Consider the following 225,877-nt stretch of genomic DNA (forward strand, 5'->3'; position numbering starts at 1 on the left):
GATGCGGCCGTTCTCGATCAGGACCGCGCCGGGGCCGTCATAGTCGCTGGCCGGGTCCAGCAGGCGGGCGTTGATGATGGCGATCGGCTGTTGAGCGGCGGTCATGCGGCGCCTCCCGCGCGGCGGTGGGCGAGGGCGGCCAGAACGGCCATGCGGGCGGCGACGCCCATCTCGACCTGATCCTGGATCAGGGAGACGCTCAGATCATCGGCCACGTCGGAATCGATCTCCACGCCCCGGTTCATCGGGCCGGGGTGCATGACCTTGGCGCTGGGCGCGGCCCAGGCCAGTTTCTCACGATCCAGACCCCAGAAGCGGAAATACTCGCGGGTCGAGGGGATCAGGGCGCCCGCCATCCGCTCCAGCTGAAGGCGCAGCATCATCACCACGTCGCAACCGGCCAAACCCTCCTTCATGTCGTGGAAGACCTCGCAGCCCCAGCGGTCGGCGTCGCCGGGCACCAGCGTCGGCGGTCCGATCAGCCGCACCCGCGCGCCCATCATCTGCAGCAGGGCGACGTTCGAGCGCGCCACGCGGCTGTGGGCGATGTCGCCGCAGATGGCTATGCTCAGCCCGCCCACGTCGCCGAAGGCGCGGCGGATGGACAGCAGGTCTAGCAGGGCCTGCGTCGGGTGTTCGTGCCGCCCGTCGCCCGCGTTGACCACGGCGCAACCGACCTTCTGCGACAGCAGGTCCACCGCGCCCGAGGATGCATGGCGCACGACCAGAATCTCCGGCTTCATGGCGTTCAGCGTCACGGCGGTGTCGATCAGCGTCTCGCCCTTCTTCACCGAGGAAGAGGCGACCGGCATGGTCACGACGTCGGCGCCCAGACGCTTGGCCGCGATCTCGAAGGAGGAACTGGTCCGCGTCGAATTCTCGAAGAACAGGTTCACGACCGTCTGGCCGCGCATCAGGTCGACGCCCTTGGCCGATTGCCGGTTGAAGTCGACGAAGGCGTCGGCCAGGTCCAGCAAGGCCAAGGCGGCCGGCGGATGAAGATCTCCGGCGGCGAGGAAGTGGTCGCGAGGAAACGGCGTCAGCCGTTCCTTGATGAGATCGGTGACAGGCGCTGCGTGGGTCATTGAGACGCCGTAATAGGCGGGACTCAGGCCAGATGGAATAGCAGCAGGGCCGCAGGGATGCCGATGACCGAGAATACCGTCGTCGCCGCGATGATCCCGGCCATCAACGGCGCGTCTCCGCCCATCTGACGCGCCAGCACATAGGCCGAGGCGGCGCCTGGCGCGGCGCCGCACAGCAAGGCGATTCCCTGGGCCGTCTCATCGCCGCCATACAGGCGCGCCAGCTGCCACATGGCCAGCGGCGTCACGATCATCTTGACCACCACCACGGCGCTGACCGTGACGCGGGTGCGGGCCAGTTCGCGGAAGCTGAGACCAGCCCCCGCCACGATCAGGCCCAGCGGCAAGGCGGCCGAGCCCAGCAGTTGCAGCGTCTCGGCCACGCCCGGGGGCTTGGGCGCGCCCGAGAAGTTCAGCGCCAGCCCCAGCAGACAGGCCAGCAGGATGGGGTTGGACATCATCGCCCGGAACAGGGCCTTGGGCGAGGCGCCGCGCTGGTCCGCCCCCCACTTGGCCAGGACGATGACGCTCAGGATGTTGCTGACCGGGATCATGGCGGCGATGACCACGGCGGCCAGGCCTACGCCCTCCGGCCCGAATGTCGCCTGAACGACGGGCAGGAAGACGAAGCTGTTCCAGCGGATCATGCCCTGAAAAACGCTGGTGTAGGCCGGGCCGCTGAGGGGCAGAAGCGGCTTGGACAGCAGGGTCAAGGCGGAGATGATGACGGACACTGTGACTGCTGCGGCGCCCGCTGCGCCTGCGGCCGAGCCCGACAGGTCCGCATTCCAGATCGCCGGGATCAGGAAGCCGGGATAAAGGACATTAATCGCCAGCTTCTCGATGGGCCGCCAGGCGGCGTCGGGCAGGTAGTCGGATTTCTTCAACCCATAGCCGAGCGCCAGCAGCAGGAAGACCGGCAGGACGCCCGCGAATATGGCCGCCATCTCAGGGGCGCAGCCGGTCCAGCGCGCCTTGCAGAATCCAGGCGGCGGCGGTGCGGTCCACCACATCGGCGCGGCGCTTGCGGGTCAGGTCCAGCTCGTCGATCAGGAACCGCTCGACCGCAGTGGTCGACAGCCGCTCGTCCTGAAAGGCGACGTTGACCGGCCGGAACCGTTCCAGATTGCGGGCGAAGGCGCGGCACGACTGGGCGCGCGGCCCCTCGGTCCCGTCCATGTTCAACGGCAGGCCGATAACCAGCGCCGAAACCTTGCGGCCGTCCATGATCCGGAACAGTTGTTCGGCGTCCTGGCTGAACTTGGTCTTGCGGATCAGCTCCAGCGGGCTGGCGATGATGCGCCCGGCGTCGGAGGCGGCGACGCCGATGGTGTTCTCGCCCAGATCCAGACCCAGCCACGGGGTGTTGGGCGGGCAGGCGGCGGACAGGTCGGAGAGATCAAAGACAGGCACGAGGGCGCGTTAGGCCCTGTAGAGGCGCGTGTCAAAGCGCCTCTCCCTTGACGGCAGGGCCTCACACGTCATCATCCCCAACCGGCCCGCCTTCATTCTCCATGCTGCGGATCGAGCGGACTTCCTTGCGGGTGAACTTCAGCCGCACGCCCAGGCCGCCGTCGACTTCACCCAGAAACACAGCCCCGCCTTCTTCCAGCGCGGCCTGAAGGCGGCTGCGGGCTTCGTCGCCCGGATCGACGTTCTCACGTTCGAAGTCGGCCAGGACATCGACCGTCAGTCCCGACAGGCGGGCCACATGGTCGCGCGGCCATTGCACCAGGGCGCGCGCGGCGCGGGCTTGGGGGCCGGTGATCTTCATTGTCGGGTCTCCTTGTAGGCGGGCCTTCATCTTCGCGGCAGGCGGTCTGTCAGGATAGGGGGCCTTTGGTCGCCATGGTCAAGCTGGACGAAGTGCGGCGCCCGATCCTTGTCGAACCGGCGTTGAAACGCTAATCCCGCCCCCTCAGACTCTCATGCTTTGGAGGGCCGCATGGCCATCGACGCCGCGACGGTGCGCAAGGTTGCGCATCTCGCCCGCATCAAGACCCCCGAGGACCGCCTGGAGCCGCTGGCCCAGGAGCTGAACGGCATCCTGCAGTGGATCGAACAGCTGGACGAGGTGGACGTGCAGGGCGTCGAGCCGATGACCTCCAACGTGTCCCAACCCTTGCGCCTGCGCGACGACGTGGTCACCGATGGCGACAGGGTCGCCGATGTCCTGTCCAACGCGCCCAAGTCCGCCGACGGCTTCTTCGTCGTGCCCAAGGTCGTGGAGTAAGTCATGACCGATCTGACCAAACTGACGCTGGCTGACGCCGTCGACGGCATGAAGGCCAAGACCTTCTCGTCGGAAGAGCTGACCCAGGCCTTCCTGACCAATATCGAGGCCTCCAACCCGACGCTGAACGCCTATATCGAGGTGACGGCGGACAAGGCGCTGGCACAGGCGCGCGCCTCTGACGCCAAGCTGGCCAGGGGCGAGGGCGGGGCGCTGGAAGGCGCGCCGCTGGGGATCAAGGACCTGTTCTGCACCGAAGGCGTGCAGACGACCGCCGCCTCCAACATGCTGCGTGGTTTCGTCCCGCCGTATGAATCGACCGTCACCGCCAATCTGTGGCGGGACGGGGCGGTCATGCTGGGCAAGCTGAACATGGACGAGTTCGCCATGGGCTCGGCCAACGAGACCTCGGCCTTCGGTCCGGTGAAGAACCCGTGGAAGTCCAAGGGGTCGAACGCCGAGCTGACGCCGGGCGGCTCGTCGGGCGGTTCGGCCTCGGCCGTGGCCTCTGACCTGTGTCTGGCCGCGACGGCCTCGGATACCGGCGGCTCGATCCGCCAGCCTGCAGCCTTCACCGGCACGGTCGGCATCAAGCCGACCTATGGCCGCGCCAGCCGCTTCGGCATGGTGGCCTTCGCCTCGTCGCTGGATCAGGCGGGGCCGATCACCAAAACGGTGAAGGACGCGGCCCTTCTGTTGAAGTCCATGTGCTCGTTCGACACCAAGGACTCGACCAGCCTCGACGTCCCGACCCCCGACTGGACCCAGTCGGTCGGCCAGTCGGTCAAGGGCCTGCGCATCGGCGTGCCGGCGGAATACCTGATCGACGGCATGTCCGAAGAGATCAAGGCGCTGTGGCAACAGGGCGTCGAGTGGCTGAAGGCCGCCGGTTGCGAGATCGTCGAGATCAGCCTGCCGCACACCAAATACGCCCTGCCGACCTATTACATCGTGGCCCCGGCCGAGGCGTCGTCGAACCTGGCCCGCTATGACGGGATGCGCTTCGGCCACCGCGCCGAAGACTTTTCGTCGCTGGACGATCTCTACGCCGCCTCGCGTGCCGAGGGCTTCGGCAAGGAGGTCCAGCGCCGCCTGACCATCGGCGCCTATGTGCTGTCGGCGGGCTTCTACGACGCCTATTACGTCAAGGCGCTGAAGGTGCGTCGCCGCATCGCCGAGGACTTCGACAATGTCTGGGGCAAGGTGGACGCCATCCTGACGCCGTCCACCCCGTCGGCCGCCTTCGCCATCGGCGACAAGCAGATCGACCCGCTGACCATGTATCTGAACGACGTCTTCACGGTGACGACCAATCTGGCCGGTCTGCCGGGCATTTCGGTGCCTGCGGGACTGAACAGCGACGGCCTGCCGCTGGGCCTTCAGGTCATCGGCAAGGCCCTGGATGAAGCGACCGTCTTCCAGGTCGCGGGCGCCCTCGAAGACGCGGCGGGCTTCGTCGCCAAGCCGGACCGTTGGTGGTGAGCATGACTGAGAACTCCAAACTGATCCAAGGCCGCACGGGCGCTTGGGAAATCGTCATGGGTCTGGAGATCCACGCCCAGGTCGCCTCGAACGCCAAGCTGTTCTCGGGCGCGGCGGTCGGCTTCGGCGCCGGGCCGAACGAGCAGGTGTCGCTGATCGACGCGGGCTTCCCCGGCATGCTGCCGACCCTGAACAAATACTGCGTCGAGCAGGCGGTGAAGTCGGGCCTGGGCCTGCGCGCCCAGATCAATCTGAAGAGCCAGTTCGACCGCAAGAACTACTTCTATCCCGACCTGCCGACCGGCTATCAGATCAGCCAGCTGTATCACCCCATCGTGGGCGAAGGCGTGGTCGAGGTGGAGGCCGAGGACGGCAGCTTCTTCAACGTCGGCATCGAGCGCCTGCACCTGGAACAGGACGCGGGCAAGCTGATCCACGATCTGTCGCCGACCGAGTCCTACGTCGACCTGAACCGGGCCGGCACGGCGCTGATGGAGATCGTCTCGCGCCCCGACATCCGCACCCCGGAAGAGGCGGTCGCCTACGTCAAGAAGATCAGGACCATCCTGATCTATCTCGGCACCTGCGACGGCGACATGGAGAAGGGCAACCTGCGCGCCGACGTGAACGTGTCGGTCTGCCGGGCCGGAAACTACGACAAGTTCAAGGAAACTGGCGACTTCAGCTTCCTGGGCACGCGCTGCGAGATCAAGAACGTCAACAGCTTCCGCTTCATTTCTCAGGCGATCCAGTATGAGGCGCGCCGCCAGATCGAGATCCTCGAAGACGGCGGTTCGATCATGCAGGAAACCCGTCTGTTCGACGCGGTGAAGGGCGAGACCCGCTCCATGCGCTCCAAGGAAGAGGCGCAGGACTATCGCTACTTCCCCGACCCCGACCTGCTGCCGCTGGTGCTGGAACAGGCCTGGATCGACGAGATCAAGGCCAGCCTGCCGGAACTGCCGGACGACAAGCGCCGTCGCTTCATGAGCGAGTACGGTCTGTCGCAATACGACGCGGGCGTCCTGATCTCGGAACAGGCCAAGGCCGACTATTTCGAGGCCGCCGCGAAAGGCCGCGACGCCAAGCTGGTGTCCAACTGGGTGACGAACGAGGTTTCGGCCCGTCTGGCGGCCGATGGCAAGGACTTCAGCGATAACCCGCTGCCCGCCGCCCACGTGGCCCAACTGGTCGAGCTGATCGAGACCAACGTCATCTCGTCCAAGATCGCCAAGGAAGTCTTCGATTACGTCTGGAACGGCGAAGGCTCGCCCGCCGAGGTGGTCGAAAAGCACGGCCTGAAGCAGGTCACGGACACCGGCGCCATCGAGAAGGCGGTGGATGAGATCATCGCCGCCAACCCCGACAAGGCCGCCGCCGTCGCCGAGAAGCCCCAGGCCATCGGCTGGTTCGTCGGCCAGGTCATGAAGGCCACCGGCGGCAAGGCCAACCCGGCCGCCGTCAACGACATCCTGAAGGCCAAGCTGGGGCTTTGATCCAGCGGCTGATCCTGGGGCCCCACGCTCCCAGGATCAGCATCCTCGACAGGTTTACAGGCTGTCGACCATCACCAGTTCGGCGTCTTCCTTGGCCGTGATGGTGATCGTCGGTTCGTCCATGATGCCGGCGCCGTCGCGCGCGTTCAGCGTCGTGCCGTTGACGTCCACCTGGCCCACGGCGGGCACCAGATAGGCGCGGCGGCCGCTGGCCAGATCATAAGACAGGCTTTCGCCCGCCTTCAGCGTGGCGGCCAGCACCTTGGCGTCGGCGTTGATCGTCAGCGCCTCGTCCGCCGGATTGCCCGAGGCGACCACGGTGAAGCGGCCCGAGCGGTCGCTCTTGGGAAACTCGCGCTGTCCCCACGACGGCTGAGCGCCCGGTCGATCCGTCTCGATCCAGATCTGGAACAGCGTCGTGAGCTCGTTCTCCATATTGTATTCGGCGTGACGCACGCCGGTCCCGGCGCTCATCACCTGAACGTCGCCCGCTCCCGTGCGGCCGGCATTGCCCATCGAGTCCTGGTGGGTGATCGCTCCGGTGCGGACATAGGTGATGATTTCCATGTCGGCGTGGGGGTGGGGCGGAAAGCCCGACTGCGCGGCGATCTCATCGTCGTTCCAGACGCGCAGACGCCCCCAGCCCATGCGCTTGGGATCATAGTAGTTGGCGAACGAGAAGTGATGTTTGGCGTTCAGCCAGCCGTGGTTGGCGCCGCCGAGGGTGTTGAAGGGTCTGACGTCGATCATTGTGCGCTCTCCGTTTGTACGCAGCCTGCGCCGCGCCGTTGGAAAACCATATAGGCAACTAAGACTGTTACGAAAAGGGGGCGTCGAAACCCGCCTCAGCATTTGCCCGACTCCGCGCGGGGCGCTACAGCCTTCGGCTCTCCTTCCCCGAGCGCCGAAAGAGCGACGCCATGCACGATATCCGAGCCATTCGCGACAATCCCGAAGCCTTCGTTGCGGGCTGGTCGTCGCGCGGCGTGGATGACGCCGCTGATGTGGTCGCGCGCATTCTGGCGCTGGACGTGGACCTGCGCGCCGCCCAGACGCGCGGTCAGGACGCCCTGGCCAAGCGCAACGCCGCCTCCAAGGCCATCGGCGCCGCCATGGGCAAGAAGGACATGGCCGAGGCCGATCGCCTGAAGGCCGAGGTCGAGGCGCTGAAGACCGAGATCGCCGAGGCGGGCGAGGCCGAAACCGCCAAGGGCGCCGAACTGCGCGATCTGCTGGCCGGGCTGAAGAACCTGGCCGCCGCCGATGTGCCGGACGGCGAGGACGAGAACGACAACGTCGAAGTCCTGAAGTGGGGCGAACCCCGCACGACCGGCCCGGCCAAGGATCACGCCGATCTGGGCGAGGCGCTGGGCCTGCTGGACTTTGAAGCCGCCGCCAAGATGTCCGGCTCGCGCTTCGCCGTGCTGAAGGGCCAACTGGCGCGTCTTGAGCGCGCCATCGGCCAGTTCATGCTGGATATGCAGACGGACAAGCACGGGTATCAGGAAGTCGCGCCACCCTACATGGTCAAGGACGACGCCATGTTCGGCACCGGTCAGTTGCCGAAGTTCGAGGAAGACCTGTTCCGCTCGGGCGAGCATCTGTTGATCCCGACCGCCGAAGTCTCCCTGACCAACCTCGTGCGGGAGCAGATCCTGTCCGAGGACGAGGTCGCTCAGCCCATGCGCATGACCGCGCTGACGCCGTGTTTCCGCGCCGAGGCCGGTTCGGCGGGCCGCGATACGCGTGGGCTGATCCGCCAGCACCAGTTCTCCAAGGTCGAGATGGTCTCCATCTGCCGCCCGGAGGATTCCGAAGCCGAGCATGAGCGCATGACCGGCTGCGCCGAGGCGGTGCTGCAGGCGCTGGAGTTGCCCTATCGCAAGGTGCTGCTGTGCAAGGGCGACATGGGCTTCTCGGCGCAGAAGACCTATGATCTCGAGGTCTGGCTGCCGAGCCAGAACACCTATCGCGAGATCAGCTCCTGCTCGAACTGCGGCGACTTCCAGGCCCGGCGCATGGACGCCCGGTTCAAACGCGCGGGCGAGAAGAAGACCGAATATCTGCACACCCTGAACGGCTCGGGCCTGGCGGTCGGCCGCACCCTGGTCGCGGTGATGGAGAACTATCAGCAGGAGGACGGGACCATCGCGGTTCCGGCCGCCCTGCAGCCCTATATGGGCGGGCTCAAGACTGTAGGCGTAGCGTCCAACTGATGCGTATTCTCCTCACCAACGACGACGGCATCGAGGCCGAGGGCCTGGCCAGCCTCGAGAAGATCGCCCGCACCCTGTCGGACGATGTCTGGGTCGTCGCGCCCCAGACCGAGCAGTCGGCCAAGGGGCGGGGCATCACCCTGACCGAGCCGCTGCGCGTCAACAAGCTGGGCGACAAGCGCTTCGCCGTAACTGGCACCCCGACCGACTGCGTTATCCTGGCCGTCAACGACATCATGCCCGAGAAGCCCGACCTGGTGCTGTCGGGCGTCAATCGCGGCCACAACGTGGGCGAGGACGTCAGCTATTCCGGCACGGTGGCCGGCGCCCTGCAGGGCATGGCTTTCGGCATTCGCTCCATCGCCCTGTCGCAGTCGCTGGAGCGTTTCCACGACGACGTGGTGGCGCATTGGGAAACCGCCGAGGCCTTCGGTCCGGGCATCGTCTCTCGCCTGCTGGAGCAGAAATGGGGGGAGGGCGTGGTCATGAACGTCAACTTCCCGCGCCTGCCGCCCGAACTGGTCAAGTCGGTCGAGGTGACCCGCCAGGGCTTCCGCGACATCGGCGAGATGCACGCCATCCGCCGCACTGATCTGCGCGGCCGCGACTACTACTGGATGGCCTTCCGCGGCGCGCCTCAGGAGCACGCCGAGGGCACCGATCTGCGCGCGATGGACGAGGGCCGCATCTCGGTCACGCCGCTGCACATCGACCTGACGCATATGCAGTCGGTCAACGACCTGAAGAAGGTCCTGGGCGGCGCTCCGCCCAAGGGGCCGCACGAAAAATGAGTCTCAAGGACGACCGCGCGGGCCGCTTGATCCTGTCGCTGCGGCGTCAGGGGGTGACGGACGCGCGGGTTCTGCAGGCGATGGAATCCATCGACCGCGCCGTCTTCGTCCATGAGAAATTCCTCGATCAGGCGTGGGAGGATCAGGCCCTGCCGATCGACTGCGCCCAGACGATCAGTCAGCCCTTCATCGTCGGCCTGATGACCCAGGCGCTGGACGTCCAGCCGCGCCACCGCGTGCTCGAGATCGGCACCGGCAGCGGCTATCAATGCGCGGTGCTCAGCCGCATGGCGCGCTTTGTCTACTCGGTCGAACGCTACAAGAGCCTCTTAACTGAGGCCGAGAACCGGTTGAAAATCCTCGGCATCGACAACGTCTTCACCCGCCATGGAGACGGCGGGCAGGGCTGGCCCGAACAGGCGCCGTTCGACCGCATCATGGTCACCGCCGCGTCGCCGCATGAGCCGACCGAACTGCTGAAGCAACTCAAGCCGGGCGGCGTCCTGGTCGCGCCGGTGGGTCGCACCTCGGTGCAGATGCTGAACCGCTACACCGGCCAGCCGGACGGCAGCTTCCAGCGCGAAAGCCTGTGCGAAGTCCGCTTCGTCCCCTTGGTCGAGGGAACGGCGAAAGAGGGCTGAGGGCGAAATATCACCGCTCCATTAACCTTTCCGCCCCACTTTTGCGCGGGTTGCCGGGTTGGCTTAGGCCGCGGACCGGGGCAAACCGGCGGCACATTGCTGGACAAGGTTAATACGGAGAGACGCATGAGCGGCTTCACGGGCTGGATCAGGGCGGCGGCGGTCGTCGGCGGGGCGCTGGCGGTCACCGCGTGTTCGACCTATCCGAGCGAGCCGCGCTATTCGACCCGGCCCATGGGCGCGGGCGGCTATCCGCAGCCGCAGGGCCAGCAGCCGGGGGCCTATCCGAATAACCCCTATTATCAGGGTCAGCCGGCGCAACCCCAGCAGCCTGCCCAGCCTCCGATTGAGCAGGGCCCGCGCGCTCCGGCCGGCAACATCGAGGGCGGCGGCCTGCCGCCTCCTGGCGGCCCGGCCTATCCGTCGACAGGCGCGCCGATCACGGTGACGCCGCCACCGACAAGCGGCAATCCGGCGATGCCGGGCGCCACCTATGTGATTCAGCCGGGCGATACGATTTCAGGCGTGGGCCGCCGTTTCCGCACGCCGGTGCAGATTCTGATCGATCTGAACGAACTGGGCCCGCGCGGCGCCATCAGCTCCGGCCAGCGCATCATCCTGCCTGACAGCGCCGTGGACGGAGGCTCCGACCCCTACGCCACCGGGCCGTCGCCGGTGGGCGTCAGGACGTCCAACAACGGCGTGGCTCCGCCACCTCCGCCGCCGCCCAGCGGCAACGCGCCCCTGCCGCCGCCGACGCGCGCGCCTGCGGCCACGGCGCCGGCGGCCCCCTCCAGCCCGGTCGGCCAGCCGCTGGCCCTGCAATGGCCGGTGCGCGGCGACATCCTGCGTCGCTTCGGGCCGGTCGGCATGGGCGAGCGCAATAACGGCATCAACATCGGTGCTGCGGCCGGAACCGAGGTCAAGGCCTCGGCCGACGGAACCGTGGCCTATGTCGGCGACGACATCGTGGGGCAGGGGCTGACGGTCCTGATCGTCCACCGCGACGGGTGGCGCACGGTTTACGGCCATCTGGGCTCGGCCACTGTGCGCGACGGGGCTCAGGTGCGGGCCGGCCAGACCATCGGCACCGTGGGTCTGACCGCTGGCGACGGCCGCCCGTCGATCCACTACGAAGTGCGTCAGATGCGCGGCGACGATCCGGTCGCGCTGGACCCGCTGACGGTCCTGCCGCGCTGACGATGTGGGAAGAAGCGTCCGGGCGGCTGCGTCCGGACGTTCTTGTCATCAGGTCGCGTTGCAAAACGGCCCGGCGCACCCTAGTTTCCGCGCCTTGATTTCGAAGGGCCCCCAATGAAGGCGCGGCCCGCGTCGGGGAGTTTCCTAATGAACGCAGCCCAAGACGGAGGCCTGATGGCCCTGTTTGTGAACATCGCCCCGATCCTGGCGATCTTCGTCCTCTTCTACTTCCTGATGATCCGCCCGCAGCAAAAGCGGATGAAGGCGCATCAGGCCCTGATCGCCGGCGTGAAGCGCGGTGACGAGGTCGTCCTGTCCAACGGCATGGTCGGCAAGGTCACCCGCGTCGAGGACGCCGAGGCCATGGTGGAGATCTCGCAGGGCGTGAACGTCCGCGTGGTCAAGGCGATGATCGCCGAGGTGCGCAACCGCACCGCCATCGCCGCCAACGACAAGGGCTGATAGCCTCGCCTCGGCGCGGCGCGCGCCGGCCCTGAAGAGAACCGAGACATGATTCAGCTTTCACGCTGGAAGATCACCCTGGTCGCGCTATCGCTCGTCCTCGGGTTGTTCCTGGCCTACCCAAGCGTGCTGTCGCCGGCGCAGCGCGAGGCTCTGCCGAGCTGGCTGCCGAGCAACGGCCTGAACCTGGGGCTGGACCTGCAGGGGGGCTCCTACCTCCTGCTTGAGGTCGACGTGCCCGAGATGCGTGAAAAGCGCGTCTCGAACCTGATGGAAGACGTTCGGGTCTCCCTGCGGGAAGACCAGGTCAACATTTTGGGCATGCAGCGCGAAGCCGGCGGGGTGGTCGTCACCGTCGCCGAGGGCGCGGCCTATGACACCGCCTTCAACACCTTGCGCACCATGGCGCAGCAGGGCGCCGGCGCGACCGGCCAGCCGGATCGGGTAGCGACCAAGCTGGGCGGCGGCCGTCTCCGTTACGCCTTCACTGACGTCGCCCTGAACAGCATGGGGGCCACCGCTGTCGATCAGTCGATCGAGGTGGTGCGCCGTCGTCTGGACAGCTCGGGCACCAAGGAAATCGCCATCACCCGCCAGGGCGCCGACCGTATCGTCGTCCAGGCGCCGGGTCAGAGCGACCCGGCCGAGCTGGAGCGCCTGGTCGGCCGGACGGCTCAGCTGACGTTCCAGATGGTCGACACCTCGCCGACGGGGCTGAACGACGCCCTGGCCGGCCGCGTGCCGCCGGACGCCGAGCTTCTGACCGATGACCAAGGCACGCCCTATCTCGTCAAGAGGCGCATTCTGGTGTCGGGCGAAAACCTGACCCGCGCCGGCATCGGTACGGACCAGAACCAGCGCCCCGCCATCGACTTCCAGTTCGACGGCCAAGGCGCCCGCCGCTTCGCCGAAGCGACCGCCCAGAACCTGGGCAAGCCCTTCGCCATCATCCTGGATGGAAAGGTGATCTCGGCCCCGACCATCCAATCGGCCATCACCGGCGGCAGCGGCCAGATCACGGGCAGCTTCACCATCGCTTCGGCGTCGGAGCTCGTGAACCTGCTGAACGGCGGCGCCCTACCGGCGCCTCTGAACGTCGAAGAACGTCGCGTCGTCACCGCCGAGCTGGGCGCCGACGCCGTGGCGGCGGGCGCTCTGTCCACCGCCCTGGGCTTTGTCGTGATCGTCGTCTTCATGATCGTGGCCTACGGCTTCCTGTTCGGCGGCATCTCGGTTCTGGGTCTGATCCTGAACGGCATCCTGATCGTCGCGGCCATGTCGCTGACCCAGGCCACCCTGACGCTGCCCGGCATCGCCGGTCTGATCCTGACCTTCGCGGTGGCCGTTGACGCCAACGTGCTGATCTATGAGCGGATGCGCGATGAGGCCCGCCAGGGCCGCTCCGTCATCGCGTCCATGGATGCCGGGTTCAACCGCGCCATGGGCACCATCGTCGACGCCAACCTGACCACCCTGGTGGCGGCATTGATCATGTTCATGTTCGGCGCCGGCCCCGTGCGTGGCTTCGCCTGGACACTGACCATCGGGGTGTTCACCTCGGTCTTCTCGTCCGTCCTGGTCGCCCAGGTCCTGCTTGGCTACTGGCTGAAGGTCGCCAAGCCCAAGAAACTGCCGATCGCGGAGTGATGTCGATGAACGGTTGGCCTATTATTAAACTACTGCCGCACAAGACGAACTTTCAGTTCGTCAAGTACGCCAAAGGCTTCGCCATCCTGTCGGCGATCCTGACGGTTGCGGCGATCATCGGCTGTTTCTATCCCGGTCTGAACCTCGGCATCGACTTCCGCGGGGGCGCCTCGATGGAGGTCGCCAAGCCTGCCGGTCAGGTGCTGGAGCTGGACAAGCTGCGCGGCTCGGTCAGCGGGCTGGATCTGGGCGACGTCCAGGTGCAGGGGATCGCCCGTCGCGATACCAACCTCGATGACGGCTCGACCGCCATCGTTCGCTTCCAGGTGCCGTCGGACCAGGACCAGACCGCCGTCGTCGAGAAGGTGGAAAGCGCCATCAGCGAGGCCGTCGGCCAGGTCACCTATTCCGGCGTCAGCGTCGTCGGCTCCAAGGTCTCCGGCGAACTGCTGACCAACGGGGTCCTGGCTCTGGTCTCGGCCGTGGTGTTGATGTTCCTCTACATCGCCTTCCGCTTCCCCTGGCAGTTCGGCATCGGCGCCGTGGCGGGGCTGCTGCACGACGTGGCACTGACGTTCGGCCTCATCGTCGCCCTGCGCATGGAGTTCAGCCTGAACCTCGTCGCGGCTCTGCTGACGGTCATCGGCTATTCGATGAACGACACCGTCGTCGTGTTCGACCGCCTGCGCGAAAACCTTCGCAAGTATAAGACCATGCCGCTGCGCGACGTGATCGACCTGTCGATCAACGAGACCCTGTCGCGGACCATCATCACGGGCGTGACCACGGTCATGGTGCTGATCGTTCTGGCGGTCTTCGGCGGCGAGGCCCTGCGCGGCTTCTCCATCACCCTGGCCTTCGGCGTGGTCATCGGCACCTTCTCGTCCATCTATGTGGGCGCGCCGATCATCCTGCTGTGGGGCGTGGACCGCAGCGGCGGCGGCAAGGCCGACGCCAAGCCGGTCAAGCTGGGCATGGCCAGTCGTCCGTAAGGGCGCTATCGTCTTGGAGTTCACGGCCCGTCTTCCGCAAGGGAGGCGGGCCGTGTGCGTTCTGGACTTGATGCCGCCGCCTCAATGGTCGAAGGGCGGTCGCCATGACTGTTGATCTTGACGCCCAGGTACGCGCCGCCGACCTCGACCGCTGGCTGGCCAGCCGCTTCGTGGCCGACGAGCAAGCGCGCGCCGACCTGATCGCCCTGTACGCCTTTGAGGCGGAACTGATGGCCATCCCGACGCGCGTGACCCAGCCGCTTCTGGCCGAGATGCGCTACGCCTGGTGGGCCGAACAGATGGACGGCGCCTTCTCCGATACGCCGCGACGGGGCCATCCTGTCCTGGAGGCTTTGACGGCCGCCGTGACGCGACATGGCTTGGAGCGCGCGCCGTTCGACGCCTTGATCGAGGCCCATATCGGCCGCGTGCATGGCGCGCCGCATGACCTGGACGCCTTCTACGTCGGCCCGATGCAGGCGACCGTGCGTATCCTCGTCGGGGAAGGACATGACGCGGCAGCTGGCGCGGCCGGCCGCGTGCGCGGATTGGCCCAGACCGGGCAGGTCGATCAGGCGCGCGCGGCGCGGTCCGAGGCCAATCGGGCATTGCGGAAACTGCCGCCCGCCGCCTTTCCAGCCGTGGCCTCGGCCGTCCTGATCAAGCCCGATGAACCAGAGCCCTTCAAACGGCTGCGGCTGTTCTGGTCCGTGCTGCGCGGGCGGATCTAAACTTCCTGGCCGTGGCGGGCCTTGTTTCCGGAGTCACCTTGCATGGACCAGTCGAACGTCTCGACGCCGTCGCGCGGCGCGGGCCTGTTGTTGATCGCGGCCATCTTCGCCCTGGCGCTGAACCTGCGCCCGGCGATGGCGGCGGTCGGGCCTCTGCTCGATCTGATCGAGGCGGCGACCGGCATGGATTCGACCACGGCCAGCCTGTTGACGACCCTGCCGGTGGCGATGATCGGCGTCGGAGCGCTGTCGATCCGGCCGTTGCGGCGGCGTCTGGGAGAGCGGATGGGCATCCTGTTGGGCGCCGTCCTCATCGGCCTGGCCTGCCTGGCCCGCTGGCCGATCAGCAGCACAGGCGGCCTGATCCTCAGCGCCGTGGTGGTCGGCATCGGCGTGGCCCTGATCCAGGCCCTGGCGCCGGTTGTCATCAAGCGCGCCTTTCCGACGCGGTTCGGCACGGTGATGGGCGTCTATACGACCGGCATCATGGGCGGCGCGGCCGTGGCGGCGGCGACAGCGGCGGGCTTCGCCGAGGCGTTCGGCTGGGCCGTGGCGCTGGCGCTCTGGTCGATTCCAGCCCTTGTGGCGGCCGTCGTCTGGATCATCGCCTCGCGAAACCCGGTCGCCGAAGAGACGAACCGGCTCGCTGTGGTGGAGGGAACCGACCCCGAGGTCCCGTTCTGGAAACAGCCCCGCGCCTGGGCGCTAGTCCCTATTCTGGGGCTGGGCACCTCGGCCTATACGCTCGTGCTGGCCTGGCTGCCGCCCTATTATGTCGACATGGGGCAGGCGAGGGCGACGGCGGGCTTTTTGCTCAGCGGCATGACGGGCGCCGAGGTGCTGGCAGGGGTGCTGGTGTCGCTGTTCATCGCGCGCTTTCCCGACCGACGCGGGCCGATGCTGCTGGCCGTGGCCCTGGCCCTGATCGGTCTGGCCGGGCTGGTGCTGACGCCGGTCAGCCTGGCGGTCCCGGTCATGCTGCTGCTGGGTCTGGGGATCGGCGCCGTCTTTCCCCTGACCCTGATCCTGGCGATGGACCAGATCGACGACCCGGTGCGCTCCGGCGACCTGCTCGCCTTCGTTCAGGGCGGCGGCTACATCATCGCCAGCCTGTCGCCGCTGGCGGCCGGGCTGCTGCGCGACCGCCTGTCGGACCTCAGTCAGGCCTGGATGCTGATGGGGCTGGGCCTTCTGGTCATGGCCGCAATCACCCTGACCTTCCGCCCCGGCGGCGCCAAGCTGCGTTAGGCCGCCGCGTCGCGCCAGGCTTTCAGCGCCTCAATGGCGCGGAGGCTCTGCAGGCGCTTCTTGGCGCGGCCGCGCTCCTTGGGATGGATGCGCTTGCCGTCCTCATCGACCTTGGGCGCCTCCAGCGGCGGCAGCAGGCCGTAGTTGATGTTCATCGGCTGGAACTTGGAGCCTTCCATGTGCCCGCCGGTGATGTGCTCGACCAGGGCGCCCATAGCCGTTTCCGGCGGCGGCGTCGCCAGATCGCGCCCCAGCGCCTGCGCGGCCGCCAGACGGCCCGTCAGCAGACCCATCGCCGCGCTCTCGACATAACCCTCGACCCCCGTCACCTGACCGGCGAAGCGCAGGCGCGGCAGGGCCTTCAGCCGCATCTGCTTGTCCAGCAGCGTGGGGCTGTTCAGGAAGGTGTTGCGGTGGAGGCCGCCCAGACGCGCGAACTGGGCGTTCTCCAGACCGGGGATCATGCGGAAGACGTCGGTCTGCGCGCCGTACTTCAGCTTGGTCTGGAAGCCGACCATGTTGAACAGGGTTCCCAGCGCATTGTCCTGACGCAGCTGCACGATGGCGTAGGGCTTGACCGTCGGGTTGTGCTGGTTGGTCAGGCCGACCGGCTTCATCGGGCCGTGCCGCAGGGTCTCGCGGCCGCGCTCGGCCATGACCTCGATCGGCAGGCAGCCGTCGAAATAGGGCACGTCCTCCCATTCCTTGAAGTCGGCCTTGGGGCCGTCCAGCAGGGCGTCGATGAAGGCCTCGTACTGGGCCTTGTCCATCGGGCAGTTGACGTAGGCCGCCTTGTCGCCGCTGGGGCCTTCCTTGTCGTAGCGCGACTGGCGCCAGGCCACGTCGAAATCGATGCTGTCGGTGTGAATGATCGGCGCGATGGCGTCGAAGAAGCTCAGGGACTCTTCGCCCGTCGCCTTCAGGATCGCCTCGGCCAGGGCGGGCGAGGTCAGCGGCCCGGTGGCGACGATCACATTGTCCCACTCCTCGGGCGGAATGCCTGCGATCTCCTCGCGCACGATGGTCACCAACGGGTGCGCTTCCAGTCGGGCCGTCACCGCGTCCGAGAAGGCGATGCGATCAACCGCCAGCGCGCCGCCCGCCGGCACCTGATTGGCGTCCCCGCAGGTCATGATCACGCTGTCCAGCGCCCGCATCTCAGCGTGTAGCAGGCCCACAGCGTTGAACTCCCAGTCGTCCGAACGGAACGAATTGGAGCAGACCAGTTCGGCCAGACCCGCCGTATGGTGGGCGTCGGTGCGCACCTGTTCCGGCCCGTCCCGGCGCATTTCGTGCAGGATGACGGGCACGCCCGCCTGGGCGATCTGCCAGGTCGCTTCGGAACCGGCGAGACCTCCGCCAATGACGTGGACGGGGCGGGGAGTAGAGGACGCGTTCGACATGGCGGCCTTCTAGCCGCGCGACGCGGTCCTGTCATGCGGCCTGTCGTGGTCGGCGCTGTCGCATGGGCTGCGGCTGCGTTAAGCTGACCAGGAATCGAGGAGCCAGCATGAGTTTCAACGCCACAGAGTCCGCTTTCGAAGGCTTCCGCCTAGCGCGGCGGGCGCCGGTCGCCATCCTGGCCTGGGCGGGCGCCTATATCGCCTTCTTCGCGGTTTTCTTCATCGTGGCGGGCGGGAGCCTGGTCAATATCATCAGCCTGGCGGAGCAGGTGGAACAGAATCCGTCGCCGTCCATGAGCGACCTGACCATGCTGGGTCAGGCCTATGGCGCCATGATGGGGCTGGCCCTGCCGCTGTCGCTGCTTTTCAGCGCGGTTCTGGCGGCAGCGGTTGCACGCTCGGTCATCCGGCCGCAGGACAAGCGTTTCGGCTATCTGCGGCTTGGCCGGGATGAACTGCGCGTTCTCGGGGCCACCCTGCTGGTCGCCGTGCTGATGTTCGCCGTGACGATGGGCGGCGCCTTGGTTGTCGGCGTGCTGGCCGGAATGGCCGCCGGTACGGGGGCGTCATGGCTGCTAATTCCCGCTGTCCTGGGCGGGCTGGCGATTGTTGCGGTCGCCATCTGGCTGGCTGTGCGACTCAGCTTGGTCGTGCCTCTGACCTTCGCCGAGCAGAAGATCGCCATCAAGGAAAGCTGGACCATGACCAAGGGCCGTTTCTGGCCGCTGCTGGGTATGGCGATCCTGGCTGGGATCATGTCCATTCTGGTGGGCCTGCTGGGCTCCATCGTGATCGCTCCGCTGAACCTGATTTTCGGCGGCCTGAACAGCCTGATCGGCGCCGAGACGACCAATGTCGTTGCGCTGGTCGCCCGGGTCTGGCCGGCCCTGCTGATCTGGGGTGTGGTCAACGCCCTGCTGTCGGCGGCGCAGGCGGCCATCATCTACGCTCCGTTCTCGTCCGCCTATCTGGGTCTCAAGGGCCAGGCGCGCGTCTGATCAGGCGGCATCGCTGAACGAAGAACGCCGCGCTCCGACAGGGGCGCGGCGTTTCTGTTTTTAGGGTCCCGCACACGCGGCGAGCGGATCGGCAGCCGTTCAGGCGGTTTTGCGCGCCTTGGCGCGCTTGGCGGGCGCAGGCTCGGCGGTCAGGGCGGCGACGCGGCCCTTGCGGCGCTCCTCGTGCCGATCCAGCACTTCCTTCAAATAGCGGCCGGTCCAGCTGGCGGGGTTCTCGGCGACCTGTTCCGGCGTCCCGACAGCGACGATCTCGCCCCCGCCGTCGCCGCCTTCAGGACCGAAGTCCAGCAGGTGGTCGGCCACCTTGATGACGTCCAGGTTGTGCTCGATCACGACGATGGTGTTGCCGTTCTCGACCAGTTCTTGAAGCACCTCCAGCAGCTTGCGCGTGTCCTCGAAGTGCAGGCCGGTCGTCGGCTCGTCGAGGATGTACAGCGTCTTGCCGGTCGCCCGTTTCGACAGCTCCTTCGACAGCTTGACCCGCTGCGCCTCGCCGCCGGACAGGGTGGTGGCGGGCTGGCCGACCTTGACGTAGCCCAGCCCCACGCGCTCCAGCGTCAGCATCTTGTCGCGGATCGACGGCACGGCGGTGAAGAAGCGCGCCGCCTCTTCAACCGTCATGTCCAGAACGTCGGATATGCTCTTGCCTTTGAAGACAATTTCCAGCGTCTCGCGGTTGTAGCGCTTGCCCTTGCAGACGTCGCAGGTGACGTAGACGTCGGGCAGGAAGTGCATCTCGATCTTGATGACGCCGTCGCCCTGACAGGCTTCGCAGCGCCCGCCTTTGACGTTGAAGCTGAAGCGGCCGGGGCCGTAGCCGCGCGCCTTGGCCTCGGGCAGGCCCGCATACCAGTCGCGGATCGGCCCAAAGGCGCCGGTGTAGGTCGCCGGGTTCGAGCGCGGCGTGCGGCCGATCGGCGACTGGTCGATGTCGATGACCTTGTCGAAATGCTCCAGCCCCTCGATGCGGTCGAAGGGGGCGGGCGCGTCGGACGCATTGTTCAGACGCCGCGCGGCGGCCTTGTACAGGGTCTCGATGGTGAAGGTCGACTTGCCGCCGCCCGAGACGCCCGTGACGCAGGTGAAGACGCCGACCGGGATCTCGCCCGTGACGTTCTTCAGGTTGTTGCCCGTCGCGCCCGAGACCTTCAGCATCCGCTTGCGGTCGATCGGACGGCGGCCTTCGGGCGGCAGCTCGATCTCGCGCGCGCCGGTCAGATACTGGCCCGTCAGGGAGTTGGGGTTGGCCATGACCTGCGCGGGCGTGCCCTCGGCGCAGACCTGACCGCCGTGGATGCCGGCGGCCGGACCCATGTCGATGACGTAGTCCGCCGTCAGGATGGCCTCTTCATCGTGCTCGACCACCAGGACCGAGTTGCCGAGATCGCGCAAGCCTTTCAGGCTGTCCAGCAGGCGGGTGTTGTCGCGCTGGTGCAGGCCGATGGACGGCTCGTCCAGCACATAGAGGACGCCGGTCAGGCCCGAGCCGATCTGCGACGCCAGACGGATACGCTGGCTCTCGCCGCCGGACAGGGTGCCGGAACTGCGCGACAGGTTCAGATAGTCCAGCCCGACGTTGTTCAGGAAACGTAAGCGGTCGGTGATCTCTTTCAGGATGCGCCGGGCGATCTCGACCTGCTTTTCGGTCAAAGCGTCTTCCAGCGTCGAGAACCACAGGAAGGCCTTGGAGATGGACAGGTTGGAGATGTCGGCGATGTCCTCGCCGCCGACCTTGACCGCCAGAGCCTCGGGCTTCAGGCGCTTGCCGCCGCACACCTCGCACGGGGTTTCGGACTGATAGCGGCCCAGTTCCTCGCGCACCCAGGCGCTGTCGGTCTCGCGCCAGCGCCGCTCCAGGTTCGGCAGCACGCCCTCGAACGGCTTGGAGACCTCGTATTTGCGAGCGTTGTCGTCATAGACGAACTTGATCTTGTCGCCGCCGGAGCCGCGCAGGATGACGCTCTGCGCCTTCTCCGGCAGGTCGCGCCACGCCTTGTCCATGGAGAAACCGTAGTGCAGGGCCAGCGACTGCAGCGTCTGCGTATAGAGCGGCGACGGACCGCGCGCCCACGGCGCCACCGCCCCCTTGTGCAGGGTCTTGTCGCGATCCGGGATCACCAGATCGGCGTCGAAGGCCAGCTTGACCCCCAGACCGTCACAGGCCGGGCAGGCGCCGAAGGGGTTGTTGAAAGAGAACAGCCGCGGCTCGATCTCGCTGATGGTGAAGCCTGAAACGGGGCAGGCGAACTTTTCGGAAAAGACGATGCGGCGAGGCTCTTCACCTTCGGCGGCCTTCGCCCATTCCGCCGTTGCGATCCCGTCGGCCAAACCGAGAGCGGTCTGAATGCTGTCGGCGTAACGACCCTCAAGACCTTCTTTGGTTACAATGCGGTCCACGACGATATCGATGTCGTGCTTGAACTTCTTGTCGAGCGCGGGGGCGTCCTCGATGGCGTAGAAATCGCCGTCGATCTTCAGCCGTTGGAAGCCCTGACGCTGCCACTCGGCCATTTCCTTCTTGTACTCGCCCTTGCGGCCGCGAACGACCGGGGCCAGCAGCAGGATGCGTTCGCCGTCGGGCAGGGCGGTCAGCTTGTCGACCATCTGGCTGACGGTCTGGCTCTCGATGGGCAGCCCGGTCGCAGGCGAATAGGGCACGCCCACACGCGCCCACAGCAGGCGCATATAGTCGTGGATTTCGGTGACGGTGCCGACGGTCGAGCGCGGATTCTTCGACGTCGTCTTCTGTTCGATGGAGATCGCCGGGGACAGGCCCTCGATCAGGTCCACGTCCGGCTTGCCCATCAGCTCCAGGAACTGGCGTGCATAGGCCGACAGGCTCTCGACATAGCGGCGCTGACCCTCGGCGTAGATGGTGTCGAACGCCAGCGAGGATTTGCCCGACCCCGACAGGCCGGTCATGACCACCAGCTGCTCACGCGGAATGTCGAGATCGACGCCCTTGAGGTTATGCTCGCGGGCGCCGCGAACGCGAATGAAGTTATGCTTTTCGGTCATGGAATCCGGGAACGCGGAAGACCCCGGAACGGTCCGGGGCGACGACGCTATATGGGGATCAATTCGCCGGAAACAGCAAGAACAATATAAGAACTTTGGGGCTGGTCGTTGTGACCGCAGGGATTCCGCCTATGGTGCCGGCTGGATCTGGAGGGACCTATGAAAATCGGTTTTCAGGCTCTGGCGCTGGCTCTGGCGGCCTTGGTGCTCGCCGCCTGTAATTTTCACGCGACCCTGCCTACGTCCGATCCGGTGCTGAACGCTGAGGCTGAGGCCTTTTACGACGATATGGTCGCTGGCCGTGATGACGCTGTCGTTGCGAGGATGTTGTCGGAAAACGATCCAGCACAGGTCAAGGCCCAACTTCCCATGCTTCGCGACATGATCGGCGACGCCGCTCCGCCTGAGCCCAAGCTGGTGCAGTCCCGCAAATCCACCGGATCTCAGGGCGAAACCTATGAACTGGAGCAGGACTACGTCTACGCGGATCGCACGGTTCGCGTTTATTCCGCCATGATGCGCGAAAAGGGCGAGTGGAAGGTTCATACCTTCAACATCAATGTCCGCATGGCCGGCGAACCGAAGGCGGCTGAAGACGAAAAAGCGGCCTAGTTTTCCGGCGACCACGACGTTTCCGGCCGTCGATAGCGTTCACCAGGGCCGACCATCACGCCGTTGGCGTTGGCGACGCCCAGTTCCAGGCTTTCGGCGATGCGGCGGGCGCGGACGATGAAGTGTTCGGCGGCGACGGGCGGGCACAGTTCATGCGCGGTCGCCTCGAACAGCTTCAGCCAGTGGTCGAAGTGGCGGGCGTCGATCGGCAGGGGCAGGTGTTTGGGCATGGGCCGCCCCTGATAGACGCCGGTCGACAGGGCTACAGACGACCAGAACAGCTTCATCTGCGCCAGGTGCGGACCCCAGTCGTCGATGCGCTCGGCGAAGATCGGGCCGATGAAGTCATCCTCGCGCACCTTGGCGTAGAAGCCTTCGACCAGGGCGTCGATCATGGCCTCGTCGATGCCGGTTTCGGCGCGGATGCGGGCCACGGCGGCCTCACGGCGGGCGGCGGCCTCGGCCCGGTCCGGCTCGGGACGGTCGATGCGGAAGGCGAGTGTGCGCTCGGGCGTGTCCATGTCCGCCAACATAGGAACCGAGGCCTGCAAAGGCCATGACGCGCATTGTCCAAGGCGGCGTGTCGCATCGGCACATGAAAGCGGAGCCGCAGTTTTGGGGTTGCGTTACGAAACGTCCGTCCCCATCCTTCACTCAGCCAACGCATCAGTGAGGAGGCACGACGATCATGATCAGCACCCTGGAAATCGGTTTCGCCCTTTCCATGCCGCTGCTCGCGCTCGCCTATGTCCTTACTCAACCCAAGCCCAAACCGGTCCGCATCCGCGCTCGTGACGCTCAACGGCGTCGCGGCCCGCACGCCTGACGGTCGAGGCCTCTTCGACAATCTGACGCTCGCCTTCGGGCGCGAACGCACGGCCGTCGTGGGCCGCAACGGCGTGGGCAAGACCACGCTGCTGCGCCTTGTCGCTGGTCTGGCTGAGCCCGCTGAGGGTTCGGTCGCGCGCGTCGGAACCGTCGGCTGGCTGGCGCAGGCCCAAACCCCTGCCGACGGCGAGGCCGTCGCCGATACGCTGGGCGTCGCCGGGGCTCTGGCGATTTTGCATCGCGTGCTGGCGGGCGAGGGTTCGTTGGACGACATGGCTGAGGCGGACTGGACGCTGGAAGAGCGGATGCAGACAGCTCTGGCTGAGGTCGGTCTGGCTGGTTTGGCGCTGGACCGGCGCACGGCGGAGTTGAGCGGCGGGGAGCAGACGCGCCTGCGGCTGGCGGGATTGAAACTGGCGGTGCCGGACCTGCTGGTTCTGGACGAGCCGACCAATCATCTGGACGCCGTAGCCCGCGCCATGATCGCCGATGTCGTGGCCGCCTGGCCGGGCGGGGTGGTGCTGGTCAGTCACGACCGCGCCCTGTTGCGCCGCGTGGATCGCATCGTGGAGCTGTCGAGTCTGGGCGCGCGGGTGCACGGCGGCGGCTGGGATCTGTATGTCGAGCGGCGCGACGCCGAACGAGCCGCCGCCGAACGCGACCTTGATCAGGCCGAGCGCGCCATCGGCCGCGTGCAACGCGAGACGCAGATGGCGCAGGAGCGTCAGGCCCGGCGCGATCGTGCAGGCAAGGCGGCGCGCGCCAACAGCTCCGATCCCAAGATCCTGCTCGACGCTCAGGCCCAGCGCGCCGAGGAATCCGGCGCGCGCGGCCAGCGGCTGGCCGAACGCAAGCGTCAGGCGGTCGAGGCCGATCTGGCTCAGGCGCGTGAACGGGTCGAGCGGGTGCGACAACTGGCGCTGGCCATGCCATCCACGGGTCTGCCTGCGGGCCGGATGGTGTTGAACCTGAACGACGCGGTTGTGAGCGTCGATGGCGACCGCCGCCTGCTGGGACCGCTCAGCCTGCGTCTGACGGGGCCTGAGCGCGTCGCCGTCGTCGGCCCCAACGGCGCAGGCAAGACGACCCTGTTGAAGCTGATCGCGGGGCTGATCGAACCCTCATCGGGAGGCGTCGAGCGGCCGGTTCGCGCCGCCCTGCTGGATCAGCAAGCGGCCATGCTGAAAGCCGACGAAACGCTCGTCGAGGCTTGGCTGCGGCTGAACCCGCAAGGGACGCCCAATGCGGCGCGGGCCGCGCTTGCGCGTTTTCTGTTTCGCAATATGCAGGCGGATCGGCGCGTCGGCGAACTGTCCGGCGGAGAGCGGCTGCGCGCGGCCCTGGCCTGCGTCATGACGGGCGCCCAGCCGCCGCAACTGCTGGTGCTGGACGAGCCGACCAACCACCTGGACATCGAGTCCGTCGAGGCGGTGGAGGCGGCGCTATCGGGCTACGACGGGGCCCTTGTGGTGGTCAGCCACGACGCTGATTTCATTCAGGCCCTGCGCGTCGACCGGACCATCGTGTTGAAGAACGGTCAGCTCCAGCCTTCGACCACGCCCTGACGGCGTCCGCGGATCGCGGGGGCGCTGAGGACGGTGCGCGGCTCGGCCTCGGCGCGGCCGAACAGCCAGCCCTGACCGTGGGTGACGCCCAGATCCCGCAGGGCGTCGGCGACCTCATCCGTCTCGATCATCTCGGCGATGGTCTCCAGCTCCAGAGAGCCGCACAGTTCGACCAGATGGGCGACCAGGGTGCGCGCGCGGGCGTCGATGTCGATATCGCGCACCAGGGCGCCGTCGATCTTCACCGCATCGACCGACAGGCCGCGCAGATAGTCGAAGGAAGCCGAACCGGCGCCGAAGTCGTCAATGCAGACCTTGATCCCGGCTTTGCGCAGGGCGCCCAGACGGCGGTCGGCGGCGGCCAGATCGGCCAGTGCGGCGGTTTCCGTCACCTCAACCATCAAACGCCGACGATCCTCGGGCGTCGAGGCGGTCATCTTCATCAGGGCGGCGACATAGGCGTCGCTGGCCAGTGAGGCGCCCGACACATTGACGGCGATCTTCAGCAGGCCGGCGCCCGGCTCGCGCAGCCGTCGGACGGCTTTTTCCGCCACGACCACATCGAAGCCGTCGATCAGGGCCAGTTCCTCGGCCATGCGGATGGCGGCGGCGGGACCCGACCCCTTGCCAAAGCGCGCCAGGGCCTCGAAATGGTGCACGGCTCGCGTCTTCAGATCGACGATCGGCTGATAGTAGAGGGCGAACTCTCGGTCGCGCACGATGCTGCGGAAACGGTCCGCGTCCTCCAGCGTGCGTTGCAGGGAATCGGCGAAGGACAGTTCTGGCTGGTCCAGCCCGCCTTCCTTCAAGCAGCCTTCGATGGCGAACCGCATGGCGCGCAGCGCCGAGGCGGAGTCCCGGCCCAAGCCGGCCTGGCTGGCGACGGCGGTGAGGGCCACGCCTTCCGCCTGACCGGCCATCCGCATCTCATTGGCCAGGTCGCGTTGATCGCCTGCCTGACGAATCAAGGCGTAGCGATCCGTCGTCAGTCGGCCCGCGCTGGCTCCGTCGTGCGACGCGGCGCTGAGGGTCGCGCCGATGCGGCTGTGAATCCGTTGCAGCGTCAGCGGGTCCACGCCCTCCAGTCCGCTCAGATCGATGAACGCCAGGGCTAGCCGTTGCAGGGCCTCTGCGTGGCCGCCGGACAGGCTCGTCCGAGCATGGTTCAGGAAGCCCTCGGCGTCGGGCGGCGGCGCTCCGACCTCCTGCGACGCCTCACCAGCCACGAATGGCTCGCCTTCATAGGACAGGGCGCATGACCGCGCCGGCGCGATGTCCGGCAGGGCGAAGGCCCGCAAGGTCGCGCGGCGCATTCGGCCGTCGCCGCAATCCACCAGAACCGCGGTCGCGGGCCCGCGCTGACCCGGGCGCAGTCCGTCCAGCAGGGTCTGCAGGGCTGCGGCGCTGTTGATCGACAGGCGATCGCTGAAGGGTTGGCCCACCCAGGCGGCTGTCTGCTGCCCGGCCACAGCGCCCGAGCCCAGCGCAAAGCGCACCACGCCATGTTGATCGATTTCGATCAGGGCGTCGGCGGCGGCGAAAGCCAGCCCGAGCAGGCGAGGGGTCAGGGTCATCCCGAAGCGATAGCCTACAGCCTCTTAAAAAAGGACGACGGCGGCCGTCAGGCTGTACGATTCAGCGCCACCGCACGGCTGTCGCCCTGCATGGCCTGACCCGAGGCGCCGTAGCCGACACCCTGCGCGCGGGCTCCCGCCACCTCGGCGGCGATGGTGCGCACCAGTCCCTCAGAAATCTGACGGGCCGCCTCCACGGTCACGGCGTGCTCGGCCAGGATGGCCTCAAAGGCTTCCGTGGCGTCGATCAGAGCGCTGCGGTCAGCCTCTGGTGCGGCGGCGATGGCGGCCGGATTGGCCTTCACCTGGGCCGACTCGCGCCGATAAAGGTTGGCCATCTCCTGCGTCTGGGCCATGCCCTCGCTCAGGTCCTGGGCGCGGTGGGCCCGCAGAGAGTCCATTTCCAGCGACAGCCGGTCGGTCAGGTCGCGGGTCAGGCGCGTCAGGTGCTGCACGCGCAGGGCGGCGGTCTCGACATCGGCGGTCATGCGCCTTGCTCCTGTATCTTGATCATCTGCGCCAGGACGCTGTCGGCCAGGCCGACGCCGCCGGCCTTCACCGTCTGCTGCGCCATGGCGTCCACCAGAAAGCCGCGCCAGGCGGCCTCGCCTGCGCCGCCGCCGAACGGAGCCTCGGTGCTCAGGCCCTCGAACATCGGCTTCATCATCTGCGACAGGAAGCTGGCCTCGAAGGCCTCAGCCGTGCGGCGCAGGGACTCCAGGTTCTTCGGCTGGCCGGGCAGGGCCGCCGCGGGATTGCGCAACAGGTCGGGAGAAGCGGCGAGAGGGTTCATCAGATCACCTCGATTTCGGCTTGCAGGGCGCCGGCGGCCTTAATGGCCTGCAGGATGCTGATCATGTCGCGCGGGCTGACGCCCAGGGCGTTCAAGCCGTTCACCAGCGTCGAGAGCGAGGTCGACCCGCCGACGATCCGCATCTGCCGGCCGGTTTCCTCAGCAATGCTGACGTCCGACTGGGGTACGACGACGGTTTCGCCGCCCCGGCTGAACGGCTCTGGCTGGCTGACCAGCGGCGTTTCCTGCACCGAGACCGTGAGATTGCCCTGCGCCACGGCGACGGTCGAAACGCGCACCGCCTCGCCCATGACGATGACGCCGTTGACCTCATCGATGACGACCTTGGCCGGGGTGTCGATCTGGACCGGCAGATTCTCGACCCGGCTGAGGAAGCCGGCCATGCCGAAGTTCTGGGGCGCGCGGACGGCGACGACCGTGCCGTTCTCGGCGAAGGCGGTCTGAGGATAGGTCTGGTTGATGGCGGCGGCGATGCGCTGGGCCGTGGTGAAGTCCGGGTTGCGCAATGTCAGGCGAATCGAAGGCATGCTGGCCAGGTCAAAGCCGGTCTCGCGCTCGACCACCCCGCCCGAGGCGATGCGGCCCGCCGTCGGCACGCCGCGGGTGATCGAAGACCCCGATGAGCCTGAGGCCGAGACGGCGCCCGTCTGCACCGAGCCCTGCGAGACAGCGTAAACCTCGCCGTCAGCGCCTTGCAGCGCCGTCACCAACAATGTGCCGCCCAGCAGGCTCTTGGCGTCGCCCATCGCCGAGACGCTGACGTCGAGGCGCGAGCCGGGCGTGGCGAAGGGCGGCAGCTCGGCCGTGACCATGACGGCGGCGACGTTCTTGGTGTTCAGGTTGGCGCCGCGAATATTGACGCCCTGACGCTCCATCATTCCTTCCAGCGACTGGCGGGTGAAGGGCGAGTTACGGACGCTGTCGCCCGTGCCGTTCAGCCCGACCACCAGGCCATAGCCGACCAGCTGGTTCGAGCGGACGCCTTCAATCGAGACGATGTCCTTGATGCGCGACTGGGCCTCCGCCGCGTTCGGCGCGACAGCGAGGGCGACGGCCGCAACGGCCGGGGCGATAAGGGCGGTAAGCAACTTCTGCATGCGACGGACGTCCCTGCGTGAGCGTTCGCTGTTAACCATGCGAGGATCGTGCCGCGCGAAAAGCCAAGCAATTACAACAAACGCACCGTAGCACTCCGGCGCCTGCGGGCAGGTTTTGCCTAGCCGTTAACCAAGAGTTCAGTCCCTGCCGTCACGGTGGCGACTTAGAAGGAGACGTCTTGCATGAAGGTCACCGGACCCTTGGGCGCCGCTTCAACGCCGACCGCTCGACCTGCGGCGCGTGCAGCGGGCGGCTTCGCCCTGCCGACAACGGGCGGCGCGACGGGCGCCGCGCAGGCTGGCGCGACGACCTCCGCATCGGGCGTCGCGGGCGCGGCAGCTTTGATGGCCCTGCAAGGTGTAGAAGATTCGACCGAGCGTCGCCGCCGCGCGATCCGCCGCGGCTCAGGCTTGCTCGACCGTCTGGACGAACTGAAGTTGGCCTTGCTGGGCGGCCAGGACGGCGGGGCGGCGCTGAACCGCTTGGCCCGCGATCTGCGCGAACAACGCGACGAAGAGGCCGAACCGGGCCTGACCGCCGTTCTGGACCAGATCGACCTGCGCGCCTCGGTGGAGCTGGCGAAAGCGGAAATGAGCCGTAACCGCGCCTAAAAGCGACGGAACTTCAGGCGGCTGCTCAGCAACGCTCGCTTTGTGAGGATAATTCGCCACAGTTCCGCAGGGTTAATGCAGCTTAACAATATCACGGACTCGCGAACGCCATTGCCGCCACTGTTGCCCTTGCCTATACGGCCAATGCGCCGCTGGGGGGCGCTATGGGAGAACGAGCGTGAGTGCGATGACCGCATTGGCCTCTGTAACGTCCGGGGACACAGCCGTTTATCGGCCTTCCGACGACGAGCCGTTCATGAATGACCGGCAGGTCGCCTATTTCAAAAACAAGCTGTTGGCCTGGAAGGAAGACATCCTTCGCGAGTCAAAAGGCACCGTCACCAACCTCAAGGCCGAGACCGAGAACCACCCCGACCTGGTGGATCGCGCCTCATCCGAATCTGATCGCGCGCTGGAGCTGCGGACGCGTGATCGGCAACGCAAGTTGATCTCCAAGATCGACGAAGCCCTGCGCCGCATCGAGGACGGCACTTACGGCTATTGCGAGGACACCGGAGAGCCGATCGGCCTTGGGCGCCTCGAGGCCCGTCCCACGGCCACTCTGTCGGTCGAGGCGCAGGAGCGGCACGAGCGCCGCGAGCGGGTCCACCGTGACGACTGACGTTTCCGAGGCGCGATTAGGGCGGTTCGGCTTGACTTGAACGGGCGGCGGCGCGACCAAGCCGCCTTCCTATCGAGGTCGTTGATCCCCCATGTCCGTCAAGGTTCGTTTCGCTCCGTCTCCCACGGGTAAGCTGCACGTCGGCAATGTCCGCACGGCTCTGGTGAACTGGCTGTTCGCCAAAGGGCAGGGCGGCTCCTTCGTGCTGCGCATCGACGACACCGACCTGGCCCGCTCGACGCAGGAATACGAGGACGGCATCGAGGCCGACCTGACCTGGCTGGGCCTCACCTGGGACGAGCGCTACAACCAGTCCAAGCGGTTCGACCGCTACGGAGAGGCCGCCGCCCGCCTGAAGGCCGACGGTCGTCTCTATCCCTGCTATGAAACGGCCGACGAACTGGACCGTCGCCGCAAGGTGCAGTTGTCGCGCGGTCAGCCGCCCATCTACGACCGCGCCGCCCTGTCGCTGACCGACGCTGAAAAGGCCGCCTTCGAGGCCGAGGGCCGTCGCCCGCACTGGCGCTTCAAGCTCGAAGGCAAGCGCGTCGCCTGGGAAGATCTGGCGCGCGGCCACGCCGAGGTCGACACCGCCTCCATGTCCGATCCGGTGCTGATCCGCGAGGACGGGCTGTTCCTGTATACCTTGCCGTCGGTCGTCGACGACATCGACATGGCGATCACCCACATCATCCGGGGCGAGGACCACGTCACCAACACGGGTGCGCAGATCGAGATCTTCGAGGCCCTGGGGGCCGGGGCACCCGGGTTTGCCCACACGCCGCTGCTGGTCGGCGCCGATGGCGCGGCGCTGTCCAAGCGCCTGGGCTCGCTGTCGATCAGCGACATGCGCGACCAGGGCTATGAGCCCATCGCCATCACCAGCCACCTGGGCAAGATCGGCACCTCGGACAACCTGGAGGTCGCGCCCTCTGTGGAGGACCTGGGCGCAGGTTTCGCCTTCTCCAAGATGGGCCGTTCGCCCGCGCGCTACGACACGGCCGATCTGGACCGTCTGAACGCGCAGGCGGTGCACGCCATCGGTTACGCCGAAGCCAAGCCGCGCCTGGCGGCTCTGAGCGTCGATTTGGGCGAGACCTTCTGGAATACGGTGAAGGGCAACCTCAACAAGTTCGGCGATGTCGTTGATATGGCGAAGATCGTTACGGGGCCGGTTACGCCCGTGATCGAGGACGCCGCCTTCGCCGCGGCCGCTCTGGACCTGCTGCCGGACGCCATCGACGCCGACGCCTGGTCGGCCTGGACCTCCGCGGTGAAGGACAAGACCGGCGCCAAGGGCAAGGGTCTGTTCATGCCGCTGCGTCTGGCCTTGACCGGTCAGGCGCATGGGCCGGACATGGCGGCCATGATCCCCCTGATCGGCCGCGAGCGGTTGGTTCAGCGGCTGAAGGGCGAAGCCGCCTGACGCTTCGCGCGACGCATACAGAAAAGGCCGCCTTCGTCGTGAAGGCGGCCTTTTTTACTTGGCGATGAAAGCGGGATCAGGCCGCATTGCAGGCGGCGATCTCTTCCTCGCTCAGGGCTTGGCCCTTGTAGGAGAAGCTGGTCACCGGGCCGAGCTTGGCGGCTACGCGGCGGCAGGCGCGCGTCGCCGGCTGGCTGGAGCCGCCCGTGGCGGTGCAGGCGTCGCCTTCGCAACGCCATGCGGCGCCGTCGATGATGACGCGACCTGAAGGGGCCTTGGCGGCGTCCGCCAGGGTGGCGCTGGTGGCCGGCGCCTGGGCGAAGGCAGGGGCGGCCGCGAACAGGACGGCGGCGGCGAGAAGAGCACGCATGGACAGTCTCCGATAAGATACAGGGCGCACGCCCAGCACCGCCATAGTCCGTTTTTTAAAAAAACTGTCAATCCAGCTTTTCTGTCGGGGACCGGCGTTACTGACGCACGTTTACTTACCGGCGATCATGTTGCAAGTGGGGCGTCTCCTGAGCCGATTTCATGGCTTCGACCGCTCCTTCGACCGAATCCACGCTGACATAGGCGTCCAGGAAGCTGCGCGGCGTCATGCCCTTCTCGACCGTATGTTCGATCAGGGTGAAGAAGCCGTCCCAAAAGCCGTCCAGATTCAGGAAGATGACGGGCTTGGCGTGCAGGTCCAGTCGCTTCCAGGACAGCAGCTCGACCACTTCTTCCAGCGTGCCGACGCCGCCGGGCGCCACCACGAAGACGTCGGATTCGTCATACATCAGCTGTTTGCGCTCATGCATGGAGGTGACGACGATCGTCTCCACGTCGTCGAACAGGCGCTCGCGGCTGCGCAGGAAGGCTGGCATGATGCCGACGACCCGGCCGCCCGCCGCGTGCGCGGCCCGGGCCGAGGCGCCCATCAGACCCACCCCGCCGCCGCCATAGACGAAGCGCCACCCCGCCTCGGCCGTCGCCTTGCCGAAGGCCGCTGCCGCCTCGACATATTTGGGATCCGTGCCATCGGACGAGCCGCAGAACAGGCAGACGGAGCGACCCTCGAAGGGGGCGATGTTGACGGGGGGCAGGGACATGGAGTGTCTGACGACCTTTACGGTTTAAGCTCCAGCACAAACCGGCTGGCCCGGATGAGGCAGCAACCTATAGTGATGCGGGCCAGGATGGAACGAGCGAAGGGCGCGAGATGAAGATGCGGGCGGTGAGAAGTCGCTGGGGACTGGCGGTGGGTTTCGCCATGGTCGTCGCCGGCTGCGGTGCGCCGCCTCAGCCTCAGGACGAGGCGCAACAGTCGGATCAGGAGAACTGGGCCGCCGCGCCTCACATTGACGCCGTGGCGTTACAGGGGGGCGGCGTCCTGGTCAGCGGCCAGGCTCCGCCGGGCGCGCGCGTCATCCTCAGCAGTCCCACAGGCCAGGCTATGGCGGCGGCAGCCGACGGGGAAGGGCGCTTTGAACTTGCCGTGGGCAGGGCGGCGCTGGGCCATGTCCTGACGCCAGAGATCCAGATCGGCCAGACGCCGGTCCCCGGTCCGGAACGGCTCCTTGTTGCGGGCGACGGTATGGTTGTCGCCGCCTTGCTGATCGACGGCGGTCCCAGCCGTCGCCTTACGGAGGGGCCGACCCTCTCTGCCGTCGATGGCGACGGTCGCGGCCTTCTGGTCTCGGGCCGCTCCACGCCTGGCGCGCGCGTTCAGGTAAGAAGCGAGGGGGAAACGGCCCTCGCCATGGCGGACGACGCCGGTTTATGGACGGCGCCTCTTTCGCGCATCCGCGATCGCGCCGTTCAGATCGAAGTCGGGGGCGATAGCTACGCCTATCCGGGACCGGGGGCGGCGACGGGCCGCGCCGAGCGCGCAGGGCAGGGCTGGAGGGTGACGCGCGCCCTGTCGGACGCCGCGCGACAAACCAGCTGGTTCCCTGACGTTGGCGACCCGCCCGCCGCCAAATGAAACGCCGTTAATGCGCCGTTAACCAAACCGGTCGATCTAGGCAGTGTCTTCTTTTGGGAGGACACCCACCATCACCGAATGACTTCAAGCCCGGCGCCTGGCGTCGGGCTCTCTTTTTGCGCCCAGCCCCTCCAGTAGGGTGTCCGCGGCGTGATCAGCTAGCCGCCTGCGCCCGTCCGAATAGCCCAAGATCGCCGCCATGATCGCGGCTTTCCGTTCCGCGTGGGTTGCGGTGCGTGGGCCGCGCGGGTCTAAATGAGCGTGGGCGAGTAAGAGGCGGTGAACGGCATGAAGGCGCAGTGGATCGGTGCGGGACTGGCGGCGACGCTTGTGCTTCTGAGCGCCTGCGGGCGACAGGACGAGCCCCAGACCGACGCCGTCCGTGAACCGACGCCGCGAGCGCCTACTGCCCTGCCGGACGCGAAGGAAAGCCCGACCCTGGCGGCGATCCGCCAGCGCGGCCGCCTGAACTGCGGTGTGCACGAAGGGTTGGTCGGGTTCGCATATACCGACAACCGGGGCGCCTGGCGGGGCTTTGACGTGGATTTCTGCCGCGCGACGGCCGCGGCCATCTTTGGCGATCCGGATGCGGTACGCTTCGCGCCGCTGACGACGGAGCAGCGCTTTGAAGCCGTCCGCGCCGGTCGCGTGGACGTGCTGTGGCGCAACACCTCATGGACCATGAGCCGCGACACGGCGTCGGATCTCAGCTTCGCTGGCGTGAACTACTATGACGGCCAGGGCTTCATGGTGCGCCGCTCGCTCAACCTGACCAGCGCGGCGGAGTTGAACGGCGCGCGCATCTGCGTCCAGTCCGGCTCGACGACCGAACTGAACGTGGAGGATTATTTCCGGCGACGCGGAATTGAGTACCGCCCGGTCGTGGTCGCCAGCGAAGGCGAGGCGCGACAGGCCTATGCGCGCGAGGCGTGCGACGCCTTCACCGCCGACATCTCGGCCCTGGCCGCCGCCCGGACCACCCTGCCTAACCCTCAACAGCACATGATCCTACCCGACGTGATCTCCAAGGAGCCGCTGGGTCCTGTCGTGCGGACGGGCGATGAGCGCTGGCTGGCGGTGATCCGCTGGACGCTGAATGCGCTGATCTTGGCGGAGGAACTCGGCGTAACCCGCGAGAATGCCGCCGATCTGGCCAAGAATTCTGCAGATCCGAGGGTCCGGCGTCTGCTGGGCGTCGAAGGTGATTTCGGCCCCAGCATCGATCTGTCGCGCACCTGGGCTCTGGACGCCATCACGGCGAGCGGAAACTACGGCGAGATATTCAATAGAAATCTGGGCGAACAATCATCGCTCGACCTGGAGCGCGGACTGAATGCTCAGTGGTCTTCTAGGCCGGGCGGGTTGATTTACGGCCTTCCGGTCCGCTAGTCCTGGAAGGGGAACAGGGAAGGGACCGGATGGAGACTACAGCCAAACGCGGACTGCCGCTTCACATGCTGATGCTGATCGGGTTTCTGGTCGGCCTCATCGGCGGCCTCATCGTCAATCTGACCGTCGGCGGCGATGTCGGCTGGGTTCAGTGGCTGACCTCCAACATTACAGGACCGGCAGGCCAGATTTTCCTTCGTCTGCTGTTCATGCTGGTGCTGCCCCTGCTGTTCTCGGCCCTGGTCATAGGCGTCGCCGAGATGGGCGACCTGAAGGCTCTCGGCCGCGCGGGGTCGCGCAGCCTGATTTACACCGTCGTGATTTCGGCCATGGCGGTGCTGATCGGCATGGTCATGGTCAATGTCTTCAGGCCGGGGGACGGCGTTGATCCGGTCCTGGCGCAGCAGCTTCTGGATCAGGGACGGGCCGGCGCCGCGTCGATCATTGGTAATGCGCCAACGTCGGTTCAGGCCGGTGATTTCTTCCTCGACCTGATCCCGTCCAACGTCTTCACGGCGGCGGCCGAGAACCAGATCCTGCCGGTCATGGTCTTCGCCCTGTTCTTCGGCGTCGGCCTGGTCATGGCCAAGAGCCCCGCCACCGACCGCCTGCAACAGACGATCGAAGGCATGTTCGAGGTGATGATGAAGCTCATCAACCTCGTCATCCGCATCGCGCCCATCGCCATCGCCTGTCTGATGTTCAATCTGGCGGCCCTGTTCGGGTGGGATCTCCTGATCCGCCTCGGCGCCTTCGTCGCCGTCGCCGTGGGCGCGATGGCGATCCATATGTTCGTCGTCTATCCGCTGGTGGTCTGGCTGATCGGCGGCATGTCGCCGGTGAAGTTTTTCCGCTCCATCCGTGAGGCGATGGTGGTGTCCTTCTCCACCGCCTCCTCGAACGCCAGCCTGCCCGTGTCGCTGCGCGTCGCCGAGCAGGAGCTGGGCCTGCCGCGCAAGATCGCCCGTTTCGTCCTGACGGTCGGCGCCACCGCCAACCAGAACGGCACCGCCCTGTTCGAAGGCGTAACGGTGCTGTTCCTGGCCCAGTTCTTCGGCGTCGACCTGACGCTGGGCCAGCAGGTCATCGTCATGCTGGTCTGCATTCTGGGCGGGGTCGGCACCGCAGGGGTGCCGGCGGGCAGCCTGCCGGTGATCGCCATGATCCTGGCGATGGTGGGCGTGCCGCCCGAGGGCATCGGCCTGATCCTGGGCGTCGACCGCTTCCTGGATATGTGCCGGACGTCGCTGAACGTCACCGGCGACCTGGTCATCGCCACCGTCGTCTCTCGCGGCGAAACGGACGAAGACGAGCCGGATGCGCCGCCGCTGGCGACCGGCGCGGCCTAGCCGACCGTCAGGGGCGCGTCCGGCCGCGCGCCCCATTCGGCCCACGACCCGTCATAGAGCCGCGACGGCCGCCCCAGCACTGCCAACCCCAGCGTCAGGATCGCCGCTGTCACCCCTGAGCCGCAGCTGGTGATGACGGGCCGCTCCAGATCGACCCCGGCCGCGCGGAAGGCCTCTTCCAGCGCCTGACCCCGTTTCAGCTTCCCGTCCGTATTCAGAAGATGGCCGAACGGAAGGTTCAGCGCCCCCGGCATGTGACCCGCACGCACGCCGGGACGCGGCTCGGCCGCTTCGCCCTTGAACCGGGCCGCGCCGCGCGCATCGACCACCTGGAGCCCCACGGCCAGCGCCGCGCCGACCTGATCGAAGTCCGCCACGGCGCCGGCGTCGAGCCGCGTCTCGAACCGCGCAGGGGTGGGAGCCCCGGCCGCACCGCCGTCCAGCGGCCGCCCTTCGATCTTCCATTTCGGCAGCCCGCCATCCAGCACGCGCACGCGCTGAGCGCCCATGGTCCGCAGCGTCCACCAGACCCGCGCGGCCGAGAACAGCCCTTGCGCGTCGTAGACCACGATGTCGTCGCTCTCAGAAACGCCCATCGCCGCCATCGCCTCGGCGAAGGCTGCAGGTGAGGGCAGCATATGCGGATAGGGGCTATCCCGGTCCGACACGGCGTCCAGATCGAAGAAGACGGCGCCGGGCAGCCGCTCGCGTTCGAAATCCGCCCGCGCATCACGTCCATCCAGCCACCAGCTGGCGTCGATCAGGCGCAGGTCCGGCGCGCCCAGCTGCGACGCCAGGGCTTCGGTCGAGATGAGGGGCGTGTCGGACCTGTTCATGGCGTCAGATTACCATGATCGCGGGGCTGGTGGTCAGCGGCTGAGTCGCCCGGTAAGTTGCGAAATCGCATCCGCGACGCCACCTGTCCGACGCAAAGTCGCGGCATAGGCCCGCGAACCGCCGTTGAAACCAGTCGAAAGCGCCGCCGTGACCTCTCCCAACGCCGTCATCACCCTGTCCGAAGGCCTCAAGAATCCCGTCGTGATCGGCGGCGGCGCCCGTATCGTCTTCATCGCCGGCCCGTGCCAGATGCAGAGCCGCCAGCACGCGCTGGAAACCGCCCATTCGCTGAAGGAAATCGGCGAGCGCCTGAACCTCGGCATCATCTACAAGACCAGCTTCGACAAGGCGAACCGCACCAGCGCCAGCGCCGCGCGCGGCATCGGCCTGAAGGACGCTATGCCGATCTTCGCCGAGATCCGTGAAGTCACCGGCCTGCCCACGCTGACCGACGTCCACTCCGAGGCCCAGTGCGGCCCGGTGGGCGAGGTCGTGGACGTGCTGCAGATCCCGGCCTTCCTGTCGCGCCAGACCGACCTGCTGCTGGCCGCCGCCGCCACGGGCAAGGCGATCAACATCAAGAAGGGCCAGTTCCTCGCGCCTTGGGACATGAAGAACGTCATCGCCAAGGTCACGGGCGCGGGCAACCCGAACGTCATGGCCTGCGAGCGCGGCGCCAGCTTCGGCTACAACACCCTGGTCAGCGATATGCGCGCTCTGCCGATCCTGCGCGAGATCGGCTGCCCCGTCGTCTTCGACGCGACCCACAGCGTCCAGCAGCCGGGCGGGCAGGGCACCTCCTCGGGCGGCCAGCGCGAGTTCGTGCCGGTGCTGGCCCGCGCCGCCGTCTCGGTCGGCGTCGACGCGGTCTTCATGGAGACGCACGAAGACCCTGACAACGCCCCGTCGGACGGCCCCAACATGGTGCCGCTGAGCCAGTTCGAGGCCCTGGCCGCCGAACTGATCGCCTTCGACGACCTGGCCATCAAGCTCGGTCACAAGGGGCCGATGGCGAAGACGGCGTGAATCCGCTAGTTCGGCGTCATGCCTGAACGTTCTCTTGATCTCGGCGCCCTGCAGTCCCTGCTGGAGCGCGTGCGCGACCTGAAGGTCGCCTGCGTCGGCGATCTGATGCTGGATCGCTATGTCTATGGCGAGGTCAGCCGCATCTCGCCCGAGGCGCCGATCCCGGTCCTGCGCGCACGCCGCACCGTGGCCATGCCCGGCGGCGTGGGCAATGTCGCGCGCAACGTCGCGGCCCTGGGCGGTCAGGCCCGTCTGGGCGCGGTCGCCGGCCATGACGCAGCGGGCGCCGAACTGACCGATCTGATCGCCGCCGAGGCGCGGATCGAGGACGCCCTGATCCGTCCTGAAGGCGCCGCCACCATCGTCAAGACGCGCTTCGTCGCCGCCGGCCAGCAACTGCTGCGTCTGGACGACGAGGCCGCGCCTCATTCCGGCTATGCCGAAAAGGCGGTGTTCCGGGGCGCAGACGCTATCCTGCTGTCCGACTACGCCAAGGGCGTGGTGGACGACGGCGCCATTCAGGCGGCGCTGTGGGCCGGGGCAGAATACGGTGCGCCGGTCATCGTCGACCCCAAGGGCCGCGACTTCGCGCGCTACGGCGCGGTCGATGTCATCAAGCCGAACGCCAGCGAACTGGCGGGCGCGACCGGCCTGCCGACCGAGACGGACGAACAGGTCGAGGCGGCGCTGGCCGCCCTGCTGGACGCCACCACGGCCAAGGCCGTCATCGTCACCCGCGCAGGCAAGGGCATGTCGCTGGCGCGTAGAGACGGCGGCGTCACACACTTCCCCGGCCGGGCGCGTGAAGTATTCGACGTATCGGGCGCGGGCGACACCTGTCTGGCGGCGCTGGGTCTGGCGCTGGGCGCGGGCGCGACGCTGGAGCAGGCGGTGCAGTTCGCCATCCTCGCGTCGGGCGTCGTTGTGGGCAAGAGCGGCACCGCCGTCGTGACCCCGGCCGAACTGATCGAGGCCGAGATGAGCCAGCACGCGGCGCTTGCCCAGTCCAAGGTCACCCCGCTGGACGAACTGGCCGATCAGGTCGAGGCGTGGAAGCGTCAGGGCCTGAAGGTCGGCTTCACCAACGGCTGTTTCGACATCCTGCACCGCGGCCACGTCGCCTATCTGGCCCAGGCGCGCGGCTGGTGCGACCGGCTGGTGGTGGCGCTGAATACCGACGCCTCGGTGCGCCGCCTGAAGGGCGAGGGGCGCCCGGTCAACGATCTGGACAGCCGCGCCGCCGTCATCGGCGGTCTGGCCAGCGTGGATCGTGTGACGGCCTTTGACGACCCGACCCCCATCGCTCTGATCGAACGGCTGAAGCCGGACGTGCTGATCAAGGGCTCGGACTACACCAAGGACAAGGTCGTCGGCGCCGCCGAGGTCGAGAGCTGGGGCGGCGAGGTCCGACTGGCCGATTTCGCCGACGGCTATTCCACGACCAAGACCATCGAGAAGATGACTGGAGAGCAAGCGTGACCCCGAGAATGATCGTCGTCACGGGCGGCGCGGGCTTCATCGGCTCCAACATCGTCGCCCGCCTGTGCGACAGCGGGGCCTGGGACGTGGTCGTCTGCGACCGGCTGGAGACGGCCGACCTCGCCAAGTGGAAGAACATCGCCAAACACCCCATCGCCGACCTGTGGGCGCCTGAAGAGTTGTTCGAGCAGCTTGAGCGTCACGCCGACCGCATCGCGGCGGTGATCCACATGGGCGCCATCTCCTCGACTACGGAGCCGGACGCCGACCTGATCCTGCGTACCAACTTCAGCCTGTCGCGCGACATCTGGGACTGGTGCGCGGTGCGTAACGTGCGGATGATCTACGCCTCCTCGGCGGCCACCTACGGCGACGGCGAGACGGGTTTTGAGGATCGCGATGATCCTGAGAGCCTGAATGCGCTTCGTCCGCTAAACGCCTATGGCTATTCGAAATACCTGTTCGACCAGTACGCCGTGCGCCAGGCCGATCGTGGCGAAGCGCCGCCCCAGTGGGCTGGCCTGAAGTTCTTCAACGTCTATGGTCCGAACGAGGGCCACAAGGGCGGGATGAAGTCGGTCGTGGCCCAGATTTGGCCCAAGGTGCAGGCGGGCGAGACGGTCAGCCTGTTCCGCTCGCACAACCCCAACTATCCCGACGGCGGTCAGCTACGCGACTTCGTCTTCGTCGACGACGTGGTGAACATCATCTTGTGGCTGCTGGAGAACGAGGCTGTCTCGGGCGTGTTCAATGCCGGATCGGGTCAGGCGCGCTCCTTCGCCGATCTGGCGCGCGCGACCTTCGCGGCGGCGGGCAAGGAGCCGTCCATCGCCTATGTGGACATGCCCGAGGCGATCCGCGACCGCTATCAGTACTTCACCGAGGCCAGCATGGATCGCATCCGCGCCCTCGGCTACGGCGGCCAGTCGACCCCGCTGGAGGAAGGCGTCCGCCGCTACGTCCAGGACTTCCTGGCCCAGTCGGACCCGTACCGCTGATGCTGCCTCGGCTGACTGCGCGCCAGTGGGTCGGCTACGCGGGCTTTGCGCTCGTCTTCATTCTGACGGCGGCGGTCGCCGTCTGGCGCGGCGATATCCTGCGATCCGGCCTCGATCCCCAGGTGCCATTCCAGACCTATCAGCCGCCTGCCAAGCCCGATTACGCGCAAGCGGACGCCTGGGCCCTGCTGGACGCCCGCACGCCGGCGGCCGGGCCCGCCCACGTCTTCTTCGTCCATTCCACCACCTATAACGGCGGCAAGGAGTGGAACGGGGCCATTGACGACGCCCGCGCCCTGGCCGGGCTGCGCGGCGCGGTCCTGCCCAACTACGCCGGGCCTCTGGCCCTGGCCGGAGACGTCAGCGCGCCCCTGTATCGCCAGGCCAGCCTCTACACCCGCCTGACGCTGCGCGAAGACGCCCGCGAGGCCCGCGCCTTCGCCTATCAGGACATCTCCGCCGCCTTTGACGCCTGGCTGAAACGCCATCCCGACGGCCCCATCATCCTGGCCGGGGTAGAGCAGGGGGCCGAACTGGCCGACCGGCTGCTGCATGAACGGATCGCGCCCGATCCCGCCCTGCGGCCGCGGCTGGCCGCCGCCTATCTGATGGAGCATCTCGCTCCGACGTCGCGCTTCACCACTATTCCCCTGTGCAGCAGTCGCGAGCAGGCCGGCTGCGTGGTGACCTGGCGCTCGCTTGAGGAGAACAACGAGAGCGAGGCGCGGCGCGCGCTGCGACGCGCCCTGACCTGGGATGACCGGGGCGCCCTCGTGACCTTCGACGGCGTCACCTCGGCCTGCGTCAATCCCGTCACCGGCTCCGTGGACGCGCCGCGGTCTGAGATGCGCGAGAGCCGCGGCGCCACCAATGCGACCAATCTGGAGTGGGGCGTCCGTCCGGCCCTGCAACGCCGCATCGTGGCCGCTGAATGCAAGGACGGCATTCTATGGCGTTCTAGGCTGAGCTCTGAATCGTTCCGCCCGATCGGCGCCTGGGCCGAGCAGCGGAAAATTCCGCCCTACAATCCCTTTTACGCCGACATAGAGGCCGATGCGCTGGCCCGCCTCTCTGCCTGGTCCGCGAAGAACCCGGCTTAGGCTCGTTAAGCCCTCTGCATGTTTAAGGCGGTCATCAACGCATCGCGGATGGCGCCTTCGGTGAAGGGTTTCTGAACGGTGGGGTTGCCCCGCCAGTGCTCCGGCAGCCCGGCTTCGCCATAGCCCGTCGAGAAGACAAACGGCACGCCTCTGGCCTTCAGCGCCTCGGCGACGGGGAAGATCTCTTGGCCGGCTACATTGACGTCCAGCAAGGCTGCGTCCAGGCGGGACGTTCCCGAAGCCGCGTTCAGGCCGTCCTCGATGTTCGATTCCGGCCCCACCACGTCGCATCCCAGATCGACCAGGATGGTTTCGAGCAGCATCGCCACCAGGGACTCGTCCTCGACGATCAGCACGCGTCGTCCAGAGAAGATATCGGTCATCAGGCTTCTGTCTCCAGCGGCAGGGTGAACTCGGCTCGCAGGCCGTGGCCCGTGTAGCTCATTTCGACCGTGCCGCGCAGGTCGTGGCGAACGTTTCGTTCGATCAGGCGCGTGCCAAATCCGCGGCGCTCAGGTTCTCGCACCGGCGCGCCGGCGACTTCGGTCCAGACGATCTTGAGCTGAGGCGACTGGTGATTCACCACGCACCAATCGACCGTGACGCGACCATCGCCATGGGCCAGGGCCCCATACTTCGCTGCGTTGGTGGCCAGTTCGTGGAAAACCATGCCCAGCGACAAGGCTCGGGCTGGCGAAAGGCCGATCAGCGGCCCGTTCAGGGTCAGCCTCCCGATGCCGTGAGCCTTGGTTTCGTGTTCCAGCACCGAGCGCAGGTCGGCGCCTTCCCAATGGCTCTTCGTCAGCAGGTCGTGGGTATGCGACAGCGCCATCAGCCGCGCCTCGAAGGCTTCGGCGAACGAGCGGGGATCCTCGTGCGTCCGCGCCGTCTGCATGGCGATGGATTGCACAGTCGCCAGCGTGTTCTTCACCCGGTGATTGAGCTCGTCGATCATCAGCTTCTGCCGCTCGGCCGCCAACACCACGTCCGTGACGTCGTGACCCTGGACGAAGACGCCGATCACTTGCGCGTTCTCGTCGCGAATGGGCTGGTAGGCGAAGTCGATGTAGCGAACATCCGCCGGCCCGTCGGGCGAATGTTGAAGCGTGAAAGCCCGCTGCCGGCCCATGACCGGCTCGCCGGTCTCATAGACGTCGTTCAGGAAGTCGAGATGTCCCTGCTTCCCCAGTTCCGGCAGGGCGTCTTGGACCGAACTGCCCAGGATGTCTCTGTGGTTGACCAGCCGATAGCAGGCCTCGTTGCAAAATTGGATGACGTGATCGGGACCGCTCAGCACCGCCACGAAGCCCGGTGCGTTCAGCAGTACGTCCGATAGCTGACGCCGCTCGGTTTCCAGCCGTTGGTTGTCGGCCTCGACCTCCATCGCCCGTCGAAACACCCCGCCGCCGAGCATTTCATCTAGGGCGCTGCGCGGACCATCCTGCGTCGGCCGGGCCCTGACGAGTTCGCTGACATCGCTGGTATGCTGCAGGATATGGGTGACTTCGCCCTTCTCATTTTTAATCGGCGTGTGAGTGCAGCTCCAATAGCGGTCGTCGAACACGGCCTCGCCATGATCGCCGATCGTGCGGATCGGATAGTGAAGCAGGGCGAGATGATCGGATTCGCCCGTCTCCAGCACCCTCCTGAAGGATCCTTCGAGCCGCTGGCTGGCGCCCTCGTCCGGACCGTCCTCCGCGGCCCCGAACACATCCATGACATGGACGCCGATCAACTCCTCGCGCGTGCGCTGGGTTACATCCAGATAGGCTTGATTCATCCCTGCAAAGCGCAGGTCGCGGTCCAGCAGCATATAGGGGTTGGGCGAAGCATCGAAAGCCGCGACTAGGTCAATCGTTTCGGCCAGAGTCTTCAATACGCCCCCCTCCTGTAGCGTCCCTAACGCAACGCGCGCGGAAAGGGTGCACGGCCCGCGACTGAAACGAGCGAAAGTGTAAAGTCGGGCGTCCAGTAGCGTCAAGCTGGCCTGGGTGCGAACCTGCAAACCCCTCAAGGGCTATCCGGAGCCCTCCTTCATCCGAGCCATCCGTTTGGCTTGACCGTAACCTAGGGTGTAACGTCTGCGTATCGTGGGCCGAGGCCATCCGGGGCGCCTGCGACTGGAAGAGATCGGTAGCGCACGCCGCACACTCCCGCCTGAAAGGTCGAGGAGTTCGTCGTGACCTATTTTTGCCTGATCCAAAGTCGCACGCTGGCCAGTCATCTCGAAGCGCTGGACGCAGACACGCCGCTGGGGGCCGTACAGGAAGCTCGCCAGATCCTAAGCCAACACCGCAGCGCCGCGACAGCCGAAGTTTTCTCGGCGCGCGAAACCATCGCTGTGTTGCATCCTGCGGCGCAGCCAAGCTCGGTTGTACGCATAGGTGGCCAATGCCCCGCACCCGACACAATGGCGTGACGCCCAGTCTGACTTAGACCAGCGGGCGCGGCATCGCTCTCCAATGACGCGAAAAAAACGCGGGGCTTGCGACGATACGCCACGACCACAAGCAGCGTTCGATCAGTAGGTTTTTCGAGCTCACATGCGTGAGCTTTTGGAGGGAGTTTACTATGAAGAAGAAGCTGATTGCTGGCGCCAGCGCGGCGCTGTTGCTCGCGTCCTTCGCGAGCGCGGCCGATGCCAGTTCACGCTATTCTCAGCGCGGCGAGGCCGGCTATGAACTCGGCTGCGCCATCATGTGGATGTTTGGCTACGGCGCCTGCGCCGAGCTGCCGAACTATCCCGAAAAATTCAAGTAAACGCATATGCTGCGCCCCGTCGCCCTTCATCGGGTGGCGGGGCATTCTGCAAGCCGCTCGGGAAAGAATGGTGGACGCGACAGGGATTGAACCTGTGACCCCCTCGGTGTGAACGAGGTGCTCTCCCGCTGAGCTACGCGTCCGCCTGGAACGGGGCGGTCAGTGACTGCGCCGTCGGGAGGCGGGGACATAGCCCGGCATTCCGGGCCACGCAAGCCCAAATGGGCGATCAGGAAGAGAAACCGCTCGCTCGCAGCGCGCGCTCGATAACCTCTTCATCGCAAACGACATCGGCTTCAGTCGGCACGGTCGCGCAGGGCGGCGGCACGGAGCCGGCAGGCGCATCCTCGTTGATCAGAAAATGCCGCGAAAACACGCGCATGACGTGGGCTATTCCAACCTCTCGCACGGATCGCAGATCGGCCTCGAAGTAGGAGCCGCGACTGTGGGCGGACGTGATGATCTCGAAGGATGGAAAGTAGCTGACGTGCGGGTTGGCCTGGGCGATCTCCTCGGCCGCCACCCGCAACACGGCCTTGGAGTAGGTGGTGGCGCTCAGGATGTGCTGTTCGGCGCGGTGAGTGGCGATGAGGGGCACGGGCGAGACGGTCAGTAGTATCCTGGCGTCGCGGTTGATCCCGGCGATGCGGTCGCAAAAGGCTTGAAGATCGTCGCTGACCTCTCTGGCAGTGAAGTTCACCCTTTCATGCCGCTCGGGATCGAAAACGCCGCCTGCAACGCCGGGCGCCGTGGCGAAGACGACGCCGTCCTCACGGCTTCGCCAACCCTCAGTCAGTCCGAGCGTGAAGACTAGGACGTCAGCCTCGCTGAACACCCGCCGAACATAAGCGAGGTGTGTCGTCGCCGCATCGCGCACATGCTGAGGCGAAGCGAAGCCCTCTGGCTCGATCAAGGGCCTGAAAGGATCCACGAAAACCTCGCCGCGCGCCCAGACGTCCTCTTTCGGTTGCAAGGCGCCGAAGGCGCGATCAAACAACTGGAGCGCCTGCCGGACCGTATAGACGTTGCCGTATCGAGCCGAAAACACGCCATAGTTCCTGGCGGCGGCTTCGTCACTCGACAGGCCGTCTGGCGCCGTTTCGGGGACGAAATAGTTGAGGCCGGATCGCTGCAGGTGACGCGCAATGTTCTGGGCGAAGCAACTGCCCAAAGTCGCGACCTTCATGTCCGGCGTGATGCGGAATGGACTCCCGACCATGGGATCGAGTTGTCCCGGCGGGGCCGCGACGACGGCGCGGGACCAGAAGCAGTGGTCCGGTTGGCTGCGATAAGGATTGGTCATTACAGACCGGCTCGTTCGGGCAAGACTTGATCGAACAACATGCGGTCCAATCTCGGGACATCCCATTGGGCGCTATCTGCGTCGCCATAGACGGCGTAGCTGGCGGCGACGAACTCCGCGGACGAGCGGTAGAACCGGGCGGCGCCGATCTTCCACAGGAAGGAGCCGCGTAGTCCGTAATGATCAGCAATCCCGGGATAGATCGGCCAGATGGTGTCCAGCGCCAGCGCGTCCGGAATGCTCCTTTCGATCGGCAGGGACAGGATAGTCCTGTCGCCGGTGATCTTGCAGGCGATCAACTTGGCCAGGCGAACCACAGCCGCAGCCGTCGGATGATTAAAGGAGTGCATGAAGGGCGAGTGCTCCATCATTGCGGGAAAAAAGTCGTCGAAGGCCAGGTCGCCGGCGTCGAACAGCGCCTTGAGACCCGACGCAGCCTGCGCCCAGCGACCAACGTAGCCGATCCGGACGAAGGTCTCTGGTGCGAATAGCTGAGCGCACTGCTGCGCGCTGACGCCGTTCTGATGGCACCAGAGCACGAGGGCGGAGTGATAGTCAGATTTCTCCACGCCCTTGATGAGCGTGCCGGCGGCGTCGCGCGCATACGCGATGTCGGGGTGATAGGCGTCGAAGATGATCTTAGGGATTCGGATCGTGTGACTATGAGCGCCAAGTTCGATGATGCTCGGGTCGGTTACGCCCGTCACCCAGACATCGACGTTGGCGAGCCGGCGTGTAACCTCGTCAGGCGACATGTCGAGAAACGCTCGCATATGGGCGGTCTCGATCTCGTGGCTGGGAAGAAGCGCCTTGAGAACAAGCGCAATCCCGGCCGTCATGCAGTTGCTGGATACGAGCACGACGCCGGAATTCTTCATTGGGACCAATCTGCTAGAGTTGTGTGAACGCTGTGGCGATCACAGGCTAGCGAGGCTGGCGCCCTCCGTCCAACCTCGCCTCGCTCAGATTCCCGCCGCTCGCGCGCCTTCGGGGGTTTCGTCCTCCGGGTCGCCCGGCAGCCAGGCGACGTGGCCGTTGTAGATGTCCTGATTCAGGATGCCTTCCTCCTTGGCGACCAGAACCGGCACGACCATCTGGCCGGTGACGTTGGTGGCGGTGCGCATCATGTCGATGATGCGGTCGATGGCGATGATGTAGCCGACGCCTTCAAGCGGCAGGCCCGCTGTCGACAGCGTCAGGGTCAGCATGACGATGCTGGTCCCCGGCACGCCCGCCGTGCCCAGCGAGCCCAGCACAGCCGTCAGGCCGATCAGGACGTATTGGGTCAGGGTCAGCTCGATGCCGAAGTACTGGGCGATGAAGATAGAGGCGATGGCCGGATAGATGGCGCCGCACCCGTCCATCTTCACATTGGCGCCCAGCGGCACGGCGAAGGCGGCATAGGGCTGGGGCACGCCCAGGCGCTCGACCGTCTGGCGCAGGGTGACCGGCAGAGTGCCCAGCGACGAGGAGGTGGCGAAGGCCGTCTGCATGGCCGCGCCCGCGCCGCGGAAGAAGCTCAGCACCTTCAGCCCGTGCAGTTTCAGCAGGCCCGAATAGACCACCAGGATGTGGAACAGGCAGGCCGCATAGATGGCGAAGATGAACTTGCCCAAGGGCAGCAGCGCCTCCCACCCATAGCCGCCGACCACCGAGCCGATCAGGCCGAACACCCCGAACGGGGTCAGTTGGATCACCCAGCGGGTGATGCGGAAGATCAGGGCCGCGCCTTCATCCACCAGCCTGCGCGCAGTTTGCGCCCGGTCGCCCAACGCCACCAGGGCGGCGCCCAGCAGGGCCGAGAAGAAGATGATCTGCAGCACCTTGCCCTCGGCCAGCGAGGCGAAGGGGTTGGTCGGCACAATGCCCAGCAACACCTGCAGCGGGGTCGGAATCTCTCGCGCCTTCACCTCGCCCAGCGGCAGGTCGGACAGGCCCACGCCCGGATTGATGATGTGGCCGAAGGCGAAGCCCACCAGCACGGCCAGCAATGACGTGACGGCGAACCATACGAGGGTCCGCACCCCCAGCCGCACCGCGCCCGCGCCTTCGCCCAGCTTGGCGATGGAGCTGGCGATGGTGAACAGCACCAGCGGCGCCACCACCATGCGGATCAGGTTCAGATAGACGTCCCCGATAGGCTTGAGCCAGACCGTCGCCTGCTCGCGCAGGATCAGGCCGGCGATGATGCCGAGGGCGAAACCGGCGGCGGTGCGCTGCCACAGGGGGATAGCGAAGAAGCGACGAAACATGACGACCTTTGGGGAGGAGCGGTCGTTCTATGTGTTTCGCAGGCGCGAAGTCCGCAACAGCCGCAGGGGCGGTTGGGGAAGAGAAGTTCTAAGCCAACCTTTAGTTTTCCTTCTCGCCTTGTAGGAGAAGGGCGGTTACCCGCCCATCACCGCCGCCAGGGCCTCCTCGAACCCGTCGTAGTGGTCGATCATTACATCGCCGCCCAGTTCATGATGCGGCACATCGTTGTAGCCGAACCTGACGGCGATGCAGGGGACGCCCGCGTCCTTGGCGGCCTTGGTGTCCGTCGTGCTGTCGCCCACCATGATGCAGCGGGCGGTATCGCCGCCTGCCTTGCGCACCGCTTCGTGGATATGGGCGCCGCTGGGCTTGCGGGCAGAGACCACGTCGGGTCCGGCGATGAACGCGAAATGGCGCGTCATCTCCAGCGCCTCTATCAGCGCGACCGACAGGTCCGTTCGCTTGTTGGTGGCCACGCACAGAGTCGCGCCGCGCGCGCTCAAGCGGTCCAGCGCCGCGACGCAGCCGTCGAACGGGCGGCTCTCGTCTGCGATATGGGTCAGGTAGTCCTCGATGAAGCGCTCGAACAGGCCGGGCGCGTGGGCCTCGTCCCAAGCGGCGCCGGCCTCCATGAAGCCGTGTCGCAGCAGGGCCATGGCGCCGTGACCGACCAGATGCCGGGCCGAGGACATCGGGACCGGCGGCAGTTCGTATTGCGCCAGCATCCGGTTCAGCGTGCCGATCAGATCGGGCGCCGAGTCCACCAGGGTCCCGTCCAGGTCGAAGGCGATGGTCCAGCCTTCCAGGTCGCGCTCAATGCTCACTCATCTGTCTCCCGGCTCGCGAAGACCCCGGCAATGGGCTAGATCGCAGGCAACGACAAGCCGCCGGATCGATTCATGACCGCTCCTCACCCTCGCGCAGCCATCATTCTCGCCGCCGGCCAGGGCACGCGCATGAAGTCGCCGCTGCCCAAGGTGCTGCACCCGGTCGGCGCGCGGGCCATGCTGGACCACGCCATCGACGCCGCCGAGGCCCTGGGCTGCGAACGCATCGTGGTCGTCGTCGGCTCCCATTCGCCGGAAGTCCGCGCCCACGTTGAAAAGCGCCTCGGGGCCGATAGCATCGCCGTTCAGGATCCGCCGCTGGGCACCGGCCACGCCGTGCGCGCCGCCGAGGCGGTGCTGGGTGACTTCGTCGGCCATGTGGTCGTCACCTATGGCGACGTGCCTTTGCTGAAGGCCGCCGACATCGAGCCGGTCTTCGCAGAGGCTCCCGAAGGCGTCCATGAAGGCGTCACCGTCATCGGCTTCGAGGCCCGCGATCCCGGCGCCTACGGCCGCCTGATCCTCGACGACGACGACTTGCTCGCCATCACCGAGGCCAAGGAAGCCTCGGCCGAAGTTCTGGCCGTCACCGCCTGCAACTCGGGCGTCATGGCCGCGCCGGTCGGCCTGCTGTTCGACCTGCTGGCTGAGGTCACGAACGACAACGCCAAAAGCGAATACTATCTGACCGACGTGGTCGAACTGGCCCGCAAGCGCGGCGCGCCGACCCGCGCCGTCTTCGCCGCCGAAGACTCCGTCATGGGCGTCAACGCGCAGTCCGAACTGGCTCAGGCCGAGGCCCTGTTCCAGAAGGCGCAACGTGAGCATTTCCTGGCGGCGGGCGTCACAATGTCGGCCCCCGACACCGTCCACTTCGCCTGGGACACGCAAGTCGGCGCCGGCACGACCATCGAGCCCTTCGTCGTCTTCGGCCCCGGCGCCAAGGTGGCCGAGGGCGCGCGCATCCGCAGCTTCAGCCATGTCGAAGGCGCCAGGATCGCCACCGGCGCCGAGGTCGGTCCCTACGCCCGCCTGCGTCCCGGCGCGGACCTGGGCGAGGGCGTCAAGATCGGCAACTTCGTCGAGGTCAAGAACGTCCGCATGGACGCCGGCGCCAAGGCCAACCACCTGGCCTATCTCGGCGACGGCCACGTGGGGGCCAAGGCGAACATCGGCGCGGGGACGATCTTCTGTAACTATGACGGCTTCTTCAAGCACCGCACGACGGTGGGCGAGGGGGCCTTCGTCGGCTCGAACAGTTCGTTGGTCGCCCCCGTGACCATCGGCGCGGGCACCATGGTCGGCTCCGGCTCCGTGGTGACCAGGGACGTCGCGCCCGGCGATCTGGCGCTCGGCCGCGCCGAACAGACGACGAAGCCGGGCTGGGCCGCCCGCTTCATGGAAACCATGCGCGCGAAGAAGGCGGCGAAATCCCAATGAGCGACCTGCAGAAGAAAAACGCCGGCGAAGCCGCCGCTCAATACGTCGAGGCCGGGATGGTCGTCGGCCTGGGCACCGGCTCGACCGCCGCCTGGTTCGTCAAGGCGCTGGCGGCCCGCAACCTGCCGGACCTGCGCTGCGTCCCGACGTCCGAGCGCACGGCAGATCTGGCGCGCGAACTCGGCCTGACCCTGTCGACGCTGGAAGACACGCCCAAGATCGACCTGACCGTCGACGGCGCCGACGAGATCGGTCCCGGCCTGGCCCTCATCAAGGGCGGCGGCGCGGCCCTGCTGCGCGAGAAGCTGGTGTGGGAGGCCTCCGCCCGCTGCATCTGCATCGCCGACGCGGCCAAGGTGGTTCCGGCGCTGGGAACCTTCCCCCTGCCGATCGAGGTCGTCGCCTTCGGACACAAGACAACCGCCAACCGCATCGCCGACGTCTTGGCCGACCACGACATCGGCTCTCCCGCTCGCGTGCGCGAGGCCGAGCGCGGCCTGATCCGCACAGACGGCGGCAACCTGATCTACGATGCCGCCTGCAAGCTGATCGCCGACCCGGCCCGCCTCGCCTCCGACCTGAAGAGCCTGACCGGCGTCGTCGAACATGGCCTGTTCCTCGACCTGACCGACCTGGCCATCATCGGCACGGACGATGGGTTCGGAACGATCAATCCGTAGTCGGCGCGGCCTCGTCGGCAAGGCGGGCGTGCGCGCGACGGATCGACGTGCGGATTTCTGAAGTTCCCGCCCGAAGATTTTTTCGCGTGCGCTGCGCGTCGTAAAGCCCGTCGAGATACGCCTTGTCCCACTCAGTCAGGTTCGAGGCGCTGCCGGGATCATTGAAGACGTTCAGGATCGAAGCATAGCCCCTGGTGTCCGCCGTCGGATCGATTTGCGCCAGGGACACCATGGCGATGTAATCAGCCAGTTGCTGCGAGTTGACCGCACCGATCTTGCTGACATCCACGATGATGATGGCGCGGAAAATGTTGTCGACGATCTGGGTCGTCAGGCGCGACGCCGAGGACACTGAGATCGCCGGGGCGAAATCTGTCGGTTTAGAGCATGCGTTTTCGCATTCTCCGGGAATGCGGACCGCGCGTTGTCCGGTTTCGGAATCGACCGGCATGCTGACCTGCCACCAGCGGACGGGGCGGCTGGTCTCCTGGAAATCTCTCAGCGCAGCAGCGCCGCGGTCCATGCCGGAGCCGCCCATGCGCAGGGCTCTGCGGCGGCGTTCAACCAGTTCATGCGCAAAGGCGTCGCCGTCGGCGGTCGCGACGATCAGCAGATTGGGCGCGCAGCCGGGATCGCCCGGATTCAGGCCAAGGTCTTCCGCGACGGTTGAAACGCGGTCCACCAGATATTGCGCGGCTTCGCGGCGCAGATTGACGGCGCCCACACAGACGCTGCGGTCCCACCTGGCAATGCCGCGCCCGCGATTAGGGGCCGCGACTTCGCCGACGAAGCTCTGGATCAGATCATCAAGACGGCGCCCCGAGACCTGAATATCCTCCAGACGAACCGCCTGATCCTGGGGGCTGGCCTGCGCCGGTTGCGGGGGCTGGCTGGACGGCGCGCTAGCGCTGAGTGCAAGAGCGAGAATAGCTGCGATCATCACCGAACTCACGACCCCTATTAGTCTCGCACACTATCGCGGAACGGCGTCTTATCAAGCGAAGCCTTGGTCGACGGGGTCTGACCGATGCTGCGGGATCTTTTTGCCCCGCCCGTCTCGCGGCTTGCCCCCTCGCATCCGGGCGCCTAAGTCCGTGCAGCGCTGCGGTTAGCCCGCGCCGATTTCAGACGATTCAGACGAATTGGACTCTATTTTCGGGTCCGATCCAGCCGGAGCCCCCGATGACCCAATACGACTACGACCTCTTCGTCATCGGCGCCGGTTCGGGCGGGGTTCGGGCGGCGCGGCTGACGGCGCTGGGCGGCAAGAAGGTCGCCATCGCGGAAGAGTATCGGGTCGGCGGCACCTGCGTCATTCGCGGCTGCGTGCCCAAGAAGTTCATGGTCATGGCCGCCGAGGTCAGCCACGCGCTGGAAATCGCCGAGGGCTATGGCTGGTCCTTCGATAACGCCAAGTTCGACTGGCCGACCTTCCTGCAGGCCAAGGACGTCGAGATCGCCCGCCTGTCCGGCATCTACGCCGCCAATCTGGGCAAGGCGGGCGTCGACCTGCTGCACGGCCGCGCCGTGCTGAAGGACGCCCACACCGTCGAGGTCATCGGCAAGGACGGCGGCGACAAGCAGACGATCACCGCCGAGAAAATCCTGATCGCCACCGGCGGCCGCCCGTGGAAGCCGGACAGCCTTCCGGGCATCGAGCACGCCATCACCTCCGAAGAAGCCTTCCATCTGCCCGAACTGCCCAAGCGGGTCCTGGTCGTCGGCGGCGGCTATATCGCGGTGGAGTTCGCGGGCATCTTCGCCGGACTGGGGGTCGAGACGACCCTGATCTATCGCGGCCCCAACATCCTGCGCGGTTTCGACGACGACGTGCGCGCCCATCTGGCCGGCGAGATCGAAAAGCGCGGCATCAAGGTCATCCTCGGCTGTCAGCACGAGTCGATCGAGAAGACCGAGACGGGCCTGATCAACCATCTCGAAAACGGCATGAAGATCGAGACCGACGTGGTCATGTTCGCGACCGGCCGCGTGCCTTACGTCGAGGGCCTGGGACTGGAAACCGCCGGGGTCGAGCTGAGCGCGGACGGCGCGATCAAGGTTGACGAATATTCAAAGACCACAGCTGACAACATCTGGGCCGTCGGCGACGTCACCGACCGGATGAACCTGACCCCCGTCGCCATTCGTGAGGGCGTGGCCTTCCATGAGACGGTGTTCAAGAACAACCCTCAGCGGTTCGACTATGAGGCCGTCGCCACCGCCGTCTTCAGCCAGCCGCCCGTTGGCGTGGTCGGCCTGACCGAAGCCGAGGCCCGCCACGCCTGTCCGGGCGAGGTGGACGTCTATGTCACCCGCTTCCGCCCGATGAAGTACGCCTTCACCGGCTCGGACGAGCGCGTCCTGATGAAGCTGGTGGTCGAGGCTGAAACCCAGCGCGTCGTCGGCTGCCACATCGTCGGTCCCGACAGCCCCGAGATGATCCAGCTGGCCGCCATCGCCGTTAAGGCGGGCCTGACCAAGGCTCAGTGGGACGCCACCTGCGCCGTCCACCCGACGATGGCTGAGGAACTGGTCACCCTGCGAGAGAAGCAGACCGCGGCCTCGATGTCCGCGGGTTAAGCGCGGCTATTGATGGGCCGGCGGCTTGCCAGCCGCCTTGTCCGCGCGCCTTATGCCGACAGGGCCCCGACCGGGGCAGCAAGAGATCAAGGAGTTCGCCATGAAGCCGCATCTGCTCGCCGCCGCCGTCGCCGCCGTCCTTCTGAGCGGCGCTCCGGCGCTCGCCCAGGATGCTTCCGCGCCCGCCTATCAGGCCGCCGTGGCAGACGCTCTGCGCCCGGCTGACGAGGTCGCCCGCGACCCTCTGCGTCATCCCGCCGAGATGCTCGCCTTCGCCCAGGTGAAACCGGGCCAGCGCATTGCCGATATCCGCCCTGGCGCAGGCTATTTCACCCGCCTGTTTGCGCGCGTCATAGGCGAGGACGGCCACGTCTACGCCTTCGTGCCCAACCGCACTGCCGAGCGCGAGAACCCGCGCGCCGATGCCCTGGCCGAGGCCTATCCGAACGTCAGCCGCGTCAACGGCGATCTGGACGCCATGGCCTTCGATCAGCCGCTGGACCTGGTCTTCATGAGCCAGGAGTATCACGACTTCCACATCCCCCGGTTCGGCGTGGACGTGGCGAAAATGAACGCCGACATCTTCAAGGCGCTGAAGCCCGGCGGCCTCTATGTCGTCATCGATCACCAGGCCGCGCCTGGCGCCGCCAATACCGTGGTTGAGACCCTGCACCGCATCGAGGGCGCCCAGCTTCGCAAGGAGGTCGAAGCCGCCGGTTTCGTCTTTGACGGCGAAAGCACGGCCGTCGCCAACTCCGCCGACGACCACAGCCTGAACGTCTTCGACGAGGCGATCCGGGGCAAGACCGACCAGTTCGTCTATCGCTTCCGCAAGCCGAACTGAGGCGTCTCGTATCAAATTGGTGACTGGCGAAGCGAGTCGGGCGGCGCTAACCCTCGGCTAAAATCCATAAGGGAAACGCACAGATGACTCGCATCGCCTTCATCGGCCTGGGCAACATGGGCGGCGGCATGGCCGCCAATCAGGCCAAGGCCGGGCATGACGTCGCCGCCTTCGACCTTTCGCCCGCCGCGCTGGAACGCGCCGCCGAGGCGGGCTGCCGCACCGTCAGTTCGGTCGCCGAGGCCGTGAAGGACGCCGAGGTCGTCATCACCATGCTGCCCGCCGGGCCGCATGTCCTCAGCGTCTATTCCGAACAGATCATCGGCGCCGCACCCTCCAGCGCGCTGCTTCTGGACTGCTCGACCATCGACGTGGAGACGGCGCGCAAGGTCGCCGGCCTGGCCAAGGATGCGGGCTACGCCTTCGCCGACGCCCCCGTCTCGGGCGGCACCGCCGCCGCTGACGCCGGGACCCTGGCCTTCATGGTCGGCTGCGACGAGGCCGACTTCGCCCGTGTCGAACCGGCGCTAGAGCCGATGAGCCGCATCACCATCCGCGCCGGCGACCACGGCGCAGGTCAGGCGGCCAAGATCTGCAACAACATGCTGCTGGGCATTTCGATGATCGGCACGTGCGAAGCCATCGCCCTGGCCGAGAAGCTGGGGCTCGAACCCGAGCGCTTCTTCGAGATCGCCTCCAAGTCGTCGGGGCAGTGCTGGAGCGTGACCAGCTACTACCCCTGGGCCGGCCCGGTGCCGACCGCGCCGTCGAACCGCGACTATGAAGGCGGCTTCGCCACCGCCATGATGCTGAAAGACCTCAAGCTGGCGCAGGACGCCGCCGCCAAGTCGGGCGCCTCAACCCCGCTGGGCGCCCAGGCCGAGGCCCTCTACGCCCTGTTCAACGGTCTCGGCTACGGCGGCAAGGACTTCTCCGCCATGGTCCAGATGCTGCGCGGCCGGATCGACACGCTGAGCTAAGCCCATGGCTTTCCTCCCCACACAGTGGGGAGGGGGACCACGAAGTGGTGGAGGGGCCTCTTGGGACAGCGGAACCAAACAGCCCCTCCGTCTCGACCGCTCCGCGTCCGATCCACCTCCCCATTGGCATGGGGAGGAAATTACGGGCGTTCCTGAGCTGAGAACCGTTATCAATTAAGGGGTTGAGACGTTTTGTCCTACGCCTGACATGGACAAGACAGGGCGGCGCGCGCAATTAGGCTCGCAAAGCTGCATAAGCGAGAGAAGCGCCGCCTTGTTCGACTATAAGTCCGCCTTTCAGAACTCTGTGGATCAGGTCCGCAGCGAAGGCCGTTACCGTGTCTTCGCCGATCTGAAACGCGTGCGCGGGCAATTTCCTCTGGCTCGTCGGCGGCGCGCCGACGGCACGCAGCAGGACGTGGTGGTCTGGTGCTCGAACGACTACCTCGGCATGGGCCAGCATCCGGCCGTGGTCGAGGCGATGAAGACGGCGATCGATCTCAGCGGAGCCGGGGCAGGGGGCACCCGCAACATCTCGGGCACCACGCGCTCGGCGGTCGACCTGGAAGCCGAGCTGGCCAGTTGGCACCAGAAGGAAGCCGCCCTGCTGTTCACCTCGGGCTACGTGGCCAATGAGGCGACGCTGTCGACCCTGCAGAAGATCCTGCCGGGCCTGATTATCTTCTCGGACGCCCTGAACCACGCCTCCATGATTGCGGGCATCCGCAACGGCGGCGGCGAACGTCACATCTTCCGCCACAACGACCTTGAGCACCTCGAAGAACTGCTGGCCGCGGCGCCCGTCAACGCGCCCAAGCTGATCGCCTTCGAGAGCGTCTATTCGATGGACGGCGACATCGCCGACCTGGCGGGCACCATCGCCCTGGCCAAGAAATACGGCGCCCTGACCTATCTGGACGAAGTCCACGCTGTAGGCCTGTACGGCGCGACCGGCGCGGGCGTGGCCGAGCGTGACGGCGTGCTGGACGGCATCGACATCGTCGAATGCACCCTAGGCAAGGCCATCGGCGTCATGGGCGGCTACATCGCCGCCGACGCCGTGATCGTGGACGCGGTGCGCAGCTGGGCCTCGGGCTTCATCTTCACCACCAGCCTGCCGCCCGCCCTGACCGCCGGGGCGCTGGCCTCGGTCCGCCACCTGAAGGCGCACCCCGAACTGCGCGAGGCCCATCAGGAACGCGCCGCCACCCTGAAGCGCCGCCTGACCGAGGCGGGCATTCCTGTCCTGCCCAGCGTCAGCCACATCGTGCCGGTCCATGTCGGCAATCCGGTGCACTGCAAGCTGATCTCGGACATGCTGCTGGAAGACTTCGGCATCTACGTCCAGCCCATCAACTATCCGACCGTGCCCAAGGGGACCGAGCGCCTGCGCTTCACCCCCTCGCCGGATCATGACGATGCGATGATCGACAAGCTGGTCGATGCGATGGACAAGCTTTGGTCCCACTGCAACGTGGCGCGTCGTCCGGCCGCGGCATGACGACCGACGCTGAACTCGGCGAGGTCATCGTCGAGTTCGTCCGCAACGGCCCCTATGTGAAATGCTCCGCCGTGCATGCGGCGACAGGCGTCGAGGTCTCGGCCATGGGACCCGTCGCTGAGCCGCGCGCGGTCGAACGGGTGGCGATCGCCAAACTGAAACGAGCGTTGTCACAGCGCTGACCCCCTAGATGTTGTGGTGTTCGGCGGCGCGGCCTAGAAGGGAGCGCCGTTTCAGCCTTCAGCCTCCGGGATGCTTCCAGTGACCGCCTTCACGCACGATTCCTATTTCTCCAAGAGCCTCGCCGACGCTGATCCGGCGATCTTCAAGGGCATCCAGGGCGAGCTTGGCCGCCAGAAGGAGCAGATCGAGCTGATCGCTTCCGAAAACATCGTCTCCCAGGCGGTGCTGGACGCCCAGGGCTCGGTGCTGACCAACAAATACGCCGAGGGCTATCCGGGCCGTCGCTATTACGGCGGCTGCGAGTTCGTCGACATCACCGAGGACCTGGCCCGCGAGCGCGCCAAGGAGCTGTTCGGCGCCGCCTTCGCCAACGTCCAGCCTCACTCGGGCGCCCAGGCCAACCAGGCCGTCTTCTTCTCCCTGCTGCAGCCGGGCGACACCTTCCTGGGCATGGACCTGGCCTGCGGCGGCCACCTGACCCACGGCTCGCCCGCCAACCAGTCGGGCAAGTGGTTCCGTCCGGTCACCTATAAGGTGAACGAAGACGACCATCTCATTGATTATGATCACGTCGCCGAAATGGCCCAGAAGGAGAAGCCCAAGCTGATCTTGGCCGGCGCCTCGGCCTACAGCCGTCACATCGACTTCAAACGCTTCCGCGAGATCGCCGACAGCGTCGGCGCCTATCTGATGGTCGACATGGCCCACTATGCGGGCCTGATCGCCGGCGGCGCCTATCCGGACCCGCTGCCGCACGCTCACGTGGTCACCACCACGACGCACAAGACCCTGCGCGGCCCGCGCGGCGGCATGATCCTGTCCAACGACCTGGACCTGGGCAAGAAGATCAACTCGGCCGTCTTCCCCGGCCTGCAGGGCGGCCCGCTGGAGCACGTCATCGCCGCCAAGGCCGTGGCCTTCGGCGAGGCGCTGAAGCCCGAGTTCAAGCTCTACGCCCAGCAGGTCGTGAAGAACGCCCAGGCCCTGGCCGCCGTTCTGACCGAGCGCGGCCTGGCCATCGTCTCGGGGGGCACCGACAGCCACCTGATGCTGGTCGACCTGCGTCCCAAGGGCGTGACCGGCAAGGCCACCGAGCATGAGCTCGAGAAGGCCCTGATGACCTGCAACAAGAACGGCGTGCCGTTCGACACCGCGCCCTTCACCGTCACTTCGGGCGTCCGTCTGGGCACCCCGGCGGGCACCACGCGCGGCTTCGGCGAGGAAGAGTTCAAGCAGATCGGCCACTGGATCGCCGACGTCGTGTCGTCGATGAACGGCGGCGATGAAGCCGATCCGGCCGTCGTCGCGGGCGTCGCTGCCCAGGTGCGCGAACTGACCGCGCGCTTCCCCATCTATCGCTAAGAGGTCCATCGGATGAAGTGCCCCTTCTGCGGAAACGCCGACACCCAGGTGAAGGACAGCCGCCCGTCTGACGACGGCGCGGCCATCCGTCGCCGTCGGTCCTGTCCGCAGTGCAACGGGCGCTTCACCACCTTCGAGCGGGTGCAGCTGCGCGAACTGGTTATCCTGAAACGGAACGGCCGCCGCACCCCCTTCGACCGCGACAAGCTGGAACGCTCGCTGGGCATCGCCCTGCGCAAGCGCCCGGTCCAGCCGGATCAGGTCGAGCTTCTGGTCAGCCGCATCGTGCGCCAGCTGGAAAGCCTGGGCGAGACGGAAATCCCATCGCACATCGTCGGCGACTTCATCATGAAGGCGCTGAAGTCGGTCGATGAGGTGGCCTACGTCCGCTATGCCTCGGTCTACAAAGACTTCCGCCACACCAGCGATTTCGCCAAATTCCTCGGCGACGAGGGTTTCGACGAGACCAAGTCCGGCCAGGACTGATGCGCCCGCGCGTCACCCTCAAGCTGGCCACGTCGCTGGACGGCCGCATCGCCACGGCCACGGGCGAAAGCCAGTGGATCACCGGCCCGGAAGCGCGCCTTCAGGGCCACCGCCTGCGCGCGACGCATGACGCCATTCTGGTCGGCGTCGAGACGGTGCTGGCCGACGATCCCGAACTGACGGTGCGTCTCCAGGACTACGAAGGAGGGCATCCTCTTCGTGTCGTCCTCGACAGTCGTCTGCGGACCACCGCGACGGCCAAGGTCGCCAGCGGCAACACCCTGATCATCACGTCCGCCGCGCCCCACGCCATCGGCCACGCCGAAGTCGTCACCGTCGCCGCCATCGACAGCCGCCCCGCCATCCCCGCCGTCCTCGACGCCCTGTCCGCCCGCAACATCGGCTCCGTCCTGATCGAGGGCGGAGGCCGCGTCGCCGCCTCCTTCATCCAGGCAGGCGCAGTGGACGCCATCGAGTGGTTCCGCGCCCCGATCCTGCTGGGCGGAGAGGGGCGGCCCTGCGTCGCGGGTCTGGCGCTTGCAAAGCTGGCCGACGCCCCCAAGTTCCGTCGTCTGGGCGTCGAGCCTGTCGGAGACGACCTGTGGGAACGCTACGCCCGGGTCTGACGTCCCGGCAGGCGCGATTTCAGACGAATTAGACTAATTAGACTCTGTTTTTTGGGTCCGAAGGGACCGGAGCTTTCATGTTCACCGGCATCGTCACTGATATCGGCCGCGTCCGCAGCGTCCGTGAAACCAACCGCGACCGTCGCTATGAGGTCGAGACCGTGTGGGACACCGCGGGCATCGACCTGGGCGCTTCCATCAGCCACGCTGGCTGCTGCCTGACCGTCACGGAGAAGGGGGAGGGCTGGTTCGCTGTCGAGGTCTCGGGCGAGACCCTGTCCAAGACCAAGCTGGGCGACTGGAGCGAGGGCAGCCGCATCAATCTGGAGCGCGCGGCCAAGCTGGGCGATGAACTGGGCGGCCATATCGTCTCGGGCCATGTCGATGGTCTGGGCGAAGTGATCTCCATCACGCCCGAAGGCGGCTCGCACCGCATCGTGATCGAGGCGCCCGCGCCCCTGCACAGATTCATCGCCCCAAAGGGCTCAATCACGGTCGATGGGGTTTCCCTGACGGTGAATGGGGTGCATGAGCGCCGCTTCGACGTGAATATTATCCCGCACACGTGGGATGCGACCACCCTCGGCGGCCTGAAGGTCGGCGAAAAGGTCAATCTGGAGATCGACATGCTGGCGCGTTACCTCGCGCGGTGGCAGGAGACCGCATGATGAAACTGGCCGTCCACAATACCGACAGCCCGATCAGCTCGATCGAGGACATTATCGAGGACGCCCGCAACGGCCGCCCTTACATCCTGGTGGACGCCGAGGACCGCGAGAACGAGGGCGACATCGTTATTCCGGCCCAGTTCGCCACGCCGGACCAGATCAATTTCATGATCCGCTATGCGCGCGGACTGGTCTGCCTGGCCATGACGGCCGAGCGCGCCAAGCAATTGCGCCTGCCGCCGATGGCCGCCGAGAACCGCGAGAGCATGGGCACGGCCTTCACCATCTCGATCGAGGCCAAGGAAGGCGTCACGACCGGCATCTCGGCCGCTGACCGCGCCCACACGGTCCAGGTGGCTGCTGATCCGTCGCGCACCGCCGACGACATCGTCTCGCCGGGCCACATCTTCCCGCTGGTCGCGCGCGACGGCGGCGTGCTGGTTCGCACCGGCCACACCGAGGCCGCCGTCGACATCAGCCGCATGGCCGGCCTGATCCCGGCCGGGGTGATCTGCGAGATCATCAAGGACGACGGGACGATGGCGCGGATGCCCGACCTGATCGCCTTCGCCCAGTTGCACGGGCTGAAGATCGGCACCATCGCCGACCTGATCGCCTATCGCCGACGCACCGAGCGTTTCGTCGAGCGCGTGATGGAGACGCCGTTCCAGAGCGTCCACGGCGGCGAGTTCAAGCTGATCCTGTACCGCAACACCATTGAGGGCGCAGAGCACGTCGCCCTGGTGCGCGGCGACATCGACCCGACGAAACCGACCGTGGTGCGGATGCACCAGATCGACTTCGCCGCCGACCTGCTGGGCCACGTCGAGGCCCGTCAGGACTATATTCCGAAGGCGATGCAGGCGCTGGCGGCCCATGACGGGCCGGGCGTCGTCGTTTTCCTGCGCGATCCCGACCTGCATGGCCTGGCCGAACGGCTGGGCGGCGTGGCCAAGCCCGCGGCGGCGGATCGCTCGCTGAAAGCCTATGGCGTCGGGGCACAGATTCTGCTCGACCTCGGCGTCAAGGATATGATCGTGATGAGTTCGACGCGGCCCAATCCGACGGCGCTTGAGGGCTATGGCCTGCGCATCGTCGGCTGGCGCGACATGGACGGAGAAGACCAATCTTGAACGACCCCACTCGCGTCCTCATCGTCGAGGCGCGCTTCTACGACGAACTGGCCGACGCCCTTCTGGAAGGGGCGAAGGACGCCCTGCGCGCGCAAGGCGTCCAGTATGACGTCGTGACCGTGCCCGGCGCTCTGGAAGTGCCGACCGTGATCGCCATGGCCGAGGAGGCCGGGCGCTATCCGACCGCGCCGCGCTACGACGGCTATGTCGCCCTGGGCTGCGTGATCCGCGGCGAGACCTATCACTTCGAGATCGTCTCGGATCAGTCGGCCGCCGGCATCCGCAATCTGGGCCTGAAGGGCGTGGCCATCGGCAACGGCATCCTGACGACCGAGGACGAGGAGCAGGCCTGGGCCCGCGCCCGCCTTAGCGAGGGCGACAAGGGCGGTTTCGCCGCCCGCGCCTGCCTGGACCTGATCGCTATCCGCAAACGCCTTCGTGGGGGGCTGGCCTCGTGACCGAACCGACCAGCGCCCCGGCGACCGTCGCCGAAGTCATGGCCCAACTGGCCGAGGCTGAAAAAGCCCGCGCCGAGCCGCAGCTAACCAGCCGCCAGCGCCGCGCCCGCACGGTCGCGCGCCTTGCCGCGGTCCAGGCCCTGTATCAGATGGAGCTGGCGGGCGAGGACGTCGACAGCGTCGTGCGCGAGTTCCGCAATCACCGCTTCGACGCCGACATCGACGGCGCCCCTCTGGCCGAGGCTGACGAGGACTGGTTCTCCGAGATCGTCCACGGCGTGGTCGAGGATCAGCGCGCCATCGATGAGGCGATCAAGGCGCGCCTGGCCTCCAACTGGCGGCTGGAGCGTCTGGACGCGACCCTGCGGGCCCTGCTGCGCTGCGGCGCGTGGGAGCTGAAGCACAAGCCGGACGTGCCGCGTGAAATCGTGATCGACGAATACGTCGAACTGGCCAAGGCCTTCTTCGACGATGCGGAGGCGAAGTTCGTGAACGCGGCGCTGGACGGCGTGGCGCGCGATGCCCGCGATTGACGTCGCAGGCGAATTCGAGACCATCCAGCGGCTGCTGAAGCCGCTGGCGCATCCGGAATGGGCGAGGGGGCTGGCCGACGATGTGGCCGCGCTGCCCTCGCGACCGGGACACGACCTGATCCTGACCAAGGACGCGATCGTCGAAGGCGTCCACTTCCTGCCTGACGACCCGCTGGACACGGTGGCGCAGAAGCTTCTGCGCGTGAACCTGTCCGACCTGGCCGCCAAGGGCGCCGAGCCGTTCGGCTATCTGCTGGCCTGCCATTGGTCCGAACGCTGCGGCTGGCCCGAGCGAGAGGCCTTCGTCGCCGGGCTGCGGCGTGATCAGGCCATTTTTGACATTTCCCTGCTGGGCGGCGACACGGTGAAGACGCCGGGACCGGCCAGCTTCTCGGCGACGATGATGGGCTGGGCGCCGTCGGGCGCGGCCGTCAGTCGGGCGGGGGCGCGGCCAGGCGATTTAGTCTTCGTCACCGGCACCATCGGCGACGGCTGGCTGGGTCTTCAGGCCGCTCAGGCGACCCTGACGCTGGAGCCTGAGCGCATGGACGCGCTGGAGGCCGCCTATCGCACCCCCATGCCGCGCGTGGAGTTCGCGCCCGTCGTTCTGGGCCTGGCCACGGCCAGCGCCGACATCTCCGACGGCCTTCTGGCCGACGCCGCCCACATCGCCGAGGCCAGCGGCGTATGCCTTGAGCTTGATCTGGAGGTGCTGCCCATGTCGGCGGCGGCCCAAGCCTGGTTCGAAAGCCGGGTCGACCCGCAGGCGGCGTTGGAGCTTCTGGCCAGTGGCGGCGACGACTACGAGATCCTGCTGACCGTCCCGGCGGGCGCCGAGAACGCCCTGCGCCGCGAGGCCGAGCGCCGCCATCTGCGCCTGACTCGTGTCGGCCGCGTGACCGAGGGCAGGGGGCTGTCCCCGCGCTATCTGGGTCAGGCCATCACCCCGACCCGCAACGGCTGGACACACGGCTGAGCGCAACGGAATCCTAACGGGACTTGGCGAAACTGCACCCATGAATCGCCGCGCCCTGATCCTCGCCGTCGCCGGCGCCGCCCTGTCGGGTTCGGCGCTCGCTGCGCCGTCGGCGGAATCGCCCGCCCAACCGGCGAGCTTCAATCTGACCGGCGTGGGCCTGCCGATCATCGTGGGCGGCCGCGTCCGCAACTACGTCTTTGCAGAACTGAGACTGCATCTGGGTGAAGGCCAAACCCTGGACGCGGTAAGGGCCAAGGAGCCCTACCTGCGCGACGCTCTTGTCCGCGCCGGACATCGCACCCCCTTCGTCATCGCGGACGACTGGAATCAGTTGGACGCGGCGGCGCTGAGCGCCAGCCTGATACGCTCGGCCGACAGCCTGATCGGCAAGGGCGCGATCGCCCGTGTCGAGGTCGTCAGCCAGGCCGCGCGCCGCCGCATGATGGCGCGCGCCGGCTGAAAGAGCGCTGTTGCGCCACGGCTCTGCTTTTGGCACGATTTAGCCGCAATTCCCGAGGGGCGTGAATTTACGTCTGTAAGCGCACGGGGGGACCGGAAGGCGGCCGAGAGGCGACAACGCCCGTAGCGCTGCCCATGGATCCGCGCGTCTAGTTGCATAGGGCTTGGAAACGCCATGACGTCATATCTTTGGCTGGTCATCGCGGCCGGCGCTTTGGGGGTGCTTTACGGCGCCGTCCAGACCGCCGCCCTGATGAAGGCCGACAGTGGTAATGAACGGATGCGTGAGATCGCCGCGGCGATCCAGGAAGGGGCATCCGCCTATCTGAAGCGTCAGTACACAACGATTGGTATCGTAGGGGTCGTGATCTTGGTCGCGGCCTTTTTTCTTATCGGGATCTGGGCGGCCCTCGGCTTCCTGATCGGCGCGATCCTGTCGGGCGCGGCGGGCTATGCGGGGATGCTGATTTCCGTGCGCGCCAACGTCCGCACGGCGCAGGCCGCGTCGCAGAGCCTGTCTAAGGGACTGGACCTGGCTTTCCGCTCGGGCGCCATCACCGGCATGTTCGTGGCGGGCGGCGCGCTTCTGGGCGTGTCCGGCTACTACGCCTTCATGACGCAGGGGCTGGGCCACGCCTCGACCAGCCGCGAGGTCATCGACGGACTGGTGGCTCTGGGCTTCGGCGCCTCTCTGATTTCCATCTTCGCGCGACTGGGCGGCGGCATCTTCACCAAGGGGGCCGACGTCGGCGGCGACATGGTGGGCAAGGTCGAGGCCGGCATCCCTGAGGACGACCCCCGCAACGCCGCCACCATCGCGGACAATGTGGGCGACAACGTCGGCGACTGCGCCGGCATGGCCGCCGACCTGTTCGAGACCTATGCCGTCACCACGGTGGCGACCATGGTGCTGGCGGCCATCTTCTTCCGCAACCAGCCCTATGTCGACGTGCTGATGCTGTTGCCGCTGGCGATCTGCGGCGTCTGCATCGTGACCTCGATCATCGGCACCTTCTTCGTCCGTCTGGGCAAGAGCGGCAACATCATGGGGGCGCTGTATCAGGGGTTGATCGTCACAGGCGTCCTGTCGCTGGGCGCGGTCTGGTGGGTGATCAATCAGCTTCTGCCGGGGGCGGTCGAAACCTCAGGAGGCCTGCTGATCCAGCCGATGAGTCTGTTCTGGGCGGGCGTCGTCGGCCTGCTGGTCACTGCGGCCATCGTGGTCATCACCGAATACTACACCGGCACGGGCTTCCGTCCGGTGAAGTCGGTGGCCAACGCCTCGGTCTCGGGGCACGGCACCAACGTGATCCAGGGCCTGGCCATGTCGCTGGAATCTACCGCGTTGCCAGCCCTGACCATCATCGTCGGCATTGTCGCGGCCTTCCAGTTGGCGGGCCTGTTCGGCATCGCCATCGCCACCACGACCATGCTGGGCGTGGCGGGGATGATCGTTGCGCTGGACGCCTTCGGCCCGGTTACGGACAACGCGGGCGGCATCGCCGAGATGGCCGGCCTGCCGCCGGAAGTCCGCGTCTCGACCGACGCTCTGGACGCCGTGGGCAACACCACCAAGGCCGTGACCAAGGGCTACGCCATCGGTTCGGCGGGTCTGGGGGCGTTGGTCCTGTTCGCCGCCTATGTGGAGGACCTCAAGTTCTTCGCAGCCGAGGCGGCGCCGGGCAGCTTCTTCTACGGTCTGGGCGCGGTCGCGTTCGACCTGTCCAACCCCTATGTCGTGGTCGGCCTGCTGTTCGGGGGGCTGTTGCCCTTCCTGTTCGGCGGTCTGTCGATGACGGCCGTGGGGCGCGCGGCTGAGGCTGTGGTGGCCGAGGTCCGGCGTCAGTTCCGCGAACATCCCGGAATCATGACCTACGAGACCAAGCCGGAATACGGGCGGGCGGTCGATATCCTGACCAGCGCGGCCATCCGCGAGATGATCGTGCCGTCGCTGCTGCCGGTGCTGTCGCCGATCGTCCTGTTCGTCGTCATCCTGTTCATCCAGCCGGACAAGGCCAACGCCTTCGCCGCGCTGGGGGCCATGCTGATGGGGGTGATCGTGACGGGCCTGTTCGTCGCCATCTCCATGACCTCGGGCGGCGGCGCCTGGGACAACGCCAAGAAGGTGATCGAGGAAGGCTTCACCGACAAGAACGGTGTCGTCCACGGCAAGGGCTCGGAAGCGCACAAGGCTGCGGTCACCGGCGACACTGTGGGCGATCCCTACAAGGACACCTCCGGCCCGGCGGTGAACCCGATGATCAAGATCACCAACATCGTGGCGCTGCTGCTGCTGGCGGTGCTGGCGAGCGGCAAGATCGTCTGACAGCGCTCAGCTGAAACTGAAAACGCCCCGGAGAGCGATCTCCGGGGCGTTATCTTTTCAGCCGCGCGCGAGCAGCTTAGTCCGGGCGGCGTTGGCCCGGAACGTCGTCTTCGGTGCGCGGCAGTTGGCCGCGGCCGACGTTGCCGAGCAGTTGCTCGAGGATGGTCAGTTGGCGGCCGCGCGTCGGGGTCTCGCGGCTCTCCATGGCGATCTGGCGGCCGTCTTCCAGGCCCAGATTGCGCACCGTGGCGACCTTGCCATCCGCCTCGTTGAAGGTGATCTCTGTGACCGTCCGCTGCGACACCTTTGGCTTGTTGTAGGTGTAGCGCTGCGTCGTCTGGGTCAGGTAGTACCAGACGCTCTCCGCCTCAAAGGTCGAGGTGGTGGACGGCGTGCCCAGCTTGGTCAGCACGGTCTCCCGCGTGTCGACGCCAGCCTCGATATCCTGAGGTTTGACGTCCACGGCCTGAAAGCCCTGGGTGGCGACAACTGGCGCGCAGGCGCCGGCGGCGGCGGCGAGCGAGGCGGCGATGATGAGCGACGTAAAACGGGGCATCGGCGATGGGCCTCAAGAAATAAGGTCTTTGACCTAACCGTCGCTGCGTCCTAGTGCAACGGCGCGGCGGAAAAGGGGCCGTGAAATCCTATGTTCAAGACACTCTTCAAGCGCCAGACGCAAGATCGCCATGTCCAGGCCCTGTACGCCCTGGCCGTCAATCAGGCCCGCCAGCCTGATTTTTACACGCGCCTGGGCGTCGCCGACCGCATCGACGCGCGCTTTGAGCTCTACACCCTGCACGTGCTGCTGCTGTTCGTGCGGCTGAAGCAGGACGGAGAGCGTGGCGCAGACCTGTCCCAGAAGCTGTTCGACGCCTATGTGTCGGCGCTGGATAACGTGCTGCGCGAGCTGGGGGTGGGCGATGTCTCGGTGGGTAAGAAGATGCGTAAGCTGGGCGAAGCCCTCTACGGCCGCATGAGCGCCTATGAAAAGGCGCTGAGGGCAGGGGATCACGATGGCCTTCAGGCCTCGATCGCCCGCAATGTCTTTGAGAGCGAAGACGCCGCCGCTGGCGCGGCCCTGGCGCGCTACACCATCGATTCGCATGAAAGGCTGGCTCGACAGTCGTCGGCCGCCGTGGAAAAGGCGCCGGACTGGGCGATGATCGTCGCATGACCCTTCCTGCTCTCCCCTATAGCGAACCTATCCGCCTGCATCAGGTCGGCGTATCCCTGACCCGTCGATTGGAGCCGGACGACGCAGCCCGCGCGCGGATTGCGCGGGCCTTGAGCCTGAAATCGCTCGATCGATTCGTCGCAGATATGGAGATCGTCCCCACCGTGTCGGGTTGGCGCATGGACGGTCGGGTCCAGGCGGAGGCCGTTCAGGCCTGCGTCCTGACGCTAGAGCCGCTGCCTGTCGGCATCGACGAGCGATTTTCGATCAACCTGACCGAAACGGCGCCCGAGATTCAGGCCAACGAGGAAGGCGAGATCGATCTGGAGCTGGACGACGACTCGGCCGACGTCGTGGAAAATGGTCAGATCGACCTGGGCCAGTACGCGGTCGAACAGTTGGCCCTGCATCTGGATCCCTATCCCCGCAAGGAAGGCGCGGTTTTCGAACAGCCGCCGGAGCCCGGAGAAATCTCGCCCTTTGGCGTGTTGAAGGCGCTGAAGCCTGGCGGCCAAACCGACAAGAGTTGACCTAAGGTCGCTCAAGCCTCATCCACGGTGCGACATTTTCGTCCGCTCGCCCTAAACTGAAGCGCCGCGGCAAGACGGCGACGGAGTCGATTTTCACTTGGCATCACCGATACTAATCTCGCTCGACGCCATGGGCGGGGACCATGGGCCTTCCGTCGTGGTTGGGGGCGTAAAGGCTTACATCGCCCGTTACGGCGGCGAAGGCGTCCGTTTTCAACTGCATGGCGATGAGGCGGCGATCCGCGCCGAGGTCGCCCGCAATGGCCTGCCGACTGATGTCTGCGAAATCCGCCACACGGACAAAGTCGTGGGCATGGACGAAAAACCCGCCCAGGCCATGCGCCGGGGCAAGGGTTCCAGCCTGTGGAACGCCATTGAGGCGGTCAAGCTCGGCGAGGCTCAGGCCGCCGTGTCGGCCGGCAACACCGGCGCTCTGATGGCTATCTCGAAGCTGCTGTTGCGTATGGCGGTGGATGGGCTGGAGCGGCCCGCCATTGTCGCCAGCTGGCCGACGAAACGCGGCTTCACCGCCGTGCTGGACGTCGGCGCCAACATCGGTAGCGACGCGCGTCAGCTGGTCGAGTTCGCTATCATGGGCGAGGCCTTTCAGTCGGCTGTTCACGGTGTGGAGAAGCCGACCGTCGGCATTCTAAATGTCGGCTCCGAGGACATGAAGGGTCATGAAGAGGTGCGCGAGGCTCACGCGGTCCTTCGCACGGACGCGGTGCCGGTGAACTACACCGGCTTCGTCGAGGGGCACGACATCGCCGCCGGCACGGTCGACGTGGTGGTCACGGACGGCTTCACAGGCAACGTCGCGCTCAAGACGGCCGAGGGCACGGCCCGCTTTATTTCCGGCCTGCTGAAAGAGGCTTTGACCTCGGGCCCCATGGCCAAGATGGGCGCCCTGATCGCCATGCCTGCGCTGAAGAAGATGGCGCGTCGCATCGACCCCAGCAGCGTCAACGGCGGCCCCCTGCTGGGCCTGAACGGCATCGTGGTGAAGAGCCACGGCGGCGCCACGGCCGAGGGTTATGGAAACGCCATCCGCGTGGCTGTCGATCTGGCTCGGAGTGACTATTTGACCAAGGTCAGCGCCAATTTTGCGCGTCTGTCGGCCGTTCTGGATACTGCTGAGGCCGCGTCCGACAAAGACCAAACAGGAGAGATCCAGTCGTGAGCGTCATCCGCAGCGTCGTCACCGGGGTCGGCTCCTTCCTGCCCGAACAGGTCGTCACCAACGCAGATCTGACCAAGATCGTGGACACCTCCGACGAATGGATCATTGAGCGGACCGGCATTCGCCAGCGCCACAAGGCCCGCGATGATGAGCCCACCAGCGACCTGGCGCTTAAGGCGGCCGAGCGTGCCCTAGCTGACGCCGGCAAGACGGCGGCGGACGTCGACCTGATCATCGTCGCCACGACCACCCCGGACCAGACCTTCCCCGCGACCGCCGCCATCGTCCAGCGCAAGCTGGGCGCCCCGGTCGGCATCGCCTTCGACATTCAGGCGGTCTGCTCAGGGTTCGTCTACGCGATGAGCATCGCCGACGGCTTCGTCGCGCGCGGCCAGGCCAAATGCGCCCTGGTCATCGGCGCCGAGGAAATGACCCGGCTGATGGACTGGACGGACCGCACCACCTGCGTCCTGTTCGGCGACGGCGCCGGCGCCTTTGTTTTGGAACCCGGCGAAGGGCAGGGGACCAAGGACGATCGCGGCATCCTGGGCTTCGCCCTGCGCTGCGAAGGCGCCAAGTCCGACATGCTCTACGTCGATGGCGGTCCGGCCACGACCGGAACGGTCGGCCACCTGCGGATGCTGGGCAACCAGGTCTTCCGCCACGCCGTCGTGAATATCGCCGAGGCTGTCACAGCCGCCGCCGAGGTCGCGGGCGTCGACATCCCCGAGATCGACTGGTTCGTGCCGCACCAGGCCAACCAGCGCATCATCAAGGGCGTCGGCGATCGCCTGGGCCTGGATGAGGACAAGGTCGTCTCGACCGTCGCCATGCACGCCAACACCTCGGCCGCCTCCATCCCCCTGGCGATGGATGTCGCCATCAAGGACGGACGCATCAAGAAGGGTGATCTAGTGCTGGTCGAAGCCATGGGCGGCGGCCTGACGTGGGGTGCCTGCGCCTTCAGATTCTAGATTTTCATTGAGGGCTTTGATTTTCATTCATTTTGCCCTTCAATGCCCCGCCATTGGAAAGCGGGGAGATGCCAGTGTCCCAGACCCTTACTCGGGCTGATCTGTGCGAGGCCGTTCACGAGGAGGTCGGCCTGTCGCGCCAGGAATGTTCCGGCATGGTCGAACGGACGCTTGAACTGATCGTCGAGTCGCTTGAACGCGGCGAGACCGTCAAACTGTCCGGCTTTGGCGTTTTTCAGGTGCGCGAAAAGCGGGCGCGCATGGGACGCAACCCCAAGACCGGCGAACCCGCCGCCATCAACCCCCGTCGCGTCATCAGCTTCCGGGCCTCTCAGATTATGAAGGGCCGGGTGCACGACGCCGTCGTAGAGACCTGAGTTCATTGGCTAAAAGCCCCAGCGCCTTTCGCACCATTTCCGAAGCCGCCGAAGAAGTCGGCGCGCCTCAGCATGTTCTGCGTTTCTGGGAGACGAAATTTGATTTCATCACCCCCGTGAAGCGGGCGGGCGGGAGGCGATTCTATCGTCCGGATGATGTGATGGTGTTGAAGGCCGTTCGACGCCTGTTGCACGACGAGGGGCTCACCATTCGCGGCGTTCAGCGTCTGGTTAGAGATCAGGGCCTCGCGCGCGTGGCGACCTATGGCGACCCTTCGGCCACCCTGGAAATTGATTCGGGCCTGTCTTCTACATCGGAAGCCCCAACGGCCGGCTCGGCCCCGGATTTTGATCGTCTGACGCAGGTTTTGACCGAGTTGGAAGAAGCGCATGCGCGGCTTGAGGCGGTTCTGCGCCGATAGGGCGGAAGTTGTTGTCGATAATGCGCTTTAGGGTTTGCGGAGCAGCAAACCCCCGTCTATACGGAGCGCCTTCGGAGCGTGGCGCAGCCTGGTAGCGCACTTGACTGGGGGTCAAGGGGTCGCAGGTTCGAATCCTGTCGCTCCGACCATTTCCCTCTGGGGAATCGGTTGGTTAAGGGGTCGCTTTCGGGCGGCCCCTTTGCAATTGGGCCGCTGGGTCTCAAATTTTGACACCGAATGATTGGCGCGATCTTCGACGACCTCGCCCTTGTGGGACGTCGCGCTCTAGCCCGCGACGGGGAGCCCCCAGCCACGGCGGATCGCGATCATGCGCAGGAAGAAGCAGAGGAGGCCGCCCAGGATAGCGGTCGGGACCACCGGGAGGTGAAGCAGATGGCCGCCGACCACTACGGCGGCGCCGAGCAGGGCAGCGACCGCATAGAGATCCGAGCGAAGGACGCCTGGGATCTCCGCCAGCAGAATGTCGCGCACCATGCCGCCCCCCACGCCGGTCAGCATACCGAGCAGCATTGCCATCACTGGGTTCAGGCCGTAGGCCAGCGCCTTTTCCGCGCCCGCAACCGCGAAGAAGGCGAGACCGATGGCGTCGAGCAGACGCACCGGCGTCTGCAACCTCTCGATCAGCGGCCACCAGAAGAAGGTGATCAGGCCTGCCGCCAGTGAGACCGCTAGATAGCGCCAGTCGACGAGGGCGGCGGGGGGCGTCGCCCCGATCAGCAGGTCACGGCCGATGCCGCCGAAGCTGGAGGCCACGAACGACAGCACCAGTACGCCGAAAACGTCGAGACGGCGACGGACGCCCGCCAGGGCGCCGCTGATGGCGAAAGCGAAGGTTCCGCAAAGGTCCAGCACCAGCACCAGGACCCGCTGGATTTCTACAGTCGATTCAACCTCGGTCATGGCTGAAGCCTAGCACAAGGCGGACACTGGTGTGCGGGCGCCGGCGCAGCGTCCCGGAGCTCGGAACGGATTGGATAGTCTGGCCGTTCGACTGTCAGCGGTGGCTGGTAAGGCTGGCGGAGGTCTCCATGGATGACGTTGCATCGTCGACCTATCGGGGAAACGACCGGCTTCTGTACGGGATTATTTTGGGCGTCCTGGCGTTCTGGCTGTTCGCCCAGACGACGCTGAACATCGCGCCCACCATGGCGGCGGACCTGAAGCTCGAGCAGACGTTTATGAACATTGCCGTGTCGATCACGGCCCTGTTCTCGGGCATCTTCATTGTCGTCATCGGCGGCCTGGCCGACCGGGTCGGCCGCGTGAAGATGGTGATGTTCGGCTTCGTCTTCTCCATCGTCGGCTGCCTGCTGGTCGGGCTGGCGCCGTCAGGATCGATGGGCGGCGCCTTCCTGATGCTGGGCCGGATCTGCCAGGGGCTGTCGGGCGCGTTCATCATGCCGGCCTCGCTGGCGCTGGTGAAGGCCTATTGGGAGGGAGCGGAGCGCCAGCGCGCTATCTCGCTGTGGTCCATGGGGTCGTGGGGCGGGTCGGGCTTCGCCGCCCTGTTCGGCGGGCTGATGGCCCAGAACATCGGCTGGCGCTGGATCTTTATCATCGCCGCGATCGTGTCCGTGGTCGGGATGCTGATGGTGCGCGGCACGCCCGAGAGCAAGGCGCCCGCTAAGGAGGGCTATCGGTTCGACCTTCTCGGGGTCCTGACGTTCATGCTCGCCATGGTCGCCTTGCAGATTTTCGCGACCCAGGGCGCGCAGTTCGGCTGGGCCAGCCCGGCGTCTCTGATGCTGTTAGCTGCCGCCCTGATCTTCAGCTTCGCCTTCTACCGGATCGAAAACAACAATCCGAACGCCTTCGTCCAGTTCGGTCTGTTCAAGAATATGACCTTCACCGGGGCGACGATCTCGAACCTGCTGCTGAACGCCACGGCGGGAATCATCATGATCGCCATGTTGGTGCTGCAGGAGGGCGGCGAAATGTCGGCCCAGCGGGCAGGGCTGCTGACTATCGGCTATGCGATCACCATCATGGCCTTCATCCGCGTCGGCGAGAAGCTGCTGCAACGCTTCGGCCCGCGCAAGCCGATGCTGTGGGGCAGTTACATCGTCGTCGCATCGATCCTGCTGCTCATGCCGACGAACCTAATGCTGGGTCCCTATACGGTGCTGGCGATCATCTCCTTCTCCCTGTTCGGGCTAGGGCTGGCCTTCTATGCGACGCCGTCCACCGATGCGGCCCTGTCGAACCTGCCCGAGGACCAGGGCGGCGCGGGCGCGGGGATCTACAAGATGGCCTCATCGTTGGGCGCATCCTTCGGCGTAGCGGTCTCGTCCACGATCTACACGGCGATCGCCGGCCAAAACGAGGGCGTGCGCTGGATCGAGGGGGTGATCACCTTCTCGGGCAACCAGACGAACCTGGCGTCGCGCGAGGCGGCGTTCTTCGCCCTGATGGCCAACTTGGTGATGGTGGCTGTGGCGATCCTCTCGATTGTGACCACCGTGCCGAGGGGCAAGGCGCCCGATCGGGGCTGAGCCTGTTCTTTCCAAAGGAGAGCTGAGTGATGACCGCCCTCGTCCAGACGCTGGAGCAGAACCGCGCCCAGATGACCGAATGGTTCGAGCATATGCATCGCCATCCTGAGCTGTCGATGCAGGAGACCAGCACGGCGGACTACATCGCCGAGACGCTGCGCGGCTTCGACGGCTATGAGATCGAGACCGGCGTCGGCAAGAACGGCATCGTCGCGTCGCTCAAGGCGGGGGAGGGCGGCGCCGCGATCGGCCTGCGGGCCGATTTCGACGCCTTGCCTATCCAGGAACAAAACGACCTGCCCTACAAGTCGGGCGTCGACGGCGTGGGGCACATGTGTGGTCACGACGGGCATGCCGCCATGCTGCTGGGCGCCGCCAAATACCTGGCCGAGACGAAAAACTTCAACGGGACCGTGCGGCTGATATTCCAACCGGGCGAGGAGACGATGCAAGGCGCGCCGGCCATGATCGACGACGGACTGTTCAAGCGCTTCCCTGTCGACGCCGTATTCGGCATGCACAACATCCCGGGGCTCGACGCCGGCAAGTTCTACTTCCGGCCGGGCGAGACCATGGCCTCCGTCGATAACTGGGAGGTCGAGATCATCGGCAAGGGCGGCCACGGCGGCATGCCGGAACAGGCCATCGACCCGATTGTGGCGGGCGCCTCCATCGTCATGGCCATTCAGAGCATCGTGTCGCGCAATGTGGCCCCAGCCCACACCGCCGTGGTGACCATCGGCGCCTTTCAGGCCGGAAAGGCGGGCAATGCGGTGGCGGGCAGCGCCATCTTGAGGTTCTCCGTGCGCACCTCCACGCCCGCGGACCGGGAGATGGTGCTGGGCAACATCCGCCGCATCGTTTCCCATCAGGCCCAGTCCTTCGGCTGCACCTCCGACATCCGCGAGGGTGTCCCGGGCGCCGTGCTGGTCAATGACCCCGAGGAAACCCAAAAGGCCGCCGACATCGCGCGGACAGCCTTTGGCGAGGACCGGGTGATTGATCCAGGCCCGCCCTTCATGGCGTCGGAAGACTTCGCCTTCATGCTGCAGCAGCGGAAGGGAACCTACTGCTTCCTCGGCGGCGGACCCGGGGCGATGGTTCACAACCCGACCTACGTCTTTAACCGCGACCTGCTGCCTGTCGGCGCGGCTTACTGGGCGGCCTTGACCGAGGGCTATCTGCGCTGAAGCCGCAAGGCGCACGGATTGCGAGACCCTGACAGCCCAGGCGTTGCGATGGGTTGTCGGGTGTTGGCCGCGCTTTCGATCAACCGTCTAGCTGGCGGGTGAGATGCGTGCCCTTCGTCCGGCGTTACACGTGCCGACCTTGCAGGGGGTTTGGGGTCGGCGCGGAGATTATCGGCTTTTCATTCATTTAGCGCTAAGTTAATGAAAGGGGGCCGAGGGGGGCTCGAGAAGCTTGCCCGGTGTATGGGAGGCTTAAAAAACGTGACTGATAACGCTGTGCCGCTGTGCTCGATTCTCGCTCACCACGCGGCGAGGGACCCCGCGCGCTTGGCGCTAATTATGGGTGACTTACGTCTGACCTACGCGGAGCTGGACGCGCGCTCGACGCAGCGTGCGCGCTTCATGCAGGCTCGCGGGGTGGGGCAGGACGACTACGTCACCGTGGCTCTGCCGAACGGGCCGGACTTCTATGAGACGATCTTTGGCATCTGGAAGCTCGGGGCGACGCCGAACGTGGTGTCCGCTCGCTTGGCGCAGTTCGAGTTGGAGCACATCCTCGACCTGGTGGGGCCGCGCCTGTTCGTAGGCCAATGCCCGCGCGAGGACATCCCCTCGGTGGACGGCGCTTTTGAGGGCTATCAGGCGCTTTCGGCCGAGCCTCTGCCGCCGGCTATCGCCAGGAATTGGAAGGCCATGACCAGCGGCGGGTCCACCGGACGGCCCAAGGTGATTGTCGACGCCATGCCTGCACAGTGGGACCCCACGGAGGGCTTCCTGCACCAGCAACCCGGCGAGGTCGTCCTGAATCCGGGGCCGCTGTATCACAACGCGCCGTTCCACTGCATCACCATGGCCATGTTCACCGGCAACACCATTGTCGAGATGCAGAAGTTCGACGCCCAGCGGGCGCTTGATCTGATCGAGGAGCACGGCGTCAACTGGGTGACTATGGTTCCGACCATGATGCACCGCATCTGGCAGTTGGGGCCGGAGGTGCTGGGTCGCTATAAGCTTCCGAGCCTGCGCATGATGCTGCACATGGCGGCGCCCTGCGCGCCCTGGCTCAAGGAAGCCTGGATTGACTGGTTGGGCAGCGAGCGCGTCTGGGAATACTACGGCACGACGGAGGCGACAGGCTCGACCATTATTTCGGGGACCGACTGGCTGCAGCGCAAGGGTTCGGTGGGCAAGGTCCGTCCGGGCTATGACCTGAAAATCCTCGACGCCGATGGCCGCGAATGCGCGGTGGGCGAGGTGGGCGAGGTGTTCTTCCGGCCGGAGACCGGGCCGTCGTCGACCTACCATTACCTGGGCAGCGACTCGCGACTGATCGGCGAGTACGAGACCATGGGCGACCTCGGCAGCATGGACCCGGAAGGCTATCTGTATCTGTCGGACCGTCGGAACGACCTGATCATCTCCGGCGGCGCTAATATCTACCCGGCTGAAGTCGAGGCGGCGCTGGAAGCTCACCCTGACGTGCGCGGCAGCGCCGTGATCGGGCTGCCGCACGATGAGTGGGGTTCAGTGGTGCACGCCATCGTCCAGCCAATGGAAGGCTCGACCATCAGCGAAGAGGCCTTGATGGAGTTCGTGGGCCAAACGTTGAGCCGCTACAAGATGCCGAAACGCATTGAGTTTACGAACGAAGCGTTGCGCGACGAGGCCGGCAAGGTCCGCCGCGCCGCGCTGCGACAGGCTCGCCTGCCTCAGTAGGTCTCCCAGAGGAGAGGGACGTCCCGAACGCCGCATGGACGCGCCTCAGCTTGCCTGGGGCGCGTTCCTTTTCTTGCTGGCGGCGAAGACGGCGGCGAAGCCCGCAGCCATGAAGGTGACGAAACGCTCCCGCACGGCTTGAAAGTCGTCCGAACTGCAAGCGCCGTTCGACAGGCGATCAATGCGGCCCGTGCGCGACAGGATGAGCGTGTAGGCCCCGGACGTCAGTTGAAAGCACCAGAAGAGATCTTCGTCCGTGACATCGGGAACGGCCTTCTTCAGCAGCTCGATCAGGCGCAGTACCAGGGGATCGAAATACTCGTCCATCAGCTCGGTGCCATAGCCGGGAGCATTGTTGACCTGCGCGAAGATGCGGCCAAAGCTGCGCCAGCCCTCCTCGCCGTGGATATAGGCGTCGAAGGCGTTGTCGTAGAACGCGCGCAGGGCCCCCTCGACGGTCACATTGTCGCCGACGGTCTTGGCGTAATCGTCCAGACCAGCGATACGCGCCGACACCGCCAACTTAACCCGCCGCTCCCAGACGGCCTCGAACAATGATTGCTTGCCGTCGTGGTAGTAGTGAATCAGGGCCGGGTGGATGCCCATGGCGTCGGCGACATCCTTGATGGTCACGCCGAAATAGCCGCGTTGAGAGAATAGATCCTCAGCCGTATCGAGAATCAGCTTTTCGGTCGCTGCACGCTGTTCTGCGCGAGAGCGGCGGACCTTTTTCTCAGGCGTGGTGGCCATTTGGGCTGAGATCTCCATTAGAGGGCTCGAGGGCGCACCTGCTTAAAAGCCGACACGTCCGAGAGGCTGGCGCGATAGAAAGACACGAATAACACGCATTTCATTTAGCCGCGAAAAAATGAACTTGACGATAAAGTTTCATTTAGTGCTAAGTGAATGAATGAGTGGCTCGCCGACGCGGGGGCCATGAAGCTAGAGCGGCCGAAGTCGCCATCGGGAGGTCAAATTGAAAGTCGTTCGTCACTCGACGAAGCGCGCGGCCGTGTGCGGCGCTTCTCTGCTCACCATCATGCTGGCGGCCGGCCAGGTTCAGGCCCAAGAGGCCGGTCCTGACGAAGAGGCCGTCGCTGTCGATGAGATCATCGTCACGGGGACGAGCATCCGCGGCGTGCCCCCGGTAGGCTCCAATCTCATCGGCGTGAGCCGCGCGGATGTCGAGCGTCTCGGTGCGGCCAACACGCCCGATATTCTGGCGTCCGTGCCTCAGCTGAACAGCTTCAACACGGCGCCTGTGGCGGCCAGCGGCGGTTTCGGCACCTTTGCGCCGGGCATGCGCGGCCTGCCGTCCAGCGCCACCCTGCCGCTGATGAACGGTCACCGTCTGGTGGCGGCCGCAGCCAACGACACCGCGCCTGACTATCCGCTGATCCCGGCTCTGGCCATCGAGCGGGTCGAGGTCGTGGCCGACGGCGCGTCTTCTATCTACGGCTCCGACGCTGTGACGGGCGTGGTCAACTTCATCACGCGCCGCCGTGTTGACGGCGTCGAGGCGAGCGCCAACTACGGTGTGGGCGACGCCTATTATCAAGGCCACTTCGGCGTGCTGGCCGGCAAGACGTTCGAGCGCGGCTCGGCGCTGATCGCTTATCAGTACACCCAGAACGACAGCATCACCGGCGGCGACCGCGACTATCGTACGCAGGACTTCACCAAGCAGGGCGGTCTGGATGCGCGGGCGGTCAACTGCCCGACGCCGAACGTGCTGTACGATACGAGCTTCTACGCCGTGTATCATGCCGCGCCGGGCCTGGTCGCCGGCACCAAGAACTATTGCGACAACGGCGCAGTGGTCGATCTCTACCCCTCGACCGAGCTGCACAGCCTCTTCGCGTCGGGCGAATATCTCGTCTCGGACAAGATCCGCCTGTGGGGCGAGGCGCTCTATGCCGACCGCCACGACGAAATGCGCGTGGGGCTGCCGGTTCAATCGGTGGCGATGAGCGCCGCCAATCCCTTCTTCCGAGGTCCGGCGGGGGGCGCGGCCAATGTCGCCTTCGTGTTGTTCCGCCCGGACAACATCGTCGGCGCCGACCACTTCATCAACAGTGACGACAAGCAGGTCTTCAACGGCTCGGTGGGCGTTGATTTCCAACTGCCGCGCGAGTTTGAGCTGACGCTGGGCGGCACCTTCGGCCGGACGGACAACGACGCCTATATTCCAGCCATCAACACCGCCGCGATCACGGCGGCCGGATTCGGCGTCACGACGGCGACGGCGCTGGATCCCTTCGGCGATGGCACGTCCGAAGCGGTCAAACAGGCGATCCTCGCCAATGCGGCGACGGCGGTGGGCATCACCCAGGATATGGACATGGCCTCGGCCCGTCTGAGCGGTCCGCTGTTCGAGCTGCCCGGCGGCACGATGAAAATCGCCCTGGGCGCCGAATACCGCAAGGAAACCTTTGAGCAGCGCGGGGTCGTCGGGGCTTCTCCGGTGCCCGAAAAGCTCGACCGCGATATCAGCTCGTTCTACGGCGAAATCTTCGCCCCGCTCGTCAGCGAGGCCAACGCCCTGCCGCTGGTGCAGAAGCTGTCGTTGTCGCTGTCGGGCCGCTACGACAAATACAGCGACTTCGGCGAGACCTCGAACCCGAAGATCGGCGTAAACTGGACCCCTGCAAACGGTCTGGACCTGCGCGCCTCTTACGGCCAATCGTTCCGTGCGCCGGGCATGCGCCAGATCGGCGCGACGGTCGGGGCATACTATCTGGATGCGGCCACTTCAGTTGTCGGCGCCAACGACCCGACGCGCGGCCCTAATCAGGTCGCCACCATCTATCTGCTGGGCGGGAACAAGAACCTGCAGCCGGAAGAGGCTGAAACCTGGTCGCTGGGCGCGGACTGGACGCCATCCTTCGCACCCAACTTCAAGGCCAGCGTCACCTACTACAACATCGAGTACATCAACACGATCGGCGTGCCATCGGCCGCCATGGTCTTCACCGATCCGACCTTCTCAAAGGTCATCCATCGCGACCCGACCCCGAGCGAGCTTCAGGCCCTGCTGGCAGGCCATGTGAACGTCAACGTTCCCTCGGCGATCCCGGCGGCCGTGAACTTCCTCGACCTGCGCCTCAACAACTTCGGGATGCGCAGCACCGACGGTCTGGACATGTTCTTCCGCTACAACTGGCCGACCGATTTCGGGCTGGTCTATGCGGACCTGTCGGCCAACTACATCCTGAACTACGACGTCAAACAGACGCCGAATTCGGCTGTGGCCGACAGCCTGGACCTGGGCATTCCGCAAACGACGGCGCGCTTCACCCTCGGCGCCGACGTGGGCGACTGGAGCGTGGCGAGCTTCGTCAACTTCCGCGGCGAATACACCAACAACTACGCCACCCCGACCGGCGTGGCCCAGTACACGTCGTCGCCGTACGTGACGGTCGACCTGCGCGTGTCCTGGACCCTGCCCGACGCCGGCTGGTCGCAAGGCATGACGGCCTCGCTTCAGGTCAATGACCTGCTGGACGAGACCCCGCCTTACTTCCCGGCCACCGACGGCATCGGCGGGGCCTACAACCCCATCGGTCGTTTCATTGCGCTGAACCTGCGCAAAAAGTTCTAAGCAGCGACCCGTGGTAGCGTGATGAGTCATGAAGCACTTGCCCGTTCTCTGGGCTTTGATCCGGAGGCCCTGAAGGCCGTACGCCCGAAACTGCAGGCCTTCGTCGATCGCGGCGAACTGGCCGGGATGGTGGCGCTGGCCTCGCGTAACGGGCAGGTCTTCTATGAGGAGCAGATCGGCTGGCAGGACCGCGAGGCTGAAAAGCCGATGCGTCCGGACAGCCAGTTCCGCATCGCCTCGATGAGCAAGCCGGTGACCTCGGTCCTGGCCATGATGCTGGTCGAGGAGGGTCTGATCGCCCTCGAGGATCCGGTCACGCGCTGGATCCCCGAGCTGGCCGATCGTCAGGTTCTGCTCGACCCGGCCGGGCCGCTGGACCAGACCGAGCCCGCTCATCGCGACATCACGGTCGAGGACCTTCTGACCCACCGTTCCGGGCTGGCCTATGCGCCCTTCTCCGAAGGGCCCATCCAGGCGGCATATAATGCGGCGCTGGGGGATCCCGGCATCAATGAGAAATCGGTCGATGAATGGCTGGCGGGGCTGGGGACGCTGCCGCTGTCATGCCAGCCGGGGCACCATTTCCACTATGGGCATTCGACCGAGGTTCTCGGCTTCCTGATCGGCCGCGTGCTCGGCGTTTCTGTGCGCGAGGCGATGCTTGAGAAGGTGCTGCATCCGCTGGGGATGATGGACACCGACTTCTGGCTGCCGACAGACAAGCTGGATCGTCTGGCCGGCCTCTATGCCTATCAGGAGGGCGTGGATGGACTGGCGAGGGTGGACATCCCTGTCTTCGAGGCCCCGCCCGAATATACGCCTGCGGGCGGCGGACTGGTGTCGACGGCTCCGGACTATCACCGTTTCGTTCGCATGCTGCTGAACGGCGGCGAGCTGGACGGCGTTCGTCTGCTCAAGCCCGAGACGGTCGAGCTGATGCTGACCAACCGCCTGACGCCGGAACAGCGGAAGTATCAGTTCGCAGGCATGGACCTGTGGACCAAGTCAGGCTTCGGCCTGGGTCTGGCGATCACCGAGGACCTGACCGACAACCCTTATGGATACGGCGAAGTCGGCAGCTTCACCTGGCCGGGCGTGTTCGGCACATGGTGGCAGGCTGATCCGGCCAACGACATGGTGATGATCTTCCTGATCCAGCACCAGGTCCCGGTTTCGGCCAACAGCGGTTCAACGATCGCCACGGGGCGCGGGGCCGCAGGGCGCAAGGCCTTGCCGGTGTTCCAGCAAGGCATCTATGGCGCACTCGACGGGGCAGGGCGCTAGGGCGCGCTCAGGCCGTTGAGTTCGGGGCGTAAGCATGTGGGGAGCGGCATGAGCCATCCAAGTAGTCCAGCGACGGGGGCCGCGCTGCGCAGCCAGCCCCTCACGCGCGTCTTCAAACTCACCTACGGTTCGGGAGCCCTGGCCGACGGCATTGTCGTCGCCGGTTTCGGCTTCTTCCTGCTGTTCTTCCTCACCGCCGTCTGCGGCATGAGCGGCACTATGGCCGGGTTGGCCAAGATGATCGCTCTGCTGGTGGACGGGGTGGCCGATCCGGCCATCGGCCTGGCCAGCGACCGGCTGAAATCCCGCTATGGCCGCCGCGTGCCCTTCATGGCGTTGGGTCTCATTCCCTTCGTCCTGTCGTTCGGCCTGTTGTTTTCCATGCCGGAGAGCCTGACCGGGGCGGCGCAGTTCATCTACGCCACCGTCTGCCTGGTGGTGCTGCGGGTCTCCTTGTCCGGTTTCGTGCTGCCCTACACCGCTGTCGGCGCCGAGGTCACCGACAACCACACGGAGCGGGCCAGCATCGTGGCCTATCGTCTGTCGTTCCAGAACGCCGGCATCCTGCTCGGCGTGGTCCTGGGTCTGGGCGTCTTCATGTCCGGCGCTACGGGGATGCTGGAGCGCGAGAACTATGTCCCGTTCGGCTGGACCTGCGCCTTCGCCATGTTCCTGGCCGGCATGATCGCCATTCGTTCGGTCTGGTCGGTCCAGCCCCGCCTGCACGGGCCTGAGGAGAGCAAGGAAAACCTGCTGCTCGGCTTCTTCCGCGAGATGAAGGAGTTGAAGCGCAACCGCTCCTTCATGCTGCTGTTCGGAACGGTGCTGCTGTATTTTCTGGCCTATTCGACCCATTCGTCGCTGGCCCTGCATTCCAGCCGCTACTTCTGGGGGCTGGATACGACGGCTATCCAGATGATCCTGCTGAGCGCCTGTCTGGGGCCAGTCCTGGGGGCGCCGCTCAGCACGCTGATCCTGCGTCGCATGGAAAAGCGCACCCTGTCGCTGATCGCCTATTTCGCCATTGCGATCCTGCTGTTCTGGCCGCCGCTTTATCAGGTCCTGTCGCCGGTGAAGCTCACGCCGGACGCGGCGGCTATCGTGCTGCTGATCAACGGCATGCTCATGGGCACGGCCATCATGGTCGGGGGCGTGGGCTTCCAGTCGATGATGGCCGACACCGCGGACGAGCATGAGTATCTGTTCGGCGTGCGCCGCGAAGGGCTGTTCTTCTCGGGCCTGACGCTGGCGTTCAAGGCGGCGTCGGGCGTCGGGGGCCTGATCGCCGGGGTCGCGCTGGACCTGATCCGCTTCCCGACGGACATCGCTTCGCGTCCGGATCTGGTCATCCCGAGCGAGGTTCTGACCAAGCTGGCGCTGGCGTCCGGTCCGCTGCCCGCCCTGATCGCCTTCCTCGCGCCGCTCTTCCTGTTTGGCTATCGTCTGACACGCAAGCGCCACGCGGAAATCATCGCCGCTCTGGACGCCCGCAAGGCCGGCGCCGAGTGACGGCGCGGCCAGCCAGTCGGGGGGGCTGGCTGGCCGCTTTACGACAACGGAGAATGCTCATGATCAGACTCGACGGCCAGGTAGCCATTGTGACCGGCGCCGGCGGCGGCCTGGGTCGCGCCCACGCCCTGTTGCTGGCCAAGCGCGGAGCCAAGGTGGTCGTCAACGACATGGGCGCCGGCGCGGACGCGGTCGTGGCCGAGATCAAGGCCGCTGGCGGCGAGGCGATGGCGGCCATCGGCTCCGTCACGGACGAGGCCTTCATCAACGCCATGGTCAAGACGGCTCATGAGCAATGGGGCCGGATCGATATTCTGGTGAACAACGCCGGCATCCTGCGCGACAAGAGCTTCGGCAAGATGGACCTCGACTCGTTCCGCCTGATCCTTGATGTCCATGTCATGGGTTCGGTCATTCCGACCAAGGCGGTCTGGGAGATCATGCGGGCCCAGAACTATGGTCGGATCGTCATGACCAGCTCGTCGTCGGGCATTTTCGGCAATTTCGGCCAGGCCAACTACAGCGCCGCCAAGATGGCCGTGGTCGGATTCATGCAGACGCTGGGGCTGGAAGGCGAGCGCTACAACATCCGCGTCAACGCGCTGGCGCCGACCGCCGCCACGCAGATGATGGAAGGTCTGATGCCTCAGGAGACGGTGGACCTGATCCGGCCCGAGTTTGTTTCGCCGGCCGTGCTGGCGCTTGTGCACGCCGATGCGCCCAACCGCACCATCATCTGCGCCGGAGCCAAGAGCTTTGAGGCCGCCCGCATCTCCATGACGCGCGGCATCCACGTGCCGGCCGATGCCGACGATATCGCCGAGATCCTGGTCGAACGGTTTGACGAGCTGATCGACCCGGCCGACGATATCGTCCCGCATCAGGCCTTTGACCAATCGAAGCTGGAACTGGGCAAGGCCGGTTTCGGCCCCGGTATCTGAGGGTGCAGATGAGCAGTCTTCGATCTTTCCTTGTCGCGGGCGTGATGTCCCTGGCGCTACTGCCGGCGACGGCCGTAGCCGGTGCGTCGGTGGCGACGACCACGGCCGGTCAGGTCAGGGGCCAGGTCGAAGACGGCCTTGCCGTGTTCAAGGGCGTTCCCTTCGCAAAACCGCCCGTCGGCGACTTGCGGTGGCGCGCGCCGCAGCCGGTGGAGGCGTGGAGTGGGGTGCAGGACGCCACCCGGTTCGGCGCGGCGTGCATGCAGGTCAAGACGCCGGTCGCCGACTACGAAGCCATCAGCGAGGACTGCCTCTATCTCAACGTCTGGGCGCCTGAGGGCGCCAAGGACCTGCCCGTCATGGTCTGGATCCATGGCGGTTCGCTCAGCATGGGGGCAGGGCACGAGCCCTTCTATGACGGCGCCGCCCTGGCCCGCGAGGGGCTGATCGTCGTCACCATCAACTATCGCCTCGGCCTGTTCGGCTGGCTGGCTCATCCAGCCCTGAGCGCCGAAACGCCTGAGAACATCTCTGGCAACTATGGCCTGCTGGACCAGATCGCCGCTTTGGGATGGGTGAGAGACAACATCGCCGGCTTTGGCGGGGACGCCGCTCGCGTCACCATCGCGGGCGAGAGCGCGGGCGCGCTAAGCGTCATGTACCTGATGACCTCGCCCAGGGCTGAGGGCCTGTTCCACGGCGCCTTCGCCCAAAGCCCCTATATGATCACCTCGCCCACTTTGCGGGACACGCCTTACGTCGGCTGGCCGGATTCAGAGCTGGCGGGGACGACGGTGGCCACGGCGCTTGGGGCCCAAACCGCTGATGAGCTTCGCGCTCTCTCTGCAGACGATATCTTGGCCAAGCTGCCGGCGACCGGCTACTTCCCCATGGGGACGGTGGACGGTCACATCCTGCCCAAGCAGGTGATCGACGCAATTGACGCGGGCGAACAGGCCAAGACGCCGGTTCTGGCGGGGTTCAATGAGGGTGAAATCCGATCTTTGCGGATTCTCCTGCCGCCCAAGCCCGAGACCCAGGAGGACTGGGTCCGCGAAATCCGCACCCGCTATGGCGATCTGGCCGGTCCCTTCCTTGACCTCTATCCGGGGGATGACCTCGACGCCTCCATGTTGGCCGCCACGCGTGACGGCCTCTATGGCTGGAGCGCCGAGCGGCTGGTGGAGGGCCAGCAGAAGGCCGGGCTGAACAGCTATCTCTACTATTGGGATCACGGCTACCCGGCCCAGGACGCTCATAATCTTCGGGCCTTCCACGCTTCGGAAATCCCTTACATTTTCGGCACCGTTGATCGGCTCCCGGGGTATTGGCCGCGCCCGCCTGCGACCCCGGAAGAAGAGGGACTGTCCAGGGCCATGACCCGCTACTGGGCCAGCTTCGTCAAGACGGGCCGCCCCCTGGCTGAGGGAGTGAGCGACTGGCCCGCCTATGGCGATGCGCGCGCCTATCTGGCTCTCGAGGACAGGCCAATAGCCCGCGTCAAAACCCGGAACGGTTATGACCTTCATGAGGAGGTGGTCTGTCGCCTCCGAGCCTCCGGAGACCTAGCGTGGTTCTGGAATATCGGCTTGATTGCTCCATCCGTGCCGCAGACTGAAGCCTGTTCGTCCGCCTTCAACACCACTGCCCATTAAGGACCCGCCATGCGTGAAGCCGTAATCGTCTCGACCGCCCGCACCCCCATTGGCCGGGCCTATCGCGGCGCCTTCAACGACACCCCGTCGCCGACCCTGATGGCCCATGCGCTGAAGGCCGCCGTCGCCCGCGCCGGCATCGATCCGTCCGAAATCGATGACTGCATCATCGGCTCGGCGCTGCCCCAGGGCGTGCAGCACACCATTGGCCGCACGGCGGCGCTGGCGGCCGGATTCCCCGTCAGCGTGGCCGGCATGACGATTGACCGGCAGTGCGCGTCCGGCCTCATGGCCATCGCCACGGCAGCCAAGCAGATCATCATCGACCAGATGCCCATCGTTGTGGCCGGCGGGGTGGAGAGCATCTCCATGGTTCAGGATGCGGCCCTGCGGGTCAGCAGTGATCCGACGGTTCTCGCCCATGCGCCGGATGCCTGTATGCCGATGCTGCAAACCGCCGAGGTGGTGAGCCAGCGCTACGGCATCGGGCGCGAGGCCTGCGACGCCTATGGCCTGCAATCCCAGCAGCGCACGGCGGCGGCACAGGCGGCTGGCAAGTTCGACGACGAGATCGTCCCGCTGACCAGCCGCATGAAGGTGGTGGACAAGGCTACGGGCGAGGTCTCCTACCGCGACGTCACGCTGGAGAAGGACGAGGGCAACCGCGCCGACACCACGCTCGAAGGCCTGCAGGGCCTGCGCACAGTGATCGAGGGCGGCATCATCACGGCGGGCAACGCTAGCCAGCTGTCAGACGGGGCCTCGGCCTGTGTTCTGATGGAGGCAGGGGAAGCGGCGCGTCGCGGTCTGCAACCGCTGGGTCGCTACGTCGGCATGGCCGTGGCGGGCACCGAGCCTGACGAAATGGGCATCGGTCCGGTCTTCGCCGTGCCGCGTCTGCTGGAACGCTTCGGCCTTGAGGTCTCCGACATCGGCCTTTGGGAGCTGAACGAAGCCTTTGCGGTCCAGGTGCTGTATTGCCGCGACCGTCTGGGCATTCCGGACGAGCGGCTGAACGTCAACGGCGGCGCCATTTCGATCGGCCACCCCTATGGCATGAGCGGCGCCCGCATGGTCGGCCACGCCCTGATCGAAGCTAAACGCCGGGGTGAGCGCTATGTCGTCGTCACCATGTGCGTCGGCGGCGGCATGGGCGCGGCGGGATTGTTTGAAGTCCTCTGACCTCGGGCTAGCGGCCGGGCTTCGACAGCGCTGCAGTGACGACGCACGCTGATGTTCCCAGGCAACTCGGCGCCTAGCCGCGCCACCTGTTCGGCGCGCTGTTCGGCGCGCTGGTCGGGTCGGTCTGCGGCCTGGCGTCCTGGGTGGATTTTACAAGCAGCAGCGGAAGCCGATGTGGGAGGCGCAGGTGTCGGTCGCCTGGGGAAGGCGGGCCGCGGGGCGATAGCGAAGGCAGTAGTCCGGCGTGCACAGGTGGGAGCCGCCCTTCAGCACCTTGAACTCATGGGCGGACGGTCGGGCGGTGATCCCGCAACAGCTCTTGGCGGGCGTGCCGGCGTGGTCCTTCTCATAGGTGTCGAGGGTCCACTCCCACACGTTGCCGATCATGTCGGACAGGCCCCAGGGGTTGGCCGGATAGTAGCCGACCGGGGAAGTCCGCATGAAGCCGTCAGCCAGGCTGTTGTGATGCGGAAAGGCGCCCTGCCACAGGTTGGCCATCTGCCGACCCTCGGGCTCTAAGTTGTCGCCCCAGGCGTATTCGGTCGTAGACCCGGCGCGGGCGGCGTATTCCCACTGCGCCTCGGTGGGCAGCGTCTTGCCGGCCCACCGCGCGTAGGCCAGGGCGTCGGCGAAGCCGACATGCACCACGGGGTGATCCTCTAACCCTTCAATCGAGGAACCAGGGCCGAGCGGATGACGCCAGTCCGCACCCGCCACCACGCGCCACCACTGGCGTGGATCGGTGAGGGGCACAGGGCCGGGCGGGGGCGTGAAAACCAGGGACGACGGCGCCAGAAGTTCCGCAGCCACCCCGGGATAGTCGGCCGGATTGACCGGGGTCTCCGCCAGGGTCCGGTGCCCGGTGTCGGCCACGAAGGCGGCGAACCGGGCGTTGGTCACGGGCACGGAGTCGATGGCGAAGGCGTCGATCTTGCGCCGGTGGGCGGGGCGTTCCTCGACGTAGTGATCGTCCGATCCCATGACGAAGTCGCCTGCGGGGAGGGTCGCCAACGTCACGGGATCTTTGGATCGGGTCACAGTCGGATCACTGGGGGGTGCGGAAGTCGGTCTGGCGCTCGGGGAAGTGCACGCTGGTGTTGCCATAGGCGTTCTTGCCCGCGATGGCCGGGGTCCACAGGATGTTGTTGTCCGTTTCGCAGGTCTTCCACGCCGCCTTCATCAGCGCCAGTTGTTCGGGCTCGGTCTGGCTCAGATCGCGGGCCTCGATCGGATCTTGGCTGATATTGTACAGCTCCCAGTCGCCGCTGCCCCACGGGCTGTTGCTGTAGGTCAACTTATAGTCGCCCTGGCGCACCGCGACGCGGCCGAACATCTCCAGGCAGTGGGTGGCGTCGGCGGGGTGAACCTGTTCGCTCTGGCCAGTCAGGAAGGGGATGGCCGACAGGCCTTGCAAGGGCGGCACGTCCGCGCCTTCCTGGGCCGGATGGACGGTCTGGGCCAGTTGCAGGAAGGTGGGCGCCAGGTCCTTCACGTTGAAGTAGGCGTCGCTCACGCTCTGGCGCACGCCGGGGCCGGCGATAAAGGCGGGGGTGCGGACCCCGCCCTCATAGGTGAAGGCCTTGAACAGGCGGAACGGCGCGGAGCTGACGCGCGCCCAGTTGGGGCCGTAGCCGATGAAGGAGCCCGGCCGTCCCATGTTCGCGAGGCTGTTGTCGAACGTGGACTGAATCCACTCGCGATTCTTCTCGCTGATATCCTCGGCGTCGCTGCCCTCGGCGCCGTTGTCGGAGAGGAAGACGAAGACGGTGTTGTCGTACTGACCCATCTCCTTCAGCTCGCTGACCAGCCGCCCGACGTTGTCGTCCAGATTGGCGATCATGGCGGCGTAGACCTCCATGCGCCGGGCTTCCTTGGCCTTCTCCTCGGCCGAGAGCTCGTCCCATTCGGGCCAGACGCCGGGTGAGGACGCGGCCTGCACGTCCTCGGCGATCAGGCCCATGGCCTTCATGCGTTCAATGCGGCCGTTGAGGATGGCTTCGTAGCCGACGTTATAGACGCCACGATAGAGGTCCAGATATTGATCCGGCGCCTGCAGCGGCCAGTGCGGCGCGGTATAGGCGATATAGGCGAAGAAGGGCTTCTGGTCGTCGACGCCCTGAATATTCTGCAAGATCCGGTCGGTGTAGAAGTCGGTCGAGTAGAAGCTCTCGGGCAGGTCGACCAGGGCGCCGTCTTCGCGATAGCTGGCCTTGGGCGCGGCGAAGATGGTGCCGCCCTGGGTGAAGTGGTCGGCGCCGCCGTTCAGAAGCGCGAAGGAGTGGTCGAAACCGCGGTCCTTCGGGCCCTGGCCGTCGTTCATCCCCAGGTGCCACTTGCCCACCATGAAGGTGTGATAGCCGGCCTTCTGCAGCAGGGCCGGGAAGGGGACCACCCGGTCGTTCAGCACGCCCTCATAGCCCGGCACGCCGACCTGTTCAGGGGCGATGACTTCGACCATGGCGCCGACGCCGGCGATGTGGTTGTCGACGCCGCTCAGCAGCATGGCGCGCGTCGGGGTGCAGGCCGGGGAGGCGTGGAAGTTGGTCAACTGCACGCCGCTGGCCGCCAGGGCGTCCAGGTGCGGGGTCCGGATCTCGCTGCCGAAGGCGCTGAGGTCGGAATAGCCCATGTCGTCGACGACGATCAGGACGATGTTGGGTCGGGCGTCGCGCTCGGGCGGCGCAGGTGTCGCGGCCAGGGCAGGGGCCGCCGGCTCAGCGTGCAACGCAGCCGGAGCGAAGCAGAGCATGGAGACGCCGCCGAGAAGGGCGGGCAGCAGGCGTTTCGCGATCTTCATGGCGAGGTCCGTGTTCACTCTATGGGGTTAGAACATGAAAGTCAGATCGACGAGCGAGTAGAAAACGTCGCGGCCGCCCGCGCGTTTCATCCCCTCAGAGACGTCGAAATAAGCCCCCTCCGCGGTGAGGAAGAGGTGCGGGGTGATGGTCCACTGGACCGTCACGTCGGGCTGCATGCCGATGTAGCCGATCGAGGGGTCAGCGGTGCCGGGCAGGGGAGCGAAGCCACGGCCGTAGACGGCGTCGTCGCGGTCCTGCTTCCAGTACCAGCGGTTATAGGCCGACAGGCGCACGCTCTTGGACAGGTTCAGCGCCAAGGTCGGGCCGGCGTCGACCAGGTTGCTGCCCGCCAGATAGCCGCTGGCCGCGTAGTACTGCTGGCCGGTGTATAGAGGCGTGAAGGTCTGGATCTTGTCGCCGTCGCGGCCCCCGCTCACGGCGTCGAAGCGGAAGCCGAAGCGGGGCTTCAGCGGCGAGGATTCCATCACGTACCCGGCTTCGCTGTAGAAGGCCCAGGCCTCCACGTCCTGACCGGCGAAGGTCCCGCCTTGGCGCACCACGGTAGTGTCCAGTTGGATCGGTCCGGCCTTGCCCCACAGGCGGGCGCCGACGCCGTGGCGCTCGTCGTCGCCGACCAGGCCGGCCATGGCGAGCTTGGTCGATTTGAAGCCGATGTAGAAGGGATCCACGTTCAGGGCCACGTCCGGCGCCGCGCGGGGCAGGGCGAAGCTCCCATACACGCCCCAGATCTTGCGGCCCGGATTGCTGGAGTCGCCGAAGACGTCCTCGGTATTGGCCACGTTCTCGACCGCCACAACGTCGATCCGCGCCGATTTGGCGCGATACTGGGCTGTGACGCCATCGAAGGTAAGCGGGATGTTGGCGAAGGGTTGGGTCGACAAGATCAAGCCGTTGCCCAGCCAGACGCCCTGACGCCCGCCGCGAACGCTGAGCAGGCCGTCGCCCACGGGAGCGCTGACTTCGACAAAGGCCTGCTGAACGGCAAGGTCGTTACGCTGGCGCGGCGGTTGTGGGCCGATGTCCCGCCCGCCCATCTGGCCGCTGGCCAGCTCGCCATAGGCCCGCACGTGCGAACCAAGGTGCAGATCCGCGCCGTAAATGTGACGAAAGCCGATGAACAGTTGGTCGCTGTAGTTCTGGCTGACCAGGGTTTCATGGCTGTAGCTATTGAACTGGACGCGCTCCATGCCGCTCAGCGACAGGCTGATGTCGCCGCCCTCGTTCAGCGGCATGTGTTTCAGGGCGGCGAAGCCGTCAGCCGGGGCGCCGGCGGCAGGCGACGGCGCCAAGGTCTCGTTGAAGCGCAGAAGGTAATAGGGACCCACGCGCGGACCCATGCCCGTCTGGGGCGGCAACGCCGCGTCCGCCTTCGAGTCGGCCTGGTCGCGCGACGATACGGCGGCGCCTTCCGCAAGGGCGGGCGACGGCAAAGCGAAGGCGCTCAGCGCTAGGGCCAGGACGCAACCATGGCCGTACAAAATGGGGTTCAAGGGCGCGTTCCTCTCCGAGCTTTTTTCTTTTCAGTTTTTTGACGGAGGCGGCTGTTGGCCAATAGTTCTTCGGCATGAGGCGATAGCGAACCTGATCGCGCGGGGTTCGAACGGGCGCGTTGTCGGAACGAACCGGGCCCAGTTTGCGTTCGCGCGGTTGACGGTTAAGGCGCGGACAGCGGCGCCTCGCGCCGCCGGGTCTCGCATTGTCGGCATGACCTCGTTAGGCCTCATGCCGTTTCGGCATCAGGTTTTCGACAAATGCTATTGGGAAATTCAGCTTCCCGCTCCGAACCTGTTCACTGCGCCCCACCCTTACGGGGTTTGGCGAGACACAGGATTTGGACGAGAGGAGCGCCTTCATGACCCGTGATGCCGTTGGCCTCGTCTCTGCCCGAGGGGAGGGCTCATGACGCCCCTGGACCCCTTCGCGGACGCCGTGGGCGTCGATGTCCGGCGCCTGCGCTACTTCGTGGCCATCGCCGAGGAGCTCCATTTCGGCCGGGCCTCGGAGCGCCTCAACGTCGCCCAGCCCGCCCTAAGTCGCCAAATGGTCGAGCTTGAGGCAGCGATCGGCGCTGCTCTGTTTGACCGGACCCGCAACCAGATCCGCCTGACCGTGGCCGGCGAGACCCTGTTGCCCCGCGCACGTCAGATCCTGGGCAGCATTGTTGAGGCGGCGCGCGTGGCGCGGCGGGCGGCCGAGGGCTCTATCGGCGGCATCAATGTCGGCTTCGTCGGTTCAGCGACCTATTCTCTTCTGCCTCGCGTGCTGAACGCCTTTCGCACGGCCAATCCCGATGTCGACCTGATGCTGCACGCCATGAATACGGCGGAGCTGCGGGTCGCGCTGATCGAACGCACCATCGATGTCGCCTTCGCCCGACCGGGAATCAACGATCCCGAGGTGATCGACGAAGTTCTGCTGGAAGAGCCGCTTATCGTTGCTCTGCCCGACGAGGATCCCTTGGCGGTGCAAAGCGATATTGCGCTGGTCGATCTGGCGGGCCGGGCCTTTGTTCTTTACCCGCGCTACCCGCGACCCAGCTTCGCCGATGCGATCCTGCGCTACTGCGCCGAGGCCGGTTTCTCGCCCGCCATCGCCCATGAGACGATGGATATGCAGACGGCGCTGGGCCTGATCGCGGCTGGCGCGGGCGTGTCCCTGGTGCCGGCCAGCGTCCAGGGGGCGCAGCGCCTGGGCGTGGCCTATCGGCCGCTGCGGTCGCCCGAGCTCATGACCCGGCTCAGCCTGTCTTACCGGCGGGACAATCGCTCGGCCACGCTCGCGCGCTTCCGCACTCACGTCAAAGCCTACGCCGCCGCCAGCAAGACTCACGGCGAGAGCCTGACGATCCTTGGCGGCGCCTCTGTACCCTCGTTTAAAGGACTTGCCTGATGGCCACGACGATCGACGCCTTTGAGACCTGTCTGGTCGACTTGCCCACCATCCGCCCGCACGTCCTGTCGGTTGCGACCATGCGCGAGCAGGCCATGGTGCTGGTCACCCTGCGTTGCTCGGACGGGACTGCTGGCGTCGGCGAGGCGACAACCATTGGCGGCTTGAGCTACGGCGAGGAAAGCCCCGAGGGGATGAAGCTGGCCCTCGACACCTATTTCGCCCCCCTGTTGCTAGGCGCTGACCCGACGCGGCCGGCCGAGCTGATGGACCGGCTGAACCGCGCCATCGCGGGCAACCGCTTCTCCAAATGCGCCGTGGAAACGGCCCTGTTGGACGCCATGGGCCAGCGCGTCGGCCTGCCGATGTCGGAGCTGCTGGGCGGGCGCCGCCGCGAGCGCCTGCCGGTCGCCTGGACCCTCGCCAGCGGCGATACGGCCAAGGACATCGACGAGGCCGAGCAGATGCTGGCCGAGCGCCGGCACAACATCTTCAAGCTCAAGATCGGCAAGCGGTCGGTCGCCGACGACGTGGCCCACGTCGCCGCCATCAAGCGGGCGCTGGGCGACCGCGCCAGCGTTCGCGTCGACGTCAACCGCGCCTGGGACGAGGCCAGCGCCACGCGCGGCGTAGCCATGCTGGAGGCCGCCGGATGCGATCTGGTGGAACAGCCGGTCGACGCCCACCTTCGCGGGGCCATGGCGCGGCTGTCGCAGCGTTTCACCATCCCCATCATGGCTGACGAGTCCCTGACCGGCCCGGCCAGCGCGTTCGATTTCGCGGCCGGAGCGGCGGCGGACGTCTTCGCCGTCAAGATCGCCCAGTCCGGCGGGCCCAAGGCTGCGTGCGCCGTGGCCGCCATCGCGGAGGCGGCGGGCGTGGCCCTGTACGGCGGCACCATGCTGGAGGGCCCGATCGGCACCGCCGCTTCGGCCCACGCCTTCTCGACCTTCGCCCATCTGTCGTTCCAGACCGAGCTCTTCGGCCCGCTGTTGCTGACCGAGGAAATCCTGGAGGAGCCGCTGGCCTACGCCGACTTCGGCCTGAAGGTGCCCGACGGTCCCGGCCTGGGCGTGCGCCTGGACGCGGACAAGGTGGCTTTCTTCCGCCGCGACGCCGCCCGCAAAACCACTTCCGCAGGAGCCTGATCATGCTGTTCCACGTCCGCATGGATGTCCGCATCCCCGTCGACTACGACCCCCAACGCGCCGACGAGCTGAAGCGGATCGAGCGCGAGCGCGCCCAGGACCTGCAGCGGCAGGGCAAGTGGCGGCACCTGTGGCGCATCGCCGGCCAGTATTCGAACTTCAGCGTCTTCGACGTGTCTGACGTGCAGGAACTGCACGACATCATCAGCACCCTGCCGCTGTTCCCCTTCATGGACATCGAGGTCGCGCCGCTGTGCCGGCACCCGTCGTCGATTCATGACGACGACCGTTGAGGCCGTCGGAACTCCCCAAAACGCAGAACAAGTCAGAGAGGAAATGAAAATGACCGAACGCCTGATCGACACCGCCGAAGTCCAGGCCCTGCTCGACAAGCTGAGCGGCGCTGACACCGTCAGCGGCGCCCCCCGTCTGAAGGCCATCGTACGCCGCGTGGTTGGCGATCTGTTCGCCACCATCGAAGAGTTCGACATTTCGGACGACGAGTTCTGGCAGGCGCTGAACTACGCCTCCGCCGGCGCGCAGGAGTACGGCCTGTGGGCCGCCGGCCTGGGCGTGGAGCGCTTCCTCGACATTCGCGCCGATGCGCGCGATGCCGCCGACGGCGTCGTGGGCGCCACCCCGCGCACCATCGAAGGCCCGCTGTATGTGGCCGGCGCCCCGGTCGAGCATGGCTACGCCAGACTGGATGACGGCGAAGACAAGGGTCAGTTGCTGTTCATGCACGGCCAGGTGCGCGACGTGGACGGCAAGGCGCTTCCCGGCGCCAAGGTCGAGGTCTGGCACGCCAATACGCTGGGCAACTACTCCTACTTCGACAAAACTCAGAGCGACTTCAACCTGCGCCGGACCATCGTCACCGACGCGGAAGGCCGCTATGCGTTCCGTTCGATCATGCCGTCAGGCTACGCCTGCCCTCCGGGCGGCTCGACTGAAGGCATCCTGAAGCAGTTGGGACGTCACGGTAATCGCCCTGCGCATATCCACTTCTTCGCCTCGGCCGACGATCACCGCCACCTGACGACGCAGATCAACATCGACGGTGATCCCTATCTGCGCGACGACTTCGCCTACGCCACGCGCGAGGATCTGATCCCGGCCTTGACCCATCGCGAAGGCGGCGAACCGGCTGAGAAATACGGCCTGGACGCCCCCTATGCCGACATCGAGTTCGACTTCGTGCTGCTGCCGACCAAGGTCGAGGCTGAAGAGGAAGTGTCGCACCGTCCGCGCGCGGCGGCCTGATCGCACGCTTTCGGCGAGCGTCCGACCGCGGGCGCTCGCCGTCCTGTTCCCGATGAGCCAGGAGTTCCGAATGGCCAGCAAAATCTATCCTTCGCCCAAGGCGGCGCTGGAGGGGGTCCTGTTCGACGGCATGACCATCATGTCCGGCGGCTTCGGCCTGTCGGGCAATCCCGAAAGCCTGATCCCCGAGATCCGCGCTGCGGGGGTGAAGGATCTGACTGTCATCTCCAACAACGCCGGGGCTGACGGCTTCGGCCTGTGGATGCTGCTGGAAAGCCGCCAGATCCGGAAGATGATCTCGTCCTACGTCGGCGAGAACAAGCTGTTCGAGAGCCAGTTCATGTCGGGCGAACTGGAGCTTGAGCTGAACCCGCAGGGCACCCTGGCCGAGCGCATCCGCGCTGGCGGGGCGGGCATCCCGGCCTTCTACACCAAGACCGGCGTCGGCACGGTCGTGGCCGAGGGCAAGCCGGTCGAGGAGTTCGACGGCGAGCTCTATGTGCGCGAGCGCTGGCTGCGCGCCGACCTGTCGATCATCAAGGCCTGGCGCGCCGACCCCGAGGGCAACCTGCAGTTCCGCAAGACCGCGCGCAACTTCAACCCAAATATGGCCACGGCAGGCCAGATCACCGTCGTCGAGGTGGAAGAGATCGTCGAGGCCGGGACCTTTGATCCGGACCAGGTGCACACGCCCGGTGTGTTCGTCGACCGCATCGTGCTGTCGACCATCAACGAGAAGCGCATCGAGAAGCTCACCACGCGCGAAAGGGAGGCTTCGTAATGGCCGAGACCAAGACCGGCTGGAGCCGCGACGAGATGGCCGCCCGCGCGGCGCGCGAGTTGCAGGACGGCTTCTACGTCAACCTCGGCATCGGCATCCCGACCCTGGTGGCGAACCACATTCCCGAGGGCGTCCACGTCACCCTGCAGTCCGAGAACGGCATGCTGGGCATGGGTCCGTTCCCGTATGCCGACGAGGTCGATCCCGACCTGATCAACGCCGGCAAACAGACGATCACCGAACTGCCGACCTCCAGCTTCTTCAGCTCGGCCGACAGCTTCGCCATGATTAGGGGAGGGCACATCGACCTGACCGTCCTGGGCGCCATGGAAGTGGCCGCCAACGGCGACATCGCCAACTGGACCATCCCCGGCAAGATGCTGAAGGGCATGGGCGGGGCCATGGACCTGGTCGCGGGCGTCAAGCGCGTTGTGGCGGTGCTGGAGCACGTCAACAAGCACGGCGAGCCCAAGATCCTGGAACGCTGCACCCTGCCGCTGACCGGCCAGGGCTGTATCGACCTGATCATCACCGACCTGTGCGTCCTCGCCGTCGACAAGAAGAAGGGCGGCCTGACCCTGCTGGAGCTGGCCCCCGGCGTGACCCTGGAAGAGGTGCGCCAGAAGACCGGCGCGGCCTTCGATGCGGGAGAGTTCGCATGACCTCCGCGTTCATCTGCGACGCAATCCGCACCCCGATCGGCCGCTACGGCGGCGCGCTGGCCTCGGTGCGTGCGGACGACCTGGCGGCCCTGCCGATCCGGGCCTTGATGGCGCGCAACGCCGCGCTGGACCCCGCCGCGATCGAGGACGTGATCCTGGGCTCGGCCAACCAGGCGGGCGAGGACAACCGCAACGTCGCCCGCATGGCCGCGCTTCTGGCGGGCATGCCGGACAGCGTCGGCGGCAACACTGTCAACCGCCTGTGCGCCTCGGGCCTGCAGGCCGTGGGCGACGCGGCGCGCGCCATCCGCTCCGGTGACGCCGACCTGATGCTGGCCGGCGGGGTCGAGAGCATGAGCCGCGCGCCCTTCGTCCTGCCCAAGGCCGAGACCGCTTTCTCGCGGTCGGCGCACATCTACGACACCACCATCGGCTGGCGCTTCGTGAACCCGGCGATGAAGGCGGCCTATGGCGTCGACTCCATGCCGGAGACCGGCGAGAACGTCGCCGACGACTACGGCGTCAGCCGCGCCGATCAGGACGCCTTCGCCGTCCGCAGCCAGCAGCGCGCCGCCGCCGCCCAGGCCTCCGGTTATTTCGCCGAGGAGATCGTCCCGGTCGAGATCGCGGGTCGCAAGGGCGCCGTCAACGTGGTGGAGGCGGACGAGCATCCACGCCCCGACACCACCCTGGAGACCCTGGCCAAACTCAAGCCCATCGTCCGCCCCGACGGCACGGTGACGGCGGGCAACGCCTCGGGCGTCAACGACGGCGCCGCGGCCATGATCATCGCCTCCGAGGCGGCCGCCAGGGCCCAGGGCCTGACCCCGCGCGCCCGCATCATCGGCATGGCCTCGGCGGGCGTGGCCCCGCGCGTCATGGGCGTCGGTCCCATCCCGGCGACGCAGAAGCTGATGGCCCGCCACGGCCTGAGCATCGACCAGTTCGACGCCATCGAGCTGAACGAGGCCTTCGCCTCGCAAGGCCTGGCCGTGCTGCGCGGCCTGGGCGTGGCCGACGACGATCCGCGCGTGAACCCCAACGGCGGCGCCATCGCGCTCGGCCATCCGCTCGGCATGTCGGGCGCGCGCATCCTCATGACCCTGGTGCATCAGCTGGAGAAGACCGGCGGGCGTTACGGCCTGGCCACCCTGTGCGTCGGCGTGGGGCAGGGGCTGGCGGTCGCGGTGGAGCGGGTCTGATGGCTGAGGTCCAGACTTTCGCCGCCGACGACGGCTGCCGGATCGCCTATCGCTTTGACGGACCGGAGAGCGCGCCGGTGCTGCTGCTGTCCAACTCGCTGGGCACGACGATGGAGATGTGGGCGCCGCAGATGGCGGCCTTCACCCAGCGCTTCCGCGTGCTGCGCTACGACAGCCGGGGCCACGGCCAGTCCGACTCGCCCGCCGGCGCCTATTCCATGGACCGGCTGGGCCGCGACGCGGTGCTGCTGCTGGACGCCGTCGGCGTCGAGCGGGTGGACTTCTGCGGCCTGTCCAAGGGCGGCATGGTCGGCCAGTGGCTGGGCGTGCGCGCCCCCGAACGGATCGGCAAGCTGATCCTGGCCAACACCTCGGCCTATATGGGCCCGCCCTCGGGCTGGCAGAACCGCATCGAAGGCGTGCTGAGAAACGGCATGGGGCCGCTGGCCGAAGCCTCCATCGCCCGCTGGTTTACCCCGGACTTCCCGTCGCGCGCGCCCGAGGCCGTGGCGCCGATCCGCGAGATGTTGCTGGCGTGCGATCCGTCCGGTTACGCCGGTTGCTGCGCCGCCATCCGCGACATGGACCTGCGCCCCACGGCTGCCCTGATCCTCCCGCCGACCCTAGTCATCGCCGGGTCGCAAGACCCTTCGACCTCGGTCGCCGACGGCCGTTGGCTGGCGGATAGAGCCAAAGACGGACGACTGGTCGAATTGGACGCCGCTCACCTGTCTAATGTGGAGCAGGCACAAGCCTTCGCCGACATTGTCCTGGACTACCTCTAGAGGGCCGTCTGGCGGCCTGGCGCGCCCGCTACTCGATGACATGGGGTTCGATCCCGACTTGGCAGATCGGGGCCAAGGCGTTCAGCGACGTCGAGTAAGCGGGGCTGTGATGGATGACCAAGTCCATTAGGACCCTGGAGCCTGCGCGTCTGTATTTCGCATAATATATCTTAGGCGATTTTTGCTTTTGGCTCGCTACAGGTCATCGACACCGGCATCGGCGGCCGCACGGACCTCTTCCTTGAGCCACGCAACGAATGTGCGAGCAGCCGTTGTGGCGCCGCTGCGCTTGATCAGGACGTGGTACGCGAAGTCTGTGCTCAAGGCGCCGTCGGCGAACGGCGCGACCAGCCGACCCGCCGCTAGGTCGTCAGCGACGAAGGCGTATGGGGCCAGCGCCACGCCTTGACCATGAGCGGCCGCTTCAATCGCCAAGGCTGTCTGATCAAAGCGCGGACCGGCCTGAACGTCGATGTCAGTCAAGCCGCGCGCCTTAAGCCAGGCGCTCCAGTCAGGCCGCGGTTCCTCCAGTTCGCTGGGTCGCAGGTGGATCAGCACATGATCCCCCAGATCCGCTGCTTTTCTTAGCGGTTTCGCACCCACCGTGAGGCTCGGAGCGCAAACCGGCGTTACGTCGGCGTTCAGCAGATATTCGGATCGCACGCCTGAATAGTCGCCCCGGCCGTAACGCACCGCGACATCGACCCGGCCCCCGCTGACGTCAGCCAGGCGCATGTCGGCCGACATCCAGACCTCGATCTCGGGATGCGCTGCCGAAAAGCGCGCAATGCGCGGCGCCAACCACTTGGCGGCGAAGGACGGCGGCACGCTGATCGACAGGGCGTGGCGACGCTCTGGGCGATAGAGCAGGTCCCCTGCCCGTTTCAGATAGTCGAAACCGTCGCGCAGCAGAGGATAGAGTTCGGCGCCGAGTTCAGTCAGGGCGATCTGGCGCCCCTCACGATGGAACAGCGGCGCTCCGGCGTGTTCTTCCAGGATCCGGATCTGCTGGCTGATCGCGCCGGGCGTGACGGACAATTCCTCGGCCGCGCGCGTGATATTCAGGCGTCTGGCGGCCGCCTCAAACGCTTTCAGCGCGTTGAGCGGCGGGATGCGGCTTTCCTGGGCGGAGGGGGTCTTGCGGCGCGTCATCTCAGCTCATCCACTGGGGCGCGGGCAGGTTTCGAGCGGCCAGGAAGGCAGGGTCATAGATCTTGCTGCCGTAGCGTTGGCCGGAGTCGCACAGCACCGTCACGATGGTGTGGCCTGGGCCAAGATCGCGGGCCAGTCGGATGGCGCCGGCGATGTTGACGCCGCTGGACGGGCCAAGCGACAGGCCTTCTTCTCTCACCAGGTCGAACAGGATCGGGAGGAACTCAGCGTCCTCGATACGATAGGCGTGATCCACCGACAGCCCTTGCAGATTGCCCGTGATGCGGTTGACGCCGATGCCCTCGGCGATGGAGGTCCCCTCGCCTTTCAACACGCCATCGGTGAACCAGCTATAGAGCGAGGCGCCCGGCACGTCGGCCAGGCCGACGCGGACATCCGCGCTACGCTCGCGCAGATAGGCGGCCGTGCCTGCAAGGGTACCGCCCGAACCGACGGCGCAGATGAAGGCGTCGACACGGCCGTCGGTCTGCTTCCAGATTTCCGGGCCAGTGGCTTCATAGTGGGCCAGACGGTTGGCCTGATTATCGAACTGGTCCGCATAGAAGGCGCCGTTCGGTTCGTTTTCGTTCAGTTCTTCTGCAAGACGGCGTGAAAAGTGGACGAAGTGGTTGGGGCTGGCGAAGGGCGCCGGGTCGACCTCGATCAGTCGTGCGCCATGAAGGCGGACGGCGCGCTTCTTTTCCTCGGTCTGGGTGCGCGGCATGACGATGACGACGGGGTGGCCCAGGGCCGCGCCCACAAGCGCTAGGCCCACGCCCGTGTTGCCGGCCGTGCCTTCGACAATTGTCCCGCCGGGTCTGAGAGCGCCGGACGCCCGCGCGGCCCGGATGATGCTGAGCGCGGCGCGATCCTTGATCGAGCCGCCGACGTTCAGAAACTCGGCCTTGCCCAGAATTTCACAGCCCGTCGCTTCCGAGGCGCGCTTCAGGCGCACCAGAGGCGTGTTGCCGATCAGGCCAAGGACGTCAGGCGCGACAATCATGGAAAATCCGAACCGTGGGGAGGAACACCCCTCTTAGCCACAGTTCAGATTTTCTAACAACCGGCCTTAGATATGGATGACGCGTCCATAGGCGTCGAGCGCGGCCTCGTGCATGGCCTCGGACATGGTCGGGTGCGGATACACGATGCCGTGGATGTCTTCCTCGGTCGCTTCCATCGTGATCGCGGTCACATAACCCTGGATCATCTCGGTGACGTCGGCGCCGATCATGTGAGCGCCGATCAGGGCGCCGGTCTTGGCGTCGAAGATGACCTTGACGAAACCTTCGGTCTCGCCCGCCGCGATGGCCTTGCCGTTCACCTTGAAGGGGAAGCGGCCGATCTTGACCTCGCGCTTCTCGGCCTTGGCGCCCTGCTCCGTCACGCCGACGGAGGCGACCTGAGGCTGGGCGTAGGTGCAGCCCGCGATGGGCGAATTGACGTTCGGCGTCTTGTAGCCGGCGATATGCTCGGCGGCGTGGATGCCTTCGTGCGAGGCCTTGTGGGCCAGCCAGGGCGCGCCGGCGCAGTCGCCAATGGCGTACAGGCCCTTCACATTGGTCTGGCAGTGGCTGTCGGTCTTGATGTGGCCGCGTTCCAGTTCGACGCCCAGCGCTTCCAGGCCGATGCCGTCGGTGTTGGCGGTGATGCCGACGGCCGAGATGCAGACCTCGGCCTCCAGGCTTTCGACCTTACCGTTGACTTCAAGCTCGACCTTCACGCCTTTGGAATCCTTGGAGACCTTCGTCACCTTGGCGCCAAGCTTGAACTTAATGCCGCGTTTTTCGAAGCCCTTCTGAGCGGCCTTGGAGACCTCCTCGTCTTCGACCGGCATGATGCGGTCGACGGCTTCCACGACCGTCACCTCGGCGCCCAGGGCCCGGTAGAAGCTGGCGAACTCGATGCCGATAGCGCCCGAACCGATGACCACGAAGGTCTTGGGCAGCTTCTTCGGCGCCAGCGCGTCGCGATAGGCCCAGATCTTGTCGCCGTCGGCCTCAAGCCCGATCTGCGGCAGGGCGCGGGCGCGCGCGCCGACGGCCAGCATGACCGACTTGGCTTCGATGGTGCGTGAACCGCCCGCCTTCAGAGCCACGACGACCTTCGGCGCAGCCGCGCCTTTCTCGAGCTTGGCTTCGCCCTCGATAACCTCGATCTTGTTCTTCTTCATCAGGAAGCCGACGCCCTGATTCAGCTGTTTGGCCACGCCGCGCGAGCGCTGGATGATGGCGTCGAAATCGAACGTCGCGCCGGAAGCCGACAGACCGTAGTCCTTCAGGTGGCTCAGGCTCTCGAACTTCTCGCCGGACTTGAGCAGCGCCTTGGTGGGGATGCAGCCCCAGTTCAGGCAGATGCCGCCGAGGTTCTCGCGCTCGACGATGGCGACCTTCTGGCCCAGTTGGCTGGCGCGGATCGCCGCGACGTAGCCGCCGGGGCCCGAGCCGATGACGACGAGATCAAATTCAGCAGCCATGATCAGATCAACTTTTCGATGTCGGCCTTGATGGCCTCAGGTTCAGTCTGGGGCGAATAGCGCGCGACGACGCGGCCTTCGCGGTCGGTCAGGAACTTGGTGAAGTTCCACTTGATGGCGCGCGAGCCGAGGAATCCCCTCTTTTGCTCCGTCAGCCAGGCGTACAGGGGGTGGCGTTCCGGCCCGTTGACATCGACCTTGTCGAACAAGGGGAAGGTCACGTCGAAGCTGCTGGCGCAGAAGGCGGCGATTTCCGCCGCCCTGCCCGGCTCCTGCTGGCCGAACTGATTGCAGGGAAAGCCCAGCACTTCGAACGGCGCGTCGATCAGATCGCGATGCAGCTTCTCCAGCCCGGTGTACTGGCCGGTGAAGCCGCATTTCGACGCCGTATTGACGATCAGCAGCGCCTGACCGCGAAAGCGGTCCAGCGACACGTCCGCGCCATCGATGGCCCGGGCGGAGAAGTCATAGACGGATGCCATGACCTCTCGGCTCCCTTAAGCCAGCATCGCCACGGGATCTTCGATCAGCGGCTTGAACGCCTGCAGGAGGCGAGCGCCCGTCGCGCCGTCGACCACGCGGTGATCGCAGGTCAGGGTGACGGTCATGACCGTGGCCACGGCCAGTTGGCCGTCCTTGACGACCGGGCGTTGTTCGCCGGCGCCCACGCTCATGATGCAGCCCTGCGGCTCATTGATGATCGAGGTGAACTGCTTGATGCCGAACATGCCCAGGTTGGACACGGAGAAGGTGCCGCCCTGGAACTCTTCCGGCTTCAGCTTGCGCTCGCGGGCCCGCTTGGCCAGGTCCTTGGACTCGGTCGCGATCTGGGCCAGGCCCTTGGTTTCGGCCTTGCGGATGATGGGCGTGATCAGGCCGCCGTCGATCGCCACCGCCATTGAGACATCGGCGTTGTGGTGCATGGCGATGCCTTCGGGCGTGTAGGAGGCGTTGGCCTCCGGCACCATCTTCAGGGCAAGCGCAGCGGCCTTGATGACGAAGTCGTTTACGGAGACCTTGATCCCCTGCGGCTCCAGCATCTTGTTGACCTTGGCGCGGACGGCCATCAGCTGGTCGATCTCGACGTCGATGAACAGCGGGAAGTGCGGCACGTTCTGAACGCTGTCCACCATGCGGCGGGCGACGGCCTTCTTCATGCCGTCCAGCGGAATCAGGTCGTAGGTTCCGTCCGCGATGCCCATCTGAGCGAGCGACAGAGCCTTGCGCGGTTCAGCCGAGGTCGCGGCCGTAGCAGCGGCGGCCGGTTGAGCGCCGCCCTTGCCCGCGGCTTCCACGTCGCGCTTGACGATGCGGCCATGCGGACCGGTGCCCTTGACGGTCTTCAGGTCCAGACCGGCCTGGGCGGCCAGGCGGCGCGCCAGCGGCGAGGCGAAGATGCGTCCGCCGTCGTCGGACTTCGGGGCGGCCGGAGCAGCTTCAGCCTTGGGAGCCTCAACCTTGGGAACTTCCGTCTTCGGCGCTTCAGCCTTGGGGGCCTCGGCCGGAGCGTCAGCCTTCTTGGGCGCGGGCGCCACGGCGTCGCCGGACAGGCGGGCGATCGGCGTATTGACCTTCACGCCCTCCGAGCCTTCCGGCACCAGGATTTCGAGCACTTCGCCTTCATCGACGGCTTCGACTTCCATCGTCGCCTTGTCGGTCTCGATTTCGGCGATCACGTCGCCGGCCGAGACGGTGTCGCCGACCTTCACGTGCCACTTGGCCAGCACGCCCTCTTCCATCGTCGGAGACAGGGCGGGCATCAGGATATCGGTCATCAGGCGTTCCCCGCTTGCGGTGAAACCGGCTCGGCGACGGTGCGGACGTTGTCGGCCTTGATCACCTCGCTGAGCCCTTGAAGGATGCGGTCATAGGCGGCCTTCTCATTGTGGCCGTGACGCACGGCGTAGCCATGCGCCATGTGGCGCGCGGCATAGGCCAGCAGTTCCCCGAACTTGATGGGGTCGGCGAAGGCAGGCTTCACCGACATCACCGGCTCGTTGTTCGACCACCACATGCGCAGCAGCTCGACCGCGTCGGCGTCAGCAGCGACGCTGTCCGGCACGGCCAGTTCGAACTCTACGGCCTCTGTCACGCCATCACCTTCTTCACGGCGGCGACGATCTTGTCGACGCCCGGCAGCGACAGGGCTTCCAGGTTGGCGGCGTAAGGCAGCGGCACGTCTTCCTGGTGCACGCGCAGCGGCGGGGCGTCCAGGTAGTCGAAAGCGTGCTCGATCACGCGGGCGACCACTTCGGCGCCGACGCCCATCGGCCCCCAGCCCTCTTCGGCCGAGACCAAGCGGTTGGTCTTCTTGACGCTCTCGACGATCGTCTCGTGGTCCAGCGGACGCAGGGTGCGAATGTCGACGACCTCGACCGAAATACCCTCGCCGGCCAGTTGTTCGGCGGCCTGCAGGGCGAAGCCGACCATGCGGCTGTGGGCCGTAATGGTGACGTCCGTACCTTCGCGGCGGACCTTGGCCTTGCCGATCGGCACGACGTAGTCCTCGACGTCCGGAACGTCGAACTCCAGGCCGTACATCATCTCGTGTTCGAGGAAGACGATCGGGTTCGGATCGCGGATCGCAGCCTTCAGCAGGCCCTTGGCGTCGGCGGCGTCATAGGGCGCCACGACCTTCAGGCCCGGAATTTGAGCGTACCAGGCGGAATAGTCCTGGCTGTGCTGGGCCGCCACGCGCGAGGCGGCGCCGTTCGGGCCGCGAAACACGATGGGACAGCCCATCTGGCCGCCCGACATGTACAGGGTCTTGGCCGCCGAGTTGATGATGTGGTCGATCGCCTGCATGGCGAAGTTCCACGTCATGAACTCCACGATCGGCTTCAGGCCCGCGAAGGCGGCGCCGACGCCCAGGCCGGCGAAGCCGTGCTCGGTGATCGGGGTATCGACCACGCGGCGGTCGCCGAATTCCTGCAGCAGGTCGCGGCTGACCTTATAGGCCCCCTGATACTGGGCGACTTCCTCGCCCATCAGGAAGACGTTCTCGTCGCGGCGCATTTCTTCGGCCATCGCGTCGCGCAGGGCGTCGCGGATGGTCGTCTTGACCAGCTTGGCGTCAGCCGGGATTTCCGGATCGCGCAGTTCGACCTTGGGCTTCACTGGAGCGTCGGCAGGCGCGCCTTCGGCCTTGGCCTCAGGGGCGGCGGCCGGAGCAGCCTCGGCCTTGAGCGCAGGCGCAGCAGCGCCGTCTTCGCCGGCCAGACGCGCGATCGGCGTATTGACCTTCACGCCTTCAGAGCCCTCGGCCACCAGGATTTCGAGGACTTCGCCCTCATCGACGGCTTCGACTTCCATCGTCGCCTTGTCGGTTTCGATCTCGGCGATCACCTGACCGGCCGACACGACGTCGCCAGCCTTGATGTGCCACTTGGTCAGCGTGCCCTCTTCCATCGTGGGGGACAGCGCCGGCATCAGAATGTCCGTCACGTATCAGGCCTCCACGTAGACGTCGGTGTAGAGCTCGGACGGATCCGGCTCAGGGCTCTCTTGAGCGAACTGCACAGCTTCGGCCACGATGGCCTTCACTTCGTTGTCGATCGCCTTCAGCTCTTCCTCAGTCGCCTTGGCGGCGGCCAGAAGCATCTTGATGTGGTCGATCGGGTCGCGGGTCTTCTTGACCTCGTCCACCTCTTCCTTGGTCCGGTATTTGGCCGGATCGGACATGGAGTGGCCGCGATAGCGGTAGGTCTTCACTTCAAGGATGTAGGGGCCTTCGCCGGCGCGGGCGCGGGCCACGGCGCGGGCTGCGGCGTCACGCACGGCCAACACGTCCATGCCGTCCACCTGTTCGCCCGGAATGCCGAAGCTGGAACCGCGCTGATAAAGCTCGGTCGTCGAGGACGAGCGTTCGATGCTCGTGCCCATGGCGTACTGGTTGTTCTCGATGATGTAGATGGCCGGCAGCTTCCAAAGCTGGGCCATGTTGAAGCTCTCGTAGACCTGGCCCTGGTTGGCCGCGCCGTCGCCGAAATAGACGAAGCTGACCGAGTCGTCGCCGCGATACTTGCCCGCAAAGGCCAAGCCGGTGCCCAGCGCCACCTGGGCGCCGACGATGCCGTGACCGCCGTAGAAGCCGGTCGGCACGTCGAACATGTGCATCGACCCGCCCTTACCGCGCGCCGAACCGCCGATGCGGCCGGTCAGTTCGGCCATGACCTCATTGGGATCCATGCCCGCGGCCAGCATGTGGCCGTGGTCGCGATAGCCGGTGATGATCTTGTCGTAGCCCTGCTTGACGCTCTCCTGAACGCCGACGGCCACGGCTTCCTGGCCGATGTACAGGTGGCAGAAGCCCCCGATCAGGCCCATGCCGTACAGCTGGCCCGCGCGCTCTTCAAAGCGTCGGATCAGGACCATCTCGCGATAGAAACGCAGCAGGTCTTCCTTGGAAGCCTGAGGCGTATTCGGAATCTTGTCGCCCGCGCTGGGCGAGTTTTTCTGAGCGGCGGCTTTCGCCATCCGGCATCTCCCGGCTTACACCCCTGTATCAGGGACTCTTATCGTTACGGAAAGGGGGTTTAGCAGCCTTCGTTCCCGAAACGCAAAGCAGCCGGCTATGCTGTAACAATAGTTCAGGAGGCGCGGGTCGCCTCAGCGCTCTGTCCTGCGGGACCGTTCAGCCGAACGACGTAGTCGCGCGGGTCGGCGAAGCCGATCACCGCCCTCGCCCGCTCTTCCAGCAGGTCCCTGGAGAGACTCTCGGTACGCAAATAGCGGACACGCACTTCCAGATCCTGACGCTGCTCATTCAGCCGCGTTAGCTGAGACTGGCGCTTGGACAATAAAGCGTCGCGTTCTGAACCGCTTAGCAGGCCGCGCTCACCCGTCAGGGCCTGAACGCCCAGATAGGCGATCAGCAGCAATAACAGCACTGTCGGCAGGTATGGCTTCATCTGCTCGGGCAAAACGGACGCTCCTTCTGAGCGCGCACAAACACGGTGACCTATCAGTGACCGAAAATGCCTAACGAACCGTAGCTTGGCCGTAATTGCGAACGCCGCCCCCGAGGTTCGGAGGCGGCGCCCGGCACATCTTCGTGATGAGGCTTATTTCAGCAGCATGCCGTCGCCGAAATAGGCGGCCTGGTCGCCCAACATCTCTTCGATGCGCAGCAGTTGGTTGTACTTGGCCGTCCGATCCGAACGGGCCAGCGAGCCGGTCTTGATCTGACCGCAGTTGGTCGCCACGGCCAGGTCGGCGATGGTCGCGTCCTCGGTCTCGCCCGAACGGTGCGACATGACGGCAGTGTAGCCGGCGCGGTGGGCCATATCGACGGCGTCCAGGGTCTCGGACAGGGTGCCGATCTGGTTGACCTTGATCAGGATGGAGTTGGCCAGGCCCTCGCCGATGCCCGCGGCCAGACGGCGCGGGTTTGTCACGAACAGATCGTCGCCGACCAGTTGGACGCGGTCGCCCAGACGATCCGTCAGCAGCTTCCAGCCGTCGAAGTCGTCCTCGGCGCAGCCGTCCTCGATCGAGACGATCGGGAAGCGCTCGACCAGGTCGGCCAGGTAGTTGACCATGCCCTCGGCGTCGAAGGACTTGCCCTCGCCGACCAGCTCATACTTGCCGTCCTTGAAGAACTCGGTCGAGGCGACGTCCAGCGCCAGATGGAAGTCCTCACCCGCCAGATAGCCGGCTGCCTGACCCGCCTTGGTGATGAAGGTCAGGGCTTCGTCGGCTGAAGCCAGGTTCGGGGCGAAGCCGCCCTCGTCGCCGACGTTGGTGTTGTGACCCGCGTCCTTCAGCGCCTTCTTCAGGGCGTGGAAGATTTCGGCGCCCATGCGCAAAGCTTCCGAGAAGTTCTCGGCGCCCGTCGGCATGATCATGAATTCCTGGATGTCGATCGGGTTGTCGGCGTGGGCGCCGCCATTGATGATGTTCATCATCGGCGTCGGCAGGATGCGGGCCGAGACGCCGCCGATATAGCGGTGCAGCGGCAGACCGGCCGAAATGGCGCTGGCCTTGGCCACGGCCAGCGAGACGCCCAGCATGGCGTTGGCGCCAAGGCGCGACTTGTTCTCGGTGCCGTCCAGTTCGATCAGCGCCTCGTCGATGCGGCGCTGGTCCTCGGCGTCCATGCCCGAAAGGGCGTCGAAAATCTCGCCGTTGACGGCGTCGACCGCCTTCTCGACGCCCTTGCCGCCCCAGACATCCATATCGCCGTCACGCAGCTCAACAGCTTCGTGAGCGCCAGTCGAAGCGCCCGACGGCACCGCCGCGCGACCAAAGCTGCCGTCCTCCAGGACCACGTCCACCTCAACCGTCGGATTGCCCCGGCTGTCGAGAATCTGGCGGGCGACGATATCGACGATGTCGGTCATGAAGACACTCTGTAGTGAATGGAGGTTGTCGGAGGCGTTTAGCCTGACCGTGCGGATTATCCAACCGCCGCAAACGATCAGGAGCATCCCTCGACGTACTGGATGCTGGGCCCGCCGGCGTGGATGAAGGCGACCTTGCCGTCCTGGCCGATCTCGAAGTTTAAGCCCCGCGCTGCAGGGTCCGTAACGTAGCCGGACGAGGTGGAACCCCTGCTCAACCAAGTCGTCACGTAGCCAGCCGGCGCATCCTGATATTTGTGAGGCGTAACTTCAGCGGCGGAGCCGTAGCGAGCCTTCAGCTGCTCGCCGTCAAAGCCCACACCGATGCCGTCCTCGGTCTTCACGTCCGATCCCCTGATCGCGGTCAACCGAGTGAGGACACCCTTCTCCAGCATGACAAGAACCCCCTTGGGGCCACGAGGGGGCTGATACTGGCGACATTCAGAAGGCTCTGCGTCAGCGACATTTGCGGGAGCCGGTCCGACAGCGGCGTCCACCTCGGCCTGAGACATGCCGATTCGCAGCGGCCCGTAGCCCTGGGGCGTCAGCACATCCGCTGCAGCCGTGGGGGCCACGGGAGCTGGGACGGGAGGCTCGGATTCGGGCGTTTGGGCGACTTCCGGCGCGTTGCAAGCGGCCAGGGCCAACAGGGCGACAGACGTCAGGACGGCATTGCGGATCATGTGAGCGCTCCGGTGTATGATCCCCCCATAACGCACGAAAACGGCGCGCGATGTCATCGCGCGCCGTCAAAACTCTCGCCCGGCCGAAGCCGGTGTACCCTGGAAGACTTAGTCTTCCTGCTGGGTCAGGACCTGACGGCCTTTGTACATGCCGGTCTTCAGGTCGATGTGGTGCGGACGACGCAGTTCGCCGGTGTCCTTGTCTTCGACATAGGTGTTGGCGCCCAGGGCGTCATGAGCGCGACGCATGTTGCGACGCGAGGGGGAAGTTTTGCGCTTCGGAACGGCCATGTCCGTCTCAATCTCTAAGTCGGTGCGCCGGTGAAGACGCGAAAACAACAGCGGCGGCCCCCCGATAAGAGCCGCCACGCGAGGGCGGGCTTATGCATGAAGACGCAACCGATTTCAAGGGTGTCCGTCGGATGGCAGCCGCTTGATGATCTTTGCGGGATTTCCGACCACGACGACATCGGATGGGACGTCTTTGGTCACGACCGAGCCAGCGCCGATCACGACCCGATCTCCGACCGTCACCCCGGCCAGGATGATGGCGCCGCCGCCGATCCAGACGTCGTTTCCCAAGCGGATCGGACGGGCGCTTTCCAGGCCGGAACGCCGCTGGGTCGCATCCAGCGGATGTTCGGGCGTCAGCAACTGTACGCCGGGGCCGCACTGGAAATCATCGCCGATGATGATCTCGGCGCAGTCGAGGAAGACGCTGTTGGCATTGACGAAGGCGCGGGCGCCAAGGTGGATGTTGGCCCCATAGTCGCAAAAGAACCCCGGCATGATCACGGCGCGACCGTCGCCCGCGCGAACCAGCGTGTTCACCAGCAAGCGCCGCTTCTCGTCGTCCGGCTCCTGACTGATTCGCATGGTGAGGCCGACCGCTCGTGCGCGGGCGGCCGTCAGCTCGGCATCGCTGGGATCATAGGCCAGGCCGGCCAGCATCTTCTCGCGTTCGGTCATGTTTGGACCAGGCTCTGAGCGACGGCTTCGCCAATGGCCAGCGAACTGGTCAGGCCCGGGCTTTCGATACCGAACAGGGCCATCAGCCCTTCCAGTCCGTGACGGGCCGCGCCATGCAGCTGGAAGTCCGGCTGGGGCTCCCCTGCCCCGTGCAGCTTGGGTCGTATACCAGCGTAGTCAGGCGTCAGCCGCTCGACCGTCACCCCGGGCCAGAAGCGACGGATGTATCGCGCGAACTCCTCGGCCTTGGCCGGATCGACCGAATAGTCCTCGGTCTCGACATAGGCCAGGTCGGGGCCGAACACGCCCTGCCCGCCCAGGTCCTTGCGATAATGGGTGCCCAGCGCGCCGGGAATCGGCGGCGGATAGATCAGTCGGTTGAACGGCGCCGCGCCGGTCAGGCGGAAATAGACGCCCTTGCCAAGATGGCGCGCGGGAACATCGGCCGCCGGATAGCCCTCGATTAGGCCCGCGACTTCCTGAGCCGACAGGCCGGGAGCCGTGACCAGAAGACGGCTGGTCAGAGCCATAGCCCCCTCCCCGCCCACCCGGATCGAGAATCCGCCGCCTGGAAGAACCTCCGCTCCCTCAAACGGCGCTGAGACGACAACCGCGCCGCCCGCGTCTTCGATCTCGCCCTGCAGGGCCAGCATATAGCCGTGACTGTCGAACACCCCGCTCTCGGGCGACAGTATGGCGGCATGGGCGTTCAGCTCTGGTTCCAGCGCCCGCGCCTGGGCGCCGGTCAGGTGCTCCAGGTTTTCCACGCCATTGGTCGTCGCTTGCTGGAAGATGACCTCTATGCGTTCGACTTCGGCGTCTTCAGTCGCCACGACCAGCTTGCCGCATTTCCAGTGATCGACCTTGCGGCTCTCAAGGAAATCATAGAGCGCCCGCCGGCCCTCGACGCAGAACTTCGCCTTCAGCGAACCGGTCGGATAGTAGAGCCCGCCGTGGATCACCTCGGAATTGCGCGAAGAGACGCCCTGACCGATGTGCGGCTCCTTCTCCAGAACCAGCACTGACAGGCCACGTCGCGACAGTGCCCGCCCGCAGGCCAGACCCACAGCCCCCGCGCCTACGACCGTCGCATCGAAGTCGAAAGGCGCGGCCATGGTCCTACCTCTTGCCGTACAAGGCCTTGGCGCGGCCCTCGAAACACTGGATCAACTTATCGACCGCACGGTCGAAGTTGGCACGAAGCATCATGTCCAACATGCGCGACTTGAAGGCGAAGTCGATGGAGAACTCCAGCCGCGTCCCTTCCGGATGCGGATGGAACTCCCACCGGTTCTTCAGGTGCTTGAACGGCCCGCGGATCAGCCCAACCTCGACCTTGGGCGCGTGAACGTCGTGGCGCACCCAGGTCGCGAACTTCTCGGTCAGGAAGGCGAAGCCGACCCCGGCCTCTGCATCCAGCAGATGCACGCCTGGAGCCTCGTCGCGCTCGTTCCAGACGCGCATGGAACTGATCCACGGCACGAAAGCGGGATAGGCGCGCACATCCGCCACGAGGGCGGCGAGTTGTTCCGGCGCATAGGGCAGGATGCGCGTTACGCGGTGAACGGCCAAAGGATCAGCGGCCGTTCCGGGATGACAGCTGAGCATCGCGCGCCGCCTTAAGTCGGGCGAAGTCGTCGCCCGCGTGGTGCGACGAGCGCGTCAGCGGCGAGGACGACACCATCAGGAAGCCCTTGGCCCGCGCGATCGCCTCATAGGCCTTGAACTCTTCCGGCGTGACGAAGCGGTCGATCGGCGCGTGCTTGCGCGTCGGCTGCAGGTACTGGCCGATGGTGATGAAGTCGACGCCGGCGGACCGCATGTCGTCCATCACCTGCATGACCTCTTCCTTGGTCTCGCCCAGGCCGACCATGATGCCGGACTTGGTGAACTGGTTCGGGTCGCGCTCCTTGACCATCTGCAGCAGGCGCAGGGAGTGGAAGTAGCGGGCGCCCGGCCGGATCTTCAGATACAGGCGCGGAACCGTCTCGAGGTTGTGATTGAAGACGTCGGGCGTGGCGTCGATCATCACCTCGGCCGCGCCGTCCTTGCGCAGGAAGTCAGGCGTCAGGATTTCGATGGTGGTCTTCGGCGCCTGAAGGCGGATCTGGCGCACCACTTCGGCGAAGTGGGCGGCCCCGCCGTCGGACACATCATCGCGGTCCACGGAGGTGATGACGACGTGGTTCAGGCCCATCTGCTGGACAGCCAAGCCTACCTTGGCCGGCTCTTCCGGGTCCAGCGCCTGCGGCAGGCCGGTCTTGACGTTGCAGAAGGCGCAGGCCCGCGTGCAGGTGTCGCCCATGATCATCAAGGTGGCGTGCTTCTGGCTCCAGCACTCGCCGATGTTCGGGCAGGCCGCCTCTTCACAGACCGTCACCAGCCCCTTGGAGCGCACGATCTCCTTGGTCGCATTGTACTGGCCCGAGCCGGGCGCCTTTACGCGCAGCCAGTCAGGCTTTTTCAGCACGACCGAATCCGGCCGGTTCTGCTTTTCCGGGTGACGAAGCTCGGAAGGCTTCTTCTGCAAGGTGTCGATCAGCGTGACCATTGTTGGTGGTCTGAATCCTGTTTTCGAGGGCGGCCGGATTTCCGATGCTATGTCGGACTTCCGTGGTGCAAACGCAAGGCACACTGCGTTTCAGTCCGGCGTCGGAACAGCATCACGAGGCGTTACGCATCTTTTCAAGCCGACCTTACGTCACTAGGTTCCGGCCTCTTGTAACCGAGAGGGCCATCATAGAGCCCTCCGAAGGAGGACGTGCTTGCTGCGGGCAGCCCTGGATCCCAAGGTCTATGAAGAGACCCTGTTCGACGCGCTGGTCGATGCGCGCGCCCGCTACGGCGACAAGGAGATTCTGGAGGACCAGGATCGCCACCCCCTGACCTATACAGGCCTGATCCGCGCCGCCTTCGTGCTGGGCCGCAAGATCGCCAGACTGACGAAACCGGGCGAGCGTGTCGGCGTGCTGCTGCCGTCCAGCGCGGGCGTGGTGGTGACCTTCTTCGCCCTGCACGCCTTCGGCCGGGTGCCGGTCATGCTGAACTTCACCTCGGGTGAGGCCAATCTGAAGGCGGCGCTGAAGACGGCGGGCGTGAAGAAAATCCTGTCGGCCAAGCGCTTCGTCACCCAGGCCAAGCTGGACGATCTGATGGAGGGCCTGAGCGAGGTCGCCGAGATCGTCTGGCTGGACGACATACGCAAGACCATTGGCCTGGCCGACAAGCTGTACGGCCTCAGCGCCGGCATGGCGCCCAAGCGGTTCCGCGTGAAAACCGATCCGGACGCGGCGGGCGTGGTCCTGTTCACCTCCGGCAGCTTCGGCGCGCCCAAGGGGGTAGTGCTGAGCCAGAAGAACCTGGTCGCCAATGCGCGCCAGGTGGCGGCCCACATCGACCTGGATCCCGACTGGGTGATGTTTAATCCGCTGCCGACCTTCCACTGCTTCGGCCTGACCGGCGGGGTGCTGCTGCCGCTGCTGCAGGGTCTGAAGGCGTTTGAATATCCCTCGCCGCTGCACGCCAAACAGATCACCGACCTGCTGCCTCAGGTGAAGGCGTCGATCCTGTTCGCCACCGACACCTTCCTGAACCAGTACGCGCGCGTGGCCGAGCCCGGCGACTTCGCCACCCTGAAGTTCGCCGTCGCTGGAGCCGAAAAAGTGCGCGAAGAGACCCGCGCCGCCTTCGACGCCAAGTTCGGCGGTCTGACTCTGCTGGAAGGCTATGGCGCCACCGAAGCCGCGCCGGTCGTGGCCGTGAACCATCCCGACCGCAACCGGCCGGGCACGGTCGGTCAAATCCTGCCGGGCATGGAGTATCGGATCGAGCCGGTCGAAGGCATCGCGGTCGGCGGCCGTCTGTTCCTGCGCGGGCCGAACGTGATGGAAGGCTACATCTCGCCGAACGACCCGGACAACCTGGAGCCTCTGGCTGATGGATGGCACGACACGGGCGACATCGTCGACATCGACGCCGAGGGCTACATCACCATCCTTGGCCGGGTGAAGCGCTTCGCCAAGATCGGCGGCGAGATGGTGTCCCTGACCGCTGTTGAAGGCATGGCCGGCGCCGTCTGGCCGACCGGCCATCACGCTGTAGTCGCCATCCCTGACAGCAAGAAGGGCGAGCGCCTGGTCCTGGTCACCGACGTCGCCGGGGCCGAGGTCGCCCAACTGACAGAATGGGCCCGGAGCAACGGAGCGCCCGAACTGGCCGTGCCCAAGAGGATTATCAAGGTCGACAGCATCCCGGTCCTGGGCACCGGCAAGACCGACTACGTGACCATCCAGAAGCGGGTTGAAGACGAGGTGAAGGGGGCCTGACAAGGCGCTTGCCGTTCGCCGCCAGTGTCATAACCTCGACCGTCCGGTCCCGCTTTAGGGATGCAATGACCGAGGCGATTTCAATGGCGCGACGTTCGACTTCCTTGGCCGGTTGGGAACCCCATGTTCTCAGCCTTCTAAGAATTGTTTCCGGCCTGCTTCTGCTTCAGCACGGCGCGCAGAAGATCCTCGGCTTCCCGCCGGGCGGCCAGGGCGGCGGCATTGACCTGTCGACCCTGCCCGGCTGGTCCGGGCCCATCGAACTGGTCGGCGGCGTGCTGATGGTGCTGGGGCTGTTCAGCCGCCCGACCGCCTTCATCCTGTCGGGCTTCACCGCCGTGGCCTATTGGATGGTCCACGCGCCACAGAGCCCCTACCCTATCAACAACGGCGGGGAGCTGGCGGTCCTTTACTGCTTCGTCTTCCTGTATCTGGTCTTCGCCGGCCCGGGCCCGTGGTCGCTGGACAGCGCCCTACGCGGCGGCCGCCGCTAGGACGCGTGACGCGGCGTCCGGTCAGCCGATCCGGACGCCCGTCATCGAGATCGAGCCGCCTTCGATCACGTCGGTAAAGAAGCTCGCGGTCTCGCCCGGAACCTGCTGGGCCGCGACGTAGAGCAATGGCAGGTAGTGCTCGTCCGTCGGCACGCTGAGCTGCGCCTGTTCTGCCAGCTGCACCCAGTCGATCAGGGCGTCGTGGTCGCTATTCGTGAAGGCCCGCTTCACCGCATCATTGAAGTTCACAGCCCAGTCGTACGGCTCGCCGCCGGCGCGTTTCCACGTCCGCAGATTGTGCACGAAGTCGCCCGAACCGGCGACGATCATACCCTCGTCTCGCAAGGGGCGCAGGCGCTTGGCCAGGTCATAATGACCGCGGGCGTCCATCGTGCGATCCAGCGAGAGCTGCACCACGGGCACGTCAGCGTCCGGCCAGACGTGGGCCAGTACAGACCAGGTTCCGTGATCGAGGCCCCACTGGGTTGTCTGCACGGCGCCGGTCAGTTCCGACACGCGACTGGCCAAGGCGGGAGACCCTGGCGCGGGATATTGCATGGCATGAAGTTCAGGCGGAAAGCCTCCGAAATCATGGATGGTTTCCGGACGCTCCTGCGCCGTCACGCCTAGACCACGCGTTTCCCAGTGGGCCGAGATCATGACAACGCCTTTCGGCTTTCCGATCTCCTGTCCCAATGTCCGCCAAGCCTCGGCGAAAGGCCCGCCAAGCGCGTTCATCGGCGATCCATGACCAAAAAAGAGTGCGGGCTGACGCATAATCTTGACCGTGCAGCTTCTTGGGCGTCACGGCTCCGGGAAAAGTGAAATACGATGCTTATACAGCAACTGTGTCGGTGCCTAATCTAGGCGCTCTATCCGGAGCTGCAAGAGGCTCCGTCAAGAATCTGCCAGGCCGATCGGACAGATGCGCTGATAGAACGCCGGCTCGCCCGGAACCCGTGCGCCTCGCGACAGCAGAAAGCGATGCTCGACCACCATGGCCTGCTGTTCAATATTCAGGCCAATCCATTCGCAGCGGTCATCAACGGGATAGGCGTAGGCGCCCGGCCCGTCGCCCGCCTTCAGCTTGCCGGTCAGCAGGTTGACGCCGTTCTGCGCCTGCCAGACGTGGACCAATTCGTGGATGAAGACCGCCTGCGTCCTGAGCGGCGCCTGCGAAAGATCGGGCTCCAGCGTTGCTTTTGGCCATACAATCCAATCGCGCCCGAACCAGCGTCCCGGCACGAAGGCCCTGTCAAACGGCCAGGGCAAACCCAAGAAGCGGATATCGTCCAGCCGCAGGTCGCGTGCGAACACCTCGCGCGCCAGCGCCGCCTCGCCGCGCGCCAGCGGTCGGATCATCGGCCCACCCACTCCCAGTGCCAGGGCTCATAGACATAGGGCACGAAGCCGAAACGCCCGGCGTTCTTGACCAGCCAGCGATAGGTCGGCGTCTGGCTCATGTGGCGGCGGCTGTGAACGTCGGTGGAATCGACGCCCATGCCCTGCAAATGGCCGACATACAGATCGACGGCCGTGCCAGTCCGGTGCGGCGAACAAACCGCGCGGCGCAGGCCATCGCAGTTGCCATCGCGCGCGCATCTGGCGGCGTCGGCCTCCGGGTCGCGAAAAGACGAGAAGACGCGCAGCAGTTCCGGCTCGGCGGCGATCTCAGGGACTTCGGCGCGGGCAGCCGCCGCCATGTCGCGGTAAGCGTCCAACACGTCGCGGCGCAGCAGACGCGTCAAACGTTCGGCGTGTTCTTCGCCCGTCGTCAAATAGGCCAGGTCGGCGACCGGCGGCGGTTCGGGGCATTCCCCTCTCACCCGCGCCATGACAAAGGGTCGCCGTTCCTGCCACAGCCCTCGCAGAACCTGAAAGGTGGGCTGGTCGAACCGCCCGCTGGCCGTCAGCCCGTATCTCGTCTGAAATCCCGCCAGGGCTTCGGCGAAGCCCGGCGAGGTGGGATCGCAGGGCGAACCGACTTCCTGTTGAATGAGAGGCACATAGGCCTCCCATCCCAATTCCGACGGCCCGAACGGCACCCATTCCAGCGCATACAGGGATATGGCGTTCGCCTCGGCGGTGTCGTCCCAGGAGCCTGGAGCCCGGTCGCAGATCTGGGCGGTAGGCACGGGTTCCGGGGCCTCCGCACGGACCTGGCCGGCCAGTACGGTCACGCTCAGGGCGGCGAAGAGAGAGACGGACGCTTTCCACATAAGCGGCAGCAGGCCTCAGGATCAGTGTCGCCGCAAGCCCTTGACGCGGTCTTCGCGCCTCCGAGGAAAACCTGCATGCTGACGATTGCGGCCGACTCGCGCCGTGATCGGGCCGTGACCGCATGACCGCAACCGCCGCGCCTTCGTCCAGCATCGCCGCGCCCGACGCGCCGCGCCGCTCCAACGCCGTCCTGGCCGCCTTTTCCGGGCCGTGCCTGCCGCTGGCGGCTTTCGGGGTGGCCCTGCCCGTCACCCTGCCGGAGTTCTACGCCACCCACGTCGGGATCGAGATGGGCATGCTGGCGGCTGTCTTCATGGCGGTTCGGCTGATCGATATCGTCTTCGACCCCTTCATCGGCTGGGGCATGGACAGGACGCGCACACGCCTGGGTCGCTATCGCCCGTGGATGGCCGTGGCGACGCCAATCCTGATGCTGGCGGCGCTGATGATGTTCGTGACGGTCCAGCCGGGCGCGGGGCCCGTCTACCTGTTCGCGTGGCTGCTGGTGCTCTACCTCGGCTTCTCGATGGGGACGTTGGGGCAGTTGGGCTGGGCCGCCGTGCTGGCGCCGCAATATGACCAGCGCAGCCGCGTCTATGGCTGGTGGCAGGTGTTCAACATCATCGGCGTCATCCTGATCCTGATCCTGCCGACTATCGTGGTGAAGACGGGACTGGGGAGCTACGTCGACGGCGTTCGCATCATGGGCTGGGCCATCATCATCGCCCTGCCCTTGACCATCGGCCTGGCCATGGTCGCCGTGCCCGAGCCGGTCAACGCAGGCGCCGCGCCGCATGGGGGCCCCAGCGCCTATCTGGCCCTGTTCAAGATGAAGACAGTGCGCAAGCTGCTGATCGCGGACCTGCTGCTGGGCATTGCGCCGGGCATCACCGGGTCGTTGCTGTTTTTCTTCTTCGGCCAGATCAAGGGCTACGACCACACCCAGGCGTCGCTGTTCATGCTGATCTACTTCATGGCCGGCCTGGTCGGGGCGCCCATATGGGCCTGGCTCGCGACCCGGATCGGGAAGGACCGCGCCCTGGCCGTGGCCAGCCTGATCTTCGCTGTCTTCTACGTCGGCGCGACCCTCGTTCCGGGCGGGAGCTTCGCCCTGACGGCCGTCGCCATGTTCATCGCCGGCCTGCCCTATGCGGCGGGCCTGTTCCTGCTGCGCGCCATGATGGCGGACGCGGGCGACGAGGTGCGGCTGGAGACGGGGGTGGACCGCACCGGCCTGATGTTCTCCATCCTGTCGGCCACGACCAAGATGGGGCACGTCTTCGCCTTGGTCCCCTACGCCATCCTGCCGCTGGTCGGGTTCAAGGCCTTGCCTGGGCCTGAGGGTAACAGCGACTTCTCGCTGTTGATCCTGCAGATCCTGTTCATCGCCGTGCCGGGCCTGCTATTGGCGGCCACCGCCTGGGTGCTGAAGGGCTACCCCCTGACTGCGCGCAGGCACGATGAAATCCGCGCCGCCCTGGCGCAAAGAGACGCCGGACACGCCTGAATGACCCACCCTGTCGACCGCCTGAAGGACATCATGGTTCGCCTGCGCGATCCGAACGGCGGCTGTCCCTGGGACGTGGAGCAGACCTTTCAGACCATCGCCCCCTATACGATCGAGGAGGCCTATGAGGTCGCCGACGCCATCGAGCGCGGCGACATGGACGAGCTGAGGGTCGAACTGGGCGACCTGCTGTTCCAGGTCGTCTTCCACTCGCGCATGGCGGAGGAGGCCGGGCACTTCCGGCTGGAAGACGTCGCCGAGGCCATGGCCGACAAGCTGGTCCGGCGCCACCCGCACGTCTTCGGCGACGAAGCCGCCAAACCCAGCGGCCCAGCCCAGAAAGCGCGCTGGGAGGACATCAAGGCCGCCGAGCGCAAGGCCAAGGCGCAGCATGGCGTGCTGGACGACGTGCCAGTCGGCCTGCCCGCCCTGACCCGCGCGGCCAAGCTGACCAAGCGCGCAGGCCGCGTCGGCTTCGACTGGCCCTCCACCGACGAGGTCTTCGACAAACTGGCCGAAGAGGTTCAGGAACTGCGTGTTGAAATCGCCGCCGGCGACAAGGAGAAGGCGCGCGAGGAGTTGGGGGATCTGCTGTTCGTCGTCGCCAACCTGGCCCGCAAGCTGGAGGTCGAGCCGGAAGACGCCCTGCGCGCCGCCAATGCTAAATTCGTGCGTCGTTTCGAGTTCATCGAAGCTGAGCTGAAGAAGGACGGCCGCACGCCGGAACAGTCCGACCTCGCCGAGATGGACAGCCTGTGGGACGCCGCCAAGACGGCTGAACGGGCCTAGGCGGCGCGCCCCGCGTCCTGCGTGATCAGTCGATAACGTCCGGATACAGCCGTTCAAGCCGCCCCAGCGCGGCGGGATGCAGCCGGACCGTCAGGTGCACCCGGCCGTCCTCGTCCGTCTCGCGCCCCGTCACCCGGCCGTTGGCGTAGAGCCAGGCCAACAGGTCGCCGCGGTGGGGCTCGACCGTCAGGTGCGTTTCGGGGTCGTCGTCGATCAGGGCGGCGATGGTTTCGCGAAGCGCCTCGATCCCCTCGCCGGTCCACGCAGAGACGGCTACCGCCTGCCCGTCACGCGCCAGACGCTCCGCCTGGCCGACCACGCTTTCGCGCGTTTCGGGTTCCAGCAGGTCGATCTTGTTCCAGACCTCGAGAATGCGGCGCGTCTTGCCCTCGGGCGTCGGAATCTGCTCCAGCACGGTCTCGACGTCCTTTGCCTGGGCGGCGCTGTCGGGCGAGGCGATGTCGCGCACGTGCAGGATCAGATCGGCTTCGCCGACTTCCTCCAGGGTGGCGCGGAAGCTCTCGACCAGTTCGTGCGGCAGGTCCGAGACGAAGCCCACGGTGTCGGCGATGATCGCCGGGCGCCCCTGCGGCAAGCGGATCGTGCGCTGGGTCGTGTCCAGGGTGGCGAACAGCAGGTCCTTGGCCATCACTTCGGCCCCGGTCAGGCGGTTGAACAGCGTGGACTTCCCCGCATTCGTGTAGCCGACGAGCGCGACCGACGGGAACGGAACCTGCTTGCGCGCCTTGCGGTGCAGGCCGCGCGTGCGGCGCACCTCTTCCAGTTCAGCCTTCAGCTTAACGATGCGGTCGGCGATCATCCGCCGGTCGAGTTCGATCTGGGTTTCGCCGGGACCGCCCGTGCCGCCCGTGCCGCCGCGCTGGCGTTCCAGGTGGGTCCAAGTGCGGACGAGGCGCGAGCGCTCATATTCCAGCCGCGCCAGCTCGACCTGAAGGCGACCTTCGCGCGTGCGGGCGCGACGTCCGAAGATCTCAAGGATCAGCCCCGTTCGATCGATGACCTTGATGTCCCAGAAGCGTTCAAGGTTGCGCTGCTGCACCGGGGTCAGCTGATCGTCGACGACGACCGCCTCGGCGTCGGCGGCCAGGATCAAGGCCGAGATCTCTTCCAGCTTGCCTCGGCCGATCAGGGTGGCAGGCGTTACGGATCGCAGGCGCACGATCTCCTGCGCGCGGACATCAAGATCCAGCGCCTGGGCCAGGCCCACGGCTTCTTCCAGGCGTTCGGAAGCATGGCGCGCATTGTCGCCGCGACGGTCGGGATGGATGACGACGGCCCGGATCAGCGGGACGGCGTGGTCAATGAGTTTGGAGGTCAATCAGTCTTCTTCGGCGTCGGGCTCGTACAACTGCACGGGCGCGGACGGCATGATGGTCGAGATGGCGTGCTTGTAAACCAGCTGCGATTGGCCATCGCGACGCAGCAGCACACAGAAGTTGTCGAACCAGGTGACGATGCCCTGAAGCTTGACGCCGTTCACCAGGAAGATGGTCAGCGGCGTCTTCGTCTTGCGGACGCTGTTCAGGAAGGTGTCCTGGAGGTTCTGTCGTTTGTCTTGCGACATGGCAGGTTGATCCTGTTCTTGGTCTTTTTCATCGGCGGCGGAATGGCCGCGAGGCGGGACGTCGCCCGCATTCGCGACCTTAGCCACGCCCCTGTAGCTGCGGCAACGCCTTAAATGGCCTCGCGGCGCGCCTGTTCCAGATAAATCTCGCGCAGGCGGGTCGCCACCGGGCCGGGCTTGCCGTCGCCGATGCGGCTTCCATCCAGCGACACGATCGGCATGACGAAGGAGCTGGCCGCCGTGACGAAGATTTCGCGGGCGCGCTTCGCCTCTTCGACGCTGAAAGCGCGCTCTTCCAGTTCGATGCCTTCGGCTTCAACCAGGTTCAGGATCGCCGCCCGCGTAATGCCGCGCAGGATGTTGGCCTGGGTGTCGCGAGTCCGCAGCTTGCCGTTCTCGTCGACGATCCAGGCGTTGGTCGAGGAGCCCTCGGTCACCATGCCCATCTCGTCAAACAGAATGGCCTCATAGGCCCCGCGCTCGCGCGCCGCCTGCTTGGCCAAGGCGTTGGGCAGCAGACCGACCGTCTTGATGTCGCAACGGCCCCACCGAAGGTCCGGATGGGTCACGCCGGCAGCGCCCTTGGCGGCCAGGGCTTCGCCCTTATTCAGATCGATGGACTTGGCGGTGACGATGACGCTGGGTGCCACGTCGGTGGGGAAGGCGTGATCGCGCGGGGCCGTGCCGCGCGTGATCTGGATGTAGACCAGGCCATTGCGCACCCGGTTCCGGCGGATGGTTTCACGCAGGACGATGCCCAGCGACTGGGCCGACATGGGAATGTCGATGCGCAGCTCGGTCAGGCTTCGCGCCAGACGGCTCAGATGGCCCTCATAGTCAGCCAGCCGACCATCAAACACCGACCAGACTTCATAGACGCCGTCGGCGAACTGAAAGCCGCGATCCTCGATATGGACTACGGCCTGGCCATGCGGCTGATACACGCCGTTCACATAGGCGACCCTGGACATCAGGCGCCCTCTCCTTCTTCGTCTCCGCCGCGTGCGGGCGACACGCCCAGCGACTTAAGCTTTCGATGCAGCGCCGACCGCTCCATGCCGATGAAGGCGGCCGTGCGCGAGATATTGCCGCCGAAGCGCATGATCTGGGACGACAGGTATTCTCGCTCGAACACCTCTCTGGCCTCGCGCAGAGGCAGGGCGATGATATGCTCGGCGCTGAGCGAGGTTGGGCTGGCCGACGACGCCACCTCTTGAGGCAGCATGGCGGCGGTGATCGGCTCGTCTGCCGTCCCCGTCGCCAGGATCAGCAGGCGCTCGACGTTGTTGCGCAGCTGCCGGACGTTCCCCGGCCAGGGGTGGACTTGCAGCACAGCCAAGGCGTCGTCGGCGATGCGCCGATGCGGCAGCCCCTGAGACGCTGACAAACTGTCGACGAAATACTCAACCAGCTCGGCGATATCCTCGCGCCTCTCGGAGAGCGGCGGCACGCGGATCGGCACGACGTTCAGGCGATGGAACAGGTCCTCGCGGAAGCGCCCCTCGCTGATTTCCAGGCGTAGATCGCGCGAGGTTGAACTGATGACCCGCACGTCAACCTGAACATCCTGTTCTCCGCCGACACGACGGAACCGCTGCTCGACCAGCACGCGCAGGATCCGGCTCTGGCTCTCGCGGGGCATGTCGGCCACATCATCCAGGAACAGGGTGCCGTTATGCGCCTGTTCGAAGACGCCGATCTTGCGCGGGCGGCCGTCGTGGCTTTCTTCGCCGAACAGTTCGACGTCGAGGCGCTCGGGCGCCATCCCCGCGGCTGAGATCGCTACAAATTCAGCCCGGGCGCGCGGACTGGCGTCGTGAATCTGGCGCGCGACCAGTTCCTTGCCCGAGCCCGGAGGTCCAGCGATGAGGATGCGGCTGTTGGCGGGCGCCACCTTGGAGATTGTGCTGCGCAGGGCCTGCGCCGCCACCGATTTGCCGATCAACCCGCTGGGCGTCAGCGTCTGGGCCCGCAGGCGGCGGTTCTCACGCTTCAGAGAAGCCGCCTCGAGCGCCCGCTCGACCACCACCACCAGCCGATCGGACTTGAACGGCTTTTCGATGAAGTCATAGGCGCCGCGCTTCAGCGCGCTGACGGCCGTTTCAATATTGCCGTGGCCCGAGATCATGACGACCGGCAGATCTTCATCCAGCTCCCGCACGACATCCAGCAGCTCCAGCCCGTCCAGTCCGCCGCCCTGCATCCAGATGTCCAGGACCGCCAGCGACGGCTTGCGCGCCTTGATGGCGGCCAGCGCCTCGTCCGAATTGGCGGCCGTGCGAACCGCATGGCCTTCGTCCTCCAGCAGGCCGGAAACCAGCTCGCGGATATCGGCTTCGTCGTCGACGACCAGAATGTCGGCACCGGTATTTTTCATGACGCCTCTCTTATTCCGCCGTCCGCATCGCGCTTGACGCGCGGGCGACGGCCTTATGATCCTGGCTCAGGGGGAAGGTCAGGCACACGCGAGCGCCTGACAAGGTTTCGGCGTCGGACAGTTTCAGCTCTCCGCCGTGGTCTTCACAGATGCGCTTGACGATGGCCAGGCCCAGACCCGTGCCCTTCTCGCGCGTGGTGACATACGGTTCCGCCAAGCGATCCCGATCTTTGGCGGGCAACCCTACTCCGTCATCTTCGATGATGAAGGAGGCCACGTCGTTTTCTACGGTCAAGCGCACGATGATGCCGGGGCCTGCTGTCGTCACCCCATCTCGGTCGCGACGCCCCGAGACCGCCTCGCCTGCATTCTTCAAGATATTGGCGAGCGCCTGGCGAACCATGCTGCCGTCAGCCTGCATCACCACGTCGGGCAGAGGTTCTACAAGCTCCACGTCGATATCGCCTGCCGCCACTCTCTGAGCGAAGACAGCCTCGCGCAGCATCTCCGCAGGACTCTCGCGCGAAAAACGAGGCGCAGGCATCCGGGCGAAAGATGAGAACTCGTCCACCATCCGCCCGATATCGCCAACCTGACGGATGATGGTTTCGGTGCAGCGATCGAAGACTTCAACATCATCTCCGACCTTATCACGATAGCGACGACGCAGACGTTCGGCCGACAGTTGGATCGGCGTCAGCGGATTCTTGATTTCATGGGCGATACGCCGCGCTACGTCGCGCCAAGCCGCGTTGCGCTGGGCGGTGACCAGGCGGGTGATGTCGTCGAAGGTCAGCACCATCTCGCCGCCCTGCCCGCCCTCGATACGGACCCGCAGGCGCAGGGCCTCGCCGTTGCGGTCGATGTCGATGTCTTCTTCGATGTGGGCCTCGCCGCGTTCGGACAGCTCGCCCAGCTCCGGCGCCACCTCCGCCAGCCGCCGGCCCTGCACCTGATCGGCGTCCAGGCCTAGCAAAACACTGGCGCTGTCATTGATCGCAGAGATGCGGCGCTTGCGATCCAAGCCGATGACGCCAGCACTGACGCCTGACAGCACGGTTTCAATGAACAGGCTTCGGGCCTGAGCCTCGTCCGAGGCGGTCGTCAACGCAGCCTGCTGGGTTTTGATGTCCTGCGTCATGCGATTGAAGGCTTCAGACAGCACGATCAGCTCGGCCGGCGCCTGCCCATTGTCGACCCTGGCGTCCAGATCGCCGCCGGCCACTTGGTCGGCCGCCTTCACCAACCGACCGATGGGCGCGGAGATAGAACTGGCCGCCGACATGGCCAGCCAAACCGCGCCCACGAGCACCAGCAGGGCCGTCTCAAGATAGCTCAGAGCGAACGCCGCCTGGATGCGGGCGCGGCTTTCCTCGGCCTCGCGATAAGCGGTGATGGATTCCTCGCCGTTGCGCATCCGCTGGATCAGGCCCGGCGCAAGCGGACGGACGACGTAAAGATAGGCGTCGCCATAGTCTGGCAGCGGATACAGGGCGCGAACCGTGTCAGGATTTTCCGTCACTGTTGTCGGGGCTACCTCGCCACCCGCGACCGTCTCCAAGGCCTCGCGAGGCGGCGCGACATAGGGAGGCGCGCCTGGGCGCTCGCCGCTGGCCAGCACGCGGCCGTTCTCGTCGAGGATATAGAGCGCCGGATAGCCGAAGAAGTCGCCGATCTGAGCCAACGCGCGGGAAAACTGGATACGGTTGTCGAACAGGCCCCGCACCCCGCCCAGTTCGGTCGACATGGTCTCCATGTCAGCCTCAAGCCCGCTGCCCACGTCCGCGACATAGGCGCGGCCGATCTCGGCGCCGTTCCTGACCGCTGATTGAACGTTCGCGCTGAACCACTGATCGACGCCGCGGTTGACCAGGACGCCGAACACCAGGGCGATCAGGACGGCCGGCACGACCGAAACGAGCGAGAATAGGGTCACGAAGCGCAGATGCAGCCGCGCTCCTGGGTCGTAGCGGTTGCGGAACAGACGCAACACCCGAACGCCGATTACAAAGGCCAGCCCGAAGATCAGGACCAGATTGGCCAGCAGGATGAACAGCACCGCCTGACTGGCCGCTGAACGCGCATCGCCTCCCCCGGTCGCGCCGGGCGCGATGGCGACAAGCCAGATCGCCGCCGCCGTAACGATGAAGGCGACCGCATAGGCTGTGCCAAGCAGCGCTCGCGCCCGACCGCCAGCCAACCGCCCCCAGAGCGTGGGCTCTGAGCCGTGATGTTCAGCCGGGGCGGCAGGGTTCGACATTAAGCGATAGCTTCAACCACCTGTGGCCCGTTTTCAACAGCGAAGTTGCGATAATGCTTCACATCGAGCCACAGCGCCGTCAACGCCTCCTCGACGGCCTCTGGCGTCTCCAGCCGGCAGAGACGCGCCTTGGCCGCCCGTCGCTCGACAGGATCGGCCGGCCAGGGCGCCTGTTCAATGTACCAGCCCAGATGCTTGCGAAACATCTTCAGCCCCAGCGGCAGGCCGTAGAAGTCAGCCGACGCCCGCAGATGCCGAATGACGATCGCGAGCCGCTCTTCCCGATCCGGCTCGCGCAACTGTGTCCCGTCGATCAGGGCGCGCTCCAGATGCGCGGCCAGCCACGGCCGCCCATAGACGCCTCGGCCCAGCATCAGGGCGTCGGCGCCGGATCGTTCCAGCGCCTCGCGGGCTTGTTCAGCGGTGATGATGTCGCCATTGACGATGACGGGAATGCCCACCGCCTGCTTCACCTCGGCCACTGCGTCCCAGTCGGCGATCCCGGTGTAGAACTGCTTTCGAGTGCGGCCGTGCACCGTCACCGCCGCCACGCCCAGCGCCTCGGCCCGGCGCGCCAGATCGGCGGCGTTGAGACTGTTATCATCCCATCCCAGCCGCATCTTGACCGTCACCGGCCGACTGACGGCCTGAACGACCGCCTCCATGATCCGCGCCGCCTGATCCGGCGTCCGCATCAACGCCGAGCCGCAGGCGGCGCCGGTGACTTCCTTGGCGGGACAGCCGAAATTCAGGTCGATGATGTCGGCGCCGGCCTTCTGCGCCATGCGCGCGCCCTCAGCCATCGCCTCGGCGTCGCCGCCGACCAGCTGGATCACCGTCAGCGGCAGCCCCCCGCCGACGGCGGCGCGGCGCACCACGTCCGGCCGGGCGCGCGCCAACTCGGCCGCAGCCACCATTTCAGTCGCCACGTACGAGGCGCCCAGCTGCGAGGCCAGCACCCGAAACGGCAGGTCAGTGATCCCGGTCATGGGCGCCATCAGCACCCGCCCGTCGATCTTTACGTCCCCAATTTGCAGGCCAGTCTTCATAAGGCCCCCTTAGCACCGAAGGCGCCCCCTCTCGTCAAGCGGAACCGGGCGGCCTAGAAGGCCGTCATGGGATTCTCAGCGATTGTCGTCGCCGCCGGTTCGGGCTCGCGAGCCGGAGGCGCCAAGCAGTGGCGCGTCGTCGCCGGACGCCCGGTCATCGCCTGGTCGGTCGAGGCTTTGCTGAAGGCCGGCGCGCGTGAGGTCGTGGTGGTGATCGCTGCCGACGCCGCGCCGATGGCCGAGACCGCTTTGTCAGGCTTGTCGGGTTGGCGCGCCGTGCCCGGCGGCGCGACCCGGGCCGCCTCGGTTCAGGCCGGTCTGGCGGCGCTGACGGCGGATGACGCAGAGCCTGTGCTGATCCACGACGCCGCGCGGCCGTTCCTGAGCGCTGACATCATAGAGGCCCTGCTGCAGGGCCTTAAGGACGCCGACGGCGCCCTGCCCGCCCTTTCCGTCGCCGACAGTCTGCGTCGAGCCGAGGGCGACTTCATTATCGGCGGCGTGGATCGTGACAACCTCTGGCGCGCCCAGACGCCTCAGGCCTTCCGCCTGAAAACCATCCGCGATGCCTACGCCGCCTGGCCGGACAATGAGACGGCGACCGACGAAGCCGCTGTCGTCGAGCGCGCCGGCGGCCGTGTCCGGCTGGTCCCCGGCGACCCACGCCTTCTGAAACTGACCTACCCTGAGGATTTCGCCATGGCCGAGGCGCTCGCCGCACCCCGCACCGTCGTTCGCATCGGGCAAGGGTTCGATGTCCATCGCTGGGGGCCGGGATCGTCGGTCTGGCTGTGCGGGGTCGAGATACCGCACGATCAGACCCTGATCGGCCATTCGGACGCCGATGCGGGCCTGCACGCTCTGACCGACGCCATCCTTGGCGCAATCGCCGACGGCGACATCGGCGACCACTTCCCGCCCAGCGACCCGCAGTGGAAGGGCGCCGCCTCGGACCGCTTCCTCGTCTATGCGGCTGAACGAGTGGCCGCGCGCGGCGGGCGCATCGTCAACGTCGACGTCACCCTGATCTGCGAGCAGCCCAAGGTGAAGCCGCATCGCCAGGCCATGCGCGAACGTCTGGCAGGCCTTCTCAACCTGCCGCTGGACGCCGTCAGCGTGAAGGCGACCACCAGCGAGGGCCTCGGCTTCACGGGCCGCGGCGAGGGTCTTGCCGCCCAGGCCGCCGTCTCGGTCGAACTGCCCGGCTAAGACGTCAGACGCGCGCTAGTCCGTCTGCGGCTCGCTCAAGCAGGGTCAGCGCCGTGTCGTCGGGCCTCAGCTGGGCCACCCCTACGTCCAGTTCCACGACGAACGGCGGGCGATCCTTGCCGGCGTCGAAGGCGGTGCAGGCGATGACGGCCGCAATCCGCTCAGCCGTGACGCGGGCGGAGGCCTCGTCGGCGGCAGGCAAGGCCAGTGCGAAGGTCTCACTCGACAGGCGCGCAGCGGTGTCCTCGACCCTCACCAGCCTCGACACCATGGCGCCGACCTGGGGCATGGCCCTCTCCAGCCAGCCGCCCGCCCGCAATTCGCCCATCTGCTGACGCTCCGCCACACGCAGGACGCCCACAGACAAATGCCGCGAGCGCAGTCGGGCGCCGTCCGTCAATCGGCCCAGATGCGAGGCGAACAGGTCGCGACTGAACAGTCCAGTCGCCGCGTCCATCAGTTCGCTGCTGCGCACGGCATCCAGCGCCCGGCGCAGTCCCTGCTGACGGCGATGATTGCGCGCCAGGGCGACAATACGGGCTGCGGCGTCTTCTTCCGGCGTGGTCGGATCGGCGACGTCGGCGAACCCTCGCCGGTAAAGGTCGCCCAGGGCCTCGCCCGCCTCCTCGTCCCGCAGGTAGAGCGTCAGCGGAATATGATAAAGCCGCGTGTTGCGACGCATTCCCGCAGCGATCGCCAAGGCCGGCGCGTGCGAACGATCACCCCACAGCACGGCGCCGTCGAACGCGCGCTCATGCAGATAGTCAAAAGCAGTATATGGGGTCGGCGCCGCCACCACCTCGGCCCCCAACGCCACCAGTGCGTTAGACAGCGCCAAAAAGCGACGATCTGCAGCACCGGCGGTAAGGATGTTCAGCGGTGTCGATTCCATGTCAGGCGCCGCCAGGTTGACGCCGTGCTGGCTGAAGGTGGCCTGGCGCAGAACGAATTCTTCCTCCGCCACCGCGGCGCGAGTCATCTGCTCCAGACGCATCGCCGCCTGAGCGGGATGCGGAGCCTTGGACAGCGTCAGATCGCACCCATTAAGGCCGGCCCCCTTCGGCGCGCCCACGCCTAGAATGGTCAGATAGCGGGCGTCGGTCGCGGATCGCAGCCGCGCAATGGCCGAGGCGTCCAGCAACGACGTATCCACCACGGCGGCGTCAATCGTAAGGTCGTCAAGCGCCAGGACAGCCGCGTCGAGATCGCGCGCGGTCAGGGTTCGCCACCCCAGTTGATCCAGGCCTTCGCACAGAGAATCCAGGGAATCGTCAGCGCCGGCGACGACCAGCACGCGCGGATTGGGATGCAAGCAACGATCTCCTGGCTTCGGTCGGCCGCCCCCGCCGCCGTATCCGAGCCTTGGGGCATGATACCGGCGTGGCGGCGACCCGCAATGGGCAAGGCGACATATCGCCGGGCGACGGATCAGGGGTTCCAACTTCATGCCGAATGGGGTTAATCCCCCCGCTTGTTCGACGACGAGGCCTTGGATTGACCCAGCCCTTACCGCTCGCGGACCTGCCCATGCACATGGCGCGCCTTGCAGGCCGCGCCTTCGCCAGAAGCTGGGGCCGGGACGTCATGCTCTACACCGGCGGGGTTTCCTTTTTCGCCCTGCTGGCCCTGTTCCCGGCCATCGCCATCCTGATCGGCTTCTACAAGGCCGTGCTGACGATAGGGCAGGTGAGCGAACAGGCGGCCGCCCTGGCGGACGTCATCCCCTCGGCCGCGCGCACCCTGTTCCTGAACGAGATCGACCGCCTGGCCAATACCTCGGCGCGGACCGTGTCGCTGCAGAGCGCAATCGCCCTGGTTATCGGCGCCTACGCTGCGCATCGGGGTTTCAAGGCCTTGCTGGCGGGGCTGAACCTGATCCACGACGAGACCAAGCCGCTGGGCTTCTTCAAGTTCAACCTGCTGGCCTTCCTGGTCGCGCTAGCGGCCTTCGTGCTGTTCACAGTGGTGTCAGGCGCCGTCGTCACCTCGCGTCTGATGGAGCACGCCTATGTCGACCAACCGGGCGGCTGGTTGACGCTGCCGCTCGATGGGTTGTGGCCCGCTCTCGGCCTGTGGCTGGGACTGACCATGCTCTATCGCTACGCCATGGCGCACGCCAAGCGCGTCGCCTGGAAGGCGGCGGTCATCGGCGGCCTGGTCGCGACGGTCATGTCCAGTTTCTTCTCGTGGCTGTGCACCATCTACGTCGAGCAGATCGTGCATCTGGGCGCGACCTACGGCTCGGTCGGCGCCGTGGTGGTGCTGCTGATCTGGCTGTCGTGGAACGTCAACGCCGTCTTCTATGGCGGCGCCTTCGCGACGGAGCTGGAAATCGACTGGGAAAAGCGCACCTCCCTGCCGCCGTCCGAGACCTATCCCGATACAGTTGTCAGCCTGTCCGAACGTCGCCGCTCTCGACAGTGATCCGAAGCACGCCGTCCGTCTCGATGATCTGAACCACCTGACCGCCTAACTCCTGCATCAGGAAGGGCACATCGATCCGCGCCATCGGGTCTGTCGCCAACAGCGTCCAATGCTCGCCCGCGCGGCCGCCCTCCATCGCCTTGCGTAGCCTGAGGCTGGGCACGGGACATTTGTGGCCGCGCGCGTCGATAATGACCGGGTCGCTCATCGCGTCACGGCGTCCTGCAACAGGCCCAAGGCCACGCGCACGCTTTCCAACCGCACCTGGTCGCGCCCGATGGCGCCAAAGCGCTTTTCAACATGGGCGACGGACCCGTCGGCCCGCGCGACGGCGAAGTGAACCAGGCCGACCGGCTTGTCGTCCGACCCGCCGCCCGGCCCGGCGATGCCGGTGACGGACACCGCGACCTGGGCGCGTGAATTCGTCCTCGCCCCTTCGGCCATGGCCCGCGCCGTCGGCTCGGACACGGCGCCATGGTTTGCCAGCACGTCTTGCTGGACTCCCAGCATCTCCATCTTGGCCTCGTTGCTGTAGGTGACGAAGCCCCGATCCACGACGGCCGAAGAGCCTGCGATCGCCGTCAGGGCGCCCGCCACCAGCCCGCCGGTGCAGCTTTCGGCCGTAGCGATCATCAGACCGGCGCTGATTGCATGGCGGACCACGCTTTCAGCGGTCGCCTCGACGTCCTGCGGCAACATGGGAATTCGCTCCATCCTCGAGTCGTCCTAGCCTCCCCCAGCGGAATCACCCGTTCCAGGTCGAAAGCAGCGCATGACCGAACACGTCCTGTCTCCGGCGCATCGCAGGATCGATGCGATAACACCTGCCGCCTTCGCCGTCGCCATCTTCACCTCGGCCAGCCTGGTTTTCCTGGTTCAGCCGATGGCGACCAAGCTGGTGCTGCCGCTGCTGGGCGGATCGCCATCGGTGTGGAACACCGCCATGGTCTTCTTCCAGGCGGCGCTGCTGGCGGGCTATCTCTACGCCCACCTGCTGCAACGGATACCGTCGGTGCGATGGCAGGCCGTCACGCATCTAGTGCTGCTGGCGGCGGCGGCCGTTTTCCTGCCGCTGAGCATTACTGAGACGCTGGGGGATCCCGATCCAGCCGCGCCGATCGGCTGGCTGCTGGGCGCTCTGTTTCTTTCGGTCGGCGCGCCCTTCGCTATCCTGTCAGCCACGGCGCCGCTGCTCCAGGCATGGTACGCGCGCGCTCGCTATGGTCGCCCTGACGGAGCCAACCCATATGTGCTGTACGCCGCCTCCAACCTCGGCAGCTTCCTGGCGCTTCTGGCCTATCCGATCCTGATCGAGCCGCTGGCGTCCCTGTCCGGGCAAAGGATCGGCTGGACCGTCGGATACGGCGTTTTCGCCGCCATGATCGTGCTGCTGGCGGTCATCCTGCCGCGCGGTCTCGGCGCCGCGCGCACCGCCGCCTCGGACGAGCGTAGCCCGCCAATCCCCTGGACGCGCAAGATTATCCTGATCCTGCTGGCCGCTGCGCCCTCCAGCCTGATGCTGGGGGTGACCGCCCACCTTTCGACAGACGTGGCTTCGGCCCCCTTCCTGTGGGTCGCGCCGCTGGCGCTCTATCTGCTGACCTTCGTCATCGCCTTCCAGACCAGGCCGTGGATTCCTCTGCCCGTCACCCTGATCCTGCAGGCGACCTTCACCGTGATGATCGCCGCCATGGTCGGCATGACGACGGGGCATTGGCTGATGCTGCTGGGCGTGCACCTGGCCGCCTTCTTCTTCACCACGCTGATGTGCCACCAGCAGCTCGCCGCCCGACGCCCAGCGCCGGACCGGCTCACCGAGTTCTACCTGTTGATGTCTCTGGGCGGCGTGCTCGGCGGGGCCTTCACCGCCTTATTGGCGCCCGCCGTGTTCGAGACCGTGCTCGAGTATCCGTTGGTCATGGTGTTGGTCTGTCTGGCACGACCGTGGCTAGGCACGCGTCCCGCCAAACATGAAGTCTGGCTGATGACCGCCGGCCTCACGATCGCGGTGGCGGTTCCCCTGCTGTTCGAGATGATGCGCTATGATGCGTCGCTGCGCACGGTGTTCAGCGAATTCGGCCTGACCGCAACGGCGCAGATCATTCTGGGCGCTGCCGCCATCTGCGCCTTCCTGGTCCGCGATCGCGTCGTGATGTTCACCGCTGTCGTCGCCGCCATGACGCTGTCGGCCCACTACATCGGCCGAGGTTACGACTGGAGCCTGTCCGAGCGCAGCTTCTTCGGCGTCATGCGGGTGGCTGTTACCCCCGATCCCAAGATGGGCGGCGACGTCCATGTGCTGATGCACGGCACCACCCTGCACGGCGCCCAGGCGCGCAATCCCGACTTCGCCTGCGCGCCGACCATGTATTATGCCGAGACCACGCCTCTCGGGCAGGCCGCCCAATTGATCCAGGCCCGCGGCCCGGGCGCCGTCATCGGCGTGGTGGGGCAGGGTTCGGGGGCCATGGCCGCCTATAAGCGCGCCTCGGATCAGATGACTTTCTTCGAGATCGATCCGATGGTCGACAGGCTGTCGCGCGATCCGAAGTGGTTCACCTTCATCTCGGCCTGCGCTCAAGGCCCGATCCGGACCGTCCTGGGCGACGCACGTTTGACGCTGGGCAAGGAGCCGGCAGGCTCCTACGACCTGCTGGTCATCGACGCCTTCTCATCCGACGCGGTGCCGACCCATCTGCTGACGCGCGAGGCGATCGAGGGCTATCTCAAGCTGCTGAAGCCGAAGGGCGTCGTGGTGCTGCACCTGTCAAACCGCAATCTGGAGATCACCCTGCCCGCCGTCGCCGCCGCGCGCGAACTCGGCGCCGCCGAACTGCACCAGATCTACATCGAGCACCCCGACGCCGCCCTGATGGCCGAGGCCTCGACCGAAGCCCTGGCTATCTCGCCCACGCCCGAAGGTCTGGCCGACTTCAAGGCCGACGGCCGCTGGCGCAAGCTGGAGCCGACCGCGGTGCGCCCCTGGACCGACGACTACGTCAACCTGTTCGGCGCCCTGGTCCGCAGCATGAAGGCGCGTGCGGGCTAGGCCGCGCCCGCAACCCGCGCCAGATCGGCGGTGATGCGCTCGGCGACCTTCAGACGGTCGTCTGGCGTGGGCCAGTCGCCCTTCACCACGATCTTCTGGTCGGGGCGGATCTTCCAGAAGGCGTGGTTCTTTTGAATCAGGCCCACCAGACCCATCGGATTGGGGAAGGTGTTGTTGCGCAGGGTCAGCACCGCCCCCTTGGGCCCGATGTCGATCTTCTCGATGCAGGCCGTGCGGCAGTTGGCCTTGACGCCGACGATCCGTAGAAGCTGCTGCGCCTCGTCGGGCAAAGGGCCGAACCGGTCGATCAGCTCGGCCGCCAGCGCCTCGCGATCCTCCATGTTCTCGGCATCGGACAGGCGACGATAGAGGCTGAGGCGAAGGTTCAGGTCCGGAACGTAATCCTCTGGAATCAATACGGCCGCGCCGACGTTGATCGAGGGCGACCAGCCGCGATCCGGGGCGGCCTCGCCCTGTTCCCGCAGTTCAGCCACGGCGTCTTCCAGCATCTGCTGATAGAGCTCGACCCCCACCTCGCGGATGTGGCCGGACTGTTCGTCGCCCAGCAGGTTGCCGCCGCCGCGCTGATCCAGGTCATGGCTGGCCAGTTGGAAGCCGGCCCCCAGATTGTCCAGCGATTGGAGCACCTGCAGCCGCCGCTCAGCCGAGAGGCTCAGCGGCTTGGTCGGATCGGTCGTCAGATAGGCGAAGGCCCGCGCCTTGGAGCGGCCGATGCGGCCCCGAATTTGGTGCAACTGGGCCAGACCGAACATGTCGGCGCGATGCACGACCAGGGTGTTGGCCGTGGGTATGTCGATGCCGCTTTCGACGATGGTGGTCGAGACCAGCACGTCATATTCGCCGTCATAGAAGGCGCTCATGACGGCTTCCAGCTGGGTCGGGCTCATCTGGCCGTGGCCGACGACGAACTTCACCTCCGGCACCTGTTCGCGTAGGAACCGCTCGATGTCCGGCAAGTCTTTCAGGCGCGGCGCGACGTAATAGGCCTGACCGCCGCGATACTTCTCACGCAGCAGAGCCTCTCTCACCAATACCGGATCCCACGGCGTGACATAGGTCCGCACCGCCAGGCGATCGACTGGCGGGGTGGCGATGATCGACATCTCGCGGATGCCCGACAGCGCCATCTGCAGCGTGCGCGGGATCGGCGTCGCCGTCAGCGTCAGCAGGTGAACATCGGCCCGCAGGGACTTCAGCTTCTCCTTGTGCTTGACGCCGAAGTGCTGCTCCTCGTCGACGATGACGAGGCCCAGATCCTTGAAGCCGACCTGATCGGCCAGCACCGCGTGGGTGCCGACGACGATCTCGAAACTACCGTCTTTCAGGCCCGCGCGTGTCTCGTTTGCGTCCTTGGCCGTGACCATACGCGACAGGTGGCGCACCTTGATCGGCCAGCCGGCGAAACGTTCGCTGAACGTCTTGAAGTGCTGACGCGCCAGCAACGTCGTCGGACAGACGATGGCGACCTGCTGCCCCGTCATGGCCACGACGAAGGCGGCGCGCAGGGCGACCTCCGTCTTGCCGAAGCCGACGTCGCCGCAGATCAGGCGATCCATCGGCGTGCCCTTGCCCAGGTCCTCCAGCACGTCGCCGATGGCGTTCAGTTGGTCGTCCGTCTCCTCATAGGGGAAGCGGGCGCAGAACTCGTCGAACAGGCCCGACGGCGGCACGATGGCGTCGGACACGCGCAGCGCCCGCTTGGCGGCCAGGGCGATCAGCCCCTCGGCCATGGCGCGCAGGCGCTCCTTGGCCTTGGCCTTGCGCGCCTGCCAGCCCGCGCCGCCCAGACGGTCCAGTTGAACCCCCTCTGCGTCCGTTCCGTAGCGCGTCAGAAGGTCAATGTTTTCAACCGGCAGGTAGAGCTTGCTCTCGCCGGCATAGAGGAGTTCGAGGCAGTCGTGGGGCGCCTCCTGAATCTCCAGCGTCCTCAGGCCTTCATAGCGGCCGATGCCGTGATCCAGGTGGACGACCAGATCACCCGCCGTCAGGGCCGAAGCTTCAGCCAGGAAGTTCGACGCCCGCCGTTTGCGCTTCGGCCGCGCCAGGCGGTCGCCCAGGATGTCGGTCTCGGAGATGACGGCCAGGTCGTCGGTGACAAAGCCGTGCTCGACCGGCAGCACCGCGCGCAGATAAAGGCCGTCCGGCGCCCTCTTCACATCGTCCCAGTCGCGCACCGCCACGACATGCGTCAGGCCGTGATCGCCCAGCATGGCGGCCAGACGCTCGGCGGAGCCTTCGGACCATGAGGCGAACAGGACGCGCTTGCCCTGCCCCTTCAGCGCCTCGGCGTGCTGAGCGACGGCGGCGAACAGGTTGACGCTGTCCTGCGACCGTTCGGCGGCGAAGCTGCGGCCCAGACGGCCGCCGGCGTCCTCGCCCGAACCGGCGGCCAGTGGCGACAGGCGGCGCACGGCGCGTCCCGCCAGGGCGCTGTTCCAGTCGCCGTCGTCAAGATAGAGGCGCGCCGGCGGCAGAGCGCGATAGGCCGCCCCGCCCTTGCCGCGCGCCGCCTCCTTGCGCGCCTCATAGGCGTCGACGGTCAGGTTCCAGCGCTCTGCCCGCGCCTGTTCCGCCTGGCTATCGAGGAAGATCGGCGCCGTGTCCGGCAGATAGTCGAACAGCGTGTCCAGTCGGTCGTAGAACAACGGCAGCCAATGCTCGACGCCTTGGCGACGCGCGCCCTCGCTGACGGCGGCGTACATGGGTTCGTCGCCCGGCGCGCCGAACAGGTTCAGATAGCCGCTGCGGAAACGCGAGATGGCGTCGGCGTCCAGTAAAACCTCCGACACCGGCGAGAGGGAAACCGCCTTCAACTGGCGCGTCGAGCGTTGAGTCTCGGGATCGAAGGCGCGGATCGATTCCAGCTCTGAGCCAAACATGTCGAGGCGAACCGGCTCCTCGAAGCCCGGCGGGAAGACGTCGATCACTCCCCCGCGCACGGCATATTCGCCGCGCTCCGACACGGTGGAGGCGCGCACATAGCCGTTGGCCGCGACGTAGCGTTCCAAGGCGTTTGTATCGAGATCGACGCCGACCTTGGCGGCGAACCCAGCGCCGGTCACGGCGCTGCGCGGCGGCGTACGTTGGGCGGCGGCCGCAACGGTGGCGACCACCAGCAGCGGCGTCCTGTCCGCCGGATCGCGTGTCGCCAGCCGCGTCAGCGTCGCCATGCGCTGGGCGGCGACCGAAGCCGTCGGGCTCAGCCGGTCATAAGGCAGGCAGTCCCACGACGGATATTCAATAACTTCAATATCCTTGGCAAAGAACCGAAACGCCTGGATGAAGTTTCCCGTGCGCTGATAGTCGCGCGCCCCGAACAGGGCGGTCCCGCCCTGGGCCTTGACGCGATCAGCGACGATGAGGGCGTCCAGCCCCTCGGGCGCGCCGCCCAGCTCCATGTCGGCCCGCGCCGGCGCGCCGTCCATCAGCCGATGCCCTTGGCGACTTCGGCCGCAACGTGCTCGCGCATGAAGGCGCGGATGCGGGCGATCATCGGTCCGTCGAACTCAGGCGGGGTCGGCTCGCGCTCGATGATCCAGGCGTAGAGATACTGATCTTCTTCATCCAGCAGGGTCTCGAGTTCGGTCAGTTCGTCGTCGTTCAGCGTCGGCGCGACCTGATCGGTGAACGGCCCCAGCACCATGTCCGCCTCGCGAAAGCCCCGGCGCCAGGCGCGGAAGGACAGGCGCCCCAGGCGCGTCTTGCGGTCGTCGGTGTTCTGGGCGTCCTCAGGACGTGCGTCGATATCGGCCACGCTGTTTCCTTGCCTGTCCGTTCACTTCGGTAAGAGGCGGATCAGATAGCGTTCCAGACGCCGCTGCGCCAGCTATGCTGCATCATCATGAGGCCCGAGATTCTCTTTCCCCTGTTCGCGGACGTCACCACGCTGAAAGGCGTGGGGCCGCGCAGCGCGCCCCTGGTGCAGAGGGTAGCGGGTCCGCTGGTGCGCGACGTGCTGTTCCTGTCGCCCAGCGGCGTGATCCAGCGGCGCCGCACCACGGCGATGGAGGCCGTCGACGGCGAGATCGGCGTCTTCGAGGTGACGATCGACCGCTTGATCCCGCCGCACAAGCACGGCGCGCCGATCAAGGTCCGCGCCATCGACGAGACGGGCTTCATCCATCTGATCTGGTTCGCCGGGTCGCCGCGCCATATCGAGAGCCTGGCCCCGCGCGGGTCGCGACGGCTGGTGACCGGCAAGGTCGAGCGCTTCAACAGCGAAGTCCAGATCGCCCACCCCGACTACATTCTACCGCTTGAGAAGGCGGACGAGATTCCACTGTCCGAGCCGGTCTATCCGGCGACACAGGGGCTGACCTCTCGCCAGATCCGCAAACTGGCGCAGGGCGCGCTGGCCCTCGCGCCCGAGCTTCCCGAGTGGCAGGAGCCGAACTGGCTGGCCGCGCGGCGATGGAGCGGTTGGCGCCCGGCGCTGGAGGCCCTGCACGCCCCGGCGAGCGAGGCCGACCTGACGCCGGACGCGCCGGTGCGCCAGCGTCTGGCCTATGATGAACTGTTCGCGCATCAGTTGGCCTTGGCGCGCCGTCGTCGCGCCCGCCAGATCACGCCCGCCGCCCGCATTGCGCCGGGCGAGGCCTCAGCCCGCCTGCTCGCCGCCCTACCCTTCGCACTGACCGGCGCCCAGGAACAGGCCATTGCCGAAGTCCGCGGCGATCTGGCGTCGGGCGAGCAGATGGGTCGGCTGCTTCAGGGCGACGTCGGCTCAGGCAAGACGGCGGTCGCGGCCCTGGCTCTGGCCGATGCGGCCAGCAGCGGCTTCCAGGGCGCTCTTATGGCGCCGACCGAAATCCTGGCGCGCCAGCATTACGACAAGCTGTCGCTCCTGTTGGATCAGGCGGGCGTGCGCAGCTTGCTGCTGACCGGGCGCGACACCCCGGCCGAGCGGCGCAGCAAGCTAGCGGCCCTGGCTTCGGGCGAGGCGCAGGTCGCCATCGGCACCCACGCCCTGTTTCAGGACGCGGTGCAGTTCCACCGGCTAGCGCTGGCCGTCATCGACGAACAGCACCGTTTCGGCGTGCGCGAGCGTCGGCGCTTGCAGGCCAAGGGCGATCCGGCTTTGGGCGGGGTCCATCTGCTGACGATGTCGGCGACTCCGATCCCGCGCACGCTGGAGCTGACGCAATACGGCGAGTTGGAAGTCAGCCGCCTGATGGAGAAGCCGCCGGGTCGCACGCCCGTGACCACGGCCGTCCTGCCGCTGGCGCGCATCGGCGAGGTGGCCAACCGGCTGAAGGCGGCCGTCGAAGCCGGCGCCCAGGCCTATTGGATCTGCCCTTTGGTGGCCGAATCCGAAGCCATCGACCTGGCCGCGGCCGAGGATCGGGCCGAAGACCTGCGCAAACTGCTGGGAACCGAGGTCGGCCTCGCCCACGGCCAGATGCCGGGCGCCGAGCGCGAGGCCGTGATGGCGCAGTTCGCGGCGGGGCGTCTGCCCGTTCTGGTCGCGACGACCGTGGTCGAGGTCGGCGTCGACGTGCCCAACGCCTCCATCATGGTGATCGAGCACGCCGACCGCTTCGGGCTGGCCCAGCTTCACCAGTTGCGCGGGCGCGTCGGGCGCGGGGCCAAGGCCAGTTCCTGTATCCTGCTGTACGGCGGCGAGGACGGCGCTCTGGGCGAGACGGCGAAGGAGCGGCTGGAGACCCTGCGACGCACCGAGGACGGCTTCGTCATCGCCGAGGAAGACTTCCGCCTGCGTGGCGGCGGCGATCCTCTGGGCCTGAAGCAGAGCGGCTTCCCGGCCTATCGCTTCGCCGACCCGATCCGGCATCGGTCGCTGCTGCTGGCGGCGGCGGACGATGCGCGCCTGCTGCTGGGCCGCGATCCCGACCTGACCAGCGAGCGCGGTCAGGCCGTGCGCCTGCTGGAAGCTCTGTTCGACTGGAAAAACGAACGCCCCTCAGCGGACTGAGGGGCGTCGTAAAAGCTCGGCGATATTCGAGGCGATCAGCCTGCGCTGCGGGCGATGCGCTCGACTTCCTTGCGCACCTGAGTCTCGACGATGGCGGGCAGGTTGGCGTCCAGCCAGTCCTTCAGCATCGGGCGCAGCATTTCGCGGACCATGGCCTCGACCGTGTTGCCGCTCATGAAGTTCATGTCGGCGGCCGAAGCGATCGGCGCAGGCTCAGGCTTCTGGAAGCTGGCGGCCAGACCAGCAAACGCAGAGGCGGCGCTGGCGGCGGCGGTTTCACCGACCAGAGCGTCCCCCTCGGGAGCCGCAGCGATGGGCGCAGGTTCTCCGGCGACGGGCGCCTCGACGGGGAACGGCGCCGCGTCGGCGACGTCCAGATCGCCGATGGCCTCGGCCGGCGGGGCCTCGTAAGGCTCAGTCAGCTCAAGCACGTCTTCCTCGACGGCGGCGACTACCGGCGCCGCTTCGGGTTCGGGCTCAGGCTCAGGCGTGGGTTCCGGCTCGGGCGCGGCTGCGGCTTCCGCCGGGGCGTCGTCTTCAGAAATAATCCGGCGAATCGACGCCAGGATTTCTTCCATCGTGGGTTCCTGAGCGGATTGGTCGGTCATGTCGGAGCCTTCACCTCGGTGCTCGATCTCGGTCATCACCCGTTGAGCCGGAAACAGCACAGGGCGAACGGGCGCGGACAAAATAGACTCGCCTCGCCCCCGTCCTGTCGTCGCATCAACCTCGGTCGGAATCAACGGACGTTTTTCACGCGTCCGCCATGGCGAGGCTTTAGCCTTGCGGGGCTGTGCGCACGACTTCGCCCTTCAGCTGGCGGTCCACGGGGGCGTCTTCGGCGTCGGCCGCGGGCACGACGGCGGGCGCCGCGACCCGATCCAGCGTCTCCAGCAGGCCGTCCCACGGCAGGGCGCCGCGATTGCGGATGGCGTTGTAGTTGTCAGCCGGATCATAGGCGTCGATGGCCGGATCCAGATTGGGGCCGCCCAGCCGTCCCATGGCCGCCAGCAGCTGAGCCTGGGCCACATATTCATTGCGCCGCGCGCTGGCCAGGGCGACCTCGGCGCTGCGCAGTTCCAGTTCGGCGTTCAGCACGTCCAGCGTAGTGCGCAGGCCGACCTGCGCTTCCTGGCGAACGCCCTCAGCGGCGACCGAGGCGGCGCGAACGCCTTCCTGGCCGGCGGCGACGCTGGACCTGGCCGACGCGCTCTGAGCATAGGCCGAGCTGACCGATTGCAGCACGGTGCGGCGCTGGCCCTCGACGTTGATCTGGGCGGCGTTGGCGCGCTCCAGAGCCTGCGCCACGCGCGACCGGTTCAGCCCGCCCGTGAACAGCGGCACCGAGACCGAAGCCCCTGCGGTGAAGCTGGTGCGGTCCGACAGGTCAAAGCCGGAAAGGTCGTTGGCCGTACCGCCATAAGACGCCGTCAGACGCGCCGAAGGCAGATACTCAGATCGGGCTGCCGCCACGTTCGCCTCTGCCGCCTGCTGGGCGTAGAGGGCGGCCAGAACGCCGGGGTTCTCAGCCAGGCCGACATCCATCGCCGCATCGAAATCCGACGGCAGCCCGGGCAGGACCGGCAAGGCCTGAAGGTTGGACGGCGCCTGCCCCACCACGGCGGCATAAGCCGCGCGCGAGACGGACAGCTGCGCCTGGGCGCTGGCCAGGTCCGATTCGGACTGAGCCAAACGAGCCTCAGACTGGGCCACGTCGGTGCGGGTGATCTCGCCCACTTCAAAACGGGCGTTCGATTCGTCCAGCTGGCGGCGCAGCACCTGCAGATTCTCCTGGCGGATGCGCAGGATTTCCAGGTCGCGCACGACGTCGGCGTAGGCCTGGACGACCGAGGTCATCACCTGCTGCTCGACCTGGCGCAGGTTTTCGCGGCCCGCCATAACGTTGGCTTCAGCGGCGGAAATGCCGTGCGACACCCGGCCGGCCGTCCAGATATTCTGGCTCAGGCTGACGCTGGCGCTGGCGCCGTCGCTTTCGATCGTGCCGCCGCTGGTGGTGGTGCTGCCCGGCAGCGTGCCCGTAGCGTCCGGCACGCCGTCGCCGTCCGTGTCGATCGGGAAAGACTGGCCGGGAACGGTCGTTGTCACGCGATCCGTGCGGGTGCGGCTGTAGTCGACGCCCGCCGATGCGTTGATGGTCGGTCGCAGTCCGGCGCGCGCCTGAACAATGGATTCGTCCAGGGCGCGTTGATTGGCGCGCTGGGCCAGCAAGGATGGATTGGTCCGGTAGGCCAGGCCGATCGCTTCCTGAAGCGACTCGGCCAGAACCGGCGTCGCTCCCATCGTCAATGCGACCAGAGCGACCGAAGCGAGCGCGCGCGAGCGTTTCAACATGAACCTGTCCCTGCCTGACGCCCCCCGTTCGGCGCGCCTGTAGTGCCTTCTAACGGCGTAGTTGGCGGCTAGGCTCGCCCGACGCCAGTTAAGTTTTTTTCACGCAGCGCGATGCCTGTTCCGTCGCGAAGCAGGCGTTAAAGCGCAAACGCCGGCGCTGGCGTCATTTCCGGCAGGAGATCAGGCGCTGCGTCGAACAGTTCGCGGCGCGAAACGCCTTCACGGCCGCGCACATAAAGAACCGCCGCGCCGCTGGCGCCGTCGCGCTCCACAACGGCCAGACGACCGCCGGGACGCAGTGCCGCGATCCAGGAATCGGGACGCTCGATCACCGCGCCTTCGCTGACGATCAGGTCATAGCCCTCGCCTTGCGGCTGGCTCAGCGGCGCGACCGCCGTCTCGACGCCGGCCTCGGTCAACGCCGCGCCGACCACCTCGAGCACGGCCGCGTCCGATTCCTGAGCCGTGACCTTCAGGCCCATGTGCGCCAGAACGGCGGCGGCGTAGGGCGCCGCGATCGCCAGCGCCTTCTCGCCGGCACGGGCGTCCAACCCCTGCAGCAGCTTGGCCACATCGCGCGGCAACATCAGGCGGCGACCGTTCGCGATCTCCGGCTCGACGTCGGCATAGGCCGAGAAGGCGCGGTCAGGGGCGCAGAATCGCTCGCGCTGCACAGCGCCGATGGCGGCGTGCAGTTGGCGGTCGGTGACGTCGTTCACGCGGACCTGCGAGTCCAGCATCACCTTGCGGGCGGCGGCGAAATCCATAATCCGAAGTCCTTCAGGTCGGCTTAGGCGAAGAAATGTGACGCGCTTATAGGTCCGTGCGTTGCAGCGGACAATCCGATCTGATAGCTGACGGCCCTCGCGATGGCGGGGCCCCTGGAAACCGGGGTCACGGCCTGATGGCGGAGTGGTGACGCAGAGGACTGCAAATCCTTGCACCCGGGTTCGATTCCCGGTCAGGCCTCCATCGCGATGAACATCGAGAAAGCCGTCCTTCGGGGCGGCTTTCTTGTTTTCAGCCTTCAGCCGACTTCGCCGTCGTGATGTGATGCAAGGCCACGGCGCTGGTCGCCGCCACGTTCAACGAATCGAACCCGCCCGCCATACGGATGCCGATCGGGCGGCAGCGCGCGATGATTTCCTGCGAAAGGCCCGGCCCTTCGCTGCCCAACAAAATCGCAGTGCGCGGCGCGGGTTGCAGTTCCGCCAGCGCCTGATCCGCCGACGGCGTCAGGGCCAGCACTTCGAAACCCCTGTCCTGCAGCAGGTCGATCATGCTCCCCGCCTCCAACCCCGTCGCCATAGGCGTGCGCAAGACCGCGCCGACTGAGACACGGATCGACTTGCGATAAAACGGATCGCAACAGGTCCGATCCAGCAGCACCGCCCCGGCTCCGAAAGCGGCGGCGTTGCGAAACAGCCCGCCCATATTGTCGTGATTGCCGATTCCGCACGCCATCACGATGACGGCCCGCTCCGGCAGTCGATCCAGTAGAGCGCCCGGCTCGACCGGGTTCGGCTTGCGGCCCAGGGCGAGGATGCCCCGGTGCAGGTCAATCCCCGCCACGGCGTTGAGAACCGCTTGGGGCGCGACATGGACGGGTACGTCGGCCGGAAGACGCCCCAGCACCTCTTTCAGCCCCTCCAGCCGCTTCTCGGCGATCAGCACCGCTGCCGGCGCACAAAGCGACGTCCCGGAGGCCAGGACGCGCAGAACCACCTCGCCCTCGGCAACGAACAGTCCCTGCCGCCCTGTCAGGTCGCGCTCTTTAACATCGCGAAAAGCGGCCACGCGGGGATCATCGGGATCAAGAACAGCGATTGGAGTCATGCCGACCCTTGTAGCGCAGGGCTTTGCGAAAAAATTTGGCGATTTCTGCGTTTTACCCGTTGCATGAATCGAAAAGGCGCTGCTATACGCCGGCCTCCCCCGAGGGGATGTTCCGCGGTAGCTCAGTGGTAGAGCAGCCGACTGTTAATCGGCTGGTCGTAGGTTCGAATCCTACCCGCGGAGCCACTCGGGGGATTGAAATCCCCAACAATCTGAACGACGAGCGCCGAACCGCGATTGGGCTTGTATCGGCACGTCGCTTGAGTGGCGCTGCGCCTTCCGCTCAGAGGTCTGGATAATCTTTCTGCTTCGCTTGACTCCTCCCAGAGGTCAGAGCGCATATAGAACAAATGAAGAACATTTGTTCACAACCAGAGGCGCTGATCGCGCTGAAGGCGCGGCTGGAGGCGCTTGAGCGATGTGGCGCGCGCCGCGTCAGTACGACTGTGCGTCGTGCGGATGACGGCGCTTTCGCCCCACTGGCCGCGGGCGTTGTTCACGATCTTTACGCCGCCGCGCCCGCCGACGCCGTGGCGGTCAACGCTTTCGGCCTCGGCATGGCGATGCGGACGGCGGCAAGGCGGCCGATCGTCTGGGGCCTGCATGAGGTGATGGCGCAGGAGGCGGGACGACCGCATGGGCCGGGCCTGCATGAGATGGGGCTATCGCCGCGCGATCTGCTGCTGGTGCGGACCCGCGACGTGCAGACCCTGCTGGCTGTCGGTGAAGAGGCCCTGCGCAGTCCGGCCATCGGCGCCGTGCTGTTGAGCGCCTGGGGCGAGGCCAAGGCTTTCAATCTGACGGCGAGCCGGCGGCTGGCCCTGGCGGCCGAGACCGGCGGCGCCGCCCTGTTCCTGGCCCGGGCGGGCGCCCTGCCCTGCCCCAGCGCGGCTGAGACCCGTTGGTCGGTGGCCTCTTGCGCTTCAGAACCCCTGGAAGACGGAGCGCCGGGGCGGCCGTCTTTTTCGGCGACCCTGCTGCGGCGGCGCGGCGGCGGGGCGACCGGAACCTGGATCATGGAGTGGGATCGTGAGCAACGAACCTTCCGCCCCCCCGCGCCGTTATCTGGCGGTCTGGTTCCCCTGGCTGCCCAGCGACCGGCTGCGGCGTCAGGAGCAGCGGGACGACGCGCCGCCTGAGGAGGCGCCGCCCGTCGTTCTCGCCGAAAAGATCAAGGGCGCGTTGCGGCTGGCGGCGGTCGATCCGACGGCGGCGCGGGCGGGACTGACCCCCGGCCTGGCCCTGGCCGATGCGCGGGCGCGAACGCCCGCCTTGCGCGTCGTCGCCCATCGGCCGGACCTCGACGACGCCCTGCTGACGCGGGTGCTGGAGGATTTCGGCCGCTTCACCCCGATGATCGCGCTGGACCCGCCGCATGGCCTGATGCTGGACGTGACCGGCTGCGCCCACCTGTTCGGCGGAGAGACGGACCTGATGCGGACGGTTCAGGCGCGGGCCGAACGCGCCGGACTCAAAATCCGGTGCGCTTTGGCCGGCACGCCCCAGGTCGCTCGCGCCCTGGCCCGTTTCGGCCCCGGCGGCCGATTTGAGCCCGATCAGGATCGCGCCGCTGCGCGTCGCCTGCCCGTCGCCGCGCTGGAACTACCCGAAAAGGAGGAACAGGCTCTGCGCCGCGCCGGGCTGAAGCGTCTGGCCGACCTGGACGACCGCCCCCGCGCGCCTTTGGCCGCCCGCTTCGGCGCCGATTTTCCTGCCCGGCTGGCGCGGGTTCTGGGCGACGAGGACATGCGCATCACCCCGCATCGCCCGCCCGCGCCCGTGGTCGTCGACCGCGTCTTCTTCGAGCCGATCTCGGCGCCTGAAGACATCGAGCGGGTTCTGTCCGACCTGCTGGTCGAGACCATGGACCGGCTGGGCCAGACAGGCCTGGGCGGCCGCGCCTTCGAGGCTGGCTTTTATCGTGTGGACGGCGAAACGCGCCGGATCGTCGTCCGCACCAGCCGTCCGACCCGCGACGCCCCCGTGACCCTGCGGCTGTTCCGCGAGCGGATGGCGGCTCTGGCCAATCCCCTGGAAGCCGGTTTCGGCTTCGACCAGATGCGGATGGCCGTGCCCTGGACCCAGGCTTTGGCGCCGACCCAGCAGGGGCTGGAACGCGAAACGGCCGGCGAAGAGGCTTTCAGCCGCCTGATCGACCGATTGACCGCACGTCTGGGGCCAGAGGCGGTGCTGCGTTTCGAGCCCTTCGCCTCTCACATTCCCGAACGGGGGGCGCGGCTGGTTCCGGCCTCGGCCCGCCATGGCGACGAGACCTGGCCTGCCCTCGATCCCGACGATCCGCCCTTGCGGCCGCTGCAGATGTTCGACCCGCCCCAGCCGGTCGAGACCCTGGCCGAGGTCCCCGACGGCTATCCCCTGAAGTTCCGCTGGCGCCGGGTGCTGCATGAGGTGACGCGCGCCGAGGGCCCCGAGCGGATCAGCGGCGAATGGTGGCGCGCGCCGAACCAGCGCACCCGGGACTATTACCGGGTCGAGGATCGGGAGGGCCGCCGCTTCTGGCTGTTCCGCCAGGGCCTCTATGGCGAAGCGCCCGAACCGCGCTGGTTCATCCACGGCCTGTTCGCATGAGCGCCGTCATGACCGTCCTGCACCCTTGCGGCGCCTACGCCGAGCTGGCCGCGGCTAGCAACTTCTCCTTCCTGCGCGGGGCCTCGCACCCCAAGGACCTGGTGCAGACCGCGATCCTGCGCGGCCATGCCGGACTGGGGCTGGCCGATCGCAACACCGTGGCGGGCGTGGTGCGGGCCTGGAGCGCGCTGAAGGCCCTCCGCGTCGAGGGCCTGGCTCCGCCGGACAAGGTGCGCGAGGGCGGCAGTCCGGGCGAGATCGCCTTCATCGAGAACCCGTTGAACGATCCGGCCCTGTCCGAAGAGGTGAAGCGGCGCGCGGCGGACTTCCGCCTGCTGACAGGCGCGCGGCTGGTCTTCAACGACGGGACGCCGGACGTCATCGCCTATCCCGAAACGCGCGCGGGCTGGGGCCGTCTGACCCGGCTGCTGACCCTGGGCAATCGCCGCGCCAGGAAGGGCGAGTGCGAGATCGGCCTGCGCGACCTGCTCGCTGATCCCGAAGACCTGCTGCTGATCCTCGTCCCGCCAGACCGGCTGACCGGGTTGGAGGAGGTTCTGGCCCGCATGAACGAGGCGGCGCCGGGCGCGATCTGGCTGGGCGCCGCCCTGCACAGGCGCGGCGACGGCCGGCGCCGTCTGGCCCGGCTGAAGGCCATGGCGGCGCGGGCGGACGTTCCGCTGCTGGCGCTGAACGACGTCCTCTACGCCGCGCCCGAGGATCGCGATCTGCAGGACGTGCTGACCTGCATCCGCGAAGGGGTCGCCATCGAGACCGCCGGCCGTCGGCTGGAAAGCAACGCCGAACGCTGGCTGAAGCCGACCGCCGAAATGATGCGTCTGTTCAAAGACGCGCCAGAGGCTGTGGGCGAGGCGATCGCCTTCCTGTCGCGGGCCACGTTTGATCTGAGCGACCTAAGGTACGAATACCCAGAAGAGCCCGTACCGCCAGGGTGGGAGCCCCAGGGTTGGCTGGAGGAACTGGTGCGGCGCCGCACTCGGGTCCGCTATCCGGGCGGCGCGCCGCCAAAGGTTGCGGGCCTGCTCGAGAAGGAACTGGTCTTCATCGCTGAGCGCAGTCTGGCGCCCTATTTCCTGACTATCCACGACATCGTCCGCACGGCCGAGGACAAAGGCATTCTGTGTCAGGGGCGCGGATCGGCCGCCAATTCGGCGGTCTGTTACGTGCTGGGGATCACCAGCGTCGACCCCGCCTGCCACGACCTGTTGTTCGAGCGATTCCTGTCCTCCAGCCGCGACGAGCCGCCAGACATCGACGTGGACTTCGAACATGAGCGGCGCGAGGAGATCATTCAGTACATCTATGCCCGTTATGGGCGTCATCGCGCCGGCATCGCCGCCACCGTCATCCACTTCCGCCCCCGAAGCGCGATACGCGAGGTCGGCAAGGTCCTGGGTCTGACCGAGGACGTCACCGCACGCCTGGCCGCCAGTCATTGGGGCAGTTGGGGAACCGAGATCGGCGATCATCATGTCGCGCAGGCCGGACTGGACCCGGCGAATCCCATGATCATCCGCGCGGTCGATATGGCGTCACGCCTGCTCAACGCCCCGCGCCACCTGTCTCAACACGTCGGCGGCTTCGTCCTGACCCAGGGACGGCTGGACGAGACCGTCCCGATCGGCAACGCCGCCATGCCGGATCGCACCTTCATCGAATGGGACAAGGAGGACATCGATGCTCTGGGCCTGATGAAGGTCGACGTCCTGGCGCTGGGGATGCTGACCTGCATCCGTAAGGCCTTCGACCTGATGAAGATTCATTCGGGCGTCGAGCATGACCTGGCCGCCCTCCCGTCCGAGGACCCTGACGTCTATGACATGCTGTGCCGGGGCCACTCCGTTGGCGTATTTCAGGTCGAGAGCCGCGCCCAGATCAACATGCTGCCGCGGCTGAAGCCGCGAGCCTTCTATGATCTGGTGATTCAGGTCGCCATCGTCCGTCCCGGCCCGATCCAGGGGGACATGGTCCATCCGTACCTTCGCCGACGTAACGGCGTGGAGGAGGCTCACTACCCTTCGCCAGGCCGCCTCTACGGACCTCCCGACGAGTTGAAACAGGTGCTGTACCGAACCCTGGGCGTCCCCCTGTTCCAAGAGCAGGCCATGAAGGTCGCCATGGTCGCCGCCCGCTTCTCCGACGCAGAAGCCAACGGACTGCGCAAGGCCATGGGCACGTTCCGCGGCGACGGGACCCTACTCACCTATGAAACTCGCATGGTCGGGCGGATGATCGCGCGCGGCTATGAACCCGATTTCGCCCAGCGCTGCTTCGACCAGATCAAGGGCTTCGGCTCCTACGGCTTCCCCGAAAGCCACGCCGCCAGTTTCGCCCGATTGGTCTACGTCTCGTCGTGGATCAAGCACCGCCACCCGGCGGCCTTCGCCTGCGCCCTGCTCAACAGCCAGCCCATGGGCTTTTATGCGCCCGCCCAGATCGTGCGCGAGGCTCAGGAGGTCGGCGGGGTCGAGGTGCGCCCCATCGACGTCTCGCACAGCGACTGGGACAACAGTCTGGAAGGGCCTGCGGACGCCCCGGTCCTGCGTCTGGGCCTGCGCCAGATCGACGGCTTCAGGGAAGACTGGGCCAAGGCCCTGTCGGCGGCGCGGGCCGTGGCGTCCTTCGCCGATATCGAAACCCTGGCCCGACGCGCCGAATTGCCCGGCGCCGCCATGCGCAAGCTGGCCGACGCGGACGCCTTCCGATCCCTGGGTCAGGACCGTCGCGAGGCCCTGTGGGCGGTGCGTCGCCTGCCCGACGACGATCCTCTGCCTCTGTTCGCCGCCGCCGAGGCCCGCGAGCGCGGCGCCCGCGAACTGGGGGCTGAACCTGACGCTCGACTGCCCCTGATGCCGCTGGGCGAGCACGTCGCCGCCGACTACCAGACCGCGCGCCTGTCGTTGAAGGCCCACCCCATGGCCATCCTGCGCCCCGTCTTCGCCGCTGACCGCGTGCTGACCTGCGCGGCGACCGAAGCCAAGCGCGGCGGCTCCGTCATACAGGTCGCAGGCGTGGTCCTGGTGCGTCAGCGGCCGGGCAAGGGCAACGCCGTCTTCGTCACCCTGGAGGACGAAACCGGCATCACCAACGTCGTCCTGTGGGCGCGGATGCTGGACCAGTTCCGACGCGAGGTCATGGGCGCCCGCCTGATGCAGGTCGAAGGCGTCGTCGAGAAAAGCCCCGAGGGCGTGGTCCACGTGGTCGCCCGGCGCATCTTCGACCGCAGCGCAGAACTGTCCCGCCTGTCGGAGGACCACGAGGCCCACATTCAACTGTCTCGCGCAGACGTCGTCGCTCACCCGCAGCCGTCGCACCACCCGTCCCACCGACACCCGCGCGACGTGCGCATCCTGCCGGGGTCGCGGGACTTTCATTGATCCGATTTCTTGGCGGCTGCTCCAATGGTTGCTGCGCCCGCCCGCCGCAGGTGAGCTACACCCGCCACGCTGAGCCATCGCGCGCCTTGTCGGCCTCGCCATCGAACGCCAACATGGCTTTGAACGCCCCAAACTACTCGGAGCCCCTATGCCGAAGCTGTCGGACCGCACGCGACTGATCGCCGGCGCCACGCGACGTGGCCGAGGCCGCCGCCCGGTCAATCCGCCGATTGAACGCGCCTCCACCATGCTGAGCGACGATCCGGCGGCGATGCAGGACCCCGGCGACGGCCCAGTCTACGGGCTGGATGGGACCAGCGCGGCGCGTGAGCTACGGACGGCGCTCGCCGACCTCGAGGGGGCAAGCGAGGCCTTTCTCGTTCCGTCCGGCCTGGCGGCGGTCACCGTGCCGCTCACTGCCCTTCTGCGACCGGGCGACGAAGTGCTGACGACCGAGGCCGTCTATGGCCCCACGCGGCGGTTTCTGACGCGTCACATGGCCGACAGAGGCGTCGCCGCGAGCTTTCACCCGGCGGGAGCTTCTGTCGAGGCGGTGATGGATCAGATGCATGAACGCACGCGGGTGCTGCTGATCGAAGCGCCCGGCTCCCTCACCTTTGAAATGATGGACGTGCCGGCACTGGCGGCCGCCTGCCGCAAGCGCGGCGTCCTGACGGTGATGGACAACACCTGGGCGGCCGGCCTGGCCTTTCGCCCGCTCGCCCACGGCGTGGATGTCAGCGTTCAGGCCCTGACGAAATACGCGGGGGGACATTCCGACCTGCTGATGGGCGGCGTCGCCGCGCAGGCGCCTGAGATCGTCCGAGCCATCAACAACGTCATCGAGGACATGGGCTGGCACGTCTCGCCGGATGACGCCTGGCTGGCGCTGCGCGGGCTGCGCACCCTGCCGCTGCGTTATGAGGCCCAGGCGCGCACCGCCCTGCAGGTCGCTGAATGGCTGCAGGATCAGCCCGAGGTGGCAAACGTCCTGTACCCGCCCCTGCCCGGTTCGGTCGGGCACTCGCTGTGGCGCCGGGATTTCGACGGCGCGGCTTCCTTGATGGGCGTGGTCATGAAAGGCGGCGGCAAGGCGGCGGCCCACGCCTTCATGCGCGAACTCAGCCTGTTCGGCATGGGCTATTCCTGGGGAGGCTTCGAAAGCCTGATCACCTACGAGACGCCGCAACTGGCCTATCGGCAGCACGCGCCCGACCTGCCCGGCCAACTGCTGCGCCTGCATATCGGGTTGGAAGATCCGGCCGATCTGATCGCCGATCTGACGCGTGGATTGGCGGCGTGGCGCGCCCAGCAGGACTCGAACCTGCAACCGTCCGCTTAGAAGGCGGGTGCTCTATCCGGTTGAGCTATGGGCGCCGAGGGCCGCGAATGGACCTTAGTGAGTCCAGGACTGCTTGCGATCGGGCGCGAAATTGTCGGCGTAGGCCTTGATGATGACCGGCGCTTCGTTGGGCTCATGCAGGCGGAAGGCGATTCCGTGGCGTTCGGCGTATTCGATCGCCTCTTCCTTGGTGTCGAAGCTCAGGCGCACCTGGCCGTTCATGTCGGTCGAGCTGGTCCAGCCCATCAGCGGGTCGATCGTGCGCGCCGAGGCGGGCTCGAACTCCAGGCGCCAGTCGCGCGTCTTGGCCTTGCCGGACTGCATCGCGGTCTTGGCCGGGCGATAGATGCGAGCGAGCATGGACGGAATCCTTCGGACGGGGAACTCGCCGGGTGCATACCCCGCCGCCGTCGCCCGGTCCAGACGCCGAACGCCTTTGCGCTCGCCGCAGATCAGGCCGCCAGCGACGATGAACCGGCGTCGATCCAACGGCGCGCAGCGCGCTGCGCCTCGGCGATCTCGTCGTGTTCCATCTCCTGGCTGAGATCGCGGCGATATCCTCTCGCCTCGATGGAGCCCTTCATGGCCGCCAGGTTGAAGATCATATGCGCCGACACGCGATCGATCGGGCATCCGTCCAGGCCGGACGAATAGGCCAGACCCAACCGGAACAGCGCATCGCCGTCCATATCCGGCGTGGGCAAGGGCAAGGGCGCATCGTTGGTCTGTTCGCGCGCCGTATCATGGGCGTTCATCGCTTGGTTCCTCCTGAGAAGCACGTTCTGCGCCGCTCTCGGATCCGCATTCAAATACCGGCGGTTTGAAATTAGAGTTAACGCGCCAGACGCCCACGGACGCAAGGCTGACAGAGCGGTTCAGGCGCCGTTCATTCGCCGCCCCCGAAGCTGGCTCATGACAGGGTTTCGTCGCTTCGCATGGAGTTTAGAATGAACCGCCTAACCAAGGCCGCCGTCATCGCCCTGGCGCTGGCGACCACGGCCACCCCCATGATGGCGCAGGCCCAGGACCGGCATGATCGCCGTGAATGGCGCCAGGACCGCCGCGACGATCGCCGCGACTGGCGTCAGGATCGAAGAGACGACCGTCGTGAATGGCGTCAGGACCGCCGCGACGATCGCCGTGACTGGCGTCAGGATCGCCGCTCTGATCATCGCGACTGGCGTCAGGATCAGCGTCGCCAGGACCGCTGGAGCCGCGACAACCGAAACTGGTGGCGCGGCCGGCCCGAATTCCGCGACTATCGCGGCGCACGGAACGGCTACTGGTACGCACCGGGTCACGGCTACTACCGCGTCGAGCCGCGCTATTACGGCTATCGCTGGCGCACGGGCGGCTATCTGCCGCCGGCCTACCGCAGCTATTATGTCAGCGACCCCTACTTCTATGGTCTCCGTCCGGCCCCTCGCGGTTACCGCTACGTCCACGCCGGCAATGACATTGTCATGATCGCTGTCGCGACCGGCCTGATCGCCAGCGTGTTGAGCAACGTCTACTAAGCCGACGTCTTAAGCAGCTCGAGCCCCGCAAGACTCTGTCTTGCGGGGCTTTTTCATGACAGCGCTCTATGATCGTCGTTCAGCCGCAGTTCATGACAAAGCGTCTACTTTCCACCCAAGCCGCCCGATTTGGGCGTGCGAGGACTCTGACCATGAAACGCTCCCTACTCATGTTCGCGGCAGTCTCCGCCTTCCTCGTGCCCGCCGCAGCACCTCTGTCGGTCCTGGCCCAGGAACGGCCTGAGCAGCGCGCTCAGACACGTGACGACAACCCTCGCCGATCCGAACGACGCGCTGCGCCCCCCCGTGAGCGCGGCGACATGGCGGTTAGTCCGCGCGATCGACAAGATTCCCCGCGCCAAGGCGGCCGATCCCGGCCCGAACAATCGCGACCGGAGAACCAGCGCCCGCAACGTCCCGACAGCGAACGCCCCACGGGCCAACGTCCGGACCAACGGCCAAACCGCCCCGACCGCCCAGACGCGCAGCGTCCAGATCGGCCCGACCGCCCCAACCGGCCTGGCTGGAATCAACCGAACCAGCCGGGGCGCCCCGATCGTCCAGACCGCCCGCAGCGGCCTGACAGACCAGACCGTCCTGACCGTCCCGGGGCAAATCGTCCCGACCGTCCGGATTGGAACCGCCCCAACCGGCCGAACCGCCCCGACTCTGACCGGCCAAACCGTCCGGATTGGAACCGACCGAACCGACCTGACGCCAACCGGCCGAACCGCCCCGATCGCCCCAACTGGAATCGCGACCGGAACTATCGCGAATTCCACAATCGCTGGAACCGCGACCAGTGGCGCCGTGACTGGGATCGTCGCCATCGCGGCGACTGGTGGAGGAATGACAGCCGCTTCCGGGGCTGGAGCGGCGTCCGGCTAGGGTTCTATTTCGCGCCCGGATACGGCTACTACAGCGTGCCGCGCACCTATTGGAACCGACAGTACTCCATCGGCCAGTACCTGCCGGATGTCTTCTGGCGCTATCAGGTGAATGATTGGCGCACCTATGGTCTGGGCTACCCCCCTCCGGGCACCCGGTGGGTCTATGTCGATAACGCGATCTACCTGATCGACGAATACGACGGCTACATCATTGAAGTCGTCCGCGACGCCTGGAGCTGGTAGGCGCGCGGTTCTAAGCAAAAGGCCCCGGAGAGCGATCTCCGGGGCCATTCTTTTTCCACGCTGACAGATGCAGCCCGCGCAGGCAGACTATCCGCATGATCACGCGCTTATCCACCCTCGCCCTCGGCCTCACAGCCGCCCTCATGCTTCAGGGCTGCGTCGCAGGCGCCGTCGTCGGCGCCGGGGCCGCTGTGGTCGGCGGCGCGGCCAAGGTGACCGGCGCAGCCGTGGGCGCAGGCTTTGACGCCGTCACCACCTCGGATGAGGAAACCAAGGCCAAACGCGAGCGGGAACAGCGCGCCTGGGAGCGTGAGCAACGCCGCTGCGAACAGCGTCAAAAGCGCGGCAAGGACTGCTGAGGGCTACCGCACTCCGATATATTTGTGCGTCTGAACGCTGAGACGCCATTTCGGATAGGTCAGGCAGTATTCAATAGCCGCGGCCGTGTTGGCAGCCTGGTCCGGCCCATCCATCGGCTGGAGCCAGAAGCGCTCGAAATCGAGGTGCTCGAACCGGTCGGGCATGGCCAGCGGCTGAGGAAAGACCAGCTTCAGCTCCTGACCCGAGGTCTGAACCACAGCGGCGTCGGCCTTGGGGCTGATGCAGATCCAGTCGATCCCTTCCGGCGCCGCGATTGTGCCGTTGCTCTCCATGGCGATTTCGAATCCGCGGGCGTGCAGGGCGTCGATCAGCTGGGCGTCCAACTGCATCAGCGGCTCGCCTCCGGTGCACACGACCAGCTTCGGGTCACCCTCGCGGCCACGCCACATGCCCGCGACATGATCGGCCATCAGATCGGCGGTCTTGAACTTACCGCCGCCATCGCCGTCCACGCCGATGAAATCGGTGTCGCAGAAGGTGCAAACGGCGGTAGAGCGATCCCGCTCCAGCCCGCTCCATAGATTGCATCCCGCGAACCGCAAGAAGACCGCAGGACGGCCCGCCTGCCCGCCCTCGCCCTGCACCGTCAGAAAGACTTCCTTGGCCGAATAGGTCATACGGCCGCCCATTCGGCATAGCCCGCCGCACGCAGCTCGCACGCCGGGCAGGTCCCGCAGCCATAACCCCATACGTGACGCTGTGTCCGGTCGCCCAGATAGCAGGTGTGGCTGAACTCGATGATAGCCTCGACCAGGTCGCGGCCGCCGATCCGATCCGCCATTTCCCAGGTCTGCGCTTTGGTCAGGAACATCAGAGGCGTCTCGACCGGAACCGACTTGTCCAGCCCCAGGGACAGGGCGCGGGCTGTGGCTTGAATGGTGTCGTTGCGACAGTCCGGATAGCCGGAATAGTCCGTTTCGCACATGCCTCCGATCAGCACCTCAAGCCCTCGGCGATCCGCCAGCGCCGCCGCGGCGACCAGGAAGATCAGATTGCGTCCCGGAACGAAGGTGTTGGGTAGGCCGCGCGCGTCTGCCTCAATGGCTCGCTCGGTCGTCATGGCCGTCTCGCCGATGGCGCCGAAACCGGTCAGATCGACCACGTGATCATCGCCTAGCCTGTCCGCCCAGTGCGGCAGGGCCTTGGTCACTTCGCGTCGCACCGCCTGGCGCGCCTCCATCTCGACCGCGTGGCGCTGGCCATAGTCGAAACCGACGGTCTCCACTCGGTCGAACCGTTCCAGCGCCCAAGCCAGGCAGGTGGCGCTGTCCTGTCCTCCAGAGAAGAGGACCAGGGCGGAGGTTGTGGAGGGGGACGCGATTTCGCTCATGACAAACCTGCGGTCGGCCAGCGGCCGCGCGCATCAAGAAAGAGGTTCCAGTGACGGAGATGTTTAACGAGGGAACATAAACCAGACCCGGCCGCCTCGCAAAAGAAACCCGCGGCGGCGAAAAATGCGCGGCTTAACCGTTCCGCAAAGATTTGTCTGCGAATGTAAAATAGCCTCAGTAGGAGTCCGGCCGAATGCCGACGATCGAAGTGCTGACTGACCGGGCCGAGCCCGTTCCCCCTTCTGCCAAAACAGGAGAGGTTTTCGCACGCTTCGAATGCGAACCTGATACCCTTGCGATAGCGGTCGTGGATGGAGATCGCCCGGTCGGGTTGATCGAGCGCACAGACTTTCTGATGAAGCTTGCAGGTCCGCTGGGCGTGAGCCTGTACGGCGGGCGCGAGATCTCGCACCTGATGGACCCCGAGCCGGCGGTGGTCGAGGCAGGCGTCCGCATCGACGCCTTCGCCGACATCATCCTCAAAAGCGGGCCAGGCGCGCTGATGCGCGGCTTCATCGTCACCCGTAACGGCGTCTATCGCGGCGTCGGGACGGCCGTAGCGCTGCTTCGCGCCGTCAACGAACAGCAGAGGCATGAAAACCAGCGCCTGGCCGAACAGGCCCGCGCCGCCGTTGACGCCGATCAAGCCATGCAAACGGCCGCCGTCGAGAAAAGCCGGTTCATGGGCCTGCTTAATCGCGAGTTGAGCACCTCTATGAACGGCGTGCTCGCCGTCGCCGAACTCCTTTACCGACAGCCGCTGAACGAGGCGGCCAAGGCGCACGCGCGCACCATCATGGAATCTGCCGAAGACCTGTTGGGCGACCTTCACGACGCCCTGGATCTGGCGCGGGCCGAGGCTGGCGAATTACAGTTGTCGCCTGCACCTACCCCCCTGCGCACGCTGATGGATCAGCTTCAGAGCCACTGGTCCCCGCGCGCCGCTCAAGACGGCGTGACACTGATGGTCGGCTATGAAGGCGACACCGAACTGGCCGCCATCCTTGACGGCGGGCGGTTGAAACAGGTGTTCAATAACCTTATCGGGGCCGCGCTCGGCAATACGCGCCACGGCATGGTTGAAGCCAGCCTCAAGGCGCACGCCCGCGGCGATCAGATACTGATCGAAGCCCGCGTGCGCGACGACGGCACGGTCGACTCGGCAAGGCTTGCTGACGCATCGGAACAAGGCGGCGACCTGGGGCTCATGGTCAGCCGTCGGCTGGTCCAATACATGGGCGGCGCCCTGCGAGCGGAACACAACGCCGGTCGCGGCGCCACATTCGCTTTCGAGATGGAGGCGCCTGTCGCGCTCATGGAGCAGGAAGCGCCGTGCAACGTGGCCGACCTTGAGCATCTGCACTTGCAGGCTCAGCCGCATATTCTCATCGCCGACGATAACGCGACCAACCGTGTCGTGGCGCAAGCTCTGTGCGAAATGTTCGGCTGCACCTCGGAAACCGTCGAGGACGGCCAGGAAGCTGTGGAAGCCGCGCAGTCCCGCCGCTTTGACCTCATCCTGATGGATATCAAGATGCCTCGTCTGGACGGGGTCGGCGCCACACGCGCGATCCGTGCTCTGGGCGGGCCTGCTGGGCAAATCCCCATCATCGCCCTGACCGCCAACGCTGACCCAGATGACGCCAAAGCCTATCTTGCCGCAGGCATGGCCGCCGTCGTGGAAAAGCCCATCAAGCCTGAACGTCTGCGTCTGGCGATGAACACCGCCTTGGACCCCGCCGAACAGACCGCCGCACGCAAGGATCGCGGCGCCGCCTGATACCCAACTAGACGGCACCCTCCAGGACGTTCTGTTCCCCTTCGCCTTCTTCGTCATATCCGACCAGGCGCAAGGCGCGGGCCCGCACTCCCGCCAGTTCGCACCAGCGCAGCAGGCCCTCTTCCCTGCCGTGAGTGATCCAGACCTCTTCCGGCGCGACCTCGTCAAACGTGCGCGTCAGCTCCGGCCAGTCGGCATGATCCGAGATCACCAGGGGAAGCTCTACGCCGCGCTGGCGCGCGCGCGCGCGAACCCCCATCCAGCCTGACGCAAACGCCGTAATCGGCTCGGCGAACCGGCGCGCCCAGCGATCCTGAATGGCCGACGGCGGCGCGATGACGACTTCTCCTCCCAGAGCTCCACCTTTGAGGCCCGTCGCTAGAGCAAGAGGTCCCAGCGGCACGCCCGACGCCTGATAGAGATCATTCAGCCGTTCCATCGCGCCGTGAACGTAAATGGGCCTCTCCCAGCCCGCCTCGCGCAACAACCGTATGATCCTTTGCGCCTTGCCCAGCGCATAGGCCCCGACCAGATGCGCCCGCTCCGGGAACTGCGCCAGGGAGAGGACCAGCCGCTGAATTTCTTCCGTGTCGGGCGGGTGAACGAAGACTGGCAGACCGAACGTCGCTTCCGAAATGAAGACATGGCAAGGCGTCGGCTCGAACGCGACGCAGGTCGGGTCGCGACGGCGCTTGTAATCACCCGACGCCACCATGATCAGCCCGCCCTGACTGACGACCGCCTGCGCCGATCCCAGCACGTGACCCGCCGGGACCAGGCGCACCTCTACGCCTCCGATGGAAGTTCGCTCGCCATAGTCGACCGCCTGCGTCCGCCCGGCGAAATCAGCCCCGTACCGAACCGCCATGATCGCCAGGGTCTCAGGCGTCGCCATCACCGCGCCATGCCCGGCGCGCGCATGATCGGAATGCCCATGCGTGATCACCGCGCGGTCCACCGGACGCACCGGATCGATGTAAAAGTCTCCTGGCGGACAATAAAGGCCGGCCGGCGTGGGTCGCAAAAGATCCTGGGGACGCATCATCAGTTCATGGTGTGGCTGGACAAGACAATGGCGGACGGGCGACCAAAGGCGACGCTCATAAAAGGACGCCTTGATGACGGATTCGTTCCTCACCACCCTGTTGCCGCAACTGGCGTCTGGATCCGCCCATACCCACGCCTTGGGATTCACCTATGAGGGCCTGGACGGCGATCGGGTGCGGATGCGCGTTCCCTATCGCGAAGATTTGGTCGGCGATCCGGAGACGGGGGTACTGGCGGGGGGCCTGGTCACGACCCTGCTCGATCATGCAGGCGGTCTGGCGATCTGGGTGGCGCTGGACGCCTTCCGTCCCATCGCGACCTTGGATCTACGCGTGGACTATATGCGGGCCGCCCAGCCGGGACGCGACCTGCTGGCCGAGGCCCGCTGCTATCGCCTGACGCGCAATCTCGCCTTTGTGCGGGCATGGGCGTTCGAGGATGACCCCGCCGACCCCGTCGCGGCCGCCCAGTCCGCCTATATGGTCAGCGCCGAAGGCCACAGCCGCACAGGCGCCAATCTGAAGCCTCGTAGGGCCAGGAACGCCGCATGACCGTCGCACTCCTAGACACCCTGCCCTACGCCCGCTTTCTCGGCCTGAAGACACAGGTGAACGGCGATGAAGTCACGGTCACCATGCCGTTCGATGACAAGCTCATCGGCAACCCGCTCCTGCCCGCCCTGCACGGCGGCTCCACCGCCGCCCTGCTGGAGATGGCGGCGATGGCTCAGGTCTCGCTGACCTATCCGGGCCTGCGCCTGCCGCGACCGATCAATGTGACGGTGGCCTATCTGCGCTCCGGCAAGCCTGTCGACGTATTCGCCCGCGCCCGCATCAATCGGGCCGGCCGTCGCGTCGCCTATGTCATCGCCGAGGCCTGGCAGGAAAACCACGCCCAGCCGATCGCAAGCTTGACGGCGCATTTTCTTCTGGACGAGGCCGCGTCGGACGATGCGTCGCGGCTGCCCCCAAAGTAAAAACAGGTAAACAAAATACTACCAAACGGCGTTAACGCATGTTAACTATTGGCATCAATCTTTTGATGAGGGGTAATTCATGCAACGCACTGAAGTGATCGCCGCCGTGGCCGGCGACCTGCACACTGCTGAAAAAGCGATCGACGACGCGATCGTACAAGCGACCGCTCTTGTGCAGTCGATGATCGGCGCCCGCTCCGCTCTGGGCGTGTCGGCTGTCGCGGGCACCGTTTCGCAGGCCAAGGCCATGGAAGCCGTCGCCGCCCTCAGCGCCGCGCGTGAAGCCATCGTCGCCAGCCACAACGAAATGGCCAAGGATCATCGCCGTCTCGGCTACGGCGTCTACGCCGCCGGCCCGCTGTCCAAGCCGGACGAGTGGGACGACCGCCCGATGGGCCACCTGCGCGTTGCCTAAATTTAATCTAACTCCCACTTGGAGTTAGATGCATCGCTGGCAATTTGGTGACATGATACCCCCTTCGCTCATCGGCGGAGGGGGTTTTCATGTTCGGCTTCGCTTCCGATTATGTAGGCTTATCGATCATGCTTTTGGCGGGCCTGTTTGCTCTCGCTAAAGGCGGAAGGCCTGAGAAGATCGGAGCTGGAACCATGCTTGTGGCGTGGTTTCTATCGATTCTTGCGCAAAACTTGGTGGGATATGACGCCACCCAGTGGCCCGTATTCATCATAGACCTGGTGGTGCTTGGCGTCTTCATCGCCCTGGTGTGGAAGTCGCCTCGCTCTTGGCCAGTGTGGGCCAGCGCGTTGCAGTTATTAGCGGTAGCCAGCCATGTGATGGTTTTTCTGCGAATGCAGCCGACCATCTCGGCCTTTTATACCGTGGTGAACATGGCGGCCTACGGCATCATGCTTGCCATTACTGTCGGCGCATTCCTGGCTTGGCAGGAACGTCGAGCTGTCGGCCAAGATACCGAATAGGCAAATATTCCCAACTGAATGCTTGGCATGATAGGGTCGCCTATGCCCCTGTCACACACGCAGATATGGAATGCGCTTGATGCCTTGGCGCGTCGTGAAGGCCTTTCCGCGTCGGGACTAGCGCGTCGCGCCGGGCTGGACCCGACCAGCTTCAATCCTTCCAAGCGATTCGGGCCTGGCGCGCCGACCCGGCCGCGATGGCCGTCCACCGAAAGCCTGATGCGGGTGCTGCAGTCGACGGGCCTCAGCCTGGGCGAGTTCGCAGATCTGGCAGACGACGCCGGTCCAGGCGCCCTGCCCATCCCCCTGCTCGGCTTGGCGCGCGCGGGCGACGAGGGATTCTTCGACGACGCGGGCTTGCCCCTGGCAGAGGGTTGGGAGCAGACGGAACTGCCGACACGCAAGGACAGCCTGTTCAGCCTGCGTATCGAGGGCGATTCCATGGCTCCCCTGTATCGGCCTGGCGATCGGGTGATTGTCGATCTGGACGCCACAGACGTTCGGCGAGGCGATCGCGTCGCCTTGCGCACCCGCGCTGGCGAAACGTTGGCGAAGGAAGCGGCGGCCCTGGGCGCGCGCGATATCGTTCTGGCCTCGATCAATCCCGATTACCCGCCGCGCACCGTTGCGCGCTCACAGATTGTTTGGATGGCCCGCATCCTTTGGGTCAGCCAGTAACGAACAAAGGCCGCCCCTTTCGGGACGGCCTTCGCTCTGATCGATGCGGGGGAGAAAATCGATCAGTTCGCCGCGACGTAGTGCGCGTTCACCCAGCCGCCGCCGGCGATCTGGACCCATTCGCCCTGCGAACCGATGGCGGTGAAGGGCTGGCCTGCTGACAGGCTGCCAGCCTGACGGTAGTTGGTGCCCGGCCCCGTGCGAATACGCAGGTTCGAGGTCGCGCGGTAGGAGTTGGCGGCCGCCTGGTTAGCGGCCCGCGCGCGCTGCTGGTTGCAGCCGATATAGGAACCCGCTGCAGCGCCAGCGCCCGCGCCGACCACGGCGCCCAGAGCGCGCTCATTCTTGGACACCTGGCTGCCCGCCAGACCGCCCAGCACAGCGCCGATGGCGGCGCCAGCTTGCTGACGGCCGCCCGGGGCGTCGCAATTGGTGATGCCGTTAGCCTGCGGCATGGCGGCGGCGCTCATCGGCACGGCGGCGGAACCCAGGGCGGCGAACATGGCGGTGGCGGCCAGACCCGCCTTGAAAATCTTCGACATCTTTCTCTCCTGTCATCGAGTTGTCGATGGAGAGACAATGCACCGGCGAAGCTGAAGGCTCCCCCCGCCCCGCCGTTATGTTGTGTTCATGTTTAGCGGGCCTACCGCCCTTCGGGCTACTTGAGGCGTGATAGAAAAAGAGCCGCCGCTGTTGCTGCGGCGGCTCCAATTTTCAACGTCCGGCCAGTTCGCCGCTCGCCCCCGCCTCAAGCAGGGCTATCGTCTGGGGCAGGCCGTAAATAGCCGCGAATGAACCGAAACGCGGCCCCTGAGAGGCGCCGAGAAGCACCTCGTACAGCGCCTGGAACCAGGCCCGCAGCGGCTCGAACTCATGCGCCTTGCCCACGGCGTAGACCTCGCCCTGAATGACCTCGCCGTCAGTCGTGTCGGCGGGAAGAGCCTTCAGGCGCTCCGCCAGATCCAGCAGCGCAGCCTTCTCCTTGTCGTCGGGCAGACGATAGGTCTTCGAGGGCTTCACGAAGTCCTCGTAGTAGTTCAGCGCATAGCCCATCAGCCGATCCAGCACAGGCTCGCTCTCAGGCGTGGCGTCCGGCAGATATTTGGCGAAGTAGGCCCAAAGCTGGTCCTTGGTCGAGGCGTTGGCGACGCCCACCAGATTCAGCAACAGGGCGAACGACACCGGCGAAGCGCTCTCGGGCGGTTGGCCCGCGTGGATGTGCCAGACAGCGTTGTCGATCTGCTTGGCCGGTTCCTGCGTCTTGTACTGCTCGATGAAGGACAGATAGTCGTCCGTCGCGCGCGGAATGACGTTGAAGTGCAGGCTCTTGGCCGACTTCGGCGACTGGAACATGTACCAGCTCAGGCTCTCCGGCGTGCCGTAGCGCAGCCACTCCTCCATCGTCAGGCCATTGCCCTTGGACTTGGAGATCTTCTTGCCTTCGACGTCGAGGAAGAGCTCGTAGTTGAAACCTTCCGGGGGAACCCCGCCGATGGCGCGGCACAGCTTGGATGACTCGCGCACGCTCTCGATCAGGTCCTTGCCCGACATCTCATAGTCGACATCCAGCGCCGTCCAGCGCATGGCCCAGTCGGGCTTCCACTGCAGCTTTACATGGCCGCCGGTGACGGGAACCTCGGTGCGACCGCCAGCGGGGTCGTCAAAGACGATGGTGCCGCGCTCGACGTTGCGCTCCAGCGTCGGCACCTGCAGCACGTGGCCGGTGATCGGGCTGATCGGCAGGAAGGGCGAATAGGTGGCGCGGCGCTCTTCGCCCAGGGTCGGCAGCATGATGCCCATGACCTTGTCGAAGCGCTCCAGCATGGTCAGCAGGGCCGCGTCGAACCGACCCGACCGATAGGTCTCGGTCGAGGACATGAACTCATAATCGAAGCCGAAGCTGTCGAGGAAGGCGCGCAGGCGGGCGTTGTTGTGCGCACCGAAGCTGTCATGCGTGCCGAACGGATCGCGCACCTTGGTCAGCGGCAGGTGCAGGTCTTCGCGCAGCATCTCCGGATTGGGGATGCCTTCCGGCACCTTGCGCAGGCCGTCCATGTCGTCGCTAAAGGCGATCAGGCGCGTGGCCCAGTGATCGCCGGTCAGGGCGCGAAATGCGTTGCGCACCATGGTCGTGCGCGCCACCTCGCCGAAGGTGCCCATGTGCGGCAGACCCGACGGACCGTACCCCGTCTCCAGGATCACCGGCTTGTTCAGCGCCTCGAAGGTCGCCAGAGCCTCGTCCGTCTTGCCCGCGTCGATCAGCAGTTTCGCGGCATCGCGCTCCGCGTCCGACAGCCGTTTTTTGAGCACGTGGGCCAGCAGGTTGCGCGCTTGCTCAAACGGCCACGAACGGGCCTCACGGGACAGGGTTTCGAGGTTCTGTAGCATGCACCGGGCTTTGACGCCTTGCAGGCCTCGGGTCAACAGTAGCCGCGTCCTACAGCCGCGCTTCAGCGTGGCGTGGCAGCTGCATCTGGTTTTCAAAACTCATGGCCAGCTCGCCGTCCTGGTTCGTCACCGTCGTCTTAGTGCGCAGGACGCCGCGGTCAGGCTGGCTCTTCGACGGGCGGATGTCGATGATTTCCCGGCGTACGGTCAGGGTGTCGCCGGGGCGCACCGGCCGCACCCACCACAGGGCGTCGACGTTCATGCCCAGCAGCGGAGTGTTGCCGAAATAAGCTTCATCCACGAACTGACGCATCACTCGCGAGCACACGTGCCAGCCGCTAGCGATCAGGCCGCCGAAACGCCCGGCCTCGGCGGCCGCCTTGTCGATGTGCATGGGTTGGGGGTCGAACTCCGTCGCGAAGGCGATGATCTCCGCCTCGGTGATGGTGAAGGGCTCGCTGGTCCAGCTTTCGCCTACGGTCAGGTCGTCCAGATAGCGGTCGGTCATGCACTCAACTCCCATTGGCTGCGTCTGACATAGCGGCTGGAGCGGTTTTCGCCAGACCGACTTTCCGCCGCGCTTCGCTTGACCGCAAAGGCCCGGCGTGAGCATTCCCCGCCTCATGCGGACATCCGATTTCGACTTCGACCTGCCCGAGGCGTGCATCGCCCTGCGCCCTGCAGACCCGCGCGACTCGGCGCGCCTGCTGGTGGTGAAGGGCGGCGAGCTTCAGGATCGGGTCATCCGCGACCTGCCGGACTTTCTGCAGCCCGGCGACGCCCTGGTCTTCAACGACACCCGCGTGATCCCCGCCCGTCTGTCGGGCGTGCGCCATCGCACCGGACCGGAGGGCGAGCTTCTGTCGGTCCCGGTCGAAGCCACCCTGCACCACCGCGACGCGCCCGATGTCTGGAGCGCCTTCATGAAGCCGGGCAAGCGGCTGAAGGTCGGCGACCGGGTGCGCTTCGGGCGCGCGGAAGACAACGCCTGCTTCCTGGGCCAGGTCGACGCCGAGATCACCGCCAAGGGCGAGGATGGCCTCGTCACCCTGCGCTTTGATCTGGCCGGCCCTGTGCTGGACGACGCCATCCGCGAGGTCGGGGTCATGCCTTTGCCGCCCTATATCGCGGCCAAGCGGGCCGAGGACGATCAGGACCTGAAGGATTATCAGACCGTCTTCGCCGAACATGACGGCTCGGTCGCGGCGCCGACGGCGGGTCTGCACTTCACCCCCGCCCTGCTGGACGCCATCCGTGCGCGCGGCGTGACGACCCACGCCGTGACCCTGCACGTCGGCGCAGGCACCTTCCTGCCGGTCAAGGCGGACGACACCGCCGACCACAAGATGCATTCCGAATGGGGAGAAGTCTCTGCCGAGACCGCCGCCGCCCTGAACGCCGTGCGCGCGGCGGGCGGGCGCATCGTCTGCGTCGGCACCACCTCGCTTCGCCTGCTGGAGAGCGCTGCCAGCGAGAACGGCGTGGTCCAGCCCTTCCACGGCGACACGGCCATCTTCATCACGCCGGGCTATCGCTTCCGCGCCTGCGACGTGCTGATGACCAACTTCCACCTGCCGAAGTCGACGCTGTTCATGCTGGTCAGCGCCTTCGCCGGGTTGGAGACGATGAGGGCCGCCTATGCCCACGCCATCGACAATGGTTACCGCTTCTATTCTTATGGCGACGGAAGCCTGCTGTTTCGGGAAGACGCCCAATGAGCCACATCGACCAACTGCCCGAAAATCTGGCCGCGACCTTCGACATCCTGGCGTCTGCGGCGAGCGAGCTTCAAGATCCCTGGTGGGTGTTCGGCGGCGCGGGCATGGCGCTGTCGGGCCTGCCGGAATGGCACGTGCCGGACGTAGATGTGATGACCAGCCCGCGCGACGCCCGGCGCCTGATCGAGAGCCTGCACGGCGAAGCGGTCGAAGACCCCGGCGAAGGCCTGTTCCGCTCTCAGGTTTTCGGCCAGATCCTGACCACGCCGGTCCCGGTCGAGGTCATGGCGCAGATGGATGTGCGCGCAGGCGCCGAGTGGACGCCGGTCATCTTCACCACGCGCCAGCCGATCACGCTGGACGGCGGGACGGTCTATATTCCCACCGTCGCCGAACAGATCGAAAAGTGCCGCCTGTTCGGCCGCCCCAAGGATCTGCAACGCGCAGAGCGGCTGGCGACGCTGCTGCGCTGACTGGCGGTTCCGAGCCAGAGAGCCTAAGACGCGGCTCCGCTGCAAGGAACGCTTATGCCCTTCCCGTTTGAGATTTCCGCCACCGAAGGCCGTGCCCGCACCGGCGTGCTGAAAACGACGCGCGGCGACATCCGCACGCCGGCCTTCATGCCCGTCGGCACCGCCGCGACGGTCAAGGCGATGACCGTGGATCAGGTCAAACAGACGGGCGCGGACATCCTGTTGGGCAACACCTATCACCTGATGCTGCGCCCCGGCCCGGAGCGAATGGAACGCCTCGGCGGGCTTCACAACTTCATGCGCTGGGACAAGCCGATCCTGACCGACTCGGGCGGCTTCCAGGTCATGAGCCTGTCCGGCATCTCCAAGTTGACCGAGGAGGCCGTCACCTTCTCCAGCCACATCGACGGGTCCAAGCACGTCCTGACGCCCGAACGCTCGATCCAGATCCAGGCCGACCGCCTGGGCTCCGACATCGTCATGCAATTGGACGAGTGCGTCGCTTGGCCCGCCGAGGAAAAGCGCGCCCGCGAGGGCATGGAGTTGTCGGCGCGCTGGGCCCAGCGATCGAAGAACGCCTTCGGCACGCGAGATGCGCAGGCCCTGTTCGGCATCCAGCAGGGCTCGACGTATGAGAACCTACGCCGCGAGTCCTCGGAACGCCTGCAGGAGATCGGCTTCGACGGCTACGCCATCGGCGGCCTGGCCGTCGGCGAAGGCCATGAGGCCATGTGCGAGGTTCTGGATTATGCGCCCGAGTTCCTGCCCAAGGACCGTCCCCGATACCTCATGGGCGTGGGCAAGCCGATCGATCTGGTCGAGGCGGTCTATCGCGGCGTCGACATGTTCGACTGCGTCCTGCCGACCCGCGCCGGGCGGCACGGACAGGCCTGGACCTGGGACGGCCCGCTGAACCTCAAGAACGCCCGCTTCGCCGAGGATCAGGACCCGCTGGATCCTGAAGTCCCCTGCCCCGCATCGCAGGACTATTCAAAGGCTTACCTACATCACCTGATCCGCGCCGATGAAATTCTCGGCAAGATCCTGCTGAGCTGGCACAACATCGCGTTCTTCCAGGCGCTGACGGCGGCCATGCGCGCAGCCATCGCCGAGGGCCGGTTCGAGCAGTTCCGCCGCGACTTCCGCGCAAGACACCTGAAGGCCTAGTTGCGGCGCGGGACGAAACCGGCGGGCGCGGCGGGCGGCGCGCAGTTCCGCTGCATCCCTACGCCCTTGAGAAACGAGCGGCGACGCAAGCCTGCCTGAATGGCGGACTGCACATGTTTGCTATGCGCGTCCGCTCCCGTCAGTCGGCGCACCCAGCTGCGAGCCGGAACGAAGTCCGTCACCGTGCCTCGGACAGCGTCGAGAGCGGCGCGCGCCGCTGCGTCTGCGGCCCGCTCGCTGACATAAGAGCCGTCTTGCGCGGGCGGTGCGTCCCTGTCCGGCCCCAGTGCTTCGTCCAGCCGGGCGACCTCGGCCCCAATGGTGCGGCAGTTGCTGAGGTTCCGCAGATCGTAGGGATTGGCTTCGGCCTGGAGCAGAACGGTCGGTATTTCGTCGCGGCGCAGGTTCAGATCTTGCAGCGGCGCCGTGACGGCGTCACCCAGTCCCGCCCCGATCTGTTCCGCCCCTCCGCGTGCCGAAGCGCCTGCATTGCAGCCCGATAGAACGAACGAGGCGACGAAAACAAACCAGATCGGAGTGCGCATGACCGAGGTAAATCACGACTGCCCGCAGCAGGCCAGACTGGATCAGGACAGCGGGGGCATACTGATCGACGACGGTCAGCAGAAAACCTGTGCGACGAATCCATCCGAAGGCTAGTAGTGAAGGCTCAGCCGCACCGAAATCAGGTGCGTAGCTCGCATGGGTCACTGAACGATGAAGTCGCCAAGCCGTCCGTCCGCGGGCTCTAAGATGGAAAGCCTCGCGGCGGTTGGACTGGCGCTGGTTCTCGCGTTCTTTCTCGCCACCGGGATCATAGCCTGGCGCAATGTAGAGGTGCTGCGGGCCAATAATCAGCAGATCATCCATACCCATGAGGTCATCCTCGCGGTCGAGGACGTCCTGTCGGCCGCCCAGGAAGCGGAGACCGGCCAGCGCGGCTTTCTGCTGACGGGCGACGTCAAGTATCTCCAGCCGTATGAAGCTGCGACCAGCGACCTGAACCGACGGCTGGGCGATCTCGCGGACCTTACGCGCGACAACCCGAACCAGCAGGCGCACATGAGCGAGTTGCGCCGTTTGCTCGCCGCCAAGCTGACGGAGCTGGACGCCTCCCTTCAGGCGCGCCGAACTGAGGGCATGCAGGCCGCCCTGGCGCGGATCGGCACGGACGAGGGCCGGCGCGTAATGGACGCCGTGCGCGCTCGGATCGCCCAGATGCGGCAAGAGGAACAGCGCGTGCGCGAACAGCGCATCGCCGAAATGAACGCCTCCTATCAGACGGCTTTGGTAAGCGGAGTTCTGTCGGGGCTGCTGGGCGCCGCCCTGACGTTCGTGGTGTTCACGCTCATTCGGCGCACCGCCCGCGCGCGGTCGCGGCAGCAGTGGCTGCACGAAGGACAGGTCGGCCTGGCGTCGGCGATGATGGGCGATCAGTCTCTCGAGCAACTGGGCGACAGCATTCTCGACTATTTCGCCCGGTACGCTGGCGTGCAGGCGGCCGCGCTGTTTAAAGGCGAGGGCGGATTTTATCGTCGCATCGCTGCTTTGGGCGTTCCAGCGGACGCCGCGATCCCGGAACGCTTCGGGGTGCGCGAAGGCCTGCTAGGCCAGGTCGCCGCTGACGGGAAAACCTTGACCGTGTCCGACGTGCCGGACGGCTATCTGACCATAGGTTCGGCCCTGGGTCGCGATAAGCCCCGACACTTGGTCATCTCTTCGGCTCAGGCGGACGGCGCCGTTAACGCGGTCCTGGAGCTAGGTTTCCTGCATGCGCCTGACGAGCGGTTGATGACACTGCTCGACGAAGCCGGACGCGCCATCGGCATGGCCCTGCGCTCGGCGCGCTATCGTGCACAGCTGCAGAACATGCTCGAGGAAACCCAACGCCAGTCTGAAGAACTGCAGGTGCAGAGCGAGGAGCTGCGCGTATCCAACGAAGAGCTGGAGGAACAAGGCCGCGCGCTTAAGGAATCCCAAGTGCGTCTCGAACAGCAGCAGGCTGAGCTGGAACAGACCAACACCCAGCTGGAAGAGCAGGCTCAGCTTCTGGAAGCCCAGCGTGACGACCTTGAACGGGGCTCCGCCGCGCTCACGCTGAAAGCCCGAGAACTGGAGCAAGCCAGCCAGTACAAGTCCGACTTCCTGGCCAACATGTCGCATGAGCTGCGGACGCCGTTGAACTCCCTGCTGATCCTGTCCAAGCTCCTGGCCGACAACCCAGAGGGCAGCCTGACTGACGACCAGGTCAACTACGCGCGCACCATCCAGTCATCAGGCAACGACCTTCTGGCCCTGATCAACGACATTCTGGACCTGTCCAAAATCGAGGCTGGCCACATCCAGGCGCGACCAGAAGCCGTCTCGATGCAGCGGTTGGCCGGCGACATCCGGCAAACGTTCCAGCCTATCGCCGACGATCGCAATCTGCCGTTCGAGATCGACGTGGAAGGCGGACTCGAACTGATGGAAACGGACCGTCAGCGGCTCGAGCAAATCCTCAAGAACCTGCTGTCCAATGCGTTCAAATTCACCGAAAGCGGGCTGGTCAAGCTGACCATATCCACTCTGCCTGACGACGAGATCGCCTTCGCCGTTTCCGACACCGGCATCGGCATTTCCCCTGAACAGCAGAAAGGCGTTTTCGCAGCCTTTCAGCAGGCTGACGGGACCATCAGCCGCAAATACGGCGGAACAGGCCTGGGCCTGTCTATCTCCCGCGAGCTGGCTCGTCTGCTCGGCGGACGCATCGAGCTGGAAAGCCGCGTCGGGGAAGGCAGTATCTTCACGCTGGTCCTCCCGCTGGCCTACGAAGCGGAACGGGTGGCGTCGCGCGAGCCTGCGGCCGCCCCCCAACGCCTTGCGCCTGCCGTCGCGCCGCACCCGGCTCCGCTCGAACCGCGCCCGCTGGCTGCAAGCATCGAGGACGACCGGGACAACCTTGCCGGGAACCGTCGCCTTCTGCTCGTGGTCGAAGACGACGGCCGGTTCGCTGCTATCGTGCGCGACCTGTCGCGCGAGCTTGGATTCCAGTGCATCGTCGCCGGTACGGCCGAAGAAGCCCTGAAGCTGGCCAAACGCCATCGTCCGAGCGCCGTCGTGCTGGATATCGGCCTGCCCGACCAGTCCGGCCTGACCGTTCTGGACGAGTTGAAGCGTGACGACGACACCCGCCACATCCCTATCCACGTCGTCTCCGGCGAGGATCACAGCCAAACCGCACTGTCGCTGGGCGCCATTGGCTATCTCGTCAAACCGGTGAAGCGTGAGGACCTCGCCGACGTCTTGCGCGCGCTGGAAGAGAAGCTGACCCGCACAGTGCGACGCGTGCTCATTGTCGAAGACGACCTTGTCCAACGCGACGCTGTCAGCCGCCTGCTGGCGTCGGGAGATGTAGAAACCGTGGGCGTCGGCACCGCCGCAGAGTGTCTGGAGCAACTTAAGAACCAGACCTTCGACTGCATGGTGCTGGACCTGACGCTGCCGGACGCCTCGGGCTTCTCTCTTCTGGAGACCCTCAGCCGCGACACCAACCACAGCTTCCCGCCAGTCATCGTCTATACCGGTCGGGACCTGTCGCCTGATCACGAGCAGCAGCTGCGCCGCTATTCCAGCTCCATCATCATCAAGGGCGCGAAATCGCCCGAACGACTGCTGGACGAGGTTTCCCTGTTCCTGCACCAGGTTGTTTCTGAACTGCCGCCCGAACAGCAGAAGATGATCCGCAAGGCCCGCAACCGTGACGCCGTGCTGGAAGGCCGACGAATCCTGATCGTCGAGGATGACGTGCGCAACGTCTACTCCCTGACCAACGTGCTCGAGCCGCGCGGTGCTGTCATTGAGATCGCCCGCAACGGCAAGGAAGCCCTCGACGCCCTGGAACGTTCGTCAAGCGACCCGGCCAAGGCGGTCGACCTGGTGCTGATGGACGTGATGATGCCGGTTATGGACGGTCTGGCGGCGACGCGCGAAATCAGGAAAGATGCGCGCTGGAAGTCCCTGCCCGTGGTGATGCTGACCGCAAAGGCCATGCCGGACGACCAGGAGCGGTGCATGGCGGCCGGGGCCAATGATTACATGGCCAAGCCGCTGGACGTGGACAAGCTGCTATCGCTTGTGCGCGTCTGGATGCCCCGCTGAGCCCGGCCGTGCCCCACCGCACTGAGGACATCGAGATCGGCCTGCTGCTGGAAGCGCTCTATCAGCGCTACCACTATGACTTCCGCCACTATGCGCGAGCGTCGATCAAGCGCCGCCTGCTTCAGGCGCGCAGCCATTTCAACATGTCCAGCGTGACAGCTCTTCAGGAGCGGGTCCTGCACGACCCCGAAATGCTGCCGCGGCTGCTCGGATTCCTGACTGTTCAGGTTAGCGAGATGTTCCGGGACCCCAGCTATTTCCGCGCCCTGCGCGAACAGGTTCTGCCCCATCTGCGCACATATCCGTCGCTGAAGGTCTGGATCGCGGGCTGCAGCGCCGGGGAAGAACTCTATTCCATGGCTATCCTGTTTCGCGAAGAAGGACTGCTCGACCGCACCCTCTTCTACGCCACGGACATCAACCCAGAAGCGCTCAAAGCGGCCGAAGCGGGGATCTACCCTATGGATCGCCTCCGCAAATTCACGGAAAACCACCAGAAGTCGGGCGGAAAGTCCTCACTGTCCGACTACTACACCGCCGACTACGGGCGCGCCGTTTTCGACAAGTCGCTGCGCAACAACGTCGTCTTTTCGGATCACAGCCTGGTCACAGACGCCGTCTTTGCTGAAATGCAGCTGATCTCTTGCCGAAACGTCATGATCTATTTCGACCGGGGTCTTCAGGACCGAGCCGTGGGGCTGTTCAAGGACTCTCTCACGCGCCACGGGTTTCTCGGGGTGGGCTCCAAGGAGAGCCTGCGATTCTCACGCCACGCGTCGGCCTTTTCGGAGTTTGTTCCGGAGGAAAAAATCTACCGGAAGCGCGAACCATGAGCGCGCCGCCCGACCGGGCTGTAGTGATTGGCGCCTCGGCCGGGGGCGTCCAGGCCCTGCTCGCCCTCCTCCCCTCGCTGCCTGCCGATTTTCCTTGGCCGGTCTTGGTCGTCCTTCACGTCCCGGCCGACCGGAGCAATGTCCTGGCGGGGCTGTTTGAGGCCAAATGCAGCCTCGAGGTAAAGGAAGCAGAGGACAAGGAGACGGTGCGTCCCGGCGTGGTTTATTTCGCCCCGTCGGACTATCACCTTCTTATCGAGGAGAACGGCGACCTGGCGCTGTCATCCGACGAAGCGATCAACTATTCCCGCCCCTCCATCGACGTTCTTTTCGAAAGCGCCGCGGACGCCTATGGCGAGCGACTGGTCGGGATCATCCTCACCGGCGCCAACAATGACGGCGCTGCTGGCCTAGCGGCGGTGGCAGCTGCTGGCGGCGTCGCCCTGGTGCAGGATCCCGCCGCGGCCTATGCGCGGACTATGCCCCAAGCCGCTCGCCAGGCTTGCAACGCCGCGCTCGTGCTCTCGCTCGAACGCATCGCAGACTACCTGAAAGGTCTCAAAGCAGAATGACCAGCTCGGAACAGCCGATCCACCTCCTGCTGGTTGATGACCTCGAAGAGAACCTGCTGGCGCTGGAAGCCCTGCTGAAGCGCGAGGGCGTGGTGTGCTTGAAGGCTCGTTCGGGCGACGAAGCGCTGGAATTGCTGCTGGTTCACGATGTCGCCCTGGCCCTGCTCGACGTGCAGATGCCCGGCATGGACGGATTCCAACTGGCTGAATTCATGCGCGGGAATGTGAACGCTCGCCACATCCCCATCATTTTCGTCACCGCCGGAAGCGCCGATCTTCAGCGTCGCTTCCGGGGCTATGAAGCCGGCGCCGTGGACTTCATCCACAAGCCGATCGAAGCCGATATCCTGCGCAGTAAGGCGAACGTCTTCATCGAGCTCTATCGTCAGCGCAGGGAAAGCATCGCCCAACGGAACGAACTCGAAGCCTATGCCAACGCCCTGCGCGAGGCAGATCGGCGTAAGAACGATTTCATCGCCATGTTGGGCCATGAACTGCGCAATCCCATCATGGCGCTCCAGGCCGGACTTCAGCTGCTGCAACGCCCGGGTGACGAAGAGCGCAAAGCGATCATTCACTCTCGGATGGAGATCCAGGCCCACCACTTGTCGCGGCTGATAGAAGACCTTCTTGACGCCGCCCGGATCGACCAGGGCAAGATTTCTCTCAAACGCGAGCGCGTCAGTCTGCAGAGCATCATCGACTCCGCCATCGACACCAGCCGTCCGAGGATCGAGGCTGCGTCGCATGAATTGACCACATCACTGCCGCCCGAACCGCTGTGGCTTGAGGGCGACTTCACTCGCCTGTCGCAAGTGATCAGCAACCTGCTCGCCAACGCCGCCAAATATACCCCGTGCGAAGGGCGTATCCACCTGTCCGTCGATATTGAACATAGTCAGATCCGAATCGATGTCGCCGACAATGGAATTGGCGTCTCCCCGGAACTCCAAAGCCGCATCTTTGATCTGTTCGCTCAGTCCAAGGGCCCTGACGACCGCTCACGCGACGGGCTGGGCATCGGCTTGGCGTTGGTCAAACAACTGGTCGAACTGCACGACGGCACTATCGAGCTCGCCAGCGACGGACCGGGACTCGGCAGCTGCTTCACGGTTCGTCTACCCGTAAGCGCATGACATTGAGGCCGGCGCGCACAGGCGCGCCGCGCCCACTCGCCTAGCCAGACTGGCGCCTGACGACCGCTAAAATGCGCTGATTTTGAGGAGGGAAGTGGTACGCCCCCCCGGGCTCGAACCGGGGACCCTCTGATTAAAAGTCAGATGCTCTAACCAACTGAGCTAGGGGCGCACATCGCGTCTGCGAAGAGGCGCGGAACATACGGTCGAGTTTCTGATCCGGCAAGCTGATAATTCGGAAAATTTGTTGAAAAACCAACACCCCCGATATGTCAGCTCCCTGCGACGCCCGAGCGAGCGTTCGCACATGTTCAGATTGCATTCATGGCCTCCCAGCGACACCTTCGCGGGCGGGAACCTCGCCCCCTTTTTCACGTTTTCAGCCCCTGAAGGGGGATTTCGATGAACCATTCCATTTCTAACCGCCTGCTGCTCGGTGCGGTGGCCTTGAGCGCTTTGGCGGCGCTGGGCGCCTGCGACGAACCCCGCCACGAACCGGCTCCCGCGCCGGCGCCGGTCGTTGAGGCCGAAGCCCCCGCCGCTGAGGACGCCGCCGCTCCCGTCGTGGCCGAGGCCCCCGAGCCGACGCAGACCGCCCCGGTCGAAACCCTGCCGCCGGACGAACGGACGTCTGAAGAGACGGTGCAGCCCGAAAGCGATACGCTCTTTTACTGATTCCAGCGGTGCTGGCGGCTAAGAGCGGCGTGCTAACCACACACAGGGTTTGGATTTGACGTCGAGGCTCCCCCTTCTTCTCGCCACAGCGGCCGTGTGCGCCTTCGCCACGCAGGCGACAGCAGAGCCGAGGGCGCAGATCCGAGGCGAGATCGACGCCGTCCTGAAGCGACAACTAGAACAGGCCGTGGGCCAGGTCGACGGGGCTCCCGCCAACCGATTCGAAGCCCGTCGTCGCGCACGATCGGCGCTGGAATCGGCGCAGGCCCTGTTGCGGTCGGAAGGCTATTATCAGGCGACAGTCCAGGACCAGGTCGAAGGCGAGGAGACGCCTGTCGCCATCGTTGAGGTCACGCCTGGCCGCCGATTTGTGCTGGGCGACGCCAAGGTAACGTGGGCCGCACCTGAGCCCGACGCGGAAACAGGCGCCGCCGCGATCGAGAGCATCAAGTTGAAACCCGGAGAACCTGGCCGGGCGGCTGACATTCTAGCGGCTGAGGGGCGCTTGATCGCCGATTTGACCCGTCGCGGCTATGCCGACGCCGTCGCCCAGCCTCGCCGCGTCGTTGTGGATCATGCGACTTTTCTGGTGGAGCCCGGCTTCAACGTGGCGTCCGGAGAGTTGGTGCGGCTGGACGGCATTCAGTTGCGAACACGCGGCCCCACCAAGCCGGACTGGGTTCAAAGTCTTGTCCCCTGGCAGGAAGGCGACCGTTACGATCCTGAAGACGTCGCCGAACTGGAGCGCCGCCTTCTGGACACCGGCGTTTACGACGGCGTCGGCGTCGCCCTGTCCTCGCTGGACGACACCCGCCCTGACGGGTTGCGGCCGGTAGTCGTAACCCTGGCGGATCGCCCGGTCAGTCTGCTTGAGGCGGGCGCCAGTTATTCAACCTACGAAGGGGTCGGCGTCGATGTCTTCCGCACCCGCTACAACCGCTTCGGCCGCGCCGACACGCTTCGGTATGGGGCGCGAATCGCCAGTATCGACAGCCGCATCGGCGGTGAGTGGTCGCAGCCCCACTGGCGGCGGCCCGGACGGACGCTGAAACTGTCGTCCTTCATCGTCAACGAACAGACCGACGCCTATGACCGCAGCGCCCTGACCGTGGCGGCTGACCTGTCACAGAGGCTCGGCAAGACGTCCTGGTTCAGCTACGGCCTGGGCGTCGATGCCGGTCAATATACGGAGTACCGCTTCGATCCTCTGACGCAGACGCCCATCACCCTGGATCGCGATCTGGCGATCGTCACCTTGCGGGGCGGCGCCTTTATGGACCGCTCCAACGATCCGCTGAACCCGACGACCGGCTATCGCCTGTCCTTCTCGGCCCAGCCGACCGCCGTGACGGGCGAGGATACGGTCATGTTCCTGCGCACCGAGGGACAGGCCAGCGCCTATCTGCCGCTGCAGGATGGCGCCAAGACGGTTCTGGCCGGACGCGCCCGTATCGGCTCCATCATCGGCGGCGAGGAGCTGACAGTTCCTTCCGATCGCCTGTTTTACTCCGGCGGCGGCGGCTCGGTGCGCGGCTATTCCTATCAGAGCATCAACCCGCGCCTGCCGGACAACCGTCCGCGCGGCGGCCTGTCGCTGTTCGAAACCTCGGTAGAGGTGCGGCGCGACATCGGCGAGAAGTTCCAGGCTGTGGCCTTTGTCGATGGCGGCGCCGTCGGCTTCCAGGAGACGCCGAACCTCAGCAACATGCGTTACGGCGCAGGCGTGGGTGTGCGCTACAAGCTGCCGTTCGGTCCCGTCCGCGCCGACGTCGCCTTCCCGCTGAACAAGCGCGAAGGCGATTCCGGCTTCCAGCTCTACATCAGCATCGGCCAAGCGTTTTGACCGACACTCCTCCGCCTCACGAAACGGGCGCAGAGGTCGCCGATACGCCCGCCGAAAAGGCGAAGCGGAAGCGCACCCGGCTTCAGTTGGCCGCCTTCATCGCCGGGATCGTCTCGGCAGGCGTTCTGGCGCTGGTCATCGTCGCCCTGGTCGGCGGGCGGATGTATCTCGTTTCCGATCCTGGCCGTGAGCTGATCACCGGCTTCGTCGCCGGCAAGAAGATCAGCCGCTACGGACGCATCAACGTCGAAGGTCTGCAGGGCGACCTGTTCAACGACTTCCGCCTGAAGCGCGTCACGGTGACGGACGAAAAGGGCGTTTGGCTCGAAGCGACCGATGTCCGCGTCGACTGGTCCTATTGGCCCCTTCTGGCGCGGCGCTTTCACGCGACCGAAATCAGCGCAAGTCAAATCCGTCTGCTGCGCCGCCCGGAGTTGGAGGCGCCCACCGAGCCGGGCGGCCCGCAAGCCCTTTCCATCGACATCGACCGCTTCAGCGCGAACGTCGAGCTGCTGGAAGGCTTCTCCAAGGAATACGGCCGCTGGACGCTGAGCGGCGACGCCGCCATTCCGCGCAAGGGCGTCAAGACCGCCAACGTCAACGCCTACAGCCTGAACCGCAAGGGTGACTACCTGCGCCTGGCGGCCGCCTTCGGCGACAAGGCCGAGGATCTGCGCGTCAACCTGCGCGCCAATGAGGCCCAGGGTGGACCCATCGCCGGTTCGCTGGGCTATTCGCCAGACCAGCCCTTCTCGGCCGTCGCCGTCGTGAATGGCGAGGTTATCGATGTGGCTGTACAGACCGGTCAATTCCGCCCCCTGCTGGTCAAGGGGACCTATGGCGACAACGGCGCCAGAATCTCGGGCTATGCCGACTTTTCGGGCTCCGATCTGCTGCAGCCGTTTGTCGAACGTATCGGCCGCACCGCCCGCTTCGGCTTCGCCATGACGCCCGACGCGCAACGCGAAGGCTATCAGGGCGTGGCCTGGCGCCTGTACGCCGACAACATCGAATCCAGCGCGCGCGGCCTGATCCGCACGACGGACAACACAGCTCCCGACGGGATCAACCTGGAAGTGACGACGCCGTCGCTCAGCCGTCTGGTCGGCAGCCCCGTCGCCGGGCCGGCCGCCTATACCGGCGTGTTCAAGGGCGACGCGCAAACATGGAGCCTGCACGGCTCCGCCAGCCTGCTCAACGCTGACATCGCCTCCTATCGCGCCACGCGCATCTCCGGCCCGGTCGATATCGCCGCCAACAACGGCCGCATCGACGTGACCACAGACGTCCGCGCTGTCGGCGGGTCGTCTGCCGGCATCATCGGCGCTCTGCTGGGCGCGACGCCGCGTATCCAGATGGAAGGCGCCCGCATGGCCGACGGCGCCATGCTGCTGAAGAAGGTTGATGCGCGCGGTCAGGGCCTGACCCTCACCGGCTCGGGCGGGCGCAGCCTGAACGGCGGCCTGAACTTCTCGGGTCGCGCTGACCTGACCGACCTGTCGCGCATCCGCAACGGCGCTAGCGGCGCCTTCGGGGGCCCGATCCGCGCCTCCTCCGCCCGGACCGGCGCGCCCTGGGTCCTCAGCTTCGACGGGCGCGGCTCTCGCATGGCCATCGGCATGGAAGAGCTGGATCGTCTTCTGGGCGCGACGCCGCGCCTGCAACTGGCCGGGTCGCTGAACGACGGCGTCGTCTCCATCAACACCGGCGAACTGACCGGCGCCGCCGGACGCGCGGGCGCCAAGGGGCGTATCGAGGGCTCTAAACTGCGCCTCGCCCTGGACTGGGACGCGCGTGGCCCGTTCGGCGTCGGCCCGGTCGCCATCGACGGCGCCATGTCGGGCGACGGCGCTCTGACCGGTACGCTGGCCGAGCCGCGCGCCGACCTGCGCGCCGCCTTTGACAAGGTAGCGGCGGGCGGACTGGTCCTAAACAACGCCGACTTGATCCTCAGCTTCCGCAAGGGCGCCGACGCCTCGGACGGCCGCATTGTCCTAACCTCCGGCTCGAACTACGGACCGGCGCGCGCCTCAGGAAACTTCTATCTGGGCGGGCCGCGTCTGCGCCTATCGGATGTCGACGTGAACGCCGGCGGCGTGACGGCCCAGGGCGACGTGGCCCTGTCGAACAACTTCCCCTCCAGCGCCGATCTGACCTTCACCGCCCGCCAGGGCGCCTTCCTGGCCTCGGGCGAGGCCAACGGCCGCGTGCGCCTGACCGAAGGCGCGGGCGATCAGACCGCCGTGCTGGACGTGACCGGCCGCAACGTGCGTCTCGCGGGCCAGGACTGGACCCTGCGCAACCTGTCGCTGAAGGGCCAGGGCACGCTCGACCGCCTGCCCTTCACCGTGGCCGCCGACGTGGGCGGCGCCAATCCTGTCCAGTTCAATGGTTCCGGCGAATACTCCCGCCAGGGCCCGGCGCAGAGCCTGACCCTGCGCGGCGGCGGCCGTGTCCGCGACATCGCCTTCACCACCCGCGCGCCCGCCATCTTCGCCATCAACGGGGACGGCCGCGTGGCGCGCCTGGACCTGGGCGTCGGCGGCGGCGTCCTGACAGGCGAGCTGAAGCAGGACAAGCAGGGCGCGGCCATTCAGGCCGACATGACCAATGTCGAGATGGGCTCGCTCCTTCCTGATCTGCGGGGCCAGGTTACCGGCCGCATTTCCATGCAGGGCCAGGGCGACACACTGCGCGGCTCGGCCAATGTAGACCTGAGAGAGCTGCGCAGCATCGACGCGCCGCGCGGTCTTGCGGTCGACGGCACGCTGAACGCCGACCTCAATGGCGACGTCCTGCGCCTGCGCGCCCAAGCCCATGACGGTACCGCTGTTCAGGCGACAGCCGATGTCAGCCTGCCGGTCGAAACCTCGGCCGCGCCGCTGCGTCTGGCCATCGCCCGGACCCGGGACATGTCGGGTCAGGTGGCTATTCGCGGTCAGATCCAGCCAATCTGGGACCTGTTCCTGGGCGGCGCCCAATCGCTGTCCGGTCAGGTGAACGGTCAGGCCACGCTGGCGGGCACGCTGAACGCGCCGCGCCTGAACGGCCGGCTGGATATGACCCAAGGCGCCTTCCGCGACAGCGCCTCGGGCCTGCGCCTGGAGAACGTGACCCTCGCCAGCCGCTTCAACGACAGCCAGGCCGTCATCGAGCGGTTCCAGGCTACCGATGGGCTGAAAGGCGAGGTGTCCGGCAATGGCGATCTTGGCCTGCGTCAAGGATCGCCCTCTACCTTGCGGTTGGAGCTGACGCGCTTCCGCATCATAGACAACGACATCGCCCAGGCCCGCGCCAACGGTCGCTTGACCGCCGTACGCGGCGCCGACGGCAACATCCAGCTGACCGGCGACCTGAACATCGACGAAGCCGAGATCTCGCCGAACCTGCCCGGCTCCAACGGCATCGTCAAAATGGACGTGGTCGAGATCAACCGCCCCGGCGGCGATCCAGTCGAAACCGAGGAGAAGGCGCGAGGCGGTCCCAGGATCGGCCTCAACCTGAACCTGACCGGTCGGGAAATCCACGTGCGCGGACGCGGATTGAACGTCGAACTGTCCGCCAATGCGCGCGTGCGCGGTACCATCGCCGATCCCCAGTTGTCCGGCACGGCCAACGTCGTGCGCGGCGACTATGAGTTCGCAGGCAAGCGCTTCGTCTTCGATGATCGCGGCTCCGTCACCTTGTCCACCGACCCGGCGCGGATTCGTCTGAACCTGGAGGCTGTCCGCGAAGACCCGGCCCTCACCGCCGTGATCAAGGTCACCGGGACGGCGGCCGAACCCAAGATCGAGCTGACCTCCACCCCTGCCCTGCCTCAGGACGAAATCCTGTCCCAGGTGCTTTTCGGCCGATCGGCGGCGCAGTTGTCGCCGTTCGAGGCGGCCCAGCTTGCCTCTGCCGTGGCGTCACTTGCGGGCGGCGGCGGCTTCGACGTCATCGGCAACCTGCGCGAACTGGCCGGTCTGGACCGCTTGTCTTTCAGCGGCGAAGCCTCCAGCCTCACTGTCGCGGGCGGCCGGTACATCACCGACGACGTCTACCTGGAAGTCATCGGCGGCGGAGAACGCGGAGCTGCGGTCAGCGTCGAGTGGCAGGTGCGTCGCAACCTTGCCGTGACCTCGAAGTTCGGTGGTGAAGGCGACACGTCCCTGTCCGTCCGCTGGCGGCGCGAAGGGCCCCGTCCCGGTGGCGACCGACGCGACCGCAGGCCTAACGCCTCCGCTCGACGCTGACCCGGAGGCAGATCCGCTCGTCTGTCGCCCGTCGCGCTATTTGTTCTTGCTTTGTTCTTTCTCGTCCTGCATCCTGCCGCCATGAGTAAGGCGATTAACGGACGCGGCGCACGCTCCAACGCCTCGGGTCGGTACGAAGCCGACCGACGCGAGGCCTATGACGACGGCTGGACGGATCAGGACGAGGCGGCGGCCCCGCTTCGCACCACCCTCTCCCCGGAACGCGCTCGCACCATCATCGCCAAGAACACGAGTCCCGATATCGGCTTCGATCGCTCCATCAACCCCTACAAGGGCTGCGAACATGGCTGCATCTACTGTTACGCCCGTCCGTCCCATGCCTGGATGGGCCTATCCCCGGGCCTGGATTTCGAGAGCCGGATCTTCTTCAAGCCCGACGCCGCGCGTCTGTTGGAACAGGAACTCTCAAAGCCCCGGTACGTCTGTCGGCGTATCCACATAGGGGGCAATACCGATCCCTATCAGCCGGTCGAGCGCGAGACAGGTTCCACGCGCTCGATCCTTGAGGTGATGCAACGGTTCAACCATCCTTTCAGCATCATCACCAAGTCGGTGCTGATCGCGCGCGACGCCGACATCCTGGGCGATATGGGACGGCGGGGCCTGGCCTCGGCCTTCGTCTCCATCACCACATTGGACCGCAAGCTGGCGCGGGCGATGGAGCCGCGCGCCTCCACCCCCGCCAAGCGGCTGGAGGCAATCAGCCGTCTGGCCGACGCGGGCTGCCCGGTCGGCGTCGGCTTCGCCCCCGTGATCCCCGGCCTGAACGACCATGAGTTGGAAGCGGTGCTTGAGGCGGCTCAAAAGGCCGGGGCGACCTCGGCCATGTACGTCACCCTGCGCCTGCCGCTCGAAATCAAGGACCTGTTCCGGGAATGGCTGGCCGACGCCCGTCCCGATCGCGCGGCGCGCGTCATGTCGCTGATCCGCCAGACGCGTGGCGGCAAGGACTATGATCCTGACTGGTCGCAGCGGATGAAGGGAACCGGTCCGGTAGCCGAACTGATCGCTACGCGCTTCAAGGCCGCGGTCAAACGCTATGGGCTGGATGGGCCCCGTCATGTGCTCGACATGACCCAGTTCCGCGTCCCGGCCGACGCCAGACCTCAACTGGACCTGTTCGACCTGGCGTCCTGATCAGCGCCGGAAGACGCCGACCAGTTCGATGTGGGTCGACCAGATGAACTGGTCGATCGGCGTGACCTTCTCCAGCCGGAAACCGGAGTCGACCAACACCCGCGCGTCGCGGGCGAAGGTCTGCGGATTGCACGACACGCCGACGATAACCGACGCCTTCGTGCCGGGCAGTTGCTGCGTCTGCTCCAGCGCCCCTGCGCGCGGCGGATCCAGCACAATGGCCTCGCAACCCTTGAGGTCATAGGGCGACAACGGACGACGGAACAGGTCGCGCGCCTGCGCTTCGATTCCCTTCAGACCCTGAGCCGTGCTCGCGCCTGCCTTCAGGGCAGCGATGGAAGAAGCTGCGGAGTCGGCCGCAGTAACGCTGGCGACCTCGGCCAGGGGGAAGGTGAATGTACCGGCTCCACAGAACAGATCGGCGACCTTTTTCGCTCCCTTCACCGCCGCGACCGCGCGCTGGACCATCGCAGCTTCCGCAGCGGGCGACGCCTGCAGGAAGGCGCCTGGCGGCAGGGGCACGGAGGCGCGCCCGAACCGCACGCGCGGTTGGCGCGCCATAACCAGCGTGTCGCCATCCAGGCTGAGCCGCGCCAGATCGGCCTCTGCCGCCGCGGCGATGGCCAGCGCCAGTTGATCGCCGTTCAAGCCGCCTGACCGCTTCTCGACGCCGGTCACATCAACGTCCAGACCGCTGTCGGTCAGGGTGACGTGCAGGGTCGGCGCCGATTTGGGATGCCCCAGCAAGGGCGCGGCGATCCTGGCGAGCGCAGGCAGAGCCGCCGTCAGCTGCGGGTCCGACAATGGGCAGTCGGTCAGTTCCACCACGCGCCACGACTTGCGCGCCTTAAACCCGAGGATGACCCGCCCGTCCGGTGCCTTGCGCGCGTGCAACGCCAGGCGGCGACGACTGGCCAGCGGCGTGGCCACGGCCGCCTCGACTTCAGTCTCCAATCCCTCACGCGCCAGCGTCTGGATGACCACCTCGCGCTTCCATGCCAGATAGGGTTCCTCGGCCCAATGCTGCAGGGGGGCGACGCCGCATTCGGCATAGATCTGCGAGTGGATAGGCCGTCGGTCGGGGCTGGCCTCGATCAGGTCGAAGCGCTCGGCCCGGCCGTCCTTAACCTCGGCGGCCACCACCTCGCCCGGCAAGGCGCCCGGCACGAAGACCGGGCCATCGGCAGTGTCGGCGATCCCGTCGCCCTGATGGCCCATGCGGGCGATGGTCAGCGTCTGCGTCATGCCCGGCTTCTAGCGGCATCCGCGCAAAAATCGAAACATGAACGAAGATGAACGACGCGCTCAAAAGCCGTTCAGCTTCGCCGCCCTATCAATGGCTGCAACAGACGGCGACCTGATCCGTTCAGGTGCGGCATCCGTCCAAGGAAAAGAACGATGATCGCTCTCATCTCGAAGAAAGCCTCGGCCGCCGCCATCGCCGCTCTGGCCTGCGCCTCGGCCGTCGCCCTGCCCGGCGTCGCCTCGGCCCAGAGCTACGGCTATGACTATCCGCCCGCCTATGGTTACGGCGCCGGCGGATACAGCCAGGGGACCTATTACGATCCTTGCGTTCGCGATCAGCGTCAGCGCGCCACGACTGGCGGCGTTCTGGGCGCCGCCATCGGCGCCATCGCCGGTTCGCAAATGGCCGCGCGCGGCCGCCGTACCGAGGGCAGCGCCCTGGGCGGGGTTCTGGGCGCCGCGATCGGCGCGGGCGTGGGCAACAGCTCGGCGGCCTGCGACAGCCGCTATCGCCGCGACGCCGACTACGGCTATCAGGGGCCCTATGTCCCGCCGGCCTACGGTTACGACAACCGGGGCTACGACAGCCGCAGCTATGACAATCGCGCCTATGACCGTCGTTATGACGATCGCCGCGACAGCTACGACTATTACCGGGACTACCCCGACACCTACGCCTCTGCGCCCCGCGACGCCGATCAGTGCCGCTTGGCCGAGAGCAACATCCGTCTTCCCGACGGTCGCATGGAGACGCGCTATGTGCGCACCTGCATGGACCAATCGGGCCGTTATCGCGTCGTCGATTAAGTTTCAGCCCCCCTGTCAATCGACGATGTGAAGAGGGCCGCCGGCGATCCGGCGGCCCTCAAATCGTTTCAGCTCAGGCCTTCTGCGCCCAGAGCAGGAACTCGACGTTGCCGTCGCCGCCGGTGATCGGGCTGTCGGCGACCTCGCGCACGATCCAACCGCTTTGCTCCAGCCAGTCGCGCACCCGCGCCACGGCGGCGGCGTGTGCCTCCGGGTCCTTGACCACGCCCTTCTTGCCGACCGCCTTGGGGCCCTCGGCCTCGAACTGAGGCTTCACCAGAGTGATCAGATCCGCGCCCGACGGCGCCAGATCAAGCGCGGCAGGCAAGACCTTCAACAGGCTGATGAAGCTGGCGTCGCAGACGATCAGGGACGGCGCCTCGGTGATGACCTCAGGCGTCAGATCGCGGGCGTCCGTCTTTTCCAGGTTCACAACGCGCGGATCGGCGACGATGGTCGGGTGAAGCTGGCCAGTGCCGACGTCCACGGCGAACACCCGCGCCGCTCCGCGATCCAGACAGACCTCGGCGAAGCCGCCGGTCGAGGCGCCGACGTCCAGAACAACACGCCCCTCGACGGCGACCGGCCACAGATTCAGCGCCCGCTCCAGCTTCAGAGCGCCGCGCCCGACCCAGCGATGCGCGGCCTCGGCCTCGATGAAGGCGTCCTCCGCGACCTTTTCCGAAGGTTTGGCGACCGTGCGGCCGTCCGCTTTCACCCGCCCCGCTTCGATGGCGGCGCGGGCGCGGGCGCGGCTGTCGAAGACTCCGCGCGCGACAAGAAGCTGATCGATCCTCACGCTCCGAAGGTCCTTATAGGGCTTCCAACCGCTTCAACGCGGCCTGAAGGCGGGCCTTGCCCTCCTCCGCTTCAGCCAGCTTGGCGCGCTGCTCCTCGACCACTTCGGCGGCGGCGCGGGCGACGAAGTTGGGATTGCCCAGCTTCTTGTTCACATGGCCGATGTCGCTGTCGAAGGCGGCGATTTCCTTCTCCAGCCGCGCGCGCTCGGCAGCCAGGTCGATGATCCCGGCCAGCGAGAGCGCGACCGTCGCCCCGCCCGAGACGAAGGTCACGGCCCCGGCGGGCGCGGCCTCGGCCACGGCGACCTCGGACACGCGGCCCAGGGTCAGGATCAGGTCGCGGTGACGCGCGATGCGCTCGGCCGTGGCGGCGTCCGGGGCGACGAAGGCCAGCGGCGGCTTGGCCGACGGCGGCACGTTCATTTCGGCCCGCAGGGCGCGGATTTCACCGATCAGATCGACCAGCCAGCCGATCTCGGCCTCGGCGTCTGCGTCGACGAAGGCGTCCGGCAGCACCGGCCACGTCTCGCCCATCAGCAGGCCGTCGCGAGCCGGGCCTTCCTTGCCCAGTTCGGCCCACAGCTCCTCGGTGATGTAGGGCATGACCGGGTGCAGCAGCTTCAGCGTCTGGTCGATGGTCCAGGCGGTCATGGCGCGCGTCTCGGCCTTGGCGGCTTCGTCCGAACCGTTGAACACCGGCTTGGCCAGTTCCAGATACCAGTCGCAGAAGACGTTCCAGATGAAGCGGTACAGGGCGCCCGCCGCATCGTCGAAACGGCCGCCTTCGATGGCCTCGGACACCTGACGCTCGGCCTTGGTCAGTTCGCCGCGAATCCAGCGGTTGATCGTCTGCTGCACGCCTGCGGGGTCGAAGCCCTCCACCCGGCGCGCCTCGTTCATCTGGCTGAAGCGGGCGGCGTTCCACAGCTTGGTGCCGAAATTGCGATAGCCTTCAATGCGCTGCTTCGACAACTTGATGTCGCGCGTGCCCGACAGGATCGCCATGGTGAAGCGCAGGGGGTCGGCGCCCAGTTCGTCGATGATGTTCAGCGGGTCGATGACGTTGCCCTTGGACTTCGACATCTTCTGGCCCTTCTCGTCGCGGACCAGACCGTTGATGATGACGCGCTTGAACGGAACTTCGCCGTCCATGAAGTGCATCCCCATCATCATCATCCGGGCGACCCAGAAGAAGATAATGTCCGCCGCCGTGACCAGGTCGCTGGTCGGATAGAAGCGCTCCAGGTCCTCGGTCTTTTCCGGCCAGCCCATGGTCGAGAAGGGCCACAGGGCGGACGAGAACCAGGTGTCCAGAACGTCCTCGTCCTGGGTCAGCACGACCTCGGAATCATAGTCGGACAGCGCCTGTTCGCGAGCGTCCTCTTCCGTTTCGGCGACGTAGATCTCGCCGTTGGGGCCGTACCAGGCGGGGATGCGGTGACCCCACCACAGCTGGCGCGAGATGCACCACGGCTCGATGTTGCGCAGCCATTCGAAGTAGATCTTCTCGTAGGATTTCGGCTCGAAGACGGTGGCGCCGTCCTCGACCGCCTTCAGGGCGGGCTGGGCCATGACCTTGGCGTCGACGTACCACTGGTCCGTCATCCACGGCTCAATGACGACGCCCGAGCGGTCGCCGTGCGGGACCATGTGCCTGGTCTTCTCGATCTCGCGCAGCCAACCTTCTTCCTCGGCGCGGGCGACGATGGCCTTGCGTGCAGCGAAGCGGTCCATGCCTTCGTATTCGGCGGGCACGTCGGACGTGTCAGCGGCGGTGATGCGGCCGAAAGCGTCCATCACGTTCAGCGCTTCAAGTCCTGCACGCTTTCCGACGCCGAAGTCGTTGAAATCGTGGGCAGGCGTGATCTTCACCGCACCCGAACCCTTGGTCGGATCGGCGTAGTCGTCGGCGACGATCGGGATGCGGCGGCCGGTAATCGGCAGGGTCACGAACTTGCCGACCAGGCCCTTGTAGCGCTCGTCCTCGGGATGAACGGCCACGCCAGTATCGCCCAGCATGGTCTCCGGCCGGGTCGTGGCGACGACGATGAAGTCGCGCGTCTCGAACTCCGTGGCCTTGCCGTCTTCGTCGAAGGCGACCGGGTGCTGATAGGTCACGCCGTCCGACAGCCTATAGACGAAGTGCCAATAGGCGCCGTCGACCTCCTTCTGCTCGACCTCAAGGTCCGAGATGGCGGTCTGGAAATGCGGGTCCCAGTTCACCAGCCGCTTGTCGCGATAGATCAGGCCGTCCTTGTGCAGTTGGACGAAGACCTTGCGGACGGCGGCGTTCAGCCCCTCGTCCAACGTAAAGCGTTCGCGCGACCAGTCGCAGGACGAGCCCAGACGGCGCAACTGGCGCACGATGGTCCCGCCGGACTCCGCCTTCCAGTCCCAGACCTTCTCGATAAAGGCGTCGCGGCCCATGTCGCGGCGGCCGATATTGCCCTCTGCCGCCAGCTTGCGCTCGACAACCATCTGGGTGGCGATGCCCGCGTGGTCAGTGCCGGGCAGCCACAGGACGGCCTTGCCCTTCATGCGGTGATAGCGGGCCAGAATGTCCTGAAGCGTGTTGTTCAGGGCGTGGCCGATGTGCAGGCTGCCGGTTACGTTCGGCGGCGGAATGACGATCGAATACGCGTCGGCGGCGCCGTCAGTGGGCTTGGCCACGCGCGGAGCGAACAGGCCGCTGGCCTCCCACTGGGCGTAGATGCGCGGCTCGGCGGCCTTGGGTTCGAACGTCTTCTCAAGCATGGTCATCTCGTTTCCCCGCGGCGTCGCGCGAATGCGCCGCTGATCGGGGCTGGAATTCTTCGGTAAAGCAAAGGGCGGTCCCGCCGGAACCGCCCTTAAGTGACTTAATGATCGCCGCGCCCTGCGGCTAGGTCAAATCAGTGACGCCGCGGCGAGAACCAGCCTTGTCCCGCGCGCTGAACCGACCCCACCGCGGCCAGGATCGCCAGCATCTGCTCAAAGCGATCTATCTTGCGACGACCGTTCGGCCCGGCGAAACGGCTCGACAGTTCACCAAGCGACAGCGGCCCGCTCTCGAGCCGCAAAACATCCAGGACTTCTGCGGCCAGCTCTTCCGGAGCCGCCGGCAAGGGACGGACATCCCTTAGCTGGGGGCGCAATGTCTCGACCGCCCGACGCGGGCGCACCGGTTTAACCCGGTCCTGCTGATAAGCGGGTCGCAAGAAACGGACATCGCCTCTCGCCTCCTGATCCGCACGCTCCTGGTTCAACGCCAGCAGGGCCGCCAGAACAGCCTCATCAGTCATAGCCGAGGGCCAGCCATAGGCTCGATGAACCGCCGCATCCAACTTCCGGTGCAGCCGATCCAGCTCGTCAAATCGACCTGAGCATCGCTCATTATAGAGCACCGTCATCGTCAGGGCGTCGTCCAAAAGCATCAACTTCTGACGCTGGGCATCAATGGCTTCGGCAGCGACGCCGATCTCCAGGCCCGCCATTCCATCGAGAGACGGGAACGGGAAGGTGTCGAAACAGGCAGTCTTGTTATAGACGGGCCGGTCCTCGAGGCGCCCGCCCTGCGCCAACGCCCACAACCCATGCGCACGCGACGACAGCACGCCCAGAACGCGTGGATCATCAGACGCGACCGCCACCACCGTGTTGTCAGGCAGAACATCCGCATCCAGGAAGCGGAACCAGCGGTGCTTGGATTTCTCGACCGTGGCGATGTAGCGGGGCAGCCCGCGCAAGGCGTCGCGGAAGGCGCCTCGCGGCTCGCCGAACACCCACCATTTGTCGCGATAGGCGGCCCGACTGTTCCGGTCACGCTCGACCTTCACCGTGTCCGTCAGGCGCCGAAAGACCTGCGGCCAAAAGCGCCGGACATCGTCCTCCTCCAGGCCGTACAGATCGATCACCTTCACGCCGCGAGGGCGAGCTGCCAGATCGCGCCCGCTCCGATAGGCCCGGATCGGCGGCGCATCAGCGCAATCGAGCGCCAGTTGGTCGGCCTCGCCTTCCGAAACGATAAAGCCCGCGCCGTGCAGCTTGACGCCCGGCGAACATAGAAGTGCGTTCGCCATCAACGGCTGCGCGAAGGACATCCCACCCCCTATGGTCAGGTCGGCGTCGATATCGCCGCCCTGTTCATCGAACTGAGGAACCATCTCGCCGCCTGCATTGGGGCGCTCCTCGCATAACGTCAGCAGGCGTCCCTGTCCGTTCGGGGCGCCGCGCTCGGCTACAGTCATGGCGATACGCACCTCAGCGCCGCGTTCCTTGCCCTTGCTCCAGGGGTGGTCGGGAATGGCGAAGGTCAGCCGCATGGGCGGCTCTCCCGTCAGATGATGCTCCAGCACGCGGCGCGAGAAATTTTGAGTGATGGAGTTGGTGGTGATGAAGCCGAACCGCCTTAGCTGGCTCTTGGGGGCCGTCAGGATTTCAGCGGCGCGATCCCACCACGCCATGACCAGATCGGCCGAGCGGAAACGCCCCTGCCGCACATGCCACAGGGCGTCGACATAGCCGTCGCCCAGCTCGCGACGAAGGTTCTTGCCCGCAATGAAGGGCGGGTTGCCAATGATGAAGTGCGCCACGGGCCATTGGGTCGGCTGAGGCTCACGATATCGGACAACCTCCGTCTCCTGATTGAACCGCCACAGACTGATCGGGCGGCCGCGCGCATCGCGATGCAGATCTTCACCCGCCGACACGAGCAGGGCGTCGGCCCGGATGATGCGGTCGCGCCCCCGTCTTGGGGCCAGTTGGCCGGCGGCGGCCAGCTGGGACGGCGCCTCTCCGTTACGGATGCGCCATTGCAGGTACCCGATCCACATGACGACCTCGGCGATCGAGGCCGCGTGATCGGATTTCTCAATGCCCCAGAACTGAGCCGGACTGATCTTGCGGCGCACAGCCGCGTCCGACACCTCGCCTCCCAGTTGCTGCAAGGCGCTGAGGACCTCCCTCTCCAGGTCCTTCATCATGGTCATGGCGACATAAAGGAAGTTGCCCGTTCCGCAGGCGGGGTCCAGCACCCGGATCGCGCACAGCTGCCGTTGGAAACGCTGCACCGCCGTCCGCGCGGCCACAGCGTCGCCCCCGGCGAAAGCGCCGAATGCACAGGCTCGCAACGCTTCCCAGTCCGTGCGCAGCGGGTCTATGATCGTCGCGTCCACCAGCCGCTGCACGTAGGCTCTCGGCGTGTAGTGCGCGCCGAGTTCGATGCGATCGCCGGGTTCCAGAGCGCGCTCCAGAAAGGTTCCGAAAACAGCGGGCTCGACGGCCGACCAGTCGCAGCCGGCGGCGCGTATCAACACCTCCAGATCAGCCTCGCTGAGCGGCAGCGCCACCTCCTCGCGAAACAGACCGCTGCCGATCGCGGGCACATCCTGACGAAGGGCGGCGCAGTGGCCTCCGCGGGCCAAACTGCGGAATACGGTCGCCGCGCTCAGGTGAAAGCGAGCCGCATGGCCGCGATAGCTTTCCAGCAGCGTCAGAAAGCCCTTGTGACGGATCAGACCGACGCTGTCGGCGTACATCGCCAGAATGCACTGCATCACGAACATGAAGATGCGGCGATCCGTGATCGGCTGAAACGCCTGCGATGAATCCTGCAAAGCCCGATCCCGCATCGAACGAACTAGTCGCCCAAGCAGGCCTGAGATCTCATGAGTCGCCTCATTGGTCGGGCGCCGCGGATCAAGGCTGTTTGGGTTGTCCCACACCCGGCGCAGACGGTCCCTGATCTTCGGATCGCGCAGATCCGTCAGGTCTATGCGGCTGCTCTGAGGATCTGGAAACGGCGCATAGCCCTTCCCCGCCCGCTCGAAGTCGGCCCATAAATGGATGGCGACGCCGACATCGACCAGCATCATAAACGGCGGATACTCCGGCAGAGCCGAAGCATAGTTTTCAGCCTGGATGTGAGCCCTGCCCATCAGGCGATCCAACGCTTCCGCGCCGTCCTTCGGCGCCTTTCTCCCTCGGCCGTTCAACAGCGCCGCCAGCTGACGCATATCCAGATCACCGCCCGGCGCGCGTTTGGGCGACTGTTTGATCTCCATCACGAAAGAGCCGAGCTTGAAGCAGTCGATGGATCCGTTGCTTGTTCCCCTCTTGGGGAGAGGGAGTTTCACTGCGCGCTCGAAGCAGTAGTCACGGTCCCCAACCGCCTCCTCCCCCGGCGCCGCGACGCCCAGCACGCGGCATAGCTGGATAATGAAACTCTGGCAGTTCGACCTTTCGCTAATCGTCGCCTCACTCCAGCGCGCGATGAATTGTTCGACGTGCATAAGTTGGTTCCTCCCCCGAAGAACCTAACCCTAACGCGAATATATAATTGTCCACAACCTATTCGCGCATCTTGGGCAACGCTTATACTGGACCTCCGATAGCGGCGGCCCAGCAGAGAGAGAGGAAAATAGTTCGATCACCGGCGCGCAGGCCGAGCTTCCGCTGAGCACTGGCGTCAGATTCCGGCTGCGCGACCCGCCACATAGCGGCCGTGCAGCACCGGCTTGCCCAGCCAATAGGCCAGCTCGGCCGGGCGGCTGATGTCCCAGACGGATAGGTCGGCGGCCTTGCCCGCCTCGACCGTGCCGATCTCTTCGTGCAACCCTAGCGCGCGGGCCGCATGACGCGTGACCCCGGCCAGCGCCTCTTCCGGCGTCAGGCGGAACTGGACGCAGGCCAGGTTGATCGCCGCCGTCATCGACGCGACCGGCGAAGTGCCGGGGTTGCAATCAGTCGCCACCGCCATCCGCACTCCGTGCTGGCGCAGCAGGGCGATCGGCGGAGCCTGCGTCTCGCGCAGCATCAGGAAGGCGCCGGGCAGCAACACCGCCACCACACCCGCCTCAGCCATCGCCTTCACGCCGGCCTCGGTGGTGTGCTCGATGTGGTCGGCGGACAGGGCGTGATAGCGGGCGGCCAGGGCCGCGCCGCCGCCATCCGACAACTGATCGGCGTGCAGCTTGACCGGCAGGCCCAGTTCCTCAGCCTTCTCGAACAGACGGCTGACCTCCTCGACCGAGAAGGCGATGGGCTCGCAATAGGCGTCGACCGCGTCGACCAGCCCTTCGGCGTGGGCGGCGGGCAGGATCTCATCCACAGCCTTATCCACATAGACGGCGCGGTCGGCCTTATGCTCTGGCGGCACCGCATGCAGGCCCAGGTAGGAGGTGCGCACCCGCACCCCGGCCTCGCGTCCGATACGGCGGGCGACGCGCAGCATCTTCAGTTCGCTGTCGTGATCCAGACCATAGCCGGACTTGATCTCGACCGTGGTGACGCCGGTGGCTTTCAGCCCCGCCAGACGCGCCAGGGCCGAGGCGTAGAGTTGATCCTCGCTCTCTTCGCGCGTGGCGCGCACGGACGAGACGATGCCGCCCCCGGCGCGAGCGATCTCTTCATAGGTCGCGCCTTCCAGCCGCCGCTCGAACTCGCCCGAGCGGTCGCCGCCGAAGACCAGATGGGTGTGGCAGTCGATCAGCCCAGGCGTGACCCAGCGGCCGCCCAGACTGTCGATTTCCACAGCCTTGTGCACAGGCAGGTCCGCGCGCGGCCCGACCCACACGATGCCCCCATCCTTGATCAGGATCGCGGCGTCCTCGATCGCACCGTAGGGGGCGGCACCCTCGGTCATGGTCGCGACGTGGCAGTCGGTGATGAGGCGGTCAGCGAGGATCATCGCGCGGCCACCCCGCTGAGGATTTCACAGAACCAGCGCCCGGCCGTGAGCGAGCCGAGGTCGCCGATTTCCAGCGACGGGTCGTATTCGGTCAGGTCGACCGCGCGGACCTTGGGGCAGGCGCCGATGGCGCGGGCGGCGTCGAAGAAGTCGTGCACAGACACGCCGCCCGGCCGCGCGCCGGGGCTGGCGGGCCACTGGCTGCGATCAATCACGTCGATGTCGAAGTCGACGTAGATCACCTCGCACAGGGACGACAGGCGCTCCAGTTCCTCGACCACGACGCTTTCCAGACCACGCTGGCGGCACTCGCGGGCGGTCCGGACGCTGATGCCCGCCGCCTCGGCCTTTTCGTGGGCCCTGCGGGTGTTGGCGAAGGGCGCCAGGCCCACCTGACTGATGCGGCGGCCGTCCATGCCGTCGTCCAACAGCGCCTGGATCGGATTGCCGTTGGTCAGGCCCTGATCCGTGTCGCGCAGGTCGAAATGGGCGTCCAGCGTCAGCACGCCGACGCGCTCAAGACCCAGCGCATGAACGCCTGGTCGGGTAATGGCGTTGTTGCCGCCGACGAGAATGGTCAGGGCGCGATGGGCATGAGCGGCGACCGCGTCGCGCACCGGCGCGAAGGCGTCGAACGGCGAGACGGCCTTCAGCGCCACGTCGCCAGCGTCATGGACCTTGATCTCCAGCTCCAGCCCCGTCTCGACGTCATAGGTCGACAGGCGCGGCAGGACGGCGCGCAGGGCCTTGGGCCCCAGGTCGCAACGGCCCGGCGTCAGCGACCGCTCGTTCAACGGCGCGCCGATCAGGGCGACCGGGGCGTCGGGATGCTGGCCGACCAGATCGCCGACGGAGCGCCACCCCAGGGCTTCAGACGGTTGGCTCATCGGGGTCATCCTTTGGTCGGAGAAAAGCGCGCGACCAGATCATAGGCTGCGCCGGGGAAAATCTGAGAGGCCCACGTCACGCCCTGCCCGTCGCGCCAGGTGCGGCGCTCCAGCCGCAGGCAGGGCGCGCCGTCGGCCAGCCCCAGCCCCGCCGCCGTCTCGCGGTCGGCGCCGACGGCAGAGATACGATGTTCGGCCTCGGTCCAGGGCATGTGGGCCAGCAGCCAGCCGCCGGGGGGCTGGGCGGTGAAGTCGGCGGCCTCGGCCTCGGGCGCCGCATCCAGCGAAATCAGGCGGCGCTCGAAGACAAAGGGCAGATCGTCGGCCAGATGCAGGGTCTCCAGTTCGATCACCCTCTCGCCAAGCCCCTCGTCCGGCAGCGCCGGGCGGACGATGCGGCCCAGAAGGCGGTGAGTATAGGCCAGCCCCCTGCCCTCGACCTCGGACTGGATGTCGGGAATGGCGACCAGAGCCGAGGAATGGACCGGCGGGTGGGCGACCACGGTTCCGGCACGGCGACGGCGCACCACCAGCCCCCGGGCCGACAGGTCCGACATGGCGCGCGACACGGTCATGCGGGCGCAGCCGTATTCCGCCGTCAGCTCGGCCTCGGTCGGGATGCGGAAACCGGGCCGCCATTCGCCCGAGGCGATGCGGCGCTCGATGTCGCCTGCGATGCGGCGATGAAGCGGTTCCTGGTCCATGATGCGAAACTGCCCCTTGCGCGCGTTAATGTCTAGACATAACACTTCCCCAACGACGGCCCATCCCGCACTCTGGGCCGCATGGAGGAATCGATGAGCGCCACGCCCAACACCCGCATCATCCGCAGCCCGCGCGGGTCTGAAAAGACCGCCAAGACCTGGGCGGCCGAAGCCGCCATGCGCATGCTCATGAACAACCTCGACCCCGAGGTGGCCGAGCGCCCCGAGGACCTGGTCGTCTATGGCGGCATCGGCAAGGCAGCCCGCAACTGGCAGGCCTTCGACACCATCGTGGACCAGCTGCAGAAGCTGGAAGCCGACGAGACCCTGCTGGTCCAGTCGGGCAAGCCGGTCGGCGTCTTCCGCACCCATGCCGACGCCCCGCGCGTGCTGATCGCCAACTCCAATCTGGTACCCAAATGGGCGACCTGGGACCACTTCAACGAGCTCGATAAGAAGGGCCTGGCCATGTACGGCCAGATGACCGCCGGATCGTGGATCTACATCGGCACCCAGGGCATCGTTCAGGGCACCTATGAGACCTTCATGGAGGCCGGTCGCCAGCACTATGGCGGCGACTGGTCGGGCAAATGGATCCTGACGGCAGGTCTGGGCGGCATGGGCGGCGCCCAGCCGCTGGCCGCGACCATGGCCGGCGCGTCCTGCATCACCATCGAATGCCAGCGCAGCCGCATCGAGTTCCGCCTGCGCACCCGCTATGTCGACGTCATGGCCGAGACGCTGGACGAGGCGCTGGCCCTGCTGGAGCAATCGTTCAAGGACAAGAAGCCCTTGTCGATCGGGCTGTTGGGCAATGCGGCTGATCTTCTGCCTGAGATGGTCAAGCGCGGCGTCCGTCCCGATCTGGTGACCGATCAGACCAGCGCCCACGACCCGGTCAACGGCTACCTGCCCTCCGGCTGGACCGTCGCCGAGTGGGAAGAAAAGCGCGTCACCGCCCCAGCTGAAGTCGAGACCGCCGCGCGGAAATCCATGGCCGTCCACGTCAAGGCCATGCTGGACTTCCACGCCATGGGCGTCCCCACGACCGACTACGGCAACAACATCCGTCAGGTCGCCTTCGATGAGGGCGTGAAGAACGCCTTCGACTTCCCCGGCTTCGTGCCCGCCTATATCCGTCCGCTGTTCTGTCGCGGCATCGGCCCGTTCCGCTGGGCCGCCCTGTCGGGCGATCCCGAGGACATCCGCAAGACGGATGAGGCGATGAAGAAGCTCTTCCCCGACAACGCCGGCCTGCACCGCTGGCTGGACATGGCGGGCGAGCGCATCGCCTTCCAGGGCCTGCCGGCGCGCATCTGCTGGATCGGTCTGGGCGACCGTCACCGCGCGGGTCTGATGTTCAACGAGATGGTGGCCTCGGGCGAGCTGAGCGCCCCCGTCGTCATCGGCCGCGACCACTTGGACAGCGGCTCCGTCGCCAGCCCGAACCGCGAGACCGAAGCCATGATGGACGGCTCGGACGCCGTCAGCGACTGGCCGCTGCTGAACGCCCTTCTGAACACGGCGTCGGGCGCGTCGTGGGTGTCGCTGCATCACGGCGGCGGGGTCGGCATGGGCTATAGCCAGCATTCGGGCGTCGTCATCGTCGCCGACGGCACGCCGGAAGCCGCCAAGCGCCTGGAACGTGTCCTGTGGAACGACCCGGCCACCGGCGTCATGCGCCACGCCGACGCCGGATATGAGATCGCCAAGGACGCCGCGCGCGAACATGGCCTGAACCTGCCCTCGCTGGACCTGTAAGCCTATGACCACCACCATTGAAATCGGCGCCGCGCCGCTCACCCTCGCTCAGCTTCGCTCGGTCCTGAACGGCCCGGTCACGGTCAGCCTGACCGACGCCGCCTGGGCCAATGTCGAAAAGGGCGCAGCGACCGTCGCCGCCATCCTGGACGAGGGCCGCACGGTCTATGGCATCAACACCGGCTTCGGCCTGCTGGCCAACACCAGCATCGCAGCGGAAGACCTTGAAACCCTTCAGAAGAACCTGGTGCTCAGCCACGCCTGCGGCGTCGGGGAGCCGCTGAGCGAGGATACGACCCGCCTGTTGATGGTACTGAAGATCGCTAGCCTGTCGAAGGGCGCCTCGGGCGTGCGTCGCCATACGCTCGAGACCCTGATCGGTATGGTCAATGCGGGCGTATTGCCGCTGATCCCGTCCAAGGGTTCGGTCGGCGCCTCGGGCGATCTGGCCCCGCTGGCCCATATGTCGTGCGTCCTGATCGGCGTCAGCGAGGCCCGCTATCAGGGTCAGGTGCTGGACGCCGTTTCGGCTCTGGCAAAGGCCGGACTGAAGCCCGTCGTTCTGGGCCCCAAGGAAGGTCTGGCCCTGCTGAACGGCACCCAGTGCTCGACCGCTTTGGCCCTGAACGGTCTGTTCGCAGCCGAGGACGTGTTCGCCGCCGCCATCGCCGCGGGCGGCCTGTCCGTCGATGCGCTGCTGGGCTCGGACGCGCCGTTCGACCACCGCATCCACGCCCTGCGCGGCCAGCCCGGTCAGATCGACGTGGCCCGTCGTCTGCGAGAACTGCTGACCGGCAGCGCCATCCGCGACAGCCACCGCCACGACTGCGCCAAGGTGCAGGACCCCTACTCCCTGCGCTGCCAGCCGCAGGTGATGGGCGCGACCCTGGACGTCCTGCGCAACGCCGCCGCCATGCTGGAGCGCGAGGCCAACGCCGTGACCGACAATCCGCTGGTCTTCATCGAGGACGGCGACGTCATCTCGGGCGGCAACTTCCACGCAGAACCTGTTGCTTACGCAGCCGATCAGATCGCCATGGTGCTGTGCGAGATCGGCAATATCAGCGAACGCCGTACCTCCATCCTGGTCGACCCCAAGATGACCGACCTGCCCGCCTTCCTGGTCAAGGACAGCGGCGTGAACTCGGGCTTCATGATCGCCCAGGTGACGGCGGCTGCCCTGGTGGCCGAGAACCGCATGGTCGCCCACCCCTGCGTCATCGACACCGTGCCGACCAGCGCCAATCAGGAAGACCACGTGTCGATGGCCACGCACGGCGCGCGCCGCCTGCTGGATATGGCCGCCAACACCGCGACCGTGGTCGGCATCGAGCTGCTGGCTGCGGCGCAAGGGATCGAGTTCCGTCGCCCGCTGACCTCGTCGCCGGAACTGGAGCAGACCTACGCCATCGTGCGCGAGGCCTGCGGCGCCTATACCGAAGACCGGTACTTCGCGCCGGATATCGCCCGTGCGACCGAGGGGGTGCGTGCCGGCCGCTATCGCGCCTTCGCAGGCGATCTTCTGCCTTCGGCTTGAACCAGACGGCGGCTGAGCGCTTTCGTAACCAGCACGAACGCAGGATGCCGCCGATCATGACTAGAAGCGCCGTCATTCTAACCGCCGCCGCCCTGGCACTGACGAGCCTTGGCGCGGCGAGCTGGGCCGCTTGGAACTCGACCTCGGCCGCCCACGGGGAGCTAATCTCGGGCGCGTCGGTAGCCATCGCCGTCGTGCCGCCCGTCGAGCCGGACCTGCCGCCCGGCTCCATCATGACCGTAGGAGAGTTGCGCGATGGATATGAGCACGATCCAGAGCGGCTAGTCCCCATGACCGGCGACGCGGAACCCTATTTTGAGAGCGCGTGGCTGGAACTGATGCCGGAGCCCACGCTTCCGCCAGCTTCATACGGCGCACTGTCAGGCTCTGTGGATATGGCGTCTCGGCCGGCGCCGGAGCTGGCGCGCGACGATTACGGCTTCGGCTTCGATACGCCCCAGCCGGATTATGCGGCCGAACGCGCCGCGCGTCAGTCGGCGCTGCAGGAGCGGCCCCAGCCCCAGAACAGCCCGGCGGCCGAAGAGATGTTCTATTGAAAAAGGCCCCGGTCTCACCGGGGCCTTTGTGCATCACCGCATGGTGGTGACGGAGACGGTGTAGTCGCCTTCCTGCGCTGAGCTAAGGCTGTTGGCGCGGAAAGAATAGGAACCCGGGCGCAGGGTCTCGGTGATCATGGCGCTGGTCCCGCCGCCGCTGTCGTCGTCGGCGGCCAGGCTCTCTCCATCGCACTGCGGCCCTTCATGCAGCGACAGGTAGGCGTCGAACTGCGCTGAATCCATGCGAACAGACACATTGCCTCGGGTGCCGATGTTCAGGGCATAGCAGTCGTAGAAGGAACCGTCGTCGGCCTGACGGTCGCTGAACTCCAGACGGCCCTGACGGCTTTCACCGACCGAGATCGGCACGATCTGAGTGGTCGGACGCAGGCGCTGGCCTTCCGAAACGGTGAGGCGGAACGACCCGGTCTCGCCTTCGCTCAGGGTGTTGGCGCGGATGATCCAGTTTCCGCCGTTCGAGATGAAGCGCAGTTGCGAATCTGTGCCCATGTCCGGTCCGTCGTCATTCGTCACCGAGGTCTCGTCGCAGTCGGTCCCCGCGCCGGCCATCAGGTAGGTGTCGAAATCAGACGAGCGCATGGTCACCGTATAGGCCTGACCGGCTTCGGTCTGGATCACGTAGCAACGGTAGTGCGAACCGTCGTCCATCCGCGCGTCCTTGGCGCTGAAGTTTCCGTTCACGGTCTGCCCCGGCCGAATGGAGCTCTGGGCAGCCGCAGCACCGGCCAGAATCAGCGAGGACGCCAGAACCGTCGTCATCAACACAGCGCGCATGGGAATCTCCTTGGGTGCGACGCGAATCTTCGAGGCGGAAATGCCCCGCTCAGGCGACAGGAAGCAACGGAACTCGTTTCAACGCGGCTAAATTTGCAGCGTTTACGCAGAAACACACTGTGCGCAGCTGTCGAATGACCAGCTGGAACTGTTCAATGACAGCCTCGGTCGAGACGGTGGCCGCCTGGATCACGCCTGAGGCCATGCCCACCATGTCGGCGCCCAGCCGGATCGCCTTGGCCGCATCGACCCCGTCGCGCACCCCGCCCGACCCGATCAGCAGGGCGTCAGGCAGGGCGTTGCGCGCCTCGGCCAGCGCGCGCGCCGTCGGTATGCCCCAGTCAGCGAAGGCCGAAGCGTGAGCCTTATCCGCGGGATCGGTCGCCCGTTCGCCTTCGATCAGGCCCCAGTTGGCGCCTCCCGCCCCGGCGACATCCACCCCCGCGGCGCCCATGGCGATCAGCCGCTGGGCCGTGACGGCCGAGATTCCCGCCCCTGTCTCCTTGACGATCACCGGCGCGTCCAGATCGCGGATCAGGGCCTGAAGCGCTGCGCCTACGCCCCACCAGTCGCGGTCTCCCTCCGGCTGGCAGGCCTCCTGAAGGGGGTTCAGGTGAACGACCAGGGCGTCGGCGCCGATCATGTCCAGCGCCCGGCGCGCCTCGTCCCGACCGAAGCCGCGCGTTAACTGGGCCGCGCCGATATTGGCCAGGATCGGCGTGTCCGGCGCTTTCAGCCTGAGCGCGAAGTCCAGCCCGCCCGCCGCGCCGCCTTCCAGCGCCGCCCGTTGAGAGCCGACGGCCAGGGCGATGCCCAGATGCTGGGCCGCTTCGGCCAGGCGGGCATTGATCGCCTCGGCCCTGGCAGGCCCGCCGGTCATGGCGCTGATCAGCAGAGGCGCCTTCAGCCGCCGCCCCAGAAAGTCGACGCCCAGGTCGATCCGGGCATGGTCCACATCCGGCAGGGCCTCGTGCACGAAACGCCAGTCGTCGAACCCCGCCGACACAGCATGACGCCCGCCGCCTGCCAGCACCACGTCCAGATGCTGATCCTTTCGGCCCAGGATCAGGGCCGAGGCGGCGGTGTCGCTGGGGTCGCTCAGGGCTGCCGCTCCGTGATCAGCACATAGTCGCCGGTCGAGTTGGCGCTGAAGCTGCGGGCGCGCAGCACATAGGTCCCGTCGCGCGGCGCGGTCCAGCTCAGGCGGGCATGGGTGTCGGACAGGCTGTCGTCATCCGTGTCCAGTTGGAAGTAGTCGCCATCTTTCTCTTCACCGACCTCGACCACCGCGTCGAAGCTGCTGGCGATAAGCGTAAAGCGCAGCTTTTCGTCGGCCTTGGCCTTGAAATGATAGGCGTCGAAATAAACGCCTTCTTCGGTGATGCTGGCCCGTTCCGTCAGCCTCCCGCGGACGGTCGAGCCAATCAGCAGACTGCCCGGCGCAGGCTCGCCGCCCAGGTCCGTGAGCTCCAGCGAGTAGAGCCCCTTGGCGTCGCGCGACCACGAGCGCGCGCGCAGCACATAGTCGCCAGTCTCCGGCAGGGTGAAGATCAGGCGCGCGTCCGTTCCCTGGCCAAGGCCGTCGTCGTCGCTGGCGAGCTCGTTGAAGTCTTGATCGTCCTGGCCCAGTTGCAGGTAGGCGTCGAAGTCGCCCGACCGCATGACAGCCTGAATGCGCTGGCCTTCGGTCCCGCTGAAAACGAAGGCGTCATACAGGCGGCCGTCGTCGTCGGTGGCGTCGCTGCTCGTCAGTTCGCCCTCTACCGTCTGGCCAAAGGCGATGGCGGAGGGCGGCGGCGGCGGCGCGATCTCCTCTATCTTGAGCGTGTAGGGCCCCTCGCCGCTGGAGAAGGCGCGCGCTTCGATAAGATAGTCTCCGTCCTCGGCCAGGGTGTGCGTCAGGCGCGAGTTCAAGTCCCCCGCGCCGTCGTCGTCGCTGGCCAGACTGTTATGGTTGGCGTCGAAGAGCTCAAGGAAGGTGTCGAACCCGTCCGCCGTCAGGGTCGCGGCGATTCGTTGCCCGGCCCGGCCGCTGAAGCGATACAGATCCGCCGGAGCGCCGGAATCGCTTGTGGCGGTGTCGGCCGTCAGCCGGCCGCGCGTTTCATCGCCGATCGCCGTCGGCGTGGCGGGCGGCGCGGGCGGCCCCTGCTCAAGCGCCAGGCGGTACGTCCCCTGCGCCGAGCCGTCATAAGAGGTGGCGCGGACCAGATACTCTCCGTCCTGAGGCGCCGTGAACACCAGTCGCGCATTCAGGCTGGAGCCGCCATCGTCGTTTTCGGCCATTTGCACGAAGGCGCCGTTCACGATGCGGCCGACGCGCAGCAAGGCGTCGAAGTCATCTGATTCCAGGTCGATCTTCACCCGCTCGCCCGCAGAGGCGCGGAATGCGTAGGCGTCATAGCGATTGCCGTCGTCATCCTCGGCGCTGTTGGCTCCCAGGCGACCCGAGGCGTTACGGCCGATGGCGACACGGCTGGGCCGCGGCAGGCGCGGCGCGGCGCGTTCCTTCAGCGTCAGCCGATAATCGCCAGTCTCCATCCCTGAGAAGGGGCGAGCCCGCACGATATAGGCGCCGGCTTCGGGTGCGGTGAACAGAAGGCGGGGGTTCAGGTCTCCTGCGCCGTCGTCGTCGCTGGCCAGCGACTGCCTCAGGGCGCCATCGGCGTAGACTTCCAGATAGGCGTCGAAATCGTCCGAGGTCATCTCGGCTTCCAGCCGCTGCCCGGCGCGCAGGTTCAGTCGATAGTCGTCATAGCGATAGGCTTCGGCTCCGCGCGTGCTGGCGTCCCCGTCTTCCAGTCGCCCCCGAATGTCGTCTCCCAGCCGGACGTCAGACGCAGTTTGGGCCCAGGCTGCACCGGCAGCCAGAAGAGAGACAGCACTGGCCGCGGCGAACAGGGAATAACGCATAAAAACCTCTTTGCTGGCGTCATCATAGACGCCGAACCGCAGCGCCTGTAAATCGCGGCCACGCTTTCCAGTTCCCGGCAGATGGAGCCAAATATGGCTGTCGAACCCGCCCGCGCCTCGTTGATCGACGGCAAGGCCTTCTCACAGACCTTGGTGGAGCGCGTCGCCGCGGCCGCCGCTCGGCTGGAATCGGCCCACGGCGTCAAACCCGGACTGGCCGTTGTCATCGTCGGCGAAGACCCCGCCAGTCAGCTCTACGTCCGCAACAAGGGGGAGACGACGCTGAAAGCCGGGATGCGGTCCGACACCCACCGCCTGCCGGTCGAAACGACCCAGGACGAACTGCTGGCCCTGATCGCGTCGCTGAACGCCGATGCGGGCATCCACGGCATCCTGGTGCAACTGCCGCTGCCCAAACACATTGACTCATCCGCCGTGCTCGACGCCATCTCGCCGGACAAGGACGTGGACGGCTTCCACGTCGTCAACGCCGGGCGCCTGGCCGTCGGCCTGCCCGGCATGATCCCCTGCACCCCGCTGGGCAGCCTGATGCTGCTGAAGGATCAACTCGGCGACCTGTCGGGCCTGAACGCCGTCATCGTCGGTCGCTCCAACATCGTCGGCAAGCCGATGGCGCAACTGCTGCTGGGCGAGAGCTGCACCGTCACCATCGCCCACTCGCGCACGCGCGACCTGCCCGCCCTGTGCCGCACCGCCGACATTCTGGTCGCCGCCGTCGGCCGCCCCGAGATGATCAAGGGCGACTGGATCAAGCCGGGCGCCGCCGTCATCGACGTCGGCATCAACCGCGTCCCCTCGCGCGACCCGGCCAAGGCCGCCGAGGGCAAGACCCGCGTGGTCGGCGACGTGGACTTTAACGAGGCTGTCCAAGTCGCAGGGCGCATCACCCCCGTCCCCGGCGGGGTCGGCCCCATGACCATCGCCTGCCTGCTGGCCAACACCTACACCGCCGCCTGTCGCGCGGCGGGCGTGGAGCCGGAAGACCTGAACGGCTGAGATCTGCGTCAAAAATCCAGCCTTGAAGCGGAGCCTTTCGGCCCCGATAGTCTTTAGCGGTCAGCGGTCATGAGGACCGCCCGCAGGAGCTTCTTCATGGCTGGATTTTCGCCTCGCATCGCCGCCGTCGCCGCTGTCGTCGTCCTGGCCCCCGCCGTGGGCGCCTGCGGCTACAACACCATTCCGACCAAGCAGGAGCGCGCGGAGGCCGCCTGGGCCGACGTTCAGAGCCAGTATCAGCGTCGCGCCGACCTGGTGCCGAACTTGGTCGCCACCGTGCAGGGCGCGGCCATTCAGGAACGCACCACCCTGACCCAGGTGATCGAGGCGCGCGCCAAGGCCACCAGCGTCAACATCGACGCCTCCAACCTCGATAACGCCGCCGCCTTCCAGCAGTACCAACAGGCTCAGGGCGAGCTTTCCAGCGCCCTGTCTCGGCTGCTGGTGACGGTCGAGGCCTATCCGCAGCTTCAGGCCAATCAAAATTTCCTGACCCTGCAATCCCAGTTGGAAGGCACCGAGAACCGCATCTCCGTCGCCCGCCGCGACTACAATGAGGCGGTGCGCGACTACAACACCACCTTGCGGACCTTCCCGAACGTGATCTGGGCCAAGACCCTGCACGGCGGCTCCAAGCCGATGCAGCTGTTCACCGCTACGTCCGAGGCCCAGTCCGCACCCACCGTGAACTTCGACCTCGGCGCTCAACCCGGCGGCGGCGCGCCTGCGACCACGCCCGGATCGACGCCGCCCGCCCCCGCCCCGGCGGCGCAGTAAGCCTGGAGATGACTTCTTCCGTCCTCGCCCGATGGGCCGACGTCGCGCGCGGCCTGCTCGCTGCGGTGATGCTGGTCCTCGTCGTGTGGCTGGCGGCCCTGCCCGGCGCCAGTCTGGCCGCCGAAATCAAGTTCCCGACGTTGACTGGGCGGGTAGTTGACGACGCCCAGCTGCTGACGCCCCAGCAGGAACAGGCCCTGACAGGAAAACTGGAGGCGCTGGAACAGCAGACCGGCGACCAACTGGTCGTCGTCACCCTGCCCTCGCTGCAGGATCAGGAGATCGAGGACTTCGGCTATCAGCTGGGCCGTCACTGGGGCATCGGTCAGAAGGAGAACGACGGCGGCGCTCTGCTGATCGTCGCGCCGAACGAGCGCAAGGTGCGGATCGAGGTCGGCTATGGATTGGAGGGCGTGCTGACCGACGCCTATTCCTCGCTCATCATCCGAAACGACATCCTGCCCCCCTTCCGTGAGGGCGATTATGCAACGGGCATCATCGCCGGGACCGACGCGATCATTACTCAGCTGACCGCCGACCCGGCCGAGGCTCAGGCGCGAGCGGAAGAGGCAAAGAGCGCGGCGACGGCGACCGCCAAGCCCGTTATTCCCGCCGTCGTCATCTTGATGGTGTTCGCTTTCATCTTCTTCAGCATGATCGGCGCCGCGGCTGGCGGCCGCAAACGGCGCGGCGGGCGCGGCGACGGCCTGACGCCCATTCTCATCTGGGCCGCCAGCGAGGCGCTGAAAGACCGCGATCGCGGCGGACGCGGCGGCTGGGGCGGCGGAGGCGGATTTGGCGGCGGTGGGTTCGGTGGAGGCGGCGGCGGCTTCGGCGGCGGCGGCGCCTCGGGGGGATGGTGATGCAGTTCACGACAGACGACCACGCGCGGGTGAGCCAGGCCATCGCCGAGGCCGAAGCGCGCACCTCTGGCGAGATCTTCTGCGTCGTGGCGCGGCAGGTGTCGTCCTATCGAGACATCAGCCTGGGCTGGGCGGCGGCGGCGGCGCTGCTTCTGCCGCTGGGGCTGATCCCGCTTGGTTTCAACGGCGACTGGCTGTCATTCGGCGGAGGCTGGGAGATCGCCCATGCGCCTGCCGCCTCGGTAGAGATCGGGCGCGCTCTGGCGGCGTATGGATTGGTTCAAGCCGGAGTGTTCCTGGCCGTTTTCCTCCTGTCGCTGATCCCTGTGGTGCGCAGGCTGCTGACGCCAGCCGCCCTGCGCCGCACGCGCGTTCGCCGCGCCGCCATGCAGCAGTTCCTGGCCCACGGCCTGCATGTCACCGAGGCGCGCACCGGCGTCCTGATCTTCGCCGCCCTGGCCGATCATCAGGTTGAGGTGGTAGCTGACGAGGGCATTCATTCGTGCGTCAGTCCCGAGGTCTGGGCCGACGCCGTCGCCGCCCTGACCAGCGCGCTGCGGCACGATCGCCCCGTCGAAGGTTTCGAGCAGGCTATCAGCCTGTGTGGCGGCGTGCTGGCGGAACGCTTTCCGCCCAAGCCCGCTGATCAGAACGAGATCCCCGACCGACTGGTTGTCATCTAGTCAGGTTACAGGACCTCGCGGCCGCCGCATTCAGGCGCGACAGTCGCTGCGTTTGCGGGCAAGGAATCCATGCCGAGACTTCTGACCTACAACGTCCATCGCTGCGTCGGCGTCGATCGCAAGCTGGACGTGAACCGCATCGCGGACGTCATCGCGGAGCATGAGCCCGACGTGGTCTGCCTGCAGGAGTTGGACGTCGGCCGCGCCCGCACGGGCTGGGTCGATCAGGCTGACGCCATCGCCCAGCGTCTGGCCATGAGCGTGCAATTCCACCCAGCCATGAAGGTAGAGGCCGAGCTTTATGGCGACGCTATCCTGACCCATAGGCCCGAGCGTCTGGTGCGCGCCGCCGCCCTGCCCACCCTACGCGGCATCAAGGGGCTGGAGCCGCGCGGCGCCCTCTGGTCTGCAGTCGATTTCGACGGGGTGATCGTCAACATCCTGAACACCCACCTGGGGCTCGTTCCCCGGGAGCAGAGACTTCAAACCGCCGCCCTGATCGGCCGCGACTGGTTGGGCGATCCGATGTGTCAGGGGCCGACTATCCTGACCGGCGACTTCAACGCCACCTCCATCACCCGTCCCTATCAAGCCTTGGCGCGCCGACTGGACGACGCTCAGCGACGCCTGGGGCTGAGGCCTTCGATCAAAACCTTCCCGTCCAGCTTTCCGGCCATTCGCATCGACCACTGCTTCGTCAGCCGAGAGATTCGAGTGACAGGCGCCAGCACCCCGACCTCGCCTCTGGCGCGAGCGGCGTCAGACCACCTGCCTCTGGTCATCGACTTCGAGATCGAGCCTCAGCCCGGCGCCTGACCGCCTTCGGACTGCGGGCGCGTGCGATGCGAGCGGTTGAGCCGCTTCCACGGCCGCCAGGCATCGGTGGACGATACCGGATCGCCGAACTGCCACTCGGCGAACATCCTCTCGATGCGCGTCGGCTCTGCGGCGCCCAGCGGCTTCATCCGCTCCTGGCCAAAGGTCTGGATCGCTTGGCCGACCGATCCCAATAGGGTTTCCGCCTCTGCAAAGGCCTCGCCGGACACGCCGATGAAGTGGCCCAGGGAATGCCGACGGAAACGACGGATCTCATCGCGCTCTTGTTCCGTCCCGGCTTCGACAGCGACGTCGCATTCCGTGTCCAGGCCCATTGAGCGGTTGTTCAGATTGCTGGAGCCGATCCGCAGCAGCTTGTCGTCGATGATGGTCATCTTGGCGTGGACGATGATCCGCTCGCCCTCGTCGGTCACCGGATAGAAGGCGGTGAACCGATCGTGGCGGTCCGCTTGCTCCAGGCGATACAGCACCTCGGCCCGCGCCGTATCCATCGTCATGCCGTCGAACCAGCTGGGGCTGCGCCCGGTCGAGACCAGCACCACCTCAGGGCCGTCCGGCTCGGCCAGACGTTCGGCCAGAGCCGCCGCCAGCAGGGGCGAGGTGAAATACTGGTTCTCCATATAGATCAGCGAACGCGCCTGCCGGATGGCCTCCAGATGCAGGGCCTCGTTCTCGCGCACCTCAGGTCGGCCTCGCACCTGCGGTTCCGTGCGGGATATGGCGACCGGAACATCATGCAGCGTCGGCTCCACCCCTTCGGGCCAGGCGTCGCCCTCTCTCGGGTGGGAAACCTCGAGCACCTCCCCTGTCGCGCGCCGCCAGCGTTCGCGCGCCAGATCGCCGAGGTTCTGGGCCGCCGGTCCATCCAGCACGCACATCACCTCATGTCTTGGGGCCGGGATAACCCCCGTCGGCTCGCACCGGCGCGGATCGCCAGAAAAATGCTCTTCGGTGTCCCACCGATCGGTCGAGATGTCGCCGCCCCCGCAGAAGGCAATCTGATTGTCGATCACCACCACCTTCTGATGGTGACAGGCGCCCAGGATGCCGGGACCGTCCAGCCGAAACTCCACGATCCGACGCCGGAACCACCTCTGGGCCTTGTGCGGATAGAAACCCTGAGACGCTGCGATCAACAGGGGCGAGCGCCAGATCAGCAACCGCACGTCCAGGTCCGGTTTCTGCCGCACCAGGGCCTTTAACTGATGACCGATCTCGGCCCGGCGGTCGGTCAATGGCCCTTCCGGATCGAGCCGCGTGCGGGGATCGAACTGCCAGCCCAGAATCAGGATCGACCTTTTCGCCTTGTGCAGCGCTGCCGACAGGGCCTCGAAGTAAGCCTTGTTCTCCATCAGCGGCGCAAAGCGATGAGCGGTCGCAGACCGCCAGACGCCCGGGCCGGGCTCGATCAAACTGCCTTCGTAAGAATGATCTGGGCCCATAATCCTCCGATGGCCGATTCGCGTGACAACTCGGTGCGCGGCCTCTACAGCAGAGGTCGACCGGCCGCAGATCGTTCCATTTTCGCATCAAGCCGGTCAATGGCGACGCTTCTTTACTTCGCCTCATTGTCGCCAGACCCGTGATCTGGCATTATGGCCGCCATGCAAGCTCTGATCGAAATGGTGATCGGCCTCATCGCACTGCTCGCCGCAGTTGCGCTGTCGCAGTTCGGCGTCGATCTCAGCCCGACAAAAAAGTCGGATGGCGAGATCCACCGGGTCGAAAAGAAGTGCGGTGACGCTCCGTCCACGCACATTCAGGTCAAAGCCCCGGCCTCCTGCTGATCCACAGCTTAGGCTCGGTGAAGCCGCCGCTTCGGGCCGGATAATACGCCCTCCAGCCTTTTCGCTTCTCGTTACAGTCGTTAGGGTCGCTCCGCACACGACCTCGCCCGCGTCTCCAGGCGACCAGTAATCGAGATCGACGCCCATGAAATCCCGCCCTCGGCCGCCGCTCAACCTGACCGACCCCGAGCCCGCCCTCGACGACGAGGCTTCAGCAGTCGCGCCCGACTCGCCGGCCGATGCGGTCACGCCCGAGGCGACGCCTGAGCATCCGGCGGCCCCTCAACGCCCGATGTCCGAGCGTCAGCGTCGCCGCCTGGCCGAACAGCAGGCGATCGCCGAACAGCGCGCCGCTGAGGCGGAAAAAGCGGCGCGGACCCTGGCCATCCTCGGCGAGTCCGCCGACGCGCCGCCCGCCACCGTCGAATCGACGCCCCTGACCGTCCCGGCGGCCCCTCGCAGCAAGCCGGCCAAAACCGGCGGCAACCACGCCTATCTGATCGCCGGCCTGGCGTCGGCGCTGTGGGTCGGCGGACTGGCGTCCTGGTTCGCCTACGAACTCGGTTCAGGCATGATGGAGTTGGATCCGCTGCGTCTGGCCGTCTACGCGCTGATCCTGTTGGCGCCCGTCGGCCTGGCGATCCTGCTGGCCCATGCTGTGCGTCAGGGCGCCGGTCTGGCGCAGGAGACCCAGCGCGCCCGCGAGATGGCGAACGCCCTGGTCGCCCCCACGGCCCTGGCCGCCAACGAAGCGGGCCAGGTCCTGACCGGTCTGCGCGGCGATATCGATCTGGCCGCCCAGGCGGCCGAACGCGCGCGCAACGACATGGCCCTGTTGCGTGAGGCCCTGGCCAAGGAAACCGCCCTGCTGAACGAGGCGGCCGAACGCGCTGGCGGCACGGCCCGCCAACTGACCGAAAAGATGTCGGGCGAGCGGGAGCAGATGCACAACCTCAGCGGCCGCCTGGAAACCCAGGCTTCCAGCGTGGTTGAAACGGTCGAACGTCAATCGCGCATGGTGGCCGACGCTTCTGATTTGGCCCAGACGCAGTTGCGCGAAGCCGAAGCCGCCCTGGCCGCCCGCGCCGCCGACCTGGCCGCCGCCGCCAATGAGGCTCAGGACGCCGCTCGCGCCGCCGCCGACGATCTGGCCCGCCAGACCCTTCGCCTCGAAACCGCCGGTACGGGCGTCGCCGAACAGATTCAGTCGGTCGAGGAAGGCCTGGGACAGCAGCGCGCCGCCCTGGTCACCGCAGCCTATGCCCTGCGCACCGATCAGGAAGACTTCTCGGCCCAGGTGGAGAGCCAGCGCGCGCAGCTTCTGGATCACCTCTCCCAGAGCCGCACCGCCGCCGATGACCTGAACCTGAAGGGTGAAGAGGCGGCCAACGCCATCAAGGCCCAGGTCGAGGCCGTGGTCGATCAGTTCCAGGCCCTGGTGCAGATGTCCCAGCGCGAGGCCGACGGCTTCGACCACGCCACCAAGCTGGCGCTGGACCGGTTCGAGGCCCTGTCCGCCGAATCCCGCGACCTGCTGGTCGAGGAAACGCGTCGCTCGCTTGCAGCCCTTCAGGCCACGGCCGACGCCCAGCGTCAGGCCGCAGACCAGGCCATTGAGCAGGCGCAGATCCGCGCCGACCGTCTGGGCGAATCTCTGTTCGACGCCGCCCAGCAAGCCGACGCCGCCGCCGAGGCCCGCATCGAGGGCGCCCGCCGCATCATCGGCCAGACCGCCGAAATGGTGGACCAGACGGGCGAGCGCTTGATCGACAGCCTTCACGCCACCCTGACCCGCGTCACCGAGGCCTTGACCCAGGTCGAACAGGCTGTGTCCGAGATGGACGAGCGCGCCAGCCGCCTGCCGCAGGAAGCCCAGAACCGCGTGGACTCGGTTCGGGCCGCCGTCGAAAACGGCCTGACCGCTCTGAGCGCCGCTTCGCGCAAAGCGGCCGAGGACACGGAGGCGTTGGAAAGCGGCTTCCAGGAGCGCGTCCGCCGCAACTACGACATGCTGACCGAAGCCGTGCGCTTGATGGGCGCCGTGTCCGGCGAAGGCGGCCGTCGCCGTCCCTTGAGTCAGCCCGCCGCGCCCGAGCGTCGCGTTGAACGGCCGCAGGACGGCCTGCGCGGACGACTGCGCCCCCAGAACGCGCCGGAAGGAGACATCGAAGCCATCCCTGCCGCGCCGCAGGCCCCAGCGGCCCAGCCGCAGCGGGATACGATGCCGCCTGCTCCGCCCCACCGAGAGGCGCCCGCCGCCGATCTGGACTGGAGCGACCTGACCGCGTCCAACGACCCGGCGCCGGCCGCCGCCAGCCCGGCGGCGCCGATCGGCTCGCCCGATGAAATCGACGCCCTGGCTTCGCGCATCACCGACGCCATCCGGCGCATGGGCGTGGACCCCAACGCCCTGTTGCCGCGCCCCCGCATCGAGGAGACCGCCCAGGCGTTCGCCGCCCGCGATCCGTCGCGCGCCCGGCAGATCGTCCGCCGGGTGGCGCCCGCCGCCGTCCGCAGCGTCTCGCGCCGCGTCTTGAGCGATGACGCCCTGCGCGCCGACGCCGAGGCCTACGTCCGCGCCTTCGCCCACGGCCTGAGACTTCAGGCCGAGCGGGGCGACGCCCATGACATTCAGGCCCGTCTCGCCACGGATGAAGGCCGCGCCTTCATGTTGCTGGACGCCGCCGTCGGCGACCTGGGCTGAGAAATCGGCTCAGGCTTGACCTCACGACCTGTTTACCGGCACGCTTGCTCGACCTAGCGCCGCCATCCCGACGTACAGGAGCCACGCCCCTTGGTGGACACGGATTCCCGCGCCCGTCCTGATCGACGCCCCGCCCTCGCCATCTGCGTGTGGAATCCGGATTACCCGACCTGGGATCTGGTCGAGGACCTGTCCGGCGAACCCTGGAGCCCGCCGGGCGCCCGCACCCAGCCGATTACGGGCGACAGGGACGCGCAAGCTCTGGCCGACCGCCTGATCGCCGCGCTGAACGATCAGGACTGCGCCGCCCTGCTGCTGATCGGGCGCACCAGCCACCCCGGACATTTCCGTCTTCAGATGCGGGCCGAGAACCGGCGTCTGGAGGGATCCGGCCGGCTGGACGAGACCGGTCCCGGCGTGATGCGCGTCACCGCTCCCGTCGCCGAAATGCTGCGCGACCTAACGGCTGCGGGCCTGCCGGTGATTGCGGCCTCTGATGCGGAAGATGACGCGGGCAGCTACATTCTGTACCGGGCGCTCGCCGACCTGCCGGACAGCTTGAACTCGCCCTCCATCGGCCTGCTGCGCGCGCCCGATGGCGCGACCGAAGAGGCCATGCGCACAGCCATCAAGGCCGCCGCCTCGGCGATGGCGCGCCACTTGACGCCCCTGCCCCGCTCAAGCGCGGCCTGACGCGCTCAACCGTCGCGCCAACAGCACGCCCGTCACCCCGCCGACCAACGCCAGCCCAGCCATGGCCAGATAGGCGAAAGAACCAAAGGCGTCGTACAGCGGCCCGCTGGCCAAGGTCGCCAGACCGATCAGCACCCCAGCCGACAGTGCTGAACCGAGCGTCTGCGCCGCTGTGTGGCTATCCGGCGGACACAGGCGCTCGACGATCTGCACGCCCGCCAGATAGGTCGCCGCAAAGGTCAGGGCGTGCAGAGTCTGGAGCGGCCACAGCAGCCATAGCGGGGGCGCAAAGGCCATGACAGACCAGCGCAGCACCGCCGCTCCCGCGCCCAACGCCAGAATGAACCAGGGGCCAATCCCCCTTTTGCGCCGCCAGGGCTCGACCACCCACATGAAGCCGATCTCGACCAGGACGGAAAAGGCCCACAGCAGGCCCGTCATGCTCTCGGCCACGCCTTGCGCCCGCCACAGGATGGCGGAGAAGCCGTAGTAGAAGGCATGCGCCGCCTGGACCGCTCCGACGGCGAAAATGGCGGTCATGAAGACTTGGTCCGCCGCCAGACGCCCGAGCCCTCGGAACCGATCGAAGCCCGACTGCGGCCCGTCCTCGCCCACCCGCTCTTCCGGCAGGATGCGCCAAGCCGTTACAGCGATCAGCAGCGACGCCGTCACCGCCCAGATGATCACGACGTCCGCCGAGGTCCTGGTCAGCAGCCAGCCCATCGCGACGTTGGCGACCACAAAGGCGGCCGAGCCGCACCCGCGCGGCAGGGAGAATGGAAAGCCTTCTCGTCCCGCGACCTTCAGCGTCAGCACGTCGCTGAGCGGGATCAGCGCCGCCGCAGCCGTTGCCCCGATCAGCCAGAAGACGGCCCAGGGGACGACGCCCTGCACCAGTCCAGCGCCGCCGTAACCGACCGCCATCGCCAGGCCCAGCAGGGCGATCGGGGTGCGCCGGTGCCTAAAGCCGTCGGCCCAGACGGCGATCAACGGCCCCGTCAGCGCGCGCGCCAGCATGGGAATGGCCAGCAGGACGCCGATCTGCGCTCCGCTCAGTCCCTGGCTACGGAACCACAGCCCGGCGAACGGCAGCGTCACGCCGCTGGCGCCGAACAGAAGGATGTATTGCAAGGCCATGCGCGGGGCGGACGTCATGGCGCGCCATAGCAGACTTCCCCCGATTTGTGGTCTAGACATAAGTGATGAGTCCCGACCGCAACCTCTTTGTCTTCGCTGGGTTCAACGGCGCCATGGCTGTGGCGCTGGGCGCCTTCGCAGCCCATGGCGCGGCGCCCGCTGTGAAAACCCTGCTGACCACGGGGGGCCAGTATCAGATGGTCCATGCGGTCCTGGCTGTGGCGCTGGCGTTATGGAGCGGCGGCGGACGCTTGGCGCGCATCGCCGGATGGCTGGCGAGCGCCGGCGGGCTGATCTTCTGCCTGGCCTTGGCGATGATCGGACTGCTCAGCCTTCCGGTCATGGGCGCCGTCGCCCCGATCGGCGGCGTCATGATGATCGCGGGCTGGTGCCTGGTGGTCGCCGCCGCCCTCAAGTCCGCACCCAACCACGCCTAATCTCCAGCAGAACAGGGTCCCAGCATGTTTTCCGTGAACGACACGTCCCGCCGTGACCTCTACCCCGAGATCGAGGCCTACGCCTCCGGCTGGATGTCGACCGACAGCGTCCACGAGATCTACTATGAGGAAAGCGGCAATCCGCACGGCGTGCCGGTCATTGTCCTGCACGGCGGTCCCGGCGGGGCGGTCAATCCCGGAATGCGTCGCTACTTCGACCCGGCCAAATACCGCATCGTCATGTTCGACCAGCGCGGCTGCGGCCTGTCGCGACCCAACGCCTCGCTGGAAAACAACACGACCTGGAACCTGGTCGCCGATATCGAGCGACTGCGCGAAAAGCTGGGCATCGACAAATGGGTCGTCTTCGGCGGATCGTGGGGTTCGACCCTGTCCATGACCTACGCCATCAAGCACCCGCAACGGTGCCTGGCGCTGGTCCTGCGCGGCATCTTCCTGCTGACGAAGAAGGAACTGCACTGGTTCTATCAGGACGGCGCCTCGATGATCTTCCCGGACGCCTGGGAACGGTTCCTGGCCCCGATCCCTGAAGCCGAGCGCGGCGACCTGATGGCCGCCTATTATAAGCGCCTGACCGGCGACGACGTGGCGGAGCGCAACCGCTGCGCCGTGGCCTGGGCCACCTGGGAGGGCGAGACTGTCAGCATCCAGGGCCCCTCGGGCAAGCCGGACAAGTTCGCCGATCCCGAGTTCGCAGTCGCCTTCGCCCGGATCGAGAACTGGTACTTCACCAATGGCGGCTTCATGGACAGCGAGAACTGGATTCTCGAGAACATCGGGACCATCCGCCACATCCCCTGCTGGATCGCGCAAGGGCGCTTCGATGTGGTGACGCCGATCTCGGGCGCCTGGTCCCTGCACCGCGCCTGGCCCGAGGCCAAGCTGGACATCGTCGTCGACGCCGGCCACGCCTCGTCCGAGCCCGGCATCATCGACAGTCTGATCCGCGCCACCGACTGGGCGGCGGCCCTTTAATCCCGCAGGCCGGCTGCGGCGCGCGACACGATCAGCCCGCCGGTTTCGGGCTGGTCTTCTGCACCATCTCGTTGAGTTGGAAGCCGATGCGGCGCGCCTCGCGCTCCTCCGGCTTCTTCACCGCGCTCAGCACCACATTGATCTGGCTATAGTGCTGGATCAGGCGCACCGGCTTGCCGTCGGCGTTGCGGCCGAAGAACATGATCAGGTCCGGCCCCCAGAAGCCGACGTCCACGATCTGCATCGTGCCGTCGCCCGGCAGGCCGACAACGCGCGCGCCGATCTCTTCGTCTTTGTCGAGATTGGCCTCGAATTCCTCGATCAGTTTGGACAGGCGGACGAAGGCCCATTCCGCCGGGTTGCTGCGCATCCGAACGCCCTCGGCGAGCGCCGCCGCCTCGTTGTTCGGGTCCGCCAGGACGGGCTGCGGACAGGGCGTATCGCCGCAATCCGAGAACATGGCGGGATCGGCCTCCGGTGTCTCGGCGGCGGCTGGGGTCTCGGGCGTCTTTTCAGTCATCCGCCCAGCCTAACGCGCCTGGGCGATCAGAACAGCCCCTGCCCCTTCGGCAGTTCGGCATAGCGGTGCACCCGCGTCGACAGAACCAGGCCGAAACCGATCATGACGGTCATCATAGACGAACCGCCATAGGACAGCATCGGCATGGGCACGCCGACGACCGGCGCCAGGCCCATCACCATCGCCCCGTTGATCAGCATGAACAGCGCCACGAAGGCCGTCATGCCCGCCGCGCTCAGACGACCGAAGTGGCTATGCGACAGCGCCGCGATCCGCAGCGAAATCAGGATCAGGGCCACATAGCAGGCAAGCACGGTGAAAGAGCCGATAAACCCGAATTCCTCTGATACGGTCGAGAAGATGAAGTCGGTATGGCGTTCGGGCAGGAACTCCAGTTGGCTTTGACTGCCCAGACCGTAGCCCTTGCCCATCAGCCCGCCCGACCCCAGCGCGATCTTGGACTGGATGATGTTGTAGCCCGTGCCCGACGGGTCGGCTTCCGGGTTCAGGAAGGTCAGGACCCGGTTGCGCTGATAGTCGTGCATGCCGAACATCACGAAGGGCGGGATCACAGCCACGGCGGCGGCCACGGCCGCGCCGATCACGCGCCAGCTCAAGCCCGCCATGAACATCATCATCGCCCCGGTCAGGCCGATGATCATGGCCGACCCCAGGTCAGGCTGTTTGGCCACCAGGATGAACGGAACGCCGATGATGCCGACCGGAAACAGCAGTTTCCACGACCAGCGCGCGTCCTGCGCCGAGTGGCCGTGGTACCAGCGGGCCAGGGCCAGCACGAGGCCGATCTTGACGAACTCTGCGGGCTGGATCCGGATGAAACCCAGATGCAGCCAGTTCTTGGCCCCGCCCGCCACATAGCCCAGGGGGGTGAACTCCACCAGCAGCACCATGAACAGCAGCACGCCGTAAACGGGATAGGCGGCGTGGAACCACCATTTCGGGTGGACCATGGCCAAGGCGATCATGCCGGCCAGCAGGACGCCGAACCGGATCAGATGCTTGGCCGCCCACGGCTGCCAGTGACCGCCCGCAATGGAATACAGCATGGCCGTGCCGATCCCGGCCAGGATGCACAGCAGGCCGATGATGCGCCAGTCGAGCTCGGCGAACTTGGTGGACAGGCGATCGCGCTCGCCGGGACGGGTGAGGGCGGATGCGGTCATTGCGGAGCCTCGGGCGTTCCGGGGGCCTCGGCCGGTGTGATCAAGGGCGCCTCAGCGGCCGCAGCCGGCGTCGTGTCGGACGCCGCGTCTTCGAGAACCCCGGCTTCGTGCGCCCCCGGGTCCTCGGTTTCGGCGAACCCGGCCTGCTCGATGCGGCGGCGGATCTCCGGGTCCTTCAGCAGAGCGACCTTCATTACTTCGCGGGCGCGCGGGGCGCCGGCGGTCCCGCCGCCCATGCCGCCGTGCTGCACGATGACGGCGACGGCGTAGCGCGGGTCGTCGATCGGCGCATAGGCGATAAACAGGTTGTGGTCCTTCTCGGCCCAGGGCCGGCCTGCGCTCTTGCGCGAGCCCGAACCGTAGTTGCGCGCCTGGGCTGTGCCGGTCTTGCCTGCCATCCGCACGGCGCCGAGCCCAAGCTGACTGTTGCGGAAGCCCGTGCCCCCAACGTCGGTCACTCGGTTCATGCCGTCACGCAGCACCGCCAGCAGCTCCGGCGGATAAGGCAGCTCGCGCAGGTCCCCTGAGGGCGGTTGCTCCACGCCGCCCACCGACTTGATGAGACGGGGCATCACCGCCTGACGGCCGTTGGCCAGCCGCGACGTGTAGACGGCGAGCTGCAGGGCGTTCACCGTCAGAGCCCCTTGGCCGATCGCATAGCTGGGCGTTTCGCCAGGATACCAGTTCGCGTCGCCCCGAACCGGGTTGCGCCGTCGCCACTCGCGGTCCGGCACCAGGCCGGGCTTCTGGCCGCCGATGCCGATGTCGAACGTCTGGCCGAAGCCCATGTTGCGGGCCACGTCGGCGATGGCGTCGGGGCCGATCTCGGTCGCCACCGTCATGAAGTAGACGTTGCAAGAGTTCTTGATCGCGTCGCGCATGTCCTGCGGACCGTGCGTCGCGTGGCAGGCGAACCGGCGCCCCAGATAGAATCCGCCCGTGCAGGTGATGCGGCGGTTGGGGTCGATGCCCTTGGCCAGGGCCGCCAATCCCGTGACCGGCTTGAACGTCGACCCGGGCGCAAAGACGCCTGTGAGCGCCTTGTCCAGCAGAGGACGCCGCTCATAGTCGGCCCAGGCGCGATAGATCGGCCCCGGGACGCCAGACACGAACAGGTTGGGATCGAACGACGGCGCCGAGACCATGGCCAGGATGTCGCCGTTGCGCACGTCCATGACGACGATGCTGCCGGCTTCCTCGCCGAAGACCTCCAGCGCACGCTGCTGGATGTCATTGTCCAGCGTTAGAACGACCTCGGACCCCTGCACCGCTGGGCGCGACCCCGCGATGTCCTCGGCCACGACGCGCCCGCGCGCATTGACCTCGACCTTCCTGCCGCCCTCGACGCCGCGCAGGTCCAGGTCCAGCGAACGCTCGATGCCCTGACGCCCGATGCGGAAGCCCGGGTTGAACAGGATGGACGGCGGCTGTTCGCCTTTGTCGCGGATCGCCTGCACGTCGCGGTCGGACACCTTCGCCACATAGCCGACCACATGGGCGTAGGCCCCGCCATGAGGGTAATAGCGAGCCTCGTTCATGTCGGCCATGACGCCCGGCAGCTCGGCCGCGTGCAGATTGACCTTCGAGAACTCTTCCCAGGTCAGGTCGCTCTTGACCGGAACCGGCGAGAAGCGCGGCGCGGCGTTCACCTCGCGAATGATGGTGCGGCGCCGCTCTAGCGTGTCCGGCAGCAGCTGACCCAGCAGATCCAGCGTCTGGTCCAGATCCTTGGTCTCGTCACGCACGACCAGAACTCGGAAGCTCGGCCGGTTGCCGGCGATGACGACGCCGTTGCGATCCTTGATCAGGCCGCGCGGCGGCGGCACCTGACGAAAGTTGAACTGGTTGCGCGTCGCCAGGGTGGCGAACTCTTCGGACTTGAACAGCTGCAGGTGCGCCAACCGGCCGACCAGGGCCAGACCGCCCAGCGCCGTCGCCCCGCCCATCAGCATGGTGCGCCGCAGGAACGAGCCCTGCCGCTCGTTCACGTCGGAAAAGAAGATATGCGGTTCGCTGCTCATCGGAATCGCACGTCCGCGTCGTCGAACCGTTCGATCAGCCAACCGGCCAGGGGGAAGAGCAGCAGCGTCGGGACCATTTGGCCCATGATAGCCAGCAGATTGGGCGCATTCCCAAGGCTGCCGCGCGTCACGAAATAGGCGACCGTGAACGCCAGACCCGTCGAGGCGACATAGAGGGCGAACAGAACGATCGTCGCCTGCCCCGCCAGATATTTCGAAGCCAGCAGGATGGCCCCATAGATCAGCAGCAGGCTGAGCGCCCACATCCCTGCCTTGCCGCCCCAGAAGAGATCCAGAAACAGGCCCAGGACGAACAGCACGACCGGCGCCAGCATCGACGGCCGGATCAACGGCCAGGCGAAGGCCAGCACCATCGGCCAGACGGGCTCGGGCAAGGTAAAACCGAAAAGGCGCAGCGGAATCGCGAACAGAATGGTCGCGGCTGCGGCGATCAACGCCGGGTAGCCGATCCACTGCATCGGACCGACCATCCGTACGGTGATCGTCCGTCTCACTCGCGGCCTCCATCAGGCGCGACCGCCGGCTGGGGAGCGGGCTGAGGTGCGGTTTGAGGCTGCGTCCCGCTGGCCGGAGCCGGCGGCGGGGCAGCGTTGGCGGCGCGAACCCGGTCCGCGGCGGCCTGGGCGGCGGCGGCGCGGCGGGTCGCCACATCCTGAATGACCGTGGCCTGAGCGGCGGTAGGCGGCGGCGCGGTCTTCAGGCCGGATAGCGGCGGTGCGTTCAGCGCGCCTTGATCCGCCAACTGACCGAAGTCCTGGAACAGAAGGACGCGAACATAGTCGATCGCCGTACGATCGCTGTACAGCTTGACCCGCCAGGCGCCGTCGATCCCCTTGGCCACGACGCCGACCGGCAACCCGCGCGGGAAGCCGCCACCGTCGCCCGAGGTCAGGATGCGGTCGCCGTCCTGAACAGCGTCCTGGCCCCGGACATAGTCCAGGCGCGGGCTGCGGCTGCCGTCGCCGGTCAGCATCGCCCGGGCGTCGGTGCGCTCGACCATCACTGGAATGCGCGAGGCGACGTCAGTCAAAAGCACCATGCGGCTGTAACCGCCTGAGGCGCCCGCGATGCGGCCGACCAGGCCGTGTTCGCTCAACACCGGGTTGCCCACGCGCACGCCCTTGGCGGCGCCGACGTTGAGCAGGCGGGAGCGCGCGAACGGGCCGCGCGCGTCCATGATCGCCCGCCCGGTCGTCATCTCGATCGGCGGCTCAGTCTGCAAGCCCAGCAGGCGCTCGTACCGCTCGTTGAGGTTCTTCAGGGCCAGGGCGTCGTCGCGCCATGCGCTCATCTCCCTGAGTTCGCGGCGCAGGCGACGGTTCTCCGAAACGGCGAAGAAGTAGCCTTTGACGAAGTCGACAGCGTCGCCGCTCCACCGCACAGGCGCCGCCAGGACCCCGGTCGGCGCGCCGGCTGCAGCGTCGAACGCCGCTTGGGCAGGCTGAAGGTCATCCGCAACGGCCGGCGGGCGATCGGCGAGCAGAAGCATGATCGCCGCGACGATGCCGCCGACAACCATGACCGCCGCCGTCCAGGCCAGCGGCACCTTCAGATTCTCGAATGGTCCGTCGCGAAACGCCACGGCCAGCCCTTCCTGCTAGAGCTTAGGAATAAGCGGGCCGAGGGCCCGCTTATGCGTGTGAAATGACCGTTGGGATCCGCCCCATTGCAGGTCTGCGGCGCCCCCGGGGCCAGACAGTCTGTTGTTAGAGCGACGCCTCAAGCACGCCCTTCATCCACGACGGGTGCTCCAGCACCTTGCCGCAGCCGATGGCGACGCACGACAGCGGATCGTCCGCCACCTGGACCGGCAGGCCCGTGTGGTCGCGGATTTCGGTGTCCAGACCGCGCAGCAGCGCGCCGCCACCCGTCAGCATGATCCCCTTGTCGGCGATGTCGGCGGCAAGTTCAGGAGGCGTGGCCTCCAGGGCGACCTTAACGGCCTCAACGATCTGGGCCACCGGCTCAGCCAGCGCTTCCGCCGCCTGGCGCTCGCTCATCTTCACTTCGCGCGGCACGCCCTGCATCAGGTCGCGGCCCTTGACCTCGATCGACAGGCCTTCGCCGTCGGCCGGGACGCGAGCGGTGCCGATGTCCTTCTTGATGCGCTCGGCGGTCGTCTCGCCGATCAGCAGGTTATGGTTGCGGCGCATATAGGCGATGATGGCGTCGTCCATCATGTCGCCGCCGACGCGGACCGAGCGCGAATAGACCACGCCCGACAGCGACAGCACCGCCACCTCGGTCGTGCCGCCGCCGATGTCGACGACCATCGAGCCGGTCGGCTCGTGGATCGGCAGGCCAGCGCCGATCGCGGCGGCCATCGGCTCGGGCAGCAGGCCCACCCGGCGCGCCGAGGCATTCAGGCAGCTGTCGTGAATGGCGCGGCGCTCAACCGCCGTGGCGCCCGAGGGGACGCAGACGATCATCTTGGGATTCACGAAGCCCTTGCGGTTGTGAACCTTGCGGATGAAGTGCTTGATCATCTCTTCGGCGACTTCGAAGTCGGCGATGACGCCATCGCGCATCGGGCGGATGGCTTCCATGTGGCCCGGGGTACGGCCCAGCATCTGCTTGGCCTCGAGGCCGACAGCGTGGACGATCTTGCGGCCGCCGACGTTGCGCAGGGCGACGACCGAAGGCTCGTTCAGGACGATCCCCTTGCCGCGCATGTAAATCAGGGTGTTGGCCGTCCCCAGATCCATCGCGATGTCATTGGAAATCATGCCGAAGAGGGGTGAAAGCATGGGCGTCGGTTACCGCTTAAGTTCGGGCCTGCAAGGGCGTGAATTTCATTCGTCCGCTATGGCGACGCCCTACCCCCGCTTCGCGTGACCGCAAAGCCGTCCTGACCGTCTTCGCCGAGCCGACTACAGGCCCGTTTGCCCTCATGCCGCAGGGATTGCAAGCGCCTATGGCTTCCCGATCACAGGCTTGTCACGGCAAGGCTTGAAAGCCTTGCCGGTCAAGCTTTCCAGCCCCGCTTGAAGGGCGCGCGGGTCAGACCGCCTGAATGCCCTCGGCCGCAAGAACGCGCTGCACGGCCGGGCGCGCCTGCACCCGGTCCAGGTGGTCGTTGAGCTTGGCGAAACGCGTCGTGTCCAGCAGGGCCGCCTGACGCGCCCAGCGCGTGAAGACCATCAGATAACCGTCCGCCATCGAATAATCTTCACCCAGGACCCACGGGCCCGCCAGCATGTGATTCTCGGCCAGGTCGTACTTCTCCAGCGCGACCTTCACGGCGTCATCCTTGGCCTCGCCCTCCAGCGCCGGTCGTGAGAACAGCGCCTTGCCGATGGCCGGGTGCAGCGACGACGCCAGCCAGCCGTTGACGGCTTGCAGCCGCGCGAACTGGAACGGGTCGTTCAGGTTGGCGAGTCCGGCCTGCGGATGCGTCTGCGCCACATAGGTCAGGATGGCTGCGTTCTGGGTGATCACGCCCTCGGAGGTCTGAAGCGCCGGGGTCACGCCCGCCGGATTGATCGCCAGATATTCCGGCGTCCGCTGCTGACCGGCGCGCAGGTCGATCTTCTCGATCTCATAATCCGCGCCCGCCTCTTCCAGACCGATGTGCGAGGCGATGGCGCAGGCGCCGGGGGAGTAATAAAGCTTCAGCATGGTCGTTCTCCGATCAATCGACTGACAGGCCGCGCGCAGCTTCGCGACGTTTCACCCACTCGCGCACCGCCAGCATCAATACAAGCCAGACGCCCGCGACCGCCGCCAGGATCACCGAGGTCCAGACGCCGTCGCCGCTGACCGCAGCCATGAAGGATCCGCCGAAGAAGGCGACCAGCGCCGTCTTGGGCAGGACGCCCAGCGCGCAACCCGCCAGATAGGCCGGGAACGAGGCGCGCACGGCGCCGAAGGCCATGTTCACGACGATGAAGGGGGCCGAGGGGACATTGCGGATGATGAAGCTCGCCGAAAAGGCGTTGCGACCGACAAAGCGGCGGATACGCTCGACCATCCCGCCGCCGTACCGCTCCAGCGTGCGCGCGGTCGGCCCGCGCCCCAGCCAATAGGTCACGGCCGCCGAAACCACCGTTGCGATCCAGCTATATAAAAAACCGACCCAGGGCCCGAACGCCACCACGCAGGCGGCGATCAGCAGGAACTGCGGCACGCCCACGAAGGCCGACAGGGTGAAGATCACCACAGCCGCGACCAAGCCCCATGGCCCCACGCGATATCCCGCCAGCCAGTGCTCCAGCCGGCCTTCAGCCCCCAGCGCCAGTTGCGTCTTGCCGAGAGCGAACAGGGCGACGATTCCCGCCAGCAGCAGCAGGGTCACGGCCAGGGTTCGCCACCGCCTGGCCTCCATGTTCAGCAGAAAATCGACGACTCGCCGCATAGATTTCGCCCAAATCGCCTTTTGATCGTCCGGGACGCGCACAAACATTGTGCGGCCCTGCGGGGTTGCGTATCAAGCCTCAGCCTCCCCGGCTCTCTCCACATCCTCCAGACAGGATAGCCATGTCCAGCCTTCAGTCCGCCTCCCTCGCCCGCGTCAAGCCTTCGGCCACCCTGGCCGTGACCGCACAGGCGCGCGAGCTGAAACGCCAGGGTCGCGACGTGATCGGCCTGGGCGCCGGCGAGCCGGACTTCGACACCCCTGACAACATCAAGGCGGCGGCCGTCGAGGCGATCCGCCGCGGCGAGACGAAATACACCGACGCCGACGGCATGCCCGAGCTGAAAGCGGCGATTGTCGCCAAATTCGCCCGTGAAAACGGCCTGACCTACGAGACCAACCAGATCCACGTCGCCTCGGGCGGCAAGCCGGTGATCTACAACGCCTTCGTCGCCACCCTGAATCCCGGCGACGAGGTGATCGTCCCCGCGCCCTACTGGGTGTCCTATCCGGACATGGTGCTGCTGGCGGGCGGTGAGCCGGTCACCGTGATCGGGCAGGAAGCCGACGGCTTCAAGCTGCGCCCCGAGGTGCTGGACGCCGCCATCACGCCGAAGACCAAGTGGCTGATCCTCAACTCGCCGTCGAACCCGACCGGCGCCGCCTATACCCGCGCCGAGCTGGAAGCCCTGGCCGTGGTGCTGCGCAAGCACCCGCAGGTCTGGATCCTGACGGACGACATGTATGAGCACCTCGTCTACGGCGACTTCGACTACGTCACCATCGCCCAGGTCGCGCCGGACCTCTACGACCGCACCCTGACCTGCAACGGCGTGTCCAAGGCCTACGCCATGACCGGCTGGCGGATCGGCTATGCGGGCGGCCCCAAGCCGCTTGTCGACCTGATGCGCAAGGTCGCCAGCCAGACGACCTCCAACCCCTCCTCCATCAGCCAGTGGGCCGCCGTCGAGGCCCTGAACGGTCCGCAGGACTTCCTGGCCGAGCGCGCCGCCGCCTTCGAGAAGCGCCGCGACCTGGTGGTCTCCATGCTGAACCAGGCCGAGGGCATTCGTTGTCCGAAGCCGGAAGGCGCCTTCTACGTCTATCCCTCGATCGAGCAACTGATCGGCAAGACGACGCCCTCGGGCGTGGTCATCGACAATGACGAGACCTTCACCGCCGAACTGCTGAACGCCGAAGGCGTGGCCGTGGTGCAGGGCGCGGCCTTCGGCCTGAGCCCCTATTTCCGCATCAGCTACGCCACCTCGGAAGACGTGCTGGCAGAAGGCTGCACCCGCATTCAGCGCTTCTGCGCCAGCCTGAAATAAGCGCAGTTTTGCCGATCCTCCCGATTCCGGGAGGGTCGGCAGAATGTTTGCACGCGGAGATGAAATTCTAAGCCGCCTTTGCGCCTCGCGGGCTCAGACGCTAGGAAACCGGCGCTGGCGGGATGACCAGGGTCGGGGCCACCTTCAACACGAATCCAAGGCACCACTCGGTCGCGCGCTCGGAGTTGTCGACCATTCCCTCGGGCCGTCGCGTCAGGCGGCACGCGGCGTCGGGCGCATGTTCGGCGTCGGGGCCGGCAAAGAGAATGAGCGGACCATCCGGCAAGGAACCGTCGCGGTAGGCCACGCTCAGCAAGCCCGCCGACTGGATCAGCACCGCGCCCTGTACCTCAGGGGCCGCCTTGCCGCCGTCGCCGGCAGCATCGTCGCTGGCGTCGCCCAGCAAAGCCCGCACCTGCTCTTCGGCTCTGTCTGGGTCGAGGCGGAACACCTCGGCGGCCAGGGCGTCGCCGAACTCGGGCGTGAGGGTGAAACGCGGCGCGTCCTGCATGGCGGCTATGGCCCAGGCCAGAACGACGCCCAACAGCATCAGGTCGCCCGGCTGACGGCGAAGTCCGCCAGGGACTCCAGCGCCGAACGCCACGGCCCGGTGGGGAGAACCTGCAAGGCCGCCTTGGCCCGCTCAGCGTATTCGCCAGCGGTGTCCAGCGTGGCTTCCACTGCGCCGCTGCTGACGATCAACTGCCGCGCCCGCTCGAAGTCCTCGGGCTTGCGGTCGCCCTTGGTGATCACGCGGTCCCAGAACAGGTCCTCGGTCCCCTTGGTGCGTTGAACGGCCAGCAGCAGCGGCAGGGTCGCCTTGCCTTCGTTGAAGTCGTCGCCGGCGTTCTTGCCCAGCGTCTCGCTCGCGCCGCCGTAGTCCAGCGCGTCGTCCGCCAACTGGAAGGCGATGCCCAGACCCATGCCGTAGTCACGCAGAGCCGCGACCTGTTCATCCGTTGCGCCCGCCCCGACCGCGCCGGATTCGGCTGCGGCGGCGAACAGTTCGGCCGTCTTGGCGCGGATGATCTGCAGATAGGTGTCGAGATCGAGATTCAGGTCGTGGGCGCGCGTCAGTTGCAGCACCTCGCCCTCAGCGATGACGCTGGACGCCGTGGCCAGGATGCCCAGCGCCCGCAGCGAATCCGTCTCGACCATCAGTTCGAACGCGCGCGCGAACAGGAAGTCGCCGACCAGCACCGACGAGGCCGAGCCCCAGATCAGATGCGCTGCGACCTTGCCCCGGCGCATCTCCGAGCCGTCGACGATATCGTCATGCAGCAGGGTGGCGGTGTGGATGAACTCGACCGAAGCGGCCAGCTTCTTGGGGCCTTCGATATCGCCCGTCTGTCCCGTCGCGCGGGCCGCAGCGACGGTCAGCAGAGGGCGCAGACGCTTGCCGCCCGCCGACACCAGATGCTCGGCCAGCAGGGGGATCACCGGCACATCGGACTGCATCCGCGCGATGATCAGGGCGTCGACCGCCGCCATGTCGTCCTTGGCCAGACGAACCAGGGCGTCCACATCGCCCTTGGGCCGGGAGGCGACGGCGAGAGCTGCGTCCACGAAAATCTCTTTCAGCACAGGGGCGAAGGGGGAGATTCGCCCGAAATTCACACGCATCCGCTTGCCCGGACGCGACGCGGCGCACAATGGTGGCGGCGTCATGATGGGTCAAGCCGAGTCATCCCTTACAACCGCTGCCGAAGTTGCGGAATCCGCCCTGCTGGGCGGACGCGTCCGGCTGCGCCAGCCGGCGCGCGGCTATCGCGCCGGTCTGGATGCGGCTCTGCTGGCCGCTGCGGTCAGCGCTCGGCCGGGCGAAAGGGTGATCGAGGCCGGTTGCGGCGCCGGGGCGGTGTTGATGCAGATCGCGGCGCGGCAGCCCGAGGCCCTGCTGACCGGGCTGGAGCGCGACCCTGTCGCCGCCGCCCTGGCCCGCCAGAACGCCGAGTTGAATCAGGCCGCCTCGCGCACGACCATCCTGGACGGCGACGTGGCCCGCGCCTTCCGCGCCCTGGACCTGCCGCCGTTCGACTGGGCTGTCAGCAATCCGCCCTTCTTCGACGACCCCGGCGCACTGCGCGCTCCGGCAGAGGGCAAGCGCGGCGCCTGGATGGCCGACGACGGCCTGGCCGCATGGACCGGGTTTCTGTTGAAGGCGGTGCGCGAGGGCGGACGCATCATCATCATCCACCGCGCCGACCGACTGGCCGACATCCTGTCGCTGCTGGCGCCCAAGGCCGGCTCATTCGCCATTCGCCCGATCCAGCCCTACGCCGATCAGCCCGCCAAGCGGGTGCTGGTTCAGGCCATAAAAACAGGCAAGGCGCCGCTGCGGCTCCTGCCGCCGCTAATCGTGCATGATCGAGCGGGGCCCAAGCACACGCTGGAGGCCGAGGCCATCCTGCGTGGCGAGGCCGCGCTCGGCTTCTGACCGACGGGTCCCCTACCCCTTCAGCAGGCGATCGCGCGCGGCGTTGACGCGGGCCGCCAGCCCTTCCGTACCGCCCTGATCCGGATGAGCACGGGCCATCAAACGTCGCCAGGCGGCCTGCACCGTCTGGGTGTCAGCGCCGAGGGGCACGCCCAGGATCGCCCGCGCCTCGGCTTCGCTCATCCGCTCTGAGGGGTGAACCTTCGGCGCGGCGGGCCGGATGCGCGACTGCACCGCCAACCAGACGCCCGCCAGGGCCATTCCGCCGCCGATCAGCCACGCCCCGCGCGCCGCCGCCAGCACCGCCCCGGCCAACAGGGCCGCGCTCAATATGGTCGCCGAGATGCGCCAGTGGCCGCGCCGGGCGCGCTCGGTCTGACGGCCCAGCCGCACCAGAGCCCAAAGGGCCACCGCAGCCAGACCCAGCCAGATCAATCCCATGAAGCGCTATCGGCCCATGAAGCGATCAGGCCGCCGCGTCCATGGCTGCGATGGCGTCGTCCAGACCCAGGGCCTGCATCAGGTTGCGCATCTCCTGACGCGCAGCGACGTGGGCCAGGGACACCGACACCGGGCGGATGTCGTTCGACAGGTCCGCCACCGTCAGGCCGAAGGGGAAGAGTTCGCGATAGATGACCCGGTCGCGCAGGCCCGGCCCGACCCGGAAACCGACCCGTTTGGCCAGCTTGGCCATCCGCGAGGCCAGGCGGCGACGGTTGCGGGCCTCGGCCACGGCCAGACGGTTGGTGACGACGATCCAGTCGATGGTCACCTGACGGCCTTCGGTGACAGCGCGGAGCTTGCGCGCCTCCCAGACGCTTTCCGAATAGATGGACGGACGGATCAGATCCAGCGTCACCGGGTCCACCTCGCCCAGCAGATCGAAGTCGACGAAGCTGTCGTTCATCGGGGTAACGATCTGATCGGCCCGACCGTGCGCGGCGCGCGACAGAGGGGTGTCCCCGCCCGGCGTGTCGATGACGATGACGTCCGCTGAAGACTTGGCGTAGCTGAACGCCGCTTCGAAGCGCGACATTTGCTCGGCCTCATCCGCCTTATGCAGCAGCTTGCCGTCCCCCATGTCGGGAACGATGGGCAGCGGCAGCTCATGGCCGTTCGCCTTGGTCCAAGCGATGCGGTTGGCGAAGAAGCGCTCCAGCGAACGCTGGCGCAGGTCCAGGTCGATGATCGCGACCTTGCGCCCGGCGTGCAGAAGGCCGGTGACGATATGAATGGCCAGGGTGGACTTGCCCGCCCCGCCCTTTTCATTGCCGATGACGATGACCTGAGGCTGCGCCATGTGAAATCCTACTGTGATCAGCAGGCGCGACTCATCTCTGTCCGCAGCCCGCCCATGGCGCGCAAGATCGGGCCGCGAGCGCCAATCGTCAACGAAACCTTAAGCTGAGCCTGTGGACGATCAGGCCGCCGCGCCGCCGGCGCGCGCGCACCAGGGGTCCGACGCAGCCAGATCTCGGCATAGAACCTGCGCTTGTTCAGCCGTGGCGGCGACCTTCAGGCGGACCAGCCGGCGCCCGCCGACCTCGACCGCCTCATAGGCGGGCTGAAGGCCCGACAAGGCCGCAGCGCCGGCCCCCTGGCTCATCCGTCGCCATGCCGCCCGGGCGCTGTCCTCGCTGGAGAAGGCGCCCAGCTGCACATGGCGGGCCGTCGGGGCCTGCGCGCCGGGCAGAGGAACGACTGGCGCTGCGGCGACGGGCGGAGGGGCCTCGAAATCATGATAGCCGGCCGGAGCAGGCGCGGGAGCCGATGTCCGACGGACCTTGGCGCCCAGCCCGTCGCGGGCGTCCCACAGCTCGTGAGGGGTCATCAGCTCAACCTTCAGAGGGGCAGCGCGCTGATGTGATCTGCCGGGCATAGCCGGCCGCGCCGCGTCGCCCCCGCCCTCATCTGCCGATACCGGAATGGCGGCGACAGACTGCGCCAGGGTCTCGAAGCGATGCGGGTCGGCTTCGTTCACGCCGCACCCCGCGAGCGCCAGAGCGGCCGCCGAGAGGGCGACGACATGCGGCAGTCGATACAGGACGGGCTGGGCCATGCCGCCACCCTCGCCCGCCCTGCTTTGAGACGAAGTTAACGCCCTGCGTCAGCCGATGGCGCCGACGCCGCCCTCAACCTCGCCCGGTGCCACATCGGCGTCGGTGAGGGCCAGGGTCCAGCCGTGGTGTGTGTTCAGGCCCCAGCGGCGCGCGCCCGAACCATCACCCGCATCGCCGCCCGCCGTGACCACCACGCGACGTCCTTTGGGCAGGGCCGGCGGGTCTATCCTGCCCACGGCCAGAGACGTCGGCGTCTCGCCCCCGTAGCCGTCGAACACGCTGAGCATAGACCATTCGCGGCGCAGGCCGATCCACCAGGGGTCATCGCCGCTGATCGACAGGACAGCCACGCCCTTGCCCTCGGCCGCATGGGCCAGGGCGGCCTGCGGGTCGAGGACCAGCTTGATGTCGGCGGCGGCGCCGAAGCGTAGGCGCGCGCCGTCCACCGCCTTGGCCGGGTCGATAGGGGCCCAGACCTGCACCTGCAGGCGCCCCTGACGCGCCAGGCCCCAGCCGACGATCTCGCGCCACAGGTGTTCGACGGCTTCGCGGTTCTCAGGCTCGCACTGTTTCAGGATGCGGGCCTGGACGGCCTGTTCGCGATCAGGACGCAGCTTGGTGTGCGGACCCGTCGGGGCGTCCTTGGCCTGGCCCACTTGGGCGGCGACGGCCAGCCGGCGCTCGAACAGCTCGAGGATCTGATCGTCCAGGCTG

The 225,877-nt window shown here is 66.5% G+C and carries 213 protein-coding genes and 6 tRNA genes (2 of these 219 cut by a window edge); 118 read left to right on the forward strand and 101 right to left on the reverse strand.

Going from position 1 to position 225,877, the window contains the following annotated elements; translation table 11 throughout:
• The 5 genes from pyrC to H9656_RS02990 all read right to left on the reverse strand — a co-directional run.
• Positions 1–105: the beginning of a dihydroorotase gene (gene pyrC / locus H9656_RS02970; protein ID WP_191742772.1), read on the reverse strand. 1,194 nt of this gene lie to the left of the window's left edge; the window shows 105 of its 1,299 coding nt (coding positions 1–105); its start codon is at positions 103–105; its stop codon lies off the left edge, out of view.
• Positions 102–1,085, reverse strand: a complete 984-nt coding sequence (locus H9656_RS02975) for an aspartate carbamoyltransferase catalytic subunit (RefSeq protein WP_191742773.1) — start codon at positions 1,083–1,085, stop codon at positions 102–104. The genes pyrC and H9656_RS02975 overlap by 4 nt, the downstream gene beginning before the upstream one ends.
• Positions 1,086–1,108: 23 nt before the next feature.
• The gene (locus tag H9656_RS02980; RefSeq protein ID WP_191742774.1) at positions 1,109–2,032 is read right to left on the reverse strand and encodes an AEC family transporter; all 924 of its coding nucleotides are present in this window, start codon (positions 2,030–2,032) and stop codon (positions 1,109–1,111) included.
• 1 nt (position 2,033) lies between these two features.
• Complete coding sequence (gene ruvX / locus H9656_RS02985; protein ID WP_191742775.1) at positions 2,034–2,498, reverse strand: Holliday junction resolvase RuvX; 465 nt, start codon at positions 2,496–2,498, stop codon at positions 2,034–2,036.
• A 61-nt stretch (positions 2,499–2,559) separates the two neighbouring features.
• Entirely contained in the window at positions 2,560–2,859 is a 300-nt protein-coding gene (locus H9656_RS02990) for a DNA-binding protein (protein ID WP_191742776.1), read from the reverse strand.
• 171 nt (positions 2,860–3,030) lie between these two features.
• Between H9656_RS02990 and gatC the strand changes: the two genes are divergently transcribed.
• The 3 genes from gatC to gatB are packed head-to-tail and all read left to right on the forward strand — an operon-like array spanning position 3,031 to position 6,296.
• The gene (gatC, locus tag H9656_RS02995; protein ID WP_191742777.1) at positions 3,031–3,318 is read left to right on the forward strand and encodes an Asp-tRNA(Asn)/Glu-tRNA(Gln) amidotransferase subunit GatC; all 288 of its coding nucleotides are present in this window, start codon (positions 3,031–3,033) and stop codon (positions 3,316–3,318) included.
• Positions 3,319–3,321: 3 nt separating this feature from the next.
• Positions 3,322–4,800, forward strand: a complete 1,479-nt coding sequence (gene gatA, locus H9656_RS03000) for an Asp-tRNA(Asn)/Glu-tRNA(Gln) amidotransferase subunit GatA (protein WP_191742778.1) — start codon at positions 3,322–3,324, stop codon at positions 4,798–4,800.
• 2 nt (positions 4,801–4,802) lie between these two features.
• Positions 4,803–6,296, forward strand: a complete 1,494-nt coding sequence (gatB, locus tag H9656_RS03005; protein ID WP_191742779.1) for an Asp-tRNA(Asn)/Glu-tRNA(Gln) amidotransferase subunit GatB — start codon at positions 4,803–4,805, stop codon at positions 6,294–6,296.
• A gap of 54 nt (positions 6,297–6,350) precedes the next feature.
• Here gatB and H9656_RS03010 read toward each other — a convergent pair whose 3' ends face one another.
• Positions 6,351–7,046: a pirin family protein gene (locus H9656_RS03010; RefSeq protein ID WP_191742780.1), complete on the reverse strand. Its 696-nt coding sequence runs from the start codon at positions 7,044–7,046 to the stop codon at positions 6,351–6,353.
• 170 nt (positions 7,047–7,216) lie between these two features.
• Here H9656_RS03010 and serS point away from each other — a divergent pair, with 170 nt between their 5' ends.
• The 9 genes from serS to H9656_RS03055 all read left to right on the forward strand — a co-directional run bounded on the left by serS (position 7,217) and on the right by H9656_RS03055 (position 16,224).
• Complete coding sequence (gene serS, locus H9656_RS03015) at positions 7,217–8,512, forward strand: serine--tRNA ligase (RefSeq protein WP_191742781.1); 1,296 nt, start codon at positions 7,217–7,219, stop codon at positions 8,510–8,512.
• Positions 8,512–9,303: a 5'/3'-nucleotidase SurE gene (surE, locus tag H9656_RS03020; protein ID WP_191742782.1), complete on the forward strand. Its 792-nt coding sequence runs from the start codon at positions 8,512–8,514 to the stop codon at positions 9,301–9,303. The genes serS and surE overlap by 1 nt, the downstream gene beginning before the upstream one ends.
• Positions 9,300–9,944 carry a protein-L-isoaspartate(D-aspartate) O-methyltransferase gene (locus H9656_RS03025; protein ID WP_191742783.1) on the forward strand — a complete coding sequence of 215 codons (645 nt, stop codon included), beginning with the start codon at positions 9,300–9,302 and terminating at the stop codon, positions 9,942–9,944. The genes surE and H9656_RS03025 overlap by 4 nt, the downstream gene beginning before the upstream one ends.
• Before the next feature lie 126 nt (positions 9,945–10,070).
• Positions 10,071–11,144, forward strand: a complete 1,074-nt coding sequence (locus H9656_RS03030) for a peptidoglycan DD-metalloendopeptidase family protein (RefSeq protein ID WP_191742784.1) — start codon at positions 10,071–10,073, stop codon at positions 11,142–11,144.
• Positions 11,145–11,291: 147 nt separating this feature from the next.
• Positions 11,292–11,606: a preprotein translocase subunit YajC gene (gene yajC, locus H9656_RS03035; protein ID WP_191742785.1), complete on the forward strand. Its 315-nt coding sequence runs from the start codon at positions 11,292–11,294 to the stop codon at positions 11,604–11,606.
• A gap of 48 nt (positions 11,607–11,654) precedes the next feature.
• Positions 11,655–13,253 carry a protein translocase subunit SecD gene (secD, locus tag H9656_RS03040; RefSeq protein WP_191742786.1) on the forward strand — a complete coding sequence of 533 codons (1,599 nt, stop codon included), beginning with the start codon at positions 11,655–11,657 and terminating at the stop codon, positions 13,251–13,253.
• Positions 13,253–14,245: a protein translocase subunit SecF gene (secF, locus tag H9656_RS03045; protein ID WP_191742787.1), complete on the forward strand. Its 993-nt coding sequence runs from the start codon at positions 13,253–13,255 to the stop codon at positions 14,243–14,245. The genes secD and secF overlap by 1 nt, the downstream gene beginning before the upstream one ends.
• A gap of 104 nt (positions 14,246–14,349) precedes the next feature.
• On the forward strand, positions 14,350–14,976 hold the full coding sequence (locus tag H9656_RS03050) for a squalene/phytoene synthase family protein (RefSeq protein ID WP_191742788.1): 627 nt from the start codon (positions 14,350–14,352) through the stop codon (positions 14,974–14,976).
• A 42-nt stretch (positions 14,977–15,018) separates the two neighbouring features.
• Positions 15,019–16,224, forward strand: a complete 1,206-nt coding sequence (locus H9656_RS03055; RefSeq protein WP_191742789.1) for an MFS transporter — start codon at positions 15,019–15,021, stop codon at positions 16,222–16,224.
• Here H9656_RS03055 and trmFO read toward each other — a convergent pair.
• Positions 16,221–17,627 carry a methylenetetrahydrofolate--tRNA-(uracil(54)-C(5))-methyltransferase (FADH(2)-oxidizing) TrmFO gene (gene trmFO / locus H9656_RS03060; protein ID WP_191742790.1) on the reverse strand — a complete coding sequence of 469 codons (1,407 nt, stop codon included), beginning with the start codon at positions 17,625–17,627 and terminating at the stop codon, positions 16,221–16,223. The two genes, H9656_RS03055 and trmFO, sit on opposite strands and share 4 nt — an antisense overlap.
• Before the next feature lie 107 nt (positions 17,628–17,734).
• Here trmFO and H9656_RS03065 point away from each other — a divergent pair, with 107 nt between their 5' ends.
• The gene (locus tag H9656_RS03065; RefSeq protein WP_191742791.1) at positions 17,735–18,625 is read left to right on the forward strand and encodes a glycerophosphoryl diester phosphodiesterase membrane domain-containing protein; all 891 of its coding nucleotides are present in this window, start codon (positions 17,735–17,737) and stop codon (positions 18,623–18,625) included.
• A 99-nt stretch (positions 18,626–18,724) separates the two neighbouring features.
• Here the strand turns inward: H9656_RS03065 and uvrA are convergent, their stop codons facing one another.
• Positions 18,725–21,664 carry an excinuclease ABC subunit UvrA gene (uvrA, locus tag H9656_RS03070; protein ID WP_191742792.1) on the reverse strand — a complete coding sequence of 980 codons (2,940 nt, stop codon included), beginning with the start codon at positions 21,662–21,664 and terminating at the stop codon, positions 18,725–18,727.
• Positions 21,665–21,823: 159 nt separating this feature from the next.
• On the opposite strand from uvrA, the gene H9656_RS03075 reads away from it, so the two are divergent.
• A complete protein-coding gene (locus tag H9656_RS03075) occupies positions 21,824–22,276 on the forward strand; it encodes a hypothetical protein (protein ID WP_191742793.1) in 453 nt (150 codons plus the stop codon).
• Here the strand turns inward: H9656_RS03075 and H9656_RS03080 are convergent.
• Entirely contained in the window at positions 22,273–22,797 is a 525-nt protein-coding gene (locus H9656_RS03080) for a group III truncated hemoglobin (RefSeq protein WP_225212200.1), read from the reverse strand. The two genes, H9656_RS03075 and H9656_RS03080, sit on opposite strands and share 4 nt — an antisense overlap.
• Positions 22,798–22,964: 167 nt before the next feature.
• Between H9656_RS03080 and H9656_RS03085 the strand changes: the two genes are divergently transcribed.
• Complete coding sequence (locus tag H9656_RS03085) at positions 22,965–23,102, forward strand: hypothetical protein (protein WP_191742795.1); 138 nt, start codon at positions 22,965–22,967, stop codon at positions 23,100–23,102.
• Complete coding sequence (locus H9656_RS03090; protein WP_191742796.1) at positions 23,068–24,669, forward strand: ABC-F family ATP-binding cassette domain-containing protein; 1,602 nt, start codon at positions 23,068–23,070, stop codon at positions 24,667–24,669. The genes H9656_RS03085 and H9656_RS03090 overlap by 35 nt, the downstream gene beginning before the upstream one ends.
• On the opposite strand, the gene H9656_RS03095 is transcribed toward H9656_RS03090, so the two are convergent.
• Genes H9656_RS03095 through H9656_RS03110 form a run of 4 tightly spaced genes read right to left on the reverse strand, consistent with a single transcriptional unit; the run spans position 24,642 to position 28,154 of the window.
• A complete protein-coding gene (locus H9656_RS03095) occupies positions 24,642–26,243 on the reverse strand; it encodes an EAL domain-containing protein (protein ID WP_191742797.1) in 1,602 nt (533 codons plus the stop codon). The genes H9656_RS03090 and H9656_RS03095 overlap by 28 nt on opposite strands.
• Positions 26,244–26,290: 47 nt before the next feature.
• On the reverse strand, positions 26,291–26,731 hold the full coding sequence (locus tag H9656_RS03100; RefSeq protein WP_191742798.1) for a flagellar basal-body protein FlbY: 441 nt from the start codon (positions 26,729–26,731) through the stop codon (positions 26,291–26,293).
• Entirely contained in the window at positions 26,728–27,036 is a 309-nt protein-coding gene (locus H9656_RS03105) for a rod-binding protein (RefSeq protein ID WP_191742799.1), read from the reverse strand. The genes H9656_RS03100 and H9656_RS03105 overlap by 4 nt, the downstream gene beginning before the upstream one ends.
• On the reverse strand, positions 27,036–28,154 hold the full coding sequence (locus H9656_RS03110) for a flagellar basal body P-ring protein FlgI (RefSeq protein ID WP_191742800.1): 1,119 nt from the start codon (positions 28,152–28,154) through the stop codon (positions 27,036–27,038). Before H9656_RS03110 ends, H9656_RS03105 begins: the two co-directional genes overlap by 1 nt.
• Before the next feature lie 183 nt (positions 28,155–28,337).
• Between H9656_RS03110 and H9656_RS03115 the strand changes: the two genes are divergently transcribed.
• The 3 genes from H9656_RS03115 (at position 28,338) to gltX (ending at position 30,814) form a co-directional block, all read left to right on the forward strand.
• On the forward strand, positions 28,338–28,766 hold the full coding sequence (locus H9656_RS03115; protein ID WP_191742801.1) for a flagellar assembly protein FliX: 429 nt from the start codon (positions 28,338–28,340) through the stop codon (positions 28,764–28,766).
• 187 nt (positions 28,767–28,953) lie between these two features.
• Positions 28,954–29,388 (forward strand): RNA polymerase-binding protein DksA, encoded by a 435-nt coding sequence (gene dksA / locus H9656_RS03120; RefSeq protein ID WP_191743727.1) that lies wholly within the window; start codon positions 28,954–28,956, stop codon positions 29,386–29,388.
• 91 nt (positions 29,389–29,479) lie between these two features.
• Positions 29,480–30,814 (forward strand): glutamate--tRNA ligase, encoded by a 1,335-nt coding sequence (gene gltX / locus H9656_RS03125; protein WP_191742802.1) that lies wholly within the window; start codon positions 29,480–29,482, stop codon positions 30,812–30,814.
• Between the two features lie 76 nt (positions 30,815–30,890).
• Here gltX and H9656_RS03130 read toward each other — a convergent pair whose 3' ends face one another.
• Complete coding sequence (locus H9656_RS03130) at positions 30,891–31,184, reverse strand: CC_3452 family protein (protein ID WP_191742803.1); 294 nt, start codon at positions 31,182–31,184, stop codon at positions 30,891–30,893.
• Positions 31,185–31,299: 115 nt separating this feature from the next.
• Entirely contained in the window at positions 31,300–31,905 is a 606-nt protein-coding gene (locus H9656_RS03135; RefSeq protein WP_191742804.1) for an LOG family protein, read from the reverse strand.
• 125 nt (positions 31,906–32,030) lie between these two features.
• On the opposite strand from H9656_RS03135, the gene H9656_RS03140 reads away from it, so the two are divergent.
• From H9656_RS03140 to H9656_RS03150, 3 genes are all read left to right on the forward strand, one after another.
• The gene (locus H9656_RS03140) at positions 32,031–32,780 is read left to right on the forward strand and encodes a hypothetical protein (RefSeq protein ID WP_404821532.1); all 750 of its coding nucleotides are present in this window, start codon (positions 32,031–32,033) and stop codon (positions 32,778–32,780) included.
• A 288-nt stretch (positions 32,781–33,068) separates the two neighbouring features.
• Positions 33,069–34,169 (forward strand): amino acid ABC transporter substrate-binding protein, encoded by a 1,101-nt coding sequence (locus H9656_RS03145; protein WP_225212201.1) that lies wholly within the window; start codon positions 33,069–33,071, stop codon positions 34,167–34,169.
• Positions 34,170–34,198: 29 nt separating this feature from the next.
• Positions 34,199–35,518, forward strand: a complete 1,320-nt coding sequence (locus tag H9656_RS03150) for a dicarboxylate/amino acid:cation symporter (protein ID WP_191742807.1) — start codon at positions 34,199–34,201, stop codon at positions 35,516–35,518.
• On the opposite strand, the gene sseA is transcribed toward H9656_RS03150, so the two are convergent.
• Positions 35,515–36,354: a 3-mercaptopyruvate sulfurtransferase gene (sseA, locus tag H9656_RS03155; RefSeq protein WP_191742808.1), complete on the reverse strand. Its 840-nt coding sequence runs from the start codon at positions 36,352–36,354 to the stop codon at positions 35,515–35,517. The genes H9656_RS03150 and sseA overlap by 4 nt on opposite strands.
• Positions 36,355–36,478: 124 nt before the next feature.
• On the opposite strand from sseA, the gene kdsA reads away from it, so the two are divergent.
• Genes kdsA through H9656_RS03175 form a run of 4 tightly spaced genes read left to right on the forward strand, consistent with a single transcriptional unit; the run spans position 36,479 to position 40,958 of the window.
• On the forward strand, positions 36,479–37,381 hold the full coding sequence (gene kdsA, locus H9656_RS03160; RefSeq protein WP_225212202.1) for a 3-deoxy-8-phosphooctulonate synthase: 903 nt from the start codon (positions 36,479–36,481) through the stop codon (positions 37,379–37,381).
• Between the two features lie 18 nt (positions 37,382–37,399).
• On the forward strand, positions 37,400–38,860 hold the full coding sequence (gene rfaE2, locus H9656_RS03165; protein WP_191742810.1) for a D-glycero-beta-D-manno-heptose 1-phosphate adenylyltransferase: 1,461 nt from the start codon (positions 37,400–37,402) through the stop codon (positions 38,858–38,860).
• An 8-nt stretch (positions 38,861–38,868) separates the two neighbouring features.
• A complete protein-coding gene (gene rfaD, locus H9656_RS03170; protein WP_191743728.1) occupies positions 38,869–39,858 on the forward strand; it encodes an ADP-glyceromanno-heptose 6-epimerase in 990 nt (329 codons plus the stop codon).
• Positions 39,858–40,958, forward strand: a complete 1,101-nt coding sequence (locus tag H9656_RS03175) for a DUF3089 domain-containing protein (protein ID WP_191742811.1) — start codon at positions 39,858–39,860, stop codon at positions 40,956–40,958. The genes rfaD and H9656_RS03175 overlap by 1 nt, the downstream gene beginning before the upstream one ends.
• Before the next feature lie 5 nt (positions 40,959–40,963).
• Here H9656_RS03175 and H9656_RS03180 read toward each other — a convergent pair whose 3' ends face one another.
• A complete protein-coding gene (locus H9656_RS03180) occupies positions 40,964–41,341 on the reverse strand; it encodes a response regulator (protein WP_191742812.1) in 378 nt (125 codons plus the stop codon).
• Positions 41,341–42,834 (reverse strand): sensor histidine kinase, encoded by a 1,494-nt coding sequence (locus H9656_RS03185; protein ID WP_225212330.1) that lies wholly within the window; start codon positions 42,832–42,834, stop codon positions 41,341–41,343. Before H9656_RS03185 ends, H9656_RS03180 begins: the two co-directional genes overlap by 1 nt.
• 695 nt (positions 42,835–43,529) lie before the next feature.
• Between H9656_RS03185 and H9656_RS03190 the strand changes: the two genes are divergently transcribed.
• Positions 43,530–43,718, forward strand: a complete 189-nt coding sequence (locus H9656_RS03190) for a hypothetical protein (RefSeq protein WP_191742814.1) — start codon at positions 43,530–43,532, stop codon at positions 43,716–43,718.
• Between the two features lie 68 nt (positions 43,719–43,786).
• Here H9656_RS03190 and H9656_RS03195 read toward each other — a convergent pair.
• The 5 genes from H9656_RS03195 to H9656_RS03215 all read right to left on the reverse strand — a co-directional run bounded on the left by H9656_RS03195 (position 43,787) and on the right by H9656_RS03215 (position 48,098).
• Positions 43,787–43,861, reverse strand: a tRNA-Val gene (locus tag H9656_RS03195).
• An 86-nt stretch (positions 43,862–43,947) separates the two neighbouring features.
• Positions 43,948–44,904, reverse strand: a complete 957-nt coding sequence (locus H9656_RS03200) for a GSCFA domain-containing protein (RefSeq protein WP_225212203.1) — start codon at positions 44,902–44,904, stop codon at positions 43,948–43,950.
• A gap of 116 nt (positions 44,905–45,020) precedes the next feature.
• Entirely contained in the window at positions 45,021–45,899 is an 879-nt protein-coding gene (locus tag H9656_RS03205; RefSeq protein WP_191742815.1) for a WcbI family polysaccharide biosynthesis putative acetyltransferase, read from the reverse strand.
• An 84-nt stretch (positions 45,900–45,983) separates the two neighbouring features.
• The gene (locus H9656_RS03210) at positions 45,984–47,273 is read right to left on the reverse strand and encodes a dicarboxylate/amino acid:cation symporter (RefSeq protein WP_191742816.1); all 1,290 of its coding nucleotides are present in this window, start codon (positions 47,271–47,273) and stop codon (positions 45,984–45,986) included.
• Between the two features lie 135 nt (positions 47,274–47,408).
• Positions 47,409–48,098 carry an HAD-IA family hydrolase gene (locus H9656_RS03215; RefSeq protein WP_191742817.1) on the reverse strand — a complete coding sequence of 230 codons (690 nt, stop codon included), beginning with the start codon at positions 48,096–48,098 and terminating at the stop codon, positions 47,409–47,411.
• 75 nt (positions 48,099–48,173) lie between these two features.
• On the opposite strand from H9656_RS03215, the gene glmU reads away from it, so the two are divergent.
• Together glmU and rpiA are read left to right on the forward strand one after the other, a co-directional pair.
• On the forward strand, positions 48,174–49,541 hold the full coding sequence (gene glmU / locus H9656_RS03220; RefSeq protein WP_191742818.1) for a bifunctional UDP-N-acetylglucosamine diphosphorylase/glucosamine-1-phosphate N-acetyltransferase GlmU: 1,368 nt from the start codon (positions 48,174–48,176) through the stop codon (positions 49,539–49,541).
• Positions 49,538–50,221 carry a ribose-5-phosphate isomerase RpiA gene (gene rpiA / locus H9656_RS03225; RefSeq protein WP_191742819.1) on the forward strand — a complete coding sequence of 228 codons (684 nt, stop codon included), beginning with the start codon at positions 49,538–49,540 and terminating at the stop codon, positions 50,219–50,221. Before glmU ends, rpiA begins: the two co-directional genes overlap by 4 nt.
• Here the strand turns inward: rpiA and H9656_RS03230 are convergent.
• Complete coding sequence (locus tag H9656_RS03230) at positions 50,211–51,161, reverse strand: hypothetical protein (RefSeq protein WP_191742820.1); 951 nt, start codon at positions 51,159–51,161, stop codon at positions 50,211–50,213. The two genes, rpiA and H9656_RS03230, sit on opposite strands and share 11 nt — an antisense overlap.
• 242 nt (positions 51,162–51,403) lie before the next feature.
• On the opposite strand from H9656_RS03230, the gene gor reads away from it, so the two are divergent.
• The 15 genes from gor to H9656_RS03305 all read left to right on the forward strand — a co-directional run bounded on the left by gor (position 51,404) and on the right by H9656_RS03305 (position 65,339).
• Positions 51,404–52,801, forward strand: a complete 1,398-nt coding sequence (gene gor, locus H9656_RS03235; protein WP_191742821.1) for a glutathione-disulfide reductase — start codon at positions 51,404–51,406, stop codon at positions 52,799–52,801.
• Positions 52,802–52,901: 100 nt separating this feature from the next.
• Positions 52,902–53,645, forward strand: coding sequence for a class I SAM-dependent methyltransferase (locus tag H9656_RS03240; RefSeq protein WP_225212204.1), 744 nt, complete (start codon positions 52,902–52,904; stop codon positions 53,643–53,645).
• Positions 53,646–53,728: 83 nt separating this feature from the next.
• Entirely contained in the window at positions 53,729–54,625 is an 897-nt protein-coding gene (mmsB, locus tag H9656_RS03245; RefSeq protein ID WP_191742823.1) for a 3-hydroxyisobutyrate dehydrogenase, read from the forward strand.
• Between the two features lie 274 nt (positions 54,626–54,899).
• Positions 54,900–56,126 carry a 5-aminolevulinate synthase gene (gene hemA / locus H9656_RS03250; RefSeq protein WP_225212205.1) on the forward strand — a complete coding sequence of 409 codons (1,227 nt, stop codon included), beginning with the start codon at positions 54,900–54,902 and terminating at the stop codon, positions 56,124–56,126.
• On the forward strand, positions 56,123–56,308 hold the full coding sequence (locus H9656_RS03255; protein ID WP_191742825.1) for a DUF6898 family protein: 186 nt from the start codon (positions 56,123–56,125) through the stop codon (positions 56,306–56,308). The genes hemA and H9656_RS03255 overlap by 4 nt, the downstream gene beginning before the upstream one ends.
• Positions 56,309–56,387: 79 nt before the next feature.
• Entirely contained in the window at positions 56,388–57,671 is a 1,284-nt protein-coding gene (gene glyA / locus H9656_RS03260) for a serine hydroxymethyltransferase (protein ID WP_404821535.1), read from the forward strand.
• A gap of 12 nt (positions 57,672–57,683) precedes the next feature.
• Positions 57,684–58,157, forward strand: a complete 474-nt coding sequence (gene nrdR / locus H9656_RS03265) for a transcriptional regulator NrdR (protein WP_003164743.1) — start codon at positions 57,684–57,686, stop codon at positions 58,155–58,157.
• Entirely contained in the window at positions 58,157–58,783 is a 627-nt protein-coding gene (gene ribD, locus H9656_RS03270) for a bifunctional diaminohydroxyphosphoribosylaminopyrimidine deaminase/5-amino-6-(5-phosphoribosylamino)uracil reductase RibD (protein ID WP_191742827.1), read from the forward strand. The genes nrdR and ribD overlap by 1 nt, the downstream gene beginning before the upstream one ends.
• A gap of 77 nt (positions 58,784–58,860) precedes the next feature.
• Positions 58,861–59,451: a riboflavin synthase gene (locus H9656_RS03275; protein ID WP_003169440.1), complete on the forward strand. Its 591-nt coding sequence runs from the start codon at positions 58,861–58,863 to the stop codon at positions 59,449–59,451.
• On the forward strand, positions 59,448–60,584 hold the full coding sequence (gene ribB, locus H9656_RS03280; protein WP_191742828.1) for a 3,4-dihydroxy-2-butanone-4-phosphate synthase: 1,137 nt from the start codon (positions 59,448–59,450) through the stop codon (positions 60,582–60,584). The genes H9656_RS03275 and ribB overlap by 4 nt, the downstream gene beginning before the upstream one ends.
• Positions 60,581–61,042, forward strand: a complete 462-nt coding sequence (gene ribH, locus H9656_RS03285) for a 6,7-dimethyl-8-ribityllumazine synthase (protein WP_191742829.1) — start codon at positions 60,581–60,583, stop codon at positions 61,040–61,042. The genes ribB and ribH overlap by 4 nt, the downstream gene beginning before the upstream one ends.
• Entirely contained in the window at positions 61,039–61,575 is a 537-nt protein-coding gene (gene nusB, locus H9656_RS03290) for a transcription antitermination factor NusB (protein WP_404821536.1), read from the forward strand. Before ribH ends, nusB begins: the two co-directional genes overlap by 4 nt.
• Positions 61,562–62,551 (forward strand): thiamine-phosphate kinase, encoded by a 990-nt coding sequence (gene thiL / locus H9656_RS03295; RefSeq protein WP_191742830.1) that lies wholly within the window; start codon positions 61,562–61,564, stop codon positions 62,549–62,551. The genes nusB and thiL overlap by 14 nt, the downstream gene beginning before the upstream one ends.
• 40 nt (positions 62,552–62,591) lie before the next feature.
• Entirely contained in the window at positions 62,592–63,014 is a 423-nt protein-coding gene (locus H9656_RS03300; RefSeq protein WP_191742831.1) for a hypothetical protein, read from the forward strand.
• A gap of 174 nt (positions 63,015–63,188) precedes the next feature.
• Positions 63,189–65,339: a sodium-translocating pyrophosphatase gene (locus H9656_RS03305; RefSeq protein ID WP_191742832.1), complete on the forward strand. Its 2,151-nt coding sequence runs from the start codon at positions 63,189–63,191 to the stop codon at positions 65,337–65,339.
• Between the two features lie 76 nt (positions 65,340–65,415).
• On the opposite strand, the gene bamE is transcribed toward H9656_RS03305, so the two are convergent.
• Positions 65,416–65,895, reverse strand: coding sequence for an outer membrane protein assembly factor BamE domain-containing protein (gene bamE / locus H9656_RS03310; protein ID WP_191742833.1), 480 nt, complete (start codon positions 65,893–65,895; stop codon positions 65,416–65,418).
• 90 nt (positions 65,896–65,985) lie between these two features.
• Between bamE and H9656_RS03315 the strand changes: the two genes are divergently transcribed.
• The 7 genes from H9656_RS03315 to H9656_RS03345 all read left to right on the forward strand — a co-directional run bounded on the left by H9656_RS03315 (position 65,986) and on the right by H9656_RS03345 (position 70,145).
• Positions 65,986–66,513, forward strand: a complete 528-nt coding sequence (locus H9656_RS03315) for a ubiquinol-cytochrome C chaperone family protein (RefSeq protein WP_191742834.1) — start codon at positions 65,986–65,988, stop codon at positions 66,511–66,513.
• The gene (locus H9656_RS03320; RefSeq protein WP_191742835.1) at positions 66,510–67,043 is read left to right on the forward strand and encodes a YceD family protein; all 534 of its coding nucleotides are present in this window, start codon (positions 66,510–66,512) and stop codon (positions 67,041–67,043) included. The genes H9656_RS03315 and H9656_RS03320 overlap by 4 nt, the downstream gene beginning before the upstream one ends.
• Positions 67,044–67,140: 97 nt before the next feature.
• The gene (gene plsX / locus H9656_RS03325) at positions 67,141–68,223 is read left to right on the forward strand and encodes a phosphate acyltransferase PlsX (protein ID WP_191742836.1); all 1,083 of its coding nucleotides are present in this window, start codon (positions 67,141–67,143) and stop codon (positions 68,221–68,223) included.
• On the forward strand, positions 68,220–69,197 hold the full coding sequence (locus H9656_RS03330) for a beta-ketoacyl-ACP synthase III (protein WP_191742837.1): 978 nt from the start codon (positions 68,220–68,222) through the stop codon (positions 69,195–69,197). Before plsX ends, H9656_RS03330 begins: the two co-directional genes overlap by 4 nt.
• A 68-nt stretch (positions 69,198–69,265) precedes the next feature.
• Positions 69,266–69,574 carry an integration host factor subunit alpha gene (locus H9656_RS03335; protein ID WP_025977057.1) on the forward strand — a complete coding sequence of 103 codons (309 nt, stop codon included), beginning with the start codon at positions 69,266–69,268 and terminating at the stop codon, positions 69,572–69,574.
• 5 nt (positions 69,575–69,579) lie between these two features.
• Complete coding sequence (locus H9656_RS03340; protein ID WP_191742838.1) at positions 69,580–69,996, forward strand: MerR family transcriptional regulator; 417 nt, start codon at positions 69,580–69,582, stop codon at positions 69,994–69,996.
• A gap of 72 nt (positions 69,997–70,068) precedes the next feature.
• Positions 70,069–70,145, forward strand: a tRNA-Pro gene (locus H9656_RS03345).
• A 136-nt stretch (positions 70,146–70,281) separates the two neighbouring features.
• Here the strand turns inward: H9656_RS03345 and H9656_RS03350 are convergent.
• On the reverse strand, positions 70,282–70,917 hold the full coding sequence (locus H9656_RS03350; RefSeq protein WP_191742839.1) for a trimeric intracellular cation channel family protein: 636 nt from the start codon (positions 70,915–70,917) through the stop codon (positions 70,282–70,284).
• A 128-nt stretch (positions 70,918–71,045) separates the two neighbouring features.
• Between H9656_RS03350 and H9656_RS03355 the strand changes: the two genes are divergently transcribed.
• From H9656_RS03355 to H9656_RS03365, 3 genes are all read left to right on the forward strand, one after another.
• Positions 71,046–72,509, forward strand: a complete 1,464-nt coding sequence (locus tag H9656_RS03355; protein WP_191742840.1) for an MFS transporter — start codon at positions 71,046–71,048, stop codon at positions 72,507–72,509.
• Between the two features lie 29 nt (positions 72,510–72,538).
• Positions 72,539–73,699 carry a M20 aminoacylase family protein gene (locus H9656_RS03360; RefSeq protein ID WP_191742841.1) on the forward strand — a complete coding sequence of 387 codons (1,161 nt, stop codon included), beginning with the start codon at positions 72,539–72,541 and terminating at the stop codon, positions 73,697–73,699.
• A 243-nt stretch (positions 73,700–73,942) separates the two neighbouring features.
• The gene (locus tag H9656_RS03365; protein ID WP_225212206.1) at positions 73,943–75,415 is read left to right on the forward strand and encodes an AMP-binding protein; all 1,473 of its coding nucleotides are present in this window, start codon (positions 73,943–73,945) and stop codon (positions 75,413–75,415) included.
• 45 nt (positions 75,416–75,460) lie between these two features.
• Here H9656_RS03365 and H9656_RS03370 read toward each other — a convergent pair whose 3' ends face one another.
• Positions 75,461–76,165 (reverse strand): TetR/AcrR family transcriptional regulator, encoded by a 705-nt coding sequence (locus H9656_RS03370; protein WP_191742843.1) that lies wholly within the window; start codon positions 76,163–76,165, stop codon positions 75,461–75,463.
• 226 nt (positions 76,166–76,391) lie between these two features.
• On the opposite strand from H9656_RS03370, the gene H9656_RS03375 reads away from it, so the two are divergent.
• Genes H9656_RS03375 through H9656_RS03400 form a run of 6 tightly spaced genes read left to right on the forward strand, consistent with a single transcriptional unit; the run spans position 76,392 to position 85,587 of the window.
• Positions 76,392–79,016, forward strand: coding sequence for a TonB-dependent receptor plug domain-containing protein (locus H9656_RS03375; RefSeq protein ID WP_225212207.1), 2,625 nt, complete (start codon positions 76,392–76,394; stop codon positions 79,014–79,016).
• Between the two features lie 21 nt (positions 79,017–79,037).
• Positions 79,038–80,300, forward strand: coding sequence for a serine hydrolase domain-containing protein (locus tag H9656_RS03380; protein WP_191742844.1), 1,263 nt, complete (start codon positions 79,038–79,040; stop codon positions 80,298–80,300).
• 48 nt (positions 80,301–80,348) lie between these two features.
• Positions 80,349–81,809 (forward strand): MFS transporter, encoded by a 1,461-nt coding sequence (locus H9656_RS03385; protein WP_191742845.1) that lies wholly within the window; start codon positions 80,349–80,351, stop codon positions 81,807–81,809.
• A gap of 59 nt (positions 81,810–81,868) precedes the next feature.
• Positions 81,869–82,750 carry an SDR family NAD(P)-dependent oxidoreductase gene (locus H9656_RS03390; RefSeq protein WP_191742846.1) on the forward strand — a complete coding sequence of 294 codons (882 nt, stop codon included), beginning with the start codon at positions 81,869–81,871 and terminating at the stop codon, positions 82,748–82,750.
• Between the two features lie 44 nt (positions 82,751–82,794).
• Positions 82,795–84,405: a carboxylesterase/lipase family protein gene (locus H9656_RS03395; RefSeq protein WP_225212208.1), complete on the forward strand. Its 1,611-nt coding sequence runs from the start codon at positions 82,795–82,797 to the stop codon at positions 84,403–84,405.
• Positions 84,406–84,414: 9 nt separating this feature from the next.
• Positions 84,415–85,587 carry an acetyl-CoA C-acyltransferase gene (locus tag H9656_RS03400; RefSeq protein WP_191742848.1) on the forward strand — a complete coding sequence of 391 codons (1,173 nt, stop codon included), beginning with the start codon at positions 84,415–84,417 and terminating at the stop codon, positions 85,585–85,587.
• 150 nt (positions 85,588–85,737) lie between these two features.
• On the opposite strand, the gene H9656_RS03405 is transcribed toward H9656_RS03400, so the two are convergent.
• Genes H9656_RS03405 through H9656_RS03415 form a run of 3 tightly spaced genes read right to left on the reverse strand, consistent with a single transcriptional unit; the run spans position 85,738 to position 89,896 of the window.
• Complete coding sequence (locus H9656_RS03405) at positions 85,738–86,625, reverse strand: formylglycine-generating enzyme family protein (RefSeq protein ID WP_318240588.1); 888 nt, start codon at positions 86,623–86,625, stop codon at positions 85,738–85,740.
• A gap of 7 nt (positions 86,626–86,632) precedes the next feature.
• Entirely contained in the window at positions 86,633–88,384 is a 1,752-nt protein-coding gene (locus H9656_RS03410) for an arylsulfatase (RefSeq protein WP_225212209.1), read from the reverse strand.
• A gap of 27 nt (positions 88,385–88,411) precedes the next feature.
• Positions 88,412–89,896 carry an alginate export family protein gene (locus tag H9656_RS03415; protein WP_191742850.1) on the reverse strand — a complete coding sequence of 495 codons (1,485 nt, stop codon included), beginning with the start codon at positions 89,894–89,896 and terminating at the stop codon, positions 88,412–88,414.
• A 409-nt stretch (positions 89,897–90,305) separates the two neighbouring features.
• On the opposite strand from H9656_RS03415, the gene H9656_RS03420 reads away from it, so the two are divergent.
• From H9656_RS03420 to pcaD, 8 genes are all read left to right on the forward strand, one after another.
• A complete protein-coding gene (locus tag H9656_RS03420) occupies positions 90,306–91,295 on the forward strand; it encodes a LysR family transcriptional regulator (protein ID WP_191742851.1) in 990 nt (329 codons plus the stop codon).
• A complete protein-coding gene (locus H9656_RS03425; protein WP_318240589.1) occupies positions 91,295–92,443 on the forward strand; it encodes a muconate/chloromuconate family cycloisomerase in 1,149 nt (382 codons plus the stop codon). Before H9656_RS03420 ends, H9656_RS03425 begins: the two co-directional genes overlap by 1 nt.
• Before the next feature lie 2 nt (positions 92,444–92,445).
• The gene (catC, locus tag H9656_RS03430; protein ID WP_191742852.1) at positions 92,446–92,736 is read left to right on the forward strand and encodes a muconolactone Delta-isomerase; all 291 of its coding nucleotides are present in this window, start codon (positions 92,446–92,448) and stop codon (positions 92,734–92,736) included.
• A gap of 49 nt (positions 92,737–92,785) precedes the next feature.
• Positions 92,786–93,706 (forward strand): catechol 1,2-dioxygenase, encoded by a 921-nt coding sequence (gene catA / locus H9656_RS03435; RefSeq protein ID WP_191742853.1) that lies wholly within the window; start codon positions 92,786–92,788, stop codon positions 93,704–93,706.
• Positions 93,707–93,776: 70 nt separating this feature from the next.
• Positions 93,777–94,487: a CoA transferase subunit A gene (locus H9656_RS03440; protein ID WP_191742854.1), complete on the forward strand. Its 711-nt coding sequence runs from the start codon at positions 93,777–93,779 to the stop codon at positions 94,485–94,487.
• A complete protein-coding gene (locus tag H9656_RS03445; protein WP_191742855.1) occupies positions 94,487–95,149 on the forward strand; it encodes a 3-oxoacid CoA-transferase subunit B in 663 nt (220 codons plus the stop codon). Before H9656_RS03440 ends, H9656_RS03445 begins: the two co-directional genes overlap by 1 nt.
• Positions 95,146–96,351: a 3-oxoadipyl-CoA thiolase gene (pcaF, locus tag H9656_RS03450; protein ID WP_191742856.1), complete on the forward strand. Its 1,206-nt coding sequence runs from the start codon at positions 95,146–95,148 to the stop codon at positions 96,349–96,351. The genes H9656_RS03445 and pcaF overlap by 4 nt, the downstream gene beginning before the upstream one ends.
• Positions 96,351–97,136: a 3-oxoadipate enol-lactonase gene (gene pcaD / locus H9656_RS03455; RefSeq protein WP_191742857.1), complete on the forward strand. Its 786-nt coding sequence runs from the start codon at positions 96,351–96,353 to the stop codon at positions 97,134–97,136. The genes pcaF and pcaD overlap by 1 nt, the downstream gene beginning before the upstream one ends.
• A 195-nt stretch (positions 97,137–97,331) precedes the next feature.
• On the opposite strand, the gene gcvA is transcribed toward pcaD, so the two are convergent.
• The 16 genes from gcvA to lipA form a co-directional block, all read right to left on the reverse strand.
• Positions 97,332–98,288: a transcriptional regulator GcvA gene (gene gcvA / locus H9656_RS03460; protein WP_191742858.1), complete on the reverse strand. Its 957-nt coding sequence runs from the start codon at positions 98,286–98,288 to the stop codon at positions 97,332–97,334.
• A 1-nt stretch (position 98,289) separates the two neighbouring features.
• Entirely contained in the window at positions 98,290–99,291 is a 1,002-nt protein-coding gene (locus H9656_RS03465) for a cysteine synthase A (RefSeq protein ID WP_191742859.1), read from the reverse strand.
• Between the two features lie 66 nt (positions 99,292–99,357).
• A complete protein-coding gene (lpdA, locus tag H9656_RS03470; protein ID WP_191742860.1) occupies positions 99,358–100,764 on the reverse strand; it encodes a dihydrolipoyl dehydrogenase in 1,407 nt (468 codons plus the stop codon).
• Positions 100,765–100,766: 2 nt separating this feature from the next.
• Positions 100,767–101,246 carry a glutathione peroxidase gene (locus tag H9656_RS03475; protein ID WP_191742861.1) on the reverse strand — a complete coding sequence of 160 codons (480 nt, stop codon included), beginning with the start codon at positions 101,244–101,246 and terminating at the stop codon, positions 100,767–100,769.
• A gap of 15 nt (positions 101,247–101,261) precedes the next feature.
• Positions 101,262–102,539: a pyruvate dehydrogenase complex dihydrolipoamide acetyltransferase gene (locus H9656_RS03480; protein WP_191742862.1), complete on the reverse strand. Its 1,278-nt coding sequence runs from the start codon at positions 102,537–102,539 to the stop codon at positions 101,262–101,264.
• Positions 102,539–102,856 (reverse strand): DUF5076 domain-containing protein, encoded by a 318-nt coding sequence (locus tag H9656_RS03485; protein ID WP_191742863.1) that lies wholly within the window; start codon positions 102,854–102,856, stop codon positions 102,539–102,541. Before H9656_RS03485 ends, H9656_RS03480 begins: the two co-directional genes overlap by 1 nt.
• A complete protein-coding gene (locus H9656_RS03490) occupies positions 102,853–104,208 on the reverse strand; it encodes a pyruvate dehydrogenase complex E1 component subunit beta (RefSeq protein WP_191742864.1) in 1,356 nt (451 codons plus the stop codon). Before H9656_RS03490 ends, H9656_RS03485 begins: the two co-directional genes overlap by 4 nt.
• 3 nt (positions 104,209–104,211) lie before the next feature.
• Positions 104,212–105,240, reverse strand: a complete 1,029-nt coding sequence (gene pdhA / locus H9656_RS03495; RefSeq protein ID WP_191742865.1) for a pyruvate dehydrogenase (acetyl-transferring) E1 component subunit alpha — start codon at positions 105,238–105,240, stop codon at positions 104,212–104,214.
• A gap of 113 nt (positions 105,241–105,353) precedes the next feature.
• On the reverse strand, positions 105,354–105,674 hold the full coding sequence (locus H9656_RS03500) for an FtsB family cell division protein (protein WP_191743734.1): 321 nt from the start codon (positions 105,672–105,674) through the stop codon (positions 105,354–105,356).
• A 153-nt stretch (positions 105,675–105,827) separates the two neighbouring features.
• Positions 105,828–107,105, reverse strand: coding sequence for a phosphopyruvate hydratase (gene eno / locus H9656_RS03505; RefSeq protein ID WP_191742866.1), 1,278 nt, complete (start codon positions 107,103–107,105; stop codon positions 105,828–105,830).
• A gap of 77 nt (positions 107,106–107,182) precedes the next feature.
• A complete protein-coding gene (locus H9656_RS03510; protein WP_191742867.1) occupies positions 107,183–107,788 on the reverse strand; it encodes a hypothetical protein in 606 nt (201 codons plus the stop codon).
• A gap of 108 nt (positions 107,789–107,896) precedes the next feature.
• Positions 107,897–108,079, reverse strand: a complete 183-nt coding sequence (gene rpmF / locus H9656_RS03515; RefSeq protein WP_024352840.1) for a 50S ribosomal protein L32 — start codon at positions 108,077–108,079, stop codon at positions 107,897–107,899.
• Positions 108,080–108,193: 114 nt separating this feature from the next.
• The gene (locus H9656_RS03520) at positions 108,194–108,757 is read right to left on the reverse strand and encodes a sugar O-acetyltransferase (protein WP_191742868.1); all 564 of its coding nucleotides are present in this window, start codon (positions 108,755–108,757) and stop codon (positions 108,194–108,196) included.
• Positions 108,754–109,872 carry an NAD(P)/FAD-dependent oxidoreductase gene (locus H9656_RS03525; protein ID WP_191742869.1) on the reverse strand — a complete coding sequence of 373 codons (1,119 nt, stop codon included), beginning with the start codon at positions 109,870–109,872 and terminating at the stop codon, positions 108,754–108,756. The genes H9656_RS03520 and H9656_RS03525 overlap by 4 nt, the downstream gene beginning before the upstream one ends.
• Positions 109,873–109,876: 4 nt before the next feature.
• Positions 109,877–110,329, reverse strand: a complete 453-nt coding sequence (locus H9656_RS03530; protein ID WP_191743735.1) for a type II toxin-antitoxin system RatA family toxin — start codon at positions 110,327–110,329, stop codon at positions 109,877–109,879.
• 4 nt (positions 110,330–110,333) lie between these two features.
• Positions 110,334–111,308, reverse strand: coding sequence for a lipoyl synthase (gene lipA, locus H9656_RS03535; protein ID WP_191742870.1), 975 nt, complete (start codon positions 111,306–111,308; stop codon positions 110,334–110,336).
• 217 nt (positions 111,309–111,525) lie between these two features.
• Between lipA and H9656_RS03540 the strand changes: the two genes are divergently transcribed.
• A complete protein-coding gene (locus tag H9656_RS03540) occupies positions 111,526–113,082 on the forward strand; it encodes an AMP-binding protein (protein ID WP_404821551.1) in 1,557 nt (518 codons plus the stop codon).
• An 83-nt stretch (positions 113,083–113,165) separates the two neighbouring features.
• Positions 113,166–113,576 (forward strand): DoxX family protein, encoded by a 411-nt coding sequence (locus H9656_RS03545; RefSeq protein ID WP_191742872.1) that lies wholly within the window; start codon positions 113,166–113,168, stop codon positions 113,574–113,576.
• Between the two features lie 21 nt (positions 113,577–113,597).
• Here the strand turns inward: H9656_RS03545 and ygiD are convergent, their stop codons facing one another.
• From ygiD to H9656_RS03560, 3 genes are all read right to left on the reverse strand, one after another.
• A complete protein-coding gene (gene ygiD / locus H9656_RS03550) occupies positions 113,598–114,353 on the reverse strand; it encodes a 4,5-DOPA-extradiol-dioxygenase (protein ID WP_191742873.1) in 756 nt (251 codons plus the stop codon).
• A gap of 120 nt (positions 114,354–114,473) precedes the next feature.
• Entirely contained in the window at positions 114,474–114,938 is a 465-nt protein-coding gene (locus H9656_RS03555) for a hypothetical protein (protein ID WP_191742874.1), read from the reverse strand.
• The gene (locus tag H9656_RS03560; protein WP_191742875.1) at positions 114,935–115,795 is read right to left on the reverse strand and encodes a D-alanyl-D-alanine carboxypeptidase family protein; all 861 of its coding nucleotides are present in this window, start codon (positions 115,793–115,795) and stop codon (positions 114,935–114,937) included. The genes H9656_RS03555 and H9656_RS03560 overlap by 4 nt, the downstream gene beginning before the upstream one ends.
• A 122-nt stretch (positions 115,796–115,917) precedes the next feature.
• On the opposite strand from H9656_RS03560, the gene H9656_RS03565 reads away from it, so the two are divergent.
• Both H9656_RS03565 and mazG read left to right on the forward strand, forming a co-directional pair.
• Positions 115,918–117,303: an MFS transporter gene (locus tag H9656_RS03565; RefSeq protein ID WP_191742876.1), complete on the forward strand. Its 1,386-nt coding sequence runs from the start codon at positions 115,918–115,920 to the stop codon at positions 117,301–117,303.
• The gene (gene mazG, locus H9656_RS03570; RefSeq protein ID WP_191742877.1) at positions 117,304–118,092 is read left to right on the forward strand and encodes a nucleoside triphosphate pyrophosphohydrolase; all 789 of its coding nucleotides are present in this window, start codon (positions 117,304–117,306) and stop codon (positions 118,090–118,092) included.
• 25 nt (positions 118,093–118,117) lie between these two features.
• Here the strand turns inward: mazG and hflX are convergent, their stop codons facing one another.
• The 6 genes from hflX to dusB form a co-directional block, all read right to left on the reverse strand.
• Positions 118,118–119,431: a GTPase HflX gene (gene hflX, locus H9656_RS03575; RefSeq protein WP_191742878.1), complete on the reverse strand. Its 1,314-nt coding sequence runs from the start codon at positions 119,429–119,431 to the stop codon at positions 118,118–118,120.
• Positions 119,432–119,677: an RNA chaperone Hfq gene (gene hfq / locus H9656_RS03580; RefSeq protein ID WP_003164861.1), complete on the reverse strand. Its 246-nt coding sequence runs from the start codon at positions 119,675–119,677 to the stop codon at positions 119,432–119,434.
• Positions 119,678–119,787: 110 nt separating this feature from the next.
• A complete protein-coding gene (locus H9656_RS03585) occupies positions 119,788–120,648 on the reverse strand; it encodes a D-amino-acid transaminase (protein ID WP_191742879.1) in 861 nt (286 codons plus the stop codon).
• A complete protein-coding gene (ntrX, locus tag H9656_RS03590; protein WP_191742880.1) occupies positions 120,648–122,054 on the reverse strand; it encodes a nitrogen assimilation response regulator NtrX in 1,407 nt (468 codons plus the stop codon). The genes H9656_RS03585 and ntrX overlap by 1 nt, the downstream gene beginning before the upstream one ends.
• 10 nt (positions 122,055–122,064) lie before the next feature.
• Positions 122,065–124,314, reverse strand: coding sequence for a sensor histidine kinase NtrY-like (locus H9656_RS03595; RefSeq protein ID WP_191742881.1), 2,250 nt, complete (start codon positions 124,312–124,314; stop codon positions 122,065–122,067).
• Complete coding sequence (dusB, locus tag H9656_RS03600; RefSeq protein WP_191742882.1) at positions 124,314–125,363, reverse strand: tRNA dihydrouridine synthase DusB; 1,050 nt, start codon at positions 125,361–125,363, stop codon at positions 124,314–124,316. Before dusB ends, H9656_RS03595 begins: the two co-directional genes overlap by 1 nt.
• 66 nt (positions 125,364–125,429) lie before the next feature.
• Here dusB and H9656_RS03605 point away from each other — a divergent pair, with 66 nt between their 5' ends.
• The gene (locus H9656_RS03605; protein ID WP_191742883.1) at positions 125,430–126,572 is read left to right on the forward strand and encodes a bifunctional 2-C-methyl-D-erythritol 4-phosphate cytidylyltransferase/2-C-methyl-D-erythritol 2,4-cyclodiphosphate synthase; all 1,143 of its coding nucleotides are present in this window, start codon (positions 125,430–125,432) and stop codon (positions 126,570–126,572) included.
• Positions 126,573–126,576: 4 nt separating this feature from the next.
• Here the strand turns inward: H9656_RS03605 and H9656_RS03610 are convergent, their stop codons facing one another.
• Positions 126,577–127,884 (reverse strand): diguanylate cyclase domain-containing protein, encoded by a 1,308-nt coding sequence (locus tag H9656_RS03610; protein ID WP_191742884.1) that lies wholly within the window; start codon positions 127,882–127,884, stop codon positions 126,577–126,579.
• A 182-nt stretch (positions 127,885–128,066) separates the two neighbouring features.
• On the opposite strand from H9656_RS03610, the gene H9656_RS03615 reads away from it, so the two are divergent.
• Positions 128,067–128,996, forward strand: a complete 930-nt coding sequence (locus H9656_RS03615; protein WP_225212210.1) for a YihY/virulence factor BrkB family protein — start codon at positions 128,067–128,069, stop codon at positions 128,994–128,996.
• Here H9656_RS03615 and H9656_RS03620 read toward each other — a convergent pair.
• Positions 128,962–129,204 carry a sulfurtransferase TusA family protein gene (locus H9656_RS03620; protein ID WP_191742885.1) on the reverse strand — a complete coding sequence of 81 codons (243 nt, stop codon included), beginning with the start codon at positions 129,202–129,204 and terminating at the stop codon, positions 128,962–128,964. The two genes, H9656_RS03615 and H9656_RS03620, sit on opposite strands and share 35 nt — an antisense overlap.
• Positions 129,201–129,695: a CinA family protein gene (locus tag H9656_RS03625; RefSeq protein WP_191742886.1), complete on the reverse strand. Its 495-nt coding sequence runs from the start codon at positions 129,693–129,695 to the stop codon at positions 129,201–129,203. Before H9656_RS03625 ends, H9656_RS03620 begins: the two co-directional genes overlap by 4 nt.
• 73 nt (positions 129,696–129,768) lie before the next feature.
• On the opposite strand from H9656_RS03625, the gene H9656_RS03630 reads away from it, so the two are divergent.
• A complete protein-coding gene (locus H9656_RS03630) occupies positions 129,769–132,045 on the forward strand; it encodes a fused MFS/spermidine synthase (protein ID WP_191742887.1) in 2,277 nt (758 codons plus the stop codon).
• Here H9656_RS03630 and mfd read toward each other — a convergent pair.
• Together mfd and H9656_RS03640 are read right to left on the reverse strand one after the other, a co-directional pair.
• Positions 132,042–135,491, reverse strand: a complete 3,450-nt coding sequence (gene mfd, locus H9656_RS03635) for a transcription-repair coupling factor (RefSeq protein ID WP_191742888.1) — start codon at positions 135,489–135,491, stop codon at positions 132,042–132,044. The genes H9656_RS03630 and mfd overlap by 4 nt on opposite strands.
• Positions 135,491–135,820 carry an FAD assembly factor SdhE gene (locus tag H9656_RS03640; protein WP_024352864.1) on the reverse strand — a complete coding sequence of 110 codons (330 nt, stop codon included), beginning with the start codon at positions 135,818–135,820 and terminating at the stop codon, positions 135,491–135,493. The genes mfd and H9656_RS03640 overlap by 1 nt, the downstream gene beginning before the upstream one ends.
• 87 nt (positions 135,821–135,907) lie before the next feature.
• Here H9656_RS03640 and recG point away from each other — a divergent pair, with 87 nt between their 5' ends.
• Complete coding sequence (recG, locus tag H9656_RS03645) at positions 135,908–137,998, forward strand: ATP-dependent DNA helicase RecG (RefSeq protein WP_191742889.1); 2,091 nt, start codon at positions 135,908–135,910, stop codon at positions 137,996–137,998.
• A 35-nt stretch (positions 137,999–138,033) separates the two neighbouring features.
• Here the strand turns inward: recG and H9656_RS03650 are convergent, their stop codons facing one another.
• From H9656_RS03650 to H9656_RS03660, 3 genes are all read right to left on the reverse strand, one after another.
• Positions 138,034–138,606 carry a DUF2497 domain-containing protein gene (locus tag H9656_RS03650; protein ID WP_191742890.1) on the reverse strand — a complete coding sequence of 191 codons (573 nt, stop codon included), beginning with the start codon at positions 138,604–138,606 and terminating at the stop codon, positions 138,034–138,036.
• Between the two features lie 169 nt (positions 138,607–138,775).
• A complete protein-coding gene (locus H9656_RS03655; RefSeq protein ID WP_191742891.1) occupies positions 138,776–140,350 on the reverse strand; it encodes a TolC family outer membrane protein in 1,575 nt (524 codons plus the stop codon).
• 137 nt (positions 140,351–140,487) lie between these two features.
• Entirely contained in the window at positions 140,488–141,117 is a 630-nt protein-coding gene (locus H9656_RS03660) for a protein-L-isoaspartate O-methyltransferase family protein (RefSeq protein WP_191742892.1), read from the reverse strand.
• A gap of 131 nt (positions 141,118–141,248) precedes the next feature.
• Between H9656_RS03660 and H9656_RS03665 the strand changes: the two genes are divergently transcribed.
• A tRNA-Cys gene (locus tag H9656_RS03665) sits at positions 141,249–141,322 on the forward strand.
• 48 nt (positions 141,323–141,370) lie between these two features.
• Here H9656_RS03665 and H9656_RS03670 read toward each other — a convergent pair.
• Positions 141,371–142,186, reverse strand: coding sequence for a TrmH family RNA methyltransferase (locus tag H9656_RS03670; protein WP_191742893.1), 816 nt, complete (start codon positions 142,184–142,186; stop codon positions 141,371–141,373).
• Positions 142,187–142,297: 111 nt separating this feature from the next.
• Between H9656_RS03670 and H9656_RS03675 the strand changes: the two genes are divergently transcribed.
• From H9656_RS03675 to metC, 5 genes are all read left to right on the forward strand, one after another.
• Positions 142,298–142,372: transfer RNA gene (locus tag H9656_RS03675), tRNA-Asn, on the forward strand.
• Between the two features lie 164 nt (positions 142,373–142,536).
• The gene (locus H9656_RS03680) at positions 142,537–143,325 is read left to right on the forward strand and encodes an ImuA family protein (RefSeq protein WP_191742894.1); all 789 of its coding nucleotides are present in this window, start codon (positions 142,537–142,539) and stop codon (positions 143,323–143,325) included.
• Positions 143,216–144,775, forward strand: a complete 1,560-nt coding sequence (locus H9656_RS03685; protein WP_191742895.1) for a Y-family DNA polymerase — start codon at positions 143,216–143,218, stop codon at positions 144,773–144,775. Before H9656_RS03680 ends, H9656_RS03685 begins: the two co-directional genes overlap by 110 nt.
• An 8-nt stretch (positions 144,776–144,783) precedes the next feature.
• Positions 144,784–148,173, forward strand: a complete 3,390-nt coding sequence (locus H9656_RS03690; RefSeq protein ID WP_191742896.1) for an error-prone DNA polymerase — start codon at positions 144,784–144,786, stop codon at positions 148,171–148,173.
• Between the two features lie 148 nt (positions 148,174–148,321).
• Positions 148,322–149,515, forward strand: a complete 1,194-nt coding sequence (metC, locus tag H9656_RS03695; protein ID WP_191743737.1) for a cystathionine beta-lyase — start codon at positions 148,322–148,324, stop codon at positions 149,513–149,515.
• Here metC and H9656_RS03700 read toward each other — a convergent pair.
• The 3 genes from H9656_RS03700 to H9656_RS03710 form a co-directional block, all read right to left on the reverse strand.
• Positions 149,474–149,550, reverse strand: a tRNA-Arg gene (locus H9656_RS03700). The genes metC and H9656_RS03700 overlap by 42 nt on opposite strands.
• Before the next feature lie 19 nt (positions 149,551–149,569).
• Positions 149,570–149,875 carry an ETC complex I subunit gene (locus tag H9656_RS03705; protein WP_191742897.1) on the reverse strand — a complete coding sequence of 102 codons (306 nt, stop codon included), beginning with the start codon at positions 149,873–149,875 and terminating at the stop codon, positions 149,570–149,572.
• A 92-nt stretch (positions 149,876–149,967) separates the two neighbouring features.
• Complete coding sequence (locus H9656_RS03710) at positions 149,968–150,270, reverse strand: sel1 repeat family protein (protein WP_191742898.1); 303 nt, start codon at positions 150,268–150,270, stop codon at positions 149,968–149,970.
• A gap of 192 nt (positions 150,271–150,462) precedes the next feature.
• On the opposite strand from H9656_RS03710, the gene H9656_RS03715 reads away from it, so the two are divergent.
• The 3 genes from H9656_RS03715 (at position 150,463) to H9656_RS03725 (ending at position 152,524) form a co-directional block, all read left to right on the forward strand.
• A complete protein-coding gene (locus H9656_RS03715; protein WP_191742899.1) occupies positions 150,463–151,032 on the forward strand; it encodes an RcnB family protein in 570 nt (189 codons plus the stop codon).
• Positions 151,033–151,955: 923 nt separating this feature from the next.
• Positions 151,956–152,165: an RcnB family protein gene (locus tag H9656_RS14245; RefSeq protein ID WP_191742900.1), complete on the forward strand. Its 210-nt coding sequence runs from the start codon at positions 151,956–151,958 to the stop codon at positions 152,163–152,165.
• Positions 152,166–152,260: 95 nt separating this feature from the next.
• Positions 152,261–152,524 carry a hypothetical protein gene (locus H9656_RS03725; protein WP_191742901.1) on the forward strand — a complete coding sequence of 88 codons (264 nt, stop codon included), beginning with the start codon at positions 152,261–152,263 and terminating at the stop codon, positions 152,522–152,524.
• Positions 152,525–152,527: 3 nt separating this feature from the next.
• Here H9656_RS03725 and queE read toward each other — a convergent pair whose 3' ends face one another.
• On the reverse strand, positions 152,528–153,163 hold the full coding sequence (gene queE, locus H9656_RS03730; RefSeq protein WP_191742902.1) for a 7-carboxy-7-deazaguanine synthase: 636 nt from the start codon (positions 153,161–153,163) through the stop codon (positions 152,528–152,530).
• Positions 153,160–153,867 (reverse strand): 7-cyano-7-deazaguanine synthase QueC, encoded by a 708-nt coding sequence (queC, locus tag H9656_RS03735; RefSeq protein ID WP_404821552.1) that lies wholly within the window; start codon positions 153,865–153,867, stop codon positions 153,160–153,162. The genes queE and queC overlap by 4 nt, the downstream gene beginning before the upstream one ends.
• A 365-nt stretch (positions 153,868–154,232) precedes the next feature.
• On the opposite strand from queC, the gene H9656_RS03740 reads away from it, so the two are divergent.
• Entirely contained in the window at positions 154,233–155,657 is a 1,425-nt protein-coding gene (locus tag H9656_RS03740) for a response regulator (protein ID WP_225212211.1), read from the forward strand.
• Between the two features lie 7 nt (positions 155,658–155,664).
• Here the strand turns inward: H9656_RS03740 and H9656_RS03745 are convergent, their stop codons facing one another.
• Positions 155,665–156,702, reverse strand: a complete 1,038-nt coding sequence (locus tag H9656_RS03745; RefSeq protein ID WP_191742905.1) for a ligase-associated DNA damage response exonuclease — start codon at positions 156,700–156,702, stop codon at positions 155,665–155,667.
• A 73-nt stretch (positions 156,703–156,775) separates the two neighbouring features.
• Here H9656_RS03745 and H9656_RS03750 point away from each other — a divergent pair, with 73 nt between their 5' ends.
• From H9656_RS03750 to H9656_RS03770, 5 genes are all read left to right on the forward strand, one after another.
• Positions 156,776–157,255 carry a PaaI family thioesterase gene (locus tag H9656_RS03750; protein WP_191742906.1) on the forward strand — a complete coding sequence of 160 codons (480 nt, stop codon included), beginning with the start codon at positions 156,776–156,778 and terminating at the stop codon, positions 157,253–157,255.
• Positions 157,252–157,680, forward strand: a complete 429-nt coding sequence (locus H9656_RS03755) for a PaaI family thioesterase (protein ID WP_191742907.1) — start codon at positions 157,252–157,254, stop codon at positions 157,678–157,680. The genes H9656_RS03750 and H9656_RS03755 overlap by 4 nt, the downstream gene beginning before the upstream one ends.
• A 79-nt stretch (positions 157,681–157,759) precedes the next feature.
• A complete protein-coding gene (locus H9656_RS03760; protein WP_191742908.1) occupies positions 157,760–158,095 on the forward strand; it encodes a hypothetical protein in 336 nt (111 codons plus the stop codon).
• 89 nt (positions 158,096–158,184) lie between these two features.
• Positions 158,185–158,619 (forward strand): hypothetical protein, encoded by a 435-nt coding sequence (locus H9656_RS03765; protein WP_191742909.1) that lies wholly within the window; start codon positions 158,185–158,187, stop codon positions 158,617–158,619.
• 219 nt (positions 158,620–158,838) lie between these two features.
• Positions 158,839–159,297, forward strand: a complete 459-nt coding sequence (locus H9656_RS03770; protein ID WP_318240590.1) for a S24 family peptidase — start codon at positions 158,839–158,841, stop codon at positions 159,295–159,297.
• A 62-nt stretch (positions 159,298–159,359) separates the two neighbouring features.
• Here H9656_RS03770 and H9656_RS03775 read toward each other — a convergent pair whose 3' ends face one another.
• The 3 genes from H9656_RS03775 to H9656_RS03785 form a co-directional block, all read right to left on the reverse strand.
• Entirely contained in the window at positions 159,360–159,839 is a 480-nt protein-coding gene (locus tag H9656_RS03775) for an SH3 domain-containing protein (protein WP_191742911.1), read from the reverse strand.
• Between the two features lie 172 nt (positions 159,840–160,011).
• A complete protein-coding gene (locus H9656_RS03780; RefSeq protein WP_191742912.1) occupies positions 160,012–161,685 on the reverse strand; it encodes a lysine--tRNA ligase in 1,674 nt (557 codons plus the stop codon).
• A gap of 49 nt (positions 161,686–161,734) precedes the next feature.
• Positions 161,735–162,193, reverse strand: a complete 459-nt coding sequence (locus H9656_RS03785; RefSeq protein ID WP_191742913.1) for a MaoC family dehydratase — start codon at positions 162,191–162,193, stop codon at positions 161,735–161,737.
• Positions 162,194–162,308: 115 nt separating this feature from the next.
• Here H9656_RS03785 and queA point away from each other — a divergent pair, with 115 nt between their 5' ends.
• Genes queA through tgt form a run of 3 tightly spaced genes read left to right on the forward strand, consistent with a single transcriptional unit; the run spans position 162,309 to position 165,043 of the window.
• Entirely contained in the window at positions 162,309–163,403 is a 1,095-nt protein-coding gene (gene queA / locus H9656_RS03790; RefSeq protein WP_191743738.1) for a tRNA preQ1(34) S-adenosylmethionine ribosyltransferase-isomerase QueA, read from the forward strand.
• Complete coding sequence (locus tag H9656_RS03795) at positions 163,400–163,876, forward strand: hypothetical protein (RefSeq protein ID WP_191742914.1); 477 nt, start codon at positions 163,400–163,402, stop codon at positions 163,874–163,876. The genes queA and H9656_RS03795 overlap by 4 nt, the downstream gene beginning before the upstream one ends.
• 54 nt (positions 163,877–163,930) lie before the next feature.
• Positions 163,931–165,043, forward strand: coding sequence for a tRNA guanosine(34) transglycosylase Tgt (gene tgt / locus H9656_RS03800; RefSeq protein WP_191742915.1), 1,113 nt, complete (start codon positions 163,931–163,933; stop codon positions 165,041–165,043).
• Here the strand turns inward: tgt and H9656_RS03805 are convergent.
• Positions 165,040–165,588, reverse strand: a complete 549-nt coding sequence (locus tag H9656_RS03805) for a hypothetical protein (RefSeq protein WP_191742916.1) — start codon at positions 165,586–165,588, stop codon at positions 165,040–165,042. The two genes, tgt and H9656_RS03805, sit on opposite strands and share 4 nt — an antisense overlap.
• 208 nt (positions 165,589–165,796) lie before the next feature.
• Here H9656_RS03805 and H9656_RS03810 point away from each other — a divergent pair, with 208 nt between their 5' ends.
• From H9656_RS03810 to H9656_RS03825, 4 genes are read left to right on the forward strand one after another with little or no spacing between them, the layout of a single operon-like run.
• Positions 165,797–169,183: a response regulator gene (locus tag H9656_RS03810; protein ID WP_191742917.1), complete on the forward strand. Its 3,387-nt coding sequence runs from the start codon at positions 165,797–165,799 to the stop codon at positions 169,181–169,183.
• Between the two features lie 8 nt (positions 169,184–169,191).
• Positions 169,192–170,016, forward strand: coding sequence for a CheR family methyltransferase (locus tag H9656_RS03815; RefSeq protein ID WP_191742918.1), 825 nt, complete (start codon positions 169,192–169,194; stop codon positions 170,014–170,016).
• A complete protein-coding gene (locus H9656_RS03820) occupies positions 170,013–170,588 on the forward strand; it encodes a chemotaxis protein CheB (RefSeq protein ID WP_191742919.1) in 576 nt (191 codons plus the stop codon). The genes H9656_RS03815 and H9656_RS03820 overlap by 4 nt, the downstream gene beginning before the upstream one ends.
• Positions 170,585–171,724, forward strand: a complete 1,140-nt coding sequence (locus H9656_RS03825) for a hybrid sensor histidine kinase/response regulator (protein WP_191742920.1) — start codon at positions 170,585–170,587, stop codon at positions 171,722–171,724. Before H9656_RS03820 ends, H9656_RS03825 begins: the two co-directional genes overlap by 4 nt.
• A gap of 95 nt (positions 171,725–171,819) precedes the next feature.
• Here the strand turns inward: H9656_RS03825 and H9656_RS03830 are convergent.
• A tRNA-Lys gene (locus H9656_RS03830) sits at positions 171,820–171,896 on the reverse strand.
• Positions 171,897–172,126: 230 nt separating this feature from the next.
• Between H9656_RS03830 and H9656_RS03835 the strand changes: the two genes are divergently transcribed.
• The 4 genes from H9656_RS03835 to H9656_RS03850 all read left to right on the forward strand — a co-directional run bounded on the left by H9656_RS03835 (position 172,127) and on the right by H9656_RS03850 (position 179,635).
• Positions 172,127–172,399, forward strand: a complete 273-nt coding sequence (locus tag H9656_RS03835) for a hypothetical protein (protein WP_191742921.1) — start codon at positions 172,127–172,129, stop codon at positions 172,397–172,399.
• A 55-nt stretch (positions 172,400–172,454) separates the two neighbouring features.
• Positions 172,455–174,242 (forward strand): autotransporter assembly complex protein TamA, encoded by a 1,788-nt coding sequence (locus H9656_RS03840; protein WP_191742922.1) that lies wholly within the window; start codon positions 172,455–172,457, stop codon positions 174,240–174,242.
• Positions 174,239–178,477: a translocation/assembly module TamB domain-containing protein gene (locus H9656_RS03845; protein WP_191742923.1), complete on the forward strand. Its 4,239-nt coding sequence runs from the start codon at positions 174,239–174,241 to the stop codon at positions 178,475–178,477. The genes H9656_RS03840 and H9656_RS03845 overlap by 4 nt, the downstream gene beginning before the upstream one ends.
• Before the next feature lie 81 nt (positions 178,478–178,558).
• Positions 178,559–179,635: a PA0069 family radical SAM protein gene (locus H9656_RS03850; protein ID WP_191742924.1), complete on the forward strand. Its 1,077-nt coding sequence runs from the start codon at positions 178,559–178,561 to the stop codon at positions 179,633–179,635.
• Here the strand turns inward: H9656_RS03850 and H9656_RS03855 are convergent, their stop codons facing one another.
• Positions 179,636–180,880, reverse strand: a complete 1,245-nt coding sequence (locus tag H9656_RS03855; RefSeq protein ID WP_191742925.1) for a class I SAM-dependent RNA methyltransferase — start codon at positions 180,878–180,880, stop codon at positions 179,636–179,638.
• 153 nt (positions 180,881–181,033) lie between these two features.
• On the opposite strand from H9656_RS03855, the gene H9656_RS03860 reads away from it, so the two are divergent.
• On the forward strand, positions 181,034–181,687 hold the full coding sequence (locus H9656_RS03860; RefSeq protein ID WP_191742926.1) for a glycine zipper 2TM domain-containing protein: 654 nt from the start codon (positions 181,034–181,036) through the stop codon (positions 181,685–181,687).
• A gap of 73 nt (positions 181,688–181,760) precedes the next feature.
• Here H9656_RS03860 and H9656_RS03865 read toward each other — a convergent pair whose 3' ends face one another.
• The 6 genes from H9656_RS03865 to H9656_RS03890 form a co-directional block, all read right to left on the reverse strand.
• On the reverse strand, positions 181,761–182,486 hold the full coding sequence (locus tag H9656_RS03865; protein WP_191742927.1) for a TlyA family RNA methyltransferase: 726 nt from the start codon (positions 182,484–182,486) through the stop codon (positions 181,761–181,763).
• Positions 182,487–182,499: 13 nt separating this feature from the next.
• Positions 182,500–185,241 carry a valine--tRNA ligase gene (locus tag H9656_RS03870; RefSeq protein WP_191742928.1) on the reverse strand — a complete coding sequence of 914 codons (2,742 nt, stop codon included), beginning with the start codon at positions 185,239–185,241 and terminating at the stop codon, positions 182,500–182,502.
• A 137-nt stretch (positions 185,242–185,378) separates the two neighbouring features.
• On the reverse strand, positions 185,379–188,756 hold the full coding sequence (locus tag H9656_RS03875) for a class I SAM-dependent DNA methyltransferase (RefSeq protein ID WP_191742929.1): 3,378 nt from the start codon (positions 188,754–188,756) through the stop codon (positions 185,379–185,381).
• Between the two features lie 176 nt (positions 188,757–188,932).
• Positions 188,933–190,150: an imidazolonepropionase gene (gene hutI / locus H9656_RS03880; protein ID WP_404821553.1), complete on the reverse strand. Its 1,218-nt coding sequence runs from the start codon at positions 190,148–190,150 to the stop codon at positions 188,933–188,935.
• Entirely contained in the window at positions 190,150–191,040 is an 891-nt protein-coding gene (locus H9656_RS03885) for an agmatinase family protein (protein ID WP_225212212.1), read from the reverse strand. Before H9656_RS03885 ends, hutI begins: the two co-directional genes overlap by 1 nt.
• A 5-nt stretch (positions 191,041–191,045) precedes the next feature.
• Positions 191,046–191,744 carry a UTRA domain-containing protein gene (locus H9656_RS03890; protein ID WP_191742932.1) on the reverse strand — a complete coding sequence of 233 codons (699 nt, stop codon included), beginning with the start codon at positions 191,742–191,744 and terminating at the stop codon, positions 191,046–191,048.
• A 93-nt stretch (positions 191,745–191,837) separates the two neighbouring features.
• On the opposite strand from H9656_RS03890, the gene hutU reads away from it, so the two are divergent.
• From hutU to H9656_RS03905, 3 genes are read left to right on the forward strand one after another with little or no spacing between them, the layout of a single operon-like run.
• Positions 191,838–193,505, forward strand: a complete 1,668-nt coding sequence (hutU, locus tag H9656_RS03895) for a urocanate hydratase (RefSeq protein WP_191742933.1) — start codon at positions 191,838–191,840, stop codon at positions 193,503–193,505.
• Positions 193,506–193,509: 4 nt separating this feature from the next.
• The gene (gene hutH / locus H9656_RS03900; RefSeq protein WP_191742934.1) at positions 193,510–195,042 is read left to right on the forward strand and encodes a histidine ammonia-lyase; all 1,533 of its coding nucleotides are present in this window, start codon (positions 193,510–193,512) and stop codon (positions 195,040–195,042) included.
• Between the two features lie 56 nt (positions 195,043–195,098).
• Positions 195,099–195,599, forward strand: a complete 501-nt coding sequence (locus H9656_RS03905; protein ID WP_225212213.1) for a hypothetical protein — start codon at positions 195,099–195,101, stop codon at positions 195,597–195,599.
• Positions 195,600–195,632: 33 nt separating this feature from the next.
• On the opposite strand, the gene H9656_RS03910 is transcribed toward H9656_RS03905, so the two are convergent.
• The 3 genes from H9656_RS03910 to H9656_RS03920 are packed head-to-tail and all read right to left on the reverse strand — an operon-like array spanning position 195,633 to position 199,307.
• On the reverse strand, positions 195,633–196,394 hold the full coding sequence (locus tag H9656_RS03910; protein WP_191742936.1) for a peptidase: 762 nt from the start codon (positions 196,392–196,394) through the stop codon (positions 195,633–195,635).
• A 49-nt stretch (positions 196,395–196,443) separates the two neighbouring features.
• The gene (fni, locus tag H9656_RS03915; protein WP_318240615.1) at positions 196,444–197,496 is read right to left on the reverse strand and encodes a type 2 isopentenyl-diphosphate Delta-isomerase; all 1,053 of its coding nucleotides are present in this window, start codon (positions 197,494–197,496) and stop codon (positions 196,444–196,446) included.
• A complete protein-coding gene (locus tag H9656_RS03920; RefSeq protein ID WP_191742937.1) occupies positions 197,493–199,307 on the reverse strand; it encodes a PPC domain-containing protein in 1,815 nt (604 codons plus the stop codon). Before H9656_RS03920 ends, fni begins: the two co-directional genes overlap by 4 nt.
• Positions 199,308–199,400: 93 nt before the next feature.
• Between H9656_RS03920 and folD the strand changes: the two genes are divergently transcribed.
• From folD to H9656_RS03945, 5 genes are all read left to right on the forward strand, one after another.
• Entirely contained in the window at positions 199,401–200,324 is a 924-nt protein-coding gene (gene folD, locus H9656_RS03925; RefSeq protein ID WP_191742938.1) for a bifunctional methylenetetrahydrofolate dehydrogenase/methenyltetrahydrofolate cyclohydrolase FolD, read from the forward strand.
• Positions 200,325–200,420: 96 nt separating this feature from the next.
• Positions 200,421–201,101 (forward strand): LemA family protein, encoded by a 681-nt coding sequence (locus H9656_RS03930; RefSeq protein ID WP_191742939.1) that lies wholly within the window; start codon positions 200,421–200,423, stop codon positions 201,099–201,101.
• Positions 201,102–201,109: 8 nt separating this feature from the next.
• Entirely contained in the window at positions 201,110–201,964 is an 855-nt protein-coding gene (locus tag H9656_RS14200; RefSeq protein ID WP_191742940.1) for a TPM domain-containing protein, read from the forward strand.
• Positions 201,964–202,647, forward strand: coding sequence for a TPM domain-containing protein (locus H9656_RS03940; protein ID WP_225212214.1), 684 nt, complete (start codon positions 201,964–201,966; stop codon positions 202,645–202,647). Before H9656_RS14200 ends, H9656_RS03940 begins: the two co-directional genes overlap by 1 nt.
• A gap of 69 nt (positions 202,648–202,716) precedes the next feature.
• A complete protein-coding gene (locus H9656_RS03945) occupies positions 202,717–203,463 on the forward strand; it encodes an endonuclease/exonuclease/phosphatase family protein (RefSeq protein ID WP_191742942.1) in 747 nt (248 codons plus the stop codon).
• On the opposite strand, the gene H9656_RS03950 is transcribed toward H9656_RS03945, so the two are convergent.
• The gene (locus H9656_RS03950; protein ID WP_225212215.1) at positions 203,448–204,896 is read right to left on the reverse strand and encodes a phospholipase D-like domain-containing protein; all 1,449 of its coding nucleotides are present in this window, start codon (positions 204,894–204,896) and stop codon (positions 203,448–203,450) included. The two genes, H9656_RS03945 and H9656_RS03950, sit on opposite strands and share 16 nt — an antisense overlap.
• A 183-nt stretch (positions 204,897–205,079) precedes the next feature.
• On the opposite strand from H9656_RS03950, the gene H9656_RS03955 reads away from it, so the two are divergent.
• The 3 genes from H9656_RS03955 to H9656_RS03965 all read left to right on the forward strand — a co-directional run bounded on the left by H9656_RS03955 (position 205,080) and on the right by H9656_RS03965 (position 208,668).
• Positions 205,080–205,271 (forward strand): hypothetical protein, encoded by a 192-nt coding sequence (locus H9656_RS03955; RefSeq protein ID WP_191742943.1) that lies wholly within the window; start codon positions 205,080–205,082, stop codon positions 205,269–205,271.
• Between the two features lie 145 nt (positions 205,272–205,416).
• Positions 205,417–207,975, forward strand: a complete 2,559-nt coding sequence (locus H9656_RS03960) for a coiled-coil domain-containing protein (RefSeq protein ID WP_191742944.1) — start codon at positions 205,417–205,419, stop codon at positions 207,973–207,975.
• 93 nt (positions 207,976–208,068) lie between these two features.
• Positions 208,069–208,668 (forward strand): C15 family peptidase, encoded by a 600-nt coding sequence (locus H9656_RS03965; RefSeq protein WP_318240616.1) that lies wholly within the window; start codon positions 208,069–208,071, stop codon positions 208,666–208,668.
• Here H9656_RS03965 and H9656_RS03970 read toward each other — a convergent pair.
• Positions 208,654–209,823 (reverse strand): MFS transporter, encoded by a 1,170-nt coding sequence (locus H9656_RS03970; RefSeq protein WP_191742945.1) that lies wholly within the window; start codon positions 209,821–209,823, stop codon positions 208,654–208,656. The two genes, H9656_RS03965 and H9656_RS03970, sit on opposite strands and share 15 nt — an antisense overlap.
• A 47-nt stretch (positions 209,824–209,870) precedes the next feature.
• Here H9656_RS03970 and H9656_RS03975 point away from each other — a divergent pair, with 47 nt between their 5' ends.
• Together H9656_RS03975 and pip are read left to right on the forward strand one after the other, a co-directional pair.
• The gene (locus H9656_RS03975) at positions 209,871–210,242 is read left to right on the forward strand and encodes a DUF423 domain-containing protein (RefSeq protein WP_191742946.1); all 372 of its coding nucleotides are present in this window, start codon (positions 209,871–209,873) and stop codon (positions 210,240–210,242) included.
• A gap of 24 nt (positions 210,243–210,266) precedes the next feature.
• Entirely contained in the window at positions 210,267–211,238 is a 972-nt protein-coding gene (gene pip, locus H9656_RS03980; RefSeq protein WP_191742947.1) for a prolyl aminopeptidase, read from the forward strand.
• 31 nt (positions 211,239–211,269) lie between these two features.
• Here the strand turns inward: pip and H9656_RS03985 are convergent, their stop codons facing one another.
• The 8 genes from H9656_RS03985 to H9656_RS04020 all read right to left on the reverse strand — a co-directional run bounded on the left by H9656_RS03985 (position 211,270) and on the right by H9656_RS04020 (position 219,338).
• The gene (locus tag H9656_RS03985) at positions 211,270–211,758 is read right to left on the reverse strand and encodes a DUF6173 family protein (RefSeq protein ID WP_191742948.1); all 489 of its coding nucleotides are present in this window, start codon (positions 211,756–211,758) and stop codon (positions 211,270–211,272) included.
• Between the two features lie 26 nt (positions 211,759–211,784).
• On the reverse strand, positions 211,785–212,942 hold the full coding sequence (gene rodA, locus H9656_RS03990) for a rod shape-determining protein RodA (RefSeq protein ID WP_191742949.1): 1,158 nt from the start codon (positions 212,940–212,942) through the stop codon (positions 211,785–211,787).
• Positions 212,939–214,963 (reverse strand): penicillin-binding protein 2, encoded by a 2,025-nt coding sequence (gene mrdA, locus H9656_RS03995; RefSeq protein WP_191742950.1) that lies wholly within the window; start codon positions 214,961–214,963, stop codon positions 212,939–212,941. The genes rodA and mrdA overlap by 4 nt, the downstream gene beginning before the upstream one ends.
• The gene (locus H9656_RS04000; protein ID WP_318240591.1) at positions 214,960–215,478 is read right to left on the reverse strand and encodes a hypothetical protein; all 519 of its coding nucleotides are present in this window, start codon (positions 215,476–215,478) and stop codon (positions 214,960–214,962) included. Before H9656_RS04000 ends, mrdA begins: the two co-directional genes overlap by 4 nt.
• Positions 215,475–216,566 carry a rod shape-determining protein MreC gene (gene mreC, locus H9656_RS04005; RefSeq protein WP_191742951.1) on the reverse strand — a complete coding sequence of 364 codons (1,092 nt, stop codon included), beginning with the start codon at positions 216,564–216,566 and terminating at the stop codon, positions 215,475–215,477. The genes H9656_RS04000 and mreC overlap by 4 nt, the downstream gene beginning before the upstream one ends.
• A gap of 124 nt (positions 216,567–216,690) precedes the next feature.
• The gene (locus tag H9656_RS04010) at positions 216,691–217,731 is read right to left on the reverse strand and encodes a rod shape-determining protein (RefSeq protein ID WP_003168146.1); all 1,041 of its coding nucleotides are present in this window, start codon (positions 217,729–217,731) and stop codon (positions 216,691–216,693) included.
• A 253-nt stretch (positions 217,732–217,984) separates the two neighbouring features.
• Positions 217,985–218,602 (reverse strand): glutathione S-transferase family protein, encoded by a 618-nt coding sequence (locus H9656_RS04015; protein ID WP_191742952.1) that lies wholly within the window; start codon positions 218,600–218,602, stop codon positions 217,985–217,987.
• 13 nt (positions 218,603–218,615) lie between these two features.
• Positions 218,616–219,338, reverse strand: a complete 723-nt coding sequence (locus H9656_RS04020) for a TVP38/TMEM64 family protein (protein ID WP_191742953.1) — start codon at positions 219,336–219,338, stop codon at positions 218,616–218,618.
• Between the two features lie 122 nt (positions 219,339–219,460).
• Here H9656_RS04020 and H9656_RS04025 point away from each other — a divergent pair, with 122 nt between their 5' ends.
• Positions 219,461–220,666 (forward strand): pyridoxal phosphate-dependent aminotransferase, encoded by a 1,206-nt coding sequence (locus H9656_RS04025; RefSeq protein WP_191742954.1) that lies wholly within the window; start codon positions 219,461–219,463, stop codon positions 220,664–220,666.
• Between the two features lie 100 nt (positions 220,667–220,766).
• Here the strand turns inward: H9656_RS04025 and H9656_RS04030 are convergent, their stop codons facing one another.
• Together H9656_RS04030 and H9656_RS04035 are read right to left on the reverse strand one after the other, a co-directional pair.
• The gene (locus tag H9656_RS04030; protein WP_191742955.1) at positions 220,767–221,216 is read right to left on the reverse strand and encodes a hypothetical protein; all 450 of its coding nucleotides are present in this window, start codon (positions 221,214–221,216) and stop codon (positions 220,767–220,769) included.
• Positions 221,216–222,190, reverse strand: a complete 975-nt coding sequence (locus H9656_RS04035) for a polyprenyl synthetase family protein (protein WP_318240617.1) — start codon at positions 222,188–222,190, stop codon at positions 221,216–221,218. Before H9656_RS04035 ends, H9656_RS04030 begins: the two co-directional genes overlap by 1 nt.
• Before the next feature lie 142 nt (positions 222,191–222,332).
• Between H9656_RS04035 and H9656_RS04040 the strand changes: the two genes are divergently transcribed.
• On the forward strand, positions 222,333–223,103 hold the full coding sequence (locus tag H9656_RS04040) for a tRNA1(Val) (adenine(37)-N6)-methyltransferase (protein ID WP_191742957.1): 771 nt from the start codon (positions 222,333–222,335) through the stop codon (positions 223,101–223,103).
• Between the two features lie 12 nt (positions 223,104–223,115).
• Here H9656_RS04040 and H9656_RS04045 read toward each other — a convergent pair whose 3' ends face one another.
• The 4 genes from H9656_RS04045 to H9656_RS04060 form a co-directional block, all read right to left on the reverse strand.
• Positions 223,116–223,544 (reverse strand): J domain-containing protein, encoded by a 429-nt coding sequence (locus H9656_RS04045; RefSeq protein ID WP_191742958.1) that lies wholly within the window; start codon positions 223,542–223,544, stop codon positions 223,116–223,118.
• A gap of 25 nt (positions 223,545–223,569) precedes the next feature.
• Complete coding sequence (locus H9656_RS04050; protein ID WP_191742959.1) at positions 223,570–224,403, reverse strand: division plane positioning ATPase MipZ; 834 nt, start codon at positions 224,401–224,403, stop codon at positions 223,570–223,572.
• A 120-nt stretch (positions 224,404–224,523) separates the two neighbouring features.
• Complete coding sequence (locus H9656_RS04055; RefSeq protein WP_191742960.1) at positions 224,524–225,162, reverse strand: SPOR domain-containing protein; 639 nt, start codon at positions 225,160–225,162, stop codon at positions 224,524–224,526.
• A gap of 48 nt (positions 225,163–225,210) precedes the next feature.
• Positions 225,211–225,877 carry the 3' portion of a chorismate mutase gene (locus H9656_RS04060; protein ID WP_191742961.1) on the reverse strand. Its footprint extends 95 nt past the window's final position, so only the last 667 of its 762 coding nucleotides appear in the window; its start codon lies beyond the right edge, outside the window; the stop codon is at positions 225,211–225,213.

The sequence above is a fragment of the Brevundimonas guildfordensis genome (genome assembly GCF_014836405.1).
GTDB classification, from domain to species: domain Bacteria; phylum Pseudomonadota; class Alphaproteobacteria; order Caulobacterales; family Caulobacteraceae; genus Brevundimonas; species Brevundimonas guildfordensis.

Bases quoted from the DNA above. Each gene is read 5' to 3' on its own strand.
- H9656_RS03625 (WP_191742886.1), bottom strand. From the start codon at position 129,695: ATGTTGCCGCAGGACGTCGAGGCGACCGCTGAAAGCGTGGTCCGCCAT.
- H9656_RS03930 (WP_191742939.1), top strand. From the start codon at position 200,421: ATGGCTGGATTTTCGCCTCGCATCGCCGCCGTCGCCGCTGTCGTCGTC.
- gcvA (WP_191742858.1), bottom strand. From the start codon at position 98,288: ATGACGCGCCGCAAGACCCCCTCCGCCCAGGAAAGCCGCATCCCGCCG.
- H9656_RS03605 (WP_191742883.1), top strand. From the start codon at position 125,430: ATGGGATTCTCAGCGATTGTCGTCGCCGCCGGTTCGGGCTCGCGAGCC.
- H9656_RS03940 (WP_225212214.1), top strand. From the start codon at position 201,964: ATGCAGTTCACGACAGACGACCACGCGCGGGTGAGCCAGGCCATCGCC.
- gatB (WP_191742779.1), top strand. From the start codon at position 4,803: ATGACTGAGAACTCCAAACTGATCCAAGGCCGCACGGGCGCTTGGGAA.
- sseA (WP_191742808.1), bottom strand. From the start codon at position 36,354: ATGAACAGGTCCGACACGCCCCTCATCTCGACCGAAGCCCTGGCGTCG.
- H9656_RS03480 (WP_191742862.1), bottom strand. From the start codon at position 102,539: ATGACCGATATCCTGATGCCCGCCCTGTCTCCGACGATGGAAGAGGGC.
- bamE (WP_191742833.1), bottom strand. From the start codon at position 65,895: ATGCCCCGTTTTACGTCGCTCATCATCGCCGCCTCGCTCGCCGCCGCC.
- H9656_RS03850 (WP_191742924.1), top strand. From the start codon at position 178,559: ATGAGTAAGGCGATTAACGGACGCGGCGCACGCTCCAACGCCTCGGGT.
- H9656_RS03885 (WP_225212212.1), bottom strand. From the start codon at position 191,040: ATGAGCCAACCGTCTGAAGCCCTGGGGTGGCGCTCCGTCGGCGATCTG.
- mrdA (WP_191742950.1), bottom strand. From the start codon at position 214,963: ATGAGCAGCGAACCGCATATCTTCTTTTCCGACGTGAACGAGCGGCAG.
- H9656_RS03975 (WP_191742946.1), top strand. From the start codon at position 209,871: ATGAGTCCCGACCGCAACCTCTTTGTCTTCGCTGGGTTCAACGGCGCC.
- H9656_RS03320 (WP_191742835.1), top strand. From the start codon at position 66,510: ATGACCCTTCCTGCTCTCCCCTATAGCGAACCTATCCGCCTGCATCAG.
- H9656_RS03770 (WP_318240590.1), top strand. From the start codon at position 158,839: ATGCGGGTGCTGCAGTCGACGGGCCTCAGCCTGGGCGAGTTCGCAGAT.
- uvrA (WP_191742792.1), bottom strand. From the start codon at position 21,664: ATGACCGAAAAGCATAACTTCATTCGCGTTCGCGGCGCCCGCGAGCAT.
- H9656_RS03365 (WP_225212206.1), top strand. From the start codon at position 73,943: ATGGGAGGCTTAAAAAACGTGACTGATAACGCTGTGCCGCTGTGCTCG.
- H9656_RS03690 (WP_191742896.1), top strand. From the start codon at position 144,784: ATGACCGTCCTGCACCCTTGCGGCGCCTACGCCGAGCTGGCCGCGGCT.
- eno (WP_191742866.1), bottom strand. From the start codon at position 107,105: ATGACCGACATCGTCGATATCGTCGCCCGCCAGATTCTCGACAGCCGG.
- recG (WP_191742889.1), top strand. From the start codon at position 135,908: ATGAGGCCCGAGATTCTCTTTCCCCTGTTCGCGGACGTCACCACGCTG.
- yajC (WP_191742785.1), top strand. From the start codon at position 11,292: ATGAACGCAGCCCAAGACGGAGGCCTGATGGCCCTGTTTGTGAACATC.
- H9656_RS03510 (WP_191742867.1), bottom strand. From the start codon at position 107,788: ATGATCCGCAATGCCGTCCTGACGTCTGTCGCCCTGTTGGCCCTGGCC.
- H9656_RS03725 (WP_191742901.1), top strand. From the start codon at position 152,261: ATGATCACGCGCTTATCCACCCTCGCCCTCGGCCTCACAGCCGCCCTC.
- tgt (WP_191742915.1), top strand. From the start codon at position 163,931: ATGCCCTTCCCGTTTGAGATTTCCGCCACCGAAGGCCGTGCCCGCACC.
- H9656_RS04030 (WP_191742955.1), bottom strand. From the start codon at position 221,216: ATGCTGTTGGGCGTCGTTCTGGCCTGGGCCATAGCCGCCATGCAGGAC.
- H9656_RS03370 (WP_191742843.1), bottom strand. From the start codon at position 76,165: ATGGCCACCACGCCTGAGAAAAAGGTCCGCCGCTCTCGCGCAGAACAG.
- H9656_RS03835 (WP_191742921.1), top strand. From the start codon at position 172,127: ATGAACCATTCCATTTCTAACCGCCTGCTGCTCGGTGCGGTGGCCTTG.
- H9656_RS03210 (WP_191742816.1), bottom strand. From the start codon at position 47,273: ATGTTTCGTCGCTTCTTCGCTATCCCCCTGTGGCAGCGCACCGCCGCC.
- H9656_RS04050 (WP_191742959.1), bottom strand. From the start codon at position 224,403: ATGGCGCAGCCTCAGGTCATCGTCATCGGCAATGAAAAGGGCGGGGCG.
- H9656_RS03890 (WP_191742932.1), bottom strand. From the start codon at position 191,744: ATGGACCAGGAACCGCTTCATCGCCGCATCGCAGGCGACATCGAGCGC.
- queE (WP_191742902.1), bottom strand. From the start codon at position 153,163: ATGACCTATTCGGCCAAGGAAGTCTTTCTGACGGTGCAGGGCGAGGGC.
- H9656_RS03545 (WP_191742872.1), top strand. From the start codon at position 113,166: ATGGCGCGACGTTCGACTTCCTTGGCCGGTTGGGAACCCCATGTTCTC.
- H9656_RS03825 (WP_191742920.1), top strand. From the start codon at position 170,585: ATGACCAGCTCGGAACAGCCGATCCACCTCCTGCTGGTTGATGACCTC.
- H9656_RS04025 (WP_191742954.1), top strand. From the start codon at position 219,461: ATGTCCAGCCTTCAGTCCGCCTCCCTCGCCCGCGTCAAGCCTTCGGCC.
- H9656_RS03475 (WP_191742861.1), bottom strand. From the start codon at position 101,246: ATGGCATCCGTCTATGACTTCTCCGCCCGGGCCATCGATGGCGCGGAC.
- H9656_RS03115 (WP_191742801.1), top strand. From the start codon at position 28,338: ATGAAGGTCACCGGACCCTTGGGCGCCGCTTCAACGCCGACCGCTCGA.
- H9656_RS03905 (WP_225212213.1), top strand. From the start codon at position 195,099: ATGACTAGAAGCGCCGTCATTCTAACCGCCGCCGCCCTGGCACTGACG.
- H9656_RS03380 (WP_191742844.1), top strand. From the start codon at position 79,038: ATGAGTCATGAAGCACTTGCCCGTTCTCTGGGCTTTGATCCGGAGGCC.
- H9656_RS03420 (WP_191742851.1), top strand. From the start codon at position 90,306: ATGACGCCCCTGGACCCCTTCGCGGACGCCGTGGGCGTCGATGTCCGG.
- surE (WP_191742782.1), top strand. From the start codon at position 8,512: ATGCGTATTCTCCTCACCAACGACGACGGCATCGAGGCCGAGGGCCTG.
- gltX (WP_191742802.1), top strand. From the start codon at position 29,480: ATGTCCGTCAAGGTTCGTTTCGCTCCGTCTCCCACGGGTAAGCTGCAC.
- H9656_RS03395 (WP_225212208.1), top strand. From the start codon at position 82,795: ATGTCCCTGGCGCTACTGCCGGCGACGGCCGTAGCCGGTGCGTCGGTG.
- H9656_RS03230 (WP_191742820.1), bottom strand. From the start codon at position 51,161: ATGATCGCAGCTATTCTCGCTCTTGCACTCAGCGCTAGCGCGCCGTCC.
- H9656_RS03755 (WP_191742907.1), top strand. From the start codon at position 157,252: ATGACCGTCGCACTCCTAGACACCCTGCCCTACGCCCGCTTTCTCGGC.
- rpmF (WP_024352840.1), bottom strand. From the start codon at position 108,079: ATGGCCGTTCCGAAGCGCAAAACTTCCCCCTCGCGTCGCAACATGCGT.
- H9656_RS04010 (WP_003168146.1), bottom strand. From the start codon at position 217,731: ATGCTTTCACCCCTCTTCGGCATGATTTCCAATGACATCGCGATGGAT.
- H9656_RS03805 (WP_191742916.1), bottom strand. From the start codon at position 165,588: ATGCGCACTCCGATCTGGTTTGTTTTCGTCGCCTCGTTCGTTCTATCG.
- H9656_RS03390 (WP_191742846.1), top strand. From the start codon at position 81,869: ATGATCAGACTCGACGGCCAGGTAGCCATTGTGACCGGCGCCGGCGGC.
- dusB (WP_191742882.1), bottom strand. From the start codon at position 125,363: ATGAAGACTGGCCTGCAAATTGGGGACGTAAAGATCGACGGGCGGGTG.
- ntrX (WP_191742880.1), bottom strand. From the start codon at position 122,054: ATGAAAAATACCGGTGCCGACATTCTGGTCGTCGACGACGAAGCCGAT.
- rpiA (WP_191742819.1), top strand. From the start codon at position 49,538: ATGAGCGACCTGCAGAAGAAAAACGCCGGCGAAGCCGCCGCTCAATAC.
- H9656_RS03175 (WP_191742811.1), top strand. From the start codon at position 39,858: ATGCTGCCTCGGCTGACTGCGCGCCAGTGGGTCGGCTACGCGGGCTTT.
- H9656_RS03085 (WP_191742795.1), top strand. From the start codon at position 22,965: ATGATCAGCACCCTGGAAATCGGTTTCGCCCTTTCCATGCCGCTGCTC.
- H9656_RS03860 (WP_191742926.1), top strand. From the start codon at position 181,034: ATGATCGCTCTCATCTCGAAGAAAGCCTCGGCCGCCGCCATCGCCGCT.
- H9656_RS03275 (WP_003169440.1), top strand. From the start codon at position 58,861: ATGTTCACCGGCATCGTCACTGATATCGGCCGCGTCCGCAGCGTCCGT.
- H9656_RS03560 (WP_191742875.1), bottom strand. From the start codon at position 115,795: ATGTGGAAAGCGTCCGTCTCTCTCTTCGCCGCCCTGAGCGTGACCGTA.
- queA (WP_191743738.1), top strand. From the start codon at position 162,309: ATGCGGACATCCGATTTCGACTTCGACCTGCCCGAGGCGTGCATCGCC.
- H9656_RS03030 (WP_191742784.1), top strand. From the start codon at position 10,071: ATGAGCGGCTTCACGGGCTGGATCAGGGCGGCGGCGGTCGTCGGCGGG.
- ygiD (WP_191742873.1), bottom strand. From the start codon at position 114,353: ATGCGTCAGCCCGCACTCTTTTTTGGTCATGGATCGCCGATGAACGCG.
- H9656_RS03745 (WP_191742905.1), bottom strand. From the start codon at position 156,702: ATGATGCGTCCCCAGGATCTTTTGCGACCCACGCCGGCCGGCCTTTAT.
- H9656_RS03360 (WP_191742841.1), top strand. From the start codon at position 72,539: ATGACCGCCCTCGTCCAGACGCTGGAGCAGAACCGCGCCCAGATGACC.
- glmU (WP_191742818.1), top strand. From the start codon at position 48,174: ATGACCGCTCCTCACCCTCGCGCAGCCATCATTCTCGCCGCCGGCCAG.
- mfd (WP_191742888.1), bottom strand. From the start codon at position 135,491: ATGGACGGCGCGCCGGCGCGGGCCGACATGGAGCTGGGCGGCGCGCCC.
- H9656_RS03440 (WP_191742854.1), top strand. From the start codon at position 93,777: ATGGCCAGCAAAATCTATCCTTCGCCCAAGGCGGCGCTGGAGGGGGTC.
- H9656_RS03655 (WP_191742891.1), bottom strand. From the start codon at position 140,350: ATGTTGAAACGCTCGCGCGCGCTCGCTTCGGTCGCTCTGGTCGCATTG.
- H9656_RS03150 (WP_191742807.1), top strand. From the start codon at position 34,199: ATGGAGACTACAGCCAAACGCGGACTGCCGCTTCACATGCTGATGCTG.
- H9656_RS03500 (WP_191743734.1), bottom strand. From the start codon at position 105,674: ATGAAGCCATACCTGCCGACAGTGCTGTTATTGCTGCTGATCGCCTAT.
- H9656_RS04015 (WP_191742952.1), bottom strand. From the start codon at position 218,602: ATGCTGAAGCTTTATTACTCCCCCGGCGCCTGCGCCATCGCCTCGCAC.
- H9656_RS03875 (WP_191742929.1), bottom strand. From the start codon at position 188,756: ATGCACGTCGAACAATTCATCGCGCGCTGGAGTGAGGCGACGATTAGC.
- H9656_RS03410 (WP_225212209.1), bottom strand. From the start codon at position 88,384: ATGAAGATCGCGAAACGCCTGCTGCCCGCCCTTCTCGGCGGCGTCTCC.
- H9656_RS03075 (WP_191742793.1), top strand. From the start codon at position 21,824: ATGAAAATCGGTTTTCAGGCTCTGGCGCTGGCTCTGGCGGCCTTGGTG.
- H9656_RS03710 (WP_191742898.1), bottom strand. From the start codon at position 150,270: ATGAACGCCCATGATACGGCGCGCGAACAGACCAACGATGCGCCCTTG.
- H9656_RS03785 (WP_191742913.1), bottom strand. From the start codon at position 162,193: ATGACCGACCGCTATCTGGACGACCTGACCGTAGGCGAAAGCTGGACC.
- H9656_RS03705 (WP_191742897.1), bottom strand. From the start codon at position 149,875: ATGCTCGCTCGCATCTATCGCCCGGCCAAGACCGCGATGCAGTCCGGC.
- lipA (WP_191742870.1), bottom strand. From the start codon at position 111,308: ATGGTCACGCTGATCGACACCTTGCAGAAGAAGCCTTCCGAGCTTCGT.
- H9656_RS04045 (WP_191742958.1), bottom strand. From the start codon at position 223,544: ATGGGATTGATCTGGCTGGGTCTGGCTGCGGTGGCCCTTTGGGCTCTG.
- H9656_RS03335 (WP_025977057.1), top strand. From the start codon at position 69,266: ATGCCAGTGTCCCAGACCCTTACTCGGGCTGATCTGTGCGAGGCCGTT.
- H9656_RS03010 (WP_191742780.1), bottom strand. From the start codon at position 7,046: ATGATCGACGTCAGACCCTTCAACACCCTCGGCGGCGCCAACCACGGC.
- H9656_RS03425 (WP_318240589.1), top strand. From the start codon at position 91,295: ATGGCCACGACGATCGACGCCTTTGAGACCTGTCTGGTCGACTTGCCC.
- H9656_RS04055 (WP_191742960.1), bottom strand. From the start codon at position 225,162: ATGGCCCAGCCCGTCCTGTATCGACTGCCGCATGTCGTCGCCCTCTCG.
- H9656_RS03970 (WP_191742945.1), bottom strand. From the start codon at position 209,823: ATGACGTCCGCCCCGCGCATGGCCTTGCAATACATCCTTCTGTTCGGC.
- H9656_RS03715 (WP_191742899.1), top strand. From the start codon at position 150,463: ATGAACCGCCTAACCAAGGCCGCCGTCATCGCCCTGGCGCTGGCGACC.
- H9656_RS02990 (WP_191742776.1), bottom strand. From the start codon at position 2,859: ATGAAGATCACCGGCCCCCAAGCCCGCGCCGCGCGCGCCCTGGTGCAA.
- H9656_RS03520 (WP_191742868.1), bottom strand. From the start codon at position 108,757: ATGACCGAACGCGAGAAGATGCTGGCCGGCCTGGCCTATGATCCCAGC.
- H9656_RS03050 (WP_191742788.1), top strand. From the start codon at position 14,350: ATGACTGTTGATCTTGACGCCCAGGTACGCGCCGCCGACCTCGACCGC.
- lpdA (WP_191742860.1), bottom strand. From the start codon at position 100,764: ATGGCTGCTGAATTTGATCTCGTCGTCATCGGCTCGGGCCCCGGCGGC.
- H9656_RS03650 (WP_191742890.1), bottom strand. From the start codon at position 138,606: ATGACCGACCAATCCGCTCAGGAACCCACGATGGAAGAAATCCTGGCG.
- H9656_RS03105 (WP_191742799.1), bottom strand. From the start codon at position 27,036: ATGAACCCTCTCGCCGCTTCTCCCGACCTGTTGCGCAATCCCGCGGCG.
- H9656_RS03750 (WP_191742906.1), top strand. From the start codon at position 156,776: ATGACGGATTCGTTCCTCACCACCCTGTTGCCGCAACTGGCGTCTGGA.
- gatA (WP_191742778.1), top strand. From the start codon at position 3,322: ATGACCGATCTGACCAAACTGACGCTGGCTGACGCCGTCGACGGCATG.
- H9656_RS03385 (WP_191742845.1), top strand. From the start codon at position 80,349: ATGAGCCATCCAAGTAGTCCAGCGACGGGGGCCGCGCTGCGCAGCCAG.
- H9656_RS03025 (WP_191742783.1), top strand. From the start codon at position 9,300: ATGAGTCTCAAGGACGACCGCGCGGGCCGCTTGATCCTGTCGCTGCGG.
- pip (WP_191742947.1), top strand. From the start codon at position 210,267: ATGTTTTCCGTGAACGACACGTCCCGCCGTGACCTCTACCCCGAGATC.
- H9656_RS04040 (WP_191742957.1), top strand. From the start codon at position 222,333: ATGATGGGTCAAGCCGAGTCATCCCTTACAACCGCTGCCGAAGTTGCG.
- H9656_RS03465 (WP_191742859.1), bottom strand. From the start codon at position 99,291: ATGATTGTCGCGCCTGACGTCCTTGGCCTGATCGGCAACACGCCTCTG.
- H9656_RS03400 (WP_191742848.1), top strand. From the start codon at position 84,415: ATGCGTGAAGCCGTAATCGTCTCGACCGCCCGCACCCCCATTGGCCGG.
- H9656_RS03190 (WP_191742814.1), top strand. From the start codon at position 43,530: ATGAAGAAGAAGCTGATTGCTGGCGCCAGCGCGGCGCTGTTGCTCGCG.
- H9656_RS03065 (WP_191742791.1), top strand. From the start codon at position 17,735: ATGAGTTTCAACGCCACAGAGTCCGCTTTCGAAGGCTTCCGCCTAGCG.
- H9656_RS03855 (WP_191742925.1), bottom strand. From the start codon at position 180,880: ATGACGCAGACGCTGACCATCGCCCGCATGGGCCATCAGGGCGACGGG.
- H9656_RS03145 (WP_225212201.1), top strand. From the start codon at position 33,069: ATGAAGGCGCAGTGGATCGGTGCGGGACTGGCGGCGACGCTTGTGCTT.
- H9656_RS03445 (WP_191742855.1), top strand. From the start codon at position 94,487: ATGGCCGAGACCAAGACCGGCTGGAGCCGCGACGAGATGGCCGCCCGC.
- H9656_RS03945 (WP_191742942.1), top strand. From the start codon at position 202,717: ATGCCGAGACTTCTGACCTACAACGTCCATCGCTGCGTCGGCGTCGAT.
- gatC (WP_191742777.1), top strand. From the start codon at position 3,031: ATGGCCATCGACGCCGCGACGGTGCGCAAGGTTGCGCATCTCGCCCGC.
- pcaF (WP_191742856.1), top strand. From the start codon at position 95,146: ATGACCTCCGCGTTCATCTGCGACGCAATCCGCACCCCGATCGGCCGC.
- H9656_RS03565 (WP_191742876.1), top strand. From the start codon at position 115,918: ATGACCGCAACCGCCGCGCCTTCGTCCAGCATCGCCGCGCCCGACGCG.
- rfaE2 (WP_191742810.1), top strand. From the start codon at position 37,400: ATGCCTGAACGTTCTCTTGATCTCGGCGCCCTGCAGTCCCTGCTGGAG.
- H9656_RS03300 (WP_191742831.1), top strand. From the start codon at position 62,592: ATGAATCGCCGCGCCCTGATCCTCGCCGTCGCCGGCGCCGCCCTGTCG.
- H9656_RS03660 (WP_191742892.1), bottom strand. From the start codon at position 141,117: ATGGATTTCGCCGCCGCCCGCAAGGTGATGCTGGACTCGCAGGTCCGC.
- H9656_RS03135 (WP_191742804.1), bottom strand. From the start codon at position 31,905: ATGTCCCTGCCCCCCGTCAACATCGCCCCCTTCGAGGGTCGCTCCGTC.
- H9656_RS03910 (WP_191742936.1), bottom strand. From the start codon at position 196,394: ATGCGCGCTGTGTTGATGACGACGGTTCTGGCGTCCTCGCTGATTCTG.
- H9656_RS04020 (WP_191742953.1), bottom strand. From the start codon at position 219,338: ATGCGGCGAGTCGTCGATTTTCTGCTGAACATGGAGGCCAGGCGGTGG.
- H9656_RS03630 (WP_191742887.1), top strand. From the start codon at position 129,769: ATGACCGAACACGTCCTGTCTCCGGCGCATCGCAGGATCGATGCGATA.
- H9656_RS03955 (WP_191742943.1), top strand. From the start codon at position 205,080: ATGGCCGCCATGCAAGCTCTGATCGAAATGGTGATCGGCCTCATCGCA.
- catA (WP_191742853.1), top strand. From the start codon at position 92,786: ATGACCGAACGCCTGATCGACACCGCCGAAGTCCAGGCCCTGCTCGAC.
- pdhA (WP_191742865.1), bottom strand. From the start codon at position 105,240: ATGGCGAAAGCCGCCGCTCAGAAAAACTCGCCCAGCGCGGGCGACAAG.
- H9656_RS03780 (WP_191742912.1), bottom strand. From the start codon at position 161,685: ATGCTACAGAACCTCGAAACCCTGTCCCGTGAGGCCCGTTCGTGGCCG.
- H9656_RS03305 (WP_191742832.1), top strand. From the start codon at position 63,189: ATGACGTCATATCTTTGGCTGGTCATCGCGGCCGGCGCTTTGGGGGTG.
- H9656_RS03255 (WP_191742825.1), top strand. From the start codon at position 56,123: ATGACGACCGACGCTGAACTCGGCGAGGTCATCGTCGAGTTCGTCCGC.
- H9656_RS03080 (WP_225212200.1), bottom strand. From the start codon at position 22,797: ATGGACACGCCCGAGCGCACACTCGCCTTCCGCATCGACCGTCCCGAG.
- H9656_RS03350 (WP_191742839.1), bottom strand. From the start codon at position 70,917: ATGACCGAGGTTGAATCGACTGTAGAAATCCAGCGGGTCCTGGTGCTG.
- H9656_RS03525 (WP_191742869.1), bottom strand. From the start codon at position 109,872: ATGGCCGCGCCTTTCGACTTCGATGCGACGGTCGTAGGCGCGGGGGCT.
- H9656_RS03810 (WP_191742917.1), top strand. From the start codon at position 165,797: ATGGAAAGCCTCGCGGCGGTTGGACTGGCGCTGGTTCTCGCGTTCTTT.
- H9656_RS03760 (WP_191742908.1), top strand. From the start codon at position 157,760: ATGCAACGCACTGAAGTGATCGCCGCCGTGGCCGGCGACCTGCACACT.
- H9656_RS03765 (WP_191742909.1), top strand. From the start codon at position 158,185: ATGTTCGGCTTCGCTTCCGATTATGTAGGCTTATCGATCATGCTTTTG.
- H9656_RS03055 (WP_191742789.1), top strand. From the start codon at position 15,019: ATGGACCAGTCGAACGTCTCGACGCCGTCGCGCGGCGCGGGCCTGTTG.
- secD (WP_191742786.1), top strand. From the start codon at position 11,655: ATGATTCAGCTTTCACGCTGGAAGATCACCCTGGTCGCGCTATCGCTC.
- H9656_RS03670 (WP_191742893.1), bottom strand. From the start codon at position 142,186: ATGACTCCAATCGCTGTTCTTGATCCCGATGATCCCCGCGTGGCCGCT.
- H9656_RS03775 (WP_191742911.1), bottom strand. From the start codon at position 159,839: ATGTCGAAGATTTTCAAGGCGGGTCTGGCCGCCACCGCCATGTTCGCC.
- H9656_RS03795 (WP_191742914.1), top strand. From the start codon at position 163,400: ATGAGCCACATCGACCAACTGCCCGAAAATCTGGCCGCGACCTTCGAC.
- H9656_RS03130 (WP_191742803.1), bottom strand. From the start codon at position 31,184: ATGCGTGCTCTTCTCGCCGCCGCCGTCCTGTTCGCGGCCGCCCCTGCC.
- H9656_RS03585 (WP_191742879.1), bottom strand. From the start codon at position 120,648: ATGTCCAGGGTCGCCTATGTGAACGGCGTGTATCAGCCGCATGGCCAG.
- rfaD (WP_191743728.1), top strand. From the start codon at position 38,869: ATGATCGTCGTCACGGGCGGCGCGGGCTTCATCGGCTCCAACATCGTC.
- thiL (WP_191742830.1), top strand. From the start codon at position 61,562: ATGCCCGCGATTGACGTCGCAGGCGAATTCGAGACCATCCAGCGGCTG.
- H9656_RS02975 (WP_191742773.1), bottom strand. From the start codon at position 1,085: ATGACCCACGCAGCGCCTGTCACCGATCTCATCAAGGAACGGCTGACG.
- trmFO (WP_191742790.1), bottom strand. From the start codon at position 17,627: ATGTCGAACGCGTCCTCTACTCCCCGCCCCGTCCACGTCATTGGCGGA.
- secF (WP_191742787.1), top strand. From the start codon at position 13,253: ATGTCGATGAACGGTTGGCCTATTATTAAACTACTGCCGCACAAGACG.
- H9656_RS03920 (WP_191742937.1), bottom strand. From the start codon at position 199,307: ATGCGTTATTCCCTGTTCGCCGCGGCCAGTGCTGTCTCTCTTCTGGCT.
- H9656_RS03240 (WP_225212204.1), top strand. From the start codon at position 52,902: ATGAAGCCGCATCTGCTCGCCGCCGCCGTCGCCGCCGTCCTTCTGAGC.
- rodA (WP_191742949.1), bottom strand. From the start codon at position 212,942: ATGACCGCATCCGCCCTCACCCGTCCCGGCGAGCGCGATCGCCTGTCC.
- serS (WP_191742781.1), top strand. From the start codon at position 7,217: ATGCACGATATCCGAGCCATTCGCGACAATCCCGAAGCCTTCGTTGCG.
- H9656_RS03110 (WP_191742800.1), bottom strand. From the start codon at position 28,154: ATGCAGAAGTTGCTTACCGCCCTTATCGCCCCGGCCGTTGCGGCCGTC.
- ribB (WP_191742828.1), top strand. From the start codon at position 59,448: ATGATGAAACTGGCCGTCCACAATACCGACAGCCCGATCAGCTCGATC.
- mazG (WP_191742877.1), top strand. From the start codon at position 117,304: ATGACCCACCCTGTCGACCGCCTGAAGGACATCATGGTTCGCCTGCGC.
- H9656_RS02980 (WP_191742774.1), bottom strand. From the start codon at position 2,032: ATGGCGGCCATATTCGCGGGCGTCCTGCCGGTCTTCCTGCTGCTGGCG.
- H9656_RS03820 (WP_191742919.1), top strand. From the start codon at position 170,013: ATGAGCGCGCCGCCCGACCGGGCTGTAGTGATTGGCGCCTCGGCCGGG.
- hfq (WP_003164861.1), bottom strand. From the start codon at position 119,677: ATGTCGCAAGACAAACGACAGAACCTCCAGGACACCTTCCTGAACAGC.
- mmsB (WP_191742823.1), top strand. From the start codon at position 53,729: ATGACTCGCATCGCCTTCATCGGCCTGGGCAACATGGGCGGCGGCATG.
- H9656_RS03315 (WP_191742834.1), top strand. From the start codon at position 65,986: ATGTTCAAGACACTCTTCAAGCGCCAGACGCAAGATCGCCATGTCCAG.
- H9656_RS03355 (WP_191742840.1), top strand. From the start codon at position 71,046: ATGGATGACGTTGCATCGTCGACCTATCGGGGAAACGACCGGCTTCTG.
- H9656_RS03555 (WP_191742874.1), bottom strand. From the start codon at position 114,938: ATGATCCGACCGCTGGCGCGCGGCGAGGCGGCGCTGGCGCGCGAGGTG.
- gor (WP_191742821.1), top strand. From the start codon at position 51,404: ATGACCCAATACGACTACGACCTCTTCGTCATCGGCGCCGGTTCGGGC.
- H9656_RS03620 (WP_191742885.1), bottom strand. From the start codon at position 129,204: ATGAGCGACCCGGTCATTATCGACGCGCGCGGCCACAAATGTCCCGTG.
- H9656_RS03595 (WP_191742881.1), bottom strand. From the start codon at position 124,314: ATGTCGAACCCTGCCGCCCCGGCTGAACATCACGGCTCAGAGCCCACG.
- H9656_RS03205 (WP_191742815.1), bottom strand. From the start codon at position 45,899: ATGAAGAATTCCGGCGTCGTGCTCGTATCCAGCAACTGCATGACGGCC.
- H9656_RS03680 (WP_191742894.1), top strand. From the start codon at position 142,537: ATGAAGAACATTTGTTCACAACCAGAGGCGCTGATCGCGCTGAAGGCG.
- H9656_RS03985 (WP_191742948.1), bottom strand. From the start codon at position 211,758: ATGACTGAAAAGACGCCCGAGACCCCAGCCGCCGCCGAGACACCGGAG.
- hutH (WP_191742934.1), top strand. From the start codon at position 193,510: ATGACCACCACCATTGAAATCGGCGCCGCGCCGCTCACCCTCGCTCAG.
- metC (WP_191743737.1), top strand. From the start codon at position 148,322: ATGCCGAAGCTGTCGGACCGCACGCGACTGATCGCCGGCGCCACGCGA.
- H9656_RS03870 (WP_191742928.1), bottom strand. From the start codon at position 185,241: ATGCTTGAGAAGACGTTCGAACCCAAGGCCGCCGAGCCGCGCATCTAC.
- H9656_RS03740 (WP_225212211.1), top strand. From the start codon at position 154,233: ATGAAGCTTGCAGGTCCGCTGGGCGTGAGCCTGTACGGCGGGCGCGAG.
- H9656_RS14200 (WP_191742940.1), top strand. From the start codon at position 201,110: ATGACTTCTTCCGTCCTCGCCCGATGGGCCGACGTCGCGCGCGGCCTG.
- pcaD (WP_191742857.1), top strand. From the start codon at position 96,351: ATGGCTGAGGTCCAGACTTTCGCCGCCGACGACGGCTGCCGGATCGCC.
- dksA (WP_191743727.1), top strand. From the start codon at position 28,954: ATGACCGCATTGGCCTCTGTAACGTCCGGGGACACAGCCGTTTATCGG.
- folD (WP_191742938.1), top strand. From the start codon at position 199,401: ATGGCTGTCGAACCCGCCCGCGCCTCGTTGATCGACGGCAAGGCCTTC.
- H9656_RS03200 (WP_225212203.1), bottom strand. From the start codon at position 44,904: ATGAAGGTCGCGACTTTGGGCAGTTGCTTCGCCCAGAACATTGCGCGT.
- H9656_RS03100 (WP_191742798.1), bottom strand. From the start codon at position 26,731: ATGACCGCCGATGTCGAGACCGCCGCCCTGCGCGTGCAGCACCTGACG.
- ribD (WP_191742827.1), top strand. From the start codon at position 58,157: ATGCGCCCGCGCGTCACCCTCAAGCTGGCCACGTCGCTGGACGGCCGC.
- H9656_RS03095 (WP_191742797.1), bottom strand. From the start codon at position 26,243: ATGACCCTGACCCCTCGCCTGCTCGGGCTGGCTTTCGCCGCCGCCGAC.
- nrdR (WP_003164743.1), top strand. From the start codon at position 57,684: ATGAAGTGCCCCTTCTGCGGAAACGCCGACACCCAGGTGAAGGACAGC.
- H9656_RS03960 (WP_191742944.1), top strand. From the start codon at position 205,417: ATGAAATCCCGCCCTCGGCCGCCGCTCAACCTGACCGACCCCGAGCCC.
- hutU (WP_191742933.1), top strand. From the start codon at position 191,838: ATGAGCGCCACGCCCAACACCCGCATCATCCGCAGCCCGCGCGGGTCT.
- catC (WP_191742852.1), top strand. From the start codon at position 92,446: ATGCTGTTCCACGTCCGCATGGATGTCCGCATCCCCGTCGACTACGAC.
- H9656_RS03180 (WP_191742812.1), bottom strand. From the start codon at position 41,341: ATGACCGATATCTTCTCTGGACGACGCGTGCTGATCGTCGAGGACGAG.